The organism is Jannaschia sp. S6380 (assembly GCF_023015695.1).
Lineage (GTDB): Bacteria > Pseudomonadota > Alphaproteobacteria > Rhodobacterales > Rhodobacteraceae > Jannaschia.
Genome location: NZ_JALKAS010000001.1, coordinates 322,916 through 549,756 on the forward strand (window position 1 = coordinate 322,916; position 226,841 = coordinate 549,756).

The 226,841-nt window shown below is 67.2% G+C and carries 213 protein-coding genes, 2 tRNA genes and 1 pseudogene (2 of these 216 running past the window's edge); 106 read left to right on the plus strand and 110 right to left on the minus strand.

Annotation, left to right across the window (positions count from 1 at the left end; translation table 11 throughout):
- Positions 1-570, minus strand: partial view of a helix-turn-helix domain-containing protein gene (locus MWU52_RS01770; RefSeq protein ID WP_246948672.1) — the 5' portion only. Its footprint begins 294 nt before the window's first position; the window shows 570 of its 864 coding nt (coding positions 1-570); the start codon lies at positions 568-570; its stop codon lies off the left edge, out of view.
- Positions 571-789: 219 nt separating this feature from the next.
- Between MWU52_RS01770 and MWU52_RS01775 the strand changes: the two genes are divergently transcribed.
- A complete protein-coding gene (locus MWU52_RS01775; RefSeq protein ID WP_246948674.1) occupies positions 790-2,433 on the plus strand; it encodes a sulfatase-like hydrolase/transferase in 1,644 nt (547 codons plus the stop codon).
- 4 nt (positions 2,434-2,437) lie between these two features.
- Here the strand turns inward: MWU52_RS01775 and pcaG are convergent, their stop codons facing one another.
- The 14 genes from pcaG to MWU52_RS01845 all read right to left on the minus strand — a co-directional run bounded on the left by pcaG (position 2,438) and on the right by MWU52_RS01845 (position 15,418).
- On the minus strand, positions 2,438-2,986 hold the full coding sequence (gene pcaG / locus MWU52_RS01780; protein WP_246948676.1) for a protocatechuate 3,4-dioxygenase subunit alpha: 549 nt from the start codon (positions 2,984-2,986) through the stop codon (positions 2,438-2,440).
- Positions 2,983-3,705, minus strand: coding sequence for a protocatechuate 3,4-dioxygenase subunit beta (gene pcaH, locus MWU52_RS01785; protein ID WP_246948683.1), 723 nt, complete (start codon positions 3,703-3,705; stop codon positions 2,983-2,985). Before pcaH ends, pcaG begins: the two co-directional genes overlap by 4 nt.
- Positions 3,702-4,085 (minus strand): 4-carboxymuconolactone decarboxylase, encoded by a 384-nt coding sequence (gene pcaC, locus MWU52_RS01790; RefSeq protein WP_281493882.1) that lies wholly within the window; start codon positions 4,083-4,085, stop codon positions 3,702-3,704. Before pcaC ends, pcaH begins: the two co-directional genes overlap by 4 nt.
- A 43-nt stretch (positions 4,086-4,128) precedes the next feature.
- A complete protein-coding gene (locus MWU52_RS01795; RefSeq protein ID WP_246948687.1) occupies positions 4,129-4,719 on the minus strand; it encodes a LysE family transporter in 591 nt (196 codons plus the stop codon).
- A 4-nt stretch (positions 4,720-4,723) separates the two neighbouring features.
- Positions 4,724-5,641 carry a DMT family transporter gene (locus MWU52_RS01800; RefSeq protein ID WP_246948688.1) on the minus strand — a complete coding sequence of 306 codons (918 nt, stop codon included), beginning with the start codon at positions 5,639-5,641 and terminating at the stop codon, positions 4,724-4,726.
- A 1-nt stretch (position 5,642) separates the two neighbouring features.
- Positions 5,643-6,521 (minus strand): NAD(P)-dependent oxidoreductase, encoded by an 879-nt coding sequence (locus tag MWU52_RS01805; RefSeq protein ID WP_246948689.1) that lies wholly within the window; start codon positions 6,519-6,521, stop codon positions 5,643-5,645.
- Between the two features lie 4 nt (positions 6,522-6,525).
- Positions 6,526-7,410: a phytanoyl-CoA dioxygenase family protein gene (locus tag MWU52_RS01810; RefSeq protein ID WP_246948690.1), complete on the minus strand. Its 885-nt coding sequence runs from the start codon at positions 7,408-7,410 to the stop codon at positions 6,526-6,528.
- A gap of 4 nt (positions 7,411-7,414) precedes the next feature.
- Entirely contained in the window at positions 7,415-8,296 is an 882-nt protein-coding gene (locus tag MWU52_RS01815; protein ID WP_246948691.1) for a shikimate dehydrogenase, read from the minus strand.
- Entirely contained in the window at positions 8,293-9,285 is a 993-nt protein-coding gene (locus MWU52_RS01820) for a Gfo/Idh/MocA family oxidoreductase (RefSeq protein ID WP_246948696.1), read from the minus strand. Before MWU52_RS01820 ends, MWU52_RS01815 begins: the two co-directional genes overlap by 4 nt.
- Positions 9,282-10,784, minus strand: coding sequence for an altronate dehydratase family protein (locus MWU52_RS01825; RefSeq protein WP_246948697.1), 1,503 nt, complete (start codon positions 10,782-10,784; stop codon positions 9,282-9,284). The genes MWU52_RS01820 and MWU52_RS01825 overlap by 4 nt, the downstream gene beginning before the upstream one ends.
- Before the next feature lie 90 nt (positions 10,785-10,874).
- Complete coding sequence (locus MWU52_RS01830; RefSeq protein WP_246948699.1) at positions 10,875-11,786, minus strand: phytanoyl-CoA dioxygenase family protein; 912 nt, start codon at positions 11,784-11,786, stop codon at positions 10,875-10,877.
- A gap of 29 nt (positions 11,787-11,815) precedes the next feature.
- Positions 11,816-13,444 (minus strand): TRAP transporter large permease subunit, encoded by a 1,629-nt coding sequence (locus MWU52_RS01835; RefSeq protein ID WP_246948701.1) that lies wholly within the window; start codon positions 13,442-13,444, stop codon positions 11,816-11,818.
- Between the two features lie 30 nt (positions 13,445-13,474).
- Complete coding sequence (locus MWU52_RS01840) at positions 13,475-14,320, minus strand: TRAP transporter small permease subunit (protein ID WP_246948702.1); 846 nt, start codon at positions 14,318-14,320, stop codon at positions 13,475-13,477.
- 84 nt (positions 14,321-14,404) lie between these two features.
- A complete protein-coding gene (locus MWU52_RS01845) occupies positions 14,405-15,418 on the minus strand; it encodes a TRAP transporter substrate-binding protein (protein WP_246948703.1) in 1,014 nt (337 codons plus the stop codon).
- A gap of 204 nt (positions 15,419-15,622) precedes the next feature.
- On the opposite strand from MWU52_RS01845, the gene MWU52_RS01850 reads away from it, so the two are divergent.
- Positions 15,623-16,237 (plus strand): GntR family transcriptional regulator, encoded by a 615-nt coding sequence (locus tag MWU52_RS01850; protein ID WP_246948704.1) that lies wholly within the window; start codon positions 15,623-15,625, stop codon positions 16,235-16,237.
- 8 nt (positions 16,238-16,245) lie between these two features.
- On the opposite strand, the gene MWU52_RS01855 is transcribed toward MWU52_RS01850, so the two are convergent.
- Positions 16,246-17,112 (minus strand): NAD(P)-dependent oxidoreductase, encoded by an 867-nt coding sequence (locus tag MWU52_RS01855; RefSeq protein WP_246948705.1) that lies wholly within the window; start codon positions 17,110-17,112, stop codon positions 16,246-16,248.
- Positions 17,113-17,177: 65 nt separating this feature from the next.
- Between MWU52_RS01855 and MWU52_RS01860 the strand changes: the two genes are divergently transcribed.
- Genes MWU52_RS01860 through MWU52_RS01885 form a run of 6 tightly spaced genes read left to right on the plus strand, consistent with a single transcriptional unit; the run spans position 17,178 to position 22,869 of the window.
- Positions 17,178-17,918: an SDR family oxidoreductase gene (locus MWU52_RS01860; RefSeq protein ID WP_246948706.1), complete on the plus strand. Its 741-nt coding sequence runs from the start codon at positions 17,178-17,180 to the stop codon at positions 17,916-17,918.
- 37 nt (positions 17,919-17,955) lie between these two features.
- Complete coding sequence (locus MWU52_RS01865) at positions 17,956-19,731, plus strand: IlvD/Edd family dehydratase (protein ID WP_246948707.1); 1,776 nt, start codon at positions 17,956-17,958, stop codon at positions 19,729-19,731.
- Positions 19,718-19,969 (plus strand): DUF6552 family protein, encoded by a 252-nt coding sequence (locus MWU52_RS01870; protein ID WP_246948708.1) that lies wholly within the window; start codon positions 19,718-19,720, stop codon positions 19,967-19,969. The genes MWU52_RS01865 and MWU52_RS01870 overlap by 14 nt, the downstream gene beginning before the upstream one ends.
- Positions 19,970-19,992: 23 nt before the next feature.
- Positions 19,993-20,841 carry a fumarylacetoacetate hydrolase family protein gene (locus MWU52_RS01875; RefSeq protein WP_246948709.1) on the plus strand — a complete coding sequence of 283 codons (849 nt, stop codon included), beginning with the start codon at positions 19,993-19,995 and terminating at the stop codon, positions 20,839-20,841.
- On the plus strand, positions 20,834-21,790 hold the full coding sequence (locus MWU52_RS01880; protein WP_246948711.1) for a 2-hydroxyacid dehydrogenase: 957 nt from the start codon (positions 20,834-20,836) through the stop codon (positions 21,788-21,790). Before MWU52_RS01875 ends, MWU52_RS01880 begins: the two co-directional genes overlap by 8 nt.
- On the plus strand, positions 21,775-22,869 hold the full coding sequence (locus MWU52_RS01885) for a mandelate racemase/muconate lactonizing enzyme family protein (protein WP_246948713.1): 1,095 nt from the start codon (positions 21,775-21,777) through the stop codon (positions 22,867-22,869). Before MWU52_RS01880 ends, MWU52_RS01885 begins: the two co-directional genes overlap by 16 nt.
- A gap of 5 nt (positions 22,870-22,874) precedes the next feature.
- Here the strand turns inward: MWU52_RS01885 and MWU52_RS01890 are convergent, their stop codons facing one another.
- Positions 22,875-23,999 carry an acetoin utilization protein AcuC gene (locus tag MWU52_RS01890; protein ID WP_246948714.1) on the minus strand — a complete coding sequence of 375 codons (1,125 nt, stop codon included), beginning with the start codon at positions 23,997-23,999 and terminating at the stop codon, positions 22,875-22,877.
- 161 nt (positions 24,000-24,160) lie between these two features.
- On the opposite strand from MWU52_RS01890, the gene MWU52_RS01895 reads away from it, so the two are divergent.
- The 5 genes from MWU52_RS01895 to modC are packed head-to-tail and all read left to right on the plus strand — an operon-like array spanning position 24,161 to position 27,670.
- Positions 24,161-24,559, plus strand: a complete 399-nt coding sequence (locus tag MWU52_RS01895; RefSeq protein ID WP_246948717.1) for a DUF1178 family protein — start codon at positions 24,161-24,163, stop codon at positions 24,557-24,559.
- Positions 24,559-25,185 carry an SDR family NAD(P)-dependent oxidoreductase gene (locus tag MWU52_RS01900; protein ID WP_246948719.1) on the plus strand — a complete coding sequence of 209 codons (627 nt, stop codon included), beginning with the start codon at positions 24,559-24,561 and terminating at the stop codon, positions 25,183-25,185. The genes MWU52_RS01895 and MWU52_RS01900 overlap by 1 nt, the downstream gene beginning before the upstream one ends.
- A gap of 1 nt (position 25,186) precedes the next feature.
- Positions 25,187-25,918, plus strand: coding sequence for a molybdate ABC transporter substrate-binding protein (modA, locus tag MWU52_RS01905; RefSeq protein WP_246948721.1), 732 nt, complete (start codon positions 25,187-25,189; stop codon positions 25,916-25,918).
- Positions 25,915-26,607 carry a molybdate ABC transporter permease subunit gene (gene modB, locus MWU52_RS01910; RefSeq protein ID WP_246948722.1) on the plus strand — a complete coding sequence of 231 codons (693 nt, stop codon included), beginning with the start codon at positions 25,915-25,917 and terminating at the stop codon, positions 26,605-26,607. Before modA ends, modB begins: the two co-directional genes overlap by 4 nt.
- A gap of 1 nt (position 26,608) precedes the next feature.
- The gene (modC, locus tag MWU52_RS01915) at positions 26,609-27,670 is read left to right on the plus strand and encodes a molybdenum ABC transporter ATP-binding protein (RefSeq protein ID WP_246948723.1); all 1,062 of its coding nucleotides are present in this window, start codon (positions 26,609-26,611) and stop codon (positions 27,668-27,670) included.
- Positions 27,671-27,681: 11 nt separating this feature from the next.
- Here the strand turns inward: modC and MWU52_RS01920 are convergent, their stop codons facing one another.
- The 3 genes from MWU52_RS01920 to lipB all read right to left on the minus strand — a co-directional run bounded on the left by MWU52_RS01920 (position 27,682) and on the right by lipB (position 30,685).
- Positions 27,682-28,203, minus strand: coding sequence for a DUF2244 domain-containing protein (locus MWU52_RS01920; RefSeq protein WP_246948724.1), 522 nt, complete (start codon positions 28,201-28,203; stop codon positions 27,682-27,684).
- Positions 28,203-29,876 carry a cytochrome c oxidase subunit I gene (ctaD, locus tag MWU52_RS01925; protein ID WP_246948726.1) on the minus strand — a complete coding sequence of 558 codons (1,674 nt, stop codon included), beginning with the start codon at positions 29,874-29,876 and terminating at the stop codon, positions 28,203-28,205. The genes MWU52_RS01920 and ctaD overlap by 1 nt, the downstream gene beginning before the upstream one ends.
- Before the next feature lie 146 nt (positions 29,877-30,022).
- On the minus strand, positions 30,023-30,685 hold the full coding sequence (gene lipB, locus MWU52_RS01930; RefSeq protein WP_246948727.1) for a lipoyl(octanoyl) transferase LipB: 663 nt from the start codon (positions 30,683-30,685) through the stop codon (positions 30,023-30,025).
- A 105-nt stretch (positions 30,686-30,790) separates the two neighbouring features.
- On the opposite strand from lipB, the gene MWU52_RS01935 reads away from it, so the two are divergent.
- A tRNA-Leu gene (locus MWU52_RS01935) sits at positions 30,791-30,877 on the plus strand.
- 85 nt (positions 30,878-30,962) lie between these two features.
- Here the strand turns inward: MWU52_RS01935 and MWU52_RS01940 are convergent.
- From MWU52_RS01940 to pepN, 3 genes are all read right to left on the minus strand, one after another.
- Positions 30,963-31,835, minus strand: coding sequence for a 1-acyl-sn-glycerol-3-phosphate acyltransferase (locus MWU52_RS01940; RefSeq protein WP_246948730.1), 873 nt, complete (start codon positions 31,833-31,835; stop codon positions 30,963-30,965).
- 117 nt (positions 31,836-31,952) lie between these two features.
- Entirely contained in the window at positions 31,953-32,684 is a 732-nt protein-coding gene (locus tag MWU52_RS01945; protein WP_246948732.1) for an SDR family oxidoreductase, read from the minus strand.
- Positions 32,681-35,224, minus strand: a complete 2,544-nt coding sequence (gene pepN, locus MWU52_RS01950) for an aminopeptidase N (protein ID WP_246948734.1) — start codon at positions 35,222-35,224, stop codon at positions 32,681-32,683. The genes MWU52_RS01945 and pepN overlap by 4 nt, the downstream gene beginning before the upstream one ends.
- 105 nt (positions 35,225-35,329) lie before the next feature.
- Here pepN and MWU52_RS01955 point away from each other — a divergent pair, with 105 nt between their 5' ends.
- The 4 genes from MWU52_RS01955 to MWU52_RS01970 all read left to right on the plus strand — a co-directional run bounded on the left by MWU52_RS01955 (position 35,330) and on the right by MWU52_RS01970 (position 39,033).
- Complete coding sequence (locus MWU52_RS01955; RefSeq protein ID WP_246948738.1) at positions 35,330-35,485, plus strand: DUF2256 domain-containing protein; 156 nt, start codon at positions 35,330-35,332, stop codon at positions 35,483-35,485.
- A 69-nt stretch (positions 35,486-35,554) separates the two neighbouring features.
- Positions 35,555-37,708, plus strand: coding sequence for a malate synthase G (locus MWU52_RS01960; RefSeq protein WP_246948740.1), 2,154 nt, complete (start codon positions 35,555-35,557; stop codon positions 37,706-37,708).
- A gap of 19 nt (positions 37,709-37,727) precedes the next feature.
- Complete coding sequence (locus MWU52_RS01965; RefSeq protein ID WP_246948743.1) at positions 37,728-38,156, plus strand: heme-binding protein; 429 nt, start codon at positions 37,728-37,730, stop codon at positions 38,154-38,156.
- A 103-nt stretch (positions 38,157-38,259) separates the two neighbouring features.
- Complete coding sequence (locus tag MWU52_RS01970; protein ID WP_246948745.1) at positions 38,260-39,033, plus strand: gamma-glutamyl-gamma-aminobutyrate hydrolase family protein; 774 nt, start codon at positions 38,260-38,262, stop codon at positions 39,031-39,033.
- A 2-nt stretch (positions 39,034-39,035) separates the two neighbouring features.
- On the opposite strand, the gene MWU52_RS01975 is transcribed toward MWU52_RS01970, so the two are convergent.
- The 9 genes from MWU52_RS01975 to MWU52_RS02015 all read right to left on the minus strand — a co-directional run bounded on the left by MWU52_RS01975 (position 39,036) and on the right by MWU52_RS02015 (position 48,083).
- Positions 39,036-39,914, minus strand: a complete 879-nt coding sequence (locus MWU52_RS01975) for an amidohydrolase family protein (protein WP_246948749.1) — start codon at positions 39,912-39,914, stop codon at positions 39,036-39,038.
- A gap of 9 nt (positions 39,915-39,923) precedes the next feature.
- Complete coding sequence (locus MWU52_RS01980) at positions 39,924-40,406, minus strand: NUDIX domain-containing protein (RefSeq protein WP_246948752.1); 483 nt, start codon at positions 40,404-40,406, stop codon at positions 39,924-39,926.
- A gap of 3 nt (positions 40,407-40,409) precedes the next feature.
- Entirely contained in the window at positions 40,410-42,008 is a 1,599-nt protein-coding gene (locus MWU52_RS01985) for an ATP-dependent DNA ligase (RefSeq protein WP_246948754.1), read from the minus strand.
- A complete protein-coding gene (locus MWU52_RS01990) occupies positions 42,005-42,880 on the minus strand; it encodes an alpha/beta hydrolase fold domain-containing protein (protein WP_246948757.1) in 876 nt (291 codons plus the stop codon). Before MWU52_RS01990 ends, MWU52_RS01985 begins: the two co-directional genes overlap by 4 nt.
- On the minus strand, positions 42,877-43,881 hold the full coding sequence (locus MWU52_RS01995) for a ligase-associated DNA damage response exonuclease (RefSeq protein ID WP_246948775.1): 1,005 nt from the start codon (positions 43,879-43,881) through the stop codon (positions 42,877-42,879). The genes MWU52_RS01990 and MWU52_RS01995 overlap by 4 nt, the downstream gene beginning before the upstream one ends.
- Before the next feature lie 506 nt (positions 43,882-44,387).
- Positions 44,388-45,437, minus strand: a complete 1,050-nt coding sequence (locus MWU52_RS02000; protein ID WP_246948776.1) for a FliG C-terminal domain-containing protein — start codon at positions 45,435-45,437, stop codon at positions 44,388-44,390.
- A 232-nt stretch (positions 45,438-45,669) separates the two neighbouring features.
- Positions 45,670-46,122, minus strand: a complete 453-nt coding sequence (locus MWU52_RS02005) for a hypothetical protein (protein WP_246948777.1) — start codon at positions 46,120-46,122, stop codon at positions 45,670-45,672.
- A gap of 22 nt (positions 46,123-46,144) precedes the next feature.
- On the minus strand, positions 46,145-47,056 hold the full coding sequence (gene argC / locus MWU52_RS02010; protein ID WP_246948785.1) for an N-acetyl-gamma-glutamyl-phosphate reductase: 912 nt from the start codon (positions 47,054-47,056) through the stop codon (positions 46,145-46,147).
- A gap of 61 nt (positions 47,057-47,117) precedes the next feature.
- Positions 47,118-48,083: an ester cyclase gene (locus tag MWU52_RS02015; RefSeq protein WP_246948787.1), complete on the minus strand. Its 966-nt coding sequence runs from the start codon at positions 48,081-48,083 to the stop codon at positions 47,118-47,120.
- 229 nt (positions 48,084-48,312) lie between these two features.
- Here MWU52_RS02015 and MWU52_RS02020 point away from each other — a divergent pair, with 229 nt between their 5' ends.
- The 6 genes from MWU52_RS02020 to MWU52_RS02045 all read left to right on the plus strand — a co-directional run bounded on the left by MWU52_RS02020 (position 48,313) and on the right by MWU52_RS02045 (position 54,891).
- The gene (locus MWU52_RS02020; RefSeq protein WP_246948789.1) at positions 48,313-49,533 is read left to right on the plus strand and encodes an extracellular solute-binding protein; all 1,221 of its coding nucleotides are present in this window, start codon (positions 48,313-48,315) and stop codon (positions 49,531-49,533) included.
- Between the two features lie 56 nt (positions 49,534-49,589).
- Positions 49,590-50,609, plus strand: a complete 1,020-nt coding sequence (locus tag MWU52_RS02025; protein ID WP_246948791.1) for a sugar ABC transporter permease — start codon at positions 49,590-49,592, stop codon at positions 50,607-50,609.
- Positions 50,610-50,640: 31 nt separating this feature from the next.
- Positions 50,641-51,777 carry a carbohydrate ABC transporter permease gene (locus tag MWU52_RS02030; protein ID WP_246948793.1) on the plus strand — a complete coding sequence of 379 codons (1,137 nt, stop codon included), beginning with the start codon at positions 50,641-50,643 and terminating at the stop codon, positions 51,775-51,777.
- Between the two features lie 71 nt (positions 51,778-51,848).
- On the plus strand, positions 51,849-52,664 hold the full coding sequence (locus tag MWU52_RS02035; RefSeq protein WP_246948794.1) for a TIGR00282 family metallophosphoesterase: 816 nt from the start codon (positions 51,849-51,851) through the stop codon (positions 52,662-52,664).
- Positions 52,661-54,439: an SLC13 family permease gene (locus MWU52_RS02040; protein WP_246948801.1), complete on the plus strand. Its 1,779-nt coding sequence runs from the start codon at positions 52,661-52,663 to the stop codon at positions 54,437-54,439. The genes MWU52_RS02035 and MWU52_RS02040 overlap by 4 nt, the downstream gene beginning before the upstream one ends.
- A gap of 26 nt (positions 54,440-54,465) precedes the next feature.
- A complete protein-coding gene (locus MWU52_RS02045; protein ID WP_246948803.1) occupies positions 54,466-54,891 on the plus strand; it encodes a hypothetical protein in 426 nt (141 codons plus the stop codon).
- Positions 54,892-54,914: 23 nt separating this feature from the next.
- On the opposite strand, the gene MWU52_RS02050 is transcribed toward MWU52_RS02045, so the two are convergent.
- A complete protein-coding gene (locus tag MWU52_RS02050) occupies positions 54,915-55,874 on the minus strand; it encodes a phosphoadenosine phosphosulfate reductase (RefSeq protein WP_246948805.1) in 960 nt (319 codons plus the stop codon).
- A 187-nt stretch (positions 55,875-56,061) separates the two neighbouring features.
- On the opposite strand from MWU52_RS02050, the gene MWU52_RS02055 reads away from it, so the two are divergent.
- Both MWU52_RS02055 and MWU52_RS02060 read left to right on the plus strand, forming a co-directional pair.
- Entirely contained in the window at positions 56,062-57,117 is a 1,056-nt protein-coding gene (locus MWU52_RS02055) for a glycosyltransferase family 2 protein (RefSeq protein WP_246948807.1), read from the plus strand.
- Positions 57,114-59,363 carry a glycosyltransferase family 2 protein gene (locus tag MWU52_RS02060; RefSeq protein WP_246948809.1) on the plus strand — a complete coding sequence of 750 codons (2,250 nt, stop codon included), beginning with the start codon at positions 57,114-57,116 and terminating at the stop codon, positions 59,361-59,363. The genes MWU52_RS02055 and MWU52_RS02060 overlap by 4 nt, the downstream gene beginning before the upstream one ends.
- A 7-nt stretch (positions 59,364-59,370) precedes the next feature.
- Here the strand turns inward: MWU52_RS02060 and MWU52_RS02065 are convergent, their stop codons facing one another.
- Both MWU52_RS02065 and MWU52_RS02070 read right to left on the minus strand, forming a co-directional pair.
- Positions 59,371-60,360 carry a hypothetical protein gene (locus MWU52_RS02065; protein ID WP_246948811.1) on the minus strand — a complete coding sequence of 330 codons (990 nt, stop codon included), beginning with the start codon at positions 60,358-60,360 and terminating at the stop codon, positions 59,371-59,373.
- Positions 60,357-61,982: an AMP-binding protein gene (locus MWU52_RS02070; RefSeq protein ID WP_246948818.1), complete on the minus strand. Its 1,626-nt coding sequence runs from the start codon at positions 61,980-61,982 to the stop codon at positions 60,357-60,359. Before MWU52_RS02070 ends, MWU52_RS02065 begins: the two co-directional genes overlap by 4 nt.
- A gap of 73 nt (positions 61,983-62,055) precedes the next feature.
- Between MWU52_RS02070 and MWU52_RS02075 the strand changes: the two genes are divergently transcribed.
- The 3 genes from MWU52_RS02075 (at position 62,056) to MWU52_RS02085 (ending at position 64,287) form a co-directional block, all read left to right on the plus strand.
- Positions 62,056-62,952 carry a DMT family transporter gene (locus tag MWU52_RS02075; protein WP_246948821.1) on the plus strand — a complete coding sequence of 299 codons (897 nt, stop codon included), beginning with the start codon at positions 62,056-62,058 and terminating at the stop codon, positions 62,950-62,952.
- Positions 62,949-63,599, plus strand: coding sequence for a sulfotransferase family protein (locus MWU52_RS02080; RefSeq protein WP_246948824.1), 651 nt, complete (start codon positions 62,949-62,951; stop codon positions 63,597-63,599). The genes MWU52_RS02075 and MWU52_RS02080 overlap by 4 nt, the downstream gene beginning before the upstream one ends.
- 106 nt (positions 63,600-63,705) lie before the next feature.
- Positions 63,706-64,287: a Hint domain-containing protein gene (locus tag MWU52_RS02085; RefSeq protein ID WP_246948826.1), complete on the plus strand. Its 582-nt coding sequence runs from the start codon at positions 63,706-63,708 to the stop codon at positions 64,285-64,287.
- A 228-nt stretch (positions 64,288-64,515) separates the two neighbouring features.
- Here the strand turns inward: MWU52_RS02085 and MWU52_RS02090 are convergent, their stop codons facing one another.
- The 8 genes from MWU52_RS02090 to MWU52_RS02125 all read right to left on the minus strand — a co-directional run bounded on the left by MWU52_RS02090 (position 64,516) and on the right by MWU52_RS02125 (position 72,154).
- Positions 64,516-66,708: a 3-hydroxyacyl-CoA dehydrogenase NAD-binding domain-containing protein gene (locus MWU52_RS02090; protein ID WP_246948828.1), complete on the minus strand. Its 2,193-nt coding sequence runs from the start codon at positions 66,706-66,708 to the stop codon at positions 64,516-64,518.
- Positions 66,705-67,208: a hypothetical protein gene (locus MWU52_RS02095; RefSeq protein ID WP_246948831.1), complete on the minus strand. Its 504-nt coding sequence runs from the start codon at positions 67,206-67,208 to the stop codon at positions 66,705-66,707. The genes MWU52_RS02090 and MWU52_RS02095 overlap by 4 nt, the downstream gene beginning before the upstream one ends.
- 7 nt (positions 67,209-67,215) lie before the next feature.
- Positions 67,216-68,427 (minus strand): acetyl-CoA C-acetyltransferase, encoded by a 1,212-nt coding sequence (locus MWU52_RS02100; protein ID WP_246948834.1) that lies wholly within the window; start codon positions 68,425-68,427, stop codon positions 67,216-67,218.
- On the minus strand, positions 68,424-69,071 hold the full coding sequence (locus MWU52_RS02105) for a glutathione S-transferase (protein ID WP_246948838.1): 648 nt from the start codon (positions 69,069-69,071) through the stop codon (positions 68,424-68,426). The genes MWU52_RS02100 and MWU52_RS02105 overlap by 4 nt, the downstream gene beginning before the upstream one ends.
- A 57-nt stretch (positions 69,072-69,128) precedes the next feature.
- A complete protein-coding gene (locus MWU52_RS02110) occupies positions 69,129-69,356 on the minus strand; it encodes a hypothetical protein (protein WP_246948842.1) in 228 nt (75 codons plus the stop codon).
- A gap of 2 nt (positions 69,357-69,358) precedes the next feature.
- Complete coding sequence (locus MWU52_RS02115; protein WP_246948845.1) at positions 69,359-71,134, minus strand: acyl-CoA dehydrogenase C-terminal domain-containing protein; 1,776 nt, start codon at positions 71,132-71,134, stop codon at positions 69,359-69,361.
- A 52-nt stretch (positions 71,135-71,186) separates the two neighbouring features.
- Positions 71,187-71,582, minus strand: coding sequence for a MerR family DNA-binding transcriptional regulator (locus tag MWU52_RS02120; RefSeq protein WP_246948848.1), 396 nt, complete (start codon positions 71,580-71,582; stop codon positions 71,187-71,189).
- Positions 71,583-71,776: 194 nt separating this feature from the next.
- Positions 71,777-72,154 carry a MerR family DNA-binding transcriptional regulator gene (locus tag MWU52_RS02125; protein WP_246948849.1) on the minus strand — a complete coding sequence of 126 codons (378 nt, stop codon included), beginning with the start codon at positions 72,152-72,154 and terminating at the stop codon, positions 71,777-71,779.
- Between the two features lie 95 nt (positions 72,155-72,249).
- On the opposite strand from MWU52_RS02125, the gene MWU52_RS02130 reads away from it, so the two are divergent.
- From MWU52_RS02130 to MWU52_RS02140, 3 genes are read left to right on the plus strand one after another with little or no spacing between them, the layout of a single operon-like run.
- Positions 72,250-72,693: a PaaI family thioesterase gene (locus MWU52_RS02130; RefSeq protein WP_246948850.1), complete on the plus strand. Its 444-nt coding sequence runs from the start codon at positions 72,250-72,252 to the stop codon at positions 72,691-72,693.
- Positions 72,690-73,190 carry a PaaI family thioesterase gene (locus MWU52_RS02135; protein WP_246948851.1) on the plus strand — a complete coding sequence of 167 codons (501 nt, stop codon included), beginning with the start codon at positions 72,690-72,692 and terminating at the stop codon, positions 73,188-73,190. Before MWU52_RS02130 ends, MWU52_RS02135 begins: the two co-directional genes overlap by 4 nt.
- Positions 73,187-74,503: an MATE family efflux transporter gene (locus MWU52_RS02140; protein WP_246948853.1), complete on the plus strand. Its 1,317-nt coding sequence runs from the start codon at positions 73,187-73,189 to the stop codon at positions 74,501-74,503. The genes MWU52_RS02135 and MWU52_RS02140 overlap by 4 nt, the downstream gene beginning before the upstream one ends.
- A gap of 8 nt (positions 74,504-74,511) precedes the next feature.
- On the opposite strand, the gene MWU52_RS02145 is transcribed toward MWU52_RS02140, so the two are convergent.
- Both MWU52_RS02145 and MWU52_RS02150 read right to left on the minus strand, forming a co-directional pair.
- Entirely contained in the window at positions 74,512-75,552 is a 1,041-nt protein-coding gene (locus MWU52_RS02145) for a quinone-dependent dihydroorotate dehydrogenase (RefSeq protein WP_246948857.1), read from the minus strand.
- Positions 75,549-75,884 (minus strand): DUF952 domain-containing protein, encoded by a 336-nt coding sequence (locus MWU52_RS02150; RefSeq protein ID WP_246948866.1) that lies wholly within the window; start codon positions 75,882-75,884, stop codon positions 75,549-75,551. Before MWU52_RS02150 ends, MWU52_RS02145 begins: the two co-directional genes overlap by 4 nt.
- Positions 75,885-76,000: 116 nt before the next feature.
- Between MWU52_RS02150 and MWU52_RS02155 the strand changes: the two genes are divergently transcribed.
- Positions 76,001-77,560 (plus strand): bifunctional metallophosphatase/5'-nucleotidase, encoded by a 1,560-nt coding sequence (locus MWU52_RS02155; protein ID WP_246948869.1) that lies wholly within the window; start codon positions 76,001-76,003, stop codon positions 77,558-77,560.
- Between the two features lie 105 nt (positions 77,561-77,665).
- Entirely contained in the window at positions 77,666-78,331 is a 666-nt protein-coding gene (locus MWU52_RS02160) for an SOS response-associated peptidase (RefSeq protein WP_246948871.1), read from the plus strand.
- A gap of 7 nt (positions 78,332-78,338) precedes the next feature.
- On the opposite strand, the gene MWU52_RS02165 is transcribed toward MWU52_RS02160, so the two are convergent.
- A complete protein-coding gene (locus MWU52_RS02165; RefSeq protein WP_246948876.1) occupies positions 78,339-79,025 on the minus strand; it encodes an endonuclease/exonuclease/phosphatase family protein in 687 nt (228 codons plus the stop codon).
- Positions 79,026-79,226: 201 nt separating this feature from the next.
- On the opposite strand from MWU52_RS02165, the gene MWU52_RS02170 reads away from it, so the two are divergent.
- Together MWU52_RS02170 and MWU52_RS02175 are read left to right on the plus strand one after the other, a co-directional pair.
- Positions 79,227-80,456, plus strand: a complete 1,230-nt coding sequence (locus tag MWU52_RS02170; RefSeq protein ID WP_246948879.1) for an efflux RND transporter periplasmic adaptor subunit — start codon at positions 79,227-79,229, stop codon at positions 80,454-80,456.
- A complete protein-coding gene (locus tag MWU52_RS02175) occupies positions 80,456-83,587 on the plus strand; it encodes an efflux RND transporter permease subunit (RefSeq protein ID WP_246948881.1) in 3,132 nt (1,043 codons plus the stop codon). Before MWU52_RS02170 ends, MWU52_RS02175 begins: the two co-directional genes overlap by 1 nt.
- A gap of 3 nt (positions 83,588-83,590) precedes the next feature.
- Here MWU52_RS02175 and guaB read toward each other — a convergent pair whose 3' ends face one another.
- A complete protein-coding gene (gene guaB, locus MWU52_RS02180; protein WP_246948883.1) occupies positions 83,591-85,036 on the minus strand; it encodes an IMP dehydrogenase in 1,446 nt (481 codons plus the stop codon).
- Between the two features lie 237 nt (positions 85,037-85,273).
- Here guaB and thrS point away from each other — a divergent pair, with 237 nt between their 5' ends.
- From thrS to MWU52_RS02195, 3 genes are all read left to right on the plus strand, one after another.
- On the plus strand, positions 85,274-87,223 hold the full coding sequence (thrS, locus tag MWU52_RS02185) for a threonine--tRNA ligase (RefSeq protein WP_246948892.1): 1,950 nt from the start codon (positions 85,274-85,276) through the stop codon (positions 87,221-87,223).
- A 331-nt stretch (positions 87,224-87,554) separates the two neighbouring features.
- A complete protein-coding gene (locus MWU52_RS02190) occupies positions 87,555-88,727 on the plus strand; it encodes an RsmB/NOP family class I SAM-dependent RNA methyltransferase (protein ID WP_246948895.1) in 1,173 nt (390 codons plus the stop codon).
- A 114-nt stretch (positions 88,728-88,841) separates the two neighbouring features.
- Positions 88,842-91,511 (plus strand): ATP-binding protein, encoded by a 2,670-nt coding sequence (locus MWU52_RS02195; protein WP_246948898.1) that lies wholly within the window; start codon positions 88,842-88,844, stop codon positions 91,509-91,511.
- A 7-nt stretch (positions 91,512-91,518) separates the two neighbouring features.
- Here the strand turns inward: MWU52_RS02195 and MWU52_RS02200 are convergent, their stop codons facing one another.
- On the minus strand, positions 91,519-92,109 hold the full coding sequence (locus MWU52_RS02200) for a gamma-glutamyl kinase (protein WP_246948900.1): 591 nt from the start codon (positions 92,107-92,109) through the stop codon (positions 91,519-91,521).
- 182 nt (positions 92,110-92,291) lie between these two features.
- On the opposite strand from MWU52_RS02200, the gene recA reads away from it, so the two are divergent.
- Together recA and alaS are read left to right on the plus strand one after the other, a co-directional pair.
- The gene (recA, locus tag MWU52_RS02205) at positions 92,292-93,362 is read left to right on the plus strand and encodes a recombinase RecA (protein ID WP_246948902.1); all 1,071 of its coding nucleotides are present in this window, start codon (positions 92,292-92,294) and stop codon (positions 93,360-93,362) included.
- Positions 93,363-93,518: 156 nt separating this feature from the next.
- Complete coding sequence (alaS, locus tag MWU52_RS02210) at positions 93,519-96,167, plus strand: alanine--tRNA ligase (protein ID WP_246948904.1); 2,649 nt, start codon at positions 93,519-93,521, stop codon at positions 96,165-96,167.
- 11 nt (positions 96,168-96,178) lie between these two features.
- Here the strand turns inward: alaS and MWU52_RS02215 are convergent, their stop codons facing one another.
- The 10 genes and pseudogenes from MWU52_RS02215 to MWU52_RS02260 all read right to left on the minus strand — a co-directional run bounded on the left by MWU52_RS02215 (position 96,179) and on the right by MWU52_RS02260 (position 104,011).
- Positions 96,179-96,508: an SMR family transporter gene (locus MWU52_RS02215; protein WP_246948906.1), complete on the minus strand. Its 330-nt coding sequence runs from the start codon at positions 96,506-96,508 to the stop codon at positions 96,179-96,181.
- Positions 96,509-96,510: 2 nt separating this feature from the next.
- Positions 96,511-97,161, minus strand: a complete 651-nt coding sequence (locus tag MWU52_RS02220; protein ID WP_246948913.1) for a YitT family protein — start codon at positions 97,159-97,161, stop codon at positions 96,511-96,513.
- Positions 97,162-97,220: 59 nt separating this feature from the next.
- The gene (locus MWU52_RS02225; RefSeq protein WP_246948915.1) at positions 97,221-99,479 is read right to left on the minus strand and encodes a xanthine dehydrogenase family protein molybdopterin-binding subunit; all 2,259 of its coding nucleotides are present in this window, start codon (positions 99,477-99,479) and stop codon (positions 97,221-97,223) included.
- Complete coding sequence (locus MWU52_RS02230; protein WP_246948917.1) at positions 99,479-100,480, minus strand: xanthine dehydrogenase family protein subunit M; 1,002 nt, start codon at positions 100,478-100,480, stop codon at positions 99,479-99,481. The genes MWU52_RS02225 and MWU52_RS02230 overlap by 1 nt, the downstream gene beginning before the upstream one ends.
- A 4-nt stretch (positions 100,481-100,484) precedes the next feature.
- Entirely contained in the window at positions 100,485-100,961 is a 477-nt protein-coding gene (locus MWU52_RS02235) for a (2Fe-2S)-binding protein (protein ID WP_246952718.1), read from the minus strand.
- Between the two features lie 34 nt (positions 100,962-100,995).
- A pseudogene (locus tag MWU52_RS18075) lies at positions 100,996-101,160 on the minus strand (hypothetical protein); the annotation flags it as partial.
- A gap of 65 nt (positions 101,161-101,225) precedes the next feature.
- Complete coding sequence (locus MWU52_RS02245; RefSeq protein ID WP_246948919.1) at positions 101,226-102,434, minus strand: NADP-dependent isocitrate dehydrogenase; 1,209 nt, start codon at positions 102,432-102,434, stop codon at positions 101,226-101,228.
- A gap of 125 nt (positions 102,435-102,559) precedes the next feature.
- Positions 102,560-103,126 carry an HD domain-containing protein gene (locus tag MWU52_RS02250; protein WP_246948921.1) on the minus strand — a complete coding sequence of 189 codons (567 nt, stop codon included), beginning with the start codon at positions 103,124-103,126 and terminating at the stop codon, positions 102,560-102,562.
- Positions 103,119-103,358, minus strand: coding sequence for a hypothetical protein (locus tag MWU52_RS02255; protein WP_246948923.1), 240 nt, complete (start codon positions 103,356-103,358; stop codon positions 103,119-103,121). The genes MWU52_RS02250 and MWU52_RS02255 overlap by 8 nt, the downstream gene beginning before the upstream one ends.
- A complete protein-coding gene (locus tag MWU52_RS02260; protein WP_246948925.1) occupies positions 103,358-104,011 on the minus strand; it encodes an alpha/beta hydrolase in 654 nt (217 codons plus the stop codon). Before MWU52_RS02260 ends, MWU52_RS02255 begins: the two co-directional genes overlap by 1 nt.
- Positions 104,012-104,137: 126 nt before the next feature.
- Between MWU52_RS02260 and MWU52_RS02265 the strand changes: the two genes are divergently transcribed.
- The 8 genes from MWU52_RS02265 (at position 104,138) to MWU52_RS02300 (ending at position 111,256) form a co-directional block, all read left to right on the plus strand.
- Complete coding sequence (locus MWU52_RS02265; protein WP_246948927.1) at positions 104,138-104,596, plus strand: Rrf2 family transcriptional regulator; 459 nt, start codon at positions 104,138-104,140, stop codon at positions 104,594-104,596.
- Between the two features lie 61 nt (positions 104,597-104,657).
- Positions 104,658-105,695: an aminotransferase class V-fold PLP-dependent enzyme gene (locus MWU52_RS02270; RefSeq protein ID WP_246948930.1), complete on the plus strand. Its 1,038-nt coding sequence runs from the start codon at positions 104,658-104,660 to the stop codon at positions 105,693-105,695.
- Entirely contained in the window at positions 105,692-107,203 is a 1,512-nt protein-coding gene (gene sufB / locus MWU52_RS02275; protein ID WP_246948933.1) for a Fe-S cluster assembly protein SufB, read from the plus strand. The genes MWU52_RS02270 and sufB overlap by 4 nt, the downstream gene beginning before the upstream one ends.
- A complete protein-coding gene (locus MWU52_RS02280) occupies positions 107,200-107,514 on the plus strand; it encodes a hypothetical protein (RefSeq protein ID WP_246948935.1) in 315 nt (104 codons plus the stop codon). The genes sufB and MWU52_RS02280 overlap by 4 nt, the downstream gene beginning before the upstream one ends.
- Before the next feature lie 35 nt (positions 107,515-107,549).
- On the plus strand, positions 107,550-108,305 hold the full coding sequence (sufC, locus tag MWU52_RS02285) for a Fe-S cluster assembly ATPase SufC (RefSeq protein WP_246948938.1): 756 nt from the start codon (positions 107,550-107,552) through the stop codon (positions 108,303-108,305).
- Positions 108,305-109,558: a SufD family Fe-S cluster assembly protein gene (locus MWU52_RS02290; RefSeq protein WP_246948940.1), complete on the plus strand. Its 1,254-nt coding sequence runs from the start codon at positions 108,305-108,307 to the stop codon at positions 109,556-109,558. Before sufC ends, MWU52_RS02290 begins: the two co-directional genes overlap by 1 nt.
- Positions 109,558-110,043: a YIP1 family protein gene (locus tag MWU52_RS02295; protein ID WP_246948941.1), complete on the plus strand. Its 486-nt coding sequence runs from the start codon at positions 109,558-109,560 to the stop codon at positions 110,041-110,043. Before MWU52_RS02290 ends, MWU52_RS02295 begins: the two co-directional genes overlap by 1 nt.
- On the plus strand, positions 110,036-111,256 hold the full coding sequence (locus MWU52_RS02300; protein ID WP_246948944.1) for a cysteine desulfurase: 1,221 nt from the start codon (positions 110,036-110,038) through the stop codon (positions 111,254-111,256). The genes MWU52_RS02295 and MWU52_RS02300 overlap by 8 nt, the downstream gene beginning before the upstream one ends.
- A gap of 20 nt (positions 111,257-111,276) precedes the next feature.
- Here MWU52_RS02300 and MWU52_RS02305 read toward each other — a convergent pair whose 3' ends face one another.
- On the minus strand, positions 111,277-111,735 hold the full coding sequence (locus MWU52_RS02305; RefSeq protein ID WP_246948945.1) for a YbaK/EbsC family protein: 459 nt from the start codon (positions 111,733-111,735) through the stop codon (positions 111,277-111,279).
- Between the two features lie 51 nt (positions 111,736-111,786).
- On the opposite strand from MWU52_RS02305, the gene MWU52_RS02310 reads away from it, so the two are divergent.
- Both MWU52_RS02310 and MWU52_RS02315 read left to right on the plus strand, forming a co-directional pair.
- The gene (locus MWU52_RS02310) at positions 111,787-114,513 is read left to right on the plus strand and encodes a glutamine-synthetase adenylyltransferase (protein WP_246948949.1); all 2,727 of its coding nucleotides are present in this window, start codon (positions 111,787-111,789) and stop codon (positions 114,511-114,513) included.
- A gap of 31 nt (positions 114,514-114,544) precedes the next feature.
- On the plus strand, positions 114,545-114,823 hold the full coding sequence (locus MWU52_RS02315; protein ID WP_246948951.1) for a hypothetical protein: 279 nt from the start codon (positions 114,545-114,547) through the stop codon (positions 114,821-114,823).
- On the opposite strand, the gene MWU52_RS02320 is transcribed toward MWU52_RS02315, so the two are convergent.
- Positions 114,796-115,797 carry a GlxA family transcriptional regulator gene (locus MWU52_RS02320; RefSeq protein ID WP_246948952.1) on the minus strand — a complete coding sequence of 334 codons (1,002 nt, stop codon included), beginning with the start codon at positions 115,795-115,797 and terminating at the stop codon, positions 114,796-114,798. The genes MWU52_RS02315 and MWU52_RS02320 overlap by 28 nt on opposite strands.
- 154 nt (positions 115,798-115,951) lie before the next feature.
- Between MWU52_RS02320 and MWU52_RS02325 the strand changes: the two genes are divergently transcribed.
- A complete protein-coding gene (locus MWU52_RS02325; protein WP_246948953.1) occupies positions 115,952-117,316 on the plus strand; it encodes a 3-deoxy-7-phosphoheptulonate synthase class II in 1,365 nt (454 codons plus the stop codon).
- Positions 117,317-117,340: 24 nt separating this feature from the next.
- Here MWU52_RS02325 and MWU52_RS02330 read toward each other — a convergent pair whose 3' ends face one another.
- Entirely contained in the window at positions 117,341-118,003 is a 663-nt protein-coding gene (locus MWU52_RS02330; RefSeq protein WP_246948954.1) for a PAS domain-containing protein, read from the minus strand.
- A gap of 141 nt (positions 118,004-118,144) precedes the next feature.
- On the opposite strand from MWU52_RS02330, the gene MWU52_RS02335 reads away from it, so the two are divergent.
- The 3 genes from MWU52_RS02335 to MWU52_RS02345 are packed head-to-tail and all read left to right on the plus strand — an operon-like array spanning position 118,145 to position 120,190.
- Positions 118,145-119,005, plus strand: a complete 861-nt coding sequence (locus MWU52_RS02335) for a YicC/YloC family endoribonuclease (RefSeq protein ID WP_246948956.1) — start codon at positions 118,145-118,147, stop codon at positions 119,003-119,005.
- Between the two features lie 2 nt (positions 119,006-119,007).
- Positions 119,008-119,682 (plus strand): guanylate kinase, encoded by a 675-nt coding sequence (gene gmk, locus MWU52_RS02340; protein ID WP_246952720.1) that lies wholly within the window; start codon positions 119,008-119,010, stop codon positions 119,680-119,682.
- Positions 119,672-120,190: a gamma carbonic anhydrase family protein gene (locus MWU52_RS02345; RefSeq protein ID WP_246948958.1), complete on the plus strand. Its 519-nt coding sequence runs from the start codon at positions 119,672-119,674 to the stop codon at positions 120,188-120,190. Before gmk ends, MWU52_RS02345 begins: the two co-directional genes overlap by 11 nt.
- Here the strand turns inward: MWU52_RS02345 and MWU52_RS02350 are convergent.
- A complete protein-coding gene (locus MWU52_RS02350) occupies positions 120,187-120,813 on the minus strand; it encodes a histidine phosphotransferase family protein (RefSeq protein WP_246948963.1) in 627 nt (208 codons plus the stop codon). The genes MWU52_RS02345 and MWU52_RS02350 overlap by 4 nt on opposite strands.
- Before the next feature lie 15 nt (positions 120,814-120,828).
- Between MWU52_RS02350 and MWU52_RS02355 the strand changes: the two genes are divergently transcribed.
- The 3 genes from MWU52_RS02355 (at position 120,829) to MWU52_RS02365 (ending at position 122,681) form a co-directional block, all read left to right on the plus strand.
- Positions 120,829-121,008 (plus strand): DUF3553 domain-containing protein, encoded by a 180-nt coding sequence (locus MWU52_RS02355; RefSeq protein WP_246948964.1) that lies wholly within the window; start codon positions 120,829-120,831, stop codon positions 121,006-121,008.
- 117 nt (positions 121,009-121,125) lie between these two features.
- Positions 121,126-121,842, plus strand: a complete 717-nt coding sequence (locus MWU52_RS02360) for a GNAT family N-acetyltransferase (protein ID WP_246948967.1) — start codon at positions 121,126-121,128, stop codon at positions 121,840-121,842.
- On the plus strand, positions 121,839-122,681 hold the full coding sequence (locus tag MWU52_RS02365) for a lysophospholipid acyltransferase family protein (RefSeq protein WP_246948969.1): 843 nt from the start codon (positions 121,839-121,841) through the stop codon (positions 122,679-122,681). The genes MWU52_RS02360 and MWU52_RS02365 overlap by 4 nt, the downstream gene beginning before the upstream one ends.
- Positions 122,682-122,684: 3 nt before the next feature.
- On the opposite strand, the gene MWU52_RS02370 is transcribed toward MWU52_RS02365, so the two are convergent.
- A complete protein-coding gene (locus MWU52_RS02370; protein ID WP_246948971.1) occupies positions 122,685-123,293 on the minus strand; it encodes a thiamine phosphate synthase in 609 nt (202 codons plus the stop codon).
- A 79-nt stretch (positions 123,294-123,372) separates the two neighbouring features.
- Here MWU52_RS02370 and MWU52_RS02375 point away from each other — a divergent pair, with 79 nt between their 5' ends.
- The 3 genes from MWU52_RS02375 to MWU52_RS02385 are packed head-to-tail and all read left to right on the plus strand — an operon-like array spanning position 123,373 to position 126,747.
- The gene (locus tag MWU52_RS02375; protein ID WP_246948973.1) at positions 123,373-124,110 is read left to right on the plus strand and encodes an RNA methyltransferase; all 738 of its coding nucleotides are present in this window, start codon (positions 123,373-123,375) and stop codon (positions 124,108-124,110) included.
- A 36-nt stretch (positions 124,111-124,146) separates the two neighbouring features.
- On the plus strand, positions 124,147-125,277 hold the full coding sequence (ctaA, locus tag MWU52_RS02380) for a heme A synthase (protein ID WP_246948976.1): 1,131 nt from the start codon (positions 124,147-124,149) through the stop codon (positions 125,275-125,277).
- Between the two features lie 3 nt (positions 125,278-125,280).
- Positions 125,281-126,747: a carboxypeptidase M32 gene (locus tag MWU52_RS02385; RefSeq protein ID WP_246948978.1), complete on the plus strand. Its 1,467-nt coding sequence runs from the start codon at positions 125,281-125,283 to the stop codon at positions 126,745-126,747.
- On the opposite strand, the gene MWU52_RS02390 is transcribed toward MWU52_RS02385, so the two are convergent.
- From MWU52_RS02390 to MWU52_RS02415, 6 genes are all read right to left on the minus strand, one after another.
- Positions 126,744-127,652: a DmsC/YnfH family molybdoenzyme membrane anchor subunit gene (locus MWU52_RS02390; RefSeq protein WP_246948980.1), complete on the minus strand. Its 909-nt coding sequence runs from the start codon at positions 127,650-127,652 to the stop codon at positions 126,744-126,746. The two genes, MWU52_RS02385 and MWU52_RS02390, sit on opposite strands and share 4 nt — an antisense overlap.
- 1 nt (position 127,653) lies before the next feature.
- Positions 127,654-128,412: a 4Fe-4S dicluster domain-containing protein gene (locus MWU52_RS02395; RefSeq protein ID WP_246948982.1), complete on the minus strand. Its 759-nt coding sequence runs from the start codon at positions 128,410-128,412 to the stop codon at positions 127,654-127,656.
- Positions 128,413-128,527: 115 nt separating this feature from the next.
- Positions 128,528-131,344 (minus strand): molybdopterin oxidoreductase family protein, encoded by a 2,817-nt coding sequence (locus tag MWU52_RS02400; RefSeq protein WP_246948984.1) that lies wholly within the window; start codon positions 131,342-131,344, stop codon positions 128,528-128,530.
- Positions 131,341-132,318 (minus strand): phosphotransacetylase, encoded by a 978-nt coding sequence (locus MWU52_RS02405; RefSeq protein WP_246948986.1) that lies wholly within the window; start codon positions 132,316-132,318, stop codon positions 131,341-131,343. Before MWU52_RS02405 ends, MWU52_RS02400 begins: the two co-directional genes overlap by 4 nt.
- Before the next feature lie 31 nt (positions 132,319-132,349).
- Positions 132,350-134,128 (minus strand): sulfoacetaldehyde acetyltransferase, encoded by a 1,779-nt coding sequence (gene xsc / locus MWU52_RS02410; RefSeq protein ID WP_246948997.1) that lies wholly within the window; start codon positions 134,126-134,128, stop codon positions 132,350-132,352.
- 137 nt (positions 134,129-134,265) lie between these two features.
- Positions 134,266-135,741 carry a PLP-dependent aminotransferase family protein gene (locus MWU52_RS02415; RefSeq protein WP_246949006.1) on the minus strand — a complete coding sequence of 492 codons (1,476 nt, stop codon included), beginning with the start codon at positions 135,739-135,741 and terminating at the stop codon, positions 134,266-134,268.
- A gap of 123 nt (positions 135,742-135,864) precedes the next feature.
- Here MWU52_RS02415 and MWU52_RS02420 point away from each other — a divergent pair, with 123 nt between their 5' ends.
- The 8 genes from MWU52_RS02420 to MWU52_RS02460 all read left to right on the plus strand — a co-directional run bounded on the left by MWU52_RS02420 (position 135,865) and on the right by MWU52_RS02460 (position 143,615).
- Positions 135,865-136,896, plus strand: a complete 1,032-nt coding sequence (locus MWU52_RS02420; protein ID WP_246949008.1) for an NADP-dependent oxidoreductase — start codon at positions 135,865-135,867, stop codon at positions 136,894-136,896.
- A gap of 210 nt (positions 136,897-137,106) precedes the next feature.
- Positions 137,107-137,739 (plus strand): tyrosine-type recombinase/integrase, encoded by a 633-nt coding sequence (locus MWU52_RS02425; RefSeq protein ID WP_246949012.1) that lies wholly within the window; start codon positions 137,107-137,109, stop codon positions 137,737-137,739.
- A gap of 208 nt (positions 137,740-137,947) precedes the next feature.
- Entirely contained in the window at positions 137,948-138,418 is a 471-nt protein-coding gene (locus MWU52_RS02430) for a BLUF domain-containing protein (protein ID WP_246952722.1), read from the plus strand.
- A 58-nt stretch (positions 138,419-138,476) separates the two neighbouring features.
- On the plus strand, positions 138,477-139,028 hold the full coding sequence (locus MWU52_RS02435; protein WP_246949017.1) for a 2OG-Fe(II) oxygenase: 552 nt from the start codon (positions 138,477-138,479) through the stop codon (positions 139,026-139,028).
- A 703-nt stretch (positions 139,029-139,731) separates the two neighbouring features.
- On the plus strand, positions 139,732-140,610 hold the full coding sequence (locus MWU52_RS02445) for a hypothetical protein (RefSeq protein ID WP_246949022.1): 879 nt from the start codon (positions 139,732-139,734) through the stop codon (positions 140,608-140,610).
- A 70-nt stretch (positions 140,611-140,680) separates the two neighbouring features.
- Entirely contained in the window at positions 140,681-141,871 is a 1,191-nt protein-coding gene (locus MWU52_RS02450) for a DUF1611 domain-containing protein (protein ID WP_246949023.1), read from the plus strand.
- Complete coding sequence (locus tag MWU52_RS02455) at positions 141,868-142,989, plus strand: alanine/ornithine racemase family PLP-dependent enzyme (protein ID WP_281493886.1); 1,122 nt, start codon at positions 141,868-141,870, stop codon at positions 142,987-142,989. Before MWU52_RS02450 ends, MWU52_RS02455 begins: the two co-directional genes overlap by 4 nt.
- Positions 142,990-143,333: 344 nt before the next feature.
- Positions 143,334-143,615, plus strand: a complete 282-nt coding sequence (locus MWU52_RS02460) for a hypothetical protein (protein WP_246949026.1) — start codon at positions 143,334-143,336, stop codon at positions 143,613-143,615.
- A 298-nt stretch (positions 143,616-143,913) separates the two neighbouring features.
- Here MWU52_RS02460 and MWU52_RS02465 read toward each other — a convergent pair whose 3' ends face one another.
- Positions 143,914-145,302, minus strand: coding sequence for an aminotransferase class III-fold pyridoxal phosphate-dependent enzyme (locus MWU52_RS02465; RefSeq protein WP_246949029.1), 1,389 nt, complete (start codon positions 145,300-145,302; stop codon positions 143,914-143,916).
- A 267-nt stretch (positions 145,303-145,569) separates the two neighbouring features.
- Between MWU52_RS02465 and MWU52_RS02470 the strand changes: the two genes are divergently transcribed.
- The 3 genes from MWU52_RS02470 (at position 145,570) to MWU52_RS02480 (ending at position 148,750) form a co-directional block, all read left to right on the plus strand.
- Positions 145,570-146,583: an ABC transporter substrate-binding protein gene (locus MWU52_RS02470; protein WP_246949031.1), complete on the plus strand. Its 1,014-nt coding sequence runs from the start codon at positions 145,570-145,572 to the stop codon at positions 146,581-146,583.
- A gap of 90 nt (positions 146,584-146,673) precedes the next feature.
- A complete protein-coding gene (locus tag MWU52_RS02475) occupies positions 146,674-147,477 on the plus strand; it encodes an ABC transporter ATP-binding protein (RefSeq protein ID WP_246949033.1) in 804 nt (267 codons plus the stop codon).
- A 10-nt stretch (positions 147,478-147,487) separates the two neighbouring features.
- Entirely contained in the window at positions 147,488-148,750 is a 1,263-nt protein-coding gene (locus tag MWU52_RS02480; RefSeq protein ID WP_246952724.1) for an ABC transporter permease, read from the plus strand.
- 42 nt (positions 148,751-148,792) lie between these two features.
- Here the strand turns inward: MWU52_RS02480 and MWU52_RS02485 are convergent, their stop codons facing one another.
- Genes MWU52_RS02485 through cobA form a run of 3 tightly spaced genes read right to left on the minus strand, consistent with a single transcriptional unit; the run spans position 148,793 to position 152,181 of the window.
- Complete coding sequence (locus tag MWU52_RS02485; protein WP_246949038.1) at positions 148,793-150,022, minus strand: MFS transporter; 1,230 nt, start codon at positions 150,020-150,022, stop codon at positions 148,793-148,795.
- Between the two features lie 52 nt (positions 150,023-150,074).
- Positions 150,075-151,328, minus strand: a complete 1,254-nt coding sequence (locus MWU52_RS02490) for a cobyrinate a,c-diamide synthase (protein ID WP_246949041.1) — start codon at positions 151,326-151,328, stop codon at positions 150,075-150,077.
- Positions 151,329-151,335: 7 nt separating this feature from the next.
- Positions 151,336-152,181 (minus strand): uroporphyrinogen-III C-methyltransferase, encoded by an 846-nt coding sequence (cobA, locus tag MWU52_RS02495; RefSeq protein WP_246949044.1) that lies wholly within the window; start codon positions 152,179-152,181, stop codon positions 151,336-151,338.
- An 85-nt stretch (positions 152,182-152,266) separates the two neighbouring features.
- Here cobA and MWU52_RS02500 point away from each other — a divergent pair, with 85 nt between their 5' ends.
- From MWU52_RS02500 to MWU52_RS02520, 5 genes are all read left to right on the plus strand, one after another.
- Entirely contained in the window at positions 152,267-153,292 is a 1,026-nt protein-coding gene (locus MWU52_RS02500; protein ID WP_246949047.1) for a cobalt-precorrin-5B (C(1))-methyltransferase, read from the plus strand.
- Positions 153,282-154,025 (plus strand): precorrin-6A/cobalt-precorrin-6A reductase, encoded by a 744-nt coding sequence (locus MWU52_RS02505; RefSeq protein ID WP_246949050.1) that lies wholly within the window; start codon positions 153,282-153,284, stop codon positions 154,023-154,025. The genes MWU52_RS02500 and MWU52_RS02505 overlap by 11 nt, the downstream gene beginning before the upstream one ends.
- On the plus strand, positions 153,982-154,629 hold the full coding sequence (locus tag MWU52_RS02510) for a DNA-3-methyladenine glycosylase 2 family protein (protein ID WP_246949054.1): 648 nt from the start codon (positions 153,982-153,984) through the stop codon (positions 154,627-154,629). The genes MWU52_RS02505 and MWU52_RS02510 overlap by 44 nt, the downstream gene beginning before the upstream one ends.
- A gap of 2 nt (positions 154,630-154,631) precedes the next feature.
- Positions 154,632-155,282, plus strand: a complete 651-nt coding sequence (locus tag MWU52_RS02515; RefSeq protein WP_246952726.1) for an alpha/beta fold hydrolase — start codon at positions 154,632-154,634, stop codon at positions 155,280-155,282.
- Positions 155,283-155,428: 146 nt separating this feature from the next.
- A complete protein-coding gene (locus tag MWU52_RS02520) occupies positions 155,429-156,034 on the plus strand; it encodes an HNH endonuclease (RefSeq protein WP_246949056.1) in 606 nt (201 codons plus the stop codon).
- Between the two features lie 27 nt (positions 156,035-156,061).
- Here the strand turns inward: MWU52_RS02520 and MWU52_RS02525 are convergent, their stop codons facing one another.
- The 11 genes from MWU52_RS02525 to mazG form a co-directional block, all read right to left on the minus strand.
- Positions 156,062-157,312, minus strand: a complete 1,251-nt coding sequence (locus MWU52_RS02525; RefSeq protein WP_246949059.1) for a sodium:proton antiporter — start codon at positions 157,310-157,312, stop codon at positions 156,062-156,064.
- Between the two features lie 19 nt (positions 157,313-157,331).
- Entirely contained in the window at positions 157,332-157,754 is a 423-nt protein-coding gene (locus MWU52_RS02530; RefSeq protein WP_246949062.1) for a cupin domain-containing protein, read from the minus strand.
- Positions 157,751-158,644 (minus strand): DMT family transporter, encoded by an 894-nt coding sequence (locus tag MWU52_RS02535; protein ID WP_348645485.1) that lies wholly within the window; start codon positions 158,642-158,644, stop codon positions 157,751-157,753. The genes MWU52_RS02530 and MWU52_RS02535 overlap by 4 nt, the downstream gene beginning before the upstream one ends.
- Entirely contained in the window at positions 158,641-159,936 is a 1,296-nt protein-coding gene (locus MWU52_RS02540; protein ID WP_246949064.1) for an ATP-binding protein, read from the minus strand. The genes MWU52_RS02535 and MWU52_RS02540 overlap by 4 nt, the downstream gene beginning before the upstream one ends.
- 96 nt (positions 159,937-160,032) lie before the next feature.
- Positions 160,033-161,310: a phosphopyruvate hydratase gene (gene eno / locus MWU52_RS02545; protein WP_246949067.1), complete on the minus strand. Its 1,278-nt coding sequence runs from the start codon at positions 161,308-161,310 to the stop codon at positions 160,033-160,035.
- Between the two features lie 45 nt (positions 161,311-161,355).
- Positions 161,356-162,243, minus strand: a complete 888-nt coding sequence (locus tag MWU52_RS02550) for a DMT family transporter (RefSeq protein ID WP_246949070.1) — start codon at positions 162,241-162,243, stop codon at positions 161,356-161,358.
- Positions 162,244-162,265: 22 nt separating this feature from the next.
- Entirely contained in the window at positions 162,266-162,685 is a 420-nt protein-coding gene (locus tag MWU52_RS02555) for a Fur family transcriptional regulator (RefSeq protein WP_246949073.1), read from the minus strand.
- Between the two features lie 36 nt (positions 162,686-162,721).
- A complete protein-coding gene (locus MWU52_RS02560) occupies positions 162,722-164,110 on the minus strand; it encodes a protein adenylyltransferase SelO (protein WP_246949076.1) in 1,389 nt (462 codons plus the stop codon).
- Positions 164,111-164,167: 57 nt separating this feature from the next.
- Positions 164,168-165,100 (minus strand): nucleoside hydrolase, encoded by a 933-nt coding sequence (locus MWU52_RS02565; protein WP_246949079.1) that lies wholly within the window; start codon positions 165,098-165,100, stop codon positions 164,168-164,170.
- Positions 165,101-165,194: 94 nt separating this feature from the next.
- The gene (locus MWU52_RS02570; RefSeq protein WP_246949081.1) at positions 165,195-166,205 is read right to left on the minus strand and encodes a Fe(3+) ABC transporter substrate-binding protein; all 1,011 of its coding nucleotides are present in this window, start codon (positions 166,203-166,205) and stop codon (positions 165,195-165,197) included.
- Positions 166,206-166,272: 67 nt separating this feature from the next.
- Positions 166,273-167,076, minus strand: a complete 804-nt coding sequence (gene mazG, locus MWU52_RS02575; protein WP_246949083.1) for a nucleoside triphosphate pyrophosphohydrolase — start codon at positions 167,074-167,076, stop codon at positions 166,273-166,275.
- A gap of 56 nt (positions 167,077-167,132) precedes the next feature.
- Here mazG and MWU52_RS02580 point away from each other — a divergent pair, with 56 nt between their 5' ends.
- The gene (locus MWU52_RS02580; protein WP_246949094.1) at positions 167,133-168,296 is read left to right on the plus strand and encodes a M20 aminoacylase family protein; all 1,164 of its coding nucleotides are present in this window, start codon (positions 167,133-167,135) and stop codon (positions 168,294-168,296) included.
- A 53-nt stretch (positions 168,297-168,349) separates the two neighbouring features.
- On the opposite strand, the gene gluQRS is transcribed toward MWU52_RS02580, so the two are convergent.
- From gluQRS to gyrA, 4 genes are all read right to left on the minus strand, one after another.
- Positions 168,350-169,168, minus strand: coding sequence for a tRNA glutamyl-Q(34) synthetase GluQRS (gene gluQRS / locus MWU52_RS02585; protein ID WP_246949107.1), 819 nt, complete (start codon positions 169,166-169,168; stop codon positions 168,350-168,352).
- Complete coding sequence (gene trmFO, locus MWU52_RS02590; protein ID WP_246949110.1) at positions 169,165-170,532, minus strand: methylenetetrahydrofolate--tRNA-(uracil(54)-C(5))-methyltransferase (FADH(2)-oxidizing) TrmFO; 1,368 nt, start codon at positions 170,530-170,532, stop codon at positions 169,165-169,167. The genes gluQRS and trmFO overlap by 4 nt, the downstream gene beginning before the upstream one ends.
- A 43-nt stretch (positions 170,533-170,575) precedes the next feature.
- Entirely contained in the window at positions 170,576-171,430 is an 855-nt protein-coding gene (locus MWU52_RS02595) for a LysR family transcriptional regulator (protein ID WP_246949111.1), read from the minus strand.
- Positions 171,431-171,554: 124 nt separating this feature from the next.
- A complete protein-coding gene (gene gyrA / locus MWU52_RS02600) occupies positions 171,555-174,329 on the minus strand; it encodes a DNA gyrase subunit A (RefSeq protein ID WP_246949113.1) in 2,775 nt (924 codons plus the stop codon).
- Between the two features lie 179 nt (positions 174,330-174,508).
- Here gyrA and MWU52_RS02605 point away from each other — a divergent pair, with 179 nt between their 5' ends.
- Positions 174,509-174,775, plus strand: coding sequence for an usg protein (locus MWU52_RS02605; protein ID WP_246949115.1), 267 nt, complete (start codon positions 174,509-174,511; stop codon positions 174,773-174,775).
- Between the two features lie 49 nt (positions 174,776-174,824).
- Here the strand turns inward: MWU52_RS02605 and MWU52_RS02610 are convergent, their stop codons facing one another.
- The 3 genes from MWU52_RS02610 to MWU52_RS02620 all read right to left on the minus strand — a co-directional run bounded on the left by MWU52_RS02610 (position 174,825) and on the right by MWU52_RS02620 (position 178,041).
- Positions 174,825-176,912, minus strand: a complete 2,088-nt coding sequence (locus MWU52_RS02610; RefSeq protein ID WP_246949117.1) for a PQQ-dependent dehydrogenase, methanol/ethanol family — start codon at positions 176,910-176,912, stop codon at positions 174,825-174,827.
- A gap of 98 nt (positions 176,913-177,010) precedes the next feature.
- Positions 177,011-177,466 (minus strand): disulfide bond formation protein B, encoded by a 456-nt coding sequence (locus MWU52_RS02615; RefSeq protein WP_246949121.1) that lies wholly within the window; start codon positions 177,464-177,466, stop codon positions 177,011-177,013.
- Positions 177,463-178,041, minus strand: a complete 579-nt coding sequence (locus MWU52_RS02620; protein ID WP_246952730.1) for a YqaA family protein — start codon at positions 178,039-178,041, stop codon at positions 177,463-177,465. The genes MWU52_RS02615 and MWU52_RS02620 overlap by 4 nt, the downstream gene beginning before the upstream one ends.
- Positions 178,042-178,110: 69 nt before the next feature.
- Here MWU52_RS02620 and MWU52_RS02625 point away from each other — a divergent pair, with 69 nt between their 5' ends.
- From MWU52_RS02625 to MWU52_RS02640, 4 genes are all read left to right on the plus strand, one after another.
- Positions 178,111-178,968, plus strand: a complete 858-nt coding sequence (locus tag MWU52_RS02625) for a neutral zinc metallopeptidase (protein WP_246949123.1) — start codon at positions 178,111-178,113, stop codon at positions 178,966-178,968.
- A gap of 52 nt (positions 178,969-179,020) precedes the next feature.
- Positions 179,021-179,105 (plus strand) — tRNA-Leu (locus MWU52_RS02630).
- Positions 179,106-179,279: 174 nt separating this feature from the next.
- Positions 179,280-179,711, plus strand: coding sequence for a hypothetical protein (locus MWU52_RS02635; protein ID WP_246949125.1), 432 nt, complete (start codon positions 179,280-179,282; stop codon positions 179,709-179,711).
- A 70-nt stretch (positions 179,712-179,781) separates the two neighbouring features.
- Positions 179,782-180,852, plus strand: a complete 1,071-nt coding sequence (locus MWU52_RS02640) for an ABC transporter ATP-binding protein (RefSeq protein WP_246949126.1) — start codon at positions 179,782-179,784, stop codon at positions 180,850-180,852.
- Positions 180,853-180,939: 87 nt separating this feature from the next.
- Here MWU52_RS02640 and MWU52_RS02645 read toward each other — a convergent pair whose 3' ends face one another.
- Positions 180,940-181,515 (minus strand): DUF882 domain-containing protein, encoded by a 576-nt coding sequence (locus tag MWU52_RS02645; protein WP_246949128.1) that lies wholly within the window; start codon positions 181,513-181,515, stop codon positions 180,940-180,942.
- 274 nt (positions 181,516-181,789) lie between these two features.
- Here MWU52_RS02645 and MWU52_RS02650 point away from each other — a divergent pair, with 274 nt between their 5' ends.
- The 4 genes from MWU52_RS02650 to MWU52_RS02665 are packed head-to-tail and all read left to right on the plus strand — an operon-like array spanning position 181,790 to position 185,981.
- The gene (locus MWU52_RS02650) at positions 181,790-183,382 is read left to right on the plus strand and encodes a L,D-transpeptidase family protein (protein WP_246949130.1); all 1,593 of its coding nucleotides are present in this window, start codon (positions 181,790-181,792) and stop codon (positions 183,380-183,382) included.
- Positions 183,383-183,419: 37 nt separating this feature from the next.
- Positions 183,420-184,520, plus strand: a complete 1,101-nt coding sequence (locus tag MWU52_RS02655; RefSeq protein ID WP_246949132.1) for a UDP-3-O-(3-hydroxymyristoyl)glucosamine N-acyltransferase — start codon at positions 183,420-183,422, stop codon at positions 184,518-184,520.
- Positions 184,510-184,776 (plus strand): acyl carrier protein, encoded by a 267-nt coding sequence (locus tag MWU52_RS02660; protein ID WP_246949135.1) that lies wholly within the window; start codon positions 184,510-184,512, stop codon positions 184,774-184,776. Before MWU52_RS02655 ends, MWU52_RS02660 begins: the two co-directional genes overlap by 11 nt.
- Entirely contained in the window at positions 184,773-185,981 is a 1,209-nt protein-coding gene (locus MWU52_RS02665; RefSeq protein WP_246949138.1) for a beta-ketoacyl-[acyl-carrier-protein] synthase family protein, read from the plus strand. The genes MWU52_RS02660 and MWU52_RS02665 overlap by 4 nt, the downstream gene beginning before the upstream one ends.
- Before the next feature lie 13 nt (positions 185,982-185,994).
- Here MWU52_RS02665 and MWU52_RS02670 read toward each other — a convergent pair whose 3' ends face one another.
- Positions 185,995-186,693: an invasion associated locus B family protein gene (locus MWU52_RS02670; protein WP_246949141.1), complete on the minus strand. Its 699-nt coding sequence runs from the start codon at positions 186,691-186,693 to the stop codon at positions 185,995-185,997.
- A gap of 376 nt (positions 186,694-187,069) precedes the next feature.
- Between MWU52_RS02670 and MWU52_RS02675 the strand changes: the two genes are divergently transcribed.
- Together MWU52_RS02675 and MWU52_RS02680 are read left to right on the plus strand one after the other, a co-directional pair.
- Complete coding sequence (locus MWU52_RS02675; protein WP_246949143.1) at positions 187,070-188,614, plus strand: helicase HerA-like domain-containing protein; 1,545 nt, start codon at positions 187,070-187,072, stop codon at positions 188,612-188,614.
- A gap of 50 nt (positions 188,615-188,664) precedes the next feature.
- The gene (locus tag MWU52_RS02680) at positions 188,665-190,218 is read left to right on the plus strand and encodes an acyl-CoA dehydrogenase family protein (protein ID WP_246949145.1); all 1,554 of its coding nucleotides are present in this window, start codon (positions 188,665-188,667) and stop codon (positions 190,216-190,218) included.
- Positions 190,219-190,243: 25 nt separating this feature from the next.
- Here MWU52_RS02680 and guaA read toward each other — a convergent pair whose 3' ends face one another.
- Positions 190,244-191,818 carry a glutamine-hydrolyzing GMP synthase gene (gene guaA, locus MWU52_RS02685; protein ID WP_246949150.1) on the minus strand — a complete coding sequence of 525 codons (1,575 nt, stop codon included), beginning with the start codon at positions 191,816-191,818 and terminating at the stop codon, positions 190,244-190,246.
- Between the two features lie 140 nt (positions 191,819-191,958).
- Here guaA and MWU52_RS02690 point away from each other — a divergent pair, with 140 nt between their 5' ends.
- The gene (locus tag MWU52_RS02690) at positions 191,959-193,509 is read left to right on the plus strand and encodes a trimethylamine methyltransferase family protein (protein ID WP_246949154.1); all 1,551 of its coding nucleotides are present in this window, start codon (positions 191,959-191,961) and stop codon (positions 193,507-193,509) included.
- Positions 193,510-193,515: 6 nt separating this feature from the next.
- On the opposite strand, the gene MWU52_RS02695 is transcribed toward MWU52_RS02690, so the two are convergent.
- Positions 193,516-193,797 (minus strand): DUF6477 family protein, encoded by a 282-nt coding sequence (locus MWU52_RS02695; protein WP_246949155.1) that lies wholly within the window; start codon positions 193,795-193,797, stop codon positions 193,516-193,518.
- A 205-nt stretch (positions 193,798-194,002) separates the two neighbouring features.
- On the opposite strand from MWU52_RS02695, the gene MWU52_RS02700 reads away from it, so the two are divergent.
- Positions 194,003-195,106, plus strand: coding sequence for a DUF6456 domain-containing protein (locus tag MWU52_RS02700; protein WP_246949158.1), 1,104 nt, complete (start codon positions 194,003-194,005; stop codon positions 195,104-195,106).
- A 49-nt stretch (positions 195,107-195,155) separates the two neighbouring features.
- On the opposite strand, the gene MWU52_RS02705 is transcribed toward MWU52_RS02700, so the two are convergent.
- A complete protein-coding gene (locus tag MWU52_RS02705) occupies positions 195,156-196,451 on the minus strand; it encodes a citrate synthase (protein WP_246949161.1) in 1,296 nt (431 codons plus the stop codon).
- A gap of 103 nt (positions 196,452-196,554) precedes the next feature.
- Positions 196,555-197,964 (minus strand): glutamate--tRNA ligase, encoded by a 1,410-nt coding sequence (gene gltX, locus MWU52_RS02710; RefSeq protein WP_246949163.1) that lies wholly within the window; start codon positions 197,962-197,964, stop codon positions 196,555-196,557.
- A gap of 107 nt (positions 197,965-198,071) precedes the next feature.
- Here gltX and MWU52_RS02715 point away from each other — a divergent pair, with 107 nt between their 5' ends.
- Entirely contained in the window at positions 198,072-200,147 is a 2,076-nt protein-coding gene (locus MWU52_RS02715; RefSeq protein ID WP_246949165.1) for a ComEC/Rec2 family competence protein, read from the plus strand.
- A gap of 36 nt (positions 200,148-200,183) precedes the next feature.
- On the opposite strand, the gene lexA is transcribed toward MWU52_RS02715, so the two are convergent.
- The 6 genes from lexA to MWU52_RS02745 form a co-directional block, all read right to left on the minus strand.
- Complete coding sequence (gene lexA, locus MWU52_RS02720; RefSeq protein WP_246949167.1) at positions 200,184-200,876, minus strand: transcriptional repressor LexA; 693 nt, start codon at positions 200,874-200,876, stop codon at positions 200,184-200,186.
- 113 nt (positions 200,877-200,989) lie between these two features.
- Positions 200,990-202,165 carry a molybdopterin molybdotransferase MoeA gene (locus MWU52_RS02725; RefSeq protein ID WP_246949169.1) on the minus strand — a complete coding sequence of 392 codons (1,176 nt, stop codon included), beginning with the start codon at positions 202,163-202,165 and terminating at the stop codon, positions 200,990-200,992.
- The gene (moaC, locus tag MWU52_RS02730) at positions 202,162-202,644 is read right to left on the minus strand and encodes a cyclic pyranopterin monophosphate synthase MoaC (RefSeq protein WP_246949171.1); all 483 of its coding nucleotides are present in this window, start codon (positions 202,642-202,644) and stop codon (positions 202,162-202,164) included. Before moaC ends, MWU52_RS02725 begins: the two co-directional genes overlap by 4 nt.
- Positions 202,641-203,453 (minus strand): indole-3-glycerol phosphate synthase TrpC, encoded by an 813-nt coding sequence (gene trpC, locus MWU52_RS02735; RefSeq protein WP_246949173.1) that lies wholly within the window; start codon positions 203,451-203,453, stop codon positions 202,641-202,643. The genes moaC and trpC overlap by 4 nt, the downstream gene beginning before the upstream one ends.
- A complete protein-coding gene (trpD, locus tag MWU52_RS02740) occupies positions 203,450-204,469 on the minus strand; it encodes an anthranilate phosphoribosyltransferase (protein WP_246949175.1) in 1,020 nt (339 codons plus the stop codon). Before trpD ends, trpC begins: the two co-directional genes overlap by 4 nt.
- Before the next feature lie 2 nt (positions 204,470-204,471).
- The gene (locus MWU52_RS02745) at positions 204,472-205,059 is read right to left on the minus strand and encodes an aminodeoxychorismate/anthranilate synthase component II (protein WP_246952732.1); all 588 of its coding nucleotides are present in this window, start codon (positions 205,057-205,059) and stop codon (positions 204,472-204,474) included.
- 111 nt (positions 205,060-205,170) lie between these two features.
- Between MWU52_RS02745 and MWU52_RS02750 the strand changes: the two genes are divergently transcribed.
- On the plus strand, positions 205,171-207,030 hold the full coding sequence (locus MWU52_RS02750) for a polysaccharide deacteylase family 2 protein (RefSeq protein ID WP_246949177.1): 1,860 nt from the start codon (positions 205,171-205,173) through the stop codon (positions 207,028-207,030).
- Positions 207,031-207,033: 3 nt separating this feature from the next.
- On the opposite strand, the gene MWU52_RS02755 is transcribed toward MWU52_RS02750, so the two are convergent.
- The 3 genes from MWU52_RS02755 to MWU52_RS02765 all read right to left on the minus strand — a co-directional run bounded on the left by MWU52_RS02755 (position 207,034) and on the right by MWU52_RS02765 (position 208,943).
- Positions 207,034-207,864 carry an arginyltransferase gene (locus MWU52_RS02755; RefSeq protein ID WP_246949181.1) on the minus strand — a complete coding sequence of 277 codons (831 nt, stop codon included), beginning with the start codon at positions 207,862-207,864 and terminating at the stop codon, positions 207,034-207,036.
- Between the two features lie 101 nt (positions 207,865-207,965).
- Positions 207,966-208,430 (minus strand): RDD family protein, encoded by a 465-nt coding sequence (locus MWU52_RS02760; RefSeq protein ID WP_246949184.1) that lies wholly within the window; start codon positions 208,428-208,430, stop codon positions 207,966-207,968.
- A 102-nt stretch (positions 208,431-208,532) separates the two neighbouring features.
- The gene (locus tag MWU52_RS02765; protein WP_246949186.1) at positions 208,533-208,943 is read right to left on the minus strand and encodes a DUF2852 domain-containing protein; all 411 of its coding nucleotides are present in this window, start codon (positions 208,941-208,943) and stop codon (positions 208,533-208,535) included.
- A gap of 176 nt (positions 208,944-209,119) precedes the next feature.
- Between MWU52_RS02765 and MWU52_RS02770 the strand changes: the two genes are divergently transcribed.
- Positions 209,120-209,800: a YrbL family protein gene (locus tag MWU52_RS02770; RefSeq protein ID WP_246949188.1), complete on the plus strand. Its 681-nt coding sequence runs from the start codon at positions 209,120-209,122 to the stop codon at positions 209,798-209,800.
- Here the strand turns inward: MWU52_RS02770 and mnmA are convergent.
- The gene (mnmA, locus tag MWU52_RS02775) at positions 209,794-210,936 is read right to left on the minus strand and encodes a tRNA 2-thiouridine(34) synthase MnmA (RefSeq protein ID WP_246949190.1); all 1,143 of its coding nucleotides are present in this window, start codon (positions 210,934-210,936) and stop codon (positions 209,794-209,796) included. The two genes, MWU52_RS02770 and mnmA, sit on opposite strands and share 7 nt — an antisense overlap.
- Before the next feature lie 129 nt (positions 210,937-211,065).
- Here mnmA and MWU52_RS02780 point away from each other — a divergent pair, with 129 nt between their 5' ends.
- The 5 genes from MWU52_RS02780 (at position 211,066) to MWU52_RS17925 (ending at position 216,830) form a co-directional block, all read left to right on the plus strand.
- On the plus strand, positions 211,066-211,344 hold the full coding sequence (locus MWU52_RS02780; protein ID WP_246949192.1) for a DUF1153 domain-containing protein: 279 nt from the start codon (positions 211,066-211,068) through the stop codon (positions 211,342-211,344).
- Positions 211,345-211,437: 93 nt separating this feature from the next.
- Complete coding sequence (locus MWU52_RS02785) at positions 211,438-212,148, plus strand: response regulator transcription factor CtrA (protein WP_246949194.1); 711 nt, start codon at positions 211,438-211,440, stop codon at positions 212,146-212,148.
- A gap of 149 nt (positions 212,149-212,297) precedes the next feature.
- Positions 212,298-214,508, plus strand: a complete 2,211-nt coding sequence (gene ligA / locus MWU52_RS02790; RefSeq protein ID WP_246952734.1) for an NAD-dependent DNA ligase LigA — start codon at positions 212,298-212,300, stop codon at positions 214,506-214,508.
- Positions 214,505-216,589 (plus strand): ATP-dependent DNA helicase RecG, encoded by a 2,085-nt coding sequence (gene recG / locus MWU52_RS02795; protein WP_246949196.1) that lies wholly within the window; start codon positions 214,505-214,507, stop codon positions 216,587-216,589. The genes ligA and recG overlap by 4 nt, the downstream gene beginning before the upstream one ends.
- A 115-nt stretch (positions 216,590-216,704) precedes the next feature.
- The gene (locus MWU52_RS17925) at positions 216,705-216,830 is read left to right on the plus strand and encodes a hypothetical protein (RefSeq protein ID WP_281493888.1); all 126 of its coding nucleotides are present in this window, start codon (positions 216,705-216,707) and stop codon (positions 216,828-216,830) included.
- Positions 216,831-217,016: 186 nt separating this feature from the next.
- Here the strand turns inward: MWU52_RS17925 and MWU52_RS02800 are convergent, their stop codons facing one another.
- A complete protein-coding gene (locus MWU52_RS02800) occupies positions 217,017-217,472 on the minus strand; it encodes an iron-sulfur cluster assembly scaffold protein (RefSeq protein WP_246949199.1) in 456 nt (151 codons plus the stop codon).
- A 69-nt stretch (positions 217,473-217,541) separates the two neighbouring features.
- Here MWU52_RS02800 and hisI point away from each other — a divergent pair, with 69 nt between their 5' ends.
- The 3 genes from hisI (at position 217,542) to eda (ending at position 220,495) form a co-directional block, all read left to right on the plus strand.
- Entirely contained in the window at positions 217,542-217,901 is a 360-nt protein-coding gene (gene hisI / locus MWU52_RS02805) for a phosphoribosyl-AMP cyclohydrolase (RefSeq protein WP_246949203.1), read from the plus strand.
- Between the two features lie 122 nt (positions 217,902-218,023).
- A complete protein-coding gene (edd, locus tag MWU52_RS02810; protein WP_246949205.1) occupies positions 218,024-219,829 on the plus strand; it encodes a phosphogluconate dehydratase in 1,806 nt (601 codons plus the stop codon).
- A gap of 33 nt (positions 219,830-219,862) precedes the next feature.
- Complete coding sequence (gene eda / locus MWU52_RS02815; protein WP_246952736.1) at positions 219,863-220,495, plus strand: bifunctional 4-hydroxy-2-oxoglutarate aldolase/2-dehydro-3-deoxy-phosphogluconate aldolase; 633 nt, start codon at positions 219,863-219,865, stop codon at positions 220,493-220,495.
- Here eda and MWU52_RS02820 read toward each other — a convergent pair.
- A complete protein-coding gene (locus MWU52_RS02820) occupies positions 220,492-221,295 on the minus strand; it encodes an isocitrate lyase/phosphoenolpyruvate mutase family protein (RefSeq protein ID WP_246949207.1) in 804 nt (267 codons plus the stop codon). The genes eda and MWU52_RS02820 overlap by 4 nt on opposite strands.
- A 216-nt stretch (positions 221,296-221,511) precedes the next feature.
- Between MWU52_RS02820 and cysS the strand changes: the two genes are divergently transcribed.
- From cysS to MWU52_RS02835, 3 genes are all read left to right on the plus strand, one after another.
- On the plus strand, positions 221,512-222,867 hold the full coding sequence (gene cysS, locus MWU52_RS02825) for a cysteine--tRNA ligase (protein ID WP_246949208.1): 1,356 nt from the start codon (positions 221,512-221,514) through the stop codon (positions 222,865-222,867).
- A 67-nt stretch (positions 222,868-222,934) separates the two neighbouring features.
- A complete protein-coding gene (cimA, locus tag MWU52_RS02830; RefSeq protein ID WP_246949209.1) occupies positions 222,935-224,530 on the plus strand; it encodes a citramalate synthase in 1,596 nt (531 codons plus the stop codon).
- Entirely contained in the window at positions 224,527-225,282 is a 756-nt protein-coding gene (locus MWU52_RS02835; RefSeq protein WP_246949211.1) for a squalene/phytoene synthase family protein, read from the plus strand. The genes cimA and MWU52_RS02835 overlap by 4 nt, the downstream gene beginning before the upstream one ends.
- A 4-nt stretch (positions 225,283-225,286) precedes the next feature.
- On the opposite strand, the gene MWU52_RS02840 is transcribed toward MWU52_RS02835, so the two are convergent.
- Positions 225,287-225,787: a flavin reductase family protein gene (locus MWU52_RS02840; protein ID WP_246949213.1), complete on the minus strand. Its 501-nt coding sequence runs from the start codon at positions 225,785-225,787 to the stop codon at positions 225,287-225,289.
- Between the two features lie 94 nt (positions 225,788-225,881).
- Here MWU52_RS02840 and speB point away from each other — a divergent pair, with 94 nt between their 5' ends.
- A protein-coding gene (speB, locus tag MWU52_RS02845; protein ID WP_246949215.1) for an agmatinase crosses the window boundary here: on the plus strand, positions 225,882-226,841 show its 5' portion. The gene runs 21 nt beyond the window's last position; 960 of the gene's 981 nt are visible here — the first part of the coding sequence; the start codon lies at positions 225,882-225,884; the stop codon falls past the right edge of the window.

Genomic DNA, 226,841 nt, shown 5'->3' on the forward strand with positions numbered 1-226,841 from the left:
CTCCTCCGGAGCAATCCCTTCCTTCACGGCCTCTTCGATCTGGACAAGGCAGGCCGCTTTGTTGCGCAGTCGGTCGGGCGGATAGGCTGCCAAAATCGTCTCAGCCTCCCCCGCCTCGCGCCCGCGCGAAGGAGGTTCTTTCTTAGGTTCAATGGTAAGGTTCCTGTCCCGATTTGAGACTACCCCCGTCTCACCCTTGAGACTTTTCCCCCGCTTTTTTGAGACGTTTCCCCCCGTCTCATTTTGAGACGCAACTCCGTTTTGACCACTGCCCCCGTCCTTTGGACGTGCGCTCGGCCCAAGAGTAATATCGAGGTGCAACTCATACTGATTGGACCCCCGCCCGCCGTCACCATCGCCACGGGCATGGCGCGTGACAAGGCCGCATTCTTCCAAGGTAGTCATGTGCCGGAACAGCGTGGCGCGACCCATCTCGCATTCGTCCGCCAACCGCTGTGCGCTTGGGCTGCACTGTCCCGTTTCCTTGTTGTGAAAGTCTGCCAGCTGAATCAACACAATCTTGGCGGCAGGTTTCAGGCCTTTGACGTTCGCGGCCCAAATCAATGCCATGCCGCTCATGGATTTGGGCCTGCTAAAACGCGGGTATCAGGTTCACAACTCGTTCGACAAATGTCCTGATACTTTTTTGACCCTAAGCGACTGTTTTTGTGACGAAATACACTGGATTGCAAATCCGTGTACACCGGTTCGATTCCGGTACTCGCCTCCAGGGGTTCGGGCCATGCGTTTCTCGGCGGACGGCATCGGTTGCCGGGTGGGGAGGGGCCGATGAACATCCTGTTCGTCATGTATGACCAGCTGCGCTTCGACTACCTGTCCTGCGCCGGCCATCCGACGCTCCGCACGCCGAATTTCGATCGGGTCGCGGCGCAAGGAGTGCGGTTCGACCGGGCCTATGTGCAGTCGCCCGTCTGCTGCGCCAGCCGGATGAGCTTCTATACCGGGCGATACACCTCCAGTCATGGGGCGAGCTGGAACAACTACCCCCTGAAGGTCGGCGAACGCACGTTGGGCGATCATCTGCGCGACAACGGCATGCAGGCCTGGCTGATCGGCAAGACGCACATGGCGGTGGACGATGCCGGGATGGATCGGCTGGGTATTTCCCGCGACGGGGTGATCGGGGCCCGGGTCGCGGAATGCGGCTTCGACGTCTGGACGCGCGATGACGGCCTTTGGGGCAAGGGACCGGACGGGGCGTATGACCGCCGGCGTTCGCCCTACAACGCCTATCTGGCCGCGCGTGGATATCCGGGCGCAAACCCCTGGCACGATCACGCCAATGCCGGCGTCGAGGAGGGGCGGATCGCGTCGGGGTTCCTGATGCGACACGCGGGGCGTCCGGCGAACATCCACGAGCCCGACAGCGAGACGCCCTGGCTGACCGATCAGGCGATCGCCTTCGTCGACGCCCAGCCGACCGACGCGCCATGGCTGGCTCATCTCAGCTATATCAAGCCGCATTGGCCCTATATCGTGCCGGAACCCTATCATGCGCTTTATCGCGCCGAGGATGTCCTGCCGGCGGTTCGGGATCCGTCGGAACGGATCGACCCGCATCCCGTGTTCGACGCCTTCCAGTCCGGCACCGTCTCGGCCGCGTTTCATCGTGACGAGGTGCGCGAGACGGTCATTCCGGCCTATATGGGCCTGATCGCGCAATGCGACGATCAACTGGGGCGGCTTCTGGACCATCTGCAGCGGACAGACCGCACCCGGGACACGATGATCTTGCTGACCTCGGATCACGGCGACTATCTTGGCGATCACTGGATGGGCGAAAAGGATCTGTTCCACGACCCCTCCGTCCGCGTCCCGATGATCGTGCTTGACCCCCGCCCGGAGGCGGACGGCACCCGCGGCACGGTCTGCGATGCGCTGGTCGAGGCCATCGACCTGACCGCCGCGTTCATCGAGGTGGCCGGCGGCACCGTGCCCGAGCACGTCGTCGAGGGGCGCTCGCTGCTGCCGTTCCTGCACGGCCGCGAACCGGGCGATTGGCGCCAGGCCGCGATCAGCGAGTACGACTATTCCGGAACCGGACATGCCGAGACGCTGGGGCTGGCGCCACGCGATTGCCGGTTGTTCATGGTCGCGACCGAGCGGTGGAAGTTCATGCATGCCGAAGGAGGTTTTCGTCCCATGCTGTTCGACCTGCGCGCCGACCCGCAGGAGTTGAACGACCTCGGGGCCAGCGCGGACCATGCCGTCGTGATCGCGCAGATGTACGGCCACCTGCACCGCTGGGCGCGCCGCATGTCGCAGCGCACGACGATCTCGGACGCCGAGATCGCGGCCCGCCGCGGTGCGTCGGGGGGCAAGGGCATCCTGATCGGCGCCTGGTCCGAGGCGGACGTCGCCCCGGCGCATCTGTCGGACTATGTCGGCCCGGCGCCGGACTTGCCCGAGTAGGGCGTCAGACGGCCAGGAATACCGTCTCGCCCTCGCCCTGCAGATGAATGTCGAGGCGGTGGATATCCCAGTCGGGTCGGGCGATCATCGTGGCGGCGCGCGCCCCCGCGGCCGCCAGCACCGGATCGCCCGAATGGTCGTCGTCCGCAAAATAGAGCCGGGTGTGCAGCGCGCAGTTCAAGCCACGCGCGGCGATCCACAGCATTAGGTGCGGCGCCTGCGCGGGCAACGCGGCCGGTCTGATGGTGCGCAGACGCCATTCCCCGGTCGTCGGGTCGACCATTCGCCGTGCCCATCCCGCATGGCCCGATGCCCCGCCGAACCGACCGGCGGCATCCGCCTGCCAGACCTCAACCATGGCATCGGTCACCGCTTCGCCCGCGCCATCCAGGATCAGGCCGCCGACCTGCACGACCTCGCCCGGGGCATCGTCCGGAAAAGCGGCCGCCCCCAGGTCGCCAGCGCCCGGCCGAACGCCTGATGCGACCGGGGCGCAGCCGATATGCAGATAGGGGCCTGCCGTCTGCGAAGGTGTCTGCCGAAGCGTGGTCATGCGCCCTCCATCCGGTTCTCGAACGGCGTCTGGCGACGACCGCGCAGCACGATGTCGAACCGCCAGGCCCGCAGATCCATCGGAACGGTCGCGTCCATGTCCAGTCGCGCGGTCAGGCGTTCGACGGCGGCGGAGTCGGGCACGGCACCGACGATTGGACAGAGCGAGATGTGCGGATCGCCCTGAAAATACATCTGCGTGATCAGGCGCTGCGCGAACCCGTCCCCGAAGACCGAGAAGTGGATATGCGCCGGGCGCCAGTCATTGCCGCCGTTCGGCCAGGGATAGGGACCCGGCCGGATGGTGCGGAACGCAAAAGCGCCCTGCGCATCGGTCATGCAGCGACCGCAGCCGCCGAAATCGGGGTCGAGCGGTGCCAGGTATCCGTCGCGGGCATGTCGGTATCGGCCGGCCGCATTGGCTTGCCAGACTTCGATCAACGCACCCGCCACGGGGCGGGCCACCTCGTCCATAAGGTGGCCGTGCACTAGGATCCGCTCGCCCAAGGCGCTGTGGCCGGGGCGGGCGTGGTTCAGCATCAGGTCATCGTCCAGGGGGCCGATGACGTTCTGCCCGAAACGCGGCCCCGCGATCTCTCCGGGTCCATGTTCCATCGACAGGGGGGTGTGTAGCGGGGCGCGCAGGCGCGTGCTGCGATAGGTCGGCGTCAGGGCCGGTGGCTGGACGGCTGGGTCCGGCGGATTGAACGCGTGCGTCATTCCGCGTCCATCGACCGGAACGTCTCGCGCGCCACGCGCATCGCACGGTTCGCCGCAGGCACTCCGGCATAGATCGCAACATGCAGGATCAGTTCGCGGACGTCGTCGCGCGTGGCCCCCGTCCGGGCAGTCGCGCGGAGATGCATCGCCACCTCGTCCCAGTGGCCCTGGGCACACAGGATGGCCAGCGTCACGATCGATCGCTGCCGCGCGTCCCAGGTATCGCGTGACCAGACATGGCCCCATGCGGCTTCGGTGATCAGGTCCTGGAAGGGGGCGTCGAACGCATCGCGCGCGGCCTCGGCCCGGTCGACATGCGCGTCGCCGAGCACGCGGCGCCGCATCGCGCGCCCTTGCGCCTGTCTGTCCGGCCTGCTCATCCCGCCCACCTTTCGTCCATCGATATTCGCGCGCGGGTCCGGGTCAGGCAAGGGTGGACATCGCCAACCCCACCACCGCGAGCATCGAGGCGGCCATTCCGATATTGATCGCGCGCTGCGTCCCCGCGCCCAGATCCAGCCGGCCGAGCCATATGCCCGCGCCAAGCCATAGGAAGTGGAGCGGCAGCCATATCGCGTTCACGATCAGCAGCTTTATGGCCACCTCGGCCAAAGGCGCACCGGGCAGGAACGCAAAGCCCGAGAACAGCGCCGTGTTCACCGCATAGGCCTTCGGGTTGATCGCCTGCAGGGCCAATCCGTCGCGCAGGCCCGGTTCGCGTCGTGCCTCGATGAAGGCGATGCGCGATCCGGCCGTGGCGATGCGGAACGCGAGATAGAGGAGATAGCAGGTCGAAGCCACGAACAGCACCGTGCGGATCCGCGGGTCGGCCAGGACGACCGCGGCGAGGCCGGAAATGACGGCAAGCGCCACGATGTTGGTGCCCAGGAACAGGCCGGCGACATAGCGCGTGCCCGGACCAGCGCCGAACGCGCTGCCCACGCCGGCGGTCGACAGGACGCCCGGGCCAGGCGTGGCGATCAGGAAGAAGACGGCTGCGGCGAAGGTCAGCATCGCATCAGCCGCGCGCGGCGGGCGCGATTCGCTCGCGCCACCAGATGACGAGACCCGCGATCGCGATCACCAGCGCGCCCAGCACGGTCTGACCGTCGGGGACCGTGCCGAAGACCACGAGGCCGGTCAGGGTCATGTAGATCAGAAACGAATAGCTGAACGGCATCAGCACGCTGGCCGGCGCGTAGCCATGTGCCTGGCTGAAGAAGTGATGCCCCGACCATGCGAAGAACCCGACCGCGAACATCAGACCCCAGTCGAGCGCGGTCGCCGGCGCCTCCCACACCCAGAACATGAGCGGCGCCAGGGCGCAGGTTCCCACGAACCCGGCATAGAGCTGCATCGTCCGTGGCGCCGCGACGCCGGCCAACCGCCGCGTCATGATCGAGAACAGCGCCAGCGCCGTGGCCGACGCGACCGAGCAGAGCGCGGCCCAGTGAAACTCCGCCGCCCAGGGGCGCACGACGATCAGGACGCCCACGAAGCCTACGCAGATCGCACTCCACCGCCATCGCCCGACCGTCTCGCCCAGCAGTGGAACAGACAACGCCGAGACCAGGATCGGCGAGGAGAACATGATCGCCGCCGCCACCGTCAGGTCGAGATAGCGCAGCGCGATGAAGTTCCCGATGGTCGAGATCATCAGAAGCCCGCCCCGGCCGAGGATCACCGCCCAGAGCGGCCAGGGCGCCGTCCAGCCGGAATGGTCCCGCCCCAGCATCGGCCCCGTCGACAGCGCCAGGTGCACGCCGAAACGCATGAACGCCAGCTGCAGCGCCGGCAAGCCCGCCAGCGACAGCCACTTGACCGACGTGTCCGTCAGCGAGAACAGCGCATAGGCCGTCAACATCAGCACGATGCCGCGGCCCGGATTGTCCTCGCGCGGGCGGGCCAGGCGGCTGACGGGCGCGGGGGCGGCCATGTCAGCGGAAGCGATCGGCGAAGAAATCCACCATCGTCGGCACCAGATCGTCGCCCCGCCCGTCATCCACGGCCGTCCGCAGCGCCTCGTCGGCGCAGCCCGACATGATCGTTCCGGCGCCGATATCCCCCGCCATCTTGCGATAATAGCCGACATCCTTGGCCGCGTTCCGGATCGAGAAGGCCAGCTTCTCGGGGTCGCCATCGACAGCATAGGCCTTCACGAACTCCATCATCCCCGACCGCAGCGGCCCGGCGGCCATCACGTCGAACAGCGCCTGCCGCTCGACCCCGGCGCGGTCGGCCATGGCGAAGGCCTCGGACATGGCGCTGGCCGTGGTCATCGCGAAGAAGTTGTTGATCAGCTTGATCGTATGCCCCGCGCCGAGGTCGCCCAGGTGAAAGACGTTCTCGCCCAGGTCATCCAGAACGGGGCGCACCCGGTCGAAAGCGGCCCGGTCGCCGGCGGCCATGATGTTCAGCTGCCCCTCGCGCCCGTGGCTGGGCGTGCGCCCGAGGGGCGCGTCCAGATAGGCGGCGCCGGTCGCGGCGACCTCCGTGCCCAGGTCGCGGGTGGAGGCGGGCAGGGACGTACCGAAATCGATCGCGGTCTTGCCTTCCGAAAGGCCCGCCAGCACGCCTTCGGCCCCGCGCATCCGCCCCTCGACCTGCTCGGACGTTCCCATGCAGAGCATCACGATATCCGCGGCCTCCGCTGCCGCGCGCGCCGTCGGAACCTCTGTCGCGCCGCGGTCCGTGGCCGCCTCGACCCCGGTCCGGTCGCGATTGCCCAGGACCCAGAGGTCGTGCCCCCGGTCCAGCAGTCGCTGCACCATCGCCGAACCCATCAGGCCCAGGCCGATGAAACCGATCTTCGCCATTTTCCTATCCTTCCGTTGTCTCGAATGCCCGCCCACGCAGACCCTTCTGTACCTCGTAGATCGTCTTGCCGATCGGCGGCGCCGGCAGGGGGACGCGCACCGGCCAGTCCGCCATACGCGGCTGCCTCGACTGCCCGCACAGCATCCGGCTGTCGTAGTCGTCGAGGTCGGCGAACTTTGTCATCGATCCCTGGATCGGCCAGGCATCGGCGGCCATCATCTCGTAGAACAGGATCCGCCGCGACTTGGTGGACGTATTCAGCGCCGAGCCATGTACGATCCGTCCGTGATGGATCGAGATCGAGCCGGCCGGACCCATCAGCGGCATCGCATCCTTCATGTCGAACCCGTCGCGCGCCAGGTCCATCGCGCCGACGAAGAACCCATCGGAATGGTGGTCGTGGGTCGGGCCGCGGTGACTGCCGGGAAAGACCATCAGCGGCCCGTTCTCGGGCCCCATGTCGTCGAGGATGACGCCGATGGCCAGCACGTCATCGTTGGTATGCGGATAGAAGGCCATGTCCTGGTGCCATTCGACCGCCGCGCCGAAGCCTGCCGATTTCATGTTCAGCTTGGTCGTGTGCAGGCGCAGGTCCGGCCCGACCAGGTCGCGTGCGGGCGCCAGGATGGTGTCCGATGTCATCAGGTCGCGGAACACGTCGGAATGGGTGTGCGGCAGCTTGATGCGCCGGACGCGCGGATTTTCGGGCGTATGGCTGTCCTCGAGGTCCAGCCGTTCGTTGCCCTCGGTCAGGCTGGCGGCCTCGGCTTCGAACCGGGCGATCTCATCGTGCAGGTCGCGCAATTGTCGGGCGGACAGCCGCCGCTCCAGCACGAGATAGCCTTGTTCGTCGTAGAACGCCTTCTGGTCTTCGGTCAGGACTTCCATCGGGTCACCTCGGTTGCAGTTGATCGAGTTTGGGAAGGGTCGTCGCCGGATCGGGCGCGATGCCGGTATAGGCTTGGAAGGACTTCATCGCCATGAAGCGGAACAGGTCGAAGCCGGTCATGACGTCCAGGCCCCCGCGACGCGCGGCTTGCAGGAACGGCGTTTCGGTGGGGGTATAGACCGCGTCGAACGCCCAGCCCTGGGGGCCGATCAGGTCAGGGTCGAAGGCGGTGCCACCATTGGTCCCCATGCCCATAGGGGTGCAGTTGACCAGGCCGTCGGCCGCAAGGATCGCATCCGCTGCAGTCGCGGCGGGGATGGCGGTGGCACCGGTATCGGCAGCCAAGCGTTCGGCGGTGCGGGCGTCCCGATCCCAGACAAGAACGGAATCGGCGCCCAGCGCGATCAACGCCGGTACCACGGCCCGGGCAACCCCGCCCGCGCCCGCGACGGCCACTCGGCCAGGGGCGGCGTCCGTCCGTTGTGCCCAGGCCGACAGGAACCCTGAATAATCCGTGTTGTGCCCCGCGACCGGCGCGAAAGTCAGCGTGTTCGCCGCCCCCAGGGTGCGGATATCGGCAATCAGGGCGTCGCCCGCCCAATCGGCGGCATGCGTCTTCCAGGGATGCGTGACCGTCACGCCGGTCCAGCCGTCGAGCCGCAGCATGTCGACGGTCTCCTCGAAATCGAAGGCTTCGGACCCGGCGGTGTCGATGGGCGTGAAATCCAGCGTCAGGCCATGATCCGCGCACATGATGGCCAGCGCGCGGGCCAGGCGCGATGCACCGATATGCGTGCCGATCAGGCCGCAGCGAAGGGTCCTGGGGGCGCTGCCCCCGCCGCTCCGCGGCTCCCCCGAGGTATTTTCGGCAAGATGAGCGATCATGCCGCGATGTCCGCGCCGGCCTCGATCGCGAGGATCGCGGCCAGCGTCGCGCGGGCCGAAGCCGCATCGACCAGCGGCAGGGCGCGGCCCGCAATGACGTCGGCGAAATGGTCAAGCTGCCGGTGCAGGGGCGCGGCATCCCCGACCTCCGTTTCGGTCGGGTGCGGGCGGTCGTGCCACGTCTCGGCGCCGGACCAGACACGGAGCGACGGAAATTCGACCGCCCCGCGCGTGCAGGCGATCCGCAGGCAATCCTGCCCGCTTGCGGGAATATGCGGATTTTCGGCCGTACCTGCCTCGAAACCCCATGGGGTTGGCGTGGTATCGGCGTAGCAGATGGTGGCGACCGCGCCGCCCTCGAAACGGAGAACCACCCCGCCGGATTCGGGCCGCGCCACACGGCGTTCGGCGTTGGATGCGAGGCCATTCACGTCGGTCACCTCGCCCAACAGCCAGCGCAGCAGGTCGACATCGTGAATCAGGTTCTGCCTGATGGGTGCCCCGTCGATGCCGGCTCGCCATTCGACGTCGAAATAGGAGTCCGGTTTGCGCATCAGCCACATCAGGCTGGCCGCGACCGGTCGGCCGAGATGGCCCGATTGCAGGATCTCACGCAGCTTGGCCACGCGGGGATGATGTCTGCGGTGATGCCCCACCAGAACATGCACGCCCGCAGCGCGCGCCGCATCGATCATGGCGTCGGCCGCGTCCAGGCTGTCGGCGACCGGCTTTTCGACCAGGACATGCCAGCCCCGTTCCACCGCCGCGATCGTCAGAGGTGCGTGCGTCGCGGTCGGCGTGGCGATTACGATCCCGTCGGCGGCGACGTCGACCTGCGCCAGCGTGGCGAAGCCCGGTGCCTCCGGGTGCCTGCGCGCGGCGGGATCCGGGTCGACGATGCCCGCGAGGGTCAGTCCGGGATGCGCCTCGATATGCGCGAGGTGCCGTGCCCCGATCAGCCCCGTTCCGGCCAGCAGCAAGCGGATCACATCACCGCCCCGATCTGCCAGGGCACGAATTCGTAGTCGCCCAGGCCCTGTGCCTCGGATTTCGTCACCTCGCCCGACGCCACGCGCAGGAACATCTTGTAGATCTCGTGCCCCTTCGATTCCACCGTCGCGCGTCCGTCGAGGATGTCGCCGGCGTTGACGTCCATGTCCTCGGGCATGCGGTCGAACAGCCGCTGGTTCGTCGCGACCTTGATCGTCGGCGCAGGCTTAGAGCCGAAGGCCGATCCGCGCCCGGTGGTGAAGCATACGAGGTTGCAGCCCCCCGCGATCTGGCCGGTCACGCTGGCCGGGTCGTAGCCGGGGCTGTCCATGAAGGTGAACCCCTTGGCCGTGACCCGTTCAGCATATTTGTAGACACCGGTCAGCGGGGTCGTGCCCCCCTTGGCGGCGGCGCCCAGCGACTTTTCCAAGATGGTCGTCAGACCGCCCTTCTTGTTGCCGGGGCTGGGATTGTTATCCATCGAGCCGCGGTTGCGCGCGGTGTAATCCTCCCACCACTCGATCAGGCCGACCAACTTGTCGCCCGTGGCCCGATCGGCGACGCGCCGCGTCAGCAGATGTTCGGCGCCGTAGATCTCGGGCGTCTCGGCCAGTACGCCGGTTCCGCCCTGCGCCACCAGCAGGTCGCATGCATGGCCCAGCGCCGGGTTCGCGGTGATCCCCGACCAGGCATCCGACCCCCCGCATTGCAGCGCCACCGTCAGGTCGCCGGTCGGGCAGGGTTCGCGCCGCGCGGCATTCGCGACGGGCAGCATGGCGCGGACCTTCTCCACCCCCATCTCGACCGTCCGGCGCAGGCCGGCGACGTCCTGGATGTTCATGGCCTGGAACGTTGGCCCCTGCTTCAGGCCCCAGGCGTCGAGCAGCCAGTCGATCTGGTTCATCTCGCAACCCAGGCCAACCATCAGAACGGCGGCGTGATTGGGATGGCGCGCGTAGCCCCACATCACGCGTTGCAACGCCTCGAACCCGTCGCCATCGCCGGCCATGCCGCATCCGGTGCCGTGGACGAAAGCCACCACGCCGTCGACATTCGGATACGCCGCCAGCTCCTCCGGTCCGAAGGCGTCGGCGATGCGGCGCGCGGCCGTGGCCGAGCAGTTCACCGAGGTGACGATCGCCACGTAATTGCGCGTGCCCACCCCGCCATTCGCGCGGCGATAGCCCATGAACGTGTCGCCCGTAGCAGGGGGCAAGGGTCGCAGGTCGGTGCCGAAATCATAGTCGTGATCCGTCGCCGCGAAGGCGCAGTTCTGGACGTGGACGTGGTCGCCCGGCGCGATGTCGACGGAGGCGTAGCCGATGATCTGTCCGTATTTGCGGATCGGCGCGCCCGTCGCGATGGCGGCGGTGGCAATCTTGTGGCCCGACGGGATCATCATGCGCGTCGACACGCCATCGATGGTCGCACCCGCTTGCTGCGGACGGGCGGCGGTGACGACGTTGTCGGCCGGATGCAGTCGGATGACCTCACTCATGGGTGGCGTCCCCCTCTTTGCATGATCCGACGTGTCCGTCGGCCGGGTGGGCGCGGAAAGTCGCGAACTCCGGTTCCAGTCGATCCCCGGTCATGCGCAATGCGGACTGTCCGATGTCCAGCGGTGGATGGGCACATGCGGGCCGTCCGCGCAGGCGAGGCGCGCCGCATGCCACATCTCACGCACCTTCCGCCAATCGGGGGGCGGGCCGGGGCGCAGTTTGAAGTCGGGGAAATGCGACCGGCCCGTCGGTTGGCCCGTGGCCTGATAGCGCAGATCGAAGGACCAGCGGAACCCGTCGGTGCGGTTGGCAAGCGCGGCATGCGGCACCAGCGGGTGCAGCAGAACAACGCCACCGGCGCGGACTGGCAGGGGCACCGCGCGGTCCGGGCTCAAATGTTCGGGCGGGATCGCGGTCTGGTCCAACGGGCAATGGGGCAACATCGTCGGATCGCCGTCGAAAGGCTGCGCGACCAGGCAGCCGTTCTCCTCGGTGGCGTCGGTCATGGCGACCCAGACGGTGACGACATCGGTCTCGTCGGCCTCCGCATGGGCGACGCCGCGATCCTGGTGCCAGGCGGTGATCGTGGTGTGGATGGGTGCGCCCTCGGCCACGGTGGCCATGGGCGGCTTGATCCGCAGGTGCTGGATCGGGTTCGACGTGATGCCGGGGCCGATGACCGATTGGGCCAGGTCCAGCAGCGCGTCGCACCCGATCAGGGCATGGACAGCGGGGCCGTAATGGAAAGGCGTGTCCGCACGTATCCGGTCACCGGGCAGGGTTATGTCGAGCGACTGGAACCAGTCGTGACCGGCCAGATGGACGGCGCGCAGCGTCTCCAGGAACGACCCCCGCCATTCCAGACCGCGCGCGGCTGCGAAGGCACGGATCACGTCCGCATATTCCGCCTCGACCGCGTCGCGCAGGGGGCGGGGGACGATATCCTCCACCACCAGGCAACCGGTTCTGCGGTACGTCTCTTGCTGCGTCTTGCTCAGCATCTCGCGCCCCTCCCCAGGGCCGGCGCCCGTCAATCCAGCAGGACCTCGATAATCGGTGGCCAGATCAGCAACACCGACAGCGCGAGGATCTGGATGCAGATGAACGGCAGGAATCCCTTGAAGATGTCCGTTAGACTGATGTGCGGCGGGCAGACCGATTTCAGATAGAACGCCGCCGGCCCGAACGGTGGTGACAGGAAGCTGACCTGCATGTTCATACAGAACAGGACCCCGAACCATACCGACAGGTTCCGCGGCTCGACATGACCCAGAATGCCGATCTCCTCGATCGGCAGGCGCTGCACGATGGGCAGGAAGACCGGGATGATCAGAAGCACGATGCCGACCCAATCCATGAAGGCGCCCATGAACAGCAGGATGAGCATCATCACCAGCAGGATGCCCATCGTCGGAAGGTCCGCCGACACGATCAGGTTCGCGACATAGGTCGGGCCGCCGGCGATGGTGTAGGCGCCGGCCAGTGCCGCCGCCCCGATCGTGACCCAGATGATCGTGCCGGTCGATTTCAGCGTGCGCATCAGGCTGTCCCAGACCAGCTCCACGCTGGCCTCGCCCCGGAAAGCCGAGATGATGAAGACCGCCGTGACGCCCATGGCCGCCGCCTCGGTGATGCCCGAAATGCCGCCGTAGATCGAACCCATGACCACGCCGATCACGACGATGGGCGCGACCAGGCCCTTGCCCATGTTCCATCCGCGTCTGGCACGGTGCGCTTTGAACACCAGGAGGATCAGCGCGAGGAAGATCGCCACCGCGATGCCGAAGATCCACAGGTGGACGGGTTCGCCGTAGCGGATCGGATCGACCCCTTCGATCACGGCGTTCTGGCCGGTCACGGTGAAGAACAGTGCCCTGAGGAACAGCGCCGTGCCGAAGCCGCAGACCAGGATCGAGAAGAACGCACCGAACAGCATCGCCTTTTCGCGCGTGGGCGGATCATCGGGGCCGGGTGCGGGCAGGGGAGCCAGCGACGGGTTCAGCTGCGTCCGGATGATGATGTAGATGATGATGAACGACGCCAGCATGAAGCCGGGCACGAAGGCCGCGGTGAACAAGGCCTTGATCGACGTCTCGGTGATGAGGCCGAAGATGATGAGCACGATGGACGGCGGGATCATCGTGCCGAGGGAGCCCGACGCGCAGATGGTGCCGATCGCGAGATTCTGGTCATAGCCGAGGCGCAGCATCTGGGGCAGGGCGATCAGACCCAGCAGGACGACCTCGCCGCCGATGATGCCCGACATCGCCGCCATGATGACCGCCATGATCGAGGTGACGATGGCGATGCCGCCCCGCGTGCGCGAAAGCCAGACGTTGAGCGAGGAATACATGTCCTTCGCGATGCCCGAACGCTCCAGCAGCGCCGCCATGAAGATGAACAGCGGGATCGAGATCAGGACGTAATCCGTCAGCAGGCCGTATATCTTCTGCGCGAGGATGTTCAGGGGGCCGGTGCCGAAGCGGCCCGTCAGAATGCCTTCGCCGAACTCCCACGGGGCGGTCAGCAGGTTCGGCTCGAACTTCATGACCAGGACCAGAACGGCCAGCACCGCCGAGGCCATGCCCAGCGGCATTCCGATCGCCAGGAGGAGCATCAGCCCGATCAGCAGGACCAGTGAGATCGTTCCAACGTCCATCTGCTTTCCTTCCCGTACGCGCCCGGGCGCCTAGTCCGACCCGATCTGGCGGCGCAGGCGCTCCAGCTCTTCCTGGTCGATATCGTCCGCGGCGGTGTGGATCACCGGCTCGGCGTTCCAGTCGCGGATCAGGTTGGCCACCGCCTGGATCGCCACCAGCGTCACGACGAGCAGGATCATCGGCTTCAGCGTCGCGGGGATCGGCGGATCGAAGGCGGTGCCGAACGTCTCCCATCGCAGGAATTTCTGGCTGGCCTCGCCCCAGGCACCGTAGAAAAGCGCAAAGGCGAAGAGGCAGATCAGCAGCGTCGAGATCGTGTCGCAGAGCCGCTGCACCGCGCGTGGCATCATGTCGTAGAGGATGAAGATCCGGATATGGCTGCGCTGCTGCATCGCATAGAGCCCTGCCAGCACGAACACGAACCCGGCCAGCCAGAGCGACATCTCGTTGGCCCAGATCGTCGGCTTCTCGAAGACGTAGCGGGCAAGCACCTCATAGACCATCACGGATACGAGGATCACGATCAGCAGCATCGTGACCCGGCCGATGAAGACCGAGATGCGGTCGAATATGCCCCAGTCCTCCCATTCGGCCGGGGCGCGGCGAACTGTCATGACGCCGAGGACGAAGAACACGACGACGCCCAGCACCGACAGCCAATCGAGGATATTGATGCTGCCGTAGCGGCGGGCCAGCGCGTCGACCGCGGGCCCGGCCTCGCGGAAGAACATCAGGAAGGCTGGGCCGTTCCAAGTCATCCAGGCGAAGCAGATGGTGAAGGCGAGGGGGACCAGGATTTCGAGCGGGCCAGGCTTGTAGACGACCGGTCCGGCATCCCCTGCGGTCTCGATGGGCGTGGTGCTGCTCTCGGCCATGTCGGACCTCCCCTCGTGCGGGCGGGATCGACCCGTTTGCCCGCTTGCATCGGCGCGGCCCCCGCGGAGGCCGCGCCTTGTCGGTCACTCGCTGGAGACGAGGCCGAGCTGCGTCAGGTAACCCAGATGCGACTCGACCAAGGCCTCGGCTTCGGGCGTGGTCGCGAACTCGGGCCAGGTGGCCTGCGCCGCGTCGCGGAAGGCCTGACGGTCCTCCGGCGACCATTCGTGCAGGGTCACGCCTTCCTCGGCCAGTTGCGCGGCGGCTTCGGCGTTCTTCTTCTCGAAGGTCAGCGCGGTGCGCAGGGCCAGGCTCTCCATCGCCGTCGACATGATCTCGCGGTGATGCTCGGGCATGCCGTCCCAGACCGCCTTGTTACATGCCAGATGGTCCGACGGCATCGAGTGGAAGCCCGGGAAGTTGGTGAACTTGCCGATGTCGTAAAGGCCGAGGCCCACGTTGTTGGCCAGCCCCGATGCGTCGGCGCCGTCGATGATCCCGGTCTCCAGCGCGGTGAAGATCTCGGTGAAGTCCATCACGATGGGCGTCGCGCCCAGCTTCTCGAAGATCTTCGTCTCCATCCCCGGGGGCGAGCGGAACTTCCAGTCCTTCAGGTCGTCGATCCCCGCGATCGGCTTGGTCGAGGCCAGGCTTTCCTGCCCGTAGACCCACCAGCCGACAAGCTGCATGTCATAGGCGTTGTACAGCTCCTGCGCGTCTTCCAGGCCGCCACCGTAATAGAGCCACGAAAGCTGCTGATACGGGGTGTCGTAGCCGCCCATGATGTCGCCCACGAACTGGAAGGCCGGGTTCTTGCCGGTCTGATAGCCGCCGCCCGTCATGTCGCAGTCGAGGATGCCGGTCGCGGCGGCGTCGAAGGTCTCGACCGACTTGACGACGGAAGACGAAAAGAACGGCTCGATCGTGATTTCGCCATTCGACATGGTCTGGACCTTGTCGAAGAATTCCTGCGCCAGCCGTCCGGATTCGGTCTCGGGCGCGTAGTGCGTCTGAATGCGCAGCGTGGTCTGCTGCGCCATCGCAGCCGTGGCGGTCAGCGCGGTCGTGGCGGCAAGCGCCAGCGTAAGTGGTTTCATGATGTCCTCCCGTTATCGATGGAACCGCCCCCGGACCCCTTGCGGGGGCCTCCCTCGGAGGGGTGCACGGGAAGCCTAACGTCGGAATCCGGCAGCGCAAACAAAAAATGAAAATCGCTGGACAGTTCATATTTTCGCGGAATATCAAAATTCCAGGGAGGCGATTCCATGGCCGAGATCCGGATTGGCACGCCTGACATATATATGGACCTTCAGCGCCGGCTGATGACCGCCGGGTTCGAGCCTGGCGACAAGCTGAAGCCATCGCTCCTGCAGCACGAATACGGTTGTTCCGCCAACACGGTGCGCGACGTGCTGCTGCAATTGTCCAAGGTCGGCCTGGTCGAGTTCGAGATCCAGCGCGGGTTCCGCGCCCGCCGCGTTTCGCCCGAGCGGCGCGCGGACGTGGCCCGTTTTCGCATCATCCTGGAGCAGGAGGGCGCCGTCGCCTCGATGCGCAACGGCGGCCTGGCATGGGAGGCGCGGCTGACGGCCAGCCACCATTCGCTCCTGCACATCGAAAGCCAGATCGCACGGTCCCCCGACCCGGCGCCGTTCATCGGCTTCTGGTCGGATGCCGAACGGGCGTTTCACGAAACGCTCATATCCGAATGCCGGATGCCGCTGCTGACCGAGACCTACGAGAGCGTCTACATGCAGTTCCGCCAGCAGCTCATTGGGCTGGAGAGGACGTTCTCGCCCGACTACTTCCACCCGATCATCAAGGAACATCAGACGATCGTTTCGGCCGCGCTGTCAGGCGACGAAGACCGTCTGCGGCAGGCCATCCACGATCACCAGAAGCGGCACCTGATATGAGCTTCGACCTACATCCCGTTGATATCCTTGAGTTCGAGATACAGCGCCGAATGATCCATTTCTCCGCCGTTCATCGCGTCACGCAGGCGTTTGAAGCGGTCGTTGATCGCCCTGACGGTGGGCAGGGTCAGGTCCAGGCCCGCAGCCTCACTCAGCACATTGTCCAGATCCTTGATCTGGAACTTCGTCAGCCCGCCCGGCACGAAGTCCCCCTCGGTCATCCGGCGCCCGTGCTGTTGCAGGATGGTGCTGTCGGCGAAGCCGCCCTTCAGCGCGTCGCGCACCGCCGCCGGATCCGCGCCGCCGCGCTCCAGCAGCAGCATGGCTTCGGCCACGGCGCCGATGGTGCAGGCCACGATCGCCTGGTTCGCCAGCTTCGACAGCTGCCCCGCGCCTACCGGCCCGACATGGACCGGCCGGCCCAGGGCCTGCAGGACCCGCTCGACCGCTGCGAAGGTCTCGGCGGTGCCGCCCGCCATGATGGCCAGCGTTCCGCCTTCCGCGCCCCTGGTGCCGCCCGAGACGGGTGCATCGACATAACCCATGCCCCGTGCCGCGAACCGCTCGCCATGCGCACGCGCCTCCGCCGGCTTGATCGACCCCATTTCCACCCAGACCGCGCCATCCGCGAAGGCGTCCATCGCCTGCCGCTGCACCGCGTCCGAGGCCGGGCCGTCCGACAGCATGGAGATCACGATCCCCGATCCGCGCACCGCCTCGGCGGGGTCGTCGGCCACGGTCGCGCCATGATCCGCCAGCGGCGCCGCCTTGTCGCGCGAGCGGTTCCACACCGTCAGATCATGCCCCGCCTTCAAAAGGTTGCGGGCCATGGGGCCGCCCATCAGGCCGGTCCCCAGCAGGGTGATCTTGGTCATCGTGCTCTCCATGTTTGCGCTCACGATAGAAACTCTCTAGCCAGCAGCACAACCGGGAGATTTCGATGACAGGACGTCTGACGGGCAAACGCGCCCTCATCACCGCGGCCGGGCAAGGCATCGGCCGGGCCACCGCCGAGATGTTCATCGCCGAGGGGGCCGAGGTTTTCGCGACCGACGTGGACACCGACCTCCTTCAGGGTCTCGACTGCGAAACCTACCAGATCGACGTTCGCGACGATGCGTCCGTGCAGGCGGGGGTCGAGCGGGCCTGCCCGACCGTCCTGTTCAACTGCGCGGGCTTCGTCCATCACGGCACCGTCGAGGATGCGAACGACGCGGATTGGGATTTCGGCTTCGACCTGAACGTGAAGTCGATGTTCCGCACCATGCGCGCCGCCCTGCCGATCATGCTGGATGCCGGGGGCGGATCGATCATCAACATGTCTTCGGCCTGTTCGTCGGTCATCGCCGCACCGAACCGGTTCATCTACGGCACGACCAAGGCGGCGGTGATCGGGCTGACGAAGTCGGTCGCGCTCGATTACGTCAAGCGCGGCATCCGCTGCAACGCGATCTGTCCGGGCACGGTCGAGAGCCCGTCCTGGCACGACAGGGTCGAGGCGCTCGGCCGGGAACTCGGCAGCAAGGAAAAGGCGCTGGATCAGTTCGTGTCGCGTCAGCCGATGGGTCGCGTGGCCACGGCGGCGGAGATCGCGGCACTGGTGACCTATCTCGCCTCCGACGAAAGCGCGTTCACGACAGGCCACCCGCACATCATCGACGGCGGCTGGTCCGGGCAATAGTACAAACGAAAGCAACATCCTGCGAGGCGAACTTCACATGACCAGGCTCCGCTCCCGTCTCTGGTTCGACAACCCCGAAAACCGCGAGATGACTGCCCTGTATCTGGAGCGGTACCTGAACTACGGCCTGACCCGCGAAGAGTTGCAGGGCAACAAGCCGATCATTGCCATCGCGCAGACCGGCAGCGACCTCAGCCCCTGCAACCGCCACCATATCGAACTGGCCAAGCGTGTCCGCGACGGGATCATCGCCGCCGGGGGCCTGCCGCTGGAAGTGCCGGTCCATCCGATCCAGGAGACGGGCAAGCGGCCGACGGCGTCGCTCGACCGCAACCTAGCCTACCTCAGCCTCGTCGAGACTTTGAACGGCTATCCGCTGGACGGGGTCGTCCTGATGATCGGCTGCGACAAGACCACGCCCGCGCTGCTGATGGCGGCGGCGACGGTCAACATCCCGGCCATCGCGCTGTCGGTCGGGCCGATGCTGAACGGCTGGTTCAAGGGGGTACGCACCGGCTCGGGCACCATTGTCTGGAAGGCGCGCGAGATGCATGCGGCAGGCGAGATCGACGATGCCGGCTTCATGGAGATCGTCGCCAGTTCCACCCCTTCGGTCGGCTATTGCAATACGATGGGCACGGCCACGACGATGAATAGCCTCGCCGAGGCGCTCGGCATGCAACTGCCCGGCGCGGCAGCCATTCCGGCGCCGTATCGGCAGCGGGGGCATGTCAGCTATCACACGGGTCAGCGCATCGTGGAGATGGTGCACGAGGACCTGAAGCCGTCTGACATCATGACCCGCGCCGCGTTCGAGAACGCCATCGTGGTGAACTCCGCCATCGGCGGATCGACCAATGCGCCGATCCACCTGAACGCCATCGCCCGGCATCTGGGCGTGCCGCTCGACAACGACGACTGGCAGACCCTCGGACATCACATTCCGCTTTTGGTGAACCTGCAGCCGGCGGGGGCGTACCTGGGCGAGGATTACTTCCATGCCGGTGGCGTCCCGGCGGTCACGGGTCAGTTGATCGCTGCGGGCCTTCTGCCGCACCCGGAGGCCCCAACGGTCAACGGCAAGACGATGGCCGAGAATTGCGAGGGGCAGGTTAGCCAACTGCCCGACGTGATCAAGCCGATCGACGCGCCGATGCTGAACGATGCCGGGTTCCTGAACCTGAAGGGCAACCTCTTCGACAGCGCGATCATGAAGACCAGCGTGATCTCGAAGGAGTTTCGCGACCGCTACCTGTCGAACCCCGACGACCCCGAGGCGTTCGAGGGGCGCGCCGTGGTCTTCGATGGCCCGGAGGACTACCACGCGAAGATCGACGATGAAACGTTCGAAATAGATGAGGATTGCATCCTCATCATGCGCGGCGCGGGGCCGATCGGCTATCCCGGCGCGGCCGAGGTCGTGAACATGCGTCCCCCCTCCTACCTACTCAAGCGCGACATCCATGCGTTGCCCTGCATCGGCGATGGCCGCCAGTCGGGCACGTCCGGCAGCCCGTCGATCCTGAACGCCTCGCCCGAGGCAGCGGCGGGGGGCGGCCTTGCCCTCGTGGCGACCGGCGACCGGATCCGCATCGACCTGCGCAAGGGCACCGCGGACATGCTGGTCGACGACGATACGTTGGCGGACCGTCGCCGCGCCCTGCCGCCGCATCCGTTCACGCCCGACAGCCAGACGCCCTGGCAGGAGATCTTCCGCGAACGCGTCGGTCCCTTGTCTGAGGGAATGACCTTGCGGGGTGCGGATGCCTATCGCGGCACGGCGCAGAAGGGTGTCGCCCGTGACAATCACTGATCCTTCCGGCCCCCGCAGGTCGCCATATGTCGATCCTGTTAAATGGCTCGCCACGATCATCCAGTTGATCGGCTACGGCCTGACGGGGCTGGGCATCACACCCTGGAATATCTGGGCCTTTTTCGTTGGCATCATTCTGTGGTTCGCCGTCGGAGTGATGTGGAAGGACAAGGCGATTATGGTCGTCCATCTCGGGGCTTTCGCCTCGCTGATGGGGGGCTACCTGACTGCCAGCTGAGCGATCTAGATAGGAGATACGATATGAAACTCTGCCGCTTCGGCGAACCGGGGGCCGAGAAGCCCGGTCTGATCGACCACAACGGCGACTTGCGCGACCTGTCCGCCGAGGTCGAAGACATCGCGCATGAGGTCCTGTCCGACAAGTCGCTGGACATCCTGTCCAAGCTGGACCCGATGGCTCTGCCCAAGGTCGAGGGGCCGGTGCGCTACGGGCCCTGCGTCAGCGGCGTCGGCAAGTTCATGTGCATCGGCCTGAATTATTCCGACCACGCCGCCGAGACGGGCGCCGACATCCCCGAGCATCCGATCCTATTCATGAAGGCCACCAGCGCGATCGTGGGCCCGAATGACGATATCGTGATGCCCCGCAACTCCGAACATACGGATTGGGAAGTTGAGCTGGGCGTGGTGATCGGAACGGCCTGCAAATACGTGTCGGAGGCGGAGGCCCTGAATCACGTCGCCGGCTATTGCGTCATCAACGACGTGTCCGAGCGGCATTTCCAGACCAAGCTGACCGGCCAGTGGACCAAGGGAAAATCCTGCGACACGTTCGGCCCTATCGGCCCCTGGCTCGTCACCCGGGACGAGGTCGGCGATCCGCAGGACCTGTCGATGTCGCTGGACGTGAACGGCAAGCGGATGCAGACCGGCAACACGAATACGATGATCTTCACCGTCGCGCAATGCATCAGCCACCTGAGCCAGATGATGACCCTGCATCCGGGCGACGTCATCTCGACCGGCACGCCTCCGGGCGTGGGCATGGGGATCAAGCCCGATCCGGTCTATCTGAAATCCGGCGACGTCGTCGAACTGACGATCGAGGGTCTGGGCGCCCAGCGGCAGGAGGTTCGCGCCGATGGCTAAGGTCAAGCTCCTCCAGATCGGAGAGATCACCGACCGGATGCGCGACGCATTGTCCGACGCGTTCGAGATCGACGTGCTGTTCGACCGCGACGACCGCTCCGCTTTCCTCGCGGAACATGGCGCGGATTATCCCGCGATCCTGACGAACGGCCATTGGGGCGTGCCAGAGGATGTCGCCGCCGCCACGCCGAACCTCAAGGTCGTGTCGTCCTATGGGGTGGGTTACGACGCCATCGACGCCGATGCCTTCGCGGATCGGGGCATCAAGGTTGCGCATACGCCCGACGTTCTGAACGACGAGGTGGCGAACACCTTCGTCATGCTCTGGCTCGCCGTCTCGCGCGAATTGATCCCCTCCGACCGGCATGCCCGCTCGGGAAACTGGGAGAAGGACGGGAACTATCCGTTGACGCGCTCGGTCCAGAACCGGCGCGTGGGCATACTGGGCCTCGGCCGGATCGGGCAGACGATCGCCGACCGATGCGCCGCCTTCGACGCCGAGATCCATTATCACTCACGTTCGAAGAAGGATGTGCCCTACACTTATCACGACAGCGCGGTTTCGCTGGCCCAGGCGGTGGAGGTACTCGTCGCGATCACGCCGGGCGGGCCCGAAACGCATCACCTCGTGAACGCGGAAGTGCTGTCGGCGCTCGGCTCGGACGGGCTGTTCTTCAATGTCGCGCGCGGGTCGGTCGTGGACGAGGCGGCCTTGGTGAGGGCCTTGCAGGATGGCAACATCGCGGGCGCCGGTCTCGACGTGTTCGACGAGGAACCCAAGATACCGGATGCGCTGAAGTCGATGGACAACGTCGTGCTGACGCCGCATGTTGCCTCGGCCACGCACGAGACGCGGCAGGCGATGGGCGACCTCGTCGTCGCGAACTTGAAGCAGTGGCTGGACGACGGGTCCGTCAAGACGCCGGTGCCCGAATGTCGGCATCTCTGATCCGGTCGGTCGAGGCGCGTCTGTTCGACGTTCCGCTGGATGAGGTTCTGGTCGACGCCAAGCATGGCGATCACACGCATTTCCAGCTGGTGACCTGCACTATCGGGACCGAGGACGGCATTTTCGGAACCGGCTATACCTATACCGGCGGCAAGGGCGGCACCGCGATCCTGGCCATGATCCGCGACGATCTGGCCCACATGCTGACCGGCCGCGCGGTCGATCCCGAGGCGCTGCACGACGCGATGCAATGGCACGTCCATTACGTTGCGCGCGGCGGCGTGGCGAGCTTTGCCATCTCGGCCGTGGACATCGCGCTCTGGGATATTCGCGGCAAGGCCACGGGCCAGTCCCTCCTGCAGATGGCCGGGGGGGCGTCCGATCGGTGCGGGGCCTATTGCGGCGGGATCGACCTGGGTTTCGATCTGCCCAAACTGTTGAAATCGGTCGAAGGCTACTTGGAATGCGGCTTTGATGGCGTGAAGATCAAGGTCGGACGCCCCGATCCCTCCGACGATCAGGCCCGCGCCAAGGCCGTGCGCGATCTGATCGGGCCGGATCGCGCCTTCATGGTCGATGCGAACTACGCCTTGACCGAGGCACAGGCGATCGAGGCCGCGCGCGGCTTCATGGAGCAGGACATCCTCTGGTTCGAGGAGCCGATCATTCCCGACGACTATGCCGGCTATGCCCGTATCCGCGAGGCGACCGGCTGTCCGCTGGCCATGGGCGAGAACCTGCATACCGAGCACGAGTTCGGCTACGCCCTGGCGCAATCCAAGCTGGCTTTCCTGCAGCCCGACGCATCGAATTGCGGCGGCATCACCGGATGGCTCCGGGCCGCTTCCATGTCGCAGGCCGCGGGGCTGCCGGTCTGTTCGCACGGAATGCAGGAACTGCATGTGAGCCTGGTATCGGCCCAGCCGAACCCCGGCCTGATCGAGGTGCACAGCTTTCCCATCGATCGATACACGACCCGGCCATTGGTGGTGGAGGATGCGAAGGCCGTGGCGCCCGACGTGCCGGGAACCGGCGTCGTGTTCGACTGGGATAGGCTGGCACCCTACGCGCGCGGCTGACGGGGTCAGGCGGCGTGGGGCATCGCGGCGATCCGCCCGGCCAGATGCGCGACACGCTGTTCGACCTCGGGCGGGACGAGGCCGGGCCGGGGGGCGTCTCGGATCGTGGTGAACCAATGGTCCGGCGGATTTCGCCCGCGCGAATTGCCGTCGAAGCGGAGCGCGCGCAGCACGGCCTCTGCCTCCGTCGGCAGGCGATCGGGTATCGTCTGCCCCGACAGGATCGCCCAGTTGCCCGACCAGAGCCGCCCGACCGACCAGGGATTGTAGCCGCCACCCCCCAGCAGCAGGAACCGCGGGGCCATCGGCATAAGTGCCGCCAGAACTTCGAAATGAGCGTTGTTCGACGCGGCCAGGCGCGACAGCGGATCTTCCTCCACCGCGTCGGCCCCGCATTGCAGGACGATGGCATCCGGCGCGAACCGCGCGACGGCCGGACGGACCAGCCTGTCGCGGGCCAACGCGAACGCCGCGTCCGCCGCGCCCCGCGGCAAAGGCAGGTTGAAGACCTGCCCGATGCCGCCATCGGTCACCGCGCCCGTGAAGGGCCAGCGCCGCTCCTCATGCGTCGAGATCAGAAGTACGTCCGGATCGTGGGCGAAGGCATGTTCGACCCCGTCCATGTGGTGCGCGTCGATATCGACATAGGCGATCCGCCGGGCGCCGTTGCGGCGCAGCGACAGGATTCCCAGCACCGCATCGTTGAGATAGCAAAACCCGCTCGCCCGGTCGGGCATGCCGTGATGCGTGCCCCCGCCCGGGTTGTGGACGCGTCCGCCGCCGGCCAGCAATTCCCCCGCGAGGAGGGAGGCACCGGCCCCGGTGGCGGGGCGGCGGAACATCTCGGGAAAGATCGGATTGGCATGCGTGCCCAATCCGTGGCGGCTTCGCGTGTCCGGGTCGACGGCGCCTTCGCCCTCGGCGCGCTGCAGCGCGCGGATGTAGGCGGGCGTGTGCCATGCCGTCAGCGCGGCTGCCTTTGCCCGGGGCGAGACGCGGAACCGATCCGCCGGCAGCCAGCCCAGCGCGCGCGTCAGGTCCAGCACCGTGGAGACGCGCGGCACGCGCAGCGGGTGCCAGCCGCCATAGCTCGAACCCCGATAGATCTCCGACCCGAAAAGCGTGATCACAGGGGCCGGCACGGCTTGGCGAAGGGGCGACGGCCCAGCAGGGAGCGGCGGTGCTGCATGGCGCATAGGCTAGCCGGCAATCGGTGCGCATCAAGGCTTGGTACGCTTGCGTGGGCGGCGAAAGCGCCTAGATTGTCTTCTCCGACAAGGGCTCACGATCCATGATCCGCTATTCGCTCAAATGCACGGAAGGCCACGCATTCGAAGCCTGGTTCCCATCGGCGGACGCCTATGACGGCCTGCGGGAACGGGGGCTGGTGTCCTGCGCGGTCTGTGGATCAATTGAGGTCGAGAAGGCCGTGATGGCCCCCCGGGTCGGCGGCCTGTCGGAGCCTGCGACGGCGGTGGAGGCCAAGATCGCCGCACTACGCCGCAAGGTGGAGGCGGAGGCGACCTATGTCGGCGGACGCTTCGCCGAGGAGGCCCGTGCGATCCACCAAAGCGAGACACCGGATCGCGCGATCTATGGCGAGGCGAATGCCGCCGAGGTGCGCGGCTTGCTGGCCGACGGCGTGCCCGTCGCGCCCCTGCCGTTCCGCCCCAAGACCAAGGCGAACTGATGCGGGCCTTGGTCACCGGCGCGTCGCGGGGCATCGGCGCCGCGCTGCTGGTCGAGGGCCGGTCGCGCGGACACGAGGTCTTGGGCACGATCCGCAGGGGCGACGGGACCGTCCTGGACGTCACCTGCGCCGATGCACAGGCACGTGCGGCCAAGGAGGTGGGCCCCCTCGATCTTCTGGTCTGCAACGCCGGTGTCTATCTGGACCGGGGCAAGGATCTGATGTCGCTGACGCATGACGACCTGCGGGACACGTTCGCGGCGAATGTCACCGGTGTCGTGCTGACGGTGCAGGCGCAGCTGCGGAACCTGCACGCGGGCGGTCGGATCGCCATCATCGCGTCGCAGATGGGCTCGTCCGCGCGGGCGGGCGGCAACGCCTTCGCCTATCGCGCCTCCAAGGCGGCGGTGGCCAATCTCGGCGCGAACCTCGCCCTTGCGTTGCAGGGTCACGGCATCGCGGTGGGCACGTATCATCCCGGCTGGGTGCGAACCGATATGGGCGGATCCGCCGCGAACCTGTCGGCCGACCGCGCCGCCGGCGATCTCTGGGACAGGTTCGAGGCGCTGGACCTCGCGCGGTCCGGCTGCTTTGAAAGTCACGATGGCCAGACGATCCCCTATTGAAATGTCGCGACGCGCATTGCTGGCAGCGGGCGTTCTGTCGCTGGCCCGGCCCGCCTGGGGGCGGGATGCGTTGGTCGTCTTCGCCGCCGTCAGTCTCAAGCCCGCCTTGGATCGGATCGCGCATGCGTTCGCGCAGACCCCGGTTACGGTCAGCTATGGCGGCAGCGGTACGCTGGCGCGGCAGGTTGCGGCCGGCGCCCCTGCCGATGTCGTGGTCCTGGCGGCGACCGACTGGATGGATTGGCTGGCCGGGCAGGGGGTTCTGGCCGGGCCGCCGCGCACCGTCGCAACCAACCGCCTGGTCCTGGCCGGGCCGCCCGGTGCGGAACCCTTGGCACTGCAAGTCGACGCGATGCTGGAACGTCTGGCCGGGGGACGGTTCGCGATGGGCGACCCGATGTCGGTTCCGGCGGGGCGGTACGGCCAGCAGGCGTTGGAGACGTTGGGCCTGTGGCCCGCCCTGGCGCCCCGCGCCCTGATGGCCGAGAACGTGCGCGCGGCCCTGGCCTATGTCGCGCGCGGCGACGTGCCCTTGGGTCTGGTCTACGCATCGGATGCGCGCGGCACGGGGGTCGAGATTGCCGCATCGATCCCGGCACGCGCCCACGCCCGGATCACGTATCCCGGCGCAACCACGCGCGGGGCCGCGGCCACGGCGGGGGCGTTCCTTGATCATCTGGTCGCCGCGCGCGATCTCTTCGCCGCGCATGGATTTGCCGAGGACGCGGCGTGATAGAATTGCCGCCCGAGGCGTGGCAGGCGCTGCGCCTCTCGCTTCGCGTCGCGCTGGTCGCGACGATCCTGTCGCTGCCCTTGGCGGTCTGGGTGGCGCATCTGCTGGCGCGCGGGCGGTTTCGTGGCCGTGGGCTTCTGGATGCGGCGGTGCATCTGCCGCTCGTCCTGCCGCCGGTGGTGACGGGCTACGCGCTCTTGCTGCTGTTCTCGCGCGCGGGGCCGGTCGGCGGCCTGCTGGAGCCGCTGGGCCTCGGCATTGCATTTCGCTGGACCGGCGCCGCGCTCGCCGCCGCGATCATGGCGTTCCCCCTGGTCGTTCGGTCCATCCGCCTGGCGTTCGAGGCCGTCGACCCCGGGCTGGAGGAGGCCGCGGCCACGCTGGGTGCGTCCCGCTTCCGGGTCTGGCGGACGGTAACGCTGCCGCTGGCCCTGCCGGGCATCCTGGCGGGGACAACGCTGGGGTTCGCCAAAGCCTTCGGCGAGTTCGGCGCGACGATCACCTTCGTCGCCTCGATCCCCGGCGAGACGCGGACCTTGCCCGCCGCGATCTATGCGTTCCTGCAGGTCCCCGGCGAGGCACCCGGCCTGCGCGGGCTGGTCCTGATCGCCGTCGCCGTCGCGGTGGGTGCCGTGCTCGCGTCGAACTGGCTGGCGCCCCGCCTAGCTGCCCGTGTCGCGGGACGCTGAGGTGCTGGACCTCCGTATCAGGCGTCGGGCGGGCCCGTTCGCGCTGGACATCGCGCTGACGGCGGGGGCGGGGGTCACGGCCGTCTTCGGCCCCTCGGGCGCGGGGAAGACGACGCTGGCGCGTTGCGTGGCGGGCCTGACCCGACCCGACGAAGGACGGATCGCGCTGAATGGCCGGGTCCTGTTCGACGCGCGGACGAACGTGCCGGCGCATCGCCGGGGCGTCGGATATGTCTTTCAGGAACCGCGCCTGTTTCCCCATCTCGACGTTCTCGGCAACCTTCTCTACGGCGCGGACCGCGGGGCCGATCCGCGCGCGGTGGCGGAGATGCTGGGCATCGGCGGATTGCTGGATCGGCGCGTCGCGGGACTTTCGGGGGGCGAGGCGGCGCGCATCGGCATCGGCCGTGCCCTGCTGCGGCAGCCGGATATCCTCGTGCTGGACGAACCGCTGGCTTCGCTGGACCTGCCCCGGCGCGACCGCATCCTGCCCTGGTTGGAGGGTTTGCGCGATGCGGGCATGCCGATCCTCTATATTTCCCATGCGATCGAGGAGGTGGCGCGGTTGGCCGACACGCTGATCGTGCTGCGCGACGGACAGGTCGCCCGCACGGGATCGGTCGATGACGTCCTGTCCGATCCCGCCACGGCGGCCTTGATCGGCCCGGGGCAGGCCGGCGCCGTGTTGACGGGGCGGGTCACCGGCCTCGCGGATGGGCTGGCGGCCGTGGCCACGCCGGCCGGGGTCCTGCACGTCGCCGGCGCGGGGCCGATGGGTACGACCGCCCGGGTCCGCATCCGTACGTCCGACGTAATCGTCGCGACCGAGGCGCCGCGCGGCATCTCGGCGCTCAACGTGCTGCCGGCGCGGGTCGAGGCGGTGCAGGAGGGACAGGGCCCCGGCGTCATGCTGCGATTGTCGGTGGGTGAGGGGGCGTTGCTGGCACGATTGACGCGTCGGTCCTTCGATGGGCTGGGCCTCGCCCCCGGATCGCGGGTCTGGGCCATCGTCAAGACGAGCACGGTCGCACGTGCCGATGTCGGCGGGTCCGGCGGGACGTAGGGCGCCGATCGTCACCCGCGACTTTTGTTGATGTCGTGCAGTGCGCGCCGCAGCCGATCCTCCAGGTCGCGCCGTTCGGCGGGGGTCAGGAACGCCCCGATCTCCACCTCGCGCGGGCCGCCTTGCAGCGTCAGGTAGTCCTCGACCTGGCCGACCTTGTCATGCCGCTTGATGCGCACCCAATACGGGTTGGCTTGCCATTCCCGCCGAAGGCCAGGCGCCTCCTCGCGGACGAGGCGCGCGACGTCGTCCTTCAACGTAAAGGTCTCGACTATATCGCGGTCGCGCCAGTTCCGCTGAACCGCGAGCCAGAGCAGCGCAAGCGCCCCCATCGCGAACGGCAGCACACCCCAGAGGACGGCCGTCCCAAGCAGGCCGACCAACGGGATGCAGAGCATCGCGAAGGTGGCGCCGATGACCCAGACGAAACCGGTGCCCGTCAGCGACTGGTGCGGCCAGAGCTCCACCGCGAACGCGAAGGCCCCGGACGATGCCGGGGCCCCCTGATGATCTGTCAGCACCCGGAAGGGCATCAGTGATGGGGATGCCGATCCCACATCTCGCGGGTCGGAAGCTCCTCGAAGGTGTGCTCCGGCGGCGGGTTGGGAAGCGTCCATTCCAGCGTGTCCGCATGCTCGCCCCAGTAGGCCGGGTCGGCAACCTTGCGGCCGGCGAAGATGGTATAGAACACGACCCCGATGAAGAACAGGAACGAGGCGAAGGACAGGAACGCGCCCCAGCTCGACACCTGGTTCCAGAGCGCGAAGGCGTCCGGATAGTCGATATAGCGGCGCGGCATGCCCTGACGGCCCAGGAAGTGCTGCGGGAAGAAGGTCAGGTTCGCGCCGATGAAGAACGCCCAGAAATGCAGCTTGCCCGCCCATTCCGGGTACTGGCGTCCCGACATCTTGCCGATCCAGTAGTAGATGCCCGCAAAGATGCCGAATACGGCGCCCAGCGACATCACGTAGTGGAAGTGCGCCACGACGTAGTAGGTGTCGTGATAGGCCCGGTCGATGCCCGCCTGCGACAGGACGATGCCGGTGACGCCGCCCACGGTGAACAGGAAGATGAACCCGATCGCGAACAGCATCGGTGTCTTGAAGCTGATCGAGCCGCCCCACATCGTGGCGATCCAGCTGAAGATCTTCACACCCGTGGGCACGGCGATGATCATCGTGGCCACCATGAAGTAGGCCTGCTGCGTCAGGCTCATGCCGACCGTGTACATGTGGTGCGCCCACACGACGAAGCCGAGGCCCCCGATCGCCACCATGGCATAAACCATGGGCAGATAGCCGAAGATCGGCTTCTTGGAGAATGTGGACACGATATGCGATACGATGCCGAAGGCCGGCAGGACGACGATGTAGACCTCCGGATGGCCGAAGAACCACAGGATGTGCTGATAGAGCACCGGGTCCCCGCCGCCGGCCGGGTCGAAGAAGGTCGTGCCGAAATTGCGGTCCGTCAGCAGCATGGTGATGGCGCCGGCCAGGACGGGCAGGGCCAACAGGATCAGCCACGCGGTCACGAAGATCGACCAGGCGAACAGCGGCACCTTGTGCAGCGTCATGCCAGGCGCGCGCATGTTCAGGAATGTCGTGATGATGTTGATCGCGCCCAGGATGGACGACGCGCCCGAGACGTGTACCGCAAAGATCGCGATGTCGGTCGAGAAGCCCTGTTCCGTCGTCGAAAGCGGCGGATAGAGGACCCAGCCGATGCCCGAGCCGGTCTGCCCGTTGCCGCCCGGAACGAAGACCGACAGGACGGCCAGCGACGTGCCGGCCACGAACAGCCAGAACGACAGGTTGTTGAGGCGCGGGAACGCCATATCCGGCGCACCGATATGCAGCGGCATGAAGTAGTTGCCGAACCCGCCGAAGAGCGCCGGGATGACCACGAAGAACATCATCAGTATGCCGTGGCCCGTGACCAGCACATTCCAGAGGTGGCCGTTCGGCGTACACTCGCCCGCCGCGGCCGGCAGGAGCCGGGCACCCTCCAGACACATGAACTGGACGCCGGGGTCCATCAGTTCCATCCGCATGTAGACGGTGAAGGCGACCGAGATGAACCCGGCAAAACCCGACACCAGCAGGTACAGGATGCCGATGTCCTTGTGATTGGTGGACATGAACCAGCGCGTGAAGAAGCCGGGCTTCTCGTGATGGTCGTGTCCGGTGACTGCGGCGTCTGCCATGCGATCGCCCTCCGTGACGGGTTGCTCGAATCTGTGAACGCGCGTGAACCGCCCGTTTCGCCCGGGTTTAGCGGGGTGAACCAGCCGGGGCAACGGCACATGGCCGCGCATTTCGACGCATCGACCGCCCCGAAGCGGGTGTCGCGCTAGCGGCCCGGCGCGCCCGACCCGAAAGGCGAGGTTCGCCGCAGGGCCGCATCCAGATCGCCGATCGTGACCGGCAGGCCCAGATCCACCAGCGAGGTGACGCCATGCCCCGCGATACCGCAGGGGACGATGCCGTCGAAATGGGACAGGTCGGGCTCCACGTTGATGCTGATGCCGTGGAAGCTGACCCATTTCGACAGCCGGATGCCGATGGCGGCGATCTTGTCCTCGCGCGGGGTGCCGTCGGGCAGGGGCGGCAGGTCGGGCCGGGCGATCCAGACGCCCACGCGACCGTTCCGGATCTCGCCGCGCAGGCCGAATTCGGCCAGGGCCGCGATGACCCAGCGCTCCAGTGTCACGATGAAGGCGCGTATGTCGCGGCCGCGCGCGGCGACGTCCAGCATCACGTAGATCACCCGCTGCCCCGGCCCGTGATAGGTGTATTGTCCGCCGCGCCGGGCCTCGAACACGTCGAAGCGGTCCGGGTCCTTCAGGTCCGCCGGGTCGGCCGAGGTGCCGGCCGTGTAGAGTGGCGGATGCTCCAGCAGCCAGATCGCCTCGTTCGCATCGCCGGCACGGATAGCGGCGACCCGCGCCTCCATTTCGGCCAGGGCGACGGGATAGGGGACGGGCATGTCCGACGTGATCCACTCGGGGTGCATGGATCGCGGCTTAGGCGTCGGGCGCGGCGGGGGCAAGCGGGTGAAAAAACCCTCTTTCCTTTCCGCACGACCGTCGCTATCCCCGCGCCACGCCGAATGGGCTTTGCGGTCGTGGCGGAATTGGTAGACGCGCAGCGTTGAGGTCGCTGTGGGGTAACACCCGTGGAAGTTCGAGTCTTCTCGACCGCACCAGGCCACCCGGTCGAACGGACGCCGCCCCGACGGGGCGGCGTTCTTCGTTTGCGGGGGATGCCGTCGCCCTCGGGACGCGACCGGCTCAGGCCGTGCGCGCGCCCCAGCGGCGCCAGGCCGGGCGCGTGTCCGTAAGCTTGATCTCGCCGTGACGCTCCGACCCCAGGCGCAGCGTCGCCTCGCGCAGCACCTCGATTCCGGCATTCGCGTCGCGGGGCAGCGCGGCGCCGTCCAGCGGGCGACCGAAGGTGATGTGATAGGGTTGGACGTCCTTGTTCAGCGTTTCGTGGAACAGGGTGATGTCACGCAGCGTCGGATGGATCGCGTCGAACGCATAGAACATCGCCGAATTGCGGGCCCGGATATGGACCGGGATCACCGGCAGTTCAAACTTTCGCGCGATCATCGCGGCGCTGGCCATCCACGGACGTTCGTGCAAACGCAGGCCACGGCGCTTTGCCAGGCGCCCGGACGGGAAGATCACGCCGAGGCGCCCGCGATCCAGCGCCTTCCGCGTCAGCTGCATCGTCTCGCGCGTCTTGGTGACCGTGCGTCTCGACTCGCGCCACTCGACGGGCACGATGATTTCTTCGAACTGCGGCAGCACACGCAGGATGTCGCTGTTGGCGTAATAGAACGCGTCTGCACGCCGCTGTCTCAGGAGGTCGTGGAGAATGATCCCGTCCGCGATCCCCGTCGGATGATTCGCCACCAGAAGCGCCGGTCCGCCGACCGGCACGTTCTCAAGTCCCGTGGCGCTGACCCGGCGGGCGATGCGGCGCGCAAGGTCCGCCATGATCGTCGGCACGTCCAGATCGACGTAGTGCGTCCCGATCTCGACCGAGCGTTCATAGGCGAGCAGCCGATCCAGGACCAGCCGCGCACCCCTGGCGGCAAATGTGGGGCGGAAGAGCCAGGGGGCCCGTTCCGCGATCATGGGGTCGAGACGGTCGCGCATGGCGCTTCCTCATCAGTCCAGCATGTCGAAGACGTGAATCTCCGACCTCAATGCCGCAGATATAGGTGGATTTTGGGCAAATCCATCAGCAATCGTCCGCGAACCCGCCTCGGCAGGTCAGCGCCCACCGGACACGTCGAGGACCGTGTCCGTGACATAGGAGGCCTGATCGCCCAGCAGCCACAGGATCGCGTGCGCCACCTCTTCGGCGGTGCCGGCACGCCCCATCGGCACGGTCGGGCCCAGGCGGTCGATCCGGTCGGGCTGCCCGCCCTTGGCGTGGATGTCGGTCGCGATGATGCCCGGCCGCACGGCGTTCACCCGGATGCCACGCGGCGCCAGTTCCTGCGCCAGCCCTTTCGAGAACACTTCCAACCCGCCCTTCGTCGCGGCGTAGTCGACATATTGCCCCGGGCTTCCGAACCGTGCCGCAGCCGATGAGATGTTCACGATCGCCCCGCCCCGGGCCATGCGGGCGGCGGCCCCGGCGGCGACCAAAATCGGGGCGGTCAGGTTGATGGCGACCATGCGCGCCACGCGGTCGGCGGTAAAGTCGACAACGGGCGCCGCGGCATCGACCACGCCCGCGTTGTTGATCAGACCGTCCAGCCGGTCGTGGTCGCGATCGAACGCCGCGAACAGGTCCTCGACATGGGCGGGGTCCGACAAGTCGGCGCGGATCGTGGTGACGCGGGCGCCGGCCCGCCGCGCCTGCGCGGCGACGTCCTCGATGCCGGTGGCGTTCGCGTTCCAGTGCAGTGCCAGATCATGATCCGGCGCCGCCATCAGGGCGGTGGCCGCCCCGATGCCCGACGATGCGCCGGTGATCAGTAAGGTCCGACGGGTCATGGCAGCATGCGCCCCACCATCTCGTCCAGATCACGGCTGAGTCCTTCGGTTCCAGCCATCCGCTTCAGCTCCGTCTCGATCAGCGCCTGGCGGTCGGCGTCGTAGCGCCGCCATGTGTCGAACGCCTGCGACAGGCGCGCGGCGGTCTGTGGGTTGACCGGGTCGAGTGCGAGCAGATGGCGGGCCAGAAAGGCGTAGCCCGCGCCGCTGGGGTTGTGGAATCCGGCCGGGTTGCCCGCGGCCAGCGCGCCGACCACCGCGCGAAAGCGATTGGGGTTCGACGCATCGAAATCCGGGTGGCGCACCAGACGCTCGGCCACGGCGACGGCATCGCGGGGTGCGGCGTGGATCACCTGCGCGGTGAACCACTTGTCCATCACGAGGCGGTCGTGCTTCCAGTCTGCCTCGAATGCGGCGGCGATCTCGTCGTCGTTCGCCTCCAGCAGGCAGGCGAAGGCCGCCATCCGATCGGTCATGTTGTCCGCCGCGGCGTAGGCCGCGCGCGCCGCCTCGCCTCCGTCGATCAGGGTCCGCAGGCCCAGCAGACGCCCGGACAGCGCGCGCTTGCCCGCATCTTCCGCGCAGGGGTCGTAGGGCCCGGGCGTTGTGCAGGCGGCGCGCAGGTCGGACATTGCCGGTGAAAGCCGCTCGGCGATGGCAAGCTGCGCCGACCGCCGCATGGCATAGATCCGGTCGGGGTCGGGCACGACGCCCGCGACATGCAGCGAACCGGCCAGATCCTCCTCGGACGGCAGGGCCAGGGCCAGCGCGCGGAACGCCGGCGCGGCCGTGTCGTCGGTGGCCAGTGTCGCGACGGCGTCCAGCCACGCGTCGTCGAAAGGCGCGTCCTGGGTCAGCGCGCGCATCAGCCTGTCCTTCGCCAGCGCGCGCCCCGCTTCCCACCGCGCGAAGGGATCGGTGTCATGCGCCAGCAGCGTCAGGCGGTCCGCGTCGGATTGCTCGAACCCCAGGATCACCGGCGCCGAGAAGCCGCGCAGGATCGACAGGACCGGCCGTGCGGGCAGGTCGAAGGACAGGCTGTCGGTGACCTTCGTCAACGCATGCACTTCGGTCGCCCGGATTTCGGCCCCGCTTGCATCCAGCAGCCCGAAAGCCAGCGGGATGACCATCGGCGCCCTGTCCGTCTGTCCCGGTGTGTCCGGCACGTGCTGTGCCAGTTCGATGCGATAGGTCGATCCGTCCCAATGCTCCTCGACCTTCACGCGGGGCGTGCCGGCCTGGCTGTACCACAGCTTGAACTGCGACAGGTCGCGGCCCGTCGCCTCCTCGAAGCAGCGCAGCCAATCCTCGATCGTGGCCGCGTCGCCGTCATGCCGCTGAAAATAGAGCGCGACGCCCGCGTCGTAGCCTTCTGCCCCGACAAACGTGCGCAGCATTCCGATGACCTCGGCGCCCTTTTCGTAGATGGTGGAGGTATAGAAGTTGTTGATCTCGACGAAGCTCTCGGGCCGGACGGGATGCGCGAGCGGTCCCGCATCCTCGCGGAACTGCCTTGCGCGCAGGGCCATCACATCGCCGATCCGCTGAACGGCGGCCCCGCGTTCGTCCTGGCTGAACTGCTGGTCGCGGAAGACGGTCAGCCCTTCCTTCAGGCAAAGCTGGAACCAATCGCGACAGGTGATCCGGTTGCCGGTCCAGTTGTGGAAATACTCATGCGCCACGATCCGCTCGATATTGGCGTAATCGGCGTCCGTCGCCGTTTCCGGCGAGGCCAGGACGTAGCGGGAATTGAATATGTTCAGCCCCTTGTTTTCCATCGCGCCCATGTTGAAGTCGTCGACGGCGACGATGTTGAACACCGAGAGGTCATAGGCGCGGCCATAGACCCGCTCGTCCCACGCCATCGACCGCTTCAAACTGTCCATCGCATAGGCCGTCCGCCCCTCGTCGCCCGGCCTGACCCAGATGTTCAGCGCCACCTCTCGCCCCTCCATCGTGGTGAAGCTGTCCGATGTCGCCACCAGGTTTCCGGCCACGAGTGCGAAGAGATAGGTCGGCTTGGGCCAGGGGTCGTGCCACCGGCCTTGGCCGACCTCGTCCCCGTTGGACAGCAGGACGGGCAGGTCGGCGTCGATCTCGACGTCATAGGTCGCCATCACGTCGGGCCGGTCGAGCATCCAGGTGATGCGGCGAAAGCCTTCGGCTTCGCATTGGGTGCAGTACATGCCGTTCGACATGTAGAGGCCGGACAGCGCCTTGTTGGTCTCGGGCGCGATCGTCACCTCGGTTTCAAGAAGGAATGCGTCGGGTGTCTCGTGCAAAGTCAGCGTGTCGCCATCGAGCGTGTAGGCATCCGCCCCCAGCGGCGTCCCGTCGATGGCGAGCGAGACGGTTTCCAGATCCTCGCCGTTCAGCACCATGGCGCCGGGTCCGCGCCGCTCGCAGGTCAGGCGTGCCTGCACGCGCGTCGCCAGCGGATCCAAGCGGAAATGCAGGTCGACATGGGTGACGGTCACCGGAACCGGGGCGTAATCCTTCAGATGGACGCTCTGGTCCTGGCCGGGGGTGGCATCGCGCATTCGGGAAACTCCTCTGTCGGGCGCAAGCTAGGGGCGCTAGGCTGCGGCCGCCACCCCCGCAGGCGGGATCGCGGAAGGTCGAGGCCGTCGAGGCAGAGGGATGTAATGCCCAAAATGACGCGAAAGGCGGATCTGGCGCACAAGATCTGCGCGACCTGCGGACGTCCGTTCGCATGGCGGCGCAAATGGGCGAAGGTGTGGGCCGAGGTCCGATATTGTTCGGACCGATGCCGCGCGGCTAAGGGCGGTAAGAAAGCCTGACCAATCCGAGTTGCCGACCCGCGGGGCGTTGTCTACACGCATCCGGGACGTATGATTCAGGAGAGCCCCATGACCCGCATCGACAAATCCGGCCTGAACGTATCCGAGGATCTGGCCAGTTTCATCGAGACGCGGGCGCTGCCGGGCACGGGTGTCGACACGGCGCGGTTCTGGTCGGGCTTTTCCGAGCTTGTGCACGACCTGGCCCCCCGCAACGCGGAGTTGCTGGCGGTGCGCGAGACGATGCAGGCGCGGATCGACGCATGGCATCGCGAACGCAAGGGGCAGCCGCATGACGCGAGCGCCTACAAGGCGTTCCTGTCCGAGATCGGCTACCTCGTCGAGGAGGGCGGGGACTTCACCATCGGCACGCGGAATGTCGACCCGGAGATCGCCGCGATCCCGGGGCCGCAGCTGGTGGTGCCGATCACCAACGCGCGCTACGCGCTCAACGCCGCGAACGCGCGCTGGGGCAATCTCTACGACGCGCTTTACGGCACGGACGCATTGGGCGATCTGCCGTCGGGTGGCGGCTACGATCCAGCGCGCGGCGCCCGCGTGATCGCGTGGGGCAAGGCATTCCTCGACGATGCCGTCCCGCTTACACAGGGGGGCTGGTCGGACGTCACCGGGGTCGATATCGACGACGGCGTGCTGGTTCTGCGTGCCGGAGACGACGAGGTGCGCCTGGCGGAGGCGTCGGCCTATCGGGGCTGGGTCCGCGATGGCGACACGCTGCGCATCCTGCTGCGCCACAACGGCCTCGGTATCGTTCTGGTCGTGACGCAGGACGGCGCGATCGGCCGGGACGACCCGATGGGGCTGGACGCGATCCACCTGGAATCGGCGATCTCGGCGATCATGGATTGCGAGGATTCGGTCGCCTGCGTCGATGCCGAAGACAAGATCGGCGCCTATGCCAACTGGCTGGGCCTGATGCGCGGCGACCTGACCGAAAGCGTCACCAAGGGCGGCAGGACATTCACCCGCACGTTGAACCCGGACATGGAGTTCAGCGCCCCGGACGGATCGGTCCTGACGGTTAAGGGCCGCGCACTGATGCTCGTGCGCAATGTCGGCCACCTGATGTCCAACCCCGCGATCCTGATGCGCGACGGGCAGGAGATCCCCGAAGGACTGATGGACGCCGCGATCACCACGCTGATCGCGATGCACGACCTGAAGAAGGAGAGCGGCCCGCGCAATTCGGTCGAAGGGTCCGTCTACGTGGTCAAGCCCAAGATGCACGGCCCGGAGGAGGTCGCTTTCGCTGATGAGATATTCACCCGGGTCGAAGCGATGCTGGGCCTGCCTGCGAACACCGTCAAGCTGGGCATCATGGACGAGGAGCGGCGCACCTCGGCCAACCTGGCGGCGTGTATCCGGGCGGCAAGGGACCGGGTGGCCTTCATCAACACGGGCTTCCTCGATCGCACGGGCGACGAGATCCACACCTCGATGGAAGCCGGACCGATGCTGCCCAAGGGCGAGATGAAGTCGACGCCCTGGATCCAGGCGTACGAGGATCGCAATGTCGATATCGGCCTGGCCTGCGGGCTGAAGGGGCGGGCCCAGATCGGCAAGGGGATGTGGGCGATGCCCGATCGCATGGCCGATATGCTGGACCAGAAGATCGGCCACCCGAGATCCGGCGCCACCTGCGCCTGGGTGCCCTCGCCCACCGCGGCGACGTTGCACGCCACCCATTACCATCGCGTCGACGTCCTGGCCCGTCAGGATGAGCTGGCCGCCGGCGGGGCGCGGGGATCGCTGGACGATCTGCTGACGATCCCGGTGATGGAGGGGCGCAACCTGTCCGAGGCCGAGGTAACGGCCGAGATCGAGAACAACGCCCAGGGCATCCTCGGCTATGTCGTCCGCTGGGTCGATGCGGGTGTGGGGTGTTCCAAGGTGCCCGACATCAACGATGTGGGTCTGATGGAGGATCGTGCGACCTGCCGTATCTCGTCGCAGGCGTTGGCAAACTGGCTGCATCACGGCGTCGTCACATCCGAGCAGGTCGAGGCGGGGATGCGCAAGATGGCCTCCAAGGTCGATGCCCAGAACGAAGGCACGCCCGGCTACGCGCCGATGGCGCCCGCCTTCGACGGGGTCGCGTACAAGGCGGCGCAGGACCTTGTCTTCGAAGGGCGCGCGCAGCCCTCGGGCTATACCGAACCGGTTCTGCACCGGCGCCGGCTTGAGTTGAAGAACGCCTCGTAACCCACGGATCGGATGAAAGATGCCTGAAATTTCGCTGCGCCGCGCGCGCCAGATCATCAAGGGCGTGCTGGAAAAGGGCGCCGAACTCGGCCTGAAGCCGCTGTCGGTCGTCGTCCTGGACGCCGGCGGGCACGTCAAGGCGTTCGAGCGTCAGGACGATGCGGCACCCGGCCGGTTCGCGATCGCGCACGGCAAGGCCTATGGCGCGGTGATGCTGGGCATGGCGGGTCGCGCGCAGATGGCCCGCGCCGAACAGCAGGCCTATTTCATGGCCGCAGTGAACGGCGCCTATGGCGGGCAGGTCGTCCCCGTCCCGGGCGGCATTCTGGTGCGCGACGCCAAGGGCAACACGCTGGGCGCGATCGGCGTGACGGGCGACACGTCCGACAACGATGCCGAAGCCGGGCTGGCCGGGATCGAAAGGGTCGGGCTGATCGGCGAGGCCTGAGCGTCCCACGGATTCGTGCGCTGCCGCATGCCCGGCCGTGCGGTCGTCGGGCTATGAAGGCCGTGGCGGCGCGGCTATCTTGCGTCCGAACCGGAGGATATCCATGCGACCGCTCGTCGGCATCATTTCGAACCACTACCTGATCAACGACCAGTATCCGGCCCATGCGAACGGCAAGATGAACACCGACGCCGTGGCGCATGTCAGCGGTTGCATGCCGCTCGCCTTCCCCGGCGACCCCGATGCCGTCACGATCGACGAGTTGCTGGAGGTGTTCGACGGCTTCCTGTTCACCGGCGGCCGGCCCAACGTTCACCCCGAGGAGTACGGCGAGGACGAGACCGAGGCACACGGCGCCTTCGACCGGGCGCGCGACCGGGTCGCGTTGCCACTGATCCGCGCGGCGGTAGAGCGGGGGCAGCCGGTGCTGGGCCTGTGCCGGGGCTTTCAGGAAGTGGCGGTCGCGATGGGTTCGACCCTGCATCCCGAGATCCGCGACTTGCCGGGCCGCATGAACCACCGCATGCCCCCCGACGGCACGCTGGAGGAGAAGTTCGCCCTGCGCCACGAGGTCCGCTTTTCGCCGGAGGGACCGTTCACGCGGCTGATGGGGCAGGAGGTCGTGATGACCAACACGCTGCACGGGCAGGGCATCAAGCAGGCCGGGCCGCGCATCCGCATCGACGGGTGGGCCCCCGACGACACGCCCGAGGCGATCTGGATCGCCGACGCCCAAGGCTTCGCGCTCGCGGTGCAGTGGCATCCCGAGTGGAACGCCGCCGGCGACCCGGTATCACGTCCGCTGTTCGGTGCCTTCGGCGACGCTTGCCGGGCTTGGCGCCGAGGCCGTGCCGCCCCGCTGCGCAGGGCCGGCTGACGCTAGAACCCGTAGAGCCGCGCGGGGTTGCGGACCAAGACGGCGTCGCGCGTATCGTCGTCCGGGCAGACCCGGTCGAGCGCATCCAGAAGCGCGCCCGCATCCGCCCGCTCCGCCCCGCCCAGCATGATCTGCGGCCAGTCCGATCCCCAAAGGCATCGCAACGGGTTCGCCGCCAGCAGCGCGGCGACATGCGCATCCGCAGCATCGAACGGTGCCGTGCACAAACGGTAGGGCGCCGACAGCTTGACCCAGATATGCCCGTGATCCAGCAGGTCGAGCAGGGCCCGGAACCCCGGCGTGTCGATCCCGGCCGACAGGTCCGGCCAAGCCATGTGGTCCAGCACCACCGGCACCGGCATCGCCGCGATCCGCGGGGCCAGTTCCTGCAGGTGACGATCGGCCTGCAGCAGCATCTGCACGTGCAGGCCACGGTCGGCCAGGCGCGGGGCCATCGCTTCGACCCCGTCCCAACTCAGCACGCCGCCATGGACGTAGTTCAGGCGCACCCCCTCGAACCCGTCCTCGCCCAGGGCGTCCAGGTCGCGGTCGGTGGCCTCGTCGGTCACCAACCCGATGCCGCGCGTCCGCTCGCGGCCCAGCGCCTCGATCCCCCGGCGGACCAGGGTCATGTCCGTTCCATGCAGGATCGACTGGACGATGACCGTCCGTTCCACGCCCAGCGCGTCCATCTGGTCGCGATAGGCCTGTAGGTAGCGGTCGAAATCCCAATCGTCGGCCGGGTCCTCGATCCGATCAGGGTTCAGATGACCTTCGGATACCGATCCCAGCAGGTGGATGTGGGTGTCGCAGGTGCCCGGCGGGGCGCGGCGGGCGGGTCGTGCGGCAGGCAGCGGAGGGGCGGATGTCGGAAGCGTCATGTCACCGGTCTATGGCCTAGGACCCCGGCAGGGCAACGACCGACGCAAGGATCTGCGGATCCGCGTGAGGGCTTGCCGATGGACGGGATGCCAGGCCGGCCCGGGTTGGCGGGTCAACGGGTGCCAGAAGAACCGGAACAGATGGCCGCCATCGTCCTCGCACCAATGCGACCATTGCGGCGGCAGCGGCGGCGTCCGGACCAGGACGAAGTGCCAGACGACCGCGGGCGTGCCGATGGAAGCTGGCGGAAGCGTGCCCCGGGCCCCGGTGGCGATACCGCTCTCCTCCCGCAATTCGCGCAAGGCCGTCTCAGGGGGGATCTCGCCGGGTTCGGGCGTCCCCTTCACCAGCTGACATCCCGCGCGCGGGTGGCAAAACGCCAGGATCGCATTCCCGCGTAGCACGACCGGACAGACCTTGGTCACGGCACCCGGCCGGGCGGTCAGCCCCGCGCGCAGCGTCCAGTCATGGGTCGCGCCCGGCCCCGGCATGGCTCACCCGTACTGCTCCAGCATATCCAGCAGGTCCTCATGCGTGTTCGCCTCCTGCACGGGCTTGTCCTCGCGCCAGCGCAGCATCCGGGGAAACCGCAGGGCGACGCCCGACTTGTGGCGGGTCGATTTCTGTATGCCTTCGAACCCGATCTCGAAAACATGCTCGGCCGGGACCTGCCGCACGGGTCCGAACCGCGCCAGCGTGTTGCGCCGGACCCAGTGGGTAATCCGGCGGAACTCGGCATCGGTCAAACCGGAATATGCCTTGGTGAACGGCACCAGGTCGTTCCCCTTCCAGACCGCGAAGGTAAAATCGGTATAGAGGTTCGCGCGCCGCCCATGACCCGCCTGCGCATAGACCATCACCGCGTCGATGCTGAGCGGATCCAGCTTCCACTTCCACCAATCGCCCTTCTTGCGCCCGACGTGATAAGGGCTGTCGCGTCGCTTGAGCATCAGGCCCTCGGCATTGGCCTCGCGGGCACCGGCGCGAATGTCGCCCAACCCGTCCCAATCGTCGAATTCAACGAGCGGCGACAGGGCCACCGGTGCCTCCGTCGGCATGTCCGCCAGCAGTGCCTCCAACCGCCCCCGGCGTTCGGCGAAGGGCAGGGCACGCAGATCGGCCCCATCCTGTTCCAACAGATCATAGGCGCGCAGGATCACCGGTGCCTCGGCCAGGGTCTTCTTCGGCACCGTCTTGCGCCCGATCCGCGTCTGCAGCGACGCGAAGGATCTCGGCTGGCCCGTCTCGGCGTCCCAGACCAGGATCTCGCCGTCGAGCACCGTGCCATCGGGCAGGAAATCGCGGGCGCGCGCAAATTCCGGGAATCGGTCGGTCATCAGCTCCTCGCCCCGGCTCCAGAGGTGATGCTGCCCGCCGCGCAGGATCAACTGTCCGCGGATTCCGTCCCACTTCCACTCCGCGATCCAGTCGTCGGGCGACCCGAGCGCGTCCGGCTCTCCCTCGACCCCGTAGGCCAGGCAGAACGGATAGGGGCGGCTCAGATCCGCATCCGGATCCGGGGCGGTGATCAGCGCCGCATAGCTCGTGGTTTCGGGCGTCCAGTTGCCCATCAGGCGGTGCGCCAGTTCCGGCTCGTCGATGCCGGTTGCGCGCGAAAGGGCCCGGGTCATCAGCTTCTGACTGACACCGACGCGAAACCCGCCGGTGATCAGCTTGTTGAAGACGAACCTCTCCGATCCCTCCAGCTGCCGCCATGCGGCGAGGATGGCCGATTTGCGCGCGGGCTCCTCCAGGGCGGAAAGCCCGCGGATCTCGGCGATCCAGTCCGACAGGCTGCGGTCGGGCGCCGGTTCCGGTTCGGGCAGAACCAGGTGGATCGTTTCGGCCAGGTCGCCCACGACATCGTAACTCGCCTTGAAGAGCCACATCGGAAGATCGGCCACCTCGGCCGCCCATTCCGACAGACGGGTCGCGTTGACCGTCCGCTTGGGTCGCCGACCCGACAGAAGCGCAATCGTCCAGAGCCGGTCATCCTCCGGCGTCTCACGGAAATAATCGGCGAGCGCGCCTGTCTTGGCCGTCGTCTTGGTTGTCTGATCGAGCGCGGTGAACAGGCGGGCGAAACGTTTCATGCCTCCCCCCTCAGGAATGCGGCCATCCGGTCGACGGCCGCCGTCGCGGCCGGAACGCGGTCGACGAACAGTTGGAAATCATGCGGCACGCCCGCGACCTTCTCGACTCGAACCGGTGCGCCGCCCGCGCGCAGGCGCGCGGCGATGGCGTCGGCGTCCCATTCCAGAAGCTCGGCCCGCGCGACCTGCAGAAAGGTCGGCGGCGCGCCGGTGAAATCGGCGTGGATGGGCGAGACACGAGGGTCCCGCGGGTCCGCCCCGCCTAGGTAGTCGGCAACCATCCGACGCAGCAGCGGCTCCGCCAGCAACATCTCGTCCACACCCGCGGGCAGGGTCCGGTTCGGGTCGAGGTCCGCGGCCGGGGAGGCCAGGGCCATTTGCGTCGGGCACTTGCCCCCGGAAAGCAGCTCCGCGCAGACGGCGAGGGCAAGCGTGCCGCCCGCGCTGTCCCCGCCCAGGGCGAACGGCCCCGCGGCGGCCAGGGCTCGGGCCACGGCCAGCGCATCCTCGAGCCCCGCGGGGAAGGGGTGTTCGGGTGCCTTGCGATAGGCCGGTACGATCACCCGCATGCCGGTCCGGCAGGCCAGACCGTGTGCAAGCGCCCGATATCCCTGCGGCGAGCCGAGGACGAAGCCCCCGCCGTGCAGCCAAAGAAGCGTCCCGCCCCGTGCGCTCGGGGCGACGGCGATGCCCGGCACGCCCGCAATGTCCACGGCGACTTCGGGCAGCAGGTTTCGCGACGGCGGGTCGGGGGCGAACAGGCTGAACCCTACCCGGTGCACCTGCCAGGGGATGGGCAGCGCAAGGATCGGCCGCAGGACGTGGCGCGTGGCGGCCGCCAGCACCCGGTCGCGCCAGGTGAGGGGCGTCATGCCTCCGCCTCCTCGGCTTCCAGGAGGTCGTCGCCATATTCCGTTTCGACGATCTGGGCGTCATACCCCTGTTCTGCCAGCCATTGACGAAAGGTGGCGGTATAGCCGTGGGTCGCGAAGATGCGGGTGGCGCCCGTTTCGCGGATGGCGGCGTTCAGTCCCTTCCAGTCCGCGTGGTCGCTGATGACGAAGCCCCGGTCAGCCGCGCGCCGTCGGCGCACGCCACGCAGTGCCATCCACCCCGACGCGATGCCGGTCGACACGGGGCCGAACTTGCGCAGCCAGGGTCCGGCCAGGGCCGAGGGCGGGGCCACGACAAGCGCGCCCGGATGTGCCTTCAGGTCGGTCTCGGGCGTCACCCGTATCGTGTCGGGCAGGTCGACCCCCTGGGCGCGCAGGACGGCGTTCGTGTTCTCGACCGCGCCGTGCGTCAGGATCGGTCCGATCGAGGCGTCGACCATCGTCATCACGCGCTGCGCCTTGCCCAGCGAATAGGCCCCGATGGCGGCATGCCGCCCCTCGGACCGGCAGGACCGCCACCAGTCGTCGAGCTGCGCGGCCAGTGTCGCCTCGGGCAGCCAGTCGAACACCGGCAGGCCGAATGTGCATTCGGTGATGAAAGCGTGGCAGCGCACCGGCTCCCACGTCTCGGACAGACCGTCAGGGGTGGTCTTGTAGTCGCCCGAGACGACCCAGACCTCTCCCTTGTGCTCGATGCGGATCTGCGCGCTGCCGGGGACGTGACCGGCGGGGTGGAAACTGACGGAAACGCCGTTTATGTCGCGCGTTTCTCCGAACGCGATCCCCTCCAGGTCGATCTCGCCCAGGCGATGCCGGATGACTGGCCCGGCCGCGTGCGTGGCCAGATAGTGGCGATGCCCCGGATAGGAATGATCGGCATGGCCATGGGTGACCAGGGCCCGGTCGACCGGACGCCACGGATCGATGTGGAAGCGGCCCGCCGGGCAGTACAGGCCTTCGTCTCGGAATTCCAGAACCATGCGATCAATGTAGGTGCGCCGGGGAGCGTCGACCAGCACGGCGAATTGGTTAACGGATTCCCGGGTGGACTTGCGGTCTCGGCGGGAAACCGGCCGGAATGTCGCCACAATCGGCGCTGCGGCAGCTAGGGGCCGCCACTATTGCGCCATGATCTACAATTCTGCCCAAGATCTGCCGCAATCGCGATGCATCTTGTCCTTACTGTTTAACCGGGGGGTTTGACGTGAATATTTGTTTTAGTGGTTTCAGGAACGGTGAGTTCTGCCTCGGTGATGCGACGGCGCGGCTGCATGGCCCTGAGTACGGGATGACGCATGCGGGGCTGGTAATGCTCGGGCTGTTGGCGGTCGTCATGGCGGTCTACGTATTCCGCGACCCGGCCTGACCGGGAAAGACAGCCGGTCCCTCGGGGGGGAGTGGCCGGCAAGATGGGAGCGGAGGCCCGGTTGCGGCAACCGCTCCCACATTAGTTTCGGGGCATCGGTCGGGGCATCGGTCGGCGTGGCTATTCCCGCTCGGCCTCCGGGATCAGAAGCGTGATTTCGCCTGTCTCGGCAAGGCGACGGATGGTGGCGACGATTGTGCCCATAGCCTCCTCGACCTCGGCGGCAGGGGGGGCGGTCGAAAGCTCCGCGATCTCCTCGCGAATCTGATCGGCCAGGCGGGAGGAGATGTTGCCCAGCAGAAACGTCTTCACGCTCGCAAGCTCCTCGGGCGTGCCGGCAAGGGCGGTCCGCAAGTGATTGCCGTCCACCTCCTTGAGGACTTTCGGCAGATCACGCGGGTCGATCCGGTCGGGAATGTTCTCATAGCTGAAGACCGCCTTGCGGACGCGGTTCGCGAAATCCGGGTCCGTTGCATCGAGGCTCTCCAGGATCGTACGCCGCACGCTTGTCCGCGCCACGTTGAGGATGTCGCCGATCCGGCGGACGCCGTCCGTCTCGAAGGCGGGCGAGGTGCGGCCGGCGGATTGACGGCCAAGCGCCATGCCGATGCGCGCCACGGCGGTGGGTTTCACCTCCTCGGTTCGCGCGAACGCGGTCGCGACCGCGGGCGCCCGTTCGACGGAAAGGCGCGTCATCAGTTCGGCGGCGCGCTCGGCGGGCAGTTTCGACATCAAGATGGCTGCCACCTCGTCAGTTTCGCCCTCGACGAGCTGAAGCATGGCGTCGGTATCGAGTGTTTCCACGGCCGCCCAGGGGCTGTCGCCGGGCTGGGCGTCGGGTCCGAGTTCCGCATTCAGCGCATCCACGACATCGAGCGACAGCCGGCTTTCCAAGGTCGTCAGAACCCTGGCCATATCGCGGGGAAAGTGCAGGCCAATGCTGTCGAGTTCGGTCGCGAATTCCGCAATCACGAGGGCGAGCGTCGCGCGGTCGACGAAGCGCAAGCGCGCCATTTCACGCACGATGTCGCGCTGCTGCGCCGGCGGCAGGTCCCGCAAACCGGGATCGACCCCGCCCGAGATGAGCAGGTGGACGACCACCGCTGCTTTCTGCCGTCGCGTCAGGGCGGGTTTGGCGGGGGTTCCGGAAGCAGGGGACAGATCGGTCACGGCAGGTTTCCGTTGCGTGTCGGGGATGGGCACGGCCCCGTCATGCACGTCGGAGATTAATGGGCCGTTACGCGATCGCCGTTTGCGATCGTCAGTATCCCGAGGCCGACGCGCACGAAGCCGGATCGGCACCGCAACCCAGACGCAAAACGACCGCGACGGTGCATCACCGGTCGCGGTCGGTTTCTGATATGGCCGCAACCCGCAGGTCAGGCGCGGACATGTCCGCGCTTCAGCCTTCGGGCTCGTCGTTCCAGCAGGTCGCGGAGGCGGCATCCCAAGTCGTCCCGGGGTTGCATTCGCCGCCTTCGATGTTCTCGACCTGCCCGTCATCGTCTTCAAGGCCGGCGATGATGACGTCTTCCTCGTCGTCGGAGGCGACCCCGATCACGGTGCCGATTTCCTCTCCGTCTTCAACGGTTTGCTCGCCGGAATCGTAATCCACGATCTCGTCCGATTCCGAGGATCCGGTCTCGTCGGACTCGCCGCTGAGTTCGCGCCCCCCGATGATGGAAACGCTTTCGGTTTGGGTCGTCGAGCCGGTGCCGGCGATCTGATCGCCGGGAGAGACGAACTTAGCGTCCGCCATGGCGACGCCGGGCAACAGCATCATGGAAAGCAGGGAGACACGCAGCATGTCGTCGTCCTCGTGGTTATGGCAGTCCCGAGGATTGATGACGTCCACTTGGGGCGAAAGTGAGATGCCTTTATGTCAGTCCGACGGTTTCTTTCGCGCCCAGCATGACGTTCAGGTTCTGCACCGCCGTTCCCGACGCACCCTTTCCGAGATTGTCCAGCACCGCGATGACCGTCACGCGGCCCTGTCCGTCGCCCTGGACCGAAAGCGTCATCCGGTTGGTCCCGTTCAGGGCCTGCGGGTCGATCCGGGTCGTGGCGGCTTCGACGGTGACGAACGGATCGTCGGCATAGAAGTCACGCAGCGCCGCCTCGATCCGGGCATGGCCCGCGACCTGGCCGGGCAGGGAGTCGGCATGTAGATGCAGTTGCACGGCCATGCCCTGCCGGAACCGACCGACGGCGGGCTGGAACAGCGGCTTTCGCGTCAAACCGCCATATTTCATGATTTCGGGCAGGTGCTTGTGATCCTGGGACAGGGCGTAGAGGTAGAAATCCGGCGCCGATCCCGCGTTATACTCGGCGATCAGACCCTTGCCGCCGCCGCTATAGCCGGAGATGCCCGTAAGGACGACACCGTGGTCGGGCGGAACGATGCCCGCCTCGGTCAGTGGACGAAGCATGGCGATGCTGCCAGTGGCATAGCAGCCGACATTTGCCACGCGCCGTGCCTCGGCGATACGGGACCGCTGACCGGGCAATTCGGGCATGCCGTAGATCCAGCCGGGGGCCGTGCGGTGGGCGGTGGAGGCGTCGATCAGCCGGGTGTCGCCCGCCATGGCCGCGGCCTGCCGCGCGGCATCGTCGGGCAGGCACAGGATGGCCACGTCCGCCTCGGCAAAGGCGGCGGCGCGGGCGTCATGGTCCTTGCGGCGGTCGTCATCCAGCTGGATCAGGCGGATATCCTCGCGCCCGGCGAGCCGTTCGCGGATCTGCAGGCCGGTCGTGCCGGCCTCTCCGTCGATGAAAACCGCGTGCGTCATCAAGCCCCCCTTCGGTCTGCAACATGGGATACGCGGGGCGCGGGTGGGCTGCAACAGGCGGTCAGGCCAAGATGTCGCGGTCCATCTGGCGGAACAGGTCGACATAGTCGAGCAGGACCCAGTTCTCGGCAATGCGGCCGTCGGCACAGCGATAGAAGTCCATGACCCGCAGGGTCAGCGAACGTCCGGTGGCGGTCTCGCCCAGATAATCGCCCCGATGCGTCATGGTCATCGACGGCCAACCGGACACGGCGGCGTAGTTGCCATCGCCGATCCGGCAATAATGGTTGCCACCCTTGCGATCGGGGAAGGCGTGCAGGAACGGCGCCCGGTGGTCGCGTACGAACCCGTCCCAGCGATAATTGGCGCCGATACCTCCGGGGCCGTACCACATCATGTCGTCGGCCCATGTACCGCCATCGCCAGTCTGGCCCGGGGACGCGCCGGTTTCCGGGTCGTAGACATGCAGGTCGCCCAGCATCCGTTCGACCAGGTCGAGGCTGGCCGCGCCCCCCGCCGGATCGGGGCAGACCCCGTCATGGGTGGCGGGGCCGGGGAACAGCATCTCGGTCCCCAAACCGACCGGAAACGGCTGCCGTCCGGCCTGGCGCATCAGGTCGGGCAGGTCGAGGATGATCCGGCCTTCGCGGATACGCCCGCCGGCGTCGAGACGATGGAACTCCCCCGCACGCAGGAACGCCAGCCGTCCGGACGGGGCGACCCCCCAGAGCGGCGCGTGATGGGTGCCGACGATATGGCTTATCGCGGCCACCCAGGTGCCGCCTTCGGCGCGCCGGTTCTCGCCACCGATGACGATCTCGTCGCGTCGATGCGCCCCGCGCAGGGCCGCGCGGAGAGGTTTGATGACCCGGGACACGATCTCCGCGCGTCCGTCGACGCGATCCACGGGGGCCATCATGTGCCAGACGGCGTCGTCCGCAAGGATCGCCTCGGACGCTGCGTCGATGTCCGGCGCCGTCAGCAGGGACGCCAGACCCGTCCTAACGGCATGGCGGATGTCGGTCATCTGATTTCCTTCCGGGCCGGGCGGAGATTCGGACTTGCACCGGGCGTATCGCCCCGGCTAGCGTCTTTGCAAGCGTATGCATGCGCGGGGCCCGACGGGAGGCGGGCGGTCCGGAAGATGCTCTGACGCGCTGGTATCGTTCCGATACGCGGCTAAGGTGGCCGCGGGGATCGGGGCGGGGCATCCGCTCCTCGCCCATTCAAGGACAGCAATCGACAGGGAGACACCGATGCTGATGAAGAGACTTGCCCTTGCCGGGGCTTTCGCATTGTCCGCGACCACCGCGATGGCGGACTGCGCGTTCGAGAACGACGTCGAGGTCAAATCGCTTTCGGCCGGGTTCGAGGCCTGGAAGGCCGTGACCGACGCCATGGCCGAGTGCGGCAACTTCTCCGCCGAACTGGATCAGGAATTCCGCACCAAGCAGCCGGCCGCCTTCGCGGCCGATCCGTCGCTCTACGCGATTGGGGGCGTGTCGAACGGCACGATCACCCCGCTTCTGAATGAGGGGACGATCCGTCCGCTGGACGATCTGGTCGAGAAGTACGGCCAGAACCTGACGCCGAACCAGCTGATCCGCGTGGATGGCGACATCATGGCAATCGCGATGATGGTGAACACGCAGCACCTGATGTACCGCAAGGACATCTTCGAGGAACTGGGCCTGGAAGTGCCCACAACCTATGACGAGGTCCTCGAAGTGGCGGCGGCCATCCAGGAAGCGGGCGTGGTCGAGTATCCGCTGGGTGCCACCATGAAGTCGGGCTGGAACCTGGCGCAGGACTTCAACAACATGTTCCTGGGCTACGGCGGCACGTTCTACAACGACGACAGCACCCCCGCCGTCAATTCCGAGGCCGGGATCAAGGCGCTGGAGACGATGAAGGCGCTGACCGAGTACATGGACCCGGAATACCTCGTGTCCGACTCCACCTATGTCCAGCAGCAGTTCCAGCAGGGCAAGATCGCCATGGCGAACCTCTGGGGCTCGCGCGGGGGGGCGATGGACGATCCGGCCGAAAGCGACGTCGTGGGCAAGGTCGGCTCGGCCGCGGCGCCCGTCGCGATGGAGGGCGGCGCACCGGCCACGACCCTTTGGTGGGACGGCATCGTCGTCGCCAAGAACATCCCCGACGAGACCGCCGAAGCGGCGTTCCGCGTCGCGATGGAGGGGCTCGACACCGATATGGTGCAGGGGGCAAACGAGGACGCGATCTGGCTGATCCCGGGCTACGAGCCCAACGAGATGGCGCAGGGCGCGATCGCCACGGCGACCGCCGATCCGACCCCGATCAGCTATCCCTCCACCAGCCAGATGGGCCTGATGCATACCGCCATCGGCAACGAGCTGGACGCATTCTTCACCGGTGACCGCTCCGCCGAGGAGACGCTCGCGGCGATCGAGGAAAGCTACACGGCGGCAGCCAAGGAAGCCGGGCTGCTCGAATAAGACTGTCGGGGCGCGCCTTTTCGGGGGCGCCCCTTCGCCGTTCTGGGGGATCCGCGATGAAGTTCAAGACATTCGCCATGTTCGTCGGGCCATCGGTCTTCCTGATGCTGCTCTTCATCGCGTTCCCGCTGGTCGCGGTCCTGCTGAACTCGTTCCAGGTCACGCAGCCCGTCTTCACCACCCAGGAGATCGAGACCTGTTCGGCCGGCTTCCTGGAGCAGAGCTGCACGACCGAAATCAAGACGATCCCCGTGCTGGACGAGAACGGGGACACCGTGACCACCACCGAATGGGTGGGCCTGTCCTCCTATGCCAACGTCCTGGGCGGCGACCGCCTGACCCGGGCCCTCTCGAACTTCGATTTCGGAGAGCTGCTGCGCATCGATTTCTGGAAGGCCCTGCGCTTCACGCTGACCTTCACGCTGATCACGCTGCCCTTCGTCCTGGGGCTGGGCCTCGCCATCGCCGTCGTGGTCAACAATGCCACGCGCGCGGTCAAGGGGCCGGTCATCTTCGTCTCGCTGCTGCCGTTCATCATCACGCCGGTCATCGGCGCGCTGTCGATCCGCTGGCTGTTCTATGGCGACGGCATCGCGACTGTCTGGCTAGAGGCGATGTTCGACACCGACCTCGCCGTCGCCGCCAACGGCTGGGCGGTGGAATTCCTGATGATGTTCTACCGCGTCTGGCACGTGGCGCCCTTCGCCTTCGTCATCTTCTATGCCGGGCTGCAGACGGTGAACCAGGACACGCTGGAATCGGCGGTGATCGACGGTGCGTCGCGGTGGGAACGCCTGCGCTACGTCGTGATCCCGCACCTGATGCCGCTGATCGTCTTCATCACGCTGATCCACCTGATGGATGCCTACCGCGCCTTCGAGGAGGTGATCGGCTTCTCCTCCGAAAGCCAACGGATCACGCTGCAATACCTGACCTACGACTACCTGCAGCCGGACGATGCCGGGAACCGGCAGATCTCCTCGGCCTCCGCCTCGGCCATGCTGACGATGATCGGCGTGGTGATCCTGCTCGCCGCACCGCTCCGCCGCACCTGGCGCGACCACAAGGGGGCTTGAAGCCATGTCCGATGCATCCCTCCCGCGCGCGATGCGGCAGCCGTTCTCTCTCAAGCTGGCATCCAACGCGTTTCTCGTGCTGTGGCTCTTACTTGCGGCGTTTCCGCTGTTCTGGGTCCTCGCCATGTCGTTCAAGAGCCCGGTCGACGCCTTCTCCTCCTCGGCGGCCGACGTCATCATCGGGCCGCGCACGCTGGCGAACGGCAATGGCCTCTCGCTCGTCGACATCGTCTTGGGCATTCTGGTCGCGTGGCTGTCGATCAAGGCGGCGACGAAATGGCTGATGCCGATGGCGGCCGGCGACGGGACGTTGCAGCGCATCTTCTCCTGGGCCGTGATCGCGCTGGGCTTCGCCGTCCTGTTCATCATCGGCTTCTTCTTCGTCGTGCCCTGGATCGCGGCGCCGCTGGAGGGTCTGCTCGGGCCGCTGGGTCAGCCGATCCTCGGCCTGACGACGCAGCATTACGAGGCCGTCTGGATCGAGAACGAGTTCTATCAGAACTTCCGCAATTCCATGATCGTGACCTTCGGCGTGGTCACCGTCTCGCTGACGGTGGGGACGCTGGCCGGCTACGGGCTGGCCCGGTCAGGCAGCACCTTCGCGTTCTGGATCCTGATCATCGCTCTGATCTTCCGTGCGCTGCCGCATTCGGTGCTGGTGGCGGGCTACCTGCCGGTGTTCATCAACTCGGCCGAGATCCTCAGCCCGATCCTGGGCGAGAACGCCCCGACCCTCTACGGCCAACCGCTGGCCGTGATCGCCGTGCTGGTGTCGATCAACCAACCCTTCACGATCTGGATGCTGCGCAGCTTCTTCCAGAGCATCCCGGTCGACCTGGACGAATCCGCCCGCGTCGACGGATGCACCCATTTCCAGGCGTTCCGCTGGGTGATCATGCCGGTGATGTGGCCGGGCGTCATCACGACGGGGCTGTTCAGCTTCCTGCTGGCCTATAACGACTTTCTCGTGACCTCGCTGCTGCTGGATGCGTCGAACCAGACAATGGTCCCGGCCATCGCCGGCTATTTCAACCGCGAGACGACGACGACCGATCAGGTCGAGGCCGTGGCCGCCGCCGTGTCGATCACGGCGCCCCTGTTCCTGCTGGTGATGATCTTCCAGCGTCAGATCGTGTCCGGGCTGACGGCGGGCGCGGTCAAGGGCTGACGCGCCGCCACGGGCGCACCGCGGCAAGACGGGCGTTGCACGGCCCCCGTCGGACGGCGTAATCCGCAGCGATGCGGATTCTTTTTCTTGGTGATGTGATGGGGCGGACAGGGCGCCGGGCGGTCGCCGAGCGGCTGCCGGCCCTGCGCGTGGACTGGCGCCTGGATGCCGTCGTCATCAATGGCGAGAACGCCTCGTCGGGGCGCGGCCTGAACGCCGCCCAGGCCGCGGGTCTGTTCGAGGCGGGCGCCGACGTTGTGACGCTGGGCGATCACGCCTTCGACCAGAAGGACATGATGCAGGCGGTCGAGGCGGACCACCGCATCCTGCGCCCAATCAACTATGCGAAGGCCGCGCCGGGGCGGGGATGGCGCGTCTTCGACATTGCGGGGCGAAAGCTGCTGATCGCGCAGGTTCTGGGCCAGGTCTTCATGTCGCGGACCTATGACGACCCTTTCAGCGCGATCGAACCCGTCCTCAAGGCGCATCCCCTGGGCCGCGCCGTGCAGGCGACGCTGGTGGACATGCATTGCGAGGCCACGTCCGAGAAGATGGCGATGGGACATTGGTGCGATGGGCGCGCCAGCATCGTCGTCGGCACGCACACCCATGTGCCCACGGCCGATGCCTGCATCCTGCCGCGCGGGACGGCATATCAATCGGATGCGGGAATGTGCGGCGACTACGACAGCGTCATCGGGATGGACAAGACCGAGCCGCTGCGCCGCTTTGTCACCGGCATGACGCGCGAGCGGTTCGCCCCGGCGGGCGGCGAGGCGACGCTTTGCGGCCTGTTCGTCGAGACGGACGATGCGACGGGCCTCGCGCGCGAGGTCGTGCAGGTCCGGCAGGGCGGGCGCCTGGCGCAGGCGGGGCCCGGCGCGTGACCTGGCTCGATCTGCCGCAGGGTGCGGAGGCCTGGATCACCATCGCCACACTCGTCGTCATGCTGGGCCTGTTCGTACGGGAGGTCTATCCGACCGAGGTCGTGGCCATGGCCGGGGCGGGGTTCCTTCTGGCGATGGGGATCCTGCCCTATGATGCGGGCGTCGCCGTCCTGTCGAACCCGGCGCCCTGGACGATCGCTGCGATGTTCTTGCTGATGGGCGCGTTGGTGCGGACCGGCGCGCTCGACTGGTTCACCCGCTTCGCCGAAGGGCAGGTGGGAACGCGCCCGCGCCTGGCGATCGCGATGCTGCTGGCCTTCGTGCTGGTGGCGTCGGCCTTCGTAGCCAACACGCCGGTCGTGGTCGTGATGATTCCGGTCTTTGTGCAGCTGGCGGGGGCGATGAACCTGGCGCCGTCGAAGCTGCTCATTCCGCTGTCCTATGCGTCTATCCTGGGCGGGACGATCACGCTGATCGGGACGTCCACCAACCTGCTGGTCGACGGCGTGGCCCGCACCCGCGGACTGGAGCCGTTCACGATCTTCGAGGTCTCGCCCCTCGCCATCCCGGTCGCGCTGGCGGGAATGGCATATCTCTATTGCTTCGGGCGTCACCTCCTGCCCGACCGGTCATCGATGGCGGCGATGCTGGGCGGGCGGAAATCGCACAAGTACTTCGCCGAAGCCGTCATTCCGCCGGATTCGAACCTGATCGGGCGGGAACCCCTGGACGTACAACTCTTCAAGCGCGAGGGCGTCCGGCTGATCGACGTGGTCCGCGGCGACGCATCGCTGCGGCGCAACCTGCGCGACGTCACGCTTCAGCTCGGCGACCGGATCATCCTGCGCACCGAGATCGCCGAACTGCTGACACTGCAGCGCAACCCCGATCTCAAACGGCTGGACCAGGTGGGCGCGGTCGAGACCACGACGGTCGAGGTCCTGATCACCCCCGACGCCCGGATGGTGGGCCGCCGGCTGGGCAACCTGCGGCTGCGCCGCCGCTACGGGGTCTATCCGCTGGCGCTGCACAGGCGCGACCGCAACATCTCCGGCCAATTGGAGGATGTCGTCGTTCGCGTGGGCGACACCCTTCTGCTGGAAGGGGCGGCCGAGGACATTCACCGCCTGGCGCAGGACCTGAACCTGGTCGAGATCAGCCAGCCGCGCGAGAAGGCCTTTCGCCGCGAACGCAGCTGGATCCCGGTTGCGACAGTGGCCGCTATCGTCGCGTTGTCGGCCCTGGAGCTTGCGCCGATCCTCGCGCTGGCCGTCCTGGGCGCGGTCGTGGTGCTGCTGACGCGCAGCGTCGACGCGGACGAGGCGTTCGGTTTCGTCGAAGGCCGCCTGCTGGCGATGATCTTCGCGATGCTGGCCGTGGGCGCGGCGCTGGAATCATCGGGCGCGGTCGGCATGATCGTCGACGCGGTGGCGCCCGCCCTGTCGGTCCTGCCGGGCCCGCTGCTGCTGCTGGCGGTGTTCGCGCTGACCTCGACGCTGACGGAACTGGTCAGCAACAACGCCGTCGCCGTGGTCGTCACGCCGATCGCCATCGCGCTGGGCCAGACGCTGGGGGTCGATCCGCGGCCCCTGGTCGTGGCCGTGATGGTGGGGGCCAGTTGTGCCTTTTCGACACCCATCGGCTATCAGACGAACATGCTGGTCTATGGTCCGGGCGGATATCGGTTTACCGATTTCGCACGCGTGGGAATCGGCATGAACGTGCTGGTGGCGGTTCTCTCGTCCGTTCTTATCCCGTTGATCTGGCCGCTCTGACCAGTCGACGAAGCCCGGAGTTTCCGATGCGTCCTTTCCTCCTCCTTCTGCCTTTCGCGCTGGTTGCCTGCCAGGCGCTCGACGATGGCGTGTCCCGTACGGGCGGCGCGACGCCCTCGGGCGAGACGCGGATCGTCGAGGCGAAGGCCACGCCAAGCCGGATGACGTTGCGGATGTCCGACGGCGCGCGCTGCGTGTCCGAACGGCCCGAAGGCGTGCCGGGCGGATGGTCCGGCGTGACCTCGGATTGCGGCTATCAACTGCCGTTCACGGTGGCATTCAAGCAGCAGCCCAAGCCGCAGCGTTTCACGATCGAGGCACCGATCGCGCCGCAGGGACCCCGGGCTGAGATCTTCGTAACCGATCTGGATGGCGTCCGCCGCCTGTTCGTCTCGCCCCTGGGCCGGGGGGTCCGGTTCGGACCGGTGCCCGCGCCCGCCGCGCAAGGCTGACACGATTTCCGGCCTGGCGGACGCTACTCGCCGGCCATCAGCGTACGACCCGAGGGGGCGGCGGGCGCCAGGTCGCCCGGAGCGTCGCGCCCTTCGCTCGCCAGCCGCGAAAGGGCCGCGTTCAGGCGCCGCCGCGCCACCTGTCCCGCCCCGTGCCGGACCATGTGACCGGCCACCAGCGCCTGTAACCAGGGCCGATCCATACGGTCCGTCCGCCGAAGCAGATCCTGCAGCCAACCCGCATCCTGCCGCCGTCCGCGCCAGAGTCGCGCGAATTCTTCGGGGCCCAGCGCGCCCGTCTCGGCGCCGGTCAGCAACCGGTCAAGAATCCCGATAGACTCGAGGCGCCCCCGAATGTCGGCCCCGGCGAAGGGTGCCGGCAGCCGAACGACATGGGAAGCCGAGAACAGGCTTGCATGCATCGCGTCCCCCGCCACGTGCGGATCGGTGACGAGAAACACCCGTTCGGCGGCGTCCACCATACGCGCGGCATTGCCGTAGCGCCCCGTCCAGTCCAGCGCACGGGCCGACCTGAAACGGCGCTCCCACGGCGCGACGACCCGATCCAGCGTGGCGATGGGCTGGATCAGCAGGACGATGGCCCCGGGCGATGCGACGGAATGGGCCCCGGCGCCATAGGCCCCCATACCGGCCCCGGCGAAGACCACCCGGTCGTATTCATCGAAGAACCCGTCATCGGTCAGATCATCGAAGAGATCGTGGACCGCCGCGTCGCGAAACCAGGTGCGCCCCTCGGCCATAATGTCCAGCGTCGCCCAGCCACGTTCTGCCGCGATCCGGCTGCTGAACGGCAGGCCGCCGTCGCGCAGCCGGGTCTCGTCCAGACCCTCGAACGTGACGAGAAGGGTCCCGGCGTCCCTGCGAGGCCGGTGCAGCGCCAGGTGATCGTCGCCCAACTGCCGCAGCGTGCCGTCATCGCCCGCCTCGGCCAGCAGCGCGTCGCGGTGACGCGCACGGTTCATGGGCCTCGGGTGCGGATCCGCCATGGCATGCCTCGCTTGTCGGGTCGGTTGCAGCGAAGGATAGCATAACGCGACAAACCTTCCGCTTCAGACCCAAAATCGCCCGATCCGGTTGATATTCCCGCCGCATTGTCGCCGTATCGCCCACGGTGCCGGCACGTGACCGGAATTGTCCTGCAGGAGCGTCATGTCCGTCAAACCCGCCATCACGGTCGTGACCTGCATGCGCAACGAGGGGCCATTCGTCGTCGAATGGCTGGCGCATCTTCGAAGGCTCGGCGTCCAACGGGTGCTGGTCTACACCAACGATTGCCGCGACGGGACGGAGGACCTGCTGGACGCGCTGTCTTCCGAAGGCGTGATCCACGTGCGCCAGGGCCGCGCCCTGGGCGACAGCGACGAAGGCCGGACCCCGCAATGGCGCGCGATGGCCGCCGCCTGGGACCATCCGGTCTGCGCGGGCGCGGACTGGCTCCTTCATATCGATCCCGACGAATACATCGCCATCGACGGCGGCCATGATCTGCCGGCCTTTCTGGCGCGCACGCCCGAGGCGCAGGCGATCGCGCTGCCCTGGCGCCTTTTCGGCTGCAACGGGCGGCTGAATGCCGGGTCCGGCACGACGCCCGAACGGTTCCCGTTGGCTGCGCCGCCGGGCGTCGCCTATCCGGCCCTGGCGAGCTACTTCAAGACGCTGTTCCGACGCGACGGGCCCTTCGACGGCTTCGGCATTCACCGCCCGCGCCAGACATCGGCGCCGGTCTTCCTCGACGATTGCGGGCGGCGCGACGATGACCTAGCCCGTGCCGCACGGCGCATCCTTCTGTGGCGGGCGGGCAATCCGCCGGACGGGCGCCAGGTGCAGCTGAACCACTATTCCACCCGGTCGGTCCACGAATTCCTGGTCAAGCGCGAACGCGGGTTGCCGAACCATGTGGGCAAGGCGATCGACCTGGAATACTGGGTCGAGCGGAATTTCAATCAGGTGGCCTGTCGCATGTTCACGCCCCAGCTCCCCGCCATGACGGACGAAATCACGTGTCTGCGCGTCCATCCTGCCGTCGCCGCCGCCGAGGAGCGTTGTCGCGCCTGGCACCGCGCGGAACTCGCGCGCATCCTGGCCACGCCGGAGGGCGCGCGCTTCTGCGGACGCCTGGCGCTGGCGGCCACGTCGCAGGCACCGGATCCGGCCTTGGGCCGCGCGCTCGTGGCGCAGACGCGCAAGGCACAGGCCACGCGATGATCCAAACGCGCGCATTGAACGGAAGCCGGATCGGCGAGGTCGACGTCATCGACTGCGTCCGGACGGCGGCCGATCGCGTCCGGATCTTCGTCGGACCGGGGGTCGGCCCCGCCGCGATCGGTCCGGCCGGCGGGGTCAGCCCCGAACGCGTCCTCTCGATCGGTGGGGCGCTGGCGGTCGAATGCCGGGCAGGTGGGCCGGGCCCGATGCCGGTTCCGATCCACGGTGTCGAAGGCACACTTTCGCCAGCCAGTGCGGAGCCGGAGCTGCTGGCCGATGCGCGCGTCATCATGGGGGCAAGGAACGGTCAGGCTGTCGCCACCGTCCGCGATTGGCTGGGCCATCACGTGCTGAACCACGGCGCCGACGCGGCGCTGATCCTCGACCGGACGCGACCCGGCGAGGCGCCGCTGGCCCCGGACCTCGAGGCGGCGTTGTCCCAGGCGCCGGTTCCCGGGCTGGGCGCCGTGGTCGTCGTCACGTCGCCCTTGCCCCTCGGCGCCGATGCGATCAGCGAGCGTCATCCCGCCCAGGCCCCCGATGCGCCCGGCAAGGACCGGATGGCGATGCCCGCCTCCGATCCCTGGACCGCGCCGCTCGGGCAGATGATCGTGCTGGAGGCTCTGCGCTGGCGGTTCCTGACGGCGGCGCGGGCGGTCGCCTTTCTCGACGTCTCCGATGTGCTTGCACCTGCCGCCACGGGGCAGGGCGCCTTTGACATGGTCGAGATCGCCGAGGCCGGCGTGGTCGCGCTGATCGGCCGGCGCACATATCCCTGGCGGATCCGCAAGGGATGCGACCCGGCCTTCGGCGATCATATCTGCGACTTGTTCGACAACGAGAGCGGCAACCGCCGATGGGTCGCCGCCCCGTCGCGCATTGCCGAGAACGTCCCGTTCCGTCTGGTCCGGGTCGGCGGGTTGAAACCCGGCCCGAACGAGGTGGCCCATTTCTACCGTGCCATGGCGCTGCGCACGTCCGAGGCCGGGGGGCTGCCGCTGGCGCCGAAGACCGGCCTGATCCTGGACGACGATCTACTGGCACTGGCGCGCGATGGCTTCGGGGCGGATCCCGTCCTGCCGCCGCAATCCGACGGGGGCGGGGTTGCGGGACTTCCCGCCTCGGTGCCCGGGCGGACGGCGATCATCACCTGCATGCGCAACGAGGGTCCGTTCATCCTGGAATGGATCGCCCATCACCGTGCGATCGGCGTCGACGACTTTCTCGTCTACACCAACGACTGCACGGATGGGACGGTGGACCTGCTGGACCTGCTGCAATCGCACGGCATTGTCCAGCGCCGCGACAACCCGTTCCGCGAGACCGACATGAAACCCCAGCACGCTGCGCTCGCTGCCGCCGAGGCGGAGCCGATCATGGCCCGGGCGGGCTGGGCCGTCTGTATGGACGTAGACGAATTCATCAATATCCATGCCGGAACGGGGCATCTGCGCGACCTCTATGCGGCGGTCGGTTCGGCGAACATGATCTCGATGACCTGGCGCCTGTTCGGCAATGACGGCGCCGTGGCGTTCGAGGATGTGCCGAGCCCGGCGCGTTTTACCGCCTGCGCCCCGGAACTGATCCGCAAGCCGCATCAGGCGTGGGGCTTCAAGACGCTGTTCCGCAATATCGGGATCTACAAGAAGATGGGCGTGCACCGGCCCAAGGGCCTGAAACCGGACCTGTGGGAACAGATCGATTGGGTCAACGGATCCGGACGGCAGATGCCGCGGGCGATGTTGCGAAACGGCTGGCGTTCGACGATCGACACCTTCGGCTACGACCTGGTCACGCTGAACCACTATGCCGTCCGGGATGCCGAGAGCTTCCTGGTCAAGCGCGACCGGGGGCGCGTGAATCATGTCGAACGCGACCAGGGGCTCGGATACTGGTTTCGCATGAACAACAACGCCGTCCGCGACCGGTCGATCCAGCGGATGCTGCCGGCATTGGAGGCGGAACTGGCCCGTCTGAAGGCGTTGCCCGGCGTCGCCGCACAGCACGACGCCTGTTGTGCCGCGCACCGCACGAAGATCGCGGAGTTGCGCGGAGCGGGCGCCTTCGCGAAATTCTACGACGAGATCACCGGCCCCCGCATGGACCGGCTGAGCCGGATGCACGCGCATTTCGGCTCGAATGTCTTTCTCGCCGGACCGGATGCCGTGCCCGACGAAGTTGTGGCCGCCGAGCACCCTGAGGATTTCTTCTTCACCGTCGAGGATGTCGGGGAAACCCGGCACTAGGCCGCGGTCACGCGTCGCAGATCCCGCGCAGGGCCTGCCAGGCCGTGTCGTCCAGCGACGGCACCATCTCCGACGGCGTGACTTCGCCCTGCGGCTGGCCGGTCGCCTCCGCCCAAGGGTGCCAGGCCAGATGCGCCGCATCGAAACCCGCCCGCAGCGTGTCGGGGTCGAGCCCCGTCGGGGGCGCGAGCAGCAGGCCTTCGACATGGGCGGTGATGGCCGCGTCGTCGACATGTCCCGACGCCAGCAGTCGCAGCAGACCCATCGTGCCGATCCCTTCCAGGAACCGGTCGAGGGGTGGATCCGACAGCGCGGCCAGCGTCGCCGACAGCAAATGCCCCGCCGTCACGTCCGGATCGTCCTGCGTGACCAGCGGGCCGTCGGACAGAACGACCAGTCCGCCGGGCAGGGCCATCGCCGGTTGCGGCAGATCGCGCAGCACGGCCAGCCGCAGGGGCGTCGTGGGCAACACGCGGGTCTTGAGCTGTTCCAGCGCCTCGGTCCCGGTGAAGGTCGCGCAGGGCGGACCGGTCAGGGCCGTCAGCTCCGTCAGCATGCGGTCGCCGATCTCCATCCGCGTGGCGGCGGGCATCACGTTGCGGGCGTGGTCGCGCAGGGCATTGGGCAGCCAGACCAGTGCCGAGCCGACCAGGAACCCCGCGATCAGCCCGACCGTCACGCGGCGAAGGGACCCCGGTCGCCGCCGCCCCTGTTCGACCGCCTTCATCACCCGGTCCAGTGCAGCGACCATCTCCGGCTCGGCGATCTCCAGCTCCTCCTCGGCCTTGCGGGCGGGGGCATAGACGGCGGGCAGCGTTCCGGGATTTCGTCGGACCAGCGCCGGCAGCGACCAATGGCTGAGCGCGGTGCCTGTCCTGTCCTGTATGACCAGTTCCGCCTCGCCGATCGCGACGTAGACGTCGCGCCGTTGCGCGTCGGCCTCGGGCCGCCACAACGCGGTCGTCTCGAGCCGTTCGATGCCGTCGAGCGCCGTCAAGCCCCCGGATCCGCCAGCCGCTCGCGCAGGGTGTATTTCCGGATCTTGCCGGTCGACGTCTTCGGCAGCGGCCCGAACGTCACCGCCTTGGGCGTCTTGAAGCCGGCCAGCCGTTCGCGCGCGAAGGCGATGATCTCGGCTTCTGTCGTGCTGGCCCCGTCGCGCAGTTCGACGAAGGCATGCGGAACCTCGCCCCAGTGGTCGTCCGCCTGCGCCACGACCGCCACGAGCGAGACCGCGTCGTGATGCATCAGCGCGCCCTCGACTTCCACGGAGCTGACGTTTTCGCCGCCCGAAATGATGATGTCCTTGGCCCGGTCCAGGATCTGAACATAGCCGTCCGGGTGCTTGACGCCCAGATCGCCCGACCGGAACCAACCGTCCGCGAACGCCTCGCGCGTGGCATCCGCGTTGCGGTAGTAGCCCTTCATCACGGCATTGCCCCGCATCGCGATCTCGCCCTGGGTCATCCCATCGGCGGGCACCGGATCGCCGTCGGCATCGAAGACGTCCACCCCCTCCATCATCGGATAGGCAACGCCCTGGCGCGCCTTCAGCGCGGCGGTTTCCGTGGCCGGCAGGCCGTCCCACAGGTCCGGCTGCCAGACGTTCTCGACCACGTGGCCATAGGTTTCGGTCAGGCCATAGACATGGGTGACGTTGAACCCCAGCTCGGCCATTCGCGCCAAGGTGGCGGCGGGTGGTGGCGCGCCGGCGGTATAGACCTCGACGGTGTGGTCGAATTCGCGCCGCGCCGGGGCGTTGACCAGCGTGTTCAGGACGATCGGCGCGCCGCCGAAATGGGTGACGCCCTCATCCGCGATGGCGTCATAGATCGCCGGGGCCGAGACATCGCGCAGGCAGACGACCGTCCCGCCGACCACCGGCGTCATCCAGCAATGACACCACCCGTTGCAGTGAAACAGGGGCACGACGACCAACAGCCGCGGATAGAGGACCATGCGCCAGCTGATCACGGTGCCAATCGTCATCAGATAGGCGCCGCGATGGTGATAGACGACGCCCTTGGGCCGCCCCGTCGTGCCGGAGGTGTAGTTCAGCGCCAGCGATTCCCATTCGTCGGCGGGTCGGATCCACGCGAAATCGGGGTTTGCGGCGGCCAACTCGACCTCGAACAGGGGATGGCGTCCGCTGGCCGGATGGCCCGCCGGATCGTCCGGCACCTCGATCAGGCGCGGAGGGGAATCCAGCGACGCGCAGGCCGCTTCGGCCAGATCGACGAACTGACTGTCGACCAGCAGGACCCGGGCGCCACCATGGGCCAGGATATAGGCCACCGTGTCCCGGTCCAGTCGGACGTTGATCGTGTTCAGGATCGCGCCGCAGGCCGGCACGCCGAAGCTGGCCTCCACTTGGGCGGGCACGTTGGGCAGCAGCGTCGCAACGACATCACCCGAACGGACACCGTGGCCTGCCAGCATCGCCGCGAACCGCGTGACACGATCGCGATAGGTCGCATAGGTCCGGCGGATGTCGCCGTAGACCAGCGCCTCCCGTTCCGGCCAGATCTGCGCGGCCCGTTCCAGATGCGACAGCGGCGTCAGCGCGACATGGTTCGCCGCGCATTTGTCCAGACCCGTCTCATCGGCCAGCCAGCCCATCGGTCGCCCCCGTTGCCTTCGCCCCTCGGGTGGCGATACTGCGACGAGCGCGCGCCAGAGGACAAGGCCGGTGATGCAGAACAGACCCCTGGCCGCCGCGGCCTTTATCCTGGCCGGGACCGGGACGATCGGGTTCATCGACCAGTTCATCCGCGTCATCGCCAGCGAAAGCAGCCTCTGGACGTTCCACGTCGTCCGCAGCGCGATGATCTGGGGGATCGCGCTGGCTTGGATCGGCGTGACGGGCCGGTCGCTGCGCGTGACCAACTGGCGCGGCGTGATCGCCAGATCGGCCATCATGGCGACCGCGCTGATCGTGTATTTCGGCGCCCTGGGCTTCATGCCCGTCGCGCAGGCGGCGGCGGGGCTGTTCACCTCGCCCATCTGGATGCTGGTCTTTTCGGTCACGCTGTTCGGGCTATCGGTCGGCCCGGTGCGGATCTGCGCCGTCCTGCTTGGCTTCCTGGGCGTGATCTTGGTGCTGTCGCCGGATCCTTCCAACCTCGATCCGCTGGTCTTCCTGCCGGTGTTGGGCGGGGCGTTCTATGCCGTGGCCGCGATCGCGACGCGCGAATGGTGCGCGGGCGAAGCGGCGTTGACGCTGGCGCTGGGCTCCTTCACCGGCCAGGCCCTCTGGGGGATCGGCGGCGTGATCGTGTTCGGTGCCTGGGGCGATGACACGGGGTTCCTGACCCAGGGCTGGGTCACCCCATCGGCCGAGGTGCTGGGCTGGTGTCTGCTGCAGGCCGTCGGCAGCCTGCTGGCGGTGGTGTTCCTGACACGAGGCTATCAATTGGCCGAGGCGTCGCTGGTTTCGGTATTCGAGTACTCCGTCCTGGGGTTCGGGGCCCTGTTCGGCCTGCTCGTCTGGGGCGAGCGGCTTTCGCCCGTCACGCTGGCCGGTCTGGTCCTGATCGCGGGCGCGGGCAGCCTGATTGCGCTGCGCGGTCGCCGCGACGCGGTCCCGTGATCCTGTCGCCCGGGCGCGGCTACGCCTTCGTTCACGCGCCCAAGACCGGTGGCACGGCGATGGCCCTGGCGCTGGAGGCGCGGGCGATGGCCGACGACATCCTGATCGGCGATACGCCGAAGGCGCGTCGGCGGCAGGGACGATTGCGTGGTGCGCGGACCGCCGGACGCCTTTGGAAGCACGCGACCCTGCGCGATGTGCACGGGCTGTTGCCCGACGCGGTGCTGCAGGGGCTTCGGCCCGTGATGCTGGTACGCAACCCGTGGGACCGGATGGTCAGCTACTACCATTGGCTGCGCGGGCAGGATTTCGACCATCCGGCCATCGCGCTCGCCTCGGACCTGTCGTTCGATGCGTTCCTGGCCGCGCCGACCGTCGGCGCGGCTTTCCGGGCCGCGCCCTATGCGTCCTATGTCGCGGGCGGAACCGACCCGATCTTCATCCGGTTGGAGCATCTTCCGCAGGACCTTCCGCCGTTCGAGGCGTTGCTCGGCTTCGACCTGCGGCTCGGGGTGGCGAACCGGTCCGACAGGGCGCGCGACTGGCGCCCCTATTACGACGCGCGGTCGCGCGCGCGGGTGGCGGAATTCTGCGCGGCTGACATTGCGGCCTTTTCCTACTCGTTCGACCCCCCGCATCCGGCGTAACACCGAAGGCGTGCGGCGTTTCGCCAGTTCCCGCGCATTCCGACCCGCCGGCGTGGCGGTTTCGCGCCGGCGTCGCACACAGACCCCAGGGACGAGAGATATTCGAATGACCAAGCCGACCCTGTTCAGCCGTCCCGCCTTTCCGGTCGAGACCGTCGAGGAAAGCCCCACCGCCCGTTTCGTGCCCGGCACCCTGCTGCCCACGCCCGACGGGCCCCGCGCGGTCGAGGATCTCGCCTTCGGGGATCGGGTCGTCACACGCGATGGGCCCCGGCCGATCGCCAAGACGGACCGGACGTCGTGCCCCCGCTCCGAATGGACCTATCGCCGGGAAACCTGGCCCGTGCGCGTGCCGGTGGGCTCGCTTGGCAATCCGCGTCCGCTGCGCCTGGCGCCCGACCAGCGTGTTCTGCTCTCCGGTCCGACGGTGGCCCGGATCTGCGCCAAGCCCGAGGTCGCCATCGTGATCAGCGACCTGGTCGGCTTGCGCGGTCTGATCGTGGAACGGCCATTGGCCGATTTGCGCTACCACGTCATCTCGTTCGGCACGCCCGTCTGCGTCGAGGCGGAGGGCGTTCCGTGCGACGTCGGGGGGCGGGCAAAGGCGGTCGATCGCGACAAGGTGCGCGAGGCCTACCAGGCGATGCATTCGGCGGGCGAGCCGCCCCTGCGCCTGGACGCGAACTAGGCCGCGGGCCGGACGGGCAATCCATGAACGAAGTCGCCTGCGCCGATGGCGCAGGCGAGATCGGCAAGGCCGGCTGTCTGGACGTGACGGTCCCGCCATTGCCTGTCCCGTTCCCATTAGGCTGGGGGGCTGTGGCGGAACCCTGTCGTTCAAATCGGGCGGGATGATGAAAAGTCACGGGCGCGGCTTGGAAACAATCGCGCCGGCCCGTGACCCGTCCCGCTGTGGTCAGGCGGCGCGCTTGCCAGCCCCGCCGTAGAAGGACCCGCCCTTGGCCGCCATCTTCGACAGCAGGGCAGGGGTGGCGAAGCGGGGGCCGTGAGCCTCGGCCAGGCGACCCGTCGTCTCGGCCGCCCAGTCGGCGCCCACGATGTCGAGCCAGCTGAACGGGCCGCCTGACCAAGGCGCAAAGCCCCAGCCGAGGATGGCGCCCACGTCCCCCTCGCGGATGTCCAGCAGAACGTCTTCCTCCAACGCACGAACGGCCTCCAGCACCTGCGCGAACATCAGGCGGTTCTGAACCTCATGCAGGTCGGGCTGGTCTTCGGCCTCGGGGTAGCGCGTACCCAGTTCCGACCACAGGCCCTGGCGCTTGCCCTTGTCGTCGTAGTCGTAGAAGCCCGCGTTCGACTTCTTGCCCAGACGCCCGGCATCGGCGAAGGCGAACAGCACCTCGTCCACCGCGCCGTCGGGATAGGCATCGCCCATGGCGGCGCGGGTGGCCTTGGCAATCTTGACGCCGAGGTCGATGGAGGTCTCGTCGACGAGTTGCAGCGGCCCCAGCGGGAAGCCCAGCTGCTTGGCCGCGTTCTCGATCAGCGAGGGGTTCACCCCTTCGGCGACCATGCGGATACCCTCATTGATGTAGGGGATGATGCAGCGGTTGGCGTAGAAGAAGCGCGCGTCGTTCACCACGATCGGCGTCTTGCGGATCTGGCGCACGAAATCGAGCGCCTTGGCCACGGCCCGGTCGCCGGTCTCGGCGCCCTTGATGATCTCGACCAGCAGCATCTTGTCGACGGGGCTGAAGAAGTGGATGCCGATGAACTGCGCGGGCCGGACGCTGGCCTTCGCCAGTTCGGTGATCGGCAGGGTCGAGGTGTTGGTCGCGAAGATGCAGTCGTCGCCCACGATGGCCTCGACCGCCTTCGTCATCTCGGCCTTGACGCCCATGTCCTCGAACACGGCCTCGACGATCAGGTCACACCCTTTCAGCACGTCCAGATCGGTGGTCGCGGTGATGCGGCCCAGAACCTCGGTCTTCTTCTCCTCGGTGACTTTCTTGCGGCTGATGCCCTTGTCCAGGATCCCCTCGGAATAGGCGCGGCCCTTGTCGGCGGCGGCCTGTTCACGGTCAATCAGGACGACCTCGATCCCGGCATTCGCACTGACATAGGCGATGCCCGCGCCCATCATGCCGGCGCCGAGGATGCCGACTTTGGACACCTTCTGGTCGGGCGCGTCGGGCCGGTTTGCGCCCTTCTCCAGCGCCTCCTTGTTGATGAAGAGCGAGCGGATCATCGCCTCGGACGACGGGTTCATCAGGACATGCGTGAACCACCGCGCCTCGATCTTGAGCGCCGTGTCGAAGGGCACGAGCGCGCCTTCGTAGACCGCCGACAAAAGCGCTTTCGCCGCCGGGAACGCGCCTTGCGTCTTGCCGTTCACCATGGCCGATGCGCCGACGAAGGTCATGAAGCCCGCCGGGTGATAGGGCGCGCCGCCGGGCATCTTGTAGCCCTTCTGGTCCCATGGCTTAACGATGTCGGCATCCTTCGCCGACAGGACCCATTCGCGCGCATCGGCCATCGGGTCGGCGCTGACCTCGTCGATCAGACCCGCGGCTTTGGCCTTCCACGGATCGCTGAGCTTGCCTTCCAGCAGAAAGGGCGAGGCCGCCATCGCGCCGAGCTTGCGCGCGAGGCGGGTCGTGCCGCCCATGCCGGGGAAGATGCCGACCATGATCTCCGGCAAGCCGATCTTGGCCTTCGGATTGTCCGCGGCGAAAATGCGGTGGCAGGCCAGCGGGATCTCGAACCCGATGCCCAGCGCCGTGCCCGGCAGGACGCAGGCCACCGGCTTGCCGCCCTTCAGGGTCTTCGGATCCATGCCGGCGCGTTCGATCTTGCGCAGGATCGCGTGGCTCGCCATCAGCCCGTCCATCAGGCCGCGCGCCGGGTCGTCGCCGGCGCTTTCCTTCATCTTGGCGATGACGTTCAGGTCCATGCCACCCGCGAAGCTGTCGGGCTTGCCCGAGGTGATGACGATGCCCTTGACGTCGGCGTCGGCGAGCGCATCGGTCACGCAAGTGTCCAGGTCTTCCCAACCCTGCAGGCTGAGAACGTTCATGGACCTGGACTTGACGTCCCAGGTGATGGTGGCAACGCCTTCGGCGTCTTTGGTCAGCGTGAAATCTGTCATGAGCGGGTCTCCTTCGGGGGGACGGTATCGTTGAATTGCGGGACGGGGCGGATGTGATCCGCCGCGGTCTTCATGGCGAGGACGGGCCACCCGGTCTCGGGCACCCGGTTCAGCGAGGCCGAGACGCGCCAATCCCCGTCACGGTAGCGGAGCGTCGTCAGCACCTCGTAGGGCGGCTGGAGGCGGATGCCGCTGCGACTGACCATGTGGGTCACGTGCATGCCCCGCATCAGGCCCGGACTGCGGAAATGGGCGGACCGGCAATGGCGGATCAACCCGTCGACATTCTGCGAGCGCAGGAAATCGGCGAAGTTGAGGAACGCGGTGCGCAGCCCCTCCTCGGTCGAGATGGTGCGCACCCGTTCCGGCGTGACGAACCGCTGCGGCAGCACCACCAGAGGCCGGAACGTCCCGTAGTCGCGCGCCGCATAGGCGGCGTCGATCCGGTCCAGCAGCATCTGGTAGATGCCGACGGCCTGTGGGTCCGACGGGCGGTCCATCGGCGGATCAGACCCGCTCGATGATCGTGGCCGCACCCATGCCCGACGCGACGCAGAGCGTGGCGAGGCCGGTCTCCCGGTCCGACCGCTCCATCTCGTCCAGAAGCGTACCGATGATGATCGCCCCCGACGCGCCCAGCGGGTGGCCCATGGCGATGGCGCCGCCGTTGACGTTCAGCTTGCCGTGATCGACGTCGAAGGCCTGCATGAAGCGCAGCACGACCGAGGAGAACGCCTCGTTCACCTCGAACAGGTCGATATCGCCGATCGCCATGCCGTTATCGGCCAGGATCTTCTGCGTCACGGGGACGGGGCCGGTCAGCATGATGGTCGGGTCTGTCCCGATCTTCGCAGTGGCGCGGATGCGCGCGCGGGGCTTCAGGCCCCACTTCTCGCCAAATTCCTTCGACCCGATCAGGACGCCCGCGGCGCCATCCACGATGCCCGAAGAATTGCCGGCGGTGTGGACGTGGTTGATCCGCTCCAAATGCGGATATTTCATCAGGGCGATCTTGTCGAAGCCGGGCATGACCTCGCCCATGGCCTGGAAGGCAGGGTTGAGGCTGCCCAGCGACTGCATGTCGGTGCCCGGACGGATGTATTCATCATGGTCGAGGATGGGCAGGCCGTTCACGTCGCGCACGGTGACGATGGAGCGGTCGAAGCGGTTGTCCTTCCAGGCCGCGGCGGCGCGGTTCTGGCTCTCGACGGCGAACTGGTCGGCGTCGTCGCGGCTGAACCCGTATTCGGTGGCGATGATGTCGGCGCTGATGCCCTGGGGCACGAAGTACGTCTCCATCGCGATGGACGGATCGACCGCGATGGCGGCGCCGTCCGACCCCATGGGCACGCGCGACATACACTCGACCCCGCCGGCGATGTAGCCCTCGCCCGCGCCGCCGCGGATCTGGTTCGCGGCGAGGTTCACCGCTTCCATGCCGGACGCGCAGAAGCGGTTGATCGACAGGCCCGGGATGCGCTCGTCGAGGCCGGAGGCCAGCACCGCCGTCCGCGCGAGGCAGCCGCCCTGTTCCATGACCTGCGTGGCATTGCCCCAGATCACGTCCTCGACCGCGTGGCCTTCGAAGCCGGACCGTTCCCTCAGTGCGTCCAGCACCTGCGCCGACAGGCGGGCGGCGGTCACCTCGTGCAGGCTGCCGTCGGGGCGGCCCTTGCCGCGCGGGGTGCGGACGGAATCGTAGATATAGGCTTCGGTCATGTCGAAACTCCTTCTTGGCGGTCCGAGGGACGGCCGGGCATCAGGTCATAGGGGTGTTTCCAGCCGGGCAGGGCGGCGATGCGGTCCAGCCAGGCGTCGATACGGGGCCAGTCGGCGCGGTCGAACCCGAACGGCTCGGGATAGTAGAGATAGCCGCAGCAGCTGAGGTCGGCATTGGTCACGCCGTCGCCGACGATCCAGTCGCGCCCGTCGAGGTGCCGCTCCAGGACCTCGTAGGCGGTCTTCAGGCGGCCATGGTTGAACGCGATGGTCTCGGCCGGGCGCTTGGCCTCGGGCAGGAAGTTCATCAGGAACCGGGTCATGCCGGCGACGGAGCTGAGCTTGTGGTTGTCCCACAAGACCCAGCGGAGCACCTCGTACCGGTCGTCGCCCGTGCCGCCGAACCGGCCCGTCCGGTCGCTGATCCAGGCCTGGATCGCGCCGGATTGGCTGAGGCGGAAGTCGCCGTCGACCAGCACCGGCGCCTCGCCCATGCCGTTCGCGGCGCGCCATTCCGGCGTTCGGGCCTGACCGCCGAAGAAGTCGACGAAGACCGGCTTCCAGTCGAGACCCGACAATTCGAGAGCGAGAGCAGCCTTGTAGCTGTTCCCACTCTCACCGAAGCAGTGGAGTTCGATGGTCATGATGCGCTTCCTCCCGAAGTGCATGTCGGCGCCGGACAGGATGCCCGACGCCCGAGTTCATTCCGTCCCGCGATCGGCGGTGCGCTTGCGCAGCATCGCCTTGTGCAGGTCCAGGCGGTGGGGAAGGTTGTCACGATGCGTCACGCTGTCAAAGTTCTCGAACAGGAACGACAGCGCCTCGCCCTCCTCCAGTCCCGCCTCCTCGGCAAAGCGACGGAGGCGGCGAAAGCCCGCCTCCGACATCTGCGCCGGGAACCGACGGGTCAGGCGCTGCGCCCGCGCCATGCTCAGAACGCCGTCGCTTCCAGCCCCATGATCGTGTCGGGACCGGTCTGGATGCGGGCCAGATGCATCGACGTCGCCGGCAACTGGCGCGCCATGTAGTAGCGGCCCGTCGCGACCTTGGCTTCGAGGAAGTCGCGGTCGGCGCCTGGCTCCTCCAGCTTGGCGTAGGCGACCTTGGCCATGCGCGCCCACATCAGGCCCAGGCAGACATGCCCCATCATGTGCATGAAGTCGTAGGAGCCCGAGAGCGCGGCATTCGGGTTCTTGACGCCTTCCTGCATGAAATACATGCCGGCCGCCTGCAGGTCCTTGGACGCCGCCTTGAGGGGTTCGACGAAGCCTTTCAGATCCTCGTCCTCGCCGTTCTCCCTGCAGAAGGTCTTGACCATCTCGAAGAACGCCATGACGTGCTTGCCGCCGTCCTGCGCCAGCTTGCGGCCGACGAGGTCGAGCGCCTGAACGCCGTTCGCGCCTTCGTAGATCATCGCGATCCGGGCATCGCGCGCGAATTGCGACATGCCCCACTCCTCGATGTAGCCGTGGCCGCCATAGACCTGCTGCGCGGCTGTGGCGTATTCGAACCCCTTGTCGGTCAGGAAGCCCTTGATGACCGGCGTCATCAGCGAAATCAGGCCGTCGGCCTCCGCATCCTCGTTGCGATGCGCCCGGTCGATCAGGTTGGCGCCCCAGAAGACAAAGGCGCGCGCCCCTTCGACGAAGGACTTCTGGTCCATCAGGTTGCGCCGGATGTCGGGATGCACGATCAGCGGATCGGCCGGCCCGTCGGGGTTCTTGGTCCCGGTCACGTCGCGCCCCTGCAGGCGGTCGACCGCGTAGGCCAGCGCGTTCTGATAGGCGATCTCTGCCTGGGCATAGCCCTGCAGGCCCACGCCAAGCCGCGCCTCGTTCATCATCGTGAACATGGCGCGCATGCCCTTATGCTCCTGCCCCAGCAGAAAGCCCTCGGCCTCGTCGTAGTTCATCACGCAGGTCGAGTTGCCGTGAATGCCCATCTTCTCCTCGATCTTGCCGACCGAGACGCCGTTGGCCGCGCCGACATTGCCGTCGTCGTCGACCTTGTATTTCGGCACGATGAACAGCGAGACGCCCTTGATGCCCTCGGGCCCTCCGGGGATCTTGGCGAGGACCAGGTGGATCACATTCTCGGCCATGTCATGATCGCCGGCGGAGATGAAGATCTTCTGCCCGGTGATCCTGAACGAGCCGTCCTCCTGCGGAACGGCCTTGGTGCGCATCAGACCCAGATCGGTGCCGCAATGCGGCTCCGTCAGGTTCATGGTGCCGGTCCATTCGCAGCTGTTCATCTTCGGCAGCCACTTGGCCTTCTGGGCATCGGTCCCGTGCGCCATGATCGCCGAGGCCGCGCCGTGGGTCAGGCCGTAATACATGTTGAAAGCCATGTTGGCCGAGGACAGGATCTCGCCCACCATCGTATAGGACATGTAGGGCAGGCCCTGGCCGCCATATTCCTCGGCCGCGTCCAGCGAGGTCCAGCCGCCGTCGCGCAGCTGGTCGAACGCCTCCTTGAAGCCGTCGGGCGTGCGGACGACGCCGTTTTCCAGCTTGCAGCCCTGCGTGTCGCCCACGACGTTCAACGGGTGGATCACCTCGGTCGCCAACTGACCCACCGCATCCAGGATCGCGCCCGTGAATTCCGGGTCCAGGTCCGCATAACCGGGAATGTCCTGGTCGCTGATCTTCAGCAGGTCGTGCATCACGAACTGCATGTCCTTGGTGGGGGCGGTGTAGCTGGGCATGTGATCTCCTCCGTCGGATCGGGCGCGAGGGGCATACCCCCCGCCGCGTGGGTCAGCCGGCCTTGCGGGGCTGCATCTGGGCCATCATCTTCTCGGCCCAGCGCAGCTGCTCGGTCAGGTCCTCGATGGCTTCGTTCAATTCGTCGCGCTGGGCGGTCATCGCCGCCAGACGGTCACGGCCGATCTCGTGGCTGCGGGCGAACTGGGTGAACTGGCCGTCCCCCAGGTCATAGAGATCCAGCAGCTGCCGGATATCCTCCAGCGAGAAGCCGAAACGCTTGCCGCGCAGGATCAGCTTCAGGCGGGCGCGGTCGCGGCGCGTGTACCAGCGCTTCTGTCCCTCGCGCTGCGGAAACAGCAGTTCCTTCTGTTCGTAGAAACGCAGCGTGCGGGGCGTCACGTCGAACGCGTCGCACATCTGTCGGATCGTCATCAGCTCGGTGGCCATCGTGTCTGTCCTCTTGCAGGTTCCCTTCGATCTGACGCCGAAATGCGGACCTGTCCTCCCTGATACAAGACAGGATGACGTTTACGTAACCCGGACGTCGCGTCAATTTGACGTTGACGTAAGGATCGTTCACGTCATCTCTGTCGCGGGTGCGTATCCTTGCGCCGGAAATCTGCGAAATCTGCCGGCGCGGGTCAGCCCTTGGCGTCCAGGTCGCGCCGAACACCGTCGCGCAGCGCCGTCAGTTCGGTGATGGCCTCGTCCAGGTGACGGCGCCGCTCCGCGAGCTCGGAAAGCTGGCGGTCGGCCAAGTCGATCCAGACCTGCATCTGGGTCCGCCCCTCCGGGTCCCGGTCGTAGAGTTCAAGCCATTGCCGGATCTCTTCCAGCGAGAAGCCGAACTTGCGACCCCGCAGGATCAGGGTCATCCGCGCAATCTCGCGCGGGCCGTAGAAGCGCGCGCGGCCTTCGCGTTCGGGGAACAGCAGTTCGATGTATTCGTAGTGGCGCAGCGTCCGTGGGGTCACTTCGAAGCGCGCGCACATCTGCTTGAAGTCCAACCGTTCCGCCATGCGCAGTCCTCCCGGATGCAGTTTGCCATGCCTGCGGGACCACTGTCCATCGCACGGGGTTGCGGGCCGGCGGGCTTCGCGGCAAGGCTGCGGCCATGACCGATACCGACCAGGCCCGCGCACGCGCCGCACGACAGTTCATCCAGGCGCTGCCGCATTGCCGCGCACTCTCCATGCAGGTGGAGGCGGTGGCCGAAGGGGCGGCGACCATCTCCATGCCCTGGGCGGAAACGCTGGTCGGCGACCCGCGGACTGGCGTCGTCCATGGCGGCGCGGTCTCCGCCCTGATGGATACGACCGGCGGGGCTGCGGTCCTGTCGCACCCGTCCGCGCCGGTGGCGACGGCGACCATGGATCTGCGCATCGACTACATGCGCGCGGCCGAGCCGCACCAGAGGATCACCGCCCGCGCCGTCTGCCACCATGTGACCCGCTCCGTCGCCTTCGTCCGGGCGGAAGCCTTCGACGAGACCGATGGCAAGGGCCCCGTCGCCGTCGCGAACGGCACGTTCACCCTCGAACGGGGGCGCGGCGCGTGAACCGGCCCGAACCGATACAGGTCGTCAAGCAACGACGCGATGCCGCGCTGCGCGCGCTGATCGACGGGGTGCCCTATATCCGGTTCCTGGGCATCGCCTTCGACCGGCGCGGGGACGAGCTGACGGGCGTCCTCCACTACGACGACAAGCTGATCGGCAATCCGGCGCTGCCCGCGCTCCATGGTGGCGTCACTGCCGCCTTCCTGGAGGTGACGGCCATCGTCACCCTGTCCTGGGCGATGCTCTGGGACGATCTGGAGGCCGGCCGGCTGGAGCCAGAGGGCCTGACCTTCGACACGCTGCCGCGGTTGCCGAAGACGATCGACTTTTCGGTCGACTACCTGCGCTCGGGCCTGCCGCGCGACGCCTATGCGCGCGCGCGGGTGAACCGGTCGGGGCGCCGCTACGCCTCCGTTCATGTCGAAGGGTGGCAGGACAACCGCGACCGCCTGTTCGCCCAGGCCACCGGCCATTTCCTGATGCCGCCCCGGGCGTGACGCAACCCGCGCTGACGCATCGCCGGATCCTCAAGGTCGCGATTCCCGTCGTCCTGTCGAACGCGACGGTGCCGATCCTGGGCGTGGTCGACACCGGCGTGGTCGGCCAGATGGGGCAGGCGGCGCCGATCGCGGCGGTGGGCGCCGGCGCGATCATCCTGTCTTCGATCTACTGGATCTTCGGTTTCCTGCGGATGGGTACGACCGGCCTGGCCGCGCAGGCGTTGGGAGCCGGGGACCGGGCGGAACTGGTGGCGCTTCTGTCGCGCGCGCTGCTGATTGCGGCGGTGGCCGGCGCAGCGCTGATCGCGCTGCAATGGGCGATCTTCGCCCTGGCCTTCCGGCTGGCGCCCACCAACGCCGAGGTCGAGGGGCTGGCCCGCGACTACATGACGATCCGCATCTGGTCGGCCCCTGCGGCGATCGCGATCTACGGCCTGACCGGCTGGCTCATCGCGCAGGAACGGACGGCCGCCGTGCTGGTCATCCAACTGGTGATGAACGGCGCGAATGTTGCCCTAGACCTGTGGTTCGTCCTTGGCCTCGGCTGGGGCGTGACGGGCGTGGCCTTCGCGAGCTTCCTGGCCGAGTGGTCGGGCGTGGCGCTGGCGCTGTGGTTTTGCCGCGACGCGTTTATCGACCATGCATGGCGCGACCGGGCGCAGGTCTTCGACGCGACACGCCTGAAACGGATGCTGGCTGTCAACACCGACATCCTGATCCGGTCGGTCCTGCTGCAACTCACTTTCGCGTCGTTTCTGTTGACCGGGGGCAAGTTCGGGACGGTGACGCTGGCGGCCAATCAGGTGCTGCTGCAGTTCGTCTACGTCACGGCCTACTCGCTCGACGGGTTCGCCTTCGCGGTCGAGGCGCTGGTCGGTCGGTATTTCGGCGCGGGTGACCGGTCGCGGCTGCGGCGTTCGGTGCTGCTCTGCGGGGGGTGGGGCCTGGCGACGGTCTCGGTCCTGGCGCTGGCCTTCGCCATGGGCGGCGGCCTTCTGGTCGATGTTATGGCCACGGCGCCCGAGGTGCGCGCGGCCGCCCGCGACTACCTTCCCTGGATGGTGGCCGCGCCGTTGATCGGGGTCGCCGCCTGGATGCTGGACGGCGTCTTCATCGGGGCCACGCGCACGCGCGACATGCGCAACATGATGATCCTGAGCTTCGCGGTCTATCTGATCGGATTGATGCTGTTCGTGCCGATCCTGGCCAATCACGGGCTCTGGGCGGCACTCATGGCGTCGTTCGCCGCGCGGGGGCTGACGCTGGGCTGGCGGTATCCCGCGCTGGAACGGGCGGCGATCCGAGCCTGAGCCCCGTGTCAGAGCCAGCGTTCCCTGTCGGTGCCGACCGCAGCGGCGACGGTCGCGAAGCCGTCGCGTTGCAGCAGGTCGTCCAGCCCGCGCGCGATCCGGGCGGCCAGTCCCATCCCCTCGTAGGCGAGCGCGGTGTAGAGCTGGACCGCCGATGCACCGGCGCGGATCTTGGCATAGGCCTGCTCCGCCGTGGCAATGCCGCCGACGCCGATGATCGGCAGATCGGTGCATCCGCGCAGCCGGGCCAGCACGCGTGTCGACGGATCGAAGAGAGGCTGGCCCGACAGACCACCTGCCTGATCCCGCGCCGAGGACGAGAGTCCTTGTCGCGACAGGGTCGTGTTCGTGGCAACGAAGCCGTCGACCCCCTCGGCCGCCCGCGCGATCCCCTCCAGTTCCGCCGCCAACAGGTCCGGCGCAATCTTCAGGAAGATCGGGATCGGCCTCGGCAGGGCGTCGCGCGCCGACATCACCGTCGCCAGCAGGGCCGACAAGGCGGCGGGTCCCTGCAGGTCGCGCAGACGCTCGGTGTTGGGGCTGCTCACGTTGATGGTGGCGAAATCGACATGCGCACCACAGCGGGCCAGCACCCGCGCGAAATCGCCTGCCCGATCGGCGCTGTCCTTGTTCGCGCCGAGATTCAGGCCGATCACGCCCGTCCCGGGACGCCGGGCCAGCCGCGCGGCGATGGCGGCCATGCCGTCATTGTTGAAACCGAACCGGTTGATCGCCCCGCGGTCCTGCGTCAGGCGAAACATGCGCGGGCGCGGGTTGCCGGGCTGGGGGCGCGGGGTGGCCGCGCCCACCTCGACGAAGCCGAAGGCACAGCGCGACAATGCGGCAAGCGCCGTGGCGTTCTTGTCGAAGCCCGCCGCCAGGCCGACGGGGTTCGGCAGGTCGAGCCCCGCCACATGCGTGCGCAGGCGGTCCGACGTGACCGGCCCGCCGCGCGGGCCCAGCCCCGCCCGCAACGCGGTGAGGGCCAGACCATGCGCGCGTTCCGGCTCCACCCGGTGCAACGCCGAAATCGCCAGCCGTTCGATCATTTCAGCCCGGCCGGGAACCGATGGACACCGTCCGACAGCGGCAGGGGTTGCGCCCAGGCGACCTGATCGAGCCGCAGCGGCGCGTAGAGATGCGGGAACTCCGCGCCGCCGCGGGACACTTCCCATCGGAGGTTGTCGCGGACCGACGCCGCGTCGACCGCCAGCAGCCAAAGGCCGTCCACACCGGCGAAATGTTTGGCCGCCGTATCCGCGACCTGCACGGCGGTCGAGAAGTGGATATAGCCGTCGGCGATATCGACCGGCGCTCCGGTCGTGGTGCCGTCGGCTTGCAGCGCCTGCCATTCGGGCGTTCGGAACAGCTTGTAGATCATCCGCCCCGGATGGCGCGCCCATCACGCGGCGTCAACCGCATCGGTCGTCATATCGCTTTGACAAGCTCGCGGTAGCTGCGCACCATCCGATCCATCCAACCAAGGGGGTTCCAGACATGAAACGTCTTCTCACCGCGTCGGCCGCGCTTGCGCTGACCACCGGACTGGCCCAGGCCGAGTTCAACCTGACGATCCTGCACACCAACGACTTCCACGACCGGTTCGACCCGATCAGCAAATATGACGGTCCCTGTTCGGCCGAGGACAACGAGGCGGGCGAGTGCTTCGGCGGGATCGCCCGGATGGTCACGGCGATCGACGAGGCGCGTGGCCGGGCGGACGAAAACGTTCTGCTGCTGGATGCCGGCGACTGGTTCCAGGGCTCGCTGTTCTACACCCAGTACAAGGGCGACCTTGCCGCCGAGTTCATGACCAAGCTGGGCTACGACGCGATGGCCGTGGGCAACCACGAATTCGACGACGGGCCGGAGGGTCTGGCCGATTTCGTCAAGCAGGTGGAGTTCCCGGTGCTGTCGGCCAATATCGACGTCAGCCAGAACAACGCATTGGCCGGCGAGATCGGCAAGTCGACCGTGCTGGAAGTCGGCGGCGAGCGGATCGGCATCGTGTCCGTCCTGGCCGAAGACACGCCCGAGACGTCCTCGCCCGGTGACACCGTGATCTTCTCGCCGTCGGCGGATGCCGCCCAGGCCGAGATCGACGCCCTGACCGGGGACGGGGTGAACAAGATCATCCTTCTGACCCATGTCGGCCTGCCCGCCGACAAGCGTCTGGCGGAAGAACTGACCGGCGTGGACCTGATCATCGGCGGCCATTCCCACACCTTGCTGAGCAATGACGACGAGGACGCCGCCGGTACCTATCCGACCGAGGTGAACGGCGTCCCGATCGTGCAGGCCTACGCCTACAGCAAGTATCTGGGCGAATTGGACATCACCTTCGACGATGCCGGAGAGATCACCGCGATTTCCGGCGATCCGATCCTTCTCGATGCATCGGTGGCCGAGGACGAGGACACGAAGGCACGCGTCGCCGAACTGGCCGAGCCGCTGGAGGAGCTGCGCAACCGCGTGGTCGCCGAAGCGACCGCGCCGATCGAGGGGTCGCGCGAGGTCTGCCGCGCCGGTGGGTGCGAGATGGGCGTCCTGGTGACGGAGGCGATGCTCGATCGCGTCGCCGACCAGGGCATCGACGTCGCGATCCAGAACGGTGGCGGGCTTCGTGCCTCCATCGACGCGGGCGAGGTCACGATGGGCGAGGTCCTGACGGTGCTGCCGTTCCAGAACACGCTGTCCACGTTCCGCGTCGACGGCGCCACGCTGCTGGAGGCGCTGGAGAACGGCGTCAGCCAGATCGAGGAGGGAGCCGGCCGGTTCCCGCAGGTCGCGGGCATGAGCTATGCCTTCGACGCCTCGGCCGAACCGGGCAGCCGCGTCAGCGACGTGATAGTGGGTGGCGAACCGCTCGACCCCGGCAAGATGTACGGCGTGGTGTCCAACAATTATGTCCGCAACGGTGGCGACGGCTATGGCATGTTCGTCGATGCCGAGGACGCCTATGATTTCGGCCCCGACCTGGCCGATGTCACCGCAGAGTACCTGGCGGAGAACGCGCCCTACACGCCGATGACCGACGACCGGATCGTCGCGAAGTAAGGGCGCCAAGCCGACGGACGAGACACGGGACCCTGCGAGGCATCGCGGGGTCCCTTTCGCTCAGGACTAAGGCGCCCGACCGTGGCGCGAGGATGGGGCCCGATCATGTGCGGACGATATGCCATGACCCTCCCGCACGAGGCGATGGTGCAGCTTTTCGACGCGGTGGCATCCAACGACCTTCCCGACGGGCCGCGCTGGAACGTCTGCCCCACGACGCAGGTGCCGGTGGTGACCGACGGAGGCGGGGCGCGCCGTCTGCGGCCGATGCGGTGGGGGTTCCTGCCCCATTGGTACGCGACGCCTACGGCGGGCCCGCTGCTGATCAACGCGCGGGCCGAGACGATCGCCCGCAAGCCCGCCTTTCGTGCCGCCTGCCGCGAGCGCCGCTGCCTGATCCCGGCAACCGGGTTCTACGAATGGACCCGTGACGCGGACGGAACCGGGCTTCCCTGGTATTTCCGACCGTCGACGGAAGCCCCGCTGGCCTTCGCGGGGATCTGGCAGGACTGGGGTCCCGATGCCGTCGCCACCTGCGCCATCGTGACCTGTGCGGCAGGACCGGACGTGGCGATGATCCATCACCGGGAACCGGTAACGCTGGCGCCCGAGGACTGGCCGCTCTGGTTGGAAGAGGTGGGCACCGGCGCGGCGCGGCTGATGCGCGCGGCACCGCCGGGCCGGTTCGACCGATATCGGGTGGATCGCGCGGTGAATTCAAACCGGGTCGAAGGGCCCGAACTGGTCGACCCGCCGATCGACGAAGAGTGATTGCCGGCTACCGGATCTCGATCTCCATCCAGACGGGCAGATGGTCGGACGCGCGGCGCGCCTCCGTCTTGGGCAAGACGCCGGTTTCGACGACCTCGATCCCGGGACCGACGATATAGCGGTCCAGCCGCAGGGTCGGGCGCGTCGCATGAAAGCTCGGGCCAGGCGCCACCAGGCGCCAGTCCGGCGGCAGGTCGAGCGCGTCGTCCCCGGCGCGCCACTCGTTCAGGTCGCCCGCCATCAGGACGGGGTCGCCCAGGTCCCGCGCCTTGGCGACGACATCGGGCACCTGCAGGCGCCGGTCCTTGGCCCGCAGGCCGAGATGCATGCCGGCGACGGTGATCGCGCTTCCCCGCCCCACGATCCGGGCGAGGACCGATCCGCGCGGCTCCAGCCCCGGCAGGTCCAGCCCGACGACGCGGGTCGGGCGAAGATCGGGGCGGTGCAGGATGGCATTGCCGTGATGGCCGATCGACGGTGTCTCGGGGTCGGCGTCGATGGTGTGCCAGCCGGCGTCACGAACCACGTCGAGCGGCAGCGCCGGGGGCCGGGGGGGAAGACGCTTGTCGGCCTCCTGCAGCAGGATGATGTCGGGGGCCATGGCGCCCAACACGTCCAGCACGCGCGCGGGGTCGCGGCGCCAATCCAGGCCGACGGCCTTGCGGATGTTCCAGCTGACGATTTTCAGGCGCATCGCGTCCCCGGGCATGGGCGACGGATGGATCCGTGGCCGTCTGGACCTTTCGCGCGCTTTTGCCATATCGATTGCATCGAAACCAGCGCGGCCCCATCTGGCATCCGATGGATCCGCCATTCCGGGAATTCCGGACACGGTGACGCGGCGCATGGCCCCGGACCTCCACGGCCACCGGCGCCCTTCCGACAGGAGACAACGATGAGCGACGATACCTCCGCCCCCGACGGCGTCGCTGCGGATCGCCGCGCCGAGGCCGGGCCCGCGCGTCTGCGGTTCGAAACGGACGCGGGGGCATCGCGGTCGAAGTGGATCGCGGGCGCCCTGGTCGTGGCCCTGGTGGGATGGATGGGGTCGGGATACGTCCTGCCGTCCACGTCCGAAGGCGAGGTCCGGGACGAGTCGGCGCAGACACCGCCTGCCGTGGCCATCCGCCGAAGCGAAGCCGAGGAGGTCACGCTTTACCTCACGGCCGAGGGGCAGGCGCTTCCCGACCGGCGCAGCGGCATTCCGACCGAGACATCGGGCCAGATCGCCGAGGTTCTGGTTCGCAAGGGGCAGGACGTGGACGCCCGCGAGGTCATCGCCCGGATCGACGCCGCCCAGCGCGAGGCCGACCTGGCCCGCGCCCGCACCGAACTGGAACGGACCGAGCGCGACTACGAAAACGCCCGGACCTTGCTGGATCGCGGCGTGGCCACGGTCGACCGCGTGGCCGAGACGCGGACGGCGCTGGCCGCCGCGCGCGCCCAGCTGGCCGCCGCCGAGGAGGAGACCGCCCGAACCGAAATCCGCGCGCCGTTCGCCGGACGGATCGAGACGCTGGACATCGACCCGGGTCAATTCGTGGCCAATGGAACCGTGGTGGCCGAGGTGGTCGACAACACGCCCCTGACCGTGAGCATCCGCGTGCCCCAGCAGGCCCTGAACGAGGTTCGCGCAGGCCAGGTCGCGGAGGTTCGATTCATCACCGGAGAGACCAGCCCGGGCGAGGTCACCTTTGTCGGGACGGCCGCCGATGCCGAGACCCGAACCTTCCTGGCCGAGGTGACGGTGGACAACCCCGGCGGCACCGTTCCCGCGGGCGTCAGTGCCGAAGTGAGGATTCCCACCGGGACCGCGGTTGCGCACCTGCTGTCGCCGGCGATCATGTCGCTGTCGTCCGACGGCGTGCTCGGCATCAAGACACTGGGCGACGAGGGCGCGGTCGTCTTCAACGAGGTGGAGATCGTGCGTGCCGAGAGCGAGGGCATCTGGGTCACGGGTCTGCCCGAACAGGCCACGATCCTGACCGTGGGGCAAGGCTTCGTCTCCGAAGGCGAGCAGGTCATGCCGATGCCCGAGGCGGAGCTGGACGCGGGCGTCGACCCCGTCGCCGTCGCCCTGGACGAGGCGACCGGTGCCGCCATGCCCGACGGTGCGGTCGAGTGATGCGCGCGTTGATCGACGCCGCCTTCGGGCGCACGCGCGTGGTGGCGATGATCCTGATCGCGGTTCTGTCCGTCGGGGCCTTCGCCTATGTCGGCATCCCGAAGGAGTCGTCGCCCGAGATCCCGATCCCGCATATCTACGTCTCGACCGGCCTCGAAGGGATCAGCCCCGAGGATGCCGAGCGTCTGCTGGCCGAACCGCTGGAAACGGAGCTTTCGTCGCTGACGGGATTGCGCAAGATGACCACGAACGCGCAGGAGGGGCACGTCTCCGTCAGCCTGGAGTTCGAGCCCGCCTTCGATGCCGACGAGGCGCTGGACAGCGTGCGCGAGGCGGTCGACCGCGCCGTGCCCGAGTTGCCCGACGACGCCAACGACCCGGTCGTGACCGAGATCAACACGGCCCTCTTCCCGATCCTGACGGTCATCCTGTCCGGCCCGGTGCCGGAGCGCGCGCTCAACACGCTGGTCGACGATCTGGAGGACCGGATCGAGGGCGTCCCGGGCGTGCTGGAGGTGGATATCGGGGGGCAGCGCGAACAGCTGCTGGAAGTGCTGATCGACCCGACGGTGTTCGAGACCTACAACATCTCCTTCGACGAGCTGATCGGCCAGATCACCCGCAACAATCGTCTGATCGCGGCGGGCGCGATCACCACCGATGCCGGCCGCGTCGTCCTGAAGGTTCCGGGCCTGATCGAGAACATCGAGGACGTGCTGTCGCTGCCGGTGAAGGTCCGCGGCGACACGGTCGTCACCTTCGCCGATGTCGCCACCGTGCGGCAGACCTACGAGGACCCGACCAGCTTTGCGCGGATCGACGGGCAGCCGGCGCTCGCGCTGGAGGTGAAGAAGCGCGTGGGGGCCAACATCATCGAGACGGTCCGGGCCGTGCGCGCCGAAATCGACACGGCCCGCGAGGGGTGGCCGGCCACGGTTCGGGTGGACTACCTGCAGGACGAATCCGAACAGGTCGAGGACCTCCTGGGCGATCTGGAGGCCAACGTGATCGCCGCGATCCTGCTGGTGATGATCGTCGTCGTCTGGGCGCTGGGCCTGCGGTCCGCCCTGCTGGTCGGGCTTGCCATTCCGGGCGCGTTCCTGGCCGGCGTCGCGGCGCTCTGGTTCATGGGGTTCACGCTGAACATCGTGGTCCTCTTCTCGTTGATCCTGGTGGTCGGGATGCTTGTCGACGGCGCCATCGTCGTGACCGAGCTGGCCGACCGAAAGTTGCAGGAGGGGCTGTCCGCCCGCCGCGCCTATTCCTTCGCGGCGACGCGAATGTCCTGGCCCATCATCGCCTCGACGGCCACGACCCTCTCGGTCTTCTTCCCGCTTTTGTTCTGGTCGGGCACGACGGGCGAATTCATGAAGTTCCTGCCCATCACGGTGATCCTGACGCTGGGCGCTTCGCTCTTCATGGCGCTGGTCTTCATCCCGGTGGTCGGCGGCATCATCGGGCGCCGCCAGCCCCAATCGGCGGCCGAAAAGCGCGCCATGCATGCCGCAGAGGTCGGGGATCCGCGCAGCCTGCCGGGCTTCACCGGACGGTATGTCCGACTGCTCGAACGGGCGATCCTGCGGCCCTGGACGACCGTTATCTTGGCACTGGCCCTTTTGATCGGGTCGTTCGGCTTCTACGGGCAGTTCGGCAACGGCATCACGTTCTTTCCCAGCGTGGAGCCGGACTTCATGCAGGTCGAGGTCCGCGCCCGCGACAACTTCTCGATCTGGGAGAAGGACGCGCTGATGCGCCGGGTCGAGGCCAGGCTGGACGGGCAGGAGGGCATCGCTTCGGTCTATGCGCGCACGCAGGCCGATGCGCAGCGTTCCGAGGAACTGATCGGGACGTTGCGGATCGAGTTGACCGAATGGGACACCCGCCCGACGGCCGACGACATCGGTGCGGCCATCCGAACGGACATGGCCACGATCCCCGGCATCGACGTGCAGGTCCAGACCGAGTCGGGCGGCCCTTCAGCCGGCAAGCCGGTCAACCTGCAGCTGCGCGTCCGCGACCCCGCCCAGCAGACGCAGGCGATCGAGGTCGTCCGCGACCTGATGGCGCGGATCGGCGGGTTCACCGACATCACCGACACGCAGCCGCTGCCGGGGGTCGAATGGCGCCTTCGGGTCGACCGGTCCGAGGCGGCGCGCTTCGGCGCCGATGTCAGCCTGATCGGCCAGGCGGTGCAGCTGCTGACGCAGGGGATCACGGTTGCCGACTATCGCCCCGATTCGGCCGAAGGCAGCGTGGACATCCGCGTTCGCTTTCCCAGCGGGGACCGGACGCTGGAGGAGCTGGAGGGCCTGCGCGTGCCCACGACGGCGGGCCTCGTCCCCATCAGCAATTTCGTTACCTTCGAGCCCACCGCCCGGACGGGCACGATCACGCGCATCGACCAGAGCCGCGTCGCCCGGATCGAGGCGAACGTGGCGCCGGGTCTTCTGGTCAATGACCAGGTGATCGCGCTGCAGGAGGCGCTCGAGACAGCGGACCTGCCCCCCGGCGTGACCGCGAGCTTCGCCGGCGAGGCGCAGGACCAGCAGGATGCGATGGTCTTCCTGATCGGCGCCTTCGTCTCGGCGGTCCTGCTGATGTTCCTGATCCTGCTCGTGCAGTTCAACAACTTCTGGCAGGCCTTCATCGTGATGTCGGCCATCGTCTTCTCGATCGCGGGCGTGTTGCTGGGGCTGCTGGTGACCGGGCGGCCCTTCGGCGTGGTCATGGGGGGTATCGGGGTGATCGCACTGGCGGGGATCGTGGTGAACACGAACATCGTCCTGATCGACACCTACAACGACTTGGTGCGCAACGGCGCATCGCCGCTGGAGGCGGCGCTCAGAACGGGGGCGCAGCGGTTGCGACCCGTGGTGTTGACCGCGTCGACGACGGCGCTGGGGCTGATGCCGATGGTGATCGGCGTGAACCTGGATTTCGGCGCGCGCGAGATCGTCTACGGTGCACCGTCGACGCAATGGTGGACGGAGCTTTCCTCGGCCATCGCGGGCGGACTGGTCGTCGCCACGGTCCTGACGCTGATCGTGACGCCGGCGATGTTGATGCTGGGCGTGCGCCGGGCCCGCCGGCCCCGACCGCGCGGGGCGGACCCCGCGGCCGTGCCGGCCTGAGCGTCAGGAACGGTAGTTCGGCGACTCGCGCGTGATCTGCACATCGTGGACGTGGCTCTCCTTCAGGCCGGCGCCCGTGATCTTGACGAAGCGGCAGGCGGTCCGCATCTCTGCCACGGTGGCGCAACCGGTATAGCCCATGGCCGCGCGCAGACCCCCGACGAGTTGGTGCACGACCGCCCCGGCGGATCCCTTGTAAGGGACCTGCCCCTCGATCCCCTCGGGGACGAGCTTGTCAGAGGCGGCGTCCTTCTGGAAATACCGGTCGGCCGATCCGCGCGCCATTGCGCCAAGGCTGCCCATGCCACGGTAGGATTTGAAAGACCGCCCCTGGTAAAGCACCACTTCGCCCGGGCTCTCGTCGGTGCCGGCGATCATGCTGCCGACCATTGCGCAGGACGCGCCGGCGGCGATGGCCTTGGCGAAATCGCCCGAGAACTTGATCCCTCCGTCCGCGATCACCGGGACGTCGCCGGCGGCCCCCGCGCTGTCGATGATCGCCGTCAGTTGCGGGACGCCGACGCCGGCCACGATGCGCGTGGTGCAGATCGACCCGGGACCGATCCCAACCTTCACCGCATCCGCGCCCGCATCGATCAACGCGCGCGTGCCATCGGCGGTGGCCACGTTTCCGGCCACGACCTGCACGTCGTTCGACAGCCGCTTGATGCGGTCGACGGCTTGGCCCACCCCTTCGGAGTGGCCATGCGCAGTGTCGACCACGATCAGGTCGCAGCCGGCATCGATCAGGGCCTCGGACCGCTCGAACCCGGCATCGCCCACGGTGGTCGCGGCGGCGACGCGCAGCCGGCCCAGCTGGTCCTTGCAGGCCTGCGGGTTCAGCACCGCCTGCTCGATATCCTTGATGGTCAGAAGGCCGGTCAGATGGCCCCTGTCGTTGACCACCAGCAGTTTCTCGATCCGCCGCGCGTGCATGATCGATTTCGCCTCGGCCAAGTCCACAGGCTCGCGCAGCATGGCGAGGTTGTCGGCGGTCATCATCGTGGCGACGGGCGTGGCGTCGTCGCTGGCGAAGCGCATGTCGCGGTTCGTCACGATGCCCAGCACGCGTCCCTTGTCGTCGATGACGGGGAAGCCGGTGACCCGGTAGCGGTCCTGCAGGGCCTTGGCATCCGCCAGCGTCTGGTCGGCGCGCAGGGTGACGGGGTTGTAGACGACCCCGCTTTCGAACCGTTTGACGCGCCGAACCTCCATCTGCTGCGCGTCGAGGTCGAGGTTGCGGTGGATCACGCCCATGCCGCCCGCCTGCGCCATGGCGATGGCCATCCGGGCCTCGGTCACCGTGTCCATGGCCGAGGAGAGGAGGGGAATGTTCAGCGCGATCGATTTCGTGACCTGCGTCCGGGTGTCCGCCGACCCGGGAAGAACCTGGCTGGCCCCCGGTACGAGCAGCACGTCATCGAAGGTCAGGGCCTCGCGAATCTCCATCGGGTCTCTCCGTCGGGGGATGTCGGTTGGCGCCTTCCTGTTTCACGCACAGCCGCCTGTGACAAGTCCCCCGGCAATGCGGCACGTTCCCGCCCGTCCCGTCGCAAGGCAGGGCAGGGCGTTCCACCCCCCGGCGGCGCGCGCGGGTCTTGACGATCTCGGGTCCGACCACCACAAGCCACCCATCATACCGCAGCCGGGCGTTCCGTGGGCGCCGAAACGACGGAGGACGCTGTCATGTCCCAGATCACCCTGACCTTTCCCGATGGCAATACGCGCCAGGTGCCCCTCGGCACCACGCCCGGTCAGGTGGCCGAGGACATTTCCAAGTCGCTGGCGAAGAAGGCGATTTCGGCGCAGGTGAACGATGCCCACTGGGACCTAACCTGGCCGATCGAGCAGGACGCATCAATCGCGATCAACACCATGCAGGACGAGGAACCGGCGCTGGAGTTGATCCGCCACGACCTCGCGCATGTGATGGCGCGGGCGGTGCAGACGATCTGGCCCGACGTGAAGGTCACCATCGGGCCGGTACGCGATTTCGGGTGGTTCTATGACTTCGATCGGGAGGAGCCGTTCACCCCCGAGGATCTCGACGCGATCGAAGCCGAGATGAAGCGCATCATCGCCGCGCGAGATCCCGTGCGCACCGAACTTTGGGAGCGCGACCGGGCGCGCAAGCATTACGAGGACGCGGGCGAGCCATTCAAGGTGGAACTGATCGACCGCATTCCGGGCGACGAGCCCATCCGGATGTACTGGCACGGCGACTGGCAGGATCTCTGTCGCGGGCCGCATCTGAGCCATACCGGCCAGATCCCGGCCGATGCGTTCAAACTGACCCGCGTGTCGTCGGCCTATTGGCTCGGCGACAACACGCGTCCGCAGTTGCAGCGCATCTATGGCATCGCCTTCCGCAACCGCGATGACCTGAAGGCGCATCTGAAGTTCCTGGAGGAGGCCGAGGCGCGCGACCATCGCAAGCTCGGCCGCGAGATGGACCTGTTCCACATGCAGGAGGAGGCGCCGGGCCAGGTGTTCTGGCATCCGAACGGCTGGACCATCTACACGACGTTGCAGGACTACATGCGCCGGCGGCAGCGGCGCGGCGGCTATGTCGAGGTGAACACCCCCCAGGTCGTCGACCGGAAGCTGTGGGAGGCGTCGGGCCACTGGGACAAGTATCAGGACCACATGTTCATCGTCGAGGTCGACGAGGAACATGCCCGCGAGAAGGCGATCAATGCGCTGAAGCCGATGAACTGCCCCTGCCACGTGCAGGTCTTCAACCAGGGTCTGAAGAGTTATCGCGACCTGCCGCTGCGTATGGCCGAGTTCGGGTCATGCAACCGCTACGAGCCGTCGGGCGCGCTGCACGGGATCATGCGCGTGCGCGGCTTCACGCAGGACGACGGCCATATCTTCTGCACCGAGGAGCAGATCGAGGCGGAGTGCGCGGCCTTCATCAAGTTCCTGGCCGAGACCTATGCCGATCTGGGCTTTGAGCGCTTCGACATCGCCTTCGCCACGCGGCCCGAGAAGCGCGTCGGCTCCGACGCGGCATGGGACCATGTCGAAGGCGCGCTGGAGGCGGCGATCAAATCCGTCGGTGCGCCGTACCGGGTGGAGGAAGGCGACGGCGCGTTCTATGGCCCCAAGCTCGATTTCTACCTGACGGACGCCATCGGCCGGGTCTGGCAATGCGGCACGTTCCAGGTGGATCCCAACCTGCCGGAACGGCTCGGCGCGACCTATGTGGGTGAGGATGGCGACAAGCACCGGCCCTATATGCTGCACCGCGCGACGCTCGGCAGCTTCGAGCGGTTCATCGGCATCCTGATCGAGAACTCCGCCGGTCGCCTGCCGTTCTGGCTGGCCCCGCGCCAGGTCGTCGTCGCCTCCATCGTGTCCGAGGCGGACGAGTACGTGGCCGAGGTCGTCGAGACGCTGACCGCCGCGGGGGTGCGTGCCGAGGCGGACATCCGGAACGAGAAGATCAACTACAAGGTACGCGAACATTCGCTGGGAAAGGTTCCCGTCATCCTCGCCATCGGTCGGCAGGAGGTGGAGAACGGCACCGTGACGCTGCGCAGGCTTGGCGAGAAGGCGACCGAGGTCCTGCCCCTCGCCGATGTCGCCGCGTCGCTGGCGGCTGAGGCGACGCCGCCGGATCTGCGGAATTGATCGTTTCGATCTTGAGGACAATCCGGCCACGTCACCGGATTGTCCCGACATCACCCCATCAATGCCGCATTCGCGCCGCATTCGATGGGCATCTTGAACCTCAAGGTGACAAGCTGGCCGGGGTCGGACCTACTTCCTCCCCCTTGATGGTCCCGCGGATCGGTACGTCGCCCTCTCTCCCTGACGATTGGTCGGCCCGTGCATTGCGCGGGTCGCTCCAATTTCGGCCGGCGGGTTTTCCTCTGGCAGCAGATCACCCTGTCGGCGTTTGTCGCCCATACCAGCCGACGCGCGCCATGCCCAAGGGGCCTGCACATTCCATGCGTGCCCCATGACCCCCGGTGCCCGGATACAGGCCGCCATCGAACTCCTCGGTCGCATCCTGGCCGGTGCCCCCGTCGAGCGGGAATTGACCGCATGGGCGCGCAACAGTCGCTATGCCGGATCCAAGGACCGCGCCGCCGTCCGCGATCACGTCTTCGACGCGCTGCGCCGCCTCCGCTCGTCCGGCTGGTGCGCGGGGCAGGGGGCCATCGACCCCATGGCGATGGACCCGCGTGCCATTCTGGCGGGCCTGCTGGCCAACCGGGGCGAGGACCCCGCGACCTTGTTCACGGGGCAGGGACACGCGCCCCGGCCTTTCGCGTTGCCGCCCCCGCCGGGTCCGCCCCCGACGGGCGTGCGGCTCGACATGCCCGATTGGCTGCTTGCGCGGTTCGATGCGGCGCTGGGGGCAAATCGCGATTCCGTTCTGGCCCTTCTACGCGACCGTGCCCCGATCTTCGTTCGCACGAACATCCGACGCATATCCCCTGCGGAGCTGACGCGGATTCTCGCCGCGGAGGGGATCGTGGCCACGCCCGGGCCGCTCTCGGATTCGGCGCTCGAAATTGCACCGGGAACCCGTGGTCTGGCGGCGACGCAGGCCTTTCGCGATGGCCTTTTCGAGATGCAGGACGCCGGATCTCAGGCCCTTGTCGACCGCCTTCCCGCCATGCCCGGCAGCAAGGTCCTGGACCTGTGTGCCGGAGGCGGGGGCAAGGCCTTGGCCTACGCGGCCCGTGGCGATGCCCGTATCTTCGCCCACGATGCGGATCCCGCGCGGATGCGCGATATTCCCGTGCGCGCCGATCGGGCGGGTCACACGATCGCGTTGACCGAAGACCCGGAAGCCTGCGGTCCGTTCGATGGCGTGATCGCCGACGTCCCCTGTTCGGGGTCCGGAAGCTGGCGCCGCGCGCCCGAGGCGAAATGGCGCCTGACGCCTGCACGCCTGTCCGAATTCTGCCGCATTCAGCCGGAAATCCTGAAGCGGGCGCGCACCCTCGTCCGACCGGGGGGCTGGGTGGCCTACATGACCTGTTCGCTCCTGAAAGAGGAGAACGCCGACATCGTCGATGCCGAACTTGCCGCGGGGTCCGGATTGCGACTGCGCGACCGCTGGTCCTGCACGCCCCTCGACGGCGCGGACGGATTTCATCTGAGCCTGTTGGAGCGGGCCTGAACGCGATAGACTCTGCGCGTTAAGGGCGTCTTAACGAATTGGGCGGATACACTCCCGGGGTGGAATTCGGCGGACGTTCCGCTCCACGGCGAATAGGCACGAGATTTGGGCGACATGGGACAGACAGTGTTGCGTATGCGGACCGGCTCGGCGGTGTTCCTGATCGTCGCGCTGGGCGCGCTCGCCGTATCGCCGTTGATCGACGTGGGCGTGACACGGACCTTGCTGTTGACGGTCGCGGTCGCATTGGGCGCGATCTTCGTCGCATTGCATCTGACGGCGATGATCATGGCCGGCGCGGCCCGGCGCCGCCTCAAGATCATCATGGAGTTTCTCGAACACGACAGCGCGCCCGGTTTCTGCACCGATGAGACCGGTCGAATCTTCGCGCAGAACCTGGCGGCGCTGGACCGTTTCGGTTCGCATGACGGCTCGACGATGACCCGCGCGTTCGAGCCGCTGTTCGCCAACCCGGACTCGGTTGTGCACCGTCTGCGTTCTTCCGCGCGCGGGCGCGCCTCCGCGCGGGAAGACGTGGTGACCCGGCGCGGCCACGTCCGCGTGGCCGTGCACCGCATCCCCGGCGGGTTCCTCTGGCGCCTGGAGGATCTGGCCGATCGACCGCCGCGTGCGGCCGACGGGATCGGTCTGCCGGTCCTGACATTCGGGCCCTCGGGGACCGTCCTTTACATGAACGAGGTCCTGCGAAGCACGATCGGCCGACGCCCCAACCGCCTGCGCGACCTATTCGAGGAGGTGCCGCTGCAGAACGGCGGCGTGAACCGCTTGATCGCAAAGAACGGACCCGAACCTGTCCGTACGGTCCTGTCGGAACCGGTCAACGGCCGATCCGAGGTGTTCATTCTCCCGGCCGGCGAAAGCGCGGATGGCCGTGTGGCCCTGGATGCCCTTCCCGTGGCACTTCTCCGGCTCGACGGGGAGGGGCGCGTGATCTTCGCGAACCGGCTGGCCCGCGACCTGCTTCCCGCGACGTCCGGGCCGGGGGAAACCCGGCTTGCCGCCATGGTCGAGGGGCTGGGGCGCAGCATCAAGGAGTGGGTCAGCGAAGCCGCCGCCGGTCGCGGCCTCTACCGCGCGGAGGTCGTTCGCATCACCGGCGCCGAGGTGGAGACCTATCTCCAGATCACCCTCGGCCGGCCACTCGACGAGAGCGATGGCAGCCTGCTTGCTGTGCTGAGCGACGCGACCGAACTCAAGACGCTCGAGGCGCAATTCGTCCAGAGCCAGAAGATGCAGGCGATCGGCCAGCTTGCCGGCGGCGTCGCGCATGATTTCAACAACCTGCTCACCGCCATCTCCGGCCATTGCGATCTGCTGCTTCTTCGCCACGACGAGGAGGATGACGACTACGCGGACCTGATGCAGATCACCCAGAACGCGAACCGTGCCGCGGCCCTGGTGGGACAGTTGCTGGCCTTTTCGCGCAAGCAGACCCTGCAGATGCAGCCGATCGATCTGCGCGACACGCTGAGCGATCTGGCGCATCTTCTCAACCGTCTCGTCGGCGACAATGTCGGTTTGCGCCTGGAGCACGACCCCGCCCTGATCCCCGTCCGCGGCGATCGCAGGCAGTTGGAACAGGTGCTGATGAACCTGGTCGTGAACGCGCGCGATGCCATGCCCGACGGCGGCGAGATACTGATCGAGACGAAGTGCCGGTTCCTGGACGAGCCGATGATGCGCGACCGGGTCACGGTCCCGGCGGGGCAGTATGTCGTGGTCCGCGTCAGCGACCAGGGGCGGGGCATTTCGGCCGACAACCTCGCACGGATCTTCGAGCCGTTCTTCACCACGAAGCGGCCAGGCGAAGGCACCGGGCTGGGTCTGTCGATGGCATACGGCATCATCAAGCAGTCGGGTGGCTATATTTTCGCCGACAGCACCATCGGCAAGGGCACGCGGTTCAGCCTTTATTTCCCGGCCATGGCCGGCGATGCGGAGATCGTGGAGATCGACGCGCCCCCGCTGCCGCTGCCGCTGCCATTCCCGCATCTGACCGATCAGGACTATCAGCCCGATCTGGCTTATCCCGATCTACGCGACCTGTCGGCACTGTCCGGGGCAGGTGCGATGGCCGGCTCTGGGTCTGACCGGCGTACTGCGACTTCGGTATCGAAAGGGTCGAGCGAGGCCGCGGTTCCGGCGGAAGACGTGGATACCGACGGCGATGGTCCCTGCGCAGGCGAGGCTGAACCTGCGCAGGCGATCGTGCCGGACGGATCGCCCGAAGAAGCCGTTGATCGACTGCTCGAAACCGTATCCGGCGGGGTGGGCGCCGGATCGGAGAACCGGCCGGCGGAGATCGAGATGGCGACGGGCGAGGCCGATGAAGATCTATCCGGCGGAGAACGGGGTGGCATCGACCTAAGCGGTGTGGATATCGAACCGGACAAGCCCGAACGTCCCCTGGTGCTTCTGGTCGAGGACGAAGCGCCGGTTCGGGCGTTCGCATCTCGGGCGTTGCGTCTGCGGGGATATGACGTGGTCGAGGCGGAAAGCGCCGAGGTCGCGCTGGAGCGTCTGACCGACGCCGATCTGGCAGTAGACCTCTTCGTGACCGACGTGATGATGCCCGGCTTGGATGGCCCGACCTGGGTCCGCGAGGCATTGAAGACCCGCCCCGACGTTCGCACGATCTTCATCTCGGGCTACACGCAGGATGCATTGTCGGAAACAAGCATTCCCGTTCCCAACGCGATCTTCCTGCCCAAACCGTTCTCGCTCAACGATCTGACGCGCACAGTGGAGCGGGCGCTCGAGTAACATGGGATCAGTGCGAGCGGCCGCCGATTGCCTCCCAAAGATCGAAGTCTTTTGCCCGTTCGCGCCTCAAGCTCTCCAGAACCCGGGGCGACAGGAGAGCGTCCCGCATCGGCGAGACATTGAGGCGAGGAAGGTCGATTTCGGCTCGAAGACGCTCCTCGAGAAACTGCCGGAGGCCGTTCGGGTCCTCGTGCCGAAACAGATGATCGACGCCCCCGGCCAGGAATGACGCCTGGGAGCCGACCCTGGCGAAGGGCGGCGGCTCGGGCGCGAGATAGGCATCGACGAAGGCATCGAAATCCACGCCCGCCGTCGATGTGGCCTGTCCGGAAAGTGCGGGGCGGCTGCGGTACCGAAACCAGCTGGACAGCCACGAGATCGGTTCGCGCATCACCGCGACCTTCTGGAGCGGGCGGCGCCCTTTCTGTTCGAAGAACGCCCGAAGTTCGCGATCGTATTTCGCCACGGTGCAGTGCTTCATTCCCGGCGGATTGACGATCGCCGCGTCAGCCATATGCCCGACTGCCTTCTCGACTGCGGTGGTTCCGGTCTTTGGAACCGCGAATAGAACGAAGTGATGCTTCCAGAATACGAGCATTGTTGCGGATTCATCTTTCGATCCGGATCGATAACCTTTTCGTAACCATCAGGCGAGAAAGTGTCCACGAGCCTCCGGGCTTGCAAATGTTCCATCAATGTTCCATATGCGGGAACAAGAACGAGACGTGAACGAAACTCAGATTGCCGCCTCTGCGGCAGCATGCAACAAGGGCCGAAATCATGGCAACGGCGAACCTACTCGACATGGCGGACAAACGCAGCGCAGACAAGCAGAAGGCGCTCGATAGCGCGCTGGCGCAGATCGAACGGCAGTTCGGCAAGGGCTCGATCATGAAACTGGGTGGGGACAACGTCCTGCCTGAAATCGAGGCGACGTCGACCGGATCCCTCGGGTTGGACATCGCGCTGGGCATCGGCGGATTGCCCAAGGGTCGGGTCATTGAAATCTACGGTCCGGAATCGTCGGGAAAGACGACGTTGACCCTTCACGCCGTGGCCGAGGAGCAGAAGAAGGGTGGCGTCTGCGCTTTCGTCGACGCGGAACACGCGCTGGATCCGCAATACGCGCGCAAGCTCGGCGTCGATCTGGACGAGTTGCTGATCTCGCAGCCCGACACCGGCGAACAGGCACTGGAGATCGTGGATACGCTGGTGCGTTCGGGCGCGGTCAACATGGTCGTCGTCGATTCGGTTGCCGCCCTGACGCCGAAATCGGAACTGGAAGGCGACATGGGCGACAGTTCCGTCGGCGTTCATGCGCGCCTGATGAGCCAGGCGATGCGCAAGCTGACCGGCTCGATCAGCCGCTCCAAGTGCATGGTGATCTTCATCAACCAGATCCGGATGAAGATTGGCGTGATGTTCGGCTCGCCCGAAACCACGACGGGCGGCAACGCGCTCAAGTTCTACTCATCCGTGCGGCTCGATATTCGCCGTATCGGCTCGATCAAGGATCGCGACGAGGTGGTTGGAAACACCACCCGGGTCAAGGTCGTCAAGAACAAGGTCGCCCCCCCGTTCAAGCAGGTCGAGTTCGACATCATGTATGGCGAAGGCATTTCGAAAATGGGCGAGCTTCTCGATCTCGGGGTCAAGGCCGGGGTGGTCGAGAAGTCGGGCGCCTGGTTCAGCTATGGTGACGAACGCATCGGCCAGGGTCGGGAGAATTCCAAGACGTTCCTGCGGGAGAATCCGCAGGTCGCGATGGAGATCGAGGACAAGATCCGTGCGGCGCATGGTCTGGATTTCCAGATGACCGAGACCGACAAGGACGACATTCTCGACGAATGATGTCCGGCTGCGATCGCGCCCCGGGTTGCGATCTGAGGTCGGCTCCAGGGCATTTCGGGCGCGTTCGGAAGCGGGCCGCCCGCTTCGCCCCCGCCTGCGCTTGTCGGCCACACGGCGCGGCGATAGGTAGGCCCGCGCAAGCGCAGGGGAACGGACATGGCCAGTTTGAACGATATCCGAACGACGTTTCTGGACTACTTCGAGGGAAACGGTCACGCGCGGGTGGATTCCAGCCCGCTCGTCCCGCGCAACGATCCGACCTTGATGTTCGTCAACTCTGGCATGGTCCAGTTCAAGAACGTCTTCACCGGCGTCGAGCATCGCGACTACGATCGGGCGACGACGGCGCAGAAATGCGTGCGCGCGGGTGGCAAGCATAACGACCTCGACAATGTCGGATATACGGCGCGTCATCATACGTTCTTCGAAATGCTGGGAAACTTTAGCTTCGGTGACTACTTCAAGGCGGATGCCATTCCGTTCGCCTGGGAGTTGATTACGCGGGAGTACGGGATCGACCCGAAACGCCTGCTGGTCACGGTCTACCAGACCGACGACGAGGCGGCCGAGATCTGGAGAAAGGTCGCCGGCTTGCCGGACGAACGGATCATTCGCATCGATTCCGACGACAACTTCTGGCGCATGGGGCCGACCGGCCCCTGCGGTCCCTGCACCGAAATCTTCTACGACCATGGCGATCACATTCCGGGAGGCCCGCCCGGAAGCCCCGACGAGGATGGCGACAGGTTCATCGAAATCTGGAACCTCGTCTTCATGCAGAACGAGCAGTTGCCCGATGGAACGATGCGACCACTCGACATGCAGTCGATCGATACCGGCATGGGTCTGGAGCGTATCGGCGCGCTTCTGCAAGGCAAGCACGACAACTACGATACCGATCTGATGCGGGCCCTGATCGAGGCGTCGGCGCATGCCACGTCGACCGATCCGGACGGCCCGCAGAACGTCCACCACAGGGTCATTGCCGACCACCTTCGCTCGACCAGCTTTCTGATTGCGGACGGGGTGATGCCGTCGAACGAAGGTCGCGGATACGTGCTGCGCCGGATCATGCGGCGTGCCATGCGCCATGCGCATCAGGCCGGTGCGAAGGATCCGGTGATGCATCGCCTCGTGCCGGCGCTTGTTCAGCAGATGGGACAGCACTACGGCGAACTGGTCCGCGCCCGGCCGTTGATCGAGGAGACGCTGCGCAACGAGGAGGAGCGGTTCCGCACCACGCTCGACCGGGGCCTTCGTCTGTTGGAGGACGAGGTGGCGCGGCTGCCGGAAAGCGGTGAGTTGAGCGGAGCCGCGGCGTTCAAGCTTTATGATACCTATGGTTTCCCCCTCGACCTGACCCAGGATGCACTGCGCGAGCAGGGCCGTTCGGTGGACGTCGAAGGGTTCGACGCGGCAATGGCCGAACAGAAGGCGCGTGCCCGCGCTGCATGGTCGGGCTCGGGGGAGCAGGCAGATGCGGCGATCTGGTTTGACTTGGCCGACAAGCACGGCACGACCGAATTTCTGGGCTACGACACCGAGACGGCTGAGGGAGAGGTGCTTGCGCTCGTGTCCGATGGGGCCGAGATGGCGGAGGCCAAGGCGGGCGAGAAGGTTTCGATTGTCCTGAACCAGACACCTTTTTACGCCGAGGCGGGCGGTCAGGTCGGCGACACGGGCGTTGTCCGAACGGATACCGGGCGCGCGGTCGTGACCGACACACGCCGCTCGGCGGGCATATTCATGCATATGGCCGAGATCGAGGAGGGCACAATCCACCCCGGCCAGGCGGCCGAACTGCTTGTCGATCACGTCCGGCGCAGCACGATCCGGGCCAATCACTCCGCGACCCATCTGCTGCACGAGGCGCTGCGATCGACGCTTGGCGAACACGTGGCGCAGCGCGGCTCGCTCAATGCGCCGGATCGCCTGCGCTTCGACTTCAGTCATGGCCAGGGCCTTACGCCCGAACAGCTGGCTCGTGTCGAGGCGGAGGTGAATAGGTACATCCGTCAGAACTCCGAGGTTTCGACCCGGATCATGGACCCGGATGCCGCGCGCGAACTGGGGGCGCAGGCCTTGTTCGGTGAAAAATACGGCGACGAGGTACGGGTCGTCTCCATGGGGTCGCGCGAAGGATCGGGAAAGGGCACGGACAAGCGCACCTACTCGATCGAACTTTGCGGCGGCACGCATGTCGGTCGAACCGGCGAGATCGGCGCTTTCGTCACGCTGGGCGATCAGGCCAGCAGTGCGGGTGTGCGTCGGATCGAAGCTCTGACCGGCGAGGCGGCGCTGGCCCATCTGCAGGCGCAGGACCGCCGGGTCTCGGAACTGGCCAACCTGTTCAAGGCGCAACCTGACGAAGTTCCCGCGCGTGTACGGTCGTTGATGGATGAGCGCCGCGCCCTGCAGAACGAGATCGCACAGCTTCGCCGTGACATGGCCATGGGTCAGGGGGTAGAACCAAAGAATATCAATGGATTGTCTTGCGTTCTTCAGGTTATTTCCGGCGTCTCCGGAAAGGACTTGGGGCCGATGATCGACGCGCAGAAGACGGCGCTCGGATCCGGGATCGTTGTGCTGATCGCGGATACGGGTGCGAAACCGGCGGTGGCGGCAGGCGTGACGTCGGACCTCGTCGACCGGATCTCGGCGGTCGATCTGGTCAAGGCTGCGGTCGCGGCGCTCGGCGGGCGAGGCGGCGGGGGGCGTCCCGAGATGGCACAGGGGGGCGGTGCCGATATCGGTCAGGCCGAAGCCGCGCTGTCGGCGGCGCGCGAGGTGATCGACGCCGCCTGAACCTCGCCGCGTCAGTGTCCGGTCGTTCCGGAGAAGAGTTGCATGACCATGATCCCCGCGACGATCAGGGCGATCCCGATCAAGGCGGGGGCATCGAGCCGCTGCCCGAAGGCCAGCCATCCGATGCCTGCGATGAACACGATGCCCAGCCCGGACCAGATGGCATAGGCCACGCCGACCGGGATCGTGCGCAGAACCTGGGCCAGCAACCAGAACGATGCGGCGTAGGCGAGACCGGTCATGACCGAAGGCCACAGCCGCGTGAACCCGTCGGAGATTTTGAGAGCCGTCGTGCCGATCGTCTCGGCCGCGATGGCGAGGATGAGGTAGAACCAGGGCATCGTCAGCGTCCGATATACCGGTCGCGGCGGTGATTGACCGCGATGATCAGGTTCACGATCACGGCCCCGAGCAGGGACACGATCACCAAGTCCGGCTGCAAGAGCATGAAGGCGGCCGCAAACAGGACGACGTCGAAGCCCAGCTGCACCCAGCCCGCCCGGATGCCGGCCCTTTCCTGCAGCCAGAGCGCCAGGATGCCGATGCCGCCAAGCGACGCGCCGTGGCGGAAGATGACGATCAGGCCCATGCCGATCACGGCGCCGGACAGGGCGGAAGCGACCAGTGGCTCGACGTGTTCGAAGGTCAGCACAAGGGGCAGGCCCCAGGACATCACGGAGACGAGCGTCACGGCCACGACGGTGCGGGCCACGAAGCGGGGCCCCATGCGCATCCAACCCAGGATGTAGAACGGCAGGTTCAGGACGAAGAACCACAGGGCGAAGGACAGATCGGTCGCGTAGCTAAGCAGGACGCCCAACCCCGCCGTCTGCCCCGTCACGAGATTCGCCGCCGTCAGGAATTGAACGCCAAGCGCGCAAAGCAGCGTTCCCAGCAAAAGGGCCTGCGCATCCTCGGCGAGGGTGTGGCGGATGCCGTCGGGGGCAGGGCGATGCGGCTCGCGCGCGCCGGCGGGTGGGGTGCTGCGTGACATGCCCCCGGGGTTAGGCAAGCGGTTCGGGGCTGTCCAGACCGGACGCCCCGGACCGCCCCTCAGACCAGATCGGAGATGCGCATGGGCAGGCGCCGCAACCGCTTGCCCGTCGCGTTGTAGATCGCGTTGCCGATGGCAGCCGCCGTGCCGACGATCGACAGCTCTCCGATGCCCTTCACGCCCAGCGGGTTCACATAGTCGTCCTGCTCCTCCAGCATCTGTATCTGGATCTGGCGGATATCGGCATTCACCGGGATCAGGTATTCCGCGATGTTGGCGTTCAGGAACCGGGCACGGGGGATGTCGGTCTCGGTCACCTCATGCAGGGCGGAGCCGATGCCCCAGACCATCCCGCCCAGAAGCTGGCTATGCGCCGTCTTGCGGTTCAGCCAGGTCCCGGCCGCGAAGGCGCCGTGCAGACGCGGCACCCGGATCTCATGCGTCCAGCGGTGGATCCGCACTTCGACCATCTCGGCGCCGAATGCGAACATCGCGTGTTCCGGGGTGACCGGACCGGCGACGCCGTATCCACCCGCATAGGTCGCGCGGAGCGCCTGATCGGTCAGCGCAGGATGGCGGTACTGCCCTTCGGCTTCCAACTCGCCCATGGGCGTGGAGGCAAGCGCCTCGACGAGCGGTTGGCTCCGGCCGTCCGGGCCGCGCAGCACGCCATCGTCAAGTGTCACCGCCTCGGGGGACAGTCCCGCAAGCGGTCCTTCGGACTGGGCCACGACCTTCTCGATGACGCCGCGGGCCACGTTCAGGCACGCCAGGTGCACGGCCGACCCGGCCGAGGCGGCCGTAGTCGACCCGCCGGAGATGGGGGCCAGCGGCAGGTCCGCCTCGCCCATCACGACGTCGACCGCCTCGACTGGCAGGCCCAGCCGCGCGGCCGCGATCTGCGCCATGATCGTGTAGGTGCCGGTGCCGACGTCATGCGCTGCCAGCTCGACATATGCGTGCCCACTTCCCTGCATCCGCACCCGCGCGGAGGAGGGCGAAATGTTCGTCGGATAGGTCGCCGTGGCGCAGCCATAGCCCACCATCCAGTCGCCGTCGGTCATCGCACCGGGCGCGGTCGCGCGGTCGGCCCAGCCGAAGCTGTCGGCGACGGCGTCATAGCTCTCCATCAACGAGCGGGAGGAAAAGGGTACCCCTTCGACCGGATGCGTGTCGGTGTCGTTCATGCGCCGGAACTCGACCGGGTCCATGCCGAGCTTGTCGGCCATCTCGTCCATCGCGGATTCGAGCGCGAAGAAGGTCTGCATTTCGTTCGGCGCCCGCATGAAACCGCCCGAATTGGTGTCGGATCGTGCCAGCCGCTGTTCGGTATGAATATTGGGGCAGGCATACATGGCGCGTGTCATGTGCGTACCGGGGTTGACCACGGCATCGAACTGCGAGGTCTGCGCGATCTCGATATGCTCGAAGGCCGTCAGCCGGCCGTCGGCATCGGCGCCCAGGCGGAACTTCTGCACGGATTCCGGGCGGAAGGTGGCGACGGTGTACATCTGGGGGCGCGTCACGATCAGGCGGACGGGGGCACCGACGCCCTTGGCCGCCGCGATCGTCAGCATCGCGTAGGTCGTGATCCCGGCCTTCGACCCGAAGGCGCCGCCAACGAACGGAGAGATGACGCGTATCGACGTCTCGGGCAGGCCGTAGGCCCGCGCGATGCCGCCCCGCAAGGTGCGCACCGATTGCGACGGCATCCAGAGCGTCAGACGGTCGCCGCGCCATTCGGCGGTGGCGGCGAACATCTCCATGGGGTTGTGATGCTGGAACGGCGTCTCGTAGGTCGCCTCAAGGGTCTGCGCAGCCGCGGCCAGACCCGCCTCCAGGTTGCCCTTCGTAACCGTCATCCCTTTCTTGTCACCCTCGGCGCCGACGATGAAGCTCTCCTCGGGGTTCATGTGGATCTGGGCCGGTGCGGACTCATAGGTGGCGTCGATCAGCTGCGCGCCGCGCCGGGCGGCGGCAGCGGTTTCAGCCACGACATAGGCGACCGGCTGCCCGGCATATCTGATCTCCGTCCCGTCCATCGGCCAGAAGGACGCGGCCCCGGGGCCCCCGGCGTAGAAGCCCTTCGGCGTCTGGTAGTCGGGAATGTTGGAGTGCGTGAAGACGGCCACGACGCCGGGTTCGGCCTCGGCCCGCGAGGTGTCGATGGAGGTCAGCGTCCCGACGGCGACGTCGGAGGTAGCGAGCGCCCCGTGCAGCATGCCCGCAGGCGTGACGTCGGCGGCGTAGGTGGCGCTGCCGGTGACCTTGCGGCGCGCATCGGTGCGGGTGACCGCCGTGTTGATCGTCTGGGCCATCATTCACCTCCGGTCGCGCGGGATTTCGCGGTCATGAGTGCGCCGGCGACGACATCCGCGCCGAGCGGTATCTTGTAGGCGGAGCCTTCGAGGGGTTCTGCCGACTGAAAGGCCAGGCGCCCCGCCTCGCGGGCGGTCTCCTCGGTCAGGGGGCCGCCGCGGAGCATGTCCTCGGCCTCCGTCGCGCGCCACGGAACCGAGGCGACGCCGCCCAGCCCGATGCGCACGTCGCGGACGGTGTCGCCGTCCATCTCCACGCCGACGGCGGCCGAGGCGCTCGCGAAGGCATAGCTTTCACGGTCGCGCGCCTTGAGATAGTGGCTGGCGCGCATGGCGGGGATGATGGGCAGGGTAATCTCCGTGACGATCTCGCCGGGTTGCAGGATGGTCTCGACCTCGGGGCTGTCGCCGGGCGGAACGTGCAGATCGGCGAAGGCGATGGTCCGGCCCCCGCCCGGGGCGCGGGTCGTCACTTCGGCGTCGAAGGCCACGAGAGCCTGCGCGAAATCGCCCGGATACATCGCCACGCAGGCGTCGGAGCCGCCAAGGATCGCATGCATTGCCGTCTCACCGCCATCGAGGGCGGCGCATCCCGATCCCGGTGCGCGCTTGTTGCACTGCGAATAGGCGGTGTCGCGGAAATAGGGGCAGCGTGTTTGCTGCAGGATGTTGCCCCCCAGCCGGGCGACGTTGCGCAACTGCGCGCTTGCCGCCTTCCAGAGTGTCTCCGACAGGGCCGGGAACGTCGCGATCACGGCGGGGTCGTCGGCGACCGGCGCCATCCGCGCCAGCGAACCCAACCGGATGATGTCCGATCCGACCTCATGGCCGTCAAGGCCGGGCAGGCCAGTGATGTCGACCAGCATGTCGGGGTCGCGGACGCCGATCTTCATCAGGTCGACCATGGTCGTGCCGCCCGCCAGAAAGTGGGCCCCATCGGAGGCTGCGGCGTCAATCGCATCGGCGATCGCGGTGGGGTGGGTATAGGCGAAGTTCTTCATGCGCTCATCCCTCCCGTCCGTCGCGGACCTGTTCGATCGCGGCGACGATGTTTGGATAGGCACCGCATCGGCAGAGGTTCCCGCTCATGTATTCGCGGATCTCGGCAGCGTCGCCCGCATGCCCCTCCTCGATGCAGCCGATCGCCGAAAGGATCTGTCCCGGAGTGCAATAGCCGCATTGGAACGCGTCGTTCTCGGCGAAGGCGGCCTGCATCGGGTGCAGATCCGCGCCCGGGTCCGCCAGACCTTCGACAGTCACCACCTCGGCCCCGTCGGCGGTCACGGCCAGCGAGAGGCACGAATTCATCCGCACCCCGTCCAGCAAAACGGTACAGGCGCCGCACTGGCCCTGGTTGCAGCCGATCTTGGTGCCGGTCAGGCCCAACTTGTCGCGCAGCGCCTCCACCAGGGTGGTGCGCGGCTCTACCGAAAGGGTCCGGCGCTTGCCGTTCACGGTCAGCGTTATCGGCCGGGGGGCCATGGCATCTGAGGGATCGGCGGTCTGGGCCTGCGCGCGTCCCGCGGCGCCGACGGCGCCGGCCGCGGCGCCGGTGCCCTGCAGGAAACCCCGGCGCGACAGGCCGGGCGGATTGGGTCGGGTGTCCTGGGGCATGCGTCCTCGCTTTCGGCTGGGATCTCAGTGGTGCAAAGGACAGTAGTGCGCGCCCGACGGACGTCATGGGCGGGCGCGCGATTTTTCAGATGGAGCCGATCCGGCGCGAGACGTCGGAACGGGCCCGGCGCGTCAGAGCGCCTTTTGCAGGTTCTCGTCGATCTTTTCGAGGAAACCCATCGTCGTCAGCCACTTCTGGTCCGGTCCGACCAGCAGGGCGAGGTCCTTGGTCATGTGCCCGGACTCCACCGTGTCGACGATGACCTTTTCCAGCGTCTCGGCGAAGGTCTTAAGCTTCTCGTTCCCATCCAGCTTGGCGCGGTGCTTGAGGCCCCCGGTCCAGGCGAAGATCGACGCGATCGAGTTGGTCGAAGTCTCCTTGCCGGCCTGATGTTGGCGGTAGTGGCGGGTGACGGTGCCGTGCGCGGCCTCGGCCTCGACGATCTTGCCGTCGGGCGTCATCAGCTGCGACGTCATCAGGCCGAGGCTGCCGAAGCCCTGTGCCACGGTGTCCGACTGCACGTCGCCGTCGTAGTTCTTGCAAGCCCAGACATAGCCGCCGGACCACTTCATCGCGGCGGCCACCATGTCGTCGATCAGCCGGTGTTCGTAGGTGAGGCCGCGCTTGTCGAACTCCTCCTTGAACTCGGCCTCGAAGATCTCCTGGAAGATGTCCTTGAAGCGTCCGTCATAGGCTTTCATGATCGTGTTCTTGGTCGACAGGTAGACCGGATAGTTGCGCGCCAGCCCGTAGTTCAGCGAGGCGCGGGCGAAGTCGCGGATGCTGTCGTCGAGGTTGTACATCGCCATCGTCACGCCCGAACCCGGCGCGTCGAAGACCTCGTGCTCGATCGTCTCGCCATCCTCGCCGACGAACTTGATCGTCAGCTTGCCCTTGCCCGGAAAGCGGAAGTCGGTGGCGCGGTACTGGTCGCCGAAGGCGTGGCGGCCGACGATGATCGGCTGGGTCCAGCCGGGCACCAGGCGCGGCACGTTCGAGCAGATGATCGGCTCGCGGAAGATGACGCCGCCCAGGATGTTGCGGATCGTGCCGTTGGGGCTGCGATACATGCGCTTGAGGTTGAACTCCTCCACGCGCGCCTCGTCGGGGGTGATCGTGGCGCATTTCACGCCTACGCCGACCTCCTTGATCTTCTCGGCGGCATCGACCGTGATCTGGTCGTCGGTGTCGTCGCGCGCCTCGATCCCCAGATCGTAGTAGAGCAGATCGATATCCAGATAGGGCAGGATCAGCTTTTGCTTGATGAAGTCCCAGATGATCCGCGTCATCTCGTCGCCGTCCAACTCGACGACGGGGTTCTCTACCTTGATCTTGCTCATGGGGGCCTCCGCCAATGGATGTCGCGCGCGTCCTAACGCATGTCCGGGGCGGGGGCCAGTGGTATGCGACGGGATACCGAATACCCGGTCGTGGCAACATTGAACCGGCGTGGGTCGCGGCCGCCTCAGGCCGCGAAGAAGCGCGCGATCCGGGGTGACAGCCAACTCCAGAGGTCGGGCGCACCCCGGGCGATGCCGGGGCCGACGCGCGTGCGCACCTGCGCCTCGGTGACGTCGTAGTCGCTCCAGCTGCCGCCGCCGTTGGCGAGATTCAGGTTCGGCGGCTGGAAGCGGTCCAGTGCCTTGGCAAAGATCGCATCCGGCGTTTCGGCCGCCTCGAACTCGTCCCAGAGCGCGCGGAACTCGGCCGCCTGGGGTTTGGGCAACAGGGCGAAGATCCGGTCGGCGGCGGCAAGCTCCGCCTCGGCCTGGGCGTCGGTTTTGCCGAAGATCGGGGCATCGCCCGCGTCGATCTCCACCAGGTCGTGCAGGATCAGCATCCGCACCACCCGGTCGATCCGAACGCCCTCGGGCGCATGCGGGGCCAGGACCATCGCGAAAAGGGTTAGGTGCCAGCTGTGTTCGGCGCTGTTTTCGGCCCGCGATCCATCGACCAGCCGGGTGGCGCGGATGACCGACTTCAGGCGGTCGGCCTCCAGCAGGAACGCCATCCGGTCGTCGATGTCAGCCATCGGCGTCCGATGTGCCGGCGGCGTATTCCTCGATCCGCTGCTTCAGCATCCGGTCGGCACGGATCGCCGCCTGCTGGACGCGGACCGAAGTGACGAACGCCTCCTGCAGGGTTTGCGAACTGTCGCCCAGGGACTGTGACATCAAGCGGATGATATCGTTGTCCCCCGTCTTCTCGACATGGGCGATGACGCGGGCGGCCAGCTTGTCGGCAAGATCGTCGGCCAATGCCATCAGCGCGTCGTCTCCGTCAGACGGCGCGAGACGTAGTCCCTGACGCTCGCGATCATGGGATCCATGTACGGATCTTCGAAGAAATGGCCCGCGCCCTCCATCTCCTCATGGGTGATGGTGATGCCCTTCTGCTCGTGCAGCTTGTTCACCAATCCGACGGTATCGGCCGGGGGCGCAACGCGGTCGGATGCGCCGTTGATGATCAGCCCCGAGGAGGGGCAGGGCGCGAGGAAGCTGAAGTCGTAGCGGTCAGCCGGCGGCGAGACCGAGATAAAGCCGGTGATCTCCGGTCGGCGCATCAGAAGCTGCATACCGATCCAGGCCCCGAAGCTGAACCCCGCGACCCAGCAATGCTTGGCGTTCGGGTTCAGCGCCTGCAGATAGTCGAGCGCCGAGGCCGCGTCCGACAACTCGCCGATGCCCTGGTCGTATTCGCCTTGGCTGCGACCCACGCCGCGGAAGTTGAACCGAAGGACGGTGAAGCCCAATTCGAGAAAAGCGTAATGCAGGTTGTAGACGACGCGATTGTTCATCGTGCCACCGAATTGCGGGTGCGGATGCAGCACGATGGCGATGGGGGCATCCTTGACCTTCTGCGGGTGATACCGTCCCTCAAGGCGGCCCTCGGGGCCGGGGAAGATCACTTCGGGCATGGTCGCTCCTGTCGCTGGCGTATGTTGACGCGGGAAGGGGGCGGGCGATAATGCCGCCCGGACCGCCGTTTCCCACGGTTGCGTCGAGGTAAGCCCTGTGCGCGGGGGCGTCAATCGGAGGGTCGCATGAAGCTGAGCACCAAGGGCCGCTATGCGATGGTGGCACTGGCCGATCTGGCGCAACAGCCGGCGGACGCGACGACCTCGCTGGCCGAGATATCGCGGCGTCAGGACATCTCGCTGCCTTATCTGGAGCAGCTATTCGTCAAGCTGCGCCGGGCCGGGCTGGTCGAGTCGATCCGCGGGCCTGGCGGCGGGTATCGCCTGGCGCACGCAGCCTCGGAAATCCGCGTCTCGGATGTGCTGGAAGCGGTGGACGAAACCGTCAACGCATTGCACACCGGCGCCGGCGCATCGGGCGGCTCGTCCGGCTCCCGCGCGCAGAGCATGACGAACCGGCTGTGGGAATCGCTTTCAGCGCATGTCTACGTGTTCCTGCACCAGACGCGGCTGTCGGACGTGGTGAGCAACGGTCTGGTGCCGTGCCCGGCGGTGCCGAGCCTGTTCGAAATCGTCGACGAATAGGGGCGGGCGGGGGCAGCCCCTCGCACCTCCCGGAATATTTGCGAAACGGAGAAGGGGCGGCATGGCCGAGCGGGTCTATCTCGACTGGAACGCGACGGCGCCGCTGCGCCCGGAGGCGCGCACGGCGATGATCGCCGCGATGGACGTGGCGGGCAATCCCTCGTCGGTGCATCTGGAAGGGCGCGCGGCGAAGGGATTGGTAGAGCGGGCGCGGGCGCAGGTGGCGGCGGCGTTCGGTGCATCTGCTTCGGACGTGGTTTTCGTGTCGGGCGCCACGGAGGCGGCGGCGCTGGCGATGGCGGGGCGCGACCTGGCCTCGGCCCCGATCGAGCACGAAGCGGTCGCGGCCTGGGGTGATGGCACCTTGGTGGTGGGGGGCGACGGTCGGGTGGCGGTGCGGGACCCTTCGCGCACGGCCCTGCAGCTGGCCAATTCCGAGACGGGCGTGCTGCAGGAGCTTCCCGATGGCCTGGCCGTCAGCGACATGACCCAGGCTTTCGGAAAGATGTCCTGTGCCTTCGACTGGTCGGGGGTCGAGATGGCCCTGATCTCGGCGCACAAGCTGGGCGGGCCGAAAGGGATCGGCGCGCTGGTCCTGCGTCGCGGCGTCGAGGTTACCGCACGTATCCGGGGCGGGGGGCAGGAGATGGGGCGTCGATCGGGGACCGAGAACATCGCCGGCATCGCGGGTTTCGGCGCGGCGGCGGAGGCTGCGGCAGGGGATGTGGAACGGGACGCATGGAAGAGGGTTGCCGAACTTAGAACTTTTCTAGAAACAAGTCTTGAGGGCGCGGACAATCCGACTATTTTAGTCGGAAAGGAATCGCGGCGCCTGCCGAACACGTCCTGCCTGGTCACGCCGGGATGGAAGGGCGAGACGCAGGTCATGGCGCTGGATCTGGCCGGTTTCGCGGTCAGCGCGGGGTCGGCCTGCTCCAGCGGGAAGGTGCGGGAAAGCGCCGTCCTGCGGGCCATGGGATTTGGGCCGGGCGAGGCGGATTGCGCGATCCGCGTGAGCCTCGGACCCGACACGACGGAGGAACAGGTGGCCCGGTTCGTACACGCGTTCCGCAGGCTGCGAGACAGGAGACGGACATGACCGCACTCGACGAGATCAACGTGAAGGAAGGCGTCGACGCCGAGACCGTCGAACGGGTCAAGGCGCTGTCGGGCACCTACAAGCACGGCTGGAACACCGAGATCGAGATGGAATACGCCCCCAAGGGGCTGTCCGAGGATATCGTGCGCCTGATCTCGGCCAAGAACGAGGAGCCGCAATGGATGACCGACTGGCGCCTGGAGGCCTATCGCCGCTGGGTTTCCATGAAGGAGCCCAAATGGGCGATGGTCCAGTATCCCGAAATCGACTTCCAGGATCAGTACTATTATGCCCGTCCGGCCTCGATGACCGAAAAGCCGAAATCGCTGGACGAGGTCGATCCGAAGCTGCTGGAGACGTACAACAAGCTGGGCATTCCGCTGAAGGAGCAGGCCATCCTGGCCGGGGTGGAACCGTCGCCGGATGATCGCCGCGTGGCCGTCGATGCCGTCTTCGATTCCGTCAGCGTGGGCACCACCTTCAAGGCGGAACTGGCCAAGGCCGGCGTGATCTTCTGCTCCATCTCCGAGGCGATCAAGGATCACCCCGAACTGGTGAAGAAGTATCTGGGCTCGGTCGTGCCGCAGTCGGACAACTACTATGCGACGCTCAACTCGGCGGTCTTTTCAGACGGGTCCTTCGTCTACATCCCCAAGGGCACGCGCTGTCCGATGGAACTGTCGACCTATTTCCGCATCAACGCCGAGAACACCGGCCAGTTCGAACGCACGCTGATCATCGCCGAGGAAGGCTCCTACGTCTCCTACCTGGAGGGTTGCACTGCGCCGCAGCGCGATGTGGCGCAGCTTCACGCGGCGGTGGTTGAGATCGTGGTGCTGGACGATGCCGAGGTGAAGTACTCGACCGTCCAGAACTGGTATCCAGGCGACGAGCAGGGTCGTGGCGGCATCTACAATTTCGTCACCAAGCGGGCGGATTGCCGGGGTGCGCGGTCCAAGGTGATGTGGACGCAGGTCGAGACCGGCAGCGCGGTGACGTGGAAATACCCGTCCTGCATCCTGCGGGGCGACGACAGCCAGGGCGAGTTCTATTCGATCGCGATCGCCAACAACTTCCAGCAGGCCGACACGGGCACCAAGATGGTGCATCTGGGGAAGAATACGAAGTCGCGGATCGTGTCGAAGGGCATCAGCGCGGGCAAGGCCCAGAACACTTATCGCGGGCTGGTCTCGATGCACCCGCGGGCGAAGAACTCGCGCAACTACACGCAGTGCGACTCGCTTCTGATCGGGTCGGAATGCGGGGCGCACACGGTTCCCTACATCGAGGTGAAGAACAACTCCTCGCGCGTCGAGCACGAGGCGACGACATCCAAGGTGGATGACGACCAACTATTCTACTGCCGCACCCGCGGCATGGACGAGGAAGAGGCGGTGGCCCTGGTGGTCAACGGCTTCTGCAAGGAGGTGCTGCAGGCCCTGCCGATGGAGTTCGCCATGGAGGCGCAGCAGTTGGTCGCGATCTCGCTGGAAGGGTCGGTGGGGTGAGCGGGCCGAACAAATCAATCGACGATCTGGACCGGATGGGGCGGGACGCGGCCGCGAAGGCGCGCCACGTCAATCGGACGATGAACGGGGCTGCGCCCGCCGAGATCCGTGAGGGTTTGTCAAACATGGGCTTGGATAACGGCGTCCACGTTCCGTTCCGCGTGATCCTCCTGATTGTCGCCATCCTGGCGGGCGGGGCCGCGGGCTACATGCTGGGCGGCGAGGTCGGGATGTGGATTGGGTTGGTAGCCGCGACGGCGCTTGGGTTCGGATTGGTCGCGCTTGTGGAGCGTCGGGCGGGACAGAAGTGAATATCGCGCCGCAAGGCACTGACGAGGAATAAAAAATGCTTGAGATCAAGAACCTGCATGCGAAGCTGCCCGACGAGGGGAAGGCGATCCTGAAGGGCGTCGACCTGACCGTCGAGGCGGGCAAGGTGCACGCCATCATGGGGCCGAACGGGTCGGGGAAATCGACCCTGTCCTACGTGCTGTCCGGCCGTGACGGATACGAAGTCACCGAAGGGTCGGCCGCGCTGGAGGGCCAAGACATTTTGGAGATGGAGCCCGAGGAGCGCGCCGCCGCGGGTTTGTTCCTGGCGTTCCAGTATCCCGTCGAGATCCCGGGCGTCGGCAACATGACATTCCTGCGTACCGCCGTGAACGCGCAGCGCAAGGCGCGCGGCGAGGAGGAGCTGTCGGCGGGCGAGTTCCTCAAGGTGATCCGCGCCAAGGCGGCGGATCTGAAGATCGACGCCGAGATGCTGAAGCGGCCCGTCAACGTGGGCTTCTCGGGCGGCGAGAAGAAGCGCAACGAGATCCTGCAGATGGCCATGCTGGAACCGAAGATGTGCATCCTGGACGAGACCGACTCCGGCCTCGACGTCGATGCGATGAAGTTGGTTGCCGACGGCGTGAACGCGCTGCGCGGCGAAGGGCGCGGCTTCCTGGTCATCACGCATTATCAGCGACTTCTGGATCATATCCGACCGGATGTCGTGCACATCATGGCCGATGGTCGCATCGTGAAGTCCGGCGGGCCCGATCTGGCGATGGAAGTCGAGACGAACGGCTATGCCGGCATCGTCGAGGGGGCGGCCTGATGGCGGCCGATCCCAAACGCGCCGCGACCGACGAGCGCCTGGCCGCGCTGACATTGCCCGAGGGTGGCGGTTGGCTCGGTGATGCCCGCCGGGATGCGCTGGGCCGATTGCAAGCCGTGGGCCTGCCGGGCCGTCGCGACGAATACTGGCGCTATACCGACCCGACCCCGCTGACCGCCGCCACGCCGATGCTTACGACTGCCGCCCCGGCGGAGGACCCGTTCGGCGGCCTCGACGCCTTCTTGGTGACGATCGACGACGGTGTGGTCACGCTGGGGCGCGATGTGCCCGACGGGTTGGAGGTGACGACGCTTTCGCAGGCTGCGACTGCCGACATTCACTGGGCCCGCGACCTGTATGGCGTGTTGGAGGCGGCCGGCTCGCGTCCCGTGTCCCGCCCGCTGGCGATGCTGAACTCCGCCTTCGCGTCGGAGGGCGTCGTCATACGCGCCACCGGTTCCGTCACGCGGCCGATCCATATTCGCACGAATGGGTCGGGTGATCCGATCTTGCATCATTGCATCCGCGTCGATGCGGGGGCGTCTCTGACCATCCTTGAGTCCGGCACCGCCGGCGCGCGCTCGAACATCGCGGCCGAGATCGACGTCGCCGAAACCGGCGCCTTTCACCACGTGCGGATCGACGGCCCGGACCCGGCACGTCACGTGAACACCAACACCTTCGCACGTCTTTCGCGTGAAAGCGTGTTCAAGTCCTTCATCCTGTCGGCGCATGGACAGTTGACCCGGAACGAGACGGTCCTGACCCTGACCGGCGACGACGCGCAGGCGCATGTGGCGGGCGCTGCGTTCGGGCGGGACGAATTCCACCATGACGACACCGTCTTCGTGACCCATGACGCGGTGAACTGCGAAAGCCGGCAAGTCTTCAAGAAGGTCCTGCGCGACGGCGCGACCGGCGTCTTTCAGGGCAAGATCCTGGTGAAGGAGGGTGCGCAGAAGACCGACGGCTACCAGATCAGCCAGTCGTTGCTGCTGGATGATGACAGCGTGTTCCTCGCCAAGCCCGAACTGGAGATCTACGCCGACGACGTGGCCTGTTCGCACGGGTCCACGACCGGGGCCATCGATCCGACGGCGCTGTTCTACCTCCGGTCGCGCGGGGTGCCGGAAAAGGCGGCGACGGACCTCCTGGTGCTGTCCTTCCTGGCCGAAGCGGTCGAGGAGATCGCCGACGAGGCCCTGCGCGCATATGTGGCCGACCGCATGGCGGACTGGCTCTCCCGCGGCTGATGTCGGTCACGCGCGACATTCCGCGGGCGTGGCTGCGGCCGCGGCAGGTCATGGCCGAGCACTTGTCCCGTGGCGTGCGCGACGACACGGCCTTCGTATTCCTGCTGACCGGGTGCCTGATCGTGTTCGTCGCACAGATGCCGCGCCTGTCGCGGCAGGCCCACCTGACGGGCGAGGATTTCGTGATGCTGATGGGCGGAACGTTGATGGCCTGGGTCTTCGTGGCCCCGCTTCTGTTCTACGTCATCGCCTTCGCCAGCCACCTCGTGACGCGCGCGTTCAGGGGGCGGGGCGATCCGCTCGGCGCCAGGATTGCACTGTTCTGGACGTTGCTGGCGATCAGCCCGGCCATGCTGCTCCATGGGCTGACGGCCGGTTTCGTCGGCCCGTCGCCCGCACTGACCCTGGTCGGAATCGTCGCACTCGGCGGTTTCGTCTGGATCTGGCTCAATTCCCTCTACATCGCGGAGTATGCCCGTGTTTGACATCGACGCCGTCCGCGCCCAATTCCCGATCCTGTCCCGGCAGGTGAACGGCAAGCCGTTGATCTATCTCGATAATGGCGCATCGGCGCAGAAGCCGCAGGCCGTGCTCGACACCATGATGCGCGCCTATTCCGAAGAATATTCCAACGTCCACCGCGGGCTTCACACCCTGTCGACCATCTCGACGGAGAACTACGAGGCGGTGCGGGGCAAGGTGGCCCGTTTCCTGGGCGCACCCGCCGAGGACCAGATCGTGTTCACGACCGGCACGACCGAAGCCATCAACCTCGTCAGCTACGCCTGGGCCGCCCCGCGGCTCGAGGCGGGCGACGAGATCGTTCTGTCGGTGATGGAGCATCACGCGAATATCGTCCCATGGCATTTCCTGCGCGAACGCCTCGGCGTCAAGCTGGTCTGGGTGGAGACCGACGTGATGGGCGCCCTCGACCCGCAGGCCGTTCTGGACGCTGTCACGGACCGGACAAAACTGATCGCGGTGACGCATCTGTCGAACGTGCTGGGCACGGTGGTCGACGTGAAGGCCATCTGCGACGGTGCGGGGGCGCGGGGCGTGCCGGTGCTGATCGACGGCTCGCAGGGGGCCGTCCACTTGCCGGTGGACGTGGCAGATATCGGCTGCGACTTTTATGCCGTCACCGGGCATAAACTATACGGACCAAGTGGTTCCGGCGCGATCTTCATCCGACCGGAACGCATGGCCGAGATGCGACCGTTCATGGGCGGCGGCGACATGATCCGCGAGGTTCACCGCGATTCCGTCACCTGGAACGACCCCCCGATGAAGTTCGAGGCCGGGACCCCCGCGATCGTGGCCATCATCGGGTTCGGCGCCGCGCTCGACTGGATGATGGACCTTGGGATGGAGCGCATCGCCGAACACGAGGAGCGGTTGCGCGACTATGCGCGCGACAGGTTCGCGGGCTTGAACTGGCTGCACATGCAGGGACAGACGCCCGAGAAGGCGGCCATCTTCAGCTTCACGCTGGAGGGTGCGGCCCATGCCCACGACATCTCGACGGTTCTGGACAAGAAGGGCGTGGCCGTCCGCGCCGGACATCACTGCGCCCAGCCCCTGATGGAACATCTGGGCGTGACCGCGACCTGCCGCGCGAGCTTCGGCGTCTATAATACCGAAGCCGAGGTCGACGTTCTGATCGACGCGTTGGAGTTGTGCCACGATCTGTTTTCGTAGAGGTACTTGTCGGATTACGTTTACGTAAACTCAGCAACGATGGCACCCGTGATCCGCTGCAGCGCGTCGGGCGCGATTGGAAATACGTGCCGCGGCGTGCCGGCCGCGGCCCAGACGATATCGAAGGTCAGAAGGCGCGGATCCATCCAGACGGGGCCGGGCGTCAGGTGCCCGATCGGCGCGACTCCCCCGATGGCAAAGCCGGTCAATCGCCGCACCATTTCGGCGTCCGCGGGCCGCAGGGTGGCGCCGGCATGGTTCGCCGCCTTTTCGGGATCGACGCGGTTGCCGCCAGCGGTCAGGAAAAGGGCGCAGCCTTCGTGGAGGCCGAAGACGATGGATTTGACGATCTGATCGGTCACGCATCCGACGGCCTCGGCCGCCTGGCGCGCGGTGCGCGTCTGGCCAAGTTCGACGGGCTCGGCGGTCTGCCGGGCCGCGCGCAGGGCGGCTTCGACACGGCGAAGGCTCTTGCTCATCGGGCTCCGGTTCCGGTTGACGGCGACGGGCGCAGGTGACCTGATCGCGGCATGTTTTGCAACCGGCTGACCCGTGTCCCGATCCCGTTCGACCCCGAGGCCGGGCGCGCCGCCACCTCCCTTCTGGGCCCGCCGACCGATGTCCTGCCGCTGATTGCGGGGGCGGCCGGGTGCAGCCCGTTCCTGGCGCGCGCTATGGAGCGGGAGCGTGACTGGCTGGCGGAGATCTGGGACGCGGACCCGGTCGCGACCCTGGACCGCCTTCTGTCCGACATGTCCCGGATCGAGGGGGACCCGATGGCGCCGCTGCGCCAGGCCAAGCGACGGGCGGCAATCCTCGTCGCGCTGGCGGAGCTTGGGGGCGTCTGGCCGGTGATGGACGCGACCGCCGCATGGACCCGGTTCGCCGACGCGGCCCTGCAGGCTTCGCTCACCTACGCCCTGTCGCGGCACGCCCGTGGGCCGGTGTCCGGCGATGGCGGGCTGGTGGCCTTCGCGATGGGCAAGATGGGCGCGTTCGAGTTGAACTATTCCAGCGATATCGACCTGATCCTGCTGTTCGACGAAAGCCGCTATGACCCGGCCGACTACGGCACCGCGCGGGCCATCCTGTTGAAGGTGGCCCGGCTTGCCATGGCGCGAATGTCCGACATCACGGCCGAAGGCTACGTCTTCCGCACCGACCTTCGACTGCGTCCAGACCCTGGCTCCACACCGATCGTCCTGTCGATGGAGGCGGCGGAGCGTTACTACGAGGCGATGGGACGGACGTGGGAGCGGGCCGCCTGGATCAAGGCCCGGCCGGCCGCCGGCGCCATAGCCGCGGGCGAGGGGTTCCTGGCCCGCCTCAAACCCTTCGTCTGGCGGCGCCATCTAGATTTCGCCGTGGTGGAGGAGGCGTTCGACATGCGACGCCGAATCCGGGATCACAAGGGCCTCGCCGGCAAGCCCGAGTTGCCGGGATACGACATGAAGCTCGGGCCGGGCGGCATCCGCGAGATCGAGTTCCTGACCCAGACGCAGCAGATCATTGCCGGCGGTCGCGATCGGTCGCTGCGCGTACGCGGGACGCTTGAAGGTCTGGACCGGCTGACCGACGCAGGGTGGGTCGAGCCCGCCGATCGCGACGTGCTGCAAGACAACTATCGCCATTTCCGGTCGATCGAGCATCGGATCCAGATGGTGCAGGACGCGCAGACGCATCGACTGCCGAGGGAGGCCGAAGGGCTCCGGCGGATTGCCTGTTTCATGGGGGGGGCGGACGCGGCGGCCTTCGCCAGCGACCTGCGCGCGCGGCTGGATGCCGTATCCGCGATCACGGATCCATCGCTTGCCCATCCCGACGCGGCGGATGGCGGCGAGACGATCGAAGGTGCGGATGCCATCACCGAGCGTTGGATGACCTATCCGGCGCTCCGGTCCGATCGGGCGCGCGCCATCCTTGGCCGGCTTCGCGGCGGCCTGATCGACGCGCTGGCCAAATCGTCCCGCCCGCCCGAGGCGCTGGCCGCCTTCGACGCATTTCTGCGCGGGCTTCCGGCCGGCGTCCAGATCCTGTCCCTTTTCGAGGCGAACCCGCGTCTGGTGGCCCTTCTGGCGGACATCTGCGCCACCGCGCCCGATCTGGCGCGGCACCTTTCGGCGAATGCGGGTGTGCTGGACGCGGTAATCGACGGGTCCTTTCTGGCCGCCCTGCCGTCGCGCTGGACCCCGCCCGAGACCGATGGCGATTTCGAGGACGGTCTGGAGGAACTGCGCCTTTGGCATCGGGAGGCGCATTTCAGGATCGGCGTCCATCTGTTGCGGGGGCTCGTGACCCCGAACGAGGCGGGCCTAGCCTATGGCGCCCTGGCGGAAGCCACGCTCAAGCGCGCCTGGACGCTGGCCGAGGCGGAGACGGAGCGGCGATACGGGCGGGTCCCCGATCTTGTCCTTGCCGGGTTGGGCATGGGATCGCTGGGCGTCGGTCGGCTGACGGCGCGGTCCGATCTCGACCTCGTGATCCTGCATGATGGCGCCGCCGAGGGGGCCGTTTCGGACGGGCGGCGCAGCCTGGGTGCGGCACAATGGGCCGCACGGTTCACGCAAGTCCTGATCACCGCGCTTTCGGCGCGGACCGGGGCCGGGCGCCTGTATGAAGTCGATATGCGGCTGCGCCCGTCGGGCAAGCAGGGGCCGGTAGCCACACCCTTGACCGGTTTCGCGCGCTATCAGGCCGAAGATGCTTGGGTCTGGGAACACATGGCCTTGACCCGCGCGCGTCCCCTGGTGGGGGATGCGGACCTGTGTGCCAAGGCCGAAGCCGTCCGCACAGACGTGATCGGCCGGAGCCGGTTCGACCGCGCGGCCGTCCTCGCGGCGCTTTCGGAGATGCGGCGCCGGTTGCTGGAGGCCGGCCGCAGGGGCGGGGGGCTGTCGGTCAAATCGGGTCCAGGGCGGATGCAGGACATCGAACTGGCCGCGCAGGCCCACGCCCTGATCGGGTGCTGCGTCATGCGCGGCGCGGCCGAACATCTGGACGCGTCCGGATGGTTGCTCGCGGAGACCAGGGCCGAACTGTCCGAAGCGCATCGCCTGATGTCGGATGTGCAGCAGGTTCTGCGCCTGATTACCGATGCCGATCCGCCCGGACAGCTCGGCGCCGGCGGATCGGAGTTCCTGGCCCGCACGTTGGGTCGCGATGATGTCGAGGCCGTGGCGGCGGCCTGCGATGCCGCGGCCGAACGGGCGGCCGAATTGATATCCGCGGCACTGGACCGGGCCCGGGCGGAGGGCTAGCTGGGAGCTGGACGCGGCGCGGAGGACCACGATGCCGAAAGATGGAAGCGGGCCCGACGATCCCAAGGCGCTGATCGCGGATGCCTACCGGATCGAGGGGATCGACAAGGCCGAATGCCGGTCCGTCTTCCTGGACTGGGCGCTGAGCGTGCAGGGCGACCCGCAGGAGATCATCCCGCGCCTTCTGGCCGGGCGGCCCGACCATCCGATGACCGATGTCCTGCGCGAGGGGTTGGGCCAGACCGCCAGGCGCGGCCGACGCGGCGGGCGGGCCGCCCGCGTTCAGGCATGCGTGCCGCGTTCGCGGTAGGGGGTCGTGCCGTAATGCGCGCGATAGCATTTCGAGAAGTGCGACGGTGACGTGAACCCGCAAGCCAGCGCCACGTTGATGATGGACATGTCCGTCTGCATCAGCAGGTTGCGCGCCTTGGCCAGTCGCAATTCCATGTAGTACCGCTTGGGGCTGCGGTCGAGGTAGCGTCGAAACAGCCGTTCCAGCTGCCGCGTCGACATGCCCACCTCGGCGGCGAGGGTGGCGGGGCTGACAGGGTCTTCGATGGCGTGCTCCATCTCGCGGATGACGCGCGCAAGTCGCGGATGCCGGACGCCGATGCGCGTGGGGATGGACAGGCGCTGCGTGTCCTGATCCGTCCGGATCGCGGAATAGATCAGCTGGTCCGCGACGAGGGCCGCCAGGTCCTCGCCGAAATCGCGCGCGATCAGGTGCAGCATCAGGTCGACCGATGCGGTCCCGCCGGCGGTCGTGACGCGCTTGCCGTCGATGGAGAAGATCGACTTGGTCAGCTCGATCTCGGGGAACTCCTCGGCGAAGCCGTCGTGGTTCTCCCAGTGGATGGTGGCCCGTTTGCCATCGAGGAGCCCGCTCGCCGCCAGGGTCCAGGCGGCCGTGCATAACCCGCCCATCATCACGCCCTTCCGGGCCTCGCGTCGCAGCCAGGATCGCACCTTCTGCGTCGTGGCGCGCGCGACATCGGTGCCGCCCACCACGAGGACGGTGTCGTCGCGTCCGATCTCCCGCAGGGGTCCGTCCAGGCGGATGCCCGTGCCGGCCGAGCAGGTGACCAACTCGCCATCCTCGCCCAGCAGCGTCCAGGAATAGAGCGACGTCCCCGCGACCCGGTTCGCCAGCCGCAGCGCGTCCAGCGCGCTGGCGAAACACATCAGCGTGAACCGGTCGAGCAGGACGAAGACGAAGTGGTGCGGCTTGTCGGGGGCCGCGACCTTGACCGCCCGCGGCGGCTCGGGCAGCGCCTTGTCATTCATCGCGATTCCCCCTTTCCCAGATCGGGCGGACCTCGCACGCCCCGTCACCTCGGCAAAGCGCAATCCGGGGCGCGGATCAACCCACTGTGCCATTTGCGACCGGGCGGCGAATGCGCTAGGCGCGGGTGGGCGACTGGTTGAAGGAAGACCTGACATGGCGTGGACGAAATCGGACTGGAGAGCGAAACCCCGGGTTCAGATGCCCGATTATCTGGACGCGGATGCCCTGCAGGGGGTCGAGACACGGCTACGCAAGTATCCCCCGCTGGTATTCGCGGGCGAGGCGCGCACCCTGCGGGCCGAGCTGGCCGCCGCCGGACGCGGCGAGGCGTTCCTGTTGCAGGGCGGCGACTGCGCCGAGAGCTTTGCCGAGTTTTCCGCCGACACGATCCGCGACACGTTCAAGGTCATGTTGCAGATGGCCATGGTCCTGACCTTCGGTGCCAAGGTCCCGGTCATCAAGGTCGGCCGCATGGCGGGACAGTTTGCCAAGCCCCGCTCCGCGCCGACCGAGGTGAAGGACGGGGTGGAGTTGCCCAGCTACCGCGGTGACATCATCAACGAGCTGGACTTCACCGAGGCCGCGCGCATTCCGGCACCCGCCAAGATGCTGGAGGCCTATACCCAGGCAGCCGCGACGCTGAACCTGCTGCGCGCCTTTTCCAAGGGTGGTTTCGCCGATGTCCACCAGGTGCATCAGTGGACGCTGGGCTTCGCCGAGGGCGAGCGGGCCACGCAGTACCGTGACATGGCGAACCGCATCCAGGACACGCTGGACTTCATGACGGCCGCGGGCCTGACCTCGGACACGAACGGCGAACTGGCGACGGTGGATTTCTATACCTCGCACGAGGCGCTGTTGCTGGAATACGAGGAGGCGCTGTGCCGTCAGGACAGCCTGACCGGCAAGTGGCTGGCCGGATCGGGTCACATGATCTGGATCGGCGACCGCACGCGTCAGCCCGACGGCGCGCATGTGGAGTTCGCGCGCGGTGTGTTGAACCCCATCGGCCTGAAATGCGGCCCGACGACCAGCGAGGAGGACCTGAAGGTCCTGATCGAGAAGCTGAACCCCGAGAACGACATGGGACGCCTGACCCTGATCGCGCGTTTCGGCGCGGGCAAGGTGGGCGACCACCTGCCGCGCCTGATCCGCACGGTCGAGGAGATGGGGGCAAACGTCGTCTGGACCTGCGATGCGATGCACGGCAACACGATCAAGTCGTCCACCGGCTACAAGACCCGGCCGTTCGAGTCGGTGCTGCGTGAGGTGCAGGAATTCTTCGCCATCCACCGGGCCGAGGGCACGGTGCCGGGCGGCGTGCATTTCGAGATGACGGGCCAGGACGTGACCGAATGCACCGGCGGCGTTCGCGCCGTGACGGACGAGGATCTGTCGGATCGGTATCACACCGCCTGCGATCCGCGCCTCAACGCCTCGCAATCGCTGGAATTGGCTTTCCTCGTGGCCGAGGAGCTTTCGGGCTTGCGGGAAGAACGCCGCCGCGTGGCATCCTGAGCAGGGGCGGTCGCCTGGCACTGCCTATTTGACGACCCGCAGGTAGGGGACCAGTGTTCCGCGTCCCCTGAACGGCGTTACGGCTTCGGCGAAGCCCAGTGCCGGTTCGGCGGTCGCTGGCCGGTCCGTCACGCGTCGCAGCGGGTGGCCTGGACCGGGCGCGCGGGCGGCCCCGGCAAGCGGCGTCATCGTCGCCTTCGTGATGCCGAAACGTCGCGGCGCGGTCGTGCCGAACCGATCGGGCACGATGATGGCGAGCGCCTTTGTCGGCAGGCCCGCCACGTCCAGCAGCGGCAGGACCGTCATCGATGCCGTCAGCAGCGGCGCCGCATCGTCCGAGATCAGGTCCATTTCCAGGATCGAGGGGCGGTCGAAGACATCTTCCATCAGAGTTTCGGCGCGCGTCCGGTCGGTGGTGTCGAAGAATGCGCGGACAGGAAGGCCGCGGACATCCATGCCCATCAGGTCCTGCGCCACCCATCCGCCCAGGCGTACCCGGACGGTGCCGTGGCGCAGCCGGTCCAGAACCAGCGCATGCCCCATGAGCGGACCCATCCTCGCCGGATCGAGCGCAGAGCGGCGCGGCAATGTACCGTCCACACGCAGAGACGACCAGTATCGCCGCGCGCGCGACTGGATCGGGCAACGCATTCCATGTCCGCCGTCGATGCCATTCAGATCGGCCATGCCGGTCTCCTCCCTGTGACCGCATACGCGGGTCGGGCCAGAATAGGGGCAAGCCGGTTCAAATTGCGCCCAATTCCTTTCCGATTGGTTAACGTATTTCGGCGGGCTTGCCGGACGCCGATGTGACGGCTAGGCCAAGGCATGAAATCGATGACGGGATATGCGGCGCTCGATCGCGACGGGCGACGGTGGGAACTCAGGTCGGTCAATGCGCGGGGGCTGGATATCCGCCTGCGCCTGCCGGACCTGCCGGGGCTGGAGCCCGCGGCGCGCGCCGCGATTGCCAAGGTCGCCGCGCGCGGCAGTGTCACGCTCTCGCTTCGAACCGGTGAGGCGGAGGCGGAACCCGTGCCGACCCTCGACCCCGCGGCGCTGGATGCGGCCATCGCGGCCCTGGCCGAGGTGCGCGCCATGTCCGAAGCGCGGGGGCTGCCGCTTGCGTCCGATGCGGCAGCCAACATCCTGGCTCTTCGCGGCGTGTTCGAAATGCGTGATGCAAGCCGCCGACCCACCCTTGAAGACGCGCAGCGCGATCTTGCCGAACTGACCGCCGCCTTCGACGCGGACCGGCGTCGCGAGGGCAAGGCGCTGCGCGGCGTGCTGGACGGCCAACTCGATCGCATCGCGGCGCTGACGGCCGACGCGGTCAAACTGGCCGGAGCGCGGGGCGACCACATCGCCGAGACGTTCCGGGCCGCGATGGCCCGCATCGTCGATCAGGGGCTCGACGAGGCCCGCGTCCGGCAGGACGTCGCGACGCTGGCCATCAAGGCCGATCTGACCGAGGAACTGGACCGGCTGTCGGTCCACGTCGCCGCCGCCCGCGACCTGCTGGCGGCGGAGGGACCCGTCGGACGGCGGCTCGACTTTCTGACGCAGGAGTTCAACCGGGAGGCGAATACGCTGTGCTCCAAGGCGAACATGGCCGAGATGACGACGATCGGGCTGGACTTGAAGTCAGAGATCGACCGCCTGCGCGAGCAGGTTCAGAACGTGGAATGACCATGACACCCGACGAGTTGCAGCAAGGCGGGCGCCGCGGGCTGGCCATCATCCTGTCCAGCCCCTCGGGCGCCGGCAAGTCGACGATGGCGCGGCGGCTGATGCAATGGGATCCGACGCTGTCCTTCTCGGTCTCGGCCACCACGCGCGCGCCCCGCCCGGGCGAGGTGGAGGGGAGGGATTACTACTTCACCGACCGCGATACGTTCGGGCGCTGGATTATCGACGGCGCGATGCTGGAACATGCCGAGGTCTTCGGCAACCATTACGGAAGCCCCCGCGCACCGGTCGAACAGGCGCTGTCCGACGGACGCGACGTCATCTTCGACATCGACTGGCAGGGCGGTCAGCAGATCCGCAACTCGTCGCTGGGACGCGATGTCGTCTCGATCTTCATCCTGCCCCCGTCCATCCGGGAGCTGGAACGCCGCCTGCGCGAACGCGGACAAGACGCGCCCGACGTGATCGCCGGCCGGATGGCCAAATCCGAGGCGGAGATCAGCCATTGGGCGGAATACGACTACGTCCTGGTGAACGACGATATGGACACGTGCGAGACGCGGTTGCGCACCATCCTGACGGCGGAACGGCTCCGCCGTGATCGCCAGCCCTGGCTCACGGAATTCGCCCGTGGCCTGAACGAGGAGTTTCGACGGAGGGAAGACGATGATCTTTGAGCTCGACGGCATCCGCCCCGACATCGCGGGCGATGCCTGGGTCGCGCATGACGCCAATGTCATCGGCGCCGTCACGTTGGCGGCGAAGGCCGGCGTCTGGTTCGGCGCGACCCTGCGCGGCGACAACGAGCGGATCACCGTCAGGTCCGGGTCCAACATCCAGGAGAACTGCGTCCTGCACACCGACATGGGGTTTCCGCTGACGATCGGGGCCGACTGCACGATCGGCCACAAGGCAATGCTGCACGGCTGCGTCATCGGCGACGGAACCTTGATCGGGATGGGCGCGACGGTGCTGAACGGCGCCGTGATCGGCGCGGGATGTCTGATTGGCGCGGGGGCCCTTGTCACCGAAGGAAAGCAGATCCCCGATGGAAGCCTCGTAATGGGCGCGCCGGGCAAAGTCGTGCGCGAACTCGACGCCGCCGCGCGCGCGGCGCTGATTCAGTCGGCAAGGGCCTACGTGTCCAACGCCGCGCGGTTCCGATGCGGCCTGTCGGCTGTCTAGACGATCAGGCTCAGATGGGTTTCGTCCGCGCTGACCGAGACGGGGCGGCGCGAACGACGGCTTTCGCGGGCCAGGATGCCGAACTGAACTTCCGACCCCTTCAGGTCGGCCGGCAGATCTCCGCGGCCGAGGCTCTGCCAAAGCGGCGCGTCGATCTTCAGCCGTTTGGCATCGACATGGACGACCCATGCCGCCTCGTTGCGGATGACCTCGACCGTGGCACCCCAGGGCGTGGCGACCTCCACGCAGTTCAGCGCCAGGCAGGCGATCCGGATTTCGTCGCGGGGCCGCGATTCCTCGTCCCGCCAGAGGATCTTGGTCCGCGTCTCGGCATACATGTCGTTGAGGATTTCCCGGATCTCGCGGGCCGAGACGACCGCATCCGTGCGCGCCGCACCGAAGGTGAGGCGAAAGAACCGGATCCGCGCCAGTGCCGCGTCGAGCGAGGCGCGGATCAGCGCCATCTCGTCCTTGCCGCCGCCCGACAGTTCCAACAGTTCCAGGCCGTTGCCGATGGCGCCGATCGGGCTGACCAGATCATGACAAAGCCGGGATCCGAGGAGCGCGATGAGATCGGGCTCGTCCTCCGGCGTCGTGGCGCTAGACTGTGCGGTGCTGCCCATCAGGAAGGCCGATCCATGCAAGATCCGATTTCGATCCTCGAACCCGGCATGCTGGTCCGGCATCCCGACGCGCCCGACTGGGGGCTGGGGCAGGTGCAGTCCGTGATCGGCGCACGGGTCACCGTCAATTTCGAGAATGCGGGCAAACAGGTGATCGACGGCAGGCGCATCTCGCTGGTTCCTCAGTTCGGCTAGGTGGGTCCCAACCCGGACATGGCACTGACATGGTTAAAGAAGCGTTACCAACGTTCAAGCCGAACACCGGATCGCCGATGCTTGCGCGGCGACGTGCCACCGCCTAAGGCAGCGGCCATGCCGTCGGATCTCGTCCTGACAACGTCGCGCGCGTCCGAAGACGTGGTCGCCGCCCGCGCCCTGCGGCATCGCGTCTTCGTCCACGAAATGGGTGCGTCGCCCGGTCTCGACGGGCTGGAGGGGGACGCCTTCGATGCCGATTGCGACCATCTGCTCCTGCGCGACAGGACCCGGCCCGAGGCGGATGTCGTCGCGACCCTGCGCATCGGGATCGGCGCCGCCTATACCGCGCGGGAATTCGACCTGAGCCGCGTCATGGCCACCGGCCGCATCGTGGCCGAGGCGGGGCGGGCCTGCCTGAACCCAGACTATCGCGGCGGACCGGCGGCGGTTGCGCTTTTCGCGGGCCTGCTGCGCGAGATGCGCCGGCGGGGGGCCGAGATCCTTGTGGGAACCGCGTCCTTTCCCGGCGCGGATGCCGACCGCCACCTGCCGGCCCTGCGCCGGTTGAGGCAGGAGGCCCTGGCCCCCGAGGCCATCCGGCCGCGCGCCGTCGGGCCGAACGCGATCGACATCGCGGGTCCGGCGCCCACGGGCGCGATGCGTGGCGTGCCGTCGCTGATCAAGACCTATCTGCGGGCGGGCGCGCATGTGGGCGAAGGGGCCTATCTGGACCGTGGGTTCAACACCGTCGATGTCTGCATGATCCTGGACATGGATCATGTCCGCATGCCCGCCATCGCCGACCGCGTGGCGGGCGGCCACGGCCGATGATCTGGGACGGTGTGCCCCAGCCGCCGCCCCGGCCGCTGACCTGGCGCGACCGGTTGCGCGTCGCCCGTCGCGGGGTGCCGATGGCGACTGTCGTATTTGGCGGCCTACTGGTCCTTCTGGCGCTGCGCCTGATCGAGCGGCCCGTCTACGGGCTGCGGCGACCGTTCACGCCCTGGATCACGCAGGCCGTCTGCCGGGCCGCGCTGGCCATACTCGGTCTTCGACGCGATGTACGCGGTGCGCCGATGCGCGGCACGGGTGCCACGGTCGCGAATCACGCATCGTGGCTGGACATATTCACGCTGAACGCGTCGGAGCGGATCTATTTCGTCTCCAAGTCCGAGGTCGCCGACTGGCCTGGGATCGGCTGGCTCGCACGGGCAACGGGGACGATCTTCATCCGCCGGGACAGGCGCGAAGCGCGCAGCCAGACCGAGATGTTCGAGGCGCGGTTGAAGGCCGGCCACCGCCTGATGTTCTTCCCCGAAGGCACCAGCACCGACGGCATCCGCGTCCTGCCGTTCAAGACCACGCTTTTCGCCGCGTTCTTCTCGGCCGACCTGCCGGCCATGCGGGTGCAGCCGGTCACGCTGGCCTATCACGCGCCCGAAGGCGCGCCTGCGACGTTCTATGGCTGGTGGGGGGATCACGGGTTCGGCGCGCATCTGCTTCGGATGCTGGCCTGGCCGCGGCACGGGACGGTTGAACTGATCTATCACACCCCGCTGCAACTGGCGGACTATTCCGACCGGAAATCCCTGGCGCGCGCGGCGGAGGCGGCGGTGCGCGCCGGGCTGCGCGCCAGCGGGCGACTGTCGGTGGACGCGCCGCCGCGCTGACCGTCAGCGAAAGGCGGCGGTCAGTTCCGACAAGCACGCCACGGGGTCGTCCGCCCGCCAGATCTCCTCGCCCAAGGCGATGAAATCGGTCGCCTGGGCCAGGGCCGCGATCGTCGCGGCGTCGAGCGCGCCTTCGGCCACGACGGGCAGCTCGATCATTTCGGACCACCAGGCGAACAGGTCCGGCGCGGCTCGGTCGCCCATGCCCAGCGGTGTCGCGCCGGCGGGCCCGAACGCGACGTAGTCGGCCCCGGCCTCGCCGGCGGCCATGCCCTCATGCCGCGACGTTCCGCAGAACGCCCCGATGATCGGGTCCGGCCCCCAATCGGCGCGCAGCTTGCGCACCGATCGCGGGTCGGTCAGATGCACGCCGTCGAGGCCCAGCGGATCGACGAGCGCCACGTGGTCCGTCACCACCAGCGGCACGTCGAAGCGATGCGCCACCTCGCGACAAAGATCGGCGGCGCGCGTCACCCGGTCCGCGTCCCGTGTGGCGAGGTCGAGGCGGATGCAGGCGACCGGATGCGCGTCCAGGACAGCGGCCAGGCGATCGGCGAACCCGGCATCGATCTCGGGCGGGGTCACGAGGTAGAGCTGCGGTGCGTCGTCCATGGTCGTCCCCTTCGTCTGCCGCATGGGACTAGCGGGCGGACGATTGCACCGCAAGCGCCAGCGGGGTAGGGCGCGGAGCATGGAGATCACGCCCCCCGCCTTCGTCCTGGTGCGCCCGCAGATGGGCGAGAACATCGGCGCATCCGCCCGGTCGATGCTGAATTTCGGGCTGGAGGGGATGCGCGTCGTGGCCCCGCGCGACGGCTGGCCGAACGAACGCGCCGTGGCCCTGGCCAGCGGGGCGGGGCGCGTGCTGGACGCGGCGCGGCTGACCGAGACGACGGCCGACGCGGTGGCCGACTGTACGATGGTTTTTGCCACGACTGCCCGCGACCGCGACCTGACGAAGCCGGTCTATGCGCCCGAGGCCGCGATGGCCGAGGCGCGTGACCGTGGCGCGCGGGGCGAGAAGGTCGCGATCCTGTTCGGGCCCGAGCGGACGGGGCTGGAGAATGACGATATCGCCTCGGCCAATGCCATCGTCAGCGTGCCGACGAACCCGGCCTTTGCCTCGCTCAACCTTGCGCAATGCGTGCTGTTGATGGGGTACGAATGGCGGCGGGCGACGGATGCGCCGGCGCCGACCGAAACCGAACTCGCCGGCACCGACTGGGCCAATCAGGCGGAGATGTCGGCCCTGGCGGCGCATTTCGAGGAACGGCTGGATCAGGCCGGGTTCTTCTTTCCGGATGGCAAGGCGGCGGCGATGAAGCTGCACCTGCGCAATCTCTGGAGCCGGATGCCGCTGACCCGCGCCGATGTGCAGACGTTCCACGGCATGATGCGACAGATGGTGCGGTGGAAGGAGCGCGGGTGACCCCCTAGGTCGACCCCGAGGACGAGAGGACGCGACATGGCAAAACGCCCCATTTTCCAGGATATGGCCACGGCCGAGCGCCCCGCCGCGCGGGCCGGCACGATCGACGCGGTGCGACGCGGATCGCGGCCGCTGGTTCGGATCTGGCTGGGCATCCTGTTCGCGCTCATGATCGTCATGATCGCCGTCGGCGGCCTGACGCGGCTGACCGACAGCGGGCTCGCCATCACCGAATGGCGCCCCGTCACCGGCGCGCTTCCGCCCCTGTCGGCGGCCGATTGGCAGGCCGAGTTCGACCTCTATCGCGCGATCCCCGAATACCAGTTGCAGAACCGCGGCATGAGCCTGTCGGAGTTCCAGGCGATCTACTGGTGGGAATGGGGCCACCGACAGCTTGGCCGGGTGATCGGCCTCGTCTGGGCGATCGGCTTCCTCGGCCTGCTCCTGACGCGGAACATCCCGCCGGGCTGGACCGGCCGCCTGCTGGCGCTCGGGGTTCTGGGCGGGCTTCAGGGGGCGATCGGCTGGTGGATGGTGGCTTCGGGGCTGACCGGCACAATGCTCGACGTCGCGTCCTACCGCCTGGCAACGCATCTGGGTCTGGCCTTCGTGATCCTGTCGCTGATCGCGTGGTTCATGCTCTCGATGTCGCGGCCGCAATCGGCGCTCTTGCAAGCGCGGCGTCTGGCGGAGCCGCGGCTGACGACCCTTGGCGGTTGGCTGATCGGGCTGACCTTCGTTCAGATCCTCCTCGGCGCGCTCGTCGCCGGGATCGACGCGGGCCGCAACTATATCGACTGGCCGCTGATGGCCGGGGGCTTCACGCCGCCGGGGATGTGGGCGCTCGACCCCTGGTGGCGCAACCTGTTCGAAAATGACGGCACGGTGCAGTTCTTCCACCGCATCTGGGGCTATCTGCTGTTCGCGGCGATCGTCGCGGTCTGGTGGGTCGCCCGACGGTCCGCCAACCGGAAGACGACCGCGGCCTTTGCCGGCGTGATGCACATGGCGATCCTCCAGATGGTGCTGGGCATCGTGACGGTGATGCACTCCTCGCCCTGGTATCTCGCGATCCTGCACCAGTTCGGGGCGGTCGTCCTGATCTGTCTGGCCGTGCGCGCCCGCCACCGCGCCAAGTACCCGCTTCCCCAATCCGTCAGGACCTGATCCATGCCCGCCTACGATGATCTGATGTCCTTCCAGCGCACCACCGAGGCCCTCTCGGCCGTTGCCGGCCGCACCGGCTGGGACCAGGAGACGATCATGCCGCGCGGCGCCGCGCCCCAACGGGCCGAGGAGATGGCCGCGCTGGAGGAGGTGCTGCACGCCCGCCGCACCGATCCCCGCCTGGGCGATTGGCTGGAGGAGGCGCATGCCCCCGACGCCGTGGCCGATGCCAACCTTCGGGAGCTTCGGCGCAGCTACGACCGCAACCGCAAGGTGCCCGCGCGGCTGGCGGCCGAGATCGCGCGCGTGACGTCTCTGGCACAAGGGCAATGGGCCACGGCGCGGGCCAATGACGACGCGACGGCGTTTTTGCCCGTGCTGGCCGAGGTACTGCGTCTGCGGCGGGAGGAGGGCGCGGCCCTGGCCGACGGGGGCGACCCTTATGACGCGCTGATGCAGGATTACGAGCCGGGCGGGTCGTCCGACGCGATGGCGGCGATGTTCGACGCGATGTGTCCGCGCCTGATCGCGTTGCGCGAGCGCGCCCTCGCGTCCGAACCCGCGCCGCGCCTGTCGGGGCACTTCCCGAAGGACGCGCAATTGGCCCTCGCCGCCGACGTGGCCGGCGCATTCGGCTACGATTTTCAACGCGGGCGCATCGACATGGCGGTGCATCCGTTCAGCTCGGGCTCCGGCCTCGACGTGCGGATCACGACACGGGTGGACGAGGGCGATCCGTTCAACTGCCTCTATTCCACGATCCACGAGGTCGGGCATGCCTGCTACGAACAGGGCGTCGCACCCGAGCACCTGCTGACCCCGATCGGGCGCGGCGTGTCGATGGGCGTGCATGAAAGCCAGTCGCGCAGCTACGAGAACCAGATGGGCCGGTCGGAGGCCTATTGCGGCTGGCTCTATGGCCGGATGCGGGATGCGTTCGGCGAAATCGGCGTGGCGTCGGAGCGTGACTTCTATCGCGCCGTCAACGCCGTCCGCTCCGGCTATATCCGGACCGAGGCCGACGAGCTGCATTACAACCTGCACGTCATGGTGCGCTTCGATCTGGAACGCGCGATGATCCGGGGCGATCTGCCCGTGACGGAGATCGAAAGCGCCTGGAACGACCGGTTCCAATCCGATTTCGGGATCGCGGTCGACCGGCCGTCGAACGGGTTCCTGCAGGACGTGCACTGGTCCGTAGGTCTGATGGGGTACTTCCCGACCTACTCTCTCGGCAACCTGTTCGCCGGCTGCCTGATGCAGGCCGCGCGCGTCGATTTGACCGATCTGGACACGTCGCTGGCCAATGGTGATCCGTCGCCCGCGACGGGCTGGATGCGGGAGCGGCTGCAACGTTTCGGCGCACTTCGGACCCCTTTCGAGACGGTGGAACACGCGACCGGCGCGGCGCCGTCGGAAGGGCCGTTTCTGGACTATCTGGAGGGCAAGTTCGGCGACCTCTACCCCTAGCCCGGGGTCCGCTCGGCGCTGTTGGCCAGGACGTTGCCATGCGCGCCGTAGTACAGGCCGACGACATGCTCCGCCTCGGCGAAGAAAAGCCAGCGTTGCACGGCGATGCCCGCCAGATGCGACAGGACGGCGATCGCGGCGGGCACGTGATGCGGCCCGAAGATCAGGAGCGCTATGACCGGGATCACGACCATCAGCAGCATCGCAATGACGCGCAGCTTCACGGCATGCTTGCGGGCGATCTGATACACCATCTCGCGGGTCAGGTAGTTCTCGCCGGTATGGGGCTTCTCCCAAAGGGCGACACGGCCGTTCAGGCGGGTCGCGCTCTCGATGGTGGAGCCGGCTTCGGCGAAGCGACGGTCCCCCTTCCACCAGTGGAAACCCACAACGAGACCGAGCAGGATCAAAAGGACGATCGCCAGCGTGACGTTGGCCGACAGGAGCGCGCCGGCGGCGAGCGACGCGGTCAGGAAGACGGCGGGCGTGGCCGGCTGGTTCCAGCGCGGCACGGCGCGGAGCTGGGCGTAGATCATCGAGGTGGTAAAGACGGTCGCCAGCGACAGCGCGGCGCCGAGCCAACCGAGGGGCGGGATCGTGACGGCGAAGAACACTTGCAGGAAGGCATAGAGCCCCATGACGACAAGCGCCGCGACCGCCGCCCAGCCTTCGCGGGACAGCCACGACGTGCGCCACTGGCTGTAGCTGCGCCAGGCGTTCTTCTTGTTCTTCAAGTGGAAGACCGCCGAGAGCAGGCCGCCCACGGCGAGAAGGTAGGCGATCAGGTAGAAGACGAAGGCGACCCAGCCAACCACGACCGGGAAACCCAGGCCGAGAAAGAACAGGAGGCCGAAGCCCGCGCCCGAGAGGGTCGAGAAGATGATGACGGAGGGGGCGGGATGCATGTCAGAGCTTCTCCAACGCGCGGTCGAGCCAGCCGAGGAAGCCCGTCGGCATCTCGTCGACGGGGGCGAGGAAGGGGGCGAGAATGTCCTCCTCGCCGGCCATCACGGGCTGGATCGTGTCCTTGGGGCGGGGCGGAAGGTATTGGTTGACCGGCCGTGTCCCCTGTTCCGGCATCAGGTCCACGCCGCCGCGTTCGGCGACCAGGCGGCTGACGTCGCTGTCCGGGTCGGCCAGGTCGCCGAAGTGGCGGGCGCCCGCCGGACAGGTGCGGACGCAGGCAGGCTGGCGGTCCACCTCCGGCAGGTTCTCATTGTAGATCCGGTCGATGCAGAGGGTGCATTTCTTCATCACGCCCGCCGCCATGTCGACCTCGCGCGCGCCGTAGGGACAGGCCCAGGCGCAGAGACCGCAGCCCATGCAGGCGTCTTCGTTGACGAGCACGATCCCGTCCTCGGCGCGCTTGTAGCTGGCGCCGGTCGGGCAAACGGTAACGCAGGGCGCGTCGTCGCAATGCAGGCAGGATTTCGGGAAATGAACCGTCTGACTGGACCCCTGATCGGGCTGGACCTGAAAGCTGTGAATGCGGTTCAGGAACGTGCCCGAGGCATCGCCATAGGCGTCCTGATCCGACAGCGGTACGCCGTAGTTCTGGGTGTTCCAGCCCTTGCAGGCGGTGACGCAGGCGTGACAGCCGACGCAGGTGTCCAGGTCGATGACGAGGCCCAGCTTGACCTTCGGTTCGGGGGGCAGGGCGGTCATCGGAGGGCCTCCGGCGGCAAGAGTTCGGCGGCGGCTGCGCGGGTGGTGCAAGGGCGATCCCCGCATGGCGCCACTGGCCGCACGGTCAGGTCCGCAGATCGTGTCGACGGCAAACTCATTTCACCTCCCACGCGAGGGCGTCCGGCCCCTGTCCGACGGGCGAGTTCTGACGTCCCATGTCGGGCTTCGAGGCGAGGTCGGCGGGCGGCGCGACCTTCTCGAGGGCGACCTTCAGGTCGAACCACGCGGCCTGGCCGGTGATCGGGTCGGAGTTGGACCAGCGCATCCCGTCCCGCTTCGGCGGCAGCAATTCGTGGATCAGGTGGTTCAGCAGGAACCCCTTGTTCGTCTCGGGCGCGTTGTCGTGCAGCGCCCAGGCGCCGCGGCGTTTGCCGATGGCGTTCCAGGTCCAGATCGTATCGCCATTGAGCGCGGGCATATGCGCGACCGGCACCGTGATCTCGCCATGGGGGGAGGTCACGCGCGCCCAGTCACCGTCGGCGAAGCCATGCTGGCGCCAGAGCTTCGTCGGCAGATACATCGGATTGCGGCCGTGGATCTGGCGCAGCCAGGCGTTCTGGGTGCCCCAGGAATGGTACATCGCCATCGGGCGCTGTGTCAGCGCGTGGATGGTGAAGCGACCGTCGCCGTCGTGATCGGCCGCCGGATCCCGCCAGATCGGCAGGGGGTCGAAGGTCGCCTTGATCCGGTCGCGTAGGTGGTCGGGTGGCTGGATGTCGCCATGACCTTCGGCCGCGAGCTGGAACCTGCGGAGCGGTTCGCACCAGAGGGTGAAGATGTAGGGCGACGGCGTATCGAAAAGGCCGAGTGAGACGGCCCAATCCTGATAGGCCATGTTCCATGGCTTGTAGAATTGCGCCTCCTCGGGGATGTGTTCGACGCAGAAACCGCCATTCTCGATATAGCGGTCGAGCTGCGCGGGGTTCGGCGCCCCGCGCCCCGTCTCGTCGCCATTGCCGCGCCAGCCCATCAGCGGCCCGATGCCGGGGCGGCGTTCGTGGTTGACCATGTAGTCGGCGTAATCGGCGAATTTGGGCGTGCCGTCATCCTTGACGAAGCCCGGCAGTTCGAGCTTGGCACCAAGCTGGATCAGCGCGGTCTGGAAGCCGCGCACGTCGCGGTCGGGTTCCACGACCGGCCAGCGGATGGCGTCGGCCGCCGCCTCCGCCTCGCAGATGGGACGGTCGAGGAGCGAGATGCAGTCGTGCCGCTCCAGATAGGTCGTGTCGGGCAGGATCAGGTCGGCATAGGCGACCATCTCGGACGAATAGGCGTCGGAGTAGATGATATGCGGGATGACGTAATTCCCGTCCGCATCCTTGTCGGACAGCATCTTCATCGTGCCCGACGTGTTCATCGAGGAGTTCCACGCCATGTTCGCCATGTAGAGGAACAGCGTGTCGATCCTGTACGGATCGCCCGCATGCGCGTTCGAGATGACCATGTGCATCAGGCCATGCGCCGACATCGGATTTTCCCAGGTGAAGGCCTTGTCGATGCGGGTCGGGCTGCCGTCGGGATTGAGGGCCAGATCCTCGGGGCCGTGGACGAAGCCCAGATGCGGGCCGTCTAGCGGCGCATTCGCCTGATGTTTGCGATGCGGCTTGGGATGGGCGGTCGCGGCCTTGGGATAGGGCGGCTTGAAGCGGAAGCCGCCGGGCGTCTCGACGCTTCCGATCAGGATCTGCAGGACGTGGAGGGCGCGACAGGTCTGGAAGCCGTTCGCATGGGCGGAGATGCCGCGCATGGAATGGAAGCTGACGGGCCGGCCCGTCATCTTGGTCCGCTTGCGACCGCGGAAATCGGTCCATTCGACCGGCAGCTCGATCGCCTCGTCGAAGGCCGTGCGCGCGATCTCGGCCGCCAGCGCGCGGATGCGGCCGGCGGGGATGCCGGTACGGTCGGCCACGGCCTCGGGAGCATAACGGGGGTCGAGATACTTCTCGGCCATGTGCTGGAACACGGTCCGGTGCGTGATGCCGTCGACGGTCCATTTGCCGGCGAGGTCGGGGTTCACCGTCTCGGCGTCGTAGCAACGCGCGCGCTGCTCGTCGCGGCACCAGACCAGCTTGTGCCCGTCGTCGTCGAGGAGGGCGAGGCCGTGGGTCGCGGAAGCCGGATCGGCGTCGATCAGCACGGGCGCGTCGGTGAAGTCGCGCAGGTATTCGAGGTCGATCTTGCCAGCCTTGATGAGGCAGTGGATCAGCGACAGGATCAGGAGGCCGTCGGTGCCCGGCGTGATGCCGAACCAGTCGTCGGCCACGGCGTTGTAGCCGGAGCGCACCGGGTTCACGCCGACGACCTTCGCGCCATTCGCCTTGATCTTGCCGATCCCCATCTTGATCGGGTTCGAGTCGTGATCCTCGGCCACGCCGAAAAGGATGAAGAGCTTGGTGCGGTCCCAGTCGGGCTGGCCGAATTCCCAGAACGCGCCGCCCATCGTATAGATGCCGCCCGCGGCCATGTTGACGCTGCAAAAGCCGCCATGCGCGGCGTAGTTCGGCGTGCCGAAGGCCTGCGCCCACCATGACGTGAAACTCTGCGACTGGTCGCGACCGGTGAAGAAGGCGAGCTTCGACGGATCGGATTCGCGAATCGGCCTCAGCCAGGAGGCGGCGATGTCGTAGGCCTCGTCCCAGGTGATCTCCTCGAATTTGCCCTCGCCGCGTTCGCCCGCCCGCTTCATGGGCGCGCGAAGGCAGGATGGGGCATTGTGCTGCATGATCCCCGCGCTGCCCTTGGCACAGAGGACGCCGCGATTGACCGGATGGTCGCGGTTGCCCTCGATATAGGCGACCTTGCCGTTTCTGATATGCACGTCGATGCCGCAGCGGCAGGCGCACATGTAGCAGGTCGTCTTGCGAACCTCGTCGCCGACCTTGGGAGACAGGTTCAGGACGGGCTGGTTCATGGCGCGGTCTTCCTTGCGTCGATCTGTGCGGACGTCACCGCGATCATGTCGAGGATGTCCTCCGCCGTGCAGCCGCGGCTGAGGTCGTTGGCGGGCCTGTCGAGACCTTGCAAAACCGGGCCGATGGCGGTCGCTCCGCCGATGCGCTGCGCGATCTTGTAGCCGATGTTGCCGGCGTCGAGGTCGGGAAAGATCAAAACGTTCGCGCGTCCGGCCACGTCGCTGCCCGGCGCCTTGGACGCACCGATGTCGGGGTCGAAGGCCGCGTCGAATTGCAACTCGCCATCGACGTCGAACGGGGCGTCGGAGAGGAGGTCGAGCGCGTCGGTGACCTTGTTGACCGCCATGTGATGCGCGCTGCCCTTGGTGGAGAAGCTTAGGAGGGCAACGCGGGCGGCGGTTCCGAGGAGGGCCTGGGCGGAGGCGGCGGATTGTCGTGCGATGGCCGCAAGCTGCTGCGCGTCCGGATCGATGACGAGGCCGCAATCGGCGAAGATCAGGGGCGTGCCGGGGCGGGTGGGATGCGTGTCGGGCAGCACCATCAGGAAAAAGCTGGACACGAGCGGCGCATCGGGCGCGGTGCCGATCATCTGGAGCGCGGCGCGCACGGTATCGGACGTTGTGGCGACCGCGCCGCCGATGGTGCCGTCCGCGGCACCGCTGCGGATCATCAGAGCGGCGTGGGTCAGCGGGTCGCGGACCGCCTCCGCTGCCTGCTCGCGCGTGGGATGACGGCGTGCGCGGGCCTCGCAATAGGCGTCGATCATCGCGTCCGTATCGGCGGTTTCGGGGTCGCGCAGGGTGACACCATCGGGCGCATCGGTGCCAGTGGGGGCCAGCAGCGTGATGCGGGCAAGGCCCTCGGCCACGGCATGGCCCGCGGCCTCGGCCACGCGTGGGTCGGTTCCTTCGGGCAGGACGATGTGGTGCCGCGCGGCGCGCGCGCGGTCCCGCAGGGTTCGGAGCGGCGACATCACGCCGCCCCGTTTATCGTACCAAAACAGATCACTCCGCGGCGACGTTCATGTCGTCTTTCGACACGCCCGCAACCCGAACGGGCTTCTTCATCGCGTCGCGGCGGAAAGGTTCGCCCAGTTCCTGGTTCAGGATGACTTCGATCAGCGTGGTCTTGTTGTTCTGCATCTGATCCTTGATCGCGGTGTTCAGCGCCTCGGTCAGCTCGTCCATCGTCTTGACCTGCACGCCCTCGAGGCCGCAGGCCTGCGCGATGCCGGCATAGGAGACCTTGGTGTCGAGTTCGGTGCCGACGAAATTGTCGTCGAACCAAAGGGTCGAGTTCCGCTTTTCGGCGCCCCACTGGTAGTTGCGAAAAACGATCTGCGTAATGGCGGGCCATTCGTCGCGGCCGATTGCCGTCAGCTCGTTCACGGCGATGCCGAAGGCGCCGTCGCCCGCGAAACCCACGACCGGCACATCCGGCTGCCCGATCTTGGCGCCGACGATCGCCGGCAGGCCATACCCGCAGGGACCGAAGAGACCGGGGGCGAGATATTTCCGCCCTTCGTCGAAATCGGGATAGGCGTTGCCGATGGCGCAGTTGTTGCCGATGTCCGACGAGATAATCGCCTCGCGCGGCAGCGCCGCCTGGATCGCGCGCCAGGCCATGCGGGGGGACATCCAGTCGGGCTTGGCGTCGCGGGCGCGCTGGTTCCAGCTGGTGCCGGGGTCGTCGTCCTCGTGATCCATCGAGGAAAGCTGCTGCTTCCAGGCGGATTTGGTCTGGGCGATCTTGTCCTTCCGCGCCTTCCGGTCGGCATCGCCGGCGGTGTCGGAGAGATTGGCAAGGATGCCGTTCGCGACCTTGGCCGCGTCGCCGACGATACCGACCGTCACCTTCTTGGTCAGGCCGATCCGGTCGGGGTTGATGTCGACCTGAATGATCTTGGCGTCCTTCGGCCAGTAATCCATGCCATAGCCGGGCAGGGTGGAGAACGGATTGAGCCGGGTGCCGAGGCAGAGCACGACGTCGGCCTCCTTGATCAACTCCATCCCGGCCTTCGAGCCGTTGTAGCCCAGCGGTCCCGCGAAGAGAGGATGGGAGCCGGGAAAGGCGTCGTTGTGCTGATAGCCCACGCAGACGGGCGCATCCAGGCGCTCGGCCAGTGCCATCGACGCCGCGATGCCACCCTCGGACAGGACAACGCCCGCGCCGTTCAGGATGACCGGGTTCTTCGCGGTATCAAGGAGTTCCGCGGCTTTCTTCACGCTGTTCTCGCCGCCGGGCGAGACCTCGAACTCGATGGGTTCAGGAATCTCGATATCGACCACCTGGGTCCAGAAATCGCGGGGGATGTTGATCTGGGCGGGGCCGGACAGCCGGTGCGCCTTGGCGATGACGCGGGTCAGAACCTCGGCCACGCGGGTCGGGTCGCGCACCTCCTCCTGGTAGGCGACCATGTCCTCGAACAGCTTCATCTGCTCGACTTCCTGGAAGCCGCCCTGGCCGATGGTCTTGTTGGCGGCCTGGGGCGTCACCAGCAGGAGCGGCGTGTGGTTCCAGTAGGCGGTCTTGACCGCGGTCACGAAGTTGGTGATGCCAGGCCCGTTCTGCGCGATCATCATCGACATCTCGCCCGTCGCGCGGGTGTAGCCGTCGGCCATCATCCCGGCAGACCCTTCGTGCGCACAGTCCCAGAAGGTGATGCCGGCGGCGGGGAAGATGTCGGAGATCGGCATCATGGCCGAGCCGATGATGCCGAAGGCATGGCGGATGCCGTGCGCCTGCAGCGTTTTGACGAAGGCTTCCTCGGTCGTCATCTTCATGATGGGTTCCTCCCCCTGGATATGTCGAGAAATTGAGACCCGAGGTCTCGATTTGGTCCATTCTTGCAGCAAGATTACGGTCTCGGTCAAGGCTTCGATAGGGCCAGCCAAGCCGCCGTCCTAGGGCCAGTTTCGTCCTATCCAGCTTGCGCGCCAAGGGCCGCGCCCTCCTCGGCAATACGGCGGACGCCTTCGGGAATGTCGCTCGCCGCGATGGAGGAATAGGCCAGCCGATAATGCGTTCCCGGATGGCGATCGGTTCCGAAGAAGGCACCCGCCGGTTCGATCAACACGTCGCGGTCGCGCAGACGGTGGGCCAGGTCGGACGCGACCACCCCCGGCGGTGTACGCATCCAGAACGAAGAGCCGCCGAAGCTGCCGGTGCCGGCTACGGTCAGGCCGTTCTGCTGAAGGGCCAATTCAGCGATGGCGCGCCGCTCGCGGTAGGCGCGCGACATCTTGTGGACCTGGGCGTCGTAATGGCCCTGCGCCAGAAAATAGGCGACCGCCCGCTGGATGTGGCCAGGAACGTGTCGCACGATCAGCGAGCGCAGCGTGCGGAGTTCGCGGATGAGCGGCTCGGGGGCCACGACGTATCCAAGGCGCAGGCCCGGGAACAGCGACTTGGCGAAGCTTCCGATATAGGCAACGCGTCCCCCGCGATCGAGCGATTTGAGCGCGGGCGAGGGGGTGGCCGCGAAGGCCAGCTCGAATTCGTAATCGTCCTCGACGATCAGGAAATCATGGGCCTCCGCCCGGTCCAACAGGTCGCGGCGGCGGGTTAGGGGCATCGTCGCCGAGGTCGGACAATGATGCGACGGCGTGGCGAACACCACGTCCGTCTCCGGCGGGATCGCTTCGGGCGGCAGGCCCTGGGCGTCGACGTCGATCCCGACCGTGTCGCAATGCGACTGCTGCAAAATCTCGCGCAGGGCCGGATAGCACGGATGTTCGATCGCGGCGGTCCGGCGCCCGGTCAGGAGGGTCTGCGCCAACATCCAGAGCGCGTTCTGTGCGCCCAGCGTGACCAGCACTTCGGACGGATCGGCGACGATGCCGCGCCGGGGCAGGATATGGCGGATGATCTGTTCGACCAGCTGCGGATCGTCGCGGCCGTAGCTGTCCTCGGTCAGGGCCTGAAAGTCGCGGGCGCCCAGGGCCTGCAGCGCGCATTTGCGCCAATTCTGGTGATCGAAGAGGCGGGCGTCGGTCTGGCCGTAGATGAACGGATAACGATAGCGGCGCCAGTCGGCAGGGCGCAGCAGGTCGGGATTTTCGGGGAAGCGTCGGGCGATGGCGCGGGACCAGTCGATGCGGCATTCGGTGCGAACCGGCGCGGGGAAGCTATGGGGACGGGGGGCACCCTCGCTGACGAAATAGCCCGACCGGCCCCGCGCGGTCAGATAGTCGTTGGCCACGAGGTCGGTATAGGCCAGCGTGACGGTGATCCGGCTGATCCCCAGATGCCGGGCCAGCCCGCGCGACGAAGGCATCCGGTCGCCGGGGCGAAAGCGGCCAGCCAGGATGCCGCCGGTCACGATCTCCTGAAGCTGGCGCTGCAACGTGCCGCGATGGGAGGGGTCGAGGAAGAACTGTTCGACGGCGATGGCCATGGCTGGACCTATAGCCGGGCACAACTGGACTGAAAAGCGGATCGGGGCCGCGGGGTGCGGTTGACCTTTGTCGGCCCGGTGTATCAGCGTCGGATGAAGGTTCCGGATCGGGAGGACGGCAGGATGCCGCAAGATACGCAGACCAATCGCCGCATCGTTCTGGCCGAACGGCCCGCGGGGTTGCCCGACGACGACACCTTGCGGATGGAGGAGGGCCCGGTGCCCGAGGCGGGGCCGGGAGAGATGCTGTTGCGGACGGTCTGGCTGTCGCTCGATCCGTACATGCGCGGGCGGATGAACGACGCGAAATCCTACGCCGAACCGGTCGCGATCGGCGGCGTGATGACCGGGCAGGTCGTGGCCGAGGTTGTGGCCTCGGATATCGCGGGCTTCGCGCCCGGCGATCACGTGCTGGCCGGCAGCGGATGGCAGGACTACGCGGTCTCGGACGGCACGCAGGTCCTGAACCTCGGGCCCTCGCCGGAGCATCCGTCATGGGCGCTGGGGATCCTGGGGATGCCGGGCTACACGGCGCATGCGGGATTGCTTCGCATCGGCGAACCGAAGGCGGGTGAAACGGTCGTCGTCGCCGCCGCGTCGGGGCCGGTGGGCGCTACCGTGGGCCAGATCGCGAAGATCAAGGGATGCCGTGTCGTCGGTGTTGCGGGCGGGCCTGAGAAATGCGCGCATGTCGTGGACAACCTGGGTTTCGACGCCTGCATCGACCACTGCGCAGATGATTTCGAGGCGCAGCTGAAGGCGGCCTGTCCGGACGGGATCGACGTCTATTTCGAGAATGTCGGCGGGCGCGTCCTCTATGCGGTGCTGCCGCTGCTCAACCCGTTCGCCCGGATTCCGGTCTGCGGCATGGTGGCGTGGTACAACCTCACCGGTCTGCCGGACGGGCCGGACCGGGGGCCGCAGATCCTCGGCACGTTGCTGCGGATGAAGGTGAAGATGGAGGGGTTCATCATCTTCGACAGCTTTCCGCGTGAGGCGCAGGAGGAGTTCCGCCACGACATGACCGACTGGCTGGAGAAAGGGCTGATCCAGTACCGCGAACAGGTCGTCGAAGGGCTGGAAGCCGCGCCCGGGGCATTGGTCGATCTGCTGCAGGGGCGGAACTTCGGGAAGATGGTCGTGCGGGTGGGGTGAGGGGGGGCTGCTTGGAGCCCATTCTGTGAATCCGGATTTTTCGCTGCATGCGCGAAACATTCTATGCCGCAACGTAGCCAAAGTAGCAGCCATTGGTTCAAACCGTACGTTCAGTAGACGCTCAAGAACGAACCTTGGCATTTGCTGATACGATCGCGTGGTCAGCACGGTGCTGATGATGGGCGCGGAGGGAGGATTGGAGGGCACATCATGCCAAGAGTCCAACTTCCTGCAACCACCCCAAAACGCAGAGCTTGGAACAAGGGGCGAATTATCGGTCAGAAACGACCCTTGTTGCCAAAACAGGTCTGGGCAATCCGGGCACGGCTCGAACTTGCTAACAATCCACGAGATCTGGCTTTGTTTAATGTCGCTATCGACAGCAAGTTGCGCGGCTGCGATCTCGTCAAACTCGCGGTGTCAGATCTGGTCAAAGATGACCGTGTGCGCGAGCGGGTTTCCGTCATCCAATCCAAGACAAAACGACCCGTTCAATTTGAACTCACGGAAAATACACGCAAAACTGTCCTTAGTTGGATCAAAGCACCGGAGATGTTTGCCTGCCAATTCATGTTTCCAAGCCGGTTCCACGACCGCCCGCACATTTCGACGCGACAATACGGTCGAATTGTCCGCGATTGGGTGACGGCAATCGGGTTAGAGCCGAGTGGGTACGGCACGCATTCATTGCGCCGCACGAAGGCCGCAGAAATTTACCGCAAGACCGGCAACCTCCGCGCTGTCCAACTGCTGCTGGGTCACACCAAAATCGACAGTACCGTTCGATATCTGGGCGTCGAGCTTATAGATGCTCTTGCCATTTCAGAGCGTATAGACATCTGACCTAACTTGGCGAGCGGCTCCGCCGTTCGCCATTTCGAAGGGGTTTTTGTCTTTCGTACGGCGGTGGGCAGTTTTGAGCCCACTCTGTGAGTTTACAGGGCAAGAGCCTCAATCTTGAAACGAATTTCTCCAAAGTGGCCATTCGTTCACTATAGTCGAGACTCAGCGTTGCCGAAGCCGTAAGGTCTTCATCTGGAGCGATGTGATCATGCGTCTAACAAAGCATGTTCATGCATTGCTCAATCCCGCAGGGGGCCAAACCATCACAAACCTAATCCAGATCGTCTATGTCTCACAGCCGTTTGGGTTCGATGAGCCGACACTGGCAGGCATTTTGCTAGATGCCAGACGCTGTAATAAGCGGGATGATGTGACCGGCGCATTGGTTTGCCGACGTGACATCTACCTCCAGCTACTTGAAGGTCCGGAAGGTGCAGTGCGCGCAGCCTATGCACGAATTCGTCGCGATGATTGGCATGCTGAGATCAAAGAACTCGTGAGCCACAAGATACAAAGTCGCTTGTTTGCGAGTTGGGCAATGCTTCATGATCCTGCAAAGACATGGATTTGGACGGAAGAAGGGATCTCTGATGGGGCACTTGATCGCGCAGAGCCAGCAGTAATCATAAAAGTATTCAAAGATCTATCGGATCGGTCCGAGAAACCGTCTGCGCATTGATGCAACCCCTTCGCGCAGCAATGCATACCCGATCCACAATTTGTAAGTGGTGGGCGGAATGACGGCGGTGTACTCAGTGCCCGATGCGTTTACCACGCGAGAATGCGATCACATTGTTGCGGCAACAGCCAACGTCCCCACCAATGACGCGCTGCTTGTGGGCCGCTATCGGGATCACAATCTGCGTCATGCGGAACTCGTTTGGATGGACGATGTCGGAGACCTCAGCTGGGTGATGACCCGGTTGATCGAGCTTGTCAGTCATTCCAACAAGCATCAGTTTGATTTCGATGTGCGCGAATTTGCAGAAAGCCCGCAGGTAGCCAAATATGATGCGGCCAAAAGTGGCCATTTTGCCTGGCATTCTGACATTGGTCATGGTCTTGCCGCTAGTAAGAGAAAGCTCACACTTGTGCTGCAATTGAGCAATCCAGACACCTACGACGGGGGTGACTTGAAAATCAGGCCAAGCGCCCACATCCAATTGGCCAATCGGGCGCAGGGATCTGTAAGCGTGTTTCCGAGTTTTGCACTGCATCAGGTGACGCCGGTCAAGCGGGGCATCCGGCGCTCGTTGACCGTCTGGGCGCATGGCCCCGCGTTTCGCTGAAATCGGCTCAAAGACGTCAAGAGCTAGAAACCACCTGCTTTGGTTTCAAAAGGGTCACATCAGCTAACATTGTAAATTAGGTTCTGGGCGACTACATAAGACTTACAAGGTTGTGGTCTTCTTCGGCAAAGGTGCATCACCTGCCAGAGCCAACTGCAATCATCTATCACTAAAATTCGACTGTCGCGTGCCTTTACAGGGACTTGACGCCTGGGACGGTCGCCGACTGATGGCGCTCGACCGCATCGCCCATGCGCCATCTTGTTCCGATTTCGCGGCCGGACGTACCACCGATTTGCGCGCGGTCACTCACTGCGCACCTTCGATCGAACGATCTCGATGCCGCTCTGCCAAAATGTCTTGTCAGAGCCAAAATAGCGTGGCGGCGTTTTCTCCGTCAAAGGATCCAGAATGACTTTTCCAGAATGGACTAAACCCGGCCTTTACGGTGCTTTGGGAGGTGCGATTGCGGTTTCTATACTTGGCTTCACTTGGGGCGGCTGGACGACGAGCAGCAACGCCGAAACCATGGCGCAGGAGTTCGCATCTGACGAAGTGACTTTGGCGATGGTTCCGGTGTGCCTCAATCTGGCGGCGGCTGATCCAGAGCGCACACAGAAGCTCGCAGCTCTGCAAGGAACTTCTGGCTTCGGGCGTCGCACTGCGATGATGGAAACGGGCTGGGCGACCCACCCAGGCTCGGATGCGCCGGACCGTGACCTTGCAGACGCTTGCCTCGCGGGGCTTGAATTGGATGGATCATAATTCAAACGTCACGCTGAAAACTTCACCGGCAATTTGCGGGACGCCGATGTTCGTGAACGCAGGAATACTTTGGATCGTTTTCATAGGCCCCATTTTTGCTCTGCTCCTCTTTACAATGCCCGCCATTGCCCAAACCATACCTGAAAACGCCAGCGCAAAAAGCTATGGCGACGGATGGGAATGCGACGTTGGGTACCGCGCGATCGACGAGACCTGCGCGGCGATTGTGGTCCCTGAAAACGCCTATGAAACAAGCCGCACCTATGGATCCGGCTGGGAATGTCATCATGGCTTTCGCAAGGTCGAGGAAGTGGCCTGCGTTGCGGTGGTGGTCCCCGATGGCGGGTTCCTGGACCCCTCAGGCGACCGTTGGCATTGCTTGCGCGGATATTCCAAAGTCGACGATACCTGCCAAGAGATCGTCTTGCCAGAAAACGGCTATCTGGTGGACGCGACCTACGGGTCCGCGTGGGAATGTCGACGCGGGTTCGAGACGGTGGACGACGGTTGCGCTGCGATCGTGGTGCCCGCCAACGGATATCTGAACGGGTCGCGCTACGGTCAACCCTGGTCATGCGAGCGTGGGTTTTTCGAACAGGACGGCCTGTGCAAAGCCGTCGTGATCCCTGAGTTCGCATATTTCGACGATGCGTCCTACGGCGAGGGATGGAAATGCCAAAGGGGATATGAAGTTTCAGGCGCAGGCTGCCAAGTCATCGAAATCCCCGCAAACGCCCATCTCGACAGGTCCGGCACCCGTTGGGAATGCAATCGGAACTTTCAAAAATCCAAGGGTCTGTGCGTTCTAAATGACTAGGTGCGTCGCACCAAGACGTCCGCCTCACCACCTAGTCGAACGACAGCCCCACCACCAAAAGGAGGACAAGATGAAAACCGAAATCCAGACGGTAAATACCGTTCGCCGCCCCGTCAGGGGCGCTCAAGCGCCCCCCGTGATCCTTGAGGCACCAGCGCAATCATTATCGCTGACTCAAATCCCCACGGCGGTTGTCTACTGCGAAGGCAACTTCGCCAAAATTGACGGTAAGACGGCCAACGGCCTCGTACGTCATTCAGAGGCCTACAGGATTGTTTCGGTCATCGACAGCACCCATAGCGGCGAGAACACTGGACTGGTTCTTGATGACGTGACCAACGATATACCAATCGTCGAGAGCCTGAAAACCGCCATCGCCCGCGAAACTTATGTACCCGATACTTTCATCTACGGCATGGCCCCCTCAACGGGGCGGCTTTCGCCCGCTGATCGGACCGGCGTACTGGACGCAATCGCGCGCGGTATGAACATCGTCAGTGGCCTGCATGAATACCTCAGTGACGATCCCGAAATTGCGCAAGCCGCATCGGACAGACAGGTTACCATCCGCGACATCCGCAAACCCAAAGCCAGCAAAGACATGCGCTTGTTCGACGGCAGCGTCGGAACTGTCGCGGCTTTGCGCATCGCCGTTCTGGGGACCGATTGCGCCATCGGCAAGCGGACCACCGCAACGGTCATGGCACGGGCCCTCAATGCAAAGGGCATCAAGACTGTGCTGGTGGGCACGGGCCAGACGGGCCTGATGCAGGGGGCAAAATATGGCGTGGCCCTGGACGCCGTCCCGCCCCAATTCTGCTGTGGTGAGCTTGAGGGTACGATCATCGCCGCCTCAGAGGCGGAACAGCCCGATGTCATTTTAATCGAGGGTCAAGGTGCGTTGAGCCATCCAGCGTTCTGTACATCGGCCTTTATCCTGCGCGGCAGCCAACCCGACGCTGTGATCCTTCAGCATGCACCAAAACGAGCCCACCGCTGCGATTTTCCCAATATGCCAATGCCCAGCCCGGCAAGTGAGATCGCTTTGATCGAGGCGTTTGCTGATACGAAAGTCATCGGCCTCACGCTCAATCATGAGGGCATGTCGGAAGCCGAGATCACGAACACGATTGCTGCCCAAAGCGAGGAACTTGAGCTGCCCGTCACCGACGCGCTTAGCAGACCAGCGGCACATTTGCTGGCAATGGTTGCTGCGGCCTATCCTGGCCTGCAGCAAGGAACCACCGTGGCCGCGATTTGAACGGCCCTCGGATAGAAGTTGATCTGCACAAATTGCGGCACAACACACGAACAGTTGTCGAGCGCATGAAAGGGCGCGGCATTCAGGTAACTGCGGTGACCAAAGCGGTATGTGGGCATCCGGCCATCGCCTGGGCCATGCTCGACGGCGGCGCTGCGGGCCTTGCTGAGGCGCGTTTGAGCAATGTAAAGCGGTTGCGCCAGGCTGGCGTGACTTGTCCGATAACCTTGATCCGCACACCAATGTTGAGCCAGGTCGATGATATCGTGCAAGTCTGTGAGGCGAGCTACAACACAGAGATACCTGTGATCGCAGCATTAGCCGCCGCTGCACTCCGGCAAAACACGACCCACGACATTGTCCTGATGGTCGAAATGGGTGACCTACGCGAAGGGATATTGCCGCAAGACATTGGATATATAGGACAGCAAGTCGTGGACATGCCCGGTGTGGCGCTGAAAGGCATCGGTGCCAACTTCGCCTGTCTGAGCGGCATCGCCCCGACGGCCACCAAGATGCAGGCCCTGACCGCGCTTGCCAATCAAGTTGAGGGGCAGTGTGGCCGGTTCCTTGAGACTGTATCTGGCGGCAACTCGGCTAATTTACCTTGGGCGTTCGGCTCGCGCGCGACCGGCCGGATAAACGATCTGCGTATTGGTGAAGCCATACTGCTTGGCATGGACCCGATCACAGGAGATCAGATTGGTGGTTTGTTTCGAGACACCTTCACGCTCGTCGCCGAAGTGATCGAAACCGACACCAAGACAGCGAGCCCACTCTTAGGCACCGCGGATCATGCACCGGCAATAATTCAGCTCGTTCCTACCACCCGCGAGACGACACGGATCATTCTTGCTCTTGGAAACCAAGACACAGATGTGGTGGGGCTTTCGATCCCTGCTGGCAGTACACTTATCGGTGCGACAAGCGATCATCATGTCATTGGCACGACAGATCAGAAGCTTTGCGTTGGATCGGAAATTCGGTTTCAGATGAATTATAGCGCTTTGATGCGCGCCATGGCCGCCCCGGATATTCAAATCAATCTGCGCAATGGCCGACTGACGCCGGACGCACGCGATGTCGATCATCCAAGCAAACACCTTGTATTGGTCTGAACAATAGCGTTCCGACGAATGCCGGCAAAATGATGAGGAGATTATCAATTGGCAAAGCTCACAAAAACAAGCGCATTCAAAGCACAAGGCTCACAAGCGGAAACACCATTGGACAGAACAACCCGTATCGTTCGGAAAATGGTCAAAGAAGAGGCCGAGCAGCGACAAACCAAGAACGACCGTCTCCGCAACGCGCGCCTTGAACGTGAAGCCAACACTCCGATAAAGCCATCGCGATAGGGCACAGGGTTGCTTCAGCCAAGGTGGCCGCAGCGGAACACCATAATTTTCGTCTCCGTTTTTTAATCCAGCGGACCAATCGGACATACTTGAAGGAGTTACGCATGACGCACGCAGACGAGAGCACAGCAAAAGTTCACTATATATGTCAGACATATGTGGAACAGAAACCCGGGCGCGACGGGCACGCGGGCCTGAAGATTGGCAAACAATTTCAGTATTCAACAGCAGCAGAAGCCCAGAACAGAGCCGAACGGGAATCCCAGTCCGCAGACTGCGTCGGTGCTGATGCCTACATGATCAGTGAAGACCAAGACAGCGGTGAAGTCGGATCACCAAGGTTTTTCGTCCGGCTTGGGAACGTCCCGGAAACTGATGATTTCTAATACTACGCCTGTGGCAACGTGTTTTCAAAGAGGCATTTCACCACCTTGGGCTGAGTTCGCTAGAAAAGCAGCTATTGGCGCAGCCGCAACGAAAGGCAAGGTACCGACTGGCCCAACACGATAAATCTGAATGACGGCTTTGATGATATTAGCGGCATCGCGGCGGCAACTAAGCTGCAATTGCGAGGAAATGCTGCGTCAGCAATAGCCGCACGTGCACAAGTCCGGTTTGTCCCGCATAGCCGACCTGCCTACCACTCATGTCACGCCGCACCCTGCCCACCGGGCGCGGCTGCCGCTACCCGAACACCCGCCCGAGCGCCCCATCCACCGCTTCGAGGATCTCGTCGATGTCGTCCTTCGTCGCGATAAGCGCCGGGCTAAAGCACAGCGTGTTGTTATGGCCCGGCACGCTGCGATTGGTGGCGCCGATGATGACGCCCTGGGCCATGCAGTCCGCGACCACGGCCTGCACCTGCTTTTCGGGGGCGGGCGTCCGGTCGTCGCGGTCGGAGACGAGTTCGGCGCCCAGGAACAAGCCCTTGCCGCGCGCCTGCCCGATTACGTCGTGGCGGTCGGCCATCGCGCGGAGCTGTTCCAGCATGTAGTCGCCCATGGCGGTGCAGTTTTCCAGCAGGTCTTCGCGCTCGATGATCTCCATGTTGGCGACGGCGGCGGCGGGGCCGGCGGTGCATCCCCCGAAGGTCGAGATGTCGCGGAAATAGTGCATCGGATCATCGGGCGCGTCCTTGAACTGCTCGAACACGCGCTCGGACGTGACGCAGCAGGAAATCGCCGCGTAGCCCGAGGCGACGCCCTTGGCCATCGTCACGAAATCCGGCTTCACGCCGTAGTGCTGATAGCCGAACCACGTGCCGGTGCGTCCGACGCCGCAGACGACCTCGTCGATATGCAGCAGGATGTCGTATTTCTCGCAGATCTCCTGCACGCGGGCCCAATAGCCCTCGGGCGGGACGATGACGCCGCCGCCGGCGGTGATCGGCTCGAGGCACAGGGCGCCGACCGTATCGGGGCCTTCGCGCAGGATCACCTCCTCGATGGCGTCGGCGGCACGGCGGCCGTAGTCCTCGACATCGCCCCAGCCCTGGTCGGCCTTGCGGTATTCCAGGCAGTGCGGCACCGCGACGAAGCCGGGCGTGTAGGGGCCGTATTGGGCGTTCCGCTCCTGCTGGCCGCCGGCCGACAGGCAGGCGATGGTCGTGCCGTGATAATCGCGCTCGCGATAGAGGATCTTCCACTTGCGGCCGCCATGATGGCGCGCGCTGATCTGGCGGACCATCTTGAACGCCTTCTCGTTCGCCTCGGACCCGGAATTGGCATAGTAGACGCGCTTCAGCCCCGGCATCTTGGCCGTCAGCATCTCGGCGAAGCGCGACCCGGGGATGGAGCCTGCGGATTGCGCGAAGTAGTTCATCTTGACGAGCTGGTCACGGACCGCATCCGCGATCTCGACCCGACCGTAGCCCACGTTCACGGTCCAGACACCGCCGGACACGGCATCCAGATGCTCCTTTCCCTTCTGGTCCCAGACCCGCATGCCCTTGCCCTCGACGATGATTCGCGGATCGTTCGTCTCCAGCGGCTTGTGCGGCAGAAGGTGGTGCCAGACATGGGCGCGATCGGCTTCGATCACGGCGGACATGTCGTTGGGGGTCAGGTTGTCCATGGCGTCGTTTCCTCCGGGAAATGCGCGGGCGGCAGGATCCGTCCGAGGGCGCATGCATGTGGTGTATCGTCCGCAAAACCGGTCTAACGGATAGGGCCAGACGGGTCGCGACACTATAGCCAGATGCGCAGGCCAGTTGTCAGGTGCGCCGCCCGGCCCCTAGGCTCCGCGTTGCCGGTTCGGAACACTATGCGTTCCGACGCGGCGTCAGGGGGCCGCCAGATGCTGCCGCACAAGAGACGACAACCAACCGGGAGACGACGCGAAATGACACTGAAATCCAAGCTTATGGGCACCATCGCCGCCGCCACGATGCTGTCGGGCGCGCAGGCCGCCCTGGCGGACGGGCACCTGGAAGAGATCACGGTGGCCTATTTCCTCGAATGGCCGATGCCGTTCCAGTACGCGAAGGTGAACGGCACCTACGAGGAGGAGATGGGCGTCGATATCAACTGGGTCGCCTTCGACACCGGCACCGCGATGTCGGCGGCCATGGCGTCGGGCGACGTGCAGATCGCCGTCAGCCAGGGCGTGCCCCCATTCGTCGTGGCGACCAGCGCGGGCCAGGACCTCAAGGCCGTCGACGTCGCCGTCAGCTATTCGGAAAACGACAACTGCGTCGTGTCCAGCGCGCTGGAGATCGACAAGGAGTCGGCTGGCGACCTGGCCGGCAAGAAGGTCGGGGTGCCGATCGGAACGGCGGCGCATTACGGTTTCCTGAGCCAGATGAACCATTTCGGCGTCGACGTCTCGACGATGGAGGTCGTGGACATGGCCCCCGCCGAGGGCGCGGCCGCGTTCGAGCAGGGCAGCCTCGACATGGTCTGCGGCTGGGGCGGCGCGCTGCGCCGGATGAAGGAGCATGGCAACATCCTGCTGACCGGCGCCGAGAAGGAGGAGCTGGGAATCCTGGTCTTCGACGTGACCTCGGCCCCCGCCGAGTTCGTGGCCGAGAGCCCGGATCTGCTGGCGAAGTTCCTCAAGGTGACGGCCGATGCCAACGCCCGCTGGAACGCCGGCGGCGCCGAGGCCGAGGAGATGATCCCGGTGATCGCGCAGGACGCGGGCATGGACGAGCAGTCGACCCGCGACACGATGGCGACCTTCGTCTTCCCGTCCCCCGAGGAGCAGCTGAGCGAGAAGTGGCTCGGCGGCGGCGCGGCAGAGTTCATGGGCGGCGTGGCCGGCGTGTTCACCGAGGCCGGGTCGATCCCGTCGGCGCTGGGCACCTACGACGACGTCGTGGACACCGGCGCGCTGTCGGCCGCGAGCGAGATGTAAGATGCCGGACCGGGGCGGTGTCCGCATCGCCCCGGTCCCCAGACCGGCCGCACGACCCTGACCTGACACCAAACCGAACGGAGACCGTCGATGAACGGACTTTCGATCGAGAACGTCTCGATGCGCTTCGACCTGCCCAACGGCAGCTATGTCCAGGCGCTGAAGGATGTCTCCCTCTCCCTCGACCATGGCGAGCTGATGTCGGTGCTGGGCCCCTCGGGCTGCGGCAAGACGACGCTCCTGAATATCGTGGCGGGTTTCCTGGCGCCGACGGAGGGGCAGATCATGCTGAACGGCCACCGCGTCACCGGCCCCGATGCCGAGCGCGGCATGGTGTTCCAGCAAGGTGCGCTGTTCGAATGGATGTCGGTGCGCGAGAACGTCGAATTCGGGCCCCGCATGAAGGGAAGCCCGGCCGAGGACCGGCGCCAGAACGCCGACCGCCTGCTGGAGATAACCGGCCTGGGCGATTTCAAGGACAAGGCGATCTACGAGCTTTCGGGCGGCATGCAGCAGCGCGTGGCGCTGGCCCGCTGCCTGGCCAACGACCCCGACGTGATTTTGATGGACGAGCCGCTGGGCGCGCTCGACGCGCTGACGCGCGAGAAGATGCAGGGCCTGGTACTCAAGCTCTGGAAGGAAACGGGCAAGACCATCATCCTGATCACCCACTCCGTCGAGGAGGCACTGCTGCTGGGCGAACGGCTGATCGTGATGGCCCCGCGCCCTGGCCGCATCCACAGGGAATACCGCCTTCCCTTCGCCGAAGCCGGCGTGAACGCGGACCTTCGGACAGTCAAGAAGGACCCGGAATTCGGTCGCACGCGGGACGAGATCCTTTCGATGATCTGGGAGATGGAAGAGGAAATCATGGGTCGGACGGAGAACGCATGACATGACCGGAATCATCATCCTCGTCATCTACATCGCGCTTTTCGCGGCGTCGGCGGCCATCGTCACCTTCCTGATGCGCAACCGGAAGCCCAAGGATTTCACGGCACTCAAGACGGTGACCTTCGGCGACGAGAGCGCGGTGCGCCCGAACCGCTGGGCCAGCGTGATCTCGGTCGTGGTGCTGTTCCTGATCTGGGGGGCGTTCACCGGATCGGCCCTCGTGCCCATCCACATGCCGGGCCCGTTCGAGGGCGAGACCGGCTTCACCTACACGGCGCGGAACGCGGCGGGCGACACGGATGACGCGCAGGTGCGCATCCTTGTCCATCCGGTCGGCGAGAGCGTCGAGGATCCGACAGTCGATCCGGGCGACGGATTCGCGCTGAACGACGTGGACACGGTCGGTAGCTATCGCAGCAAGCTGATCCAGGTGCAGCGCAACGACGTCGGCGGCGAGGACGACGGCTATGCCGTGGTCGCCATCAACGGCGAGGAGATCGCCCCGGGCGTCACCGTCGGGCTGGACGACGGTCGCGTAACCATGTCCGACCGGGGCAGCCTGAACTTCGTACCGGAGCCCGGTCTGCAGATGCAGCCGCTTTACCTGCCGTCGCCCGAACGGGTGGTGCAGGCGGTGGTCGACGTGTGGACGGACGGGTTCCGCAACTTCACCCTGATCGAGCATCTGGGCTGGTCGCTGATCCGCGTGCTGGGCGGCTTCGTCCTGGGCGCGCTGGTCGGCATCCCGCTGGGATACGCAATGGGCCTGTCGAACTGGTTCCGCGGCTGGTTCGACCCGATCGTAGAGTTCATGCGCCCGGTTCCGCCGCTGGCGCTGATCCCGCTGATCATCATCTGGTTCGGGATCGACGAGACGGGCAAGATCGTCCTGCTGTTTCTCGCCGCGCTCTGGATCATGGCGATCGGTGCGCGCGCGGGGGTGTCGGGCGTCAACATCACCAAGATCCACGCGGCCTATTCGCTGGGCGCGTCGAAGACGCAGATCCTGCGCCACGTCATCATCCCGAACTCCCTGCCCGAGATCTTCACCGCCGCCCGCGTCGCGATGGGCGTGTGCTGGGGCACGGTCGTGGCGGCCGAACTGGTGGCGGCGAACGTGGGGGCAGGCATGATGATCACGGCCGCGTCGAAATTCCAGCAGACCTATATCGTGGTCATGGGCATCATCCTGATCGGGATCATCGGCTTCCTGATCGATATCCTGATGCGCAAGGCCGAAAACTGGCTGGTGCCGTGGAAAGGTCGCAGCTGACGCAACGGCGGGGCGCGCCATCGACGCGCGCCCCGGGCCCCGTCAGGTCGACCGGCGCGTCATCCGCAGCCAGATCAGCGCGCCGCCCGCCAGCGTCAGGAACGGGATCATCGCGTAGTTGACGGCCGACCATCCGGCGACTGCGTCGGCGGCCGAATTCATCAGCCCGCCCGACGAAAGCGAGGCGACCGTCACCAGCCCGAAGACCAGCATGTCGTTCAAGCCCTGGACCGTGCCGCGTTCCTCGGGCGCGTGGCTGGCGGTCAGCATGTTGGTGGCGCCGATGAAGCCGAAGTTCCAGCCGAGGCCGAGCAGGATCAGCGCCCCGTAGAAGTTCGCCAGCGTCACGCCTGCCAGCGCCACGACGCCCGCCGCCCCCAGCAGAACCAGGCCCGCGGCAACGATCCGGGTGGTTCCGAAACGCGCGATCAGGTGGCCCGTGAAGAAGCTGGGCGCGTACATCGCAATGACATGGGCCGAGACGATATCGGCCGCGTGGCCGGTGCCGAAGCCGCAGCCGACCACGGCCAGCGGCGTGGACGTCATCACCAGGTTCATCAGAGCGTAGGCCACCATCGCGCAGATGATCGACACGACGATCGCCGGCGTGCGCAGAAGCTCCGCCCGCGTCCGGCCGCGCGGCGCATCGACCGTGGTTCGCGCGGGGGTGGGGATGTCGAGCAGGAAGAACAACCACAGCCCGATCACATTAAGCACCACGACGCTGGCATAGGTGGCGACGAAGGGAATCACCGTCGCGTCGGCGGTGAACTTGACGATCTGCGGGCCGACCAGGGCCGACAGCAAGCCGCCGGCCATGACATAGCTGATCGCCTTGGGGCGGAACGCGTCGGAGGCGGTGTCGGTCGCTGCGAAGCGGTAGAAGCCCAGCGTGCTCATGAAGACACCGGTCAGATAGGCACCGAGGAGAAAGATCGCGAAGCTTGCCGTCAGCAGGCCCACGACGCTGAGCGCGGCGCCCAAGGCCCCCGCCAACGCGCCGAGGACGAAGCCGAAGCGCCGCCCCCGCGCCTGCATCAGCGGACTGATCCAGGGTGCGGTCGTCATCGATCCGAAGACGATCAGGCTGATCGGCAGCGTCGCCAACAGGGGGGTGGGCGCGATGGACATGCCCGCGAGGCCCCCGGCGATGAAGTTCAGCGGCAGTTGCGCACCCAGGATCGCCTGGGCCGCCACCAGCACCAGAACGTTGCGCCGGGCACGGGAATCGTCGGGTGGAACGGTGGATGCTGCGGGGGCGATGTCGGTCATGCCACCGTCCCTACGCCCGCGTCCGGAGGGCGTCCAGTTCTGCTTTGTGTCGCTACGATCGCGGTCCGGCGGGTGCGATGAGATGGGCGAAGCTGCCCTGTGCCTGCCCCGCGCGCAGGCCCATGGCGGGCAGGACCGTCCCTTCGGCATCGGTGGCGTCGAAGAGCCAGTCGCCTTTCTCGTCCACGGTCGTGGCATAGTGGAATTCGTGTCCGGCCCAGTACCCGGCAAAGGGACCGTGATCGCAGCTGAGGTGCCGGTATCCGAGATGCAGTCGCCGTTCGGCGAAGGACGTCTCCAGCCGCAAGAGGCCGGCCATCGCGTGCCGCGCCCCGTCCGCGTCGATCAACCCGTCGCCCATCACCATGTAGCCGCCGCATTCGCCGTGGACGGCACGATCCCGCAGCGATGCCAGGAAGCGGGCGTGGGCGGCGATACGTCCGGCATGGAGTTCGGGATAGCCGCCCGGGAGGTAGACAAGGTCGGCCTGCGGTGCCGCCTCGTCCGCCAGGGGCGAGAAGGGCAAGATCTCGGCCCCCGCCCGGTGCCAGCCGTCGAGCAGGTGCGGATAGGCGAAGGCGAAGGCTTCGTCGCGGGCAAGTGCGATCCGTTGCGCCGGGGGCTCGATCGCGACCGGCGTGGCATCGGGCAGGGGGGTGGCCAGCGATGTCAGCGCGTCGAGGTCGACATGCGCGGCCATGATCCGCCCGACATGGGCGAGGAAGGCGGCAAGGTCTGGATGCTCGCCCGCCTGCACCAGACCCAGATGGCGCGAGGGCAGGGAAAGGCTCGCATCCCGGGGGATCGCGCCCAGAACCGGGAGGGGGCAGGCGGCACGCAGCATCGCCTCGTGCCGGGCGGACCCGACGCGATTGAGGATGACGGCCGCGACGCGCACCTCGGGGTCGTGGTTCGCGAAGCCCGCCACCAGCGGCGCCAGCGACTGCGCCATCCGGGCCGCATCGACGACCAGCACAACGGGCAGGCGCATCTGCCGCGAGAGATCGGCCACCGCGCCGCGCCCAGCGGGTGGTGCGCCGTCGAAAAGACCCATCGCGCCTTCGATCAGCAGCGTGCCCGGCCCCGCCGCAAGCCCCGCGATCATGTGGGGCGTCATCGCCCAGGCATCGAGGTTGGGGCAGGGCGCGCCGCTGGCCGCCACGTGGAAGCGCGGGTCGATGTAGTCGGGGCCGGACTTGGCGCCGCGGACCGGAATGCCCCGGTCGCGCAGGGCGCGGAGCAGGCCGAGCGTTACGGTCGTCTTGCCGCTGCCCGAGGACGGTGCGGCGAGGATCAGGCCGGGCATCGGCGGGTCAGCCCTCCTCGGCCGGGCGGCGCAGGTCGAGGGGGTCGAGGTTGCGCGGCGCCTCGCCCCGCGCCTGCGCCTGCCAGTCGAGGGCCTGACGCAAGGCGACAGCCATGCCGATGCAGATGATCGCGGGCGGCTCCAGCCCGGCGGCCTCGATATCGGCCTCGACCTGCGCCAGCGTCGTCTCGATCGTACGCTGTTCGGCCAGCGTCGCTGTGGTGGTAACGGCGACGGGCTCGGACGGTCGGCGTCCGGCGGCGATCAACTCCGCCGCAATCTGGCCGATGTGCTTCATCCCCATGTAGAGGACGATGACCTGGCTGCCTCGCGCGATCCCGGCCCAGTCGAGTGCCGTGGGCGCCAGCCCCGCGCGGTCGTGGCCGGTGACGAAGGTTACCGACTGGTTCACGTCGCGATGCGTGACCGGGATGCCGGCATAGGCGAGGCCGGCGATGCCGGCGGTGATGCCCGGCACGATGCGGATGGGGATGCCGTGCTGGACCAGCGTCTGCGCCTCCTCTCCGCCGCGGCCGAAGACGAACGGATCGCCCCCCTTCAGGCGCAGGACGCGCCGGCCGGCGCGCGCGAGGTCGACGAGCCGCAGGGAGATGTCGCGCTGATTGTGCGAAGGCTTGCCGCCGCGCTTGCCGGCATAGATCTTCTCCGCATCGGGCGCCCAGTCCAGGATACCTTCGTGGACGAGCGCATCGTAGACGATCACGTCGGCCTGCCGCAGCGCGTTCAGCGCGTGCAGCGTCAGAAGCCCCGGATCGCCGGGCCCCGCACCGCAGAGCCAGACCCAACCCGGTTCGAGCTCGGGCCAGTCGTGGGAGGGGAGTCGCGCGTCCATGCGCCATCTATGCCGCGCCGCGCGGCCCGTGGAAAGCCGCGCGGCGACCATTGGCGGGGCGGGGGCGTCATGCGAGACAGGGGTGATGAGCAAGGCCGAACCCCTCCGCCGTGGCTGGACCACGGGCGCCTGTGCGACGGCGGCCTGCAAGGCGGCGCTGACGGGCCTGTGGGGCGGCGACGTGCCGGAGCGTGTGACGATCACGTTGCCCCGGGGCGAGACGCCGGCCTTCGCGGTGGCGGAGGCGACGCGCGGCGACGGTTGGGTCGAGGCGGGCATCGTCAAGGATGCGGGCGACGACCCCGACGTGACGCATGGCGCGATGATCCGCGTGCGGGTCGCGGCATCGGCGGGTGGCATTGTGTTCCGCGCGGGCGAAGGCGTGGGACGCGTGACGAAGCCCGGACTGCCGATCGGGGTGGGGGAGCCCGCGATCAATCCCGTGCCCCGCGCGATGATGGACGAGGTGGTGGCGGAACTGGCCGCCCGGCACGCATGCGCGCCGGATGTGCAGGTCACGGTCTCGGTCCCGGGCGGTGCGGCGCTTGCGGCGAAGACGTGGAACCCGCGATTGGGGATCGAAGGGGGGCTGTCGATCCTGGGGACGACGGGGATCGTGCGTCCATTCTCCTGCGCGGCCTGGATCGCGTCGATCCACCGGGGCGTGGACGTGGCGCGGGCCAGCGGCCTGATCCATGTCGCGGGCTGCACGGGTGCGACGAGCGAACGCGTGGTGCAGGCGCTGCACGGGCTGCCGGATCACGCGATGCTGGACATGGGCGACTTCGCGGGGGGGATGCTGAAATACCTCGCGCGCCATCCGGTCCCGCGCGTGACCGTCGGTGGCGGCATCGGCAAGGTGTCGAAGCTGGCGCAGGGGGCCGTCGACCTGCATTCCGGGCGCAGCCAGGTGGACTTCGCGCGCCTGTCGGATTTGGCGGGCACGGATCTGACGACCTGCAATACGGCGCTGGAAGCGGTCGGACGGGTGCCGGAGCTGGCCGGACGCGTCGCAACGGAGGCGCGGACGCGAGTGCGTTCGATGATCGAGGCGGAGGTCGACATCGTGGTGATCGACCGGGCCGGAGCGATCCTGGCGCATGCCCGGTAGCGTGCTGATCCTGGCCGGGACGGGGCTGGCCAGGCGGCTCTGCGCGCGGGTGGCGGACTGCGATGTGCTGGCCTCGCTGGCGGGTGTGACGGAGGTGCCCGCGGATCTGGCCGTCCCGGTGCGAACGGGTGGATTCGGGGGCGAGGCGGGCTTTCGCGCGGCCCTGGGCGGGATCGCGGCGGTGCTGGACGCGACCCATCCCTTCGCCGTGCGGATCAGCGGCCGGACGGCGCGCGTCTGCGCCGAAATGGGCCTGCCGCTGCTGCGGTTGGAGGCGCCGCCCTGGCCGGACGACCCGTCCTGGCACCGATATGCGAATGCCGACGCGGTGGCGAACGCCTTGCCGGCCGGCGCGCGGGTCTTCCTGTCCACAGGGCCCGGCTCGCTCGACCCGTTTCTCGGCCGCGGGTTCGACCTGTTCTGTCGCCGGATCGACCCGGCCCCGGCGCGGGAGGGGGTGCACTGGATCGTCGGGCGCCCGCCTTTCGCCACGCCGGACGAGCGCGCACTGTTCGCAAGCCTTCGCATCACCGATCTGGTCACCAAGGATTCCGGCGGGGCGCGGGCCAAGCTGGACGCGGCGGCGGAACTCGGGGTAGCGGTCCATGTGATCGACCGGCCCCCGCCGGGCGCCGTGACTTGCGAGACGACCGATGACCTCGACCGCGCCGAAGCCTTCGTTCGCGCCCATGCCGCAGGGCGACCACCCGGCGGGGCGGATCATCCACGGTGACGCCTGCGTCGCGGAAGGGGCCGCGTGGCTGGCCGCGCGGGATCCGCGCTTCGCCGAGGCGCTCCGCCTGACCGGACCGCTGCCGCTGCGGCGCCGGGCCGACGGATTCCCTGCGCTTCTGGGCGCCATCGTCAGCCAGCAGGTCAGCGTCGCCTCCGCCAACGCGATCGTCGCGCGGTGCGAGGCGGCGAACCTGCACGACCCCGCCGTGGTCCGCGCCGCGGCCGAGGCGGAGATGCGCGCCTGTGGCCTGTCGCGACAGAAGATCCGGTACACCCGTGCCCTGGCCGAGGCGGACATCGACTTCGACGCGCTGCGCCATGCGACCACCGCCGAGGTGGTGGAGACGTTGACGCAAGTGCCCGGCATCGGCCGGTGGACGGCTGAGATCTACGCGATGTTCAGCCTGGGCCACGCCGATGTCTTCGCGCCCAACGACCTGGCCCTGCAGGAAGGCGCGCGGCTTCTGTTCGACCTGCCCGAGCGGCCGAAGGAGAAGGCGCTGCGGCAGCTGTCCGAAGACTGGTCGCCCTGGCGTGCGGTTGCGGCGCGGCTGCTCTGGGCCTACTACGCGCATGCCAAATCGCGGGAGGGCATCCGGTGACATTGAACCATGAACGCCGGGGGCCGAAGGCGCCGAAACGGCTGGTGATCTTCCTCCACGGCTACGGCGCCAATGCGGCCGACCTGATCGGCCTGGCCGATCCGTTGACGCCGCACATGCCCGACACGGCGTTCGTGGCCCCCGACGCGCCCGAGGCGCTGCCCGGAATGCCCGGGGGGTTCCAGTGGTTCCCGATCCCCTGGATCGACGGATCCAGCGAGGAGGCCGCGATGGCGGGCATGGATCGCGCGGTCGACGACCTGAACGCCTGGCTGGACGAGATCGTGGCTGCCGAAGGGGTCACGCCCGCGCAGACGGTCCTGTTCGGATTCAGCCAGGGCACGATGATGGCGCTGCATGTCGCCCCCCGCAGGGACGCGCCCTTCGCTGGTCTCGTCTGCTTCTCCGGCCGGATGCTCAAGCCCGAGGACGCCGCCGAGGAGACCGTGTCGCGCATGCCGGTTCTGCTGGTCCACGGCGACGCGGATGAGGTCGTGCCGGTCCAATCGCTACCCGAGGCCGCGGAGGCGCTGGAAGGCGCGGGGTTCGATCGGGTCTATGCGCATGTGATGAAGGGCACCGGCCACGGTATCGCGCCTGACGGGTTGCAGGTCGCTCTGGCCTTCATGCGGGACGTCTTCGGCATCGAATAGCACTGACCTGAAACCGTCATGACACGGCGATCGGCCGGCCATGATGTAGAGGCTTGTCAGGGCTCGATCCCCAGATATAGTCCCAAGCGAGAGGGCCGCGCGCCCGGGGGCCGGGCGGGCCGCTCTCCGATAAGGGAAGCGACCGGATGAGCGCCTTGAATGCGATCCAAGATCCCGATTTCCGGATGGAATTCACCCGCGATCCGGCGGGGCTGCGGCATTTCCCGGCACTGGTGCTGAACGCCGACTACCGGCCGCTGTCCTACTACCCGCTGTCGCTCTGGCCATGGCAGGACGCGGTGAAGGCCGCGTTTCTCGACCGCGTGACCATCGTCAGCGAATACGAGGAGGTCGTCCGCTCGCCCACGACGACGATCCGGATCCCGTCGGTCGTGGTCCTGAAGGACTACATCAAGCCGCAAAAGCGGGTCGCGTTCACGCGCTTCAACCTGTTCCTACGGGACGAGTTCTGCTGTCAGTATTGCGGCTCGCGGGGGGACCTGACCTTCGATCATGTCGTGCCCCGCGCCCGCGGCGGCATCACGTCGTGGGAGAACGTCGTCGCCGCCTGCGGGCGGTGCAACCTGAAGAAGGGATCGCGGTCTCTGAAACAGGTCGGCTTCACCCTGCGCCGCGCCCCGCGTCGCCCCGGATCGGCCGAGCTGATGAACCAGGGTCGCAAGTTCCCGCCGAACCACCTGCACGAAAGCTGGATGGATTTCCTCTATTGGGATGCCGAGCTGGAGGCGTGATGCCGGGGTGGCGAACGCACCGACCCGTCACATCAGTTCCGGCTCGCCACCCACGCGCGTTGCCAGGCGCGCGACCGTCAGGCCCTGAACGATGATCGAGAACAGGACCACGAAATAGGTGCAGGTCAACATCAGCGGCTTCCATTCGTTGTCCGGCAGGGCCAGCACGAGCGCGACCGATATGCCGCCCTTCAATCCGCCCCAGGTCATGATGCGGGTGATGCCGTCCTCGAACTCGGGCGAGAACGGCTTGAGCAGTTGGACCGGCACGAAGACCGCGGCGAAGCGCGCCAGCAGGTGCAGGGCGATCGCGGCGAGGCCGGCGACCACGAAGCTGGCCTCGAAGGCGACGGCGAAGACCTCCACCCCGATCAGCAGGAACAGGACGGCATTCAGGATCTCGTCGACCAGGGTCCAGAACGTGTCGACATGGGCCCGGGTGTCGTCGGACATGCCGTACTTGCTGCCGACATCGCCGATCAGCAGGCCCGCCACGACCGCCATTATAGGCGCCGAGACATGCAACCAGACCGCGAGCTGGTAGCCCCCGAACGCCAGGGCCAGCGTGATCAGCACCTCCAGCGGCGGGTCGTCGATGCGGCGCATGATGCGGAACGTCAGCCAGCCCAGCGCGCCGCCCAGCGCGGCACCGCCGAACGCTTCCCGCACGAAGAGGCGGGCGGCGTCCGACAGGCCGGCGCCATGCGCGTCGCCGGTCGGAAAGGCGATGCCGACCAGGACCAGAAACACGACATATCCGACGCCGTCATTGAAGAGCGACTCGCCCGCGATCTTCGTCTCCAGCGTCCGGGGCAGGTTGGCCGCGCGCAGCACGCCCAGCACCGCGACCGGATCGGTGGGCGAGATTAGCGATCCGAAGACCAGCGCGATCAGAAGCGGGGCCCCGGTGATCCAGCTGAACCCGACGCCGGCGATGATCGTCGACAGGCCCACCCCCAGTGTCGCCATAAGCAGCACCAGCATCCATTCGCGCCTCAGGTCGGCCACCTTGACATGCAGCGCGCCCGCGAACAGCAGCAGGCCCAGCATCCCCTCCAGCAGGGCGTCGGAGAATTCGATGTTCAGGACGACGGCGCGGATGTTGTCGGCCACCCCCAGTCCGGGCGCCACCAGGTCGAGCATCATGATCCCGAAGCTGGCCGCCAGTGCCACGATCAGGATGCCGATCGCCGATGGCAGCTTGAGGAACAGGTAGTTGATTGCCCCGAACGCCGCCGCGAGGACGAGGAGGAGCGAGGCGACATGCAGCAGGTTCATGGGCAGGGGATCCTGGACTTCACGTAGGGATGTCGAAATCCGGGTCCGCCAGTTCGAACCCGTCGAAGGTGAAGCCCGGAGTGACGGTGCAACTGACCAATGTCCAGTCCCCCGTGCCGCGCGCCGTCTGCCAATGACCCGCGGGCACGGTCCCCTGCAGCGCATGGTTCAGCGGGTCGCCCCCCAGCGTCGTTGACCGGACCGGACCCGCCGCGTCGGCCGCCTGCGACAGGATGAGCGGGGCGCCGGCTTGCCAGAACCAGATTTCGGTCGCGTCGACACGGTGCCAATGGCTGCGCTCCCCCGCACGGAGCAGGAAATGTATGGCGGTCCCGACGGGGCGCCCGCCGGGGCCGGATGGACCGGCCCATGTCTGCCGATACCATCCGCCTTCGGGATGCGGTGTCAGACGAAGATGGTCGATGATGCGTTCGGCGGTCATGCCGGACCCCTTTCGCGCCAGAGGATGTAGAGCCCCGTGGCGACGGTCACGCCGATCCCGGCCATGGCCAGCGGGTTCGGAAAGTCGCCGAAGATCAGCAGGCCGATCAGGGCGGCCACGGGAATTTCCAGATACTGCATCGGGGCCAGGGTCGAGGCCGGCGCATGGCGCAGCGACCAGGTCATCAACAGATGCGCCACGGTCCCGAGCCCACCCATCAACAGCAGCAGCGGCAGATGCCCCGATACCGGCGCGACGGCCAGCGTGCCAACGGCGGGCAGGGTCGCGTAGGCCAGGCCCAGCACGAGGGTCGCCAACCCGCCCGACGCGGCCTGCATGGCGATCGGATCCGCCTCGTCCGCGATACGACGGGTGACGAGCATGAAGGCGGCGAACACGAAGGCCACGCCCAGCGGGTACAGCACCGGCCAGCCCACGGCGACGAAGCTGGGCTGCATCACCATCAGCGTGCCGACGAAGCCGATGGCGCAGGCCGTCAGGCGTCGTCGTCCGACGGCCTCCCCCAGCAGGAAGTGTCCCAGCAGCAGGAGGATGAACGGCATGACGAATGCGATGGCCAGTGCGTCGGCCAGCGGCAGATACGTCAGCCCCGTCACCATCAGCCAGATGCCCGCGACCTGCAGCGCGGCGCGCAACGCGGTCAATTGCCAACCCAGCCGCGACATCGACCAGCCGCGCGCCGTGATCGAGACGATCGGGGTAAGCACGACGACCTGCACGGCGAAACGCACGAGTACGAGTTGGAGGACGGGGAAATCGCGGGCCAGCAGCTTTGCCGTCGCATCCGACATGGGGGCCAGGCAACAGAAGCCCACCATCAGCAGCATGCCCAGCGCCGGTCGGTCGGCGCGGGGTTGCGTCAGGGTCAAGTGGGCAGGCGCAGACGCGCCGTGGTCCCGACGCCCGGGGCGCTTTCCAGTTCGAACGTGCCGCCGGCACGGCGGGCGAAATCGGTGACCATGGCCAGCCCGAGGCCCGATCCCTGGCCCGGCGGCTTTGTCGTCACGAAGGGCTCGGTGGCACGCGCCAGAACCGCGGGCTCCATCCCCGGGCCGTCATCGGCGACCGTGATCATGATCCAGGGTCCCGTATCCGACGGCGCCGCGGGCGAGGCGATCTCGACCGCGCGCAGTGTGATCGTCCCGCCTTCGACCATCGCGTCGCGCGCGTTGACGATCAGGTTCAGCATCGCCGCCTCGAACTGCGACGGGTCGGTGCGCAGGCCGAGGGGTGCTTCGGCCTCGACCGTCAGGACGACATTGGCCGGCAGGACCCGGCGGGCGAAACGGGCGAACCCTTCCAGGAACGGTGCGAGGTCCAGCATCCGCGTGTCGCTGGGCGCCCTGCGGCTGGCCGCCAGCAGCTGACTGACAAGATGTCCGCCGCGTTCCGTCGCATCGCCGATCTCGCGCAGGAGCGGGTCGCGTTCGGCGGCGGGCACCTCGCCCAGAAGGTCGATGTTGCCCCGCATGACGGTCAGCAGGTTGTTGAAGTCATGCGCGATCCCGCTGGTCAGCCGGCCCACGGCCTCGCCCTTCTGGGCATGCACCAGCTCTTCGGTCCGGGCCGAAAGGCGCGCCCGCGTGGCGGCGGTCGTCAGGACGACTTGGGCGAAATAGACCGTGATTAGTGTCACGGCCACATGCAGGAAGATACGGTCGCCCATCTCCATCCCGTTGACGAAGCCGACGCCGAAGGTCGTCAGCTGCGCGCCCAGTGCGACGATGACGACGCCGATCCGGGCGGCGTCCTGCGACCGCGTGTCGTAGCCGATGCAGTTCAGCGCCTGCCCGAAGATCAGCAGTGCCGCCGCCCGCGATCCCGTGACCGTGGGCCAGAAGGCGTTGACCACGGCGAAACCCGTGAATGCGGCGATGGTGACGCCATGATGGGCCAGCAGGCCCATCAGCATGCCGCGCGTCACCTGCGCGGCGCGCGCCACGCGGCCGACATGGCGCACGTAGGTCAGGTCGGAGATGAAATAGATCGGGGCGATCAGCGCGACCCAGGGCGAGCCGTCATAGACCAGCATCAGGACGATGGCGGCCGCGATCAGGATCAGGCGCAGGGGCCGGTCGGGCGCCTGCTCCTGCTCGATGGCGAGGAAGTCGGCGACCTGGCGGCGGAACTGTCTGTCCTTCAGAGTAGGGGCGTGCATCATCGCAAAGCTCCGTTCCCGAGGACGCTAGCATAGGCGGTATCCCGCGCAAGCGGAACGCGCGCCGATGCGGGACGGCGGGCGACACTGTTGCCGGGATCACCCGCGCAGGATCGAACGCCCCGCATAGACCGCCGTCTCGCCCAGCGCCTCTTCGATGCGAATAAGCTGATTGTACTTGGCCAGCCGGTCCGAACGGGCCAGGCTGCCGGTCTTGATCTGCCCGCAATTCGTGGCCACGGCGAGGTCGGCGATGGTGGCGTCTTCGGTCTCGCCGGAGCGATGCGACATCACGCAGGTCATGCGGTTGCGATGCGCCAGGCCGACCGCCTCCAGCGTCTCGGACAGGGTGCCGATCTGATTGACCTTGACAAGCAGGGAATTCGCCGCGCCCTTCTCGATCCCGTCCGATAGGCGCGCCGGATTGGTCACGAACAGATCGTCGCCCACCAACTGCACCTTGTCGCCCATGGCTTGCGTCAGGCCCACCCAGCCTTCCCAGTCGTCCTCGGCCATGCCGTCTTCGATCGACAGGATCGGATAGTCGCGTACGAGGGCGGCAAGATAGTCGATATTCTCGTCCGAAGACAGCGTCTTGCCTTCGCCAGCCAGATTATAGGCGCCGTCGCGGTAGTATTCGGTGGCCGCGCAGTCTAGGGCCAGCATCATCTCGTCGCCCGGCGTATAGCCCGCCTTCTCGATCGCCTTCAGGATGAAGTCGAGCGCGTCACGCGTGCTGCTGAGGTTCGGGGCGAACCCGCCTTCGTCGCCGATCCCGGTGGACAGGCCCGCGGCCGACAACTCGCCCTTGAGGGTGTGGAAGACCTCTGACCCCATGCGGACCGCCTCGGCGATGGATTCGGCGGCGACCGGCATGATCATGAATTCCTGGATGTCGATCGGGTTATCGGCATGTTCGCCGCCGTTCACGATGTTCATCATCGGCACCGGCAGGACCCGCGCCGAGGTGCCGCCGACGTAGCGATAGAGGGGCAGGGCGCTTGCATCGGCGGCGGCCTTGGCGACCGCGAGGCTGACGCCGAGTATCGCATTCGCGCCCAGCCGGGACTTGTTGTCCGTCCCGTCCAGCTCGATCATTGCGCCGTCGATGGCTTCCTGTTCGGTCGCGTCGAAATCAAGGAGCATCTCGGCGATCTCGCCGTTCACCGCGGCCACCGCATCGCGCACGCCCTTGCCCTTGTAGCGGGACTTGTCGCCGTCGCGTTTCTCTACCGCCTCGTAGGCGCCGGTGCTGGCGCCCGAGGGCACCGCCGCACGACCCATCGTGCCATCTTCCAGCAAAACGTCCACTTCGACGGCCGGGTTGCCGCGGCTGTCGAGAATTTCGCGGGCGTGGATGTCGGTGATCGCAAACATGTGGGAGGCCTCCAGGCTCGAGTCGTGCCCCCTTAACAAGGCCAGTTACGCTTGGGAAGCGGCGCGCAGCCGTGCCTCGCGGATCAAGGTGAAGAGCCCCGACGCGATCACGACGCCGACCCCGATCAGGGTCGCGGCACCGGGACGCTCGCCGAAGAACGCCACGCCGACGAAGAGCGCGAACAGCATTCGCGAGTAGCGGAACGAGGAGACGACGGCGATATCTCCCAACCGGGTCGCCGCGACGATGGTCAGGTATCCCGCCATTCCGATCGCGACACAAAGCGCGAGAACGCCGAACTGCGCCAGTTCCGGGGTGACGAGAGGTTCGCCAAGCGCGACCTGCAGCAGGATGCCCGCCGGCACCAGCGACGCGAAGGCATGTAGCGACAGCCGTGCACCGGACACCACGCCCGGCATCGTCCGCGTCACCAGGTCGCGCCCGGCCAGGGCCAACATGCCGGCGACGGCCAGCAGCACCGCCGGTTCGAACCCCGCCGCCCCCGGTCGGATGATCAGAAGCACGCCCGCGAACCCGAAACCGATGGCTGCCCAGCGACGCCAGCCGACCGTCGCACCCAGGAAGACGGCCGCCCCCATCGCGACGACCAGCGGCGTGGCCTGGATCACCGCCGAGGCGAGCGAGAGCGGGATCAGGGCCAGCGCCGAGATGAAGCAGCAACTTCCGAACACCTCGAACCCCGTACGGGCCAGGACACGGGGGCGCAGATAGTGTGGCGACCAGATGCCCTGACCCGATACCGTCAGCCAGGCGACGAAGGCCACGGCCCCGCCCAGACCCAGCATCCAGACGATCTGCGCCGGGGCGAAGGCACCCGACAGGCCCTTGATCAGTGCATCCTCCACCGTGAAACACGCCATGGCGGCCACCATCAGCGCGGCGCCCTTCAGGCTGTCCGTGGCCGCGGACATGGTGCCGCGTGCCAGCGATCCATCAGTCATCGCGGTGGCGCTTCGTGCCGAACAGCTCGAGCCTGTGCCCCTTCAGGTCGTAGCCCAGACGCTCCGCGATCCGTTCCTGCAGTGCCTCGATCTCGGGGTCGACGAACTCGATCACCTCTCCGGTCTGCAAGTCGATGAGGTGGTCGTGATGGTCCCGTTCGGCGTCTTCGTATCGCGCGCGTCCGTCGCCGAACTCCCGACGCTCCAAGAGGCCCGATTCCTCGAACAGCTTGACGGTGCGATAGACGGTCGCGACCGAGATGTTCGGATCCACCGCCGCCGCCCGCGCGTGGATCGTCTCGACATCGGGGTGATCGTCCGACGCTTCCAGCACCTGCGCCACGGTGCGGCGCTGCCCGGTCAGGCGCAGGCCCTGCGCTTCGCAGCGGTCGAGGATCGATGGCGTCGTCATGGCCGCCCTCCTATCGGGGCATCGCGAATGGGGCAATCACGTCCCGCAGAAGGTCTGCGTGACCCGCTCCGCATCGGTTGCGGGTACACGGTAGGGCCTGTTCGCCTCCGTTTCCGACCACGGATCGGCCAGCACGGCATTCAAGGCATGGAACGGCGCGAGATCGCCTTCATAGGCCGCGGCGATGGCCTGTTCGACGCGGTGGTTGCGCGGGATGATCGCCGGGTTCGCCCTTGCCATCGCCCCATTGTCCGGGCTGCGGGCTTGCCAGCGGGCCAGCCAATCGTCGAAGCGTTCGCGGCAGGTGACCTGATCGCGGGCCACGTCGGGATCCACGGTCAGCGCGCGGAACGTATTGGTGAAGTCGCCCCCGCCTTCGCGCATGATATCGAGAAGTTCCATGGCGAGGTTCATGTCGTTCATCCCGATCTTCGCCGCCATCACCTTGGTCCAGGCCTTCGCATAGAGGTCGCGGAACCCTTCCAGCACCTCGGTCGCGTCCGCCACGGCGGCCTCGCGATCGCCCATCAGCGGCAGCAACGCGGTCGCCAGCTGCGCCAGGTTCCAGAGCGCAATGTCGGGCTGCTTCGACCAGGCATAGCGGCCGAACTGATCGATGGAGCTGAACACGATGTCGGGGTGATACGTCTCCATGAAGGCGCAGGGGCCATAGTCGATGGTTTCGCCCGAGATGGTCATGTTGTCGGTGTTCATCACGCCATGGACGAAGCCCAGACCCATCCACTGCGCGACCAGCTTGGCCTGCGCGTCCATCACGTGCCGCAGCAGACCCATCGGACCGTCGGCCCCTGGGGCGTGCCGCGCGATCGCGTGGTCCAGCAGAAGGCGCAATCCTTCGACATCGTCACGCGCGGCGAAGACCTGAAACGTGCCGACCCGGATATGGCTGGCCGCGATCCGTGTCAGCACCCCGCCGGGCAGCGGTCCTTCCTGGCGCAGGACCGTCTCGCCCGTGGTCACGGCGGCGAGCGCGCGAGTGGTCGGCACGCCCAATGCATGCATCGCCTCGGACACGACGTATTCGCGGATCACCGGGCCCAGTGCCGCGCGTCCGTCGCCCATGCGACTGTAGGGCGTGGGCCCCGATCCCTTGAGTTGCACGTCCACGCGCCCCTGCGGCCCCAGATGCTCGCCCAACAGGATCGCGCGTCCGTCGCCCAGTTGCGGCGACCAGCCCCCGAATTGATGCCCGGCATAGAGCTGCGCCAACGGCTTCGCCCCCTCGGGCACGCGATTGCCGGCGAAAACATCCACCGCGTCCCGCAGGGCATCCGGGTCCAACCCGAGTTCACGCGCCAGACCCTCGTTCAGCGCCACCCAACCCGGATCGGCGACCGGGGCAGGCGCCATCTTCGTATAGAACCGCTCCGGCAGACGGGTGTAGGAATTGTCGAAGGCGAACATGGTCTTCCTCTGGCGGCAAATACCTCGGGGAGCGCGAGGGGCGGGCCCCTCGCGGCGCTACAGACGCGTCAGTCGCGCGGTCAGGAGGTCGAAGAACCCGTCCGCGTCCATGTCGCCGATGAACAACGCATTGGGCGTCCGGTCGGTCACGCCCCACCAATCGGCCACGGTCATGCCACGTGTCAGCGGGCTGTCGACCTCGATCTCGACATTGACCTCGCGCCCGTCGAACAAATCGGGGCGCAGCAGCCAGGCGATCACGCAGGGGTCGTGCAGCGGCGCGCCCTCGCTGCCGTACTTTTCCATGTCGAACCGCTCGAAGAACCCGGTCCATCCGGCGACCGCCTGACCCACGCGTCCGGCGGCGCGGAAGGCGTCGTTACGCGCGCGCGTCGTCAGTGCCTTGTGCGTGCAGTCCAGCGGCAGGACGGTGATCGGGGCGCCGCAGGCGAAGACGTCGCGCGCGGCCTCGGGGTCGACATAGATGTTGAACTCGGCCGCGGGCGTGATGTTGCCCACTTCGAAATAGGCGCCGCCCATCATCACGATCCGCGCAATCCGGTCGGCGATATCGGGCGCGCGCGACAGGGCCGTCGCGACGTTCGTGAGCGGCCCGAGGGGACAGAGCGTGACGGCCCCCGGCGCCTCGGTCCGTAATGTGTCGATGATGAAGTCGACCGCATGCCGATCCTGCAACGGCATCGCCGGATCGGGCAGGTCGGTGCCGTCGAGGCCGGTCTTGCCGTGGACATGCTCCGCCGTGACGAGGTCGCGCGCCATGGGGCGATCGCAGCCGGCGAAGACGGGCACATCCGGCCGTCCGGCCAGTTCGCAGACGACACGCGCGTTTCGCGCCGTCAGGTCCAGCGGCACGTTGCCTGCCACGGCGGTGATGCCGAGGACGTCCAGTTCGGGCGAAGCCAGCGCCAGCAGGATCGCGACGGCGTCGTCCTGGCCCGGGTCGGTGTCGATGATGATCTTCTGTGTCATGCCCGGAGGAAGAACGGCGCGCCCCGGAATGTCCAGAGCGCGCCGCGTCACCGCCCGTTCGCGGGCCGAACCCGCCAGCACGGTATTCCGTCGATCAGGAGCCGGCGTCGAAATCGACCTCCTCGACCAGCTTCAGCGCCTCGGCGCGGTGGCTGGCGATGTCAGTCAGGGGCGTGTCGTCCGCGGTGATCTCGCCCCAGCCGGCCACGAGGTCGGACGGCGGCGTGTCGGGGGCCACGGGGTACTCGTTGACCACCTCGGCATAGGTCTGCTGCGCCTCGGGCGAGGAAAGGTATTCCATGAAGGCGAGCGCCTCCGCCTCGTTCGAGGCCCCTTCGACCATGGCGACGCCCGAGATGTTCACATGCGTGCCCGAGCCGTCCTCGAAGGTCGGGAATTCGATGCGGACGGCGTTGGCCCATTCGGCCTGCTCGGGGTCCTTCAGCATCGCACCCATGTAGTAGGTGTTGCCGATCGAGACGTCGCATTCCCCGGCCCAGATCGACTTGACCTGTGCGCGGTCGTTGCCTTCGGGCGCCTTGGCCAGGTTCGCCTTCACGCCCTCCAGCCAGTCGCGCGTGGCCTCGACGCCGTTATGCTCGATCATCGCCGAGATCAGGCCGATCGTATAGACATGCGTGCCCGAGCGGGTGCAGATGCGACCCGCCCATTCCGGATCGGCCAAATCCTCGTAGGTCGTGACCTCGCCCTCACCGACGCGCTCCTTGCTGGCATAGATCACGCGGCCGCGCGTGGTCAGGCCGAACCAGTGGTTGTCTGCGTCGCGCATGTTCTCGGGGATGTTCGTCTCGAGCGTCTCGCTTTCGACCGGCTGGGTAACGCCCGCCTCCTTGGCCTCAGCCAGGCGCGAGATGTCGACGGTGAAGATCAGGTCGGCGGGGCTGCGCTCGCCCTCGGCAACCAGCCGTTCGGTGATGCCCTTGTCGATATAGACGACGTTGGCCGTGTGACCGGTCGCTTCCTGGAACCCGTCGATCAGCGGCTGGATCAGTTCGGGCTGACGGTAGGAGTAGACGTTCACCTCGCCCGCGAAGGCGGGCAGGGCGGCGAGGGCAGTGGTGGCGAGAATCGCGGTCCGGAGCATCGGAACCTCCTGTTGTTCGATGCATCCGATATTTCCGACAAAAACGATCAGGTCAATCCCGAGTATTTCAGTAAGACGATTTTTCACGCCTCTTCGCCGCATCCCACAGGACATCCATCTCGGCCAGGTCCGATTGCGACGGGCTGCGGCCCTGCGCGGCCAATTCATCCTCGATCGCCTCGAACCGGCGGATGAACTTTGCGTTGGCCGCGCGAAGGGCCGCCTCCGGATCGATCTCCAGATGACGGGCGAGGTTGGCCATGACGAAAAGCAGGTCGCCCATCTCCTCGGCCGCGGCTTCCGGCGTCAGCGTATCGCGCGCCTCCACCAGTTCGGCCGCTTCTTCGCGCAACTTGTCGAGGACGGCGACCGTTTCGGGCCAGTCGAAGCCGACCCTCGCGGCGCGGTTCTGCAGCTTTACCGCGCGGGTCAGCGCCGGCAGGCCCTTCGCCACGCCGTCCAGCGTGCGGCCCTGTCGCTCCTTTGCCTTGGCGGCTTCCCAGTCGGCAACCTGCTGCTGGGCGCTCTTGTCGCGGCTCTGGTCGCCCCAGATATGGGGATGCCGATTCACCATCTTCTGGGCCACACGTTCGGCGATGGAATGGAAGTCGAACCGGTCCTGCTCCGCCCCCATCCGCGCGTGATAGATGACCTGCAGCAACAAGTCGCCCAGCTCCCCCTCCAGCTCGTCCCAGGCCTCGCCCTCGATGGCATCGGCGACCTCGTAGGCCTCCTCGATTGTGTAGGGTGCGATGCTGGCGAAGTCCTGCTCTATGTCCCAGGGGCAGCCGGTCCGAGGGTCGCGCAGCCGGTCCATGATGGCCAGAAGGCGGGGCAGGCCGCCACCGGGCGTGGTGCAGATGTCGTCCATTGAATCTCCTCCGGTCCGGGTGTTTCCTGCCCGCAAATCGTATCGAAGGACAGCCCATGCCCGTCATCAACTCCATCGCCGCCCTGCAGCCCGAGATGCAGGAATGGCGCCGCTGGCTGCACCGGAACCCGGAATTGCAGTTCGACCTGCCCAAGACGGCGGGGTTCGTTGCGGACAAGCTGCGCGCATTCGGCGTCGACGAGATCCACGAGGGCATCGCGACCAGCGGCATCGTCGCCCTCATCGAAGGACGGGGAAAGGGCCCCACCATCGGCCTGCGCGCCGATATGGACGCATTGCCCATCCCCGAGGCAACGGGGGCGGATCATGCCTCCGAGACACCGGGCATGATGCATGCCTGCGGACATGATGGGCATACCACGATGCTGCTGGGTGCCGCGAAATACCTGGCGGAGACACGCAACTTCGCGGGACGCGTCGCGCTGATCTTCCAGCCGGCGGAAGAGGGCGGCGGGGGCGGCGACGTCATGGTGCGGGAAGGGATCATGGACCGGTTCGACATCGAACAGGTCTACGGGATCCACAACGCGCCGAACTTCGAGGAAGGGGCGTTCTTCACCGCGCCGGGGCCGATCATGGCGGCCGTCGACACGTTCCACATCGACATCACGGGCAAGGGCGGGCATGGCGCGATGCCGCATGACACCAAGGACCCGGTGGTGGCCGCGCTGGGGATCGGGCAGGCAATCCAGACGATCGTGAGCCGCAATCACTACGCGCTCGATGAGCTGGTGGTGTCGATCACCCAGATCCACACCGGGACGGCGGACAACATCATCCCCGGCACGGCCTACATGGAAGGCACTGTGCGGACCTTCGATCCGGCGGTGCAGGACATGGTCGAGCGGCGTCTGTCGGAAATCGTGGCGGGGCAGGCTGCGAGCTATGGCGTGACCGCGACCTGTCGCTATGCACGTGGCTATCCGGCGACGGTGAACCATGCGGAGAAGGCCGATTTCGCGGCGAACGTCGCGGCGGACGTGGTGGGCAAGGGGCTGGTCACGCCGGACGCGCCTAAGGAAATGGGGGCGGAGGATTTCAGCTACATGCTGAATGCGCGGCCGGGAGCGTATCTGTTCCTCGGCGCGGGCGAGGGGCCGGTGCTGCACCATCCGGAATACGACTTCAACGACGCGATCGCGCCCATCGGGGCAAGTTTCTTCGCCCGCATGGTGGAGATGGCGCAGCCCGTGGGGTAATGCCCGGGGCTTTGCCGGCCGTTTGGTGCGCGTGGTGCCGTGATCGGACCCAGTCAGGGGGCCGTGCGGTCGGCGCGCAGATGCGCCTTGAGCGCGTCGGCGGACCAGCCCGCGTCGCGATAGCTGGCGAGGCTGCGCGCATCGTCGCGCTTGGCGAGGCGCCGGCCTTCGCCGTCGCGCACGAGGTCGTGGTGGTGATATCCAGGCGTCGGCAGGTCCAGCAGCGTCTGCAGCGCGACATGGATCGGGGTGGCCTCGACCAGATCCGCGCCGCGCGTCACAAGGTCGATGCCCTGGGCCGCGTCGTCGACCACCACCGCGAGGTGGTACGAGGTCGCGAAATCGCGGCGGGCGATCACGACGTCGCCGATGCTGCGGCGGAAGGTGGCGGGGTCCATCGTTTGCGGTCTGTCCTTCTCGGTCCAGGTGAGCGCGCCGACGGCATCCGCGTCGAGGCGCAGGGCCACGTCACGGGGACGCAGACCGATCCGGGACGCGGCGCGGCAGGTGCCGGGATAGACCACGCCGTCGGGTCCGAGGAGCGGCGCGCCCTCCTGCGGGGCGGCGGCGGCGGCGCGGATGTCGCGGCGGTTGCAGATGCAGGGATAGAGGAGGCCGCGCGACCAGAGGCGGTCGAGCGCGTCGTCATACTCGGCCATGCGTTCGGATTGGCGCATCACGGGTTCGGGCCAGATCAGGCCGAGCCAGTGGAGGTCGTCGAAGATCGCCGCTTCCCAGTGCGGTTTTGATCGCTGGCGGTCGATATCCTCGATCCGGAGGTGCATGTCGCCGAGATCGTCCGCCACCATCGCGGCCCAGGCATGGCCCAGATGCAGCGGGCCGGTGGGCGAGGGTGCGAAGCGGGTGATCATTCCGCCGCCTGTCGGACCCCCAGCCAGCCCTGCCAATCGGCCTTGGCGCGGTCGGTGTACATCTTGTAGCGGACCTGTCGCCCGCGCCGTCCGCCCTTCGCGTCGACCGGGGGGAACAGGCCAAAATTGACGTTCATCGGCTGGAAGGTCTTGGCATCCGCGCCGCCGGTGATGTGGGTGACGAGCGCGCCCATGGCGGTCGTCTGGGGCACCGGGGGCAGGGTGTCTCCCCTGATTTCGGCGGCGGCCATGCATCCGGCCAAAAGGCCCATGGCGGCGGATTCGACGTAGCCCTCGACGCCCGTAATCTGACCGGCGAAGCGGATATGAGGCCTGGAGCGGAGGCGCATGGCATCGTCGAGGAGTGTGGGCGAGTTGATGAAGGTGTTGCGGTGGATGCCGCCGAGGCGGGCAAATCTGGCGTTCTGAAGTCCCGGAATCATAGCAAAAACAGACTTCTGCGCGCCGTACTTCATCTTGGTCTGGAAGCCCACGATGTTGTAGAGCGTGCCGAGCGCGTTGTCGCGGCGAAGCTGGACGACGGCGTGGGCCTTTACGTCCGGCTGATGCGGGTTGGTCAGGCCGACGGGCTTCATCGGGCCGTGGCGCAGCGTCTCGCGCCCGCGTTCGGCCATGACCTCGATCGGTAGGCAGCCGTCGAAATAGGGGGTGGGTTTGTGGGACGATCCGGCCTCGCCCGGCTTGAACTCGGTCTTCTCGGCGGCGAGCAGGGCGTCGATGAACGCCTCGTAGGTGTCGCGGTCCATCGGGCAATTGATGTAGGCGGTGCGCTCGTCCTCGGTCTCGCCCTTGTCGTAGCGGGATTGGCGCCAGGCCTTAGACATGTCGATCGTATCGGCATGGACGATGGGCGCAATGGCGTCGAAGAACGCGAGGCTGTCCTGGCCCGCCTCCTCGGCGATGGCCTGCGCCAGCGCGCTGCCGGTCAGGGGGCCGGTGGCGATGATCCAATGGCCGGATTCGGGCAGGGCGGTGATTTCCTCGTCCACGACGGTGACGTTCGGATGCGCACGTAGGCGGGCGGTCACGGCCTCGGCAAAGGGGTCGCGGTCGACGGCGAGCGCGCCGCCGGCGGGGAGGCGGTGGGCGTCGGCCATCTCCATGATCAGGCCCCCGGCGGCGCGCATCTCCCAATGGAGCAGGCCCACGGCGTTCTGTTCCGAATCGTCGGAGCGGAACGAGTTGGAGCAGACCATCTCGGCCAGCGATCCGGTGCGATGGGCGAAGGTGCCGACCTTCGGGCGCATCTCGTGGATCAAGACGGGGATGCCGGCATTCGCGGCCTGCCAGGCGGCCTCCGACCCGGCCATGCCGCCGCCGACGATGTGAAGCTGTTCGGTCATGGCGCCCGGATACGCCGGACGGTCGCCGGGGGAAAGGGGGCGGCTATTCCGACGCGATGCGCATCGCGTCGCCGCCGGTATTTCCGCAGAACCAGTCGACGACGGCACGCAGGATGGAATCGCCGTGGCGCGTTTCGTGGTAGGTGATCCAGAGTTCGCCCTGCAGCTCGTTCTCCGGCAGATCGGCCAGAACCAGGCCATGTTCCGGCAGAACCATGAAATCGGGAAGGACGCAGGGCAGGCCGGTCGTCCGGGCCATTTCCAGCGCCATCGGCATCTCCTCGACGCGGTAGCGCGGGATCTCGGCGGCCTCGGGGTAGATCTGACGCAAGACGTTCGAATCCGGGTAGCGTTGCGACAGCCCGATCCATTCGCCGTCGAGCACGTGGTCGCGCCCGTGATAGACGCGCAGCGAGTAGTCGCGGAACTTGCGCGCCTTGAGCCGTCCGCCTTCGGGGCGACCGATGCGAACCTGGATGTCGGCCTCGCCCAGGCCTTGCGCGAAGACCTTGTCGGTGAGGCTTAGCATGACCTGCGGCAGGTAGTTCGAGAACTCGCCGGTGCGGGGCAGGACGAAGTGGGAATGCACGGCCGGCGGTGCGGAGATCTCGATTGCGATACGCGCCTGGTCGTCGCCGGCCTTCAGGTTGGCGACCTCGGTGCGCAGCCGGTGGTCCAGCTCCTCGGCGACGGCGGCAAGGCGATTGGCGGCGTGGGTCGGAACGAAGCTGGGGCCACGCTTCTCGAACAGTGGCAGACCCAGTTCATGGCTCATGCGGTCGATCCTGCGCGAGACGGTCGCAACGTTGGTCTCCAGATGGCGGGCGGCCGCCGACATCGTTCCATGCCGCTTCATGGCCAGGACGAACTTCAGGTCGTCCCAATGTTCCAGTCTCATTCCTCGCCTCCATCCCGGCCCGGCGCCGCCGGATGCATCCCGGACCCGCAAACTAGTCCGGCATGGCGGCGAAGGCCATGCCGGGATCGCAGATTCCTCCAAGGATTGCCGTGGGAAAGCCTGATCAGTCGCCGTCGACCTCGACCGCCTCGTCTTCGCCATTGTCGGCCACGCGTGCGACGGAAACGACCTTCTCGCCCTTGCGCGCATTGAGGACGCGGACGCCGCCCGCACTGCGCGAGCGGAAGCTGATTCCGTCGACGGGCACGCGGATCGACTGGCCGGTGGAGGTGGCGAGCATGATCTGGTCATCCATCTCGACCGGGAAGGCCGACACGATCGGCCCGCCGCGGGCGGCCTTGTCCTGCGCGCTGACGCCCATGCCGCCGCGGCCGCGCACCGGATAGTCATGCGACGACGACAGCTTGCCGGCGCCGCCTTCGGTGATGGTCAGGATCAGGTCCTCGGCAGCCGACATCTCGGCATAGCGGTCGGTGGAGAAGTCGGGATCGGCGGTCGCTTCGTCGTCGTCCCCCTCGGCCCCGTTCTCGTAGTCGTCGGCCAGACCGGCCATCGCGCGGCGCATCTTGAGGTAGGCCACCCGCTCCTCCGACGTGGCATCAAAATGCCGGATCACGGCCATCGACACGACCGCGTCGTCGCGGCCCAGCCGGATGCCGCGTACGCCGACGGACGCGCGGGAGTTGAAGACGCGCACATCCGTGGCGGGGAACCGGATCGCGCGGCCCGAGCGGGTGACCAGCATGACATCGTCGTCATGGCTGGCAATGCGGGCGTTGATCAGCGTCCACCCCGCGCTCTCGCCCTCGAACTTCATGGCGATCTTGCCGTTGCGCATCACGTTGGCGAAATCCGACAGGCGGTTGCGCCGGACGGTGCCGTGATCGGTGGCGAAGACGACCTGAAGCTCGTCCCAATGATCCTCGTCGCGGTCGATGGGCAGGATCGCGGCGATGCCGGTGCCCGACTGGATCGGCAGCAGGTTCACCAGCGCCTTGCCCTTGGCCGTTCGCCCGCCCTGCGGCAGGCGCCATGTCTTGAGCTTGTAGACCATGCCGTCAGTCGTGAAGAACAGAAGCGGCGTATGGGTATTGGCCACGAAGAGGGTCGTGACGACGTCCTCCTCCTTGGTCTGCATGCCGGACAGGCCCTTGCCGCCGCGCTTCTGCGCACGGAACTCGGCGAGCGGCGTGCGTTTGGCATAGCCGGATTGGGTGATGGTGACGACCATCTCCTCGCGCTCGATCAGGTCCTCGTCATCCATGTCGCCGGACCAGTCGGTGATCTCGGTTCGGCGGGGAACGGCGAAGAGGTCACGGACCTCGCGCAGCTCGTCGGAGATGATCGACAGGATCCGCGCGCGGGAGCCGAGGATCTCGAGATATTCCTTGATCTTGGCGGCCAGCTCCTCCAGCTCGTCTGTGACTTCCTTGACGCCGAGTTGCGTCAGGCGTTGCAGGCGAAGCTCCAGGATGGCGCGGGCCTGCGTCTCGGACAGGTTGTAGGTGCCGTCGTCGTTCATCGTGTGGGTCGGGTCGTCGATCAGCCGGATGAAGGGCGCGATCTCCTCGGCCGGCCATCGACGCGACATGAGCTTTTCGCGCGCTTCGGGCGCGTCGGCGGAGGCGCGGATGGTGCGCACGACCTCGTCCACGTTGCTGACGGCGACGGCCAGGCCGCAGAGGATGTGGCTCCGCTCGCGGGCGCGGCGCAACTCGTAGGCGGTGCGGCGGGCGATCACATCCTCGCGGAAGGACAAGAACGCCGTCAGGAAGGCGCGCAGCGTCAGCTGCTCGGGGCGGCCGCCGTTAAGGGCCAGCATGTTGCAGGCGAAACTCGTCTGCATCGGCGTGAAGCGGAACAGCTGGTTCAGCACGACTTCGGCGGTGGCGTCGCGCTTCAGCTCGACCACCACGCGGACGCCGACGCGGTCGGATTCGTCCTGGACGTGGCTGATCCCCTCGATCCGCTTGTCCTTGGCGGCCTCGGCGATGCGTTCGACCATGACGGCCTTGTTCACCTGATAGGGAACCTCGTCGATGACGATGGCGTAGCGGTCCTTGCGGATTTCCTCGACCCGGGTGCGGGCGCGCATGATGACGCTGCCACGCCCTTCGAGATACGCCTTGCGGATGCCGGAACGGCCGAGGATCATGCCGCCCGTCGGGAAATCCGGGCCGGGGACGTATTCGATCAGGTCTTCGGAGGACAGGTCGGGGTTCTCGATCAGCGCGAGGCAGGCGTCGATGACCTCGCCCAGATTGTGGGGCGGGATATTGGTGGCCATGCCGACGGCGATGCCGCCCGCGCCGTTGACCAGCATGTTCGGAAAGCGCGCCGGCAGGACCGAGGGTTCGGTGTCCTTGCCGTCGTAGTTGGGCACCATGTCGACGGTGTCTTTTTCGATATCGGCCAGCAGGAAGGCCGCCGGCTTGTCCATCCGGACCTCGGTGTAGCGCATGGCGGCGGCGTTATCGCCGTCCATCGAGCCGAAGTTGCCCTGACCGTCGAGCAGGGGAAGCGACATCGAGAAGTTCTGCGCCATCCGCACCAGCGCCTCGTAGATGGCCGAGTCGCCGTGCGGGTGATACTTGCCCATGACGTCGCCCACGGGGCGGGCCGACTTGCGATACGACTTGTCGTGCGTGTTGCCGGTCTCATGCATGGCATAGAGGATGCGGCGATGGACCGGCTTCAGCCCGTCGCGCAGATCGGGAATCGCGCGGCTGATGATTACCGACATCGCGTAGTCGAGGAACGAAGTCCGCATCTCGTCGACGATGCTGATTTGAGGGCCGTCATGGGGCATGACCACGCGCCCGGTCCCGTTCCCGGCGTCTTCGTCATCGTTTTCAGGGGTTTCCGGCTCGTCGTTCATCTATTTCTCCGCCCCGGAGGGGGCCCATATCTTGTTTGTGCCGCTTCTAGCACCCCCTGCATATGGGCTCAACAAGCTGTGTCGCCGGGGCCGCTGCAGCCCCTGGATTGGACTGATAACAAACTGTTTTCTTTGATGGATCGGATCGGTGCGGCATCCTGTGCGCAGGAGGTTCGCACATGGCATCCGAAACCGATCTGATGATGAAGGGCTATGGCCTGACGCTGGCCGAGATGTTCTATCACATGCCCGACCATCCGCACGTCCTGAACAGCTTCATCTGGCAGGATTACGACCTGGCCCCGGATCACCCGCGCCTGTTCCGGTTCATCGAGTTCTGGGGCGAGGAGATCGAGGGGCCGCTCCACTCCGTCCGGTTCAGCCATCGCAAGCCGATCGGGCCGGGCGAATGGGAGAACGTGGTGGGTGAGTTCCGGCTCAACTGACGGCAGAGGCCCCGCCTGACGCAATGGCGCCGGACGGGGCCGATGTCGCCTATTGCGGGCGGACCGCGTCGGCCGTGCCCTGGATGAACGCGACGAGGTTGCGCACATCGGTCTCGTCCAGCTTGCCGGCGAAGCTGGGCATGCCGCCGCCTTCCATCGTGCCGTGCAGGACGATGTCCTCGGCCATGCCCAGGGTCGCGGGATCGGAATAGCCGAGGTTCGGGACATTGCCGCCGTTGTTGACGCCCGGTACGCCGTGGCAGAACAGGCAGTTCGACACGTAGGTCGCCAGCCCGTCGGCCACGTGGGCGGGTTCGTAGGGCACGCCCGAGACCAGCTCCAGCCGTTCGCTGCTGACGGTTTCCGGCATAGGCGCGTCGCCGCCTACGGCGAAGGTGTAGACGCGGCCCGGGCCGACCCTGTCAGTCGCGCGCTGCATCATGCCGTAGACGCCGCCCCAGCCGACGGCGATCGTCACGTATTGCCGCCCCTCATGCGCCCAGGTCGCGGGCGCCGCGACCACGCCCGATCCGACGGGCGTCTGCCACAGGACCTCGCCCGTGGCCGCGTCGTAGGCCATGAAGCGCCCGTCCGCCGTGCCCTGGAACACGAGGCCGCCGGCCGTGGACAGCGTGCCGCCGTTCCAGGGCGAGACGTATTCGGCGCGCCAGACCTCCTCCTGCGCCACCGGATCCCAAGCGAGCAGGTGGCCGAAGGCCGTGGCCTCGGGGGCGACGGCGTTGAACAGGTAGCCGAGGTTCCAGCCGACGCCGGACATCGTGGACATGGGCTTGAGCTTGTTGAGTTCCCAGGCCGGGTCGGTGGATTGCACCAGCGGCACGCCCTGCGCGGGGATATAGACGAGGCCGGTATCAGGGTTGAACGACATCGGGTGCCAGTTATGCGCGCCGTAGGCCGAGGGGATCGTCTCCCACGGCTCGGTGCGGGCGCGGGCGCCTTCGACCTCGATCGGGCGGCCCTCCTCGTCATAGCCGGTGGCCCACGACACCTCGACGAAGGGTTCCGCGCTGATGAGGGTGCCGTCGGTGCGGTCGACCACGTAGAAGAAGCCGTTCTTGGGCGCCTGCATCAGGACCTTGCGCATCGCGCCGTCGATTTCGAGATCGGCCAGGATGATGTGCTGCGTCGAGGTGTAGTCCCAAGTGTCGCCCGGCGTGTTCTGGAAGTGCCACTGGTATTCGCCGGTCTCCGGGTCCAGCGCCACGATGGAGGCGAGGTAGAGGTTGTCGCCGCCGGCGGGGCTGCGGAAATGCTGGTTCCAGGGGCTGCCGTTGCCGGTGCCGACATAGAGGAGGTCGAGGTCCGGGTCGTAGGCCATGCTGTCCCAGATCGTGCCGCCGCCGCCGGCCTTCCACCATTCGCCGGCCGGGTCCCAGGTCTCCATGGCCTTGGCCATGCTCTCGTCCTCGGGGGGCAGCGCGGGGTCGCCGGGCACGACGTACCAGCGCCAGTTCATCTCGCCCGTCTCGTGGTCGTAGGCGGAGATGTAGCCGCGCACGCCGAACTCGGCGCCGCCATTGCCGATCAGGACGTTGCCCTTCACCACGCGCGGCGCGCCGGTGATGGTGTAGGACATCTCGCGGTTCTCGATCGTGTCGGTGACCCATTTGCGCTCGCCCGTTGCGGCGTCGATGGCGTGCAGCATGCCGTCATAGGCGCCGACGAAGACGGTCCCCTCATAGAGCGCGACGCCGCGGTTCACCACGTCGCAGCAGCCCTTGTAGGCATGTTCGCGCGGCACTTCGGGGTCGTAGACCCAGAGCTCCTCGCCCGTGACGGCGTCGAGGGCATGGACCACCGACCAGGAGGCCGTGACATACATCACGCCGTCGACGACGATCGGCGTCGCCTCGACCCCACGGCGGGATTGCATGTCGTGCGACCAGACGAGGCCCATCTCGCCCACGTTTTCGGGCGTGATGTCGTCGAGGAGGGAATGACGCGTTTCCTGGTAGTTCAGGCCGTGGGTCAGCCAGTCGTCGGTCTCCGCCGCTTCGGCGATGATGGCCGCCGTGTCGATCCCGGCGGTCGCCGTCTCGATCGCATCAGGGTTTATCGTCTGACCGGACGCCGCCCAGGGCGCCACGCAAAGGACCATGCTCAGAATTCGCTTCATCTCTCGCTCCTCCACCGAGACACGCACCCGGGGGCAGAGCCGCGCGGACGCAACCCGTCGACCGTAACATGGCGGCGCGAGGCCCGCCTAACCCTAAGTCAACGTGATCGAAAAGCGGCGAACAGCCAGATCGCGGCGAGGCCCAGCGAAAGGACGGCGTTCCAGCCGGCCATGGTCAGGCCCAGCTGCCACACGATTTCGTCGCACATCACGACCGTCTCGGGGATGTCGGTCGAAAGCAGGTCGCTGCCCGACAGCGCGCCGAGGTCTCCGACCCCGCTGCAGGCCGACGGTCCCGGCCACCAGCCCTGTTCGACGCCGGCATGGAAGGCCCCGATCCCCGCCGTCGTCAGCGCGGCCAAGGCGCCAACCACGGCCAATGCGCGCGGCAGGATGCCCGACAGCGCAAGGACGCCCAGCGCGATCGCCGCCGCGTGCGGCCAGCGTTGCCACAGGCACATCGCACAAGGCGCATAACCCGCCGCCTGAAACAGGAAGGCCCCGCCGAGGAGTGAGACATGGCTGAAGGTCGCGAGGGCGAGAAAGCGTTTCATAGATACCTCAGCAGGACGAAGGCACCGAGGAGCGTGAAGATGAAGGCGGTGAAGACAAGGCCTAGCCGCCGTTCGATGAAGTCACGCACCGGCAACCCGAATTGCCATAGGAGCGCCGCGACGAGAAAGAAACGCAGTCCCCGCGCGATGACGCTTGCCAGCACGAAGACGGACAGCGACAATTCCGTGGCCCCCGAAAGAATCGTGATGACCTTGTAGGGGAACGGCGTCACACCTGCGATCAGCACGGCCCACGCGCCCCACTCGTTATAGCGCTGGCGGAACCCCTCGAAACTGTCGGCCTTGCCGAGCGCGGTCAGGATCGGCTCGCCCAGCACCTCCCACGCGAAATAGCCGATGGCGTAACCCAGCAATCCGCCCGCCACGCTGGCGACGGTGCAGACCCCGGCGATCAGCCAGGCCCGCGACGGTGCGGCCAGGATCATCGGGATCAGCAGGATGTCCGGGGGGATCGGAAAGACGGAGCTTTCCACGAAACTGACCACGGCCAAGACCCAGATCGCCCGCGGATGGGCCGCCCAGGCCAGGGTCCAATCATAGAGCGCGCGGATCATGGCGTTGCCGGTCACATGGAACCGGGGCAGGGTCAAGGTCGATTGACTAGGCACGGATCGGGGGGCGGCATGCGCTGGCGAGGACGACGCGGAAGCAGCAATATCGAAGATCGGCGCGGACGACGCGGCGGCGGGCGCGCCATGAGCGGGGGGATCGGGGGCTTGGGCCTGGTCGCGGTCTTGCTGATTGGATGGTTCTTCGGGATCGATGTCTCGCCCTTCCTGCAAGGCGGTGGCGGCTTCCAGACGCAGGCCCCGGCCGGACCGGTCAGCGAGGCCGAGCAGCAGGAGGCGCAGTTCGTTTCGGTCGTGCTGGCCGATACGGAGGAGGTATGGCGCGACGTCTTCGCCGAACAGGTGGGGGAGGCATATCGTCCACCGATCCTCGTCCTCTACTCCGGCGTGACGTCCAGCCCATGCGGCGGCGCCAGCGGCGCGACGGGGCCGTTCTACTGCCCCGCGGACCGGAAGGCCTATATCGACACGGCGTTCTTCACGACGCTGGACCGGCGCATGGGGGCGGGCGGCGATTTCGCCGCCGCCTACGTCGTGGCCCATGAGGTCGCCCACCACGTGCAGAACGAGCTTGGCATCCTGGGGCAGGCGAACCAGATCCGCGCGCAATCGTCGGAGGCGCAGTCGAACGCGATCTCGGTCCGGGTGGAGTTGCAGGCGGACTGCCTGGCCGGGATCTGGGCGCGCGAGGCGCAGGAGCGATTCGGCATCCTGGAGCGGGGCGACCTGGAGGAGGCGGTCAACGCCGCCCGACGCATCGGCGACGACCACCTGCAGCGCAGCGCCGGGCGCGTGCCGATGCCGCACACCTTCACCCATGGCACGTCCGAACAGCGTGCGCGCTGGTTTCGGACCGGGTACGAGACCGGACGCATCCCGGCCTGCGACACGTTCTCGGCCGAGCGTCTGTGATTGACGCCGCGCGGACGGGGGGCTAGGCCTGCCGCGTCCCCGAGGTGACGGGGCCCGTGTGGCGGAATTGGTAGACGCAGCGGATTCAAAATCCGCCGCCGCAAGGCTTGCCGGTTCGAGTCCGGCCACGGGTACCATCCTTGCGAACGGTTGAAATGTGCAAGCCTGTTCGCTGGTCGATTCCGAATATCGCGAACCGTCCTATTCAAGTCAGTCCGTCGAAACCGCGCACGCCGGCGTCACCTTCGATACCGTTTGTAGCCGTCGGTTTTCGTGATAACCGGGCGGAACCGGAAACGCGCGGAGGACATATGCGGCGCTGGCACTTCTACGTCATGGGGGCGATCGCCTTGGCCTATGGCGTGATCGCGATGGCGGAATACGTCATTGTCTCCTACGGGCTCTGGGTCGGCTGGCTCGAGATGTATTCGGCCGAGCAGGTCCAATGGCTGCGCGCGTTGCCGAACTGGGTGCACGGTGTCTGGGGCTTCCATGCGACGATCGCACTGGTGGGCGCGCTGTGCCTGCTGGCGCATTTGCGCGCGGCGGTCTGGATGCTGGCCTTCGCCACGCTGTCGCTCATCGTGCTTTATGTCTGGATGGTTGCGCTGGCCACGCCATCGGTGATCGCGCTGGTCGGCGGCGGCTGGCTGGCCTGGGCCACGCTGGGTCTGGTACTGCTTCTGTCGCTTCTGATCTATGTCTACGCCCGCCAGGAAAAGCGCGCGGGCGAGGTTCTCTGATCGGCGGGTTTACCGCCTCCCGGACGCCTGATACGCCAACCCGACCGTAACACTCGGGTTTGGCGCCGCCGTGACATCTCGCCTACAGATCGATGGTTTGCTGCGCCGCCTCGGCGGTCGGAACGTGGTGGACGGGATCTCGCTTTCGGTGGCGGCGGGACAGGTGACCTGCCTTCTCGGTCCGTCGGGATGCGGCAAGTCCACGACGCTTCGCATCATCGCCGGGGTCGACCGCCAGGATGCCGGGACCGTCTCGCTGAACGGCAAGGTCGTGTCAGATGATGCGCGGCATGTCGCGCCCGAGGACCGCGGCGTTGGCCTGATGTTCCAGGATTTCGCGCTGTTCCCGCATTTGACGGTCGCGCAGAACATCGGCTTCGGCCTGCCGCGCGACCGGGTGTCCGCCGCGCGTGTCGCGGAGCTTTTGGCGCGGGTCGACCTCCAGGGATACGACCGGAAGCATCCGCACGAGTTGTCGGGCGGGGAGCAGCAGCGGGTGGCCCTGGCCCGTGCGTTGGCACCGCGACCCGGGATCATGCTGATGGATGAGCCCTTTTCGGGGTTGGACAACCGCTTGCGCGACGAGATCCGCGACGCCACGCTGAGTGTCCTGAAGGAGGAGGGGACGGCCGTCCTTCTGGTCACGCACGAGCCCGACGAGGCGATGCGTATGGCCGACGAGGTTGCGCTCATGCGCGACGGGCGGATCGTGCAGAAGGCCGCGCCCTACAACATCTACAACGCGCCCGCCGATCGCGAGGCGGCGGCGTTCTTCAGCGATATCAACGTTTTGAATGGCGAAGTTAATGGCGCGTTGACGCATACGCCCTTCGGGCAGTTCCTGGCGCCCGGCCTGCCAGATGGGACGGAGGTCGATATCGTCTTCCGCCCGCAGCATGTCCGCCTGGATTTCGATCGTGGTGGCCGTGGTCCGGCACCCACGGCGGCCGAGGGAACCCCTGCGCGCGGCACCGTCGAACGGGCGCGCTTCATGGGCAAGGAAAGCCTGGTCGAGTTCCTGATGGACGACGGCACCAGCCGCGTGACGGCCACGGTGCCCGCGGTCTTCCTGCCGGTCGCGGGCAAGGTGATGTGGCTGTCGATCCGGCGCGAACGCTGCTTCGTGTTCCCGCGCCGTTGAACGGACCCGAAGAGGCAACGCCGAAGGCCGCCCCGGGGCATCGGGGCGGCTTCTGGCAGTGGACGTGATTTCACCGTGGGCCGGGCGTCAGCCGCCCCAGCTGCGGACCTTGCCGCAATCGACATGGGTAAATCCGGAACGGGAGTAGCGACCGACGCCACCTGCCGAACAGGAGGCCGCGGCGCGCGCGACCTGGCTGACTGAACGCGAGGAAAGCCGGACGTCAGCCGCCTGGCCCTGCAGGTGCAGCGAGTTGCGCGCGACGCCGCCCGAGCGGGACCGGAGCATCGCGTTGGTCGCAGGGGAGCGGTAGCCGGACAGCAACATGAACGGCTCGGACGTATCCACAAGGCGATGCGTGGCGGCGATGATGTCCAACGTGCGGTTGTCGATGGCCCTCACCTCGTTCCGGCGCCAATCGCGGAAGAAGAAGTTCACCTCGTGCAGGGCCTCGCGGACGTAGCGCCCCTCGACCCAATAGATGGTGTCCATGGTTTCGCCCGTGCGGGCGTTGTGCATCCGGATGCGCCGGATGTCGCCGCCTCCGCGCAGGAAGCCGGCCGCCTTGGAATAGGTCGGCGCGGCTGCGACGACGGTCGCCGCGAATGCGCCGAGAATACCACGCCGAGTGATCGACGTGCCTCCAATGTTCTGATCAGTCACGATATGCCCCGTTCACTGTACTTGGACCGTCTCTGCGGCCTCAGGTGTCTCATCCCCATGTGACGCGCCCGGTGTGTCATAAATTTGGCGATTCTCTAACGTTGTTGCCGCGTTTGAACCTGTTGGGCAGATTTTCGCCAATCGGTTCCCCGCGACCCGTCCGACCATCCTGTTGCCGCCTTGCCTAAAACGCGCTTCTTTAGATTTCGTGAATGGACTTGGCCCGGTCCGGCGTTACGGTTCAGGCAACCGTCGTCGCTCCGGATATGTTGTTATGCCGCCACGTTTTCCCTCGCTCGTCCTTGCCGCGCTGCTGATCTTCGGGACGCCGGCGATGTCGGCGCCGCTGGTCACGCCGTTCCAGCAGGCCTTGGCGCAAGCTGCTGCCGAGGACGATGCGGTCGCGGCGTTCTATCGCGCGCGCTCCTTCGCCCCGATCTGGATGGGCGACGAAGCGGACGGCCAATGGGGACCGGCGGACCGGCGCGAAGCGTTCCTCCGGGTGCTGAGCCAGGCCGACCGGCACGGTCTGCCCAAGGGCCGGTATGACGCAGATGCGATCCGCGCAGAATTCGCCGCCGCGAACGACGCCGCCGCCCGCGGTGCCCTCGAGGTGGCGATGACGCGTCGCTTCCTGCGATTTGCGCGGGACATCGGGACCGGCATCCTGGACCCGAAGCGCGTCGACCCGACCATCGTCCTGGATGTCCCTGCACCGGACCGGACGGAATTGTTGCATGCGTTCACGGATGGAAACCCGCACGACATCGTCCGCTCTCTGGCGCCGACCTCGCCGCACTATGCGCGCCTGCTGCGCGAGCGGATGCGCCTGGCCGAGATGGCGACCAAGGGCGGCTGGGGTGCCCCGGTCGCTGATGTCACCTTGCGGCCCGGAGCCGAAGGGCCGGCGGTCGTGGCCCTGCGTAACCGTCTTATCCGAATGGGTTATCTGCACATGTCGCCAACCGCGCGCTATGGCGCGGCGATGGAGGCGGCGATCCGTGCGTTCCAGATCGATCACGGGTTGACGCCGGACGGCGAGGTCGGCCCCGCGACGATCGCGGCCCTGAACGTCCCGATCGAGGACCGGATGGCGCAGATCCTGGTCGGGCTGGAACGGCAACGCTGGATGAACAAGCCGCTGGAGCCGCGACACATCCTGGTGAACCTGGCCGAACAGCACGCCTATGTCGTCGACGATGGCAAGGTGACCTTCGACACCGTCGTGGTCGTGGGCGCCGATACGCCCGACCGCCGCACGCCCGAGTTCAGTCACACGATGACGCATATGGTCGTGAACCCGAGCTGGTACGTGCCGCGATCCATCACCGTGAACGAGTATCTACCGGCGTTGAAACGCGGCGGCGCGCGGCATCTGGAGGTTTATTCGCGCAGTGGACGGGTGAACCCGAACAACGTCGATTTCAGCCGCTACAATGCTCGCAACTTTCCCTTCAGCCTGCGTCAGCCGCCGGGGCCACGCAACGCGCTGGGGCGGGTGAAATTCATGTTCCCGAACCGCTGGAACATCTATCTGCATGATACGCCGTCGCGCAGCCTGTTCGCCCGCGACCTGCGGACGTTCAGCCATGGCTGCGTGCGCGTCGCGGACCCGCTCGAGCTGGCATATCACCTGCTGGCACCGCAGACCGACACACCACGTCAGGATTTCGACCGCGTGCTGCGGTCCGGGGCCGAACGGCGCATGAACCTGGAACAGCCGATCGGCGTGCACATCGTCTACTGGTCGGCTTGGGTGACGCCCACGGGGCGCGCCAACTATCGCGGCGATCCGTATGGTCGGGATGTCCGTGTGCGCGATGCGCTGCGGGCGGCCGGGGTGGAACTGGGCGCATCGCGCAGCTAAGTGACGGGCCGGGGTGTCCATCCCCCGGAGGTTGCAGATGTTCACGGTTCTACAGATCGCGGAGGCACTGGGCCGTCCGGTCGAAGGCGACGGCACGCTGCGCTTTCGCCGGGCCGCCGAACCTGGCGCGGCGGGCCCCGATGACCTGGCGCTGGCGATGTCGCCGGCCTATGCCGATGCGCTGACGCGGGGAAAGGCCCGCGCGGCCGTCCTGTGGGAGGGGGCGGACTGGCGGGCCATGGGGCTCGATGCGGCGATCCTGGTTCCGCGGGCGCGGCTGGCAATGGCGGGCATCACGCAGGCGCTGGATCCGGGGCCGACCATCGAACCCGGCATCCACGCCACCGCGATCCTGGGCGACGGGGTCGAGATCGGACCCGACGCCGCCATCGGTCCGTTCACCGTCATCGGCGCCGGCGCCCGCATCGGCCCCCGCGCGCGCATCGTCGGGCAGGTCACGATTGGAGAGGGCGTGCAGCTCGGCGCCGACGCGTTGCTGATGTCGGGCGTGCGGCTGGGCGCGCGGGTGCGGATTGGCGACCGGTTCACGGCGCAGCCCAACGCGGTCGTGGGCGGCGACGGGTTCAGCTTCGTCACCCCCGAGGAGTCGGCCGTCGAACGTGTGCGCAAGACGCTGGGCGATCCGGGCGAGATCCGGGAACAGAGCTATGTCCGCATTCACTCGCTGGGGGCGGTCCAGATCGGCGACGATGTCGAGGTCGGAGCCTGCAGCACGATCGACCGCGGCACCGTGGCCGACACCGTGATCGGGCGGGGCACCAAGATCGACAACCTGGTGATGGTCGGCCACAACAACCGCGTGGGCGAGAACTGTCTGTTCTGCAGCCAGGTCGGCATCGCCGGCGGGACGGTGATCGGCAACCGGGTCGTGCTGGCCGGCAAGGTCGGGGTCAACGACAACATCACCATCGGCAACGACGTCGTGGCCGGCGGGGGCAGCAATCTCTACACCCGCGTGGGCGATGGCGAGGTCGTGCTGGGCTCGCCCGCGGTGAAGATGGAGACGAACATGGCGATGTATCGGGCGCTTCGGCGCCTGCCGCGCGCGCTCGAACAGCTGGGTGCGCTGCGCAAGTCCGTTGCCGGATTGCGGCGGGACGCAGGCCATGACGACTGACATCCGCACCCGCGTTCACGCCATCCTGGCCGAGCAGGCGATGGTCGCACCCGGCGACGTGACCGACGACCAGTCGCCGGCCGATCTGGGCATCGACAGCATGGGCCTGGTCGAGACAATCTTTGCCATCGAGGAGGCGTTCGACATCGAGGTGCCATTCAACGCGAACGAACCCGACAAGTCGGATTTCGACATCTCGACCGTCGGGGCCATCGTTTCGGCGGTCGAGCGGCTGGTGGCCGAACAGCACCGATGAGGCGTGTCGTCGTCACGGGCGCCGGCACCATCAACGCGCTGGGCGCCGATGTCGGGCAGACCCTGGCCGCGTTGCGCAAGGGGCGTTCGGCCATCGGTCCGCTGGATATCCGCGATGCCGACCGCCTGGCCATCCGGATCGGCGCGCAGGTCCAGGACTATGACGAGGCGGCGCATTTCAACCGCCAGCAGATCGCGCTCTTCGACCGCTATACCCAGTTCGCGCTGTTGGCGGCGGGGCAGGCGCTGTCGCAGGCCGGCCTGTCTTTCACCGGCGAGTTGGCGGCGCGTTCGGGTGTTATCCTCGGAACCTCCGGCGGCGGGCTGAACACGCAGGACGAGAACTATCGCGTCGTCTACGAGGAGGGTAAGAACCGCGTCCATCCCTTCGTCGTGCCGAAGCTGATGAACAACGCCGCGGCCGCGCATCTGTCGATGGAATACAACCTGAAGGGGCCGTCCTTCACCGTGGCCACCGCCTGCGCCAGCAGCAACCACGCGATCGGGCAGGCGTTCCAGTTCGTGCGCGGCGGCCTGGCCGACGTGATGGTCACCGGTGGGGCCGAGGCGATGCTGTGCTTCGGCGGCGTAAAGGCGTGGGAGGGACTGCGCGTCATGTCGCGCGACACCTGCCGCCCGTTCTGCGCCACCCGTTCGGGCATGGTTCAGGGCGAAGGGGCCGGCATCTTCGTGCTGGAGGAATACGACCACGCCCGCGCCCGGGGCGCGGAGATCCTGGCCGAGATCGCAGGCGTGGCGATGACCTCCGACGCGTCGGACATCGTGATGCCCTCGCGCCAGGGGGCCGAACGGGCGATGTCGGGTGCGCTACGCGACGCACGGCTGGCCACGACCGATATCGGCTACATCAACGCGCACGGGACCGGGACTGCGGCCAATGACAAGACGGAATGCGCCGCCGTGGCCCATGTTTTCGGGCCGCATGCGGATCGTCTGGCAATCAGTTCCACAAAATCGATGCACGGGCACTGCATCGGCGCGACCGGCGCGATCGAGCTGCTGGCCTGCATCATGGCGCTGCGCGAGGGCGTGATCGCCCCCACGGCAAACTGGCGCGAACCCGACCCGGAATGCGCGCTCGACATCGTACCGAACACCGCGCGCGAGGCGCGCGTTGGGGCCTGCCTGTCGAACGCCTTCGCCTTCGGCGGGATGAACGCGGTCCTGGCGCTGCGCGCCGTCTAGACCGCGCGCGGCCTTATTCGCCGTTGGTTGCCTCGACCGCAGCGAGACCGGCGGTGAACCCCGAAAGGGACATCTCCAGCTCTGCGCGCTGATCGGGTGCAAGGGCCGGGACGACCACCAGCGTCGCCGAGGCCCCGCGCTTGAGCGCGGCCACGTCCGCGGCGGTAAAGCCCATCCGCGAATAGCACCCGGACTGATCGCAGAAGCTGAAGGGGTAGCGGCGTGTCTGACCGCCGTCGATGGTCATCGTCACCTGTGCCGTCAGCAGCGTCTGCAACGGCGTCAGGACCGTCGCGCCGGCGACGATCTCGCCCCCGTCGGGCAGGTCGAAGACGTTGACATCGGCGGTGGGATTGCCCTGCTGGTCCGCCAGCCGCTGGTAGAGCTGGCAGGGATCGTCCTGCCCTTCCGGCGCCTTGAGGCAGCGCACTTCCCAGTCGCCATGTTCCTCGCGGATGTAGATTTCGGGGCCGCCTCCCAGGGCCGCGCCGACGCTTTCCCCCGTGGTCAGATCGCCGCCCGGCGCGCTGGGGGCAGGGGCCTCCGCCGCGGGTGCCTCCGCCGCCGGGGCCTCGGCCGCCGGAGCCTCGGCCGGGGCGGCCTCCTCGGTGGCTTCGTCTGCCGTGGCGTCGGCATCCTGCGCAAAAGCCGGCAGCGCCAGCGTCAGCGACAGGGCGATGGCCGTGGAAATTCGGGTCGGGGAAGCAAGCAAGACGTCTCTCCTGTTCGATAAGTCGCGATGCGGTCTAGCACGGGTCCCCGGGGTTGTGCAGAGGCGAAGGAGGCGGTTCGCGGCGTTGCGCGCGGCCTTTTGCCGAACATGAAAAAGGGCCCCTGAAAAGGCCCTTTCCCATGGTCTTTTTTCTCTCCCCGTCGGACTGGCCGACTTGATGGGCGGACCCTAAGCAGCGCCTGCCAAACCGTCAACAGCCTATTTTGCAGTGGGTTCGTGTCCGGCATGCCGGATCGGGCAGCGGCGATCCGAAGGCCGGTCGCCGGCGCGCGCGGCCCGCCACACGGGCCTGTGCGCGCCGGTTCGGGGCTGCTATTGCGGACCAGGGTCGAGGACCTGTGAACGGGGGGACGGAATGGACGACGGCACGACGGGGATTTTCATGGGCGGCGGGGGTACGGGCTATGCCACGCCGCAGCACCTTCGGTTCGACTATGCGAACCGGCACGGGTTGATCGCGGGGGCGACCGGCACCGGCAAGACGGTCACATTGCAGATCATGGCGCAGGGGTTCGCGGACGCGGGCGTGCCGGTATTCCTGTCCGACGTGAAGGGCGACCTGTCCGGCCTGGCACGGCCCGGATCGGCCGATCAAAAGCTGCACGGCGCCTTCACCGAACGGGCCGACAAGATCGGGCTGGATCTTGTCTACGAGGCGGCGCCGGTCGTGTTCTGGGACCTGTGGGGCGAGACGGGCCATCCGGTTCGCGCGACGGTGTCCGAGATGGGGCCGCTGCTGCTGTCGCGTCTGCTGGACCTGTCGGACGCGCAGGAGGGCGTGCTGAACATCGCCTTCCGGGTCGCAGACGAACAGGGGCTGGCGCTTCTCGACCTCAAAGACCTGCAGGCGCTGCTCGTCTGGGTGGGCGAGAACCGGCGGGAGCTGTCCTTGCGCTACGGCAACGTGTCGACCGCTTCGGTGGGCGCGATCCAGCGCCGGCTTCTGACACTGGAAGGGGAAGGGGGCGCGCTTCTTTTCGGCGAACCCGCGCTGGAGCTTTCGGACCTGATGCGGCGCGACGACGACGGGCGGGGGATCGTGAACATCCTGTCGGCGGATCGCCTCATGTCCTCGCCCCGCCTCTATGCGACGTTCCTGCTGTGGCTGCTGTCGGAACTGTTCGAGCAACTGCCCGAGGTGGGTGACCCGGACAAACCGAAGCTCGTCTTCTTCTTCGACGAGGCACATCTGCTGTTCGACGATGCACCCAGGGCACTGGTCGAGAAGGTCGAGCAGGTCGCGCGGTTGATCCGCTCCAAGGGGGTGGGGGTCTATTTCGTGACCCAGAACCCCGATGACATCCCCGAGGACATTCTGGGCCAGCTCGGCAACCGCGTTCAACACGCCTTGCGCGCCTTCACCGCCAAGGACCGGCGCGCGCTTCGGCAGGCTGCGCAGAACTATCGCGAGAACCCCGATTTCGAAATCGAGGATGCAATTCGCGAGGTCGGCGTGGGCGAGGCGGTCACGTCGTTTCTGGAACGAAAGGGCATTCCGGGCGTGGCACAGCGCACGTTGATCCGGCCGCCGGCCTCGCAGCTCGGCCCGATCACCGCGGCGGAGCGACGGGAGGTCATCGCCGCCTCGCCCCTGGCCGGGCGTTACGACGATACGGTCGACCGCGAGAGCGCGTTCGAGATCCTGGCGCGACGCGCCGAGGCGGCCGCAAGGGACGCCGCCCGGGCCGAGGCCGAAGAGGAAGAGGCCGAGACGGCAGCGCGCGAATACAAGGCCGGCCGTCGCTATACTGGCGGGCGGGTCAGTCGCTCGACCTCCCGATCCCGGCGCACCGATAGCGTGGGTGAGGCCTTTGCCAAGTCGCTGGCGCGGTCGCTCGGCTCCAAGGCCGGGCGGTCCATCGTGCGGGGCGTTCTGGGCGGGCTCTTCCGGGGGCGGTGAGGTCGCGCCCGGCGCTTGCGGGATGCCGGCCCGGCACGCAAGATCGGGTCATGAACCACGAGGTGACCAACCAGCCGCCGCCACTCCCCGACCTGGATCTGCTGGCCGGGGACGCGGTCCTGCGCGAGGGGCTGGAGCAGGCGGGCGTTCCAGATTCGCGTGGCTTGGCAATCGCCGCCGGGCGGGCGGCCGCGCGGGATGACGCGCGTCTGGCCAACGAGAACCCGCCACGCTTGCGCACCCATGACCGGTACGGCCACCGCATCGACGAGGTGGAGTTCCATCCGGCCTATCACAACCTCATGCGGCAAGGGGTGGAAGGGCGTGTGGCATCGGCCGCCTGGGATGGAGAGGGGCGGGTGGGTCATCTTGCAAGGCTCTACCTGATGACGCAGGCCGATGCGGGCGTCGTGTGCCCGATGTCGATGACGCATGCCGCGGTCGCTGCGCTGCGCATCGCGCCCGACCTTGCCGCCGAATGGGAGCCCCGCATCCGCGCCGCGCGCTATGATCCCCGGCACCTGCCCGCCGCCGCAAAACTCGGCGTGACGCTGGGCATGGCTATGACCGAAAAGCAGGGCGGCTCGGACGTGCGCGCCAATACGACGCGCGCCGAACGGACGTCGGAGGGCTACGTTCTGGAGGGCCACAAGTGGTTCTGTTCTGCGCCGATGTCTGACGCGTTCCTGACGCTGGCACAGGCCGAAGGCGGGCTGACATGCTTTCTGGCGCCGCGGATCCTGCCCGACGGCACGCGGAACGGCATCCGCATCCAGCGCTTGAAGGACAAGCTGGGCGACCGATCCAACGCCTCGGCCGAGATCGAATATCACGGCACCCGGGCGGCCCGTCTGGACGAGGAGGGCCGGGGCATCGCGGCGATCATCGCGATGGTGCAGGAAACCCGGCTGGACTGCGTGGCCGGATCGGCCGGCGGCATGCGCGCGGCGCTGACCGAAGCATTCTGGCACGTCCGACACCGGCGCGCGTTCCAGAAGGCGCTGATCGACCAGCCGGCGATGCGGATGGTGATCGCCGACCTTTGCCTGGAGGTCGAGGCATCGACGCGCCTGGCCCTATGGCTGGCCACCCTGATGGATGCGGGCGATCCGCTTGCCCGGATCGCGGTTCCGGCGGCCAAGTTCTGGGTCTGCAAGCGGCAGGTCGGCGTCGTCCACGAGGCGTTGGAGGCACATGGCGGCGCGGGCTATGTGGAGGAAGCGCCGATGGGCCGCCTGTTCCGCGCCTCGCCCCTGAACGCGGTCTGGGAAGGGTCGGGCAACGTCATCGCCTTGGACCTGCTGCGCGCCTTGGAGGACGAGGCCACGGGGGCGGCGCTGTCGGATCTGATGGCGGACATGCGCGGGTGCGACCGGCATCTGGATGACCATCTCTCCGGGCTGTCGAAAAACCCGGCGCCGCACGACGCGCGGCTGTTCGCCGAAGATCTGGCCCTGGCACTCCAGGCGCGCGCATTGTTCGAGACGCCGGCGTTCGAGGCGTTCTGTGCCGCGCGGTTGGCCCGGCGCGGATCGATCTATGGGGCCGTCACCTTGCCCGGGGCGGACGACCTGCTGGCGCGGGCGATGCCGCAACCGGTCTGAGGGGCTTATCCCGGTAGGTGCGCGTTCATTCCCACTCGATGGTCCCAGGCGGTTTCGACGTGATGTCGTAGGTCACGCGATTGATGCCCGGGACCTCGTTGATGATGCGGGTCGCGGTCTCGCCCAGGAACTCGTGGGTAAACGGATAGTAATCGGCGGTCATCCCGTCGACCGAGGTGACGGCGCGCAGTGCGCAGGCGAAATCATAGGTGCGGCCGTCGCCCATGACGCCGACGGTGCGAACGGGCAGGATGGCGACGAAGGCCTGCCAGATTTCGTCATAGAGGCCGTGGCGCCGGATCTGATCGATATAGACGGCATCGGCGCGGCGCAGGATGGCCAGCTTCTCGCGCGTGATCTCTCCGGGGCAGCGGATGGCGAGGCCGGGGCCGGGGAAGGGGTGGCGGCCGATGAAGCTGGGGGGCAGGCCCAGCTCGCGGCCCAAGGCACGCACCTCGTCCTTGAAGAGCTCGCGCAGCGGCTCGACCAGCTTCAGGCCCATCTTCTCGGGCAGGCCGCCGACATTGTGGTGGCTCTTGATCGTGACAGAGGGTCCGCCCGCGAACGACACGCTCTCGATGACGTCCGGATAAAGCGTGCCCTGGGCCAGGAACTCGGCGCCGCCGACCTCGCCTGCGTGCTTCTGAAAGACGTCGATGAAGAGGCGGCCGATGGTCTTGCGCTTTGTCTCGGGGTCGCTGACGCCGTCGAGTGCGCCGAGGAAAAGCTCCTGCTCGTCGGCGTGGATCAGGGGCATATTGTAGTGGTCGCGGAACATGGTCACGACCTCCTGCGCCTCGCCCTGACGCAGCAGACCGTGATCGACGAAAACGCAAGTGAGCTGATCGCCGATCGCCTCGTGGATCAGGACGGCGGCAACGCTGGAATCGACACCGCCGGACAGCCCGCAGATGACCTTCGCGTCGCCCACCTCTTCGCGGATGGCGGCGATCGCCTGCTCGCGGTAGCCGGACATGGTCCAGTCGCCGGCGAAGCCCGCGATGCGGACGAAGTTCTCGTAGAGCTTGGCGCCCCTAGGGGTGTGATGCACTTCGGGGTGGAACTGCATGCCGTAGAAGTTGCGCGACGTATCGGCGACGACGGCGAAGGGTGCGCCGGGCGACGTGGCATAGACCTCGAACCCCGGGGCCAGGCGGCTGACGTGGTCGCCATGCGACATCCAGACCTGTTCGCGTCCCGTCGCCTCCAACCCGTCGAACCAGCCTTCCAGAAGATCCAGCCGGGCCTCGGGCGCGACGAAAGCGCGGCCGAACTCGGCGGTGCCCTCGCCGCGCACGACCTCGCCGCCCAGCATCTGCATCATCACCTGCTGGCCGTAGCAGATGCCCAGGATCGGCACACCCAGTTCGAAGATCTCGGCCGGCGGCCGCGGAGAGTTCGCATCGGGAACCGAGGCGGGTCCGCCGGACAGGATGACCGCGCGTGGCGCGAAATCGGCCAGAAACTCCGGCGTGACCTGCTGGAACGGGTGGATCTCGCAATAGACGTTCAACTCGCGCAGGCGGCGCGCGATGAGCTGCGTGACCTGGCTGCCGAAGTCCACGATGAGGAGGCGCTGGTGCTGATCGGGAATGTCCATGGCCGGCGGCTTACGCGGCAGCGGGACGGGGGGCAAGATCCGCGGATGTCGCCTTTCGCCCCTTCGGGCCGCAAACGCACCGCCGGAAGGGTCGGTCGCGGGCTAGCCAAGGCCCAACGGAGCGAAGGAAGGGGCCGGGCATGTCGGAAGGCGCGCGCAGGGGTGGACGACGGGGCGGAGGCGGCGCGGCGCGTCGTGCCGAACGGACGAGCGGCAAGATCGAACAGGCCCGCTTCATCACGCGGAACATTCCGGACCTGGAACTGCTGGATGACGAGGCCCTGTCCATCATCGAAGCGCAGGCCGACATCGTTCTGGGAGAAATCGGCGTCTCATTCCCCGAGAACCCCGAGGCGCTGAAGCTCTGGCGCGAGGCCGGGGCCGACGTCCAGGGCGACCGCATCCGTCTGCCGAAGGGTCTGGCGCGCAAGCTGTGCGAGACCGCCCCGTCGAAATTCGAGCAAATCGCCCGCAATCCCGAGCGTGCGGTGGAGATCGGCGGCCGGAACCTCGTTCTCGCGCCCGTCTACGGCCCGCCCTTCGTGCGAGACGCGAGCGGACGCCGCTATGCCACCATCGCCGATTTCGAGAAGTTCGTGAAACTGGGCCACATGTCGAAATGGCTGCACCATTCCGGCGGAACGGTATGCGAGCCGACGGACCTGCCGGTGAACAAGCGCCATTACGACATGCTGATGGCGCATATGACGCTGACGGACAAACCGTTCATGGGATCGGTGACCGAGGCGAGCCGGGCACGCGACTCGATCGAGATGTGCGACATCCTGTTCGACCAGGGCGACGGCAAGGGGCTGGACGGGCGCACGGCGCTGGTCAGCCTGATCAACATCAACTCTCCGCTGACCTTCGATTCGATCATGATGGGCGCGCTTGAGGAATATGCCCGCGCAAACCAGGCGGCGATCATCTCGCCCTTCATCGTGGGCGGGGCCATGGCGCCGGTCTCGGTCGCGGGAACGCTGGTCCAGGTACTGGCCGAGGTGATGACCGGCGTGGCCTATTCGCAGTTGGTCCGTAAGGGCGCGCCCGTAATCTTCGGCGCCTTCGTCACGTCGATCGACATGAACTCCGGCGCGCCGACATTCGGCACGCCCGAAGCGGCGCAGATCACCTACGGCGCCGGTCAGCTGGCGCGGCGGCTGGGGCTGCCCTATCGCAGCGCGGGCTCGTTCAACGGATCGAAGCTGCCGGACGCGCAGGCCGCCTATGAGACCGCGAACAGCCTCAATGCGGGGCTTCTGGCGGGGGTGAACTTCATGCTCCATTCCTGCGGCTGGCTGGAAGGCGGGCTGGTGGCCGATTTCGAGAAGTTCGTGATGGATGCCGACCAGCTCGGCGTTCTGCACAAGCTGGCCGAGGGGATCCGGGTCGACGAGGACACGCTGGCGATGGACGCGCTGCGCGAGGTCGGGCCGGGGGGGCACTATCTGGGCTGCGCCCACACGCAGGCGAACTTCAAGACCGCGTTCTGGAAATCCGGGCTTCTGGACTACAAGCCGTTCGAGACATGGGTGGACGAAGGCGGGCGCGACACCCGCGCGCTGGCGTCGGCCCGGATCGACAAGCTGTTGGCTGACTATGAGGAGCCAACGCTCGATCCCGCTGTCCGCGGCGCGCTGATGGATTACGTCGCGGCGAAGAAAGCGTCGATGCCCGACGCCTTCATGTAAGAACGGTCAAACCTGGCGAAACGCATGGGCCTCGGCCAGCAACGCGACCAGGATGTCGACATGCCGGGCGAGGCTGTAGTTCTTGTCGGCGGTCTTGCGTCGCCGCTCCAGCGCGGCCTCGATCGGCAGCAACTTCTCGAGGGCCGCCCGCGGCGACGCGGGGATGGCCACGCGCAGCATGCGACGAAGATCGCGGCGGCGCTCGTAATTCGCAGTGCCGTGAGACGCGGCCGCGACCAGAAGGCCGGGGCGGCGGAGGGCGCTGAGTTCATGGGTGATCTGGCACATGGGGCACATCCTTTCGATCCGTTTTTCCAAGCGGATCTTGCGCCTCGAACGGTGCGTGTTGCGTGCCGTCGGGGACCACCGTTCGCCCGCATGAGGGCGTTTACAATTTGGAAACAAATTCGACGCGAATGCGGCCAATTAATATCTTGGTAACCAAACACGGCGAGTTCTGACGCGGTTTTCCACGTGGTTTCGGAGACGTTGAATGACCGCCCCCCTTGCCCTGTCCGTGACTGCGAATCTGCCTGCCTGGGTGCCGGATTCGGCGCGTGCCTACTTGGCCCACGCGCATGCCGGCCGACCCCTGCGGGCGGTCGCGGCGGATGCCGGATGCGCCGCATCCACGGTGCTGCGGCAGGTGCGGCGGATCGAGCAGCGGCGCGACGATCCACTCGTGGACGACATCCTGGAGCGGCTCGCAGAGGCCGCCCGCGAAGAGACCGTTCCCTGTAACCAAGACGAGGCCCCCCAAATGTCAGCCATCCCCTCCAGTCCAACCCTGATCGACGACGAGACGCTCGACCGCGAGGCGCGCCGCGTTCTGCGTCGCCTTTGCGAGGCGGACGCGTTCCTGGCGGTCGGGCAGGGGATGCCGCAGGCGGCGGTTCTGCGGGAGACGGAGGCCGCGCCGACGCGAACGGCCACGGTGCCGCGTTCGGTCGCGCAGGCCTTCGTGCTGAAGGATTGGGTCGCGTGCTACAAGGTCGGCAGGATCACCCGCTATCGCATCACCGAGGCTGGGCGCGCGGCGCTCAAGCGGCTCCTCTCCGAGAACTTGAACGCCCGGGTCGAGGCGCGCGGGATGGCCGAGTCGCCTAGCCCGTTCCTGACGCAGCACATGGAACTGGCCCAGCAGGTTCGGCCGAGTGCGGCCGGCGAGGAACGGCTGCGCGTCAACCTCGCGGAATCGCCACTTGGCAGTCTTGCCCGGAAGAAGGACCGCGACGGCAAGCCGTTCCTGTCGATGGAACTGGTGGTGGCCGGCGAGCGCCTGCGCGAGGACTTCGAGCGCGCGCAGATGGGACCGCGGGTCGGGCAGAACTGGGAGCGGTTCCTGACTGCCGGCGGACGTGGCCAGATTGGGCCGGGGACGAACTGTTCGGGGCCCGAGGACGCCCGGACGCGGGTCTCCGAGGCGTTGCGCGCGCTGGGACCCGGGCTGGCCGATGTCGTCCTGCGGGTCTGCTGCTTTCTGGAGGGTATGGAAACGGCCGAGAAGCGCATGGGGTGGGCCGCCCGGTCCGGCAAGATCGTCCTGCGTATCGCGCTGCAACGCCTCGCCGCGCATTACGACGCGCTGCACCGCTAGGTCGCGAGCGGGGCGTCGCCGGCGCGACGCCCCGTGGATGGTCGCTACATCAGCGTTTCTCGACGTCGACGTAGTCGCGCTGATCCGCGCCGGTATAGAGCTGCCGCGGCCGGCCGATCTTCAGTGCCGGATCCGAGAGCTGTTCCTTCCACTGGGCGACCCAGCCGACCGTCCGCGAAAGCGCGAAGATCGGCGTGAACATCGAGGTCGGGAAGCCCATCGCCTCGAGGATGATGCCGGAATAGAAATCGACATTCGGAAACAGCTTCTTCTCGGCGAAGTACGGATCGTCCAGCGCCTGCTTTTCCAGTTCCTTGGCGACCTGAAGCGTCGGGTTGTCCTCGATTCCCATCAATTCCAGCACCTCGTCGGCGCTTTCCTTCATCACCGTCGCACGCGGATCGAAGTTCTTGTAGACGCGGTGGCCGAACCCCATCAGGCGGAACGGGTCATCCTTGTCCTTGGCGCGCGCGATGAACTCCGGGATCCGGTCGACCGAACCGATCTCGCGCAGCATTTCCAGACAGGCCTGGTTGGCGCCGCCATGCGCCGGCCCCCAGAGGCAGGCGATGCCGGCGGCGATGCAGGCGAACGGGTTCGCGCCGGACGACGACGCCAGACGCACCGTCGAGGTCGAGGCGTTCTGTTCGTGGTCGGCATGCAGCGTGAAAATCCGGTCCATCGCGCGGGCCAGGATCGGATCGACGGTGTGTTCCTCGGCCGGGACGGAGAAGCACATGTGCAGGAAGTTCGCCGCGTAATCCAGGTCGTTGCGCGGATAGACGAACGGTTGGCCGATCGAATACTTGTAGGCCATCGCGGCGATGGTCGGCACCTTGGCGATCAGGCGGATCGCGGCGACCTCGCGCTGCCAGGCGTCGGTGATGTCGGTGCTGTCATGATAGAAGGCAGACATCGCGCCGACCACGCCGACCATCGTCGCCATCGGGTGGGCATCGCGCCGGAAGCCGCGGAAGAAGTTGTGCATCTGCTCATGCACCATGGTGTGCCGCGTCACCGTCGTCTCGAACTTCTCCAGCTCGGCGGCCGAGGGCAATTCGCCGTAAAGAAGGAGGTAGCAGACCTCCAGATAATGCGATTTGGCGGCCAGTTGCCCGATCGGATAGCCGCGGTGCAGCAAAACGCCTTCCTCGCCATCGATGAAGGTGATGGCGCTCTCGCAGGACGCCGTCGACGTGAAACCGGGATCGTAGGTGAAGACGCCCGCGCCGGCATAGAGTTTGCGGATATCGACGACGTCCGGACCGGCGGACGGCGAGAGCACCGGCAAATCATGGCTCTGCCCGTCAAGGGTCAGGGTCGCGGTCTTGTTCGTATCAGCCATGTCGGTCCTTTCCGAAGGGCCGCAGGCCAATCGGCCATGCAACCTGTTGATCTTGCGCGACATCCCGGTCGCATTCGGCGGCATGCCGCCAAGCGGGGCACGGTCAGTCCGCCGCGTCCCGCTCCGCCGCATCCGAAATCCGGGCCAGCGTTTCATCGGGCCCGAGAACGATCATCATGTCGAAGACGCTGGGGGTGGCCGTCCGTCCGGCGATCGCGGCCCGAAGCGGCCCCGCGATCTTGCCGAGCCCCAGCCCCCGGGACTGGGCCAAATCACCCACGACGGCCTCGAGCACATCCCGCGACCAGCTAGCATTACGCAGGTGCGGCGTCAATTCTGCCAGCAATTCGCGTCCGTCCGGGTCGAGGGCCTTGGCGGCCTTCTCGTCGGGCAGGATCGGCCGTTCCGCCAGGACGAAGCGGGCCCGGTCGAGAAGCTGGGGCAGGGTGCGGCTCGCCTCCTTGACCAGGGGGATGGCCCGGGCCAGCGCAGCCCGGTCGATAGGGGCACCGCCCACGCGGTCGTTCCAGTCGAGCGTCGCCGCCAGGACCTCGTCATCCGTCATCGCGCTGAGATGTTGTCCCGACAGGTTCTCCAGCTTCTTCAGGTCCAGCCGCGCCGGCGCGCGCCCGATCCCGTCGAGGTCGAACCATTCGCGGGCCTGCACATCTTCGAAGAACTCGTCGTCCCCATGGCTCCAGCCCAGTCGCGCCAGATAGTTGCGCAGGGCTTGCGCGGGGAACCCCATTTCGGCGTATTCCTCGACACCCAGCGCGCCATGGCGTTTGGACAGCTTCTTGCCATCGGCCCCGTGGATCAACGGGATATGGGCCCAAACCGGATGCGGCCATGCCATCGCGTCGTAGATCTGGGCCTGGCGGGCGGCGTTGTTCAGGTGGTCGTCGCCCCGGATCACATGGGTCACGCCCATGTCGTGGTCATCGACCACGACCGCCAGCATATAGGTCGGCGTCCCGTCGGAGCGGAGCAGGACCATGTCGTCGAGCTGGTCATTCCGCGTGCGCACCTCACCCTGGACGGCATCTGCGATGACGGTCGTCCCATCGCGCGGGGTTTTCAGGCGGATGACGGACGGGGCGTCGGGGTGGGTTGCCGGGTCGGCATCGCGCCATGGGCTCTGGAAGAGCGTCGAGCGCCCCTCGGTCCGCGCCGCCTCGCGGGAGGCCTCGATCTCGTCCTGGGTGGCGAAGCAGCGATAGGCGCGCCCGGCATCGACCATCCGGTGCGCCACCTCGACATGCCGGGCCGCGTTCGCCGCCTGGCTCACCGGCTCGCCGTCCCAATCGAGCCCGAGCCAGGACAATCCGTCGAAGATGGCTTGCGTCGCCGCTTCCGACGACCTTGCCCGGTCCGTGTCCTCGATGCGCAGCAGGAAACGCCCGCCCCGACCCCGCGCGTACAGCCAATTGAACAACGCCGTCCGAGCGCCCCCGATATGCAGGTATCCGGTCGGAGAGGGCGCGAAGCGCGTGACGATCTGATCGGCGGTCATGGCGTCCTCGAAAACGGCGACGATGGCGCGTTCGGGTTAACGATTTGTAAACCCGGCCGCGCCTAGCTTCGCGCGGTTGATAGGCAGCACCGCAGCGGAGGGCAAGGATGCACCCGGTTGACGCCGCGCCCGCCCCGGGGCTCCGCGCCTCGCGCGTCGTGGCGGCATGCCAGGGGATCCGTGGCCACAGGCTGCCCTGGTTCGCCCTTGCCCTCGGGACGGGCGTAGGCCTCTATTTCGCGCTGCCGGTCGAACCGGACGGTGCCACGACGGCGGCCATCGCGGCGGCGGCGGTCGCGCTTTGCGTGCTGGCCTGGCTCGGGCGTGGCGGGGCGGGATTGCTGGCCTTGCTAGGCGCCGTCCTCCTCGGGGGCATGCTGGTCGCGCAAGTGCGCAGTGTCATCGTGTCCGGGCCGGTGCTGGAATACCGCTACTACGGCGCGGTCGAGGGGCGGATCGTCCGCATCGACAGGTCCGCATCCGGGGCCATGCGCCTGACGCTGGATCGGGTCCGCCTCGACCGCATGGCGCCGGGGCGCACGCCGCACCGTGTCCGCATCTCGCTGCAAGACGAAACCGGGGTCGCGCCACGGCCCGGCCTGCGCGTGATGACGACCGGGCATCTTTCGCCGCCGGCCGGACCGACCGAACCGGGCGGCTTCGACTTTCAGCGGCATGCCTGGTTTCAGGGGCTGGGCGCCATCGGCTACGGGCGCATCCCGCTGATGCAGGCCGAGGCGCCGTCCGGAGGCACCGCCCTGCTGGTCGCGCGGGTTCGCACCGCGATTGCCGAAGGGCTGCGCGACCGCCTGCCGGGGCAGTCCGGTCAGGTCGCGGCGGCCATTACGACCGGGGATCGCGGCGGCCTTTCCAAGGAGGTGACGGAAGCCCTCCGCGCGTCGAACCTGGCGCATCTATTGGCGATTTCGGGCCTGCATATGGGCCTGCTCGTGGGCTTCGTCTTTTGGGTCGTCCGGGGCGGTCTGGCCCTTATCCCTACGCTCGCACTGCGCTATCCGACCCGCGCATGGGCTGCCGCCGTGGCCCTGCCGTTCGCGCTCGCCTACCTTTTCCTGTCGGGCGGCAGCGTGGCGACGCAGCGCGCCTTCGTGATGGCGGCCGTGATGCTCGGGGCCATCCTCGTCGGATCGCGGGCCCTGTCGATCCGCAGCGTGGCGATCGCCGCGATCCTGGTTCTGCTGTGGCGGCCCGAAAGCCTGACGGGCCCGGGCTTCCAGATGTCCTTTGCCGCCACGGGTGCGCTGGTCCTGGTGTTCGGGGCCATCTCGCGCGGTGGCCGGGGGCGCTGGCTGCGCGGTTGGCGGGGCGCATTTCTCTCGCTTCTGCTCTCTTCGCTGGTCGCCGGTGCGGCGACCGCACCATTCGCGGCGCTCCATTTCAACCGGGTGGGCCAGTTCGGCGTGCTGGCGAACCTTTTGGCGGTGCCGGCGATGGGCACGGTTGTGATGCCTGCGTTGCTGCTCTCGCTGCTGCTATGGCCATTGGGGCTCGAGGCGCTGCCCCTCGCCATCGCCGGCCGCGGGATCGAATGGATCCTGCAGGTCGCGGACTGGATCGCGACGATGCCCGGCGCGCTGCGACCGATCGCGGCGCCGTCCTGGTACGTCCTGCCGTTGCTGGGGCTCGCGGCGGGTCTGCTGGGCGCGGCACGCGGTCCCACGGTTCGCTCGCTCTCCGTCGCATGCCTCGTGGCGGCGGCGGTGCTCTGGGCTCGGACGCCACGGCCGGCGATGCTGATATCGGACGACGCCCGGCTCGTCGGCGTCATGGTGCGAGAAGGGCGTTGGCTCAGCCGCGACAGCGGGGCCGGGTTCGTGGCCGACGCCTGGCTGGAGAACGACGGCGATTTGACCACGCAGGAGGAGGCCGCCGCCCGCCAGCCGCCTGGAAGGGGCGACCTGCCGTTCGCACTGATCGTGGCGCGCCGGAAATCCGAACTGGAAGACGCGCTGCATGCCTGTCGCCAGGATGCCGACGCGTGGCTGATCTCGGCCACCGAGATCCCCCGGCAAGACATTCCATGTCGCGTGTTCGATCCGACCCGGACTGCGCGAACCGGAGCCATTGCCGTGGACATCCTGCCGGATGGGGGCCCTGTCCTAAGAACCGCGCGCGACCTGCAGGGCGATCGTCCCTGGGTTCCCAAGCTGAAGGAATGGTGAAGGGCAAACGCCGGCGCCCTTGCGCGATGCCCGCTTCTAATAGCTGCGGATCAGGCCCACCAATCGGCCCTGGATACGCACCTGATCCTCGCGCAGGACACGGGTCTCATAGGCCTTGTTGGCCGCTTCGAGCGCGATCATCCCGTTGGTCCGCCGATACCTTTTCAATGTCGCCTCGTGACCGTCGACAAGCGCCACGACGATGTCGCCATTGTCGGCGCTGCCCTGCTCCCGGATCACGACGACGTCGCCGTCATTGATCCCCGCGTCGATCATCGAATCGCCGCGAACTTCCAGCGCATAGTGGTCGCCGCCCCGGTCGAGCATCTGACCCGGCACCGCCACGTGATGCGAAACTTCGCTGATCGCCTCGATCGGAACGCCGGCGGCGATCCTGCCCATCACGGGCAGCTCACGCGCGTCGATCTGCACCGGCATGGCCCGAACGGGCGGCGCCGGGGTCGGCCCGTCCCCCTCGATCACGCGGGGAACGAACGTCGCCTTGCCACCCATGTCCTCAGGGAGCTTGGTGATCTCGATCGCCCGCGCCCGGTGGGCCAGCCTGCGGATAAACCCGCGCTCCTCCAAGGCTGTGATAAGCCGGTGGATGCCCGATTTGGATCGCAGATCCAGCGCGTCCTTCATCTCGTCGAAGGAGGGGGGCACGCCGTCACGCTGCACCCGCTTGTGAATGAAGGCCAAAAGGTCGCGCTGCTTCCGCGTGAGCATGTTCCGATATCCCGTTCGATGGCCGCGGATCGGCGGCCTCACACGCAATGTTCTAGAAAGGTTCCCGTTTTGTGTCAACGCGCGGCTGCCGTCCTGCGCGGGGGCAATCGACGCTATCGTGGCAACGGGATCACATCGACGGGATCCCCTGCAGCAAGGGCCGGATCATTCGGCGGACGGCGGATCAAGACGTCGGATCGCGCAAGTACCGAAAGAAGGCTGCTGTCCTGCCGGTCTTCGGCCTCGCAGCCTCCATTGGTTCGACGGCCGCGCATGTAATGCGCGCGCGGGCCGTTCGCCGGGAGGGGTGCGGTCAAAGACAGTGTCTCGACCTGAGGTAGATGGGGCAGGCCCTGCATCCGTTCCAGCATCGGCGACATGAAGATGACGCCGCAAACCATTGCAGATACCGGATTTCCTGGAAGGCCCAGCACGGCCGACGCCCCGATCCGTCCCGCGAGGAGCGGCTTGCCTGGCCGCATGGCGACCTTGTGGAATGACAGGTCCATGCCGGCCCCCGCCATGGTTTCCGCGACGAGATCATGATCGCCGACGGATGCGCCGCCGATGGTCACCAAGAGATCGCAGCCCGCAGACAGATCCAGCGCCAGACGCAGGCTGTCGCCGCGATCCCGCGCGATGGGCAGCAACCGTGGCGTGCATCCCAAGGATCCGACCATTGCGGCCAGGCCGTAGCCGTTCGACGCCGTGATTTGGCCGGGGCGGAGATCCGACCCGGGCTGGCACAGTTCGTCCCCGGTCATCAGGATCGCAACAGTCGGGCGCCGCGAAACCTGGACGGACCGATGTCCCATGGCCGCGATCAGCGCGATGTCGCGGCTGTTCAGGCGGCGAGATGCGGACAGGACCGCGTCGGCCGAAAAATCGCCGCCTCGGGGCCGGATGTGCCGGGCCGTTCCGACATCGCAGCGCAGGACGATCCCGTCTCCGTCGGGCGCGACATCCTCCTGCATGACGACGCGGCGTGCCCCTTCCGGCACGGCCGCACCGGTGAAGATGCGGACCGTCGCATCCCCGCTCAGCGTGCCGTCGAACGGATGGCCGGCCGCCACCTCGCCGATCACGCGAAACCGGTCGCCGGCGCGCGGCGCATCCGTGGCGATGGCGTATCCGTCCATGGCCGAGGCGGCGAAAGGCGGCTGTGCGTGCCGGGCTCGGACCTCGCGGCGCAGAACACGGCCATTGGCGCGTTCGAGCGGCACCTCTTCGGCGTCCAACGGTTCGACGAGCGCCAGCAGCCGCGCCGTCGCCTCCTCGACCGAGATCACGTGCCCGGCGCCGTCCAGTCGCCCGACTTTCCGCCGGCCTTCGACAGAAGGCGGATCGCGCCGATTTCCATGTCCTTTTGGATCGCCTTGGCCATGTCGTAGATCGTCAGGCATGCGACGGATACCGCCGTCATCGCCTCCATCTCCACCCCGGTGCGCCCGGTCGTGGCGACCGTCGCCCGGACGCGCAGGCCTGGCAGGTCGTCATCCGGCAGGATGTCAATCGCGACGCGGTCCAGGGGCAGGGGGTGGCAGAGCGGGATCAGATCGGCCGTGCGTTTCGCCCCCATGATCCCGGCCAGCCGCGCGACGCCGATCACGTCCCCCTTGGCCGCGCTCCCCGTTCGTATGGCGGCGAGCGTCTCGGGAGACATCCTGACATGGCCTTCGGCACGGGCCTCGCGTGCGGTGACGGCCTTGCCGGACACATCGACCATATGCGCGGCGCCGGTCTCGTCGAAATGCGTCAGGCCGGTCATGGGTTGGCCGACAGCGGGGTCGCCAGTAGGTCGCGCGTCGCCGTCGCGACGTCCGACTGGCGCATCAGGCTTTCCCCGATCAGGAAGCAGCGGACGCCGTGCCGGGCCACCTCCTCCAGTTCCTCCGGGGTGTTCAGGCCGGACTCCGACACCAGCAGCCTGTCGTCCGGGGCGCGGCGGGACAGATCGTGGGTCACCTGGAGATCGGTGACGAAGGTATTGAGATCGCGGTTGTTGATGCCGAGCAGGCGCGACTCGAGCCTGGTGGCGCGTTCGAGTTCCGCCTGGTTGTGCACCTCGATCAGCGCGTCCATGCCCCAGTCGAAGGCAGCCGATTCCAGCTCGGCGGCCTGTCCGTCCGAGACGCTGGCCATGATGATCAGGATGCAGTCCGCGCCCAGTGCCCGGCTTTCCGCCACCTGCCATGGATCGTAGAGGAAATCCTTGCGCAACACCGGCAAATCCACCGCGGCCCGAGCGGCGACCAGGTATGCGTCGTCGCCCTGGAACGATGGACCGTCGGTCAGGACCGACAGGCAGGTCGCGCCCCCGTCGGCATAGGCGCGGGCCAGCGCGGGCGGATCGAAGTCGGCACGGATCAGCCCCTTGGACGGGCTTGCCTTCTTGATCTCGGCGATCAGACCGTAGCCCGCGATCGATGCGCGGTGAAGCGCACCGGCAAAGGGGCGAACGGCGGGCGCGGCGCGGGCGTCCTCCTCGACCGCGGCAAGGTCGCGGGCCGTTTTGCGCGCGGCCACGTCCTCCAGCTTGTAGGCCTTGATGCGGTCCAGGATCGTGGGCGTGCTCATTCGGCCTCCGAGGTGATGCGGGCGAGCGCCTCGACCTTGCCCTTGGCCGCGCCGCTGTCGATCGCCTCGGCCGCGATTTCGGCGCCGGTCCGAAGATCGGCCGCCCGGTCCGCGATCACGAGGGCGGCGGCGGCGTTCAGGAGCACGGCGTCGCGATAGGCGCCCTTCGCACCGTCCAGCAATGCGGCAAGGGCGCGGCCGTTTTCCTCCGGCGTGCCGCCCAGGATGTCGGCGAAGCGGTGAACGGGCAGGCCGGCCTCCTCGGGGTGCACCTCCCGCGCGGTGATGCGGTCGCCGTCGAGCACCGCGACCTGCGAGACGGCGGAGATCGAGAGTTCGTCCGTGCCGTCGCCGCCATGCACCAGCCATGCCTTCTCGCTGCCGAGTTGCTGCAGCGTTTCGGCCATCGGGAAGATCAGATCGGGCGCGAAGGCGCCGGTCAGCTGACGTTTCACGCCGGCGGGGTTGGTCAGGGGACCGAGGATGTTGAAAATGGTCTTGCAGCCCAGTTCCTGGCGAACCGGCATGACCACCGCCACGGCGGGATGATGGATCGGGGCCATCATGAAGGCGATGCCGATCTCGGCCAGCGCACGTTCGACCACGTCGACATCGACCATGACATCGATGCCGACCTGTCCCAGCGCATCGGCCGCACCCGATTTCGACGACAGGTTGCGGTTGCCGTGCTTGGCGATGGTCACACCGGCCCCGGCGACCACGAAGGCCGCCGCGGTGGAAATATTCAGCGTGCCCATCCCGTCGCCACCGGTGCCGACGATGTCGATCGCCCCCTCAGGCGCGCGCACGGCGCGGCAGCGGGCCCGCATCGCGGCGGCGGCGGCGGCGTATTCGGACACCGACTCGCCTCGCGCGCGAAGCGCCATCAGAAGGCCGCCGATCTGCGCGGGGGTCGCATTGCCCTGGAACAGTTCGGCAAAGGCGGCTTCGGCCTGGGTGCGCGAAAGCGGGCCCTCGGATGCCGCGAAGATCAGCGGCTTCATCGCGTCGCTCATGATCAGGCGGCCTCGGCGGCGGGCATCAGGTCGAGGAAGTTGCCCAGCAATGCGTGACCATGCTCGGAGGCGATGCTCTCGGGGTGAAACTGCACGCCGTGGATCGGCAGGTCGCGGTGGCGAAGGCCCATGATCGTGCCGTCCGCGAGCGCGGCGTTCACGATCAGCGTCTCGGGCAGGCCGGTCCGCGCAACGATGAGCGAGTGATAGCGCGTCGCGTCGAACGCCCCCGGCAGCCCCGCGAACACGCCCGAGCCGTCGTTTTCCATCCGGCCGAGCTTGCCATGCACGATCTCGCCCGCGCGGACGACGCGTCCGCCGAAGGCCTGGCCGATCGCCTGGTGGCCCAGGCAGACACCCAGCAGGGGCGTCCGCGTCTCGGCACAGGCCGTCACCATGGCCAGGCAAATGCCGGCCTGATCCGGATCGCAGGGCCCGGGCGACAGAAGAACGCCCGCCGGGCGCATCGCCATGGCCGCCTGCACGTCGACGGCGTCATTGCGCACCACGCGGACATCGGCACCCTGTTCGGCGACATAGTGGACGAGGTTCCAGGTGAAGCTGTCGTAATTGTCGATCAGCAGAAGCAAGCCCATCCCTCCCTCGCGGTCGCGGCAAGGGGTGTGACAACCCCATCGTCGCGTTATACGAAGAGGAAAGGCCCGGGGAAAGGGTCGAGGCAGGGCAATGAGGTATCGGGAATGCTGAAAGGCGTTTTGCTTGGGTCGGTCAGTGGCCTGGCGTTGTCGGGCCTGCTGGTCGTGGCGGTTTCTCTGCTCGCGCCACCGCCGAAATCGCCGGTGGATCGTCCGGTCGCGGCGCAGCCTTCGGCCCCCGTCCTGCGCGACCAAGCCGAGGTGGCGCCCCGCAAGCCGGACCCGCTGCCCGCCCGCGAAACTCCGCCCGCGACAGCCGGGGAGGTCGCGACGCCCGAAGACACAGCGCCCACTGTGGAGATCGTTCCGATCGCACCCGCCGCGCCCGAGGCGGAGCCGGAGACCGAGATGGCCGACGCTCCGCCCGCGCCCGCGCCGGTGGAGCGCGAAGTGGAAGACGCCGGAACGGAGGTTGCCGCCGCCGTGCCGTTGCCGTCGGGCAGCGAGTTCAATCGGCCGCCGGAGGATGTCGCCATCGTCGCGCCACGGACCGAGGATGCTCCGCGCGCCGTGCCGCTGACGGATCGGGGGCGGCCGGACCTGTCCGTCGCCGAAGCCCCAGCGCCCGAGACCGCGAGCGCCACCCAGCCGCAGGCGGGTCAGATCGCGGGCTTCGGCGCCGCGCCGCAGGTCGGCGTCGCGCCGATCCTGCCTGCCCGGCCGGAGGAGGGGGCACCGCGAACCTTTGGCGAAGTGGGCAGCATTCAGGACATCGAGGTGACCGAGGAACTGGAAGAAGACGGCCGCCGCGTGGTCGTCACGACGACGGTCCCCTCCGCGCCGGCCCCCGCGACCGAGCCCGAAGCCGAGCCCGAAACCGAGGTCGCGACGGACACCGCCCCGTCCGCCGAGGCGGAGACGGAGGCCCCGGCGGAGCCTGCCATCGCGGAGGTTTCAACCGAAGAAGACGCCGCGGATGCGGAGGACGTCGCGGGGGCGGAGGACGCCGTGCCGGATGTCGATGCCCCGGATGCGTCGTCCGACGAGGACATCGCCGGGTCGACGACCGAACAGGAAGTCGCCCAGGCCGAACCGCGCCGGTCGGCGCCCATCTCTCTGGTCGAGGATGCGGACGTCGTCGTGCCGCCCGAGGAGGAGCGCGCGCCGGAGGTCGAGGAGGAGGCCGAACCGATCATGCCGCGTCGCCTCGTCCTCGACAGCGAACGCGCCGTCGAGGCGGAGGACGCGACCGAGGCCGTCGCGGATGCGGAACCGGCGCAGCCCCGGCCCGTGCTCGAGACGCAGGCCGCGACCTTCGAGAACACGGCCGACCTGCCGCGCCTGTCCATCGTCCTGATCCACGACCCCGATCTGGGCGTCGACATCCAGAGCCTCGCGGCGCTGGAATTTCCCGTGACCTTCGCCCTCGATCCGACCTTGCCGGGCGCCGAGGCGGCGGCGAAGGCCTATCGCGCCGCCGGACACGAGGTCGTCCTGCGGGGCGAGGCCCTGTCACCCGGCGGGTCCGCGCAGGATATCGAGGTCGCCTTCACCGCCGCGCGCGCCGCCGTTCCCCAGGCGCTGGGTGTATTGGACACGCCCGAAGGCGGCTTCGCGCGCGACCGCGACGCGCTGGACGCGCTGCTGCGACCCCTGTCCGAGGCGGGAATGGGGTTCGTGGCCTATCCCGAGGGTCTGAACTCCGGTGTAACGCGTGCCCGGCGGGAGGGCGTGTCCGCCACGACCCTGTACCGCGAACTCGACGCCGAGGACGAACGCGCGCCGGTCATCACCCGTTATCTGGACCGCGCGACGTTCGAAGCGGTGCAGGACGGGGCCGCCGTGGTCGTTGGGCGCACGAGCCCCGAAACGATCACGGCCCTCTATTCCTGGCGGTTGGGCGCGCGCGCGGAGACCGTCGCCCCGGCGCCGCTGTCGACCGTGTTGCGGGATGGCGACGGCTGACGCTCAACTCGCCGTGTCTGGCAATTCGATCCGCGCGACCTGCTCGGCGATGGGTTCGACCGACAGGGGATGCGTCTCGTCGACATGGGCCACGGGATTGCCGATCGGCTGCCACTGGCGGTTCTTGAAGATCTCGAGCGCCGAGAAATGCGCCTTGTAGCCCATCTTGGGCGAGCCGGGCACCCAATAGCCGAGATAGACATAAGGCAGCTGCGCCTCGCGCGCGATTTGCAGATGGTCGAGAATGATCTGCGTTCCCAGGCTGTCCGACGGGCAATCCGGGTCGTAGAAGGAATAGACCATCGACAGCCCGTCATCGAGCACGTCCGTCAGGCAGACGGCGCGCAGGGCGGGTGCGTCGCCGGTATCCTGGGGGCGGTCGTCCCAGTACTCGATCACGCGGGTGCGGACCGGCGTCTCCTCGATCATGGCGGCGAATTCGAAGATGTCCATGTCGGCCATGCCGCCATTAGCGTGACGCGCGTTCAGATAGCGACGGAACAGGGCGAACTGCTCCTCGGTGGCCCAGGGCGACGTCACTTCGCGCCGCAGGTGCCGGTTGCGCGCCAGCGTCTTGCGCTGCGACCGCGTCGGCCTGAAGTCGGCAACCCGGATCCGCGCCGAAAGGCACGCGGTGCAATCGGCACAGCTGGGACGATAGAGGACGTTCTGACTGCGCCGGAAGCCCTGTTTCGACAGCTTGTCGTTCAAGGCGACGGCACCGGATCCCTGCAGGGCGGTGAACAGCTTCCGCTCGCGCCGACCGTCGATATAGGGGCACGACTGCGGCGCAGTCACGTAGAACTGCGGCGTCAGCGGAAGGCTGTGGCGCATATGATGGGGTCTTCATTCAGCTGCGTTTGGGGTCGGACCCTAGACGAGAGGTCCGCCCCGTCAACGAAAAAGACCGTTGCGCGCTCGACTTGAGCGCGGCCTCAGCCCGGCCGGTTGATCGCGGCCGAACCCATGACGAGGTCGGTCAGGCCCTGCCGGCGCCGGGTGGTCAGCATCGCACCGATCGAGACCAGCACGGGCAGCACGAACGTCATCGAGGCGTAGTAGCCCGCGACGTGCAGGATCGACTGGCCGATGTCGAAGCGCTCGCCATCATGGCCGCGTAGCTCGATCCCCAGAAGGCGCATGCCCCAGGTCGAGGAGCCGTTGGCCAGCGTCGTGACGCGGTAGAGCGCACCGATGGCCACGAAGAACAGCGGCCACAGGAAAAAGCCGACGGTCAATGTCGCGATGCCCGCCAGGATCGTCAGGCCGGTGATGATGGCCAGATCGACCAGCCAGGCAAGGCCGCGCTTGGCCACGACCCCATCGTAGAACCGCGCGTCGCGGTCCGGATCCGGCAGGCCGGCGACGTCCCGTTCGGTGATCTCGGTCCAATGGGTCATGGTGCGGTGTCCTTCGTGCTGTGTTGGATCGGCGCGGCCGGGCAGGCCGGGCACCGGGTGTATGTCCGGCCCCGTGGCGCCCTGCCACGGGACCGGGGGCGATCAGGCGTCGGTCGGGCCGTCGTCTTTATCACGCTTGGCGCGATCTTCCATGAACTGGTCGAACTCGGCCTTGTCCTTGGCTTCGCGCAGACGGTTTAGGAAGCTCTCGAACGCCTCCTGCTCGTCTTCGAGGCGGCGCAGCATGTCGGCCTTGTAGCTGTCGAAGGCCATGTTGCCGGTGCTGCGGAAACGGGCGGGGGCCATACGGCGGGACGTGCAGGCGGCACCTTTGAACATGCGTTTGCTCCAGATCATGTAGGCCAGCAGCGCAAGGCCGACGGGCCAGAAGAAGATGAACCCGAGGACCATGGCCGCGATCCATGCGCCTTTGCCGCGCGCGTCGAGCCATCCTTCGGTGCGGGTGAACCAGTTGCCGGTCGAACGGCCGGCATAGGCGGGGGCGGGGGTCATATGCGTCTCCTTCGGGTTTATGTGAACCTGTTTCACATTAAGTCAGATGGGATGCCGCCCACATCCCGACAAGGGGGACACGCGAAAAAAGTGAATCATATTCACATTGGGGGACCAAGGGTCGTCTGCGCTTTGATCCGGCGTCGATACGTCATAGAGAGGCCACCATGACACGCATGCGTACGGAAACCGGCGTCCTGGATCTTTCGCAGGCGACCCAGGTGGCAAATGGCGCAGTCCGCGACGTCTTCGAGCGGCCGGGGCATCCCGACCAGCTTCTCAAGACGCTCCGGCTGGAAAAGCGTGCCGTATATGACAGCAGGCCCGGATTGCTGGCGCAGTTCAAGCGGCGTTTCACGCTTGGGCCGTACAAGTATTTCCTAAAGGAGTATCGCTGCTACCTGCGCACCGCGCATCTGGCCGAGAAGTTCGACCGCCCCATCCCGATCGCCGAGTTCGGCGGCGTCGTCCGGACCGAGCGGGGCCTGGCCCAGGTCGTGCAGAAGGTCGGCGACGAGCAGGGAGGGCTGGCACCGACGCTTCGGATGCTGCTGCGCGTCGAACGGTTCGACCCGGATCTGCTACGACGGTTGAACGCGTTCGTCGACGACATTCATGTCCTGCGCGTGGTCGCGCCGGACCTGAACGCCGGAAACATCGTGCTCGACCCGAGCGGGGATGCCCCGCGCTTCGTCCTGATCGACGGCTATGGCGAGAAGAGCGTCCTGCCCCTTCGCGCCTGGTTCCCGGCCCTGAATGCCCGCCAGCTGGACCGGAACTTCGCCCGGATCGGACGGTCCCGGCACCTCATCTGGAACGCGGCCGCCCGCCGGTTCGATCCTGCGCCCGATCAGTAGCCGCGCCAGATCCATCCGCCGCCCAGGACGCGCGTGCTGTCCAGATCGTAGAACACGCAGGCCTGGCCAGGGCTTACACCTTCCTCGGGGGTCAGCAGTTCGACCTCGGCCAGCCCGTCGCCTTTTGGCCGCAAGATCGCCTCCCTCGGGGGGCGCGTCGACCGCACCTTGACACCCAGATGCCATTCGTCACGCGAAGCAAGCGGTGCATCGCCTAGCCAGTTGATCTCGCGCAGCGGCACCAGCCACGTCGCCAATGCCGATTTCGGGCCGACGACGACCTGACGCGCGTCCGGGTCCAGGCGCACGACGTAAAGGGGCTGCGACAGGCCACCGATGCCCAGGCCACGGCGCTGGCCGACCGTGTAGTGGATGACGCCTCCGTGCCGGGCAAGCTCCCGACCTTCCATGTCGACGATCGCGCCCGGTTCGCCCGCGCCGGGGCGCAGCTTTTCGATCACCGCGGCATAGTCGCCATCGGGGACGAAGCAGATGTCCTGGCTGTCGGGCTTGTCGGCGACCGGCAATCCGTAGCGTTCCGCCAATGCGCGCGTGGCCGCCTTGTCGGGCAGATGCCCCAGAGGGAACCGAAGATAGTCGAGCTGTTCGCCCGTGGTCGAGAACAGGAAATACGACTGATCGCGTACCGGATCCGCCGCCATGTGCAGCTCGGGCCCATGCAGCCCGTCCCGACGCTGGATGTAGTGGCCGGTCGCCATGCAATCCGCCTCCAGATCGCGGGCCGTCTCCAGCAGGTCGCGGAACTTGACGCGTTCGTTGCAGCGGATGCAGGGCACCGGGGTCGCACCGCCCAGATAGGCGTCGGCGAACTCGTCGATGACCGACTCGCGGAACGTGTTCTCGTAATCCAGGACGTAGTGGGCGAACCCCATCGTCTCGGCCACGCGGCGGGCGTCGTGGATGTCGCGACCCGCGCAGCAGGCGCCCTTCTTGGCCAGCGCCGCCCCGTGATCGTAGAGCTGCAGCGTGACGCCCACGACGTCGTAGCCCTGTTCGGACAGCATCGCGGCGACGACCGAACTGTCCACGCCGCCCGACATCGCGACCACGACCCGCGTCTCGGCGGGCGGCTTGGCGAAGCCGAGGCTGTTCTGCACGGGCAGGTCGAGGGGCATCGGGCCAACTCCGGGAATTGCGGGAACGGCGCCAGATATAGGAAAATCGGTCGTATTCACAACCCGCCGCTTCACCCCCGCTTAACCCCGCGCGCGACAGGAATGCCTCAGCAGACACAGGAGGCTGAAATGTATCTTCGCAAGGGGCCCGGGCCCCGCATGGTCACCCTGCCGGACGGAACCCGCATGACCCGGGCCGATCTTCCGCCCATCGGCACCCGGCGCTGGGTCGCCCGCCGGAAGGAGGCGGTGGTGCGCGGCGTCCAGTCGGGCCTTTTGCCGCGCGAAGAGGCGATGGAACGTTACGACCTTTCCGACGAGGAGCTGGAAAGCTGGGAAAAGGCGGTTGACGCGCATGGCCGGAATGGGCTCAAGACGACGCTCCTGCAACAGTACCGACAATCCTAGCTTGTCCGACGGGCCGCTTCTCCTGATGGTAATAGTAAATTAACCATTTCGGGAAAGGGTGGGCGGTGTCCCGAAGATCTCGCGGAGAGAGATATGAGAATCCTGCTCGTCGAAGACGACCCCACGACATCCAAGAGCATCGAAATGATGCTCGGCAGTGCCAGCCTGAACGTCTATTCCACCGATATGGGCGAGGAGGGCGTCGACCTCGCCAAGCTCTACGACTACGACCTCATCCTGCTGGATCTGAACCTGCCGGACATGAACGGTCATGACGTGCTCAAGCAGCTTCGCCTCAGCCGGATCGAGACGCCGATCCTGATCCTCTCCGGCTCCGACGATACCGAGAACAAGATTCGTGGTTTCGGCTTCGGCGCCGACGACTACATGACCAAGCCGTTCCACCGCGACGAACTGATCGCGCGGATCCACGCCATCGTCCGCCGTTCCAAGGGGCATTCGCAGTCGGTGATCCGCACCGGGACCGTGGCGGTGAACCTCGACGCCAAGTCGGTCGAGGTCGAGGGCCAGCCGGTCCACCTGACCGGCAAGGAATACCAGATGCTGGAACTGCTGAGCCTGCGGAAGGGCACGACCCTGACGAAGGAGATGTTCCTGAACCATCTCTATGGCGGCATGGACGAGCCCGAGCTGAAGATCATCGACGTCTTCATCTGCAAGCTGCGCAAGAAGCTCGCGGTCGCGACCGGCGGTGAAAGCCTGATCGAAACGGTATGGGGACGTGGCTACGTCCTGCGCGACCCCGAGGGCAGCACCGGGACCCGGCGCCTGACGCACGCCTGACCCTCGGACCCCGCCGCGGCGCCGGGCGGCGGGCGCGGCGGGGGTCACGAAATCGGTGGAAAGGCGCGGCCACCGGCCCTATCACCCTGTACCGGGGACCGGACGGAGGGATCGGGGTGACGGACAGTGCGGCGCTTGATGTCGAAGCGATGGATGCCAAGGCCGCTGCCGCCGAACTGGAAAGGCTGGCCGTCCTCCTCGCCGCGGCGGATCTGGCCTATCACACAGCCGACGCGCCGGAGCTGACCGATGCCGAATACGACGCGCTGAAGCGCCGAAACCTCGCGATCGAGGCGCGGTTTCCCGACCTCCGGCGTCCGGAAGGGCCCGGTGGCAAGGTCGGCGCGGCCCCCGCCGATGGGTTCGGGAAGGTGCGGCACGCGGTTCGCATGCTGTCGCTCGGGAATGCGTTCAACGCGACCGATGTGGCCGAATTCGACGCCCGGATCCGCCGCTATCTCGACCTGAGCGACGGGGCGCTCCTGGCCTACACCGCCGAGCCCAAGATCGACGGGTTGAGCCTGTCGCTCCGCTATGAGGGTGGGGCGCTCATCCGCGCCGCCACGCGCGGCAATGGCGAAGTGGGGGAGGACGTCACCGCCAACGCCCGCACGATCGACGACATCCCCGAACGTCTCGACGGTGCCCCCGATACGCTCGAGGTGCGCGGCGAGGTCTATATGTCGCATGCCGATTTCGCCGCCCTGAACGACCGTCAGGCCGAGGCCGGGGCGAAGACCTTCGCGAACCCCCGCAACGCCGCGGCCGGCAGTCTGAGGCAGCTCGACTCCGCGATAACGGCCGCGCGGCCGCTGCGCTTCTTCGCGTATGCTTGGGGCGAGGTTTCCGAACCCCTGGCCGATACGCAATCCGGTGCCCTGGACCGTTTGGCGGCCCTTGGTTTCGTGACCAGCCCGGAAACGCGCCGATGCGAAGGCCCGGGCGACCTGCTGCGACGCTACGCGGAGATCGCCGCCGCGCGGGCCGAGCTGGGCTATGATATCGACGGCGTCGTCTACAAGGTCGACGACCTGTCCTATCAGGCCCGTCTCGGGTTCCGCTCGACAACGCCCCGATGGGCCATCGCGCACAAGTTTCCCGCCGAAACCGCGTGGACGCGGCTCGAAGGTATCGACATCCAGGTCGGCCGCACCGGCGCGCTCTCCCCGGTGGCGCGCCTGCGGCCCGTCACAGTGGGCGGCGTCGTGGTGTCGAATGCCACGCTTCACAACGAGGACTACATCGCCGGCACCGATGCCGGGGGCGAGGCGATCCGTGTGGGCGACCTGCGCATCGGCGACCGGGTGGAGATCTACCGCGCTGGCGATGTCATCCCCAAGGTGCGCGACGTCGATCTCTCGGCCCGGCCGCCCGACGCCGTACCGTACATCTTCCGCACCGATTGTCCCGTCTGCGGCAGCCCCGCCCTGCGCGAGCCCGGCGAATCGGTTCGCCGCTGCACCGGCGGCCTGATCTGCGCGGCGCAGCGTGTCGCGCGGCTGAAGCATCTGGTGTCCCGCGCCGCGCTGGATATCGACGGCCTCGGCGACCGCGAGGTCGAGCGGTTCCACGAGCTCGGTTGGGTGCGGGCGCCCGCCGACATCTTCACCCTCCGGTCGCTTCACGGCGACGGACCCGACGCGCTCGCCCAGCTCGACGGCTGGGGCGAAACCTCGGCGGGCAACCTCTTCGCCGCGATCGAGGCTGCGCGGACCCGCACGCTGGCGCGCGTCCTCTTCGGATTGGGCATCCGGCATCTCGGGGAAGTCGCGGGCCGCGATCTGGCCCGTCATTTCGAGACTTGGGACGCCTTCGCGGTCACCGTCGATGCCGCCACGCCCGCCGCGCATGCCCACCGCTGGGCGGAGGAGGCGGCGATGGCCGAACGCGCCCGGGCCAAACGGACCGGGGAGCGCGCGGCCCTGGCGCGCGTCCGGCAGGCCGCCTGGGCGGACGTGTCGCCCGAGGCCCGCGCCGCCTGGGACGACCTGACCGGCATCGATGGCGTCGGCGCCACGCTGACCTTGGCCATCTGCGACGCGCTGTCGGCGCCGCAGGAACGCGCCGCGATCGACGCGCTGCTGGGCGAACTGGACCCGGCTCCGCCCGAAGCGGCGGCCGATGCGGGGCCGGTGGCGGGCAAGACCGTCGTATTCACCGGCACGTTGGAGCGGATGACGCGGGCCGAGGCCAAGGCCCGGGCCGAGGCTTTGGGTGCAAAGGTGTCCGGGTCGGTCTCGGGCAAGACGGACATTCTGGTGGCGGGTCCCGGGGCGGGCTCGAAGGCGGTGAAGGCGCGCGAACTGGGCGTCGAGACGATGGACGAGGATGCCTGGCTGTCTTTGATCGGCGACGCGTGACCGGGCGCCCCGAACGCCTGTTCCCGCTTTTCGCGGGCCTCGAGACGCTGCCGGGCGTCGGACCCAAGACAGCCAAGCTGTTGGCGAACATGGCCGTCGCCGTACCCAAGGACCTGATCTTCACGCTGCCCACCGGCGGGGTGGACCGCACGCCCGTCGCCTCCATCCGCGAGGCGGAACTGCCCGGCATCGTCACCGTTCCCGTCACCATCGGCCGTCACATCCCGCCCGCCACCCGCGGCCGTCCGTACCGGATCGAGGTGGAGGATGCGCGGACGAGCTTTCAGGTCGTCTATTTTCGCGGATCCGCCGACCTGCATGCGCGCGTTCTGCCGACGGGGCAGCAGCGCGTCTTGTCGGGAAAGGTCGAACTCTACGATGGCGTGGCGCAGATGCCGCATCCCGATCACGTGCTGACCCCGGGCGAGCGGCTGCCCGTTTTCGAACCGGTCTATCCGCTGACGGCCGGGGTCACACCCAGGGTCATGGCCCGGGCGGTCGAGGCGGCGCTGCAACGCGTCCCCGACTTGCCGGAATGGATCGACTCGGCCCTGTGCGCCGACCGGGGGTGGCCCGATCTCGCCACGGCCTTGGAGGAAGCGCATTATCCGACCGGCGCCCCCGACCTGTCGCCTGCGACGTCCGCACGGCAGCGGCTCGCCTATGACGAACTCTTCGCGCATCAGCTGACGCTGGCCCTGGCCCGCGCGACGGAACGCGAACGTCCCGGTCTTGCCAGTTCCGGCGACGGGCGGCTGCGGCAACAGGTGCTGGACGCCTTGCCATATCGGCCGACCGGCGCGCAGCAGCGGGCCGTGGACGAGATCGCGCGGGACATGGCGCGGCCGCGACGGATGAACCGTCTGCTGCAAGGCGACGTCGGCTCGGGCAAGACGCTGGTCGCGCTGATGGCGCTGCTCACCGCGGTGGAGGCCGGAGGGCAGGGCGTGCTGATGGCCCCGACCGAGATCCTGGCACGGCAGCATCTGGAAGGCTTGCGCCCGCTGGCCGAGTCGGCGGGCGTGGTGCTGGAGTTGCTGACTGGGCGGGACAAGGGGCGGGAACGGCAGGCGAAGCTCGACGCGCTGGCCCGGGGCGACATCGCGATCCTGGTCGGGACCCATGCCGTGTTCCAGCGCGACGTGGCCTTCGCCGATCTGCGCCTGGCCATCATCGACGAGCAGCACCGCTTCGGTGTCCGGCAGCGCATGCTGCTGGGCGAGAAGAACGCGCGGACCGATGTGCTGGTGATGACGGCGACGCCGATCCCGCGATCCCTGGCGCTGACGCAATACGGCGACATGGATCTGAGCGTACTGGACGAAAAGCCGCCGGGCCGGACGCGGGTCACGACGGCCACGGTTCCCGTCTCGCGGATGGATGACGTCATCGCCAAGCTGCGTGCGGCCGTGGCCGATGGGCGTCAGGCCTATTGGGTCTGTCCGCTGGTCGAGGAGTCGGAGGTTGTCGACACCACCTCCGCCGAGGAACGGTTCCGAACTTTGCGCGCCGCGTTGGGTGAGGGAACCGTGGGCCTTGTCCATGGACAGATGCCCCCGGCCGACAAGGATGCCGCGATGGAACGGTTCGTCGCCGGCCGGACCGCTGTGCTGGTCGCGACCACGGTGATCGAGGTCGGCGTGAACGTTCCGAACGCCTCGATCATGGTCATTGAGCGGGCCGAGACGTTCGGGCTGGCGCAGCTGCACCAACTCAGGGGCAGGGTGGGGCGCGGGGCCGCGGCATCGACCTGCCTTCTTCTCTACCGCGCACCCCTGGGCGACACCGCCGAAGCGCGCCTGCGCATCCTACGTGAAACGGAGGACGGCTTTCGCATTTCCGAGGAGGATCTGGCCCTGCGCGGCGCGGGCGATGTCATCGGCACGGCCCAGTCGGGCCTGCCGCGGTTCCGCGTAGCCGACTTGGAGCGGCAGGCGGGGCTGATGGAACTGGCCAGTTCCGATGCGCGCGCGCTGCTGCAGCGCGATCCCGACCTGTCGAGTGCCCGCGGCAAGGCGGCCCGACTGCTGCTCTGGCTGACGGAACAGGAGCGGGCGCTGCGCCTTCTGTCCGTAGGATAGGGTCAATCCCACCGTCGGGAAATTTTTGTTCGCTAATGTTCTAACAAAGTTCTTTACTTTGCCGTTAAGAAATGAGAACAAAGTGACAACAAGAGCAGCAGCAGCAGGTGACATCATGGCACGCAAGGTACTGAACGTTTTGACGCGGATCGAACGCGAACCGGTGACCGATGTCCTCGGGGGCATCTGGCTGGTAACGCTGATGGTCAGCCTGCTGCATCTTCCGTCCATCCTGGCTTGACGCCGGGTATTCCGTTTCTGCCTGCATCCCGAACGCCCATACGCCCCATCCTTCGGTCTCCCCGTTTCCGATGATGGGTGGTCGCCGCCCCGCCGTCCCCGCGGGCGATGCGGCTCGGTCCTGCCAGAGCGTGCCCGGGATGCTACCTGATCCGCCGCCTCCGCCCCACGGAGTGCGGCGGTTTTTTCATTGTGCTGACGACCGTTCGGCGCAGGCCTGCTCCATCGCCTCCACGGACGCATCCAGCGCGAGCAGGATCGAGGCGTGCCGGTTGCGGAAATCGCGGGCCGGCGTCAGAACTTCGAACCCGTCGAAGGGCGCCGCCGGAACCGGGCCGTTCTCCTTGAGCATCGCGCGCAATCCGTCGCGGACGGCCCGCACTTCCGCCAAGTCCCGGCCCAGGATCGCGCGTCCGCTGACCGAAGCCGATGCCTGGCCCAGCGCGCAGGCCTTCACGTCCTGCGCATAGCGGCTGATCCGCCCGTCCTCCACGTCCAGCGAGATGGTGACCGTCGACCCGCAAAGCGGCGACCGCTTGCGCACCGTTACCTGCGGATCATCCAGCGGCGTGGTGGCCGGCATGTCGGCGGCCAGTTCCAGGATCCGCCCGGAATACAGCTTCACGAGGTTGGCTTCGGACATCTGCGGCTTCCTATCGACGCTCACGCGGATTACGTAGCGGCCCGAGCCCGCAATGCAAAGGTGCGCCGCATGACCTTCGACCCCGCCAGCCTGCGCTACGATGCCGCCGGCCTGATCCCCGCCATCGCGCAGGACGACGCGACGGGCGAGGTCCTGATGATGGCCTGGATGAACGCCGACGCCGTCGCGCGGACGCTGGAGACGGGGCGCGTGACCTACTGGTCCCGCTCCCGGCAGGCGTTCTGGGTCAAGGGCGAAACCTCGGGGCATGTGCAGCGGCTCGTCGACCTCCGCATCGACTGCGATCGCGACTGCCTTCTGCTGCGGGTCGACCAGACAGGCCCCGCCTGCCATACGAACCGCCGGAGCTGTTTCTACACGGCCGTGCGCGACGGGGACGAAGTCGAGCTGATGGCTCCGGAGAATTGAACCCTCTGCCGACAGTTTCGGTGCGCGTCCGTCCAACCGCGCCAATCCTTCGGGGAAAACAGGTCGTCCGCCTCTTGAACCGTTACCGCTAACAAGGCATTGGTCCCGGAAAGGAGATCGCCATGCCGCTCGATGCCCGCCTGGATGAAATCACCGACCGGATCCGCGAACGCTCGCAGCCGACCCGCGACGCCTACCTGACCCGCATGCACGCCCAGGCCCAGCAGGGGCCGCGTCGCGGGCATCTGGAATGCGGCAACCAGGCCCATGCCTATGCCGCAATGGGCGACATGAAGGATGATCTGGTGGCCGAACGGGTGCCGAATATCGGGATCGTCACGGCCTATAACGACATGCTGAGCGCGCATCAGCCGTTCAAGGACTACCCCGACCGCATCAAGGCCGCCGCCCGCACGGTCGGCGCCACAGCGCAGGTCGCGGGCGGCGTGCCGGCGATGTGCGACGGCGTCACGCAGGGCCAGCAGGGGATGGAGCTGTCGCTCTTCTCGCGCGATGTGATCGCCTTGGCCACGGGGGTCGCCCTGTCGCATAACACGTTCGACAGCGCGCTCTATCTGGGTATCTGCGACAAGATCGTGCCGGGGCTGGTGATCGCGGCGGCGACCTTCGGCTACCTTCCCGGCATCTTTGTGCCCGCCGGTCCCATGACGACGGGCCTCGGCAACGAGGAGAAGGCCCGCACACGCCGCGAGTTCGCCGAAGGCAAGATCGACCGCGCCGCCCTGATGGCGGCTGAGATGGCGTCCTATCACGGGCCGGGCACCTGCACCTTCTATGGCACCGCCAACTCCAACCAGATGCTGATGGAGTTCATGGGCCTACACCTGCCGGGCGCCAGCTTCGTCAACCCCGGCACGCCGCTGCGTGATGCGCTGACCGACGCCGCCGCCCTTCGCGCGACCGAGATCACGGGGCTGGGCAACGATTTCACCCCGGTCTGCGACGTTCTGGACGAAAAAGCTTACGTGAATGGCCTCGTGGGCCTCATGGCGACGGGCGGTTCGACCAATCTGGTGCTGCACCTGATCGCCATGGCCCGCGCCTCGGGCGTGGTGTTGACCTGCGCCGATTTCGATGCCGTCTCGGACATGACGCCGCTGATGGCGCGGGTCTATCCGAACGGTTTGGCCGACGTGAACCATTTCCACGCCGCGGGCGGTCTGCCCTATATGATCGGACGATTGCTCGATGCGGGCCTGCTGCACGAGGACGTCACCACCGTCGCCGGCAAGGGGCTGTCGGCCTATGCGTCGGAACCCAAGCTCGACGGCGGCCGCATCGCCTGGGCGCCTGGCCCGACCGAAAGCCAGAACGACAAGATCCTGAAGCCGCCGCACGACGCATTCGACCATCATGGCGGGCTGAAACAGGTGCGCGGCAATCTCGGCTTGGGCGTGATGAAGATCAGCGCCGTGAAGGAAGAGTTCCACGTGATCGAGGCGCCCGCCCGCGTCTTCCACACCCAGCAGGCCGTCAAGGACGCGTTCCAGGCGGGCGAATTGAACGGCGACCACGTCGTCGTCGTTCGCTACCAGGGGCCGAAGGCCAACGGCATGCCCGAACTGCACGGCCTTACCCCCGTCCTGTCGATCCTGCTGCAAAAAGGCCACCGCGTGGCCCTCGTCACCGATGGCCGTATGTCGGGCGCCTCGGGCAAGGTGCCCGCGGCGATCCACGTCGCGCCCGAGGCGCTGGATGGCGGGCTGATTGCGCGGGTGCGCGACGGCGACTTGATCCGCGTCGATGCCGCCGCCGGCAAGCTGGAGGTGCTGACCGATGGCGTCGCCGACCGCCCCCTGGAACATCCCGACCTCGCATCCAACGAGACCGGGCTGGGCCGCGAGCTGTTCAAACTCTTCCGGGCCACGGCCGGTCCGTCCGACCAGGGCGCCGGCGTCGTCATCTGACGCGCCGATCCCGAGACCGCGAAAGGAACCATGATGACCCCACAGGACCAGTCCCGCGCGGCCCGCGACATTGCCGGCCGAGCGCCGGTCATTCCCGTCCTCGTTCTCGACGATGCGGACCATGCCCGCCCGCTGGCCGAGGCCCTCGTCGCCGGTGGCCTGCCCGCGCTGGAGGTCACGCTGCGGACGCCCGCCGCGCTCGACTGCATCCGCGCCATGGCCGAGGTGGAGGGCGGCATCGTCGGTGCCGGCACGCTTCTGACGCCCGAGGACGTGCGCGCCGCCAAGGCTGCCGGCGCCCGCTTCGGCGTCTCGCCGGGCGCCACCGACCGCCTGATCCAGGCCTGCATCGACGAGGATTTGCCGCTCCTGCCCGGTGCGGCGACCGCGACCGAAGCCATGGCCCTGCTGGAGAAGGGCTTCGACATGCTGAAGTTCTTCCCCGCCGAGGCATCCGGCGGCGCGTCCGCACTCAAGGCCATCGGAGCGCCCATCCCGCAGATCGCCTTCTGCCCGACCGGCGGCGTCAGTCTTTCCAACAAGGCCGACTACCTTAGCCTGCCCAACGTCGTCTGTGTCGGCGGCAGCTGGGTCGCCCCAGGGGACAAGATGCGGGTTGGCGATTGGGACGCGATCGAACGCCTGGCCCGCGAGGCGCGGGCCTAGCGCGCACCGTCCTCCAGGTAGCCGTCGACCTCGCCCGATCCGATACCGCCGAGCTTGCTGTAGTCGCCGGCCAGGAACATCGGCTGCACGGCGTCGCGGATCACCTGATGCGTCGCCCGCGCCAGCGACGACCCCAGAGAAATGCGGGCCACGCCCGCCGCCGCGAATTCCGGCCCGGTGACTTGCGTCCAGGGCCCCGCGGCCAGTGCGTTGACCGGCAGGCCCACCGCCCCAACGATCCGTTCAAGATCGGCCATTTCCCCCGGCATCGGACAATAGAGGACATCGACGCCTACGGCCTCGAACGCCTGCAACCGCCGGATCGCCTCATCCACATCGTAGGCGCGGTGCATCACCCCGTCGGCCCGCGCGCAGAAGACGAAATCGTGCGGCGCCCGTCGGGCCGCCTTGGCCGCCGCCTCCATTCGCGCGACCGACGCCTCGAACGCATAGGGTTCGCCCGCGCCGTCCACATCCTCGATGCAGCATCCCGCCAGCCCGGCCAGCGCGGCCATCTCCACCGTCGCGCCGCAATCCGCCGGATCGGGGCCATAGCCATCCTCCAGATCCGCCGAGACCGGGACCGCGACGTGATCGGCCAGGTCCTTCGCATGCGCGATCGCTTCCTCGCGCCCCACGCGCCCGCCATCGGGCAGGCCGCGCGTGAACGCGTATCCGGCAGACGACGTCGCCACCGCCTTCGCACCCAGGGCCACCAGCATCCGGGCCGATCCGACATCCCAGGCATTCGCAAGGATGAACGGGTCGCCGGGGACGTGCATGTCGCGAAAGCGGGTCATCGAAACTCTCCTGTTGGGGCCGGCATGACCGGACACCTTGCGGCCCCATCTGTCAAACGCTTGGCAGGCGGGGGCCGCCATGCTAGGCGCGGGTCTATGGGCACGCGCATCTGCATCACCTGCATTTCCACCGCCCGCTGAGATTTCGGCGGGCGCGAGGGTGCCCGCGACCGTTCTCCCGGCCATCCCCGACCCGCAAACACGAGGAGAGGTCCGATGGATCGGCCCGAGATACGCCTGCGCAATTCGATGACCCGCCGGGTGGAGACGTTCGCCCCGATCGACCCGGCGAATGTGCGGCTCTACCTCTGCGGTCCGACGGTCTATGATCGCGCGCATCTGGGCAATGCCCGCAACGTGATCCTGTTCGACCTCCTGTTCCGCCTGCTGCGCCACGACTACGGCGCGGATCACGTGACCTACGTGCGCAACTTCACCGACGTGGACGACAAGATCATCGCCCGCGCCGACGAGACCGACCGCGACATCGCCGACATCACCGCCGAGACGACCGGCTGGTATCTGGACGACATGGCCGCGCTCGGCACGTTGGAGCCGACCCACATGCCGCGCGCCACCGACCATATCGGCGACATGGTCACGATGATCGAAGGGCTGATCGCATCCGACCATGCCTATGCCGCCGAAGGCCACGTGCTGTTTTCCGTCGCGTCCTATGAGGGCTACGGCGCGCTCTCGGGCCGGTCGGTCGACGACATGATCGCCGGCGCCCGGGTCGAGGTCGCGCCCTACAAGCGCGACGCGATGGACTTCGTTCTCTGGAAACCCTCGGGCGAGGGCGAGCCCGGCTGGGACAGCCCCTGGGGCCGCGGCCGCCCCGGCTGGCACATCGAATGCTCGGCCATGTCGAAAGCGATCCTGGGTCCGCATTTCGACATCCATGGCGGCGGCAACGACCTGATGTTCCCGCATCACGAGAACGAGCGCGCGCAATCCTGCTGCGCCGATCCCGGCGCGGGCTTCGCAAACATCTGGCTGCACAACGAGATGCTGATGGTCGAGGGTCGGAAGATGTCCAAGTCGCTTGGCAACTTCTTCACCGTCCGCGATCTGCTGGACCGGGGCATCCCCGGCGAGGTGATCCGCTTCGTGTTCCTCTCGACGCACTACTCCAAGCCGATGGACTGGACGGAAGGAAAGGCGCGGGAGGCCGAAGCCACCTTACGCAAGTGGCGGGCGCTGGTGACCGATGGGGGTGTCATCGACGATGCGGTCCTCGCCGCCCTGCGCGACGACCTGAACGCCCCCGGCGCCATCGCCGAGTTGCACCGTCTGGCCAAGGCCGGCGACGGCGCCGCGCTGAAGGCGTCTGCGGGGGTTCTCGGCCTGCTTGGCGAGGATATAGGCTCCTGGGCCGCCGAGGGCGATGCCCCCCTGGTCGAGGCAGTGCTGGCCGCCCGGCTCGAAGCGCGCGCGAACAAGGACTGGGCAAGGGCCGACCGGATTCGCGACGCGCTTCTCGCTGCGGGCGTGGTCGTGACCGATGGCAAGGGCCGGGGGTGGGACGCCGGTCCCGGCTTCGACCCCGCGAAACTGGAGGGGCTGGTGTGATCCCGGACATGCCGGACGCGGATCGTCCGTCGGCCACGTGCCACGAATACCTCGATCGGAGGGTCCGATGACCGACCGTCTCTACCTCTACGACACGACCCTCCGGGACGGGCAGCAGACGCAGGGCGTCCAATTCTCGGCCGCCGAAAAACACGAGATCGCGGCCCTCCTCGACGCGCTCGGTCTCGATTACGTCGAAGGTGGCTGGCCCGGCGCCAATCCCACCGACAGCGAGTTCTTCGACGACGCGCCCCGCCTGCGCGCCACGATGACCGCCTTCGGCATGACCAAGCGCGCGGGCCGGTCCGCCGCCAATGACGACGTGCTGGCCGCCGTCCTAAACGCCCGCACGCCCGCCGTTTGCCTTGTCGGAAAAACGCATCCTTTTCACGTGGAAACCGCCCTCGGCGTCACATTGGAGGAGAACCTGGAGGCCATCCGCGACTCGGTCGCGCATCTCGTGGCCGAGGGGCGCGAGGCGCTGTTCGACGCGGAACATTTCTTCGACGGCTACGACAGCGACCCCGAATACGCGCTGGCCTGCGCGCGGACCGCGCTCGACGCCGGCGCCCGTTGGGTCGTGCTCTGCGACACGAACGGCGGCACCATGCCCGCCCGCATCGCCGAGACGGTGCGCGCCGTGATCGACGCCGGCATCCCCGGCGACCGCCTCGGCATCCATACCCATAACGATACCGAACAGGCCGTCGCCGGAACCCTCGCCGCCGTCGATGCCGGCGCCCGGCAAGTGCAGGGCACGCTGAACGGGCTGGGCGAACGCTGCGGCAACGCCAACCTGACCGCGCTGATCCCGACGCTGCTGCTCAAGGCACCCTATGCCGAGACCTACGAGACCGGTATCGATCGGGCCGACCTGCCGCAGCTGATGCAGGTCTCGCGGCGCCTCGACGACATTCTGAACCGCGTCCCCCGGCGTGAGGCGGCCTATGTCGGCGCCTCGGCCTTCGCGCACAAGGCGGGCCTGCATGCGAGCGCGATCCTGAAGGACCCCACGACCTACGAACACATCCCGCCCGAAGCGGTCGGCAACGCCCGGATCGTGCCGATGTCGAACCAGGCCGGCCTGTCGAACCTGCGCAAGCGTCTGGCCGATCTGGACCTTTCGGGGGATGACGACCAGATGCGGCGTATTCTGACCCGCGTGAAGGATCGCGAGGATCGCGGCTATGCCTACGACATGGCGCCCGCGAGCTTCGAGCTGATCGCGCGGGAGGAACTGGGCCTGATGCCCGACCTGTTCGAGGTGAAACGCTATCGCGTCACCGTCGAGCGGCGGAAGAACAAGCGCGACCGGATGGTCACCCTGTCGGAGGCCGTGGTCGTGGTGAAGGTCGATGGCGAAAAGCGCCTGTCGGTCAGCGACAGCCTCGACGAGGCGGGCAGCGATCGCGGCCCGGTCAACGCGCTCTCGAAGGCGCTCGCCAAGGATCTGGGCCGGTATCAGGACGCCATCGCCGACATGCGCCTGAAGGATTTCCGCGTCCGCATCATGCAGGGCGGGACCGAGGCCGTCACCCGCGTCCTGATCGACCACGAGGACGATGCCGGCCGCCGCTGGTCCACCGTCGGGGTCAGCCCGAACATCGTTGATGCGAGTTTCGAGGCACTGCTGGACGCAGTGCGCTGGAAACTGGTGCAGTGACCCCGGACGAAGGCATCGCCGCCTGCGCGGGGCTGGTGCAGCGCGGCGACCCAGGCCGCTTTCGCGCCGTGATGGCCGCGCCGGTCGACCTGCGCCGGATGCTGTTCCCCCTTTACGCCTTCAACCTCGAGGTGGCGCGCGCGCCGTGGCTGACGCAGGAGCCGATGATCGCCGAGATGCGCCTGCAATGGTGGCGCGACGCCCTGGCCGAGATTGCGGGTGGTGGGCCCGTCCGGCGGCACGAAGTCGTCACGCCGCTTGCCGCGACGCTCGACGCGCAGGGCACGCGCGATCTGGACGACCTTGTCGATGCCCGCCGTGCCGATATCGACGGCCCCCGGTTCGACACGCAGGCCGACCTGGTCCGCTACCTCGACCGCACCTCGGGCACGCTCCTCTGGACGGCTGCGCGACTGGCCGGGGCCGGGGACGAACCCGCCGCGCGCGATGCGGGCCTGGCCCAGGGGATTGCGAACTGGCTGGTCGCGGCGCGGGAGCTGACGGCCAAGGGGCGTCATCCCTTGCCGCCGGGCGACGCCGCGGCGCAGGTGCGCGAACTGGCGGAGACGGGCCTTTCGGCGCTCGGCCGGTTCAGGCAGGCGCGCATGCCAAGGGACGCGCGGCCGGTGCTTCTGGTCCTGTCGGATACGCGACCCTTGCTGGAGGCCTTCGCGCGACGCCCGGGCGAGGTGCCCCGGCTGAACCCGCTGCGAAGCTATCTCCGCCTCGCCTGGGCCGCGGCCCGGCGCTGACGGTTCAGGCCTTCTCCGCCCGCAGGTACGCCCGCATTCCGTAGATCAGGGGCGCGCCTTCCTCGGCCACGCGCACGGCCCGGACCGCACCGATGATGACGTGATGCGTGCCTACCAAATCGGCGCTCTGCACCTCGCAATCGAAGCCCGCAAGGCCATGCAGGACCGGGGCGCCCGTTGCCAGCACGTCCCAGGCCGTGTCCGCGAACCTGTCGCCGCCCGGCGCGTCGGTGCGGCCGGCGAACGTGTCCGCCACGTCCTGCTGATGCGCCTCCAGCACGTTCACCGCGAAGCAGCCATTGGTCAGGATCGGCCCGGCCGCCGACGCGCCCCGGTTGATGCAGACCAGCATCGTCGGCGTGTCGCCATCGGCCGACACGCTGGTCATCGCGCTGACCGTGACGCCGGCGCGGCCGCCCGGACCATCGGTCGTGACCACGCTGACCGTCGCGGCGGCGCGGGACATGGCGTGGATGAACTGGGTGCGCAGGTCGGTGTCGGACATGCTGGTGACCTAACGCATGGGGCAGGGGTGTCGAGAGGCTTTCCCTTTCGTCCAGCCCATGATGTGGTCGCGGCCAAACGGAAGGGAGGCGGCTATGGCATTGCAGGACGCGCGCGATCAGGTGGACGGGGCGTTCACGCGCAAGGACCCCAGGGGCCTGAACTTCGAGAACGCGTTCGGCGGCGCCACATCGATCTTCCGCCGCGCCTATACCAAGGATCTGGCGGGCTATGACCTCGCCATCACAGGCGTGCCCTTCGACCAGGCGGTGACGCATCGGCCCGGCACCCGCTTCGGCCCGCGCGCCATCCGCGAGGCGTCCGCGCTGCAACCCTTCGATCCGCCCTATTACTGGGGCTATTCTCCGCTCGACGAGTTCGCGGTGGCCGATTACGGCGATGTCGGGTTCGACTATGCCAAGGTCGCCGATTTTCCAGGTGCGCTGCGCGATCACGTGCGGGGGATCCTGGCCCACGATGCAGGTTGCATCGCCATGGGCGGGGATCACTATGTCAGCTTTCCCATCCTGCAGGCCCATGCCGAGAAATACGGCCCCCTCAGCCTGATCCATTTCGATGCCCATTCCGACACCTGGCCCGACGACGACATGGACCGGATCGACCATGGCACGATGTTCTACAAGGCGGTCAAGACGGGCGTGATCGACCCGGCGACCAGCGTTCAGGTCGGCATCCGCACGGTGAACCCTGACACGATGGGTGTTACCACGATTGACGCGCGCGCCGTGCACGAGGCCGCGCCGGGCGAGGTCGCGCGCCGCATCAAGGCAGTGGTGGCCGACCGACCCGCCTACCTGACCTTCGATATCGACTGCCTCGACCCCGCCTTCGCGCCCGGCACCGGGACGCCGGTCTGGGGCGGGCTGTCGAGCGGGCAGGCGGCGGCGATCCTGCGGGACCTGGCGGGGGTGAACCTCGTCGGTGGCGATGTGGTCGAGGTCTCGCCACCCTATGACACGACCGGGGCCACCGCCATCGCGGGGGCGCATGTGGTGATGGAATTGGTCTGCCTCTGGGGTTGGACGCGCCGGGTG

Coding starts and splice junctions, on each gene's coding strand:
- MWU52_RS01775 (WP_246948674.1), top strand. CDS start 790: ATGAACATCCTGTTCGTCATGTATGACCAGCTGCGCTTCGACTACCTG.
- pcaG (WP_246948676.1), bottom strand. CDS start 2,986: ATGACCACGCTTCGGCAGACACCTTCGCAGACGGCAGGCCCCTATCTG.
- pcaH (WP_246948683.1), bottom strand. CDS start 3,705: ATGACGCACGCGTTCAATCCGCCGGACCCAGCCGTCCAGCCACCGGCC.
- pcaC (WP_281493882.1), bottom strand. CDS start 4,085: ATGAGCAGGCCGGACAGACAGGCGCAAGGGCGCGCGATGCGGCGCCGC.
- MWU52_RS01795 (WP_246948687.1), bottom strand. CDS start 4,719: ATGCTGACCTTCGCCGCAGCCGTCTTCTTCCTGATCGCCACGCCTGGC.
- MWU52_RS01800 (WP_246948688.1), bottom strand. CDS start 5,641: ATGGCCGCCCCCGCGCCCGTCAGCCGCCTGGCCCGCCCGCGCGAGGAC.
- MWU52_RS01805 (WP_246948689.1), bottom strand. CDS start 6,521: ATGGCGAAGATCGGTTTCATCGGCCTGGGCCTGATGGGTTCGGCGATG.
- MWU52_RS01810 (WP_246948690.1), bottom strand. CDS start 7,410: ATGGAAGTCCTGACCGAAGACCAGAAGGCGTTCTACGACGAACAAGGC.
- MWU52_RS01815 (WP_246948691.1), bottom strand. CDS start 8,296: ATGATCGCTCATCTTGCCGAAAATACCTCGGGGGAGCCGCGGAGCGGC.
- MWU52_RS01825 (WP_246948697.1), bottom strand. CDS start 10,784: ATGAGTGAGGTCATCCGACTGCATCCGGCCGACAACGTCGTCACCGCC.
- MWU52_RS01830 (WP_246948699.1), bottom strand. CDS start 11,786: ATGCTGAGCAAGACGCAGCAAGAGACGTACCGCAGAACCGGTTGCCTG.
- MWU52_RS01835 (WP_246948701.1), bottom strand. CDS start 13,444: ATGGACGTTGGAACGATCTCACTGGTCCTGCTGATCGGGCTGATGCTC.
- MWU52_RS01840 (WP_246948702.1), bottom strand. CDS start 14,320: ATGGCCGAGAGCAGCACCACGCCCATCGAGACCGCAGGGGATGCCGGA.
- MWU52_RS01845 (WP_246948703.1), bottom strand. CDS start 15,418: ATGAAACCACTTACGCTGGCGCTTGCCGCCACGACCGCGCTGACCGCC.
- MWU52_RS01850 (WP_246948704.1), top strand. CDS start 15,623: ATGGACCTTCAGCGCCGGCTGATGACCGCCGGGTTCGAGCCTGGCGAC.
- MWU52_RS01855 (WP_246948705.1), bottom strand. CDS start 17,112: ATGACCAAGATCACCCTGCTGGGGACCGGCCTGATGGGCGGCCCCATG.
- MWU52_RS01860 (WP_246948706.1), top strand. CDS start 17,178: ATGACAGGACGTCTGACGGGCAAACGCGCCCTCATCACCGCGGCCGGG.
- MWU52_RS01865 (WP_246948707.1), top strand. CDS start 17,956: ATGACCAGGCTCCGCTCCCGTCTCTGGTTCGACAACCCCGAAAACCGC.
- MWU52_RS01875 (WP_246948709.1), top strand. CDS start 19,993: ATGAAACTCTGCCGCTTCGGCGAACCGGGGGCCGAGAAGCCCGGTCTG.
- MWU52_RS01880 (WP_246948711.1), top strand. CDS start 20,834: ATGGCTAAGGTCAAGCTCCTCCAGATCGGAGAGATCACCGACCGGATG.
- MWU52_RS01885 (WP_246948713.1), top strand. CDS start 21,775: ATGTCGGCATCTCTGATCCGGTCGGTCGAGGCGCGTCTGTTCGACGTT.
- MWU52_RS01895 (WP_246948717.1), top strand. CDS start 24,161: ATGATCCGCTATTCGCTCAAATGCACGGAAGGCCACGCATTCGAAGCC.
- MWU52_RS01900 (WP_246948719.1), top strand. CDS start 24,559: ATGCGGGCCTTGGTCACCGGCGCGTCGCGGGGCATCGGCGCCGCGCTG.
- modA (WP_246948721.1), top strand. CDS start 25,187: ATGTCGCGACGCGCATTGCTGGCAGCGGGCGTTCTGTCGCTGGCCCGG.
- MWU52_RS01920 (WP_246948724.1), bottom strand. CDS start 28,203: ATGCCCTTCCGGGTGCTGACAGATCATCAGGGGGCCCCGGCATCGTCC.
- ctaD (WP_246948726.1), bottom strand. CDS start 29,876: ATGGCAGACGCCGCAGTCACCGGACACGACCATCACGAGAAGCCCGGC.
- lipB (WP_246948727.1), bottom strand. CDS start 30,685: ATGCACCCCGAGTGGATCACGTCGGACATGCCCGTCCCCTATCCCGTC.
- MWU52_RS01940 (WP_246948730.1), bottom strand. CDS start 31,835: ATGCGCGACCGTCTCGACCCCATGATCGCGGAACGGGCCCCCTGGCTC.
- MWU52_RS01945 (WP_246948732.1), bottom strand. CDS start 32,684: ATGACCCGTCGGACCTTACTGATCACCGGCGCATCGTCGGGCATCGGG.
- pepN (WP_246948734.1), bottom strand. CDS start 35,224: ATGCGCGATGCCACCCCCGGCCAGGACCAGAGCGTCCATCTGAAGGAT.
- MWU52_RS01955 (WP_246948738.1), top strand. CDS start 35,330: ATGCCCAAAATGACGCGAAAGGCGGATCTGGCGCACAAGATCTGCGCG.
- MWU52_RS01960 (WP_246948740.1), top strand. CDS start 35,555: ATGACCCGCATCGACAAATCCGGCCTGAACGTATCCGAGGATCTGGCC.
- MWU52_RS01965 (WP_246948743.1), top strand. CDS start 37,728: ATGCCTGAAATTTCGCTGCGCCGCGCGCGCCAGATCATCAAGGGCGTG.
- MWU52_RS01970 (WP_246948745.1), top strand. CDS start 38,260: ATGCGACCGCTCGTCGGCATCATTTCGAACCACTACCTGATCAACGAC.
- MWU52_RS01975 (WP_246948749.1), bottom strand. CDS start 39,914: ATGACGCTTCCGACATCCGCCCCTCCGCTGCCTGCCGCACGACCCGCC.
- MWU52_RS01980 (WP_246948752.1), bottom strand. CDS start 40,406: ATGCCGGGGCCGGGCGCGACCCATGACTGGACGCTGCGCGCGGGGCTG.
- MWU52_RS01985 (WP_246948754.1), bottom strand. CDS start 42,008: ATGAAACGTTTCGCCCGCCTGTTCACCGCGCTCGATCAGACAACCAAG.
- MWU52_RS01990 (WP_246948757.1), bottom strand. CDS start 42,880: ATGACGCCCCTCACCTGGCGCGACCGGGTGCTGGCGGCCGCCACGCGC.
- MWU52_RS01995 (WP_246948775.1), bottom strand. CDS start 43,881: ATGGTTCTGGAATTCCGAGACGAAGGCCTGTACTGCCCGGCGGGCCGC.
- argC (WP_246948785.1), bottom strand. CDS start 47,056: ATGACGCACGCGGTTTTCATCGACGGAGAGGCCGGCACGACCGGCCTG.
- MWU52_RS02015 (WP_246948787.1), bottom strand. CDS start 48,083: ATGACCGACATCCGCCATGCCGTTAGGACGGGTCTGGCGTCCCTGCTG.
- MWU52_RS02020 (WP_246948789.1), top strand. CDS start 48,313: ATGCTGATGAAGAGACTTGCCCTTGCCGGGGCTTTCGCATTGTCCGCG.
- MWU52_RS02025 (WP_246948791.1), top strand. CDS start 49,590: ATGAAGTTCAAGACATTCGCCATGTTCGTCGGGCCATCGGTCTTCCTG.
- MWU52_RS02030 (WP_246948793.1), top strand. CDS start 50,641: ATGCGGCAGCCGTTCTCTCTCAAGCTGGCATCCAACGCGTTTCTCGTG.
- MWU52_RS02035 (WP_246948794.1), top strand. CDS start 51,849: ATGCGGATTCTTTTTCTTGGTGATGTGATGGGGCGGACAGGGCGCCGG.
- MWU52_RS02045 (WP_246948803.1), top strand. CDS start 54,466: ATGCGTCCTTTCCTCCTCCTTCTGCCTTTCGCGCTGGTTGCCTGCCAG.
- MWU52_RS02050 (WP_246948805.1), bottom strand. CDS start 55,874: ATGAACCGTGCGCGTCACCGCGACGCGCTGCTGGCCGAGGCGGGCGAT.
- MWU52_RS02055 (WP_246948807.1), top strand. CDS start 56,062: ATGTCCGTCAAACCCGCCATCACGGTCGTGACCTGCATGCGCAACGAG.
- MWU52_RS02060 (WP_246948809.1), top strand. CDS start 57,114: ATGATCCAAACGCGCGCATTGAACGGAAGCCGGATCGGCGAGGTCGAC.
- MWU52_RS02070 (WP_246948818.1), bottom strand. CDS start 61,982: ATGGGCTGGCTGGCCGATGAGACGGGTCTGGACAAATGCGCGGCGAAC.
- MWU52_RS02075 (WP_246948821.1), top strand. CDS start 62,056: ATGCAGAACAGACCCCTGGCCGCCGCGGCCTTTATCCTGGCCGGGACC.
- MWU52_RS02085 (WP_246948826.1), top strand. CDS start 63,706: ATGACCAAGCCGACCCTGTTCAGCCGTCCCGCCTTTCCGGTCGAGACC.
- MWU52_RS02090 (WP_246948828.1), bottom strand. CDS start 66,708: ATGACAGATTTCACGCTGACCAAAGACGCCGAAGGCGTTGCCACCATC.
- MWU52_RS02095 (WP_246948831.1), bottom strand. CDS start 67,208: ATGGACCGCCCGTCGGACCCACAGGCCGTCGGCATCTACCAGATGCTG.
- MWU52_RS02100 (WP_246948834.1), bottom strand. CDS start 68,427: ATGACCGAAGCCTATATCTACGATTCCGTCCGCACCCCGCGCGGCAAG.
- MWU52_RS02105 (WP_246948838.1), bottom strand. CDS start 69,071: ATGACCATCGAACTCCACTGCTTCGGTGAGAGTGGGAACAGCTACAAG.
- MWU52_RS02110 (WP_246948842.1), bottom strand. CDS start 69,356: ATGGCGCGGGCGCAGCGCCTGACCCGTCGGTTCCCGGCGCAGATGTCG.
- MWU52_RS02115 (WP_246948845.1), bottom strand. CDS start 71,134: ATGCCCAGCTACACCGCCCCCACCAAGGACATGCAGTTCGTGATGCAC.
- MWU52_RS02120 (WP_246948848.1), bottom strand. CDS start 71,582: ATGGCCACCGAGCTGATGACGATCCGACAGATGTGCGACGCGTTCGAC.
- MWU52_RS02125 (WP_246948849.1), bottom strand. CDS start 72,154: ATGGCGGAACGGTTGGACTTCAAGCAGATGTGCGCGCGCTTCGAAGTG.
- MWU52_RS02130 (WP_246948850.1), top strand. CDS start 72,250: ATGACCGATACCGACCAGGCCCGCGCACGCGCCGCACGACAGTTCATC.
- MWU52_RS02145 (WP_246948857.1), bottom strand. CDS start 75,552: ATGATCGAACGGCTGGCGATTTCGGCGTTGCACCGGGTGGAGCCGGAA.
- MWU52_RS02150 (WP_246948866.1), bottom strand. CDS start 75,884: ATGATCTACAAGCTGTTCCGAACGCCCGAATGGCAGGCGCTGCAAGCC.
- MWU52_RS02155 (WP_246948869.1), top strand. CDS start 76,001: ATGAAACGTCTTCTCACCGCGTCGGCCGCGCTTGCGCTGACCACCGGA.
- MWU52_RS02160 (WP_246948871.1), top strand. CDS start 77,666: ATGTGCGGACGATATGCCATGACCCTCCCGCACGAGGCGATGGTGCAG.
- MWU52_RS02165 (WP_246948876.1), bottom strand. CDS start 79,025: ATGCGCCTGAAAATCGTCAGCTGGAACATCCGCAAGGCCGTCGGCCTG.
- MWU52_RS02170 (WP_246948879.1), top strand. CDS start 79,227: ATGAGCGACGATACCTCCGCCCCCGACGGCGTCGCTGCGGATCGCCGC.
- MWU52_RS02175 (WP_246948881.1), top strand. CDS start 80,456: ATGCGCGCGTTGATCGACGCCGCCTTCGGGCGCACGCGCGTGGTGGCG.
- guaB (WP_246948883.1), bottom strand. CDS start 85,036: ATGGAGATTCGCGAGGCCCTGACCTTCGATGACGTGCTGCTCGTACCG.
- thrS (WP_246948892.1), top strand. CDS start 85,274: ATGTCCCAGATCACCCTGACCTTTCCCGATGGCAATACGCGCCAGGTG.
- MWU52_RS02190 (WP_246948895.1), top strand. CDS start 87,555: ATGACCCCCGGTGCCCGGATACAGGCCGCCATCGAACTCCTCGGTCGC.
- MWU52_RS02195 (WP_246948898.1), top strand. CDS start 88,842: ATGGGACAGACAGTGTTGCGTATGCGGACCGGCTCGGCGGTGTTCCTG.
- MWU52_RS02200 (WP_246948900.1), bottom strand. CDS start 92,109: ATGCTCGTATTCTGGAAGCATCACTTCGTTCTATTCGCGGTTCCAAAG.
- recA (WP_246948902.1), top strand. CDS start 92,292: ATGGCAACGGCGAACCTACTCGACATGGCGGACAAACGCAGCGCAGAC.
- alaS (WP_246948904.1), top strand. CDS start 93,519: ATGGCCAGTTTGAACGATATCCGAACGACGTTTCTGGACTACTTCGAG.
- MWU52_RS02215 (WP_246948906.1), bottom strand. CDS start 96,508: ATGCCCTGGTTCTACCTCATCCTCGCCATCGCGGCCGAGACGATCGGC.
- MWU52_RS02220 (WP_246948913.1), bottom strand. CDS start 97,161: ATGTCACGCAGCACCCCACCCGCCGGCGCGCGCGAGCCGCATCGCCCT.
- MWU52_RS02225 (WP_246948915.1), bottom strand. CDS start 99,479: ATGGCCCAGACGATCAACACGGCGGTCACCCGCACCGATGCGCGCCGC.
- MWU52_RS02230 (WP_246948917.1), bottom strand. CDS start 100,480: ATGAAGAACTTCGCCTATACCCACCCCACCGCGATCGCCGATGCGATT.
- MWU52_RS02235 (WP_246952718.1), bottom strand. CDS start 100,961: ATGGCCCCCCGGCCGATAACGCTGACCGTGAACGGCAAGCGCCGGACC.
- MWU52_RS02245 (WP_246948919.1), bottom strand. CDS start 102,434: ATGAGCAAGATCAAGGTAGAGAACCCCGTCGTCGAGTTGGACGGCGAC.
- MWU52_RS02250 (WP_246948921.1), bottom strand. CDS start 103,126: ATGGCTGACATCGACGACCGGATGGCGTTCCTGCTGGAGGCCGACCGC.
- MWU52_RS02255 (WP_246948923.1), bottom strand. CDS start 103,358: ATGGCATTGGCCGACGATCTTGCCGACAAGCTGGCCGCCCGCGTCATC.
- MWU52_RS02260 (WP_246948925.1), bottom strand. CDS start 104,011: ATGCCCGAAGTGATCTTCCCCGGCCCCGAGGGCCGCCTTGAGGGACGG.
- MWU52_RS02265 (WP_246948927.1), top strand. CDS start 104,138: ATGAAGCTGAGCACCAAGGGCCGCTATGCGATGGTGGCACTGGCCGAT.
- MWU52_RS02270 (WP_246948930.1), top strand. CDS start 104,658: ATGGCCGAGCGGGTCTATCTCGACTGGAACGCGACGGCGCCGCTGCGC.
- sufB (WP_246948933.1), top strand. CDS start 105,692: ATGACCGCACTCGACGAGATCAACGTGAAGGAAGGCGTCGACGCCGAG.
- sufC (WP_246948938.1), top strand. CDS start 107,550: ATGCTTGAGATCAAGAACCTGCATGCGAAGCTGCCCGACGAGGGGAAG.
- MWU52_RS02290 (WP_246948940.1), top strand. CDS start 108,305: ATGGCGGCCGATCCCAAACGCGCCGCGACCGACGAGCGCCTGGCCGCG.
- MWU52_RS02295 (WP_246948941.1), top strand. CDS start 109,558: ATGTCGGTCACGCGCGACATTCCGCGGGCGTGGCTGCGGCCGCGGCAG.
- MWU52_RS02305 (WP_246948945.1), bottom strand. CDS start 111,735: ATGAGCAAGAGCCTTCGCCGTGTCGAAGCCGCCCTGCGCGCGGCCCGG.
- MWU52_RS02310 (WP_246948949.1), top strand. CDS start 111,787: ATGTTTTGCAACCGGCTGACCCGTGTCCCGATCCCGTTCGACCCCGAG.
- MWU52_RS02315 (WP_246948951.1), top strand. CDS start 114,545: ATGCCGAAAGATGGAAGCGGGCCCGACGATCCCAAGGCGCTGATCGCG.
- MWU52_RS02320 (WP_246948952.1), bottom strand. CDS start 115,797: ATGAATGACAAGGCGCTGCCCGAGCCGCCGCGGGCGGTCAAGGTCGCG.
- MWU52_RS02325 (WP_246948953.1), top strand. CDS start 115,952: ATGGCGTGGACGAAATCGGACTGGAGAGCGAAACCCCGGGTTCAGATG.
- MWU52_RS02330 (WP_246948954.1), bottom strand. CDS start 118,003: ATGGCCGATCTGAATGGCATCGACGGCGGACATGGAATGCGTTGCCCG.
- MWU52_RS02335 (WP_246948956.1), top strand. CDS start 118,145: ATGAAATCGATGACGGGATATGCGGCGCTCGATCGCGACGGGCGACGG.
- gmk (WP_246952720.1), top strand. CDS start 119,008: ATGACACCCGACGAGTTGCAGCAAGGCGGGCGCCGCGGGCTGGCCATC.
- MWU52_RS02345 (WP_246948958.1), top strand. CDS start 119,672: ATGATCTTTGAGCTCGACGGCATCCGCCCCGACATCGCGGGCGATGCC.
- MWU52_RS02350 (WP_246948963.1), bottom strand. CDS start 120,813: ATGGGCAGCACCGCACAGTCTAGCGCCACGACGCCGGAGGACGAGCCC.
- MWU52_RS02355 (WP_246948964.1), top strand. CDS start 120,829: ATGCAAGATCCGATTTCGATCCTCGAACCCGGCATGCTGGTCCGGCAT.
- MWU52_RS02360 (WP_246948967.1), top strand. CDS start 121,126: ATGCCGTCGGATCTCGTCCTGACAACGTCGCGCGCGTCCGAAGACGTG.
- MWU52_RS02365 (WP_246948969.1), top strand. CDS start 121,839: ATGATCTGGGACGGTGTGCCCCAGCCGCCGCCCCGGCCGCTGACCTGG.
- MWU52_RS02370 (WP_246948971.1), bottom strand. CDS start 123,293: ATGGACGACGCACCGCAGCTCTACCTCGTGACCCCGCCCGAGATCGAT.
- MWU52_RS02375 (WP_246948973.1), top strand. CDS start 123,373: ATGGAGATCACGCCCCCCGCCTTCGTCCTGGTGCGCCCGCAGATGGGC.
- ctaA (WP_246948976.1), top strand. CDS start 124,147: ATGGCAAAACGCCCCATTTTCCAGGATATGGCCACGGCCGAGCGCCCC.
- MWU52_RS02385 (WP_246948978.1), top strand. CDS start 125,281: ATGCCCGCCTACGATGATCTGATGTCCTTCCAGCGCACCACCGAGGCC.
- MWU52_RS02390 (WP_246948980.1), bottom strand. CDS start 127,652: ATGCATCCCGCCCCCTCCGTCATCATCTTCTCGACCCTCTCGGGCGCG.
- MWU52_RS02395 (WP_246948982.1), bottom strand. CDS start 128,412: ATGACCGCCCTGCCCCCCGAACCGAAGGTCAAGCTGGGCCTCGTCATC.
- MWU52_RS02400 (WP_246948984.1), bottom strand. CDS start 131,344: ATGAACCAGCCCGTCCTGAACCTGTCTCCCAAGGTCGGCGACGAGGTT.
- MWU52_RS02405 (WP_246948986.1), bottom strand. CDS start 132,318: ATGTCGCCGCTCCGAACCCTGCGGGACCGCGCGCGCGCCGCGCGGCAC.
- xsc (WP_246948997.1), bottom strand. CDS start 134,128: ATGAAGATGACGACCGAGGAAGCCTTCGTCAAAACGCTGCAGGCGCAC.
- MWU52_RS02415 (WP_246949006.1), bottom strand. CDS start 135,741: ATGGCCATCGCCGTCGAACAGTTCTTCCTCGACCCCTCCCATCGCGGC.
- MWU52_RS02420 (WP_246949008.1), top strand. CDS start 135,865: ATGCCGCAAGATACGCAGACCAATCGCCGCATCGTTCTGGCCGAACGG.
- MWU52_RS02425 (WP_246949012.1), top strand. CDS start 137,107: ATGCCAAGAGTCCAACTTCCTGCAACCACCCCAAAACGCAGAGCTTGG.
- MWU52_RS02430 (WP_246952722.1), top strand. CDS start 137,948: ATGCGTCTAACAAAGCATGTTCATGCATTGCTCAATCCCGCAGGGGGC.
- MWU52_RS02435 (WP_246949017.1), top strand. CDS start 138,477: ATGACGGCGGTGTACTCAGTGCCCGATGCGTTTACCACGCGAGAATGC.
- MWU52_RS02445 (WP_246949022.1), top strand. CDS start 139,732: ATGCGCCGGACCGTGACCTTGCAGACGCTTGCCTCGCGGGGCTTGAAT.
- MWU52_RS02450 (WP_246949023.1), top strand. CDS start 140,681: ATGAAAACCGAAATCCAGACGGTAAATACCGTTCGCCGCCCCGTCAGG.
- MWU52_RS02460 (WP_246949026.1), top strand. CDS start 143,334: ATGACGCACGCAGACGAGAGCACAGCAAAAGTTCACTATATATGTCAG.
- MWU52_RS02465 (WP_246949029.1), bottom strand. CDS start 145,302: ATGGACAACCTGACCCCCAACGACATGTCCGCCGTGATCGAAGCCGAT.
- MWU52_RS02470 (WP_246949031.1), top strand. CDS start 145,570: ATGACACTGAAATCCAAGCTTATGGGCACCATCGCCGCCGCCACGATG.
- MWU52_RS02475 (WP_246949033.1), top strand. CDS start 146,674: ATGAACGGACTTTCGATCGAGAACGTCTCGATGCGCTTCGACCTGCCC.
- MWU52_RS02485 (WP_246949038.1), bottom strand. CDS start 150,022: ATGACCGACATCGCCCCCGCAGCATCCACCGTTCCACCCGACGATTCC.
- MWU52_RS02490 (WP_246949041.1), bottom strand. CDS start 151,328: ATGCCCGGCCTGATCCTCGCCGCACCGTCCTCGGGCAGCGGCAAGACG.
- cobA (WP_246949044.1), bottom strand. CDS start 152,181: ATGGACGCGCGACTCCCCTCCCACGACTGGCCCGAGCTCGAACCGGGT.
- MWU52_RS02500 (WP_246949047.1), top strand. CDS start 152,267: ATGAGCAAGGCCGAACCCCTCCGCCGTGGCTGGACCACGGGCGCCTGT.
- MWU52_RS02505 (WP_246949050.1), top strand. CDS start 153,282: ATGCCCGGTAGCGTGCTGATCCTGGCCGGGACGGGGCTGGCCAGGCGG.
- MWU52_RS02510 (WP_246949054.1), top strand. CDS start 153,982: ATGCCGCAGGGCGACCACCCGGCGGGGCGGATCATCCACGGTGACGCC.
- MWU52_RS02520 (WP_246949056.1), top strand. CDS start 155,429: ATGAGCGCCTTGAATGCGATCCAAGATCCCGATTTCCGGATGGAATTC.
- MWU52_RS02525 (WP_246949059.1), bottom strand. CDS start 157,312: ATGAACCTGCTGCATGTCGCCTCGCTCCTCCTCGTCCTCGCGGCGGCG.
- MWU52_RS02530 (WP_246949062.1), bottom strand. CDS start 157,754: ATGACCGCCGAACGCATCATCGACCATCTTCGTCTGACACCGCATCCC.
- MWU52_RS02540 (WP_246949064.1), bottom strand. CDS start 159,936: ATGATGCACGCCCCTACTCTGAAGGACAGACAGTTCCGCCGCCAGGTC.
- eno (WP_246949067.1), bottom strand. CDS start 161,310: ATGTTTGCGATCACCGACATCCACGCCCGCGAAATTCTCGACAGCCGC.
- MWU52_RS02550 (WP_246949070.1), bottom strand. CDS start 162,243: ATGTCCGCGGCCACGGACAGCCTGAAGGGCGCCGCGCTGATGGTGGCC.
- MWU52_RS02555 (WP_246949073.1), bottom strand. CDS start 162,685: ATGACGACGCCATCGATCCTCGACCGCTGCGAAGCGCAGGGCCTGCGC.
- MWU52_RS02560 (WP_246949076.1), bottom strand. CDS start 164,110: ATGTTCGCCTTCGACAATTCCTACACCCGTCTGCCGGAGCGGTTCTAT.
- MWU52_RS02565 (WP_246949079.1), bottom strand. CDS start 165,100: ATGACACAGAAGATCATCATCGACACCGACCCGGGCCAGGACGACGCC.
- MWU52_RS02570 (WP_246949081.1), bottom strand. CDS start 166,205: ATGCTCCGGACCGCGATTCTCGCCACCACTGCCCTCGCCGCCCTGCCC.
- mazG (WP_246949083.1), bottom strand. CDS start 167,076: ATGGACGACATCTGCACCACGCCCGGTGGCGGCCTGCCCCGCCTTCTG.
- MWU52_RS02580 (WP_246949094.1), top strand. CDS start 167,133: ATGCCCGTCATCAACTCCATCGCCGCCCTGCAGCCCGAGATGCAGGAA.
- gluQRS (WP_246949107.1), bottom strand. CDS start 169,168: ATGATCACCCGCTTCGCACCCTCGCCCACCGGCCCGCTGCATCTGGGC.
- trmFO (WP_246949110.1), bottom strand. CDS start 170,532: ATGACCGAACAGCTTCACATCGTCGGCGGCGGCATGGCCGGGTCGGAG.
- MWU52_RS02595 (WP_246949111.1), bottom strand. CDS start 171,430: ATGAGACTGGAACATTGGGACGACCTGAAGTTCGTCCTGGCCATGAAG.
- gyrA (WP_246949113.1), bottom strand. CDS start 174,329: ATGAACGACGAGCCGGAAACCCCTGAAAACGATGACGAAGACGCCGGG.
- MWU52_RS02605 (WP_246949115.1), top strand. CDS start 174,509: ATGGCATCCGAAACCGATCTGATGATGAAGGGCTATGGCCTGACGCTG.
- MWU52_RS02610 (WP_246949117.1), bottom strand. CDS start 176,912: ATGAAGCGAATTCTGAGCATGGTCCTTTGCGTGGCGCCCTGGGCGGCG.
- MWU52_RS02615 (WP_246949121.1), bottom strand. CDS start 177,466: ATGAAACGCTTTCTCGCCCTCGCGACCTTCAGCCATGTCTCACTCCTC.
- MWU52_RS02620 (WP_246952730.1), bottom strand. CDS start 178,041: ATGATCCGCGCGCTCTATGATTGGACCCTGGCCTGGGCGGCCCATCCG.
- MWU52_RS02625 (WP_246949123.1), top strand. CDS start 178,111: ATGCGCTGGCGAGGACGACGCGGAAGCAGCAATATCGAAGATCGGCGC.
- MWU52_RS02635 (WP_246949125.1), top strand. CDS start 179,280: ATGCGGCGCTGGCACTTCTACGTCATGGGGGCGATCGCCTTGGCCTAT.
- MWU52_RS02650 (WP_246949130.1), top strand. CDS start 181,790: ATGCCGCCACGTTTTCCCTCGCTCGTCCTTGCCGCGCTGCTGATCTTC.
- MWU52_RS02655 (WP_246949132.1), top strand. CDS start 183,420: ATGTTCACGGTTCTACAGATCGCGGAGGCACTGGGCCGTCCGGTCGAA.
- MWU52_RS02660 (WP_246949135.1), top strand. CDS start 184,510: ATGACGACTGACATCCGCACCCGCGTTCACGCCATCCTGGCCGAGCAG.
- MWU52_RS02665 (WP_246949138.1), top strand. CDS start 184,773: ATGAGGCGTGTCGTCGTCACGGGCGCCGGCACCATCAACGCGCTGGGC.
- MWU52_RS02675 (WP_246949143.1), top strand. CDS start 187,070: ATGGACGACGGCACGACGGGGATTTTCATGGGCGGCGGGGGTACGGGC.
- MWU52_RS02680 (WP_246949145.1), top strand. CDS start 188,665: ATGAACCACGAGGTGACCAACCAGCCGCCGCCACTCCCCGACCTGGAT.
- guaA (WP_246949150.1), bottom strand. CDS start 191,818: ATGGACATTCCCGATCAGCACCAGCGCCTCCTCATCGTGGACTTCGGC.
- MWU52_RS02690 (WP_246949154.1), top strand. CDS start 191,959: ATGTCGGAAGGCGCGCGCAGGGGTGGACGACGGGGCGGAGGCGGCGCG.
- MWU52_RS02695 (WP_246949155.1), bottom strand. CDS start 193,797: ATGTGCCAGATCACCCATGAACTCAGCGCCCTCCGCCGCCCCGGCCTT.
- MWU52_RS02700 (WP_246949158.1), top strand. CDS start 194,003: ATGACCGCCCCCCTTGCCCTGTCCGTGACTGCGAATCTGCCTGCCTGG.
- MWU52_RS02705 (WP_246949161.1), bottom strand. CDS start 196,451: ATGGCTGATACGAACAAGACCGCGACCCTGACCCTTGACGGGCAGAGC.
- gltX (WP_246949163.1), bottom strand. CDS start 197,964: ATGACCGCCGATCAGATCGTCACGCGCTTCGCGCCCTCTCCGACCGGA.
- MWU52_RS02715 (WP_246949165.1), top strand. CDS start 198,072: ATGCACCCGGTTGACGCCGCGCCCGCCCCGGGGCTCCGCGCCTCGCGC.
- lexA (WP_246949167.1), bottom strand. CDS start 200,876: ATGCTCACGCGGAAGCAGCGCGACCTTTTGGCCTTCATTCACAAGCGG.
- moaC (WP_246949171.1), bottom strand. CDS start 202,644: ATGACCGGCCTGACGCATTTCGACGAGACCGGCGCCGCGCATATGGTC.
- trpC (WP_246949173.1), bottom strand. CDS start 203,453: ATGAGCACGCCCACGATCCTGGACCGCATCAAGGCCTACAAGCTGGAG.
- trpD (WP_246949175.1), bottom strand. CDS start 204,469: ATGAGCGACGCGATGAAGCCGCTGATCTTCGCGGCATCCGAGGGCCCG.
- MWU52_RS02750 (WP_246949177.1), top strand. CDS start 205,171: ATGCTGAAAGGCGTTTTGCTTGGGTCGGTCAGTGGCCTGGCGTTGTCG.
- MWU52_RS02755 (WP_246949181.1), bottom strand. CDS start 207,864: ATGCGCCACAGCCTTCCGCTGACGCCGCAGTTCTACGTGACTGCGCCG.
- MWU52_RS02760 (WP_246949184.1), bottom strand. CDS start 208,430: ATGACCCATTGGACCGAGATCACCGAACGGGACGTCGCCGGCCTGCCG.
- MWU52_RS02765 (WP_246949186.1), bottom strand. CDS start 208,943: ATGACCCCCGCCCCCGCCTATGCCGGCCGTTCGACCGGCAACTGGTTC.
- MWU52_RS02770 (WP_246949188.1), top strand. CDS start 209,120: ATGCGTACGGAAACCGGCGTCCTGGATCTTTCGCAGGCGACCCAGGTG.
- mnmA (WP_246949190.1), bottom strand. CDS start 210,936: ATGCCCCTCGACCTGCCCGTGCAGAACAGCCTCGGCTTCGCCAAGCCG.
- MWU52_RS02780 (WP_246949192.1), top strand. CDS start 211,066: ATGTATCTTCGCAAGGGGCCCGGGCCCCGCATGGTCACCCTGCCGGAC.
- MWU52_RS02785 (WP_246949194.1), top strand. CDS start 211,438: ATGAGAATCCTGCTCGTCGAAGACGACCCCACGACATCCAAGAGCATC.
- ligA (WP_246952734.1), top strand. CDS start 212,298: ATGGATGCCAAGGCCGCTGCCGCCGAACTGGAAAGGCTGGCCGTCCTC.
- MWU52_RS17925 (WP_281493888.1), top strand. CDS start 216,705: ATGGCACGCAAGGTACTGAACGTTTTGACGCGGATCGAACGCGAACCG.
- MWU52_RS02800 (WP_246949199.1), bottom strand. CDS start 217,472: ATGTCCGAAGCCAACCTCGTGAAGCTGTATTCCGGGCGGATCCTGGAA.
- hisI (WP_246949203.1), top strand. CDS start 217,542: ATGACCTTCGACCCCGCCAGCCTGCGCTACGATGCCGCCGGCCTGATC.
- edd (WP_246949205.1), top strand. CDS start 218,024: ATGCCGCTCGATGCCCGCCTGGATGAAATCACCGACCGGATCCGCGAA.
- eda (WP_246952736.1), top strand. CDS start 219,863: ATGACCCCACAGGACCAGTCCCGCGCGGCCCGCGACATTGCCGGCCGA.
- MWU52_RS02820 (WP_246949207.1), bottom strand. CDS start 221,295: ATGACCCGCTTTCGCGACATGCACGTCCCCGGCGACCCGTTCATCCTT.
- cysS (WP_246949208.1), top strand. CDS start 221,512: ATGGATCGGCCCGAGATACGCCTGCGCAATTCGATGACCCGCCGGGTG.
- cimA (WP_246949209.1), top strand. CDS start 222,935: ATGACCGACCGTCTCTACCTCTACGACACGACCCTCCGGGACGGGCAG.
- MWU52_RS02840 (WP_246949213.1), bottom strand. CDS start 225,787: ATGTCCGACACCGACCTGCGCACCCAGTTCATCCACGCCATGTCCCGC.